The sequence below is a fragment of the Citrobacter sp. MGH100 genome (assembly GCF_001034465.1).
In the GTDB taxonomy this organism is placed as follows: Bacteria; Pseudomonadota; Gammaproteobacteria; order Enterobacterales; family Enterobacteriaceae; genus Citrobacter; species Citrobacter youngae.
The window spans coordinates 229,025-459,710 of sequence record NZ_KQ089800.1 but is presented as its reverse complement, the minus strand read 5'-3'; the positions used below and the strand labels follow the sequence as shown (position 1 = coordinate 459,710).

Here is a 230,686-nt window from a genome sequence, read left to right as displayed (position 1 = left end):
CATCAGCCATGCCTGGTTACGTGGCGAAAAAGGACTCGCTGCGATTACCGTCAACTACACCCCTTGCGGGCACTGCCGTCAGTTTATGAATGAGCTGAACAGCGGACTGGATTTACGTATTCACCTGCCTGGGCGTGAACCACACGCACTACGCGACTATCTGCCGGACGCTTTTGGGCCAAAAGATCTCGACATCAAAACGCTGTTGATGGATGACCAGGATCACGGCTTCGCGCTGCAAGGCGATGCGCTGACCCAGGCGGCGATTGCCGCCGCCAACAGATGCCACATGCCGTACAGCAAATCCCCGAGCGGCGTGGCGCTGGAGTGTAAGGATGGTCAAATTTTCAGCGGCAGTTATGCTGAAAACGCCGCCTTCAACCCAACGCTGCCACCGTTGCAGGGTGCATTAAACCTGCTGAGTCTGAACGGTTACGACTATCCGGACATTCAACGTGCGGTGCTGGCAGAAAAAGCGGATGCGGCGCTTATCCAGTGGGACGCGACATCTGCCACTCTGAATGCGCTGGGCTGCGACAATATCGAGCGCGTACTACTCGGTTAATGGTTTCAATAACGCCAGTTCGTAGGCTGGATAAGGTGTTTACACCGCCATCCGGCAATACGCAGAATGCCTAAAATCCCCTCAATCAGACTGCTGTTTCTTGCGCTCCGCCGTTGGGTACAGTAGCCTGATTGAAATTCCATCCAAATAACGAGTTTTCTGCATGTTAAAGCGCGTGTTTTACAGCCTGTTAGTCCTGGTAGGCTTGCTGCTGTTGACTGTGCTTGGACTCGACAGATGGATGAGCTGGAAGACGGCCCCCTATATCTATGACGAATTACAGGATCTCCCCTACCGTCAGGTTGGCGTTGTCCTCGGCACGGCAAAATACTACCGTACCGGCGTCATCAATCAGTATTATCGCTACCGCATTCAGGGCGCATTAAATGCGTATAACAGCGGCAAAGTAAACTATCTGCTACTTAGCGGCGACAACGCGCAGCAAAGCTATAACGAACCGATGACGATGCGTAAAGACTTGATTGCCGCGGGCGTCGATCCCGCTGACATCGTGCTTGATTACGCAGGATTCCGTACGCTTGATTCGATTGTACGCACCCGCAAAGTATTCGATACCAACGATTTCATCATCATTACCCAGCGATTCCACTGTGAGCGAGCGTTGTTTATTGCGCTACATATGGGGATTCAGGCCCAGTGTTATGCGGTACCTTCGCCAAAAGATATGCTTACCGTGCGGGTGCGCGAATTCGGTGCTCGCTTTGGTGCGCTGGCCGATCTCTACCTTTTTAAACGCGAGCCACGTTTTTTAGGTCCGCTGGTGCCCATCCCGACCATGCATCAGGTACCTGACGATGCTCAGGGATATCCGGCAGTCACTGCAGAACAATTACTCGAATTACAAAAGAAACAAGGAAAATAAGCATGGATGTACAAACTCTCTTCGTCGTATTGGCCTTTCTGCTCATTCCCCTCTTTTGTTTCCGTGAAGCCTGGAAAGGCTGGCGTACTGGCGCGGTAGATAAAATTAAGAAGAATGCGCGTGAGCCGGTTTATGCCTACCGGAATGAAGCCCCATTACAGTTCTGGTCTTATGTATTAGTTTATGCCGGATGCGGATGTTTATCTTTCGGTATGGTTATTTATTTAGTCTTTTATCGCTAAAGAGATTACCGTTATATTAGCACTTGAGAATAGCTAATATTATGATAATGGTTACCATTTCAATATAAGGGATTAATGCTGCCCGCCAGCATTTCCCTCAAACTATCTTCTATTTGTGAATCCTTTCACAGAATACTCTTCCTGCAGTGCTTAGCCTTAAGAATAGCCTTTCACTTTTTATATTTTGTTATTAACGGTTTGCCTTAATTTACTCAAGCATTAAGGAAGAAAATATGCCACAACAAAATTATCTGGATGAGCTCACGCCTGCTTTTACCCCTTTATTAGCCATAAAAGAGGCTTCCCGCTGTTTATTATGTCACGATGCCCCTTGTAGCCAGGATTGCCCGGCGCAAACCGACCCGGGGAAATTTATTCGCTCCATTTATTTCCGTAATTTTAAAGGCGCAGCCGAAACTATCCGCGAAAATAATGCGCTCGGTGCGGTGTGCGCTCGAGTTTGCCCAACCGAAAAATTATGCCAGCGCGGGTGTACGCGTTCAGGAATTGATAAACCTATCGATATCGCGCGTCTGCAGCGCTTTATTACCGATTTTGAACAGCAAACCGCGATGAAAATCTATCAGCCGGCAACAAAAACGCTGGGTAAGGTCGCCATTATCGGTGCAGGTCCGGCAGGATTACAGGCCAGCGTAACGCTGAGCAATCTTGGTTATGACGTCACCCTCTTCGAAAAACAGGCTCAGCCAGGCGGCTGGTTGCGCTATGGCATCCCAGAGTTTCGTTTGCCGCATTCGGTTTTGGATCATGAAATTGCCCGTATCATTGAAATGGGAGTGACCATCACGTGCAATTGCGAAGTTGGCCATGCCCTTTCCATTGAGCAACTCAAAGCTGAATATCGCGCTGTACTGGTTACCGTAGGGATGTCTTATGGTTCAACGTTACCTCTGTTTGAGAGAGCGAATCACGTTGAAATTGCCGTCGATTTCCTGCAGCGCGCCCGACAAGCCAGCGGCGATATTACCGTCGCAAAAAGTGCATTGATCATCGGCGGCGGCGATGTGGCGATGGATGTCGCCAGTACACTGAAACTGCTGGGCTGCCCGTCCGTCACCTGTGTCGCGCGTGAAGAACTAGCCGAATTCCCTGCCAGCGACAAAGAGTTCAACAGCACCCAGGCATTAGGGGTATCAATTATTGACGGTTTCACGCCTGTGGCGGTTAGTGGAAATCGCGTAACCTTTAAGCACGTACGCCTGCCAGGAGAACTCTCGTTTGAAGCCGAACATATTATTCTTGCCGTCGGTCAACATGCGCAGCTTGATGATTTTGCCGCGTTAAAGCCACAGCGCAATCTTATCGATACGCACAATTACCAAACCGCCGATCCGGTTATGTTTGCCGCGGGCGATATTGTTAAAGGCGATAAAACCGTTGTATACGCCGTGAAAACCGGAAAAGAAGCCGCTCAGGCCATTCATCACTATTTAGAGGGAGCTTGCTCATGTTAACGAAAGATCTTTCTATTACCTTTTGCGGCGTCAAATTTCCCAACCCGTTCTGCCTCTCTTCTTCTCCGGTAGGCAACTGCTATGAGATGTGCGCCAAAGCCTATGATAGCGGCTGGGGCGGCATTGTTTTTAAAACGATCGGGTTCTTTATTGCCAATGAAGTCTCCCCGCGCTTTGACCATCTGACCAAAGAAGATACCGGCTTTATTGGCTTCAAAAACATGGAGCAAATTGCCGAGCATCCGCTGGAGGAGAATCTGGCTGCTATTCGGCGACTGAAACAAGACTACCCGGATAAGGTCCTGATTGCGTCGATCATGGGTGAAAACGAAGAACAGTGGCAGGAACTGGCCCGCCTGGTTGAAGAGGCAGGTGCCGACATGATCGAGTGTAACTTCTCGTGCCCGCAAATGACCTCGCATGCTATGGGCAGCGATGTAGGACAAAGCCCTGAGCTGGTTGAAAAATATTGTCGGGCAGTGAAACGCGGCTCGTCTCTGCCAATGCTGGCTAAAATGACGCCGAATATTGGTGATATGTGTGAAGTGGCGCTGGCGGCAAAACGCGGAGGTGCGGACGGTATCGCGACCATCAATACGGTTAAATCCATCACTAATATCGACCTGAACAGGAAAATCGGAATGCCGGTTGTCAACGGTAAATCCAGTATTTCCGGCTACTCCGGCAAGGCCGTCAAGCCTATCGCCCTGCGATTTATCCAACAGTTGCGCACGCATCCCGAACTGCGCGATTTCCCGATTAGCGGCATCGGGGGAATTGAGACCTGGGAAGATGCCGCCGAGTTTTTACTGTTAGGCGCGGCCACGCTGCAGGTGACCACCGGGATCATGCAGTATGGCTATCGGATTGTGGAGGACATGATCAGCGGGCTGTCACATTACCTCGCCGATCAAGGGTTTGATTCACTGGAGGAGATGGTGGGGCTTGCTAATAGCAATATCATCCCCGCCGAGGAGCTTGACCGTAGCTACATCGTTTATCCGAACATCCATCTGGATAAATGCGTTGGCTGTGGGCGCTGCTACATCTCATGTTACGACGGTGGGCATCAGGCGATGGAATGGAATGAGGAAACCCGTACACCACACTGCAATACGGAAAAATGTGTGGGATGCTTATTGTGCGGTCACGTTTGCCCGGTAGCCTGTATTGATCTGGGCGAGGTGAAATTTAAACCTGGCGAGAATGCACATGCGTTAACGTTGTAACGCAGATAAAAAAGCCCGGTGCAGATTGCGCTGCACCGGGCTTTTTACATTGTACGATTACTTCTTACGCGCGTATTTCAGTGAATCCAGCGCGACCGCGAAGATGATAATGCCGCCCTTGATAATATACTGCCAGTAAGGGTTTACGCCGATGTAGGTCAGACCGTAGTTGATGACGGTGAAGATAATCACACCGGTCACCACGCCAAACACGGTTCCTACCCCGCCGCTAAACGACACGCCGCCAACCACGCACGCGGCAATCGCATCCAGCTCATACATAAAGCCGAGGTTGTTGGTCGCCGAGCCAATACGCCCAGCTTCGAGCAAACCACCAAAAGCATAGAACACGCCAGACAACGCATAGATGATCAGCAGGTTCAGCGCGACGTTTACCCCGGACACTTTCGCCGCTTCAGGGTTACCGCCGATAGCGAAAATATTTTTACCAAAACGGGTCTTGTTCCACAGCACCCATACAAAGGCCACGGCAATCAAGGCATAGAAAGTAATGTAGGAGAGTCGGAAACTGCCCAGCGCAATAAAGCCCTGCGCAAAGGTTGAGAACCCGCTGTCAAAGCCAGAAATTGGCGATGCGCCGACGAAGTCGTAGTACAGGGAGTTGATCCCGTAAACGATAATCATCGTACCGAGGGTGGTAATAAATGGCGTCACGTTCAGGTAAGCAATGATAATACCGTTCACCAGACCGATAATGGCACCAATCACGCAGACAATCAGCACCACCACGATGATTGGCATCGTCGCCATTTCCGGGAACACCTTGTTGGCGTTCTCCATCGACTGCAGCAGGGTTGCCGCCACAACCGCCGCCAGCCCGACCTGACGCCCTGCAGACAGGTCGGTCCCCTGGGTAACAATCAGCCCGGCTACGCCCAATGCGATAATAATACGCACCGAGGATTGCGTCAGAATATTACTCAGGTTCAGTAAACTTAAGAAAGTGGGATCCTGGAAAATAATAATCGCCAGCAAAACCAAAAGAACAACGTAAATTCCGCCTTCTTTCAGATAAGTAAGAAAACTTTTCTTATTTAACGCACTCATGAGGAGCCCCTAATCTTAAAGGTGCAAAGACGCAAGACGGAGGATTTCGTTTTGCGTTGTGGTTTTGGTTTCAACAATTCCAGCGACGAGGCCATTGCTCATCACCAGAATACGATCGGTAATACCTAACAACTCCGGCATTTCAGAGGAAATAATAATGATCCCCTTTCCTTTTTTCGCCAGTTCAGCAATCAACTGATAAATCTCAAATTTCGCGCCGACATCGATACCGCGTGTAGGTTCATCCAGCATCAGGATTTCAGGCTGCGTTAACAACCAACGGCCAATGACCACCTTTTGCTGATTACCACCAGAAAGCGAACCTATTTGCGTACGATGCCCTGGCGTTTTTACCCTCATCGAGTCAATTACCCACTGGGTATCGCTCTTCATGCGGGAATTATCCAGCAGGCCGACTTTATTTTTATAGTTCTGGATATTGGAGATTAACGAGTTAAAACCAATGTCCAGATAGGCATAAATACCGGTTGAGCGACGCTCTTCGGTGACCAGCGCAAAACCATGGTTAATCGCTTCATTCGCGCTGTGGTTATTGATTTTTTTGCCGTGGAGCGTAATCGTGCCCGATGATTTCTCACGAATGCCAAACAACGTTTCAACAATATCGGTGCGTTTCGCGCCAACCAGGCCGGCAATGCCGAGAATTTCCCCTTTATGGAGATCAAAAGAGATATCACGAATCGACGGCTGACGCAGAGAAGTCAGGTTACGCACTTCCAGAATCACTTCTCCCGGCTTGTTCTCTTTATCCGGGAAACGTTGGTTCAGTGAGCGTCCGACCATCATGGCGATGATCTTATCCATGTCCAGCCCTTCCAGCGGCTGGGTCGCAATCCATTGACCATCACGCAGCACGGTAATTTCATCACACAGTTGAAATATTTCTTCCATTTTGTGAGAAATATACACAATCCCGCACCCACGCTCTTTCAGCTTACGGATGATGGTAAACAGATGATTAACCTCTTTCTCGGTTAACGATGAGGTCGGTTCATCCATAATGACGATTTTGGCGTCATACGAAAATGCTTTCGCAATTTCAATCATCTGCATTTGCGAAACGGATAATGTGCCGACGCGCGCACGCGGATCGATATCAATATCCAGTTCATCAAATATCGCTTTGGTATCGCGGTACATTTTTTCCTGATCGACAAACATACCTTTGGTGGGATAGCGTCCCAGCCACATGTTGTCCATCACAGAGCGTTGTAATACCAGGTTTAATTCCTGGTGTACCATCGAAATACCATTCTCAAGCGCTTCCTTAGCAGAATGAAAATCGATTTCTTTACCCTGAAATAAAATACTACCGGAATCTTTTTGATAGATCCCAAAAAGACATTTTAATAATGTTGACTTTCCAGCGCCATTCTCGCCCATCAGAGCATGAATAGAATGTGGGCGGACTTTTAAATTGACATTATCAAGAGCCTTAACGCCGGGAAAGGACTTGTTGATGCCGCTCATTTCCAACAAGTATTCGCCTGACGACTGAGTATTAGTGCTGACCATAATTATACCTTGTTGGCCTTGCAGAGTGCGCAATTAAGGGCGCAATGAAATTGCGCCCACAGACGGAGTATTTATTTGTTGGTGAACTCTGCCAGATTATCTTTATCGACACCTACATATGGAACGCGAACAATTTTGTTCTCAATTTTCCAGTTGGTGCCGTCTGCCGCGCCTTTGCCATCAGCCAGGTTTTTCGCCAGATCGAAGGTGGCTTTCGCCTGGTTGTTTGCATCGTTCAGCACGGTACCGGCCATAGCGCCAGATTTCACCAGTGCCAGGGCTTCAGGCAGCGCATCGACGCCAAATACCGGGACGCTGGTTTTGTTGTGTGCTTTCAGCGCTTCAACTGCGCCCATTGCCATCGCATCGTTGTTGGCGATAACCACTTCGATTTTGTTTGCGTTAGGACCGGACATCCACGCATCCATCTTATCTTTCGCCTGAGCGGTATCCCACATTGCAGTATCTAACTGCAGTTGTTCAGTTTTGATGCCTTTATCGTTCAGCTCTTTAATTACGTAGGTCGTACGAGCTTCGGCATCCGGGTGTCCCGGTTCGCCTTTCAGCAGAACAAACTGAATTTTGCCATCTTTGTTCAGATCCCAGTTCGGGTTAGCGGCCCAGTGCTTGGCAATCAAGTCACCCTGAATAATCCCGGACTCTTTAGAGTCGGTACCGACATAATAGGCTTTGTCATAGCTGTCCAGCGCTTTACGGGAAGGCTCTTTGTTGAAGAACACAATCGGTACGTTCTGACCGCGTGCTTTTTCAATGACCGTTCCTGCTGCTGCCGGGTCAACCAGGTTGATAGCCAGTGCTTTAACGCCTTTTGCCAACAACACATCAATCTGATCGTTCTGTTTGGACTGATCGTTTTGCGAGTCATTCATCAGCAACTGTACATCCGGCGCCGCTTTGGCATCTTTTTCAATAGCCTTACGTACCACAGACATAAAGTTATCGTCATATTTATAGATAGTCACACCAATGCGGGTATCAGCAGCGTGCGCAGCCGCGCCGAATAACATGCTTGCCATTACAGCAGACAGGGTCAACACCTTCTTATTCATGGTATCTCCGGTTTTATTATGCAGGGTAGTGCTTGAGATAAATGCTCGGCAGGCAGAACGTTACTGAAGTGTTACTGAACGCCGAAGCTCACTTTTAAAAATATTTCTTCCGTGTCTGGCAACGCTCCAAAAACAGGCTTTAATTGTTGTTTAAGACGCCTATACCTCGATGAAAGTGATTATTCACCGTTACATAGTAGTTACAGCGCAACAAACAGTGTCATCATAGCTATCGCATTGTTAAGATACTGTGAATTTACTCACATATTGAAAGCGGTTACATAGCCCGACATTATCAGTTAGTGATCGGTGCCGCATTCTGCCGCAAAGCCACAGAATGACGTCGCACCAGCGTCGGCATAAAGCAATGTGTTGCGTCAGGATCCAGCGTTCCCGCCGCGCCTTGTAGCGCAAGCTCAGTGGCCATTTTTGCCATAGAAGCAATGGGATAGCGCACCGTTGTCAGCTGCGGGTCAGTGTAACGTGCGATAGGAATATCGTCGAAACCAATGATAGATAGATGTAATGGAATGGCGATGCCGTTGTCTTTTAGCGCGGTCAGCGCGCCAGCGGCCATATTGTCGTTGTAAGCGAAGACTGCCGTCAGTTGCAGGTTACGTCCCAGTAGTTCCACCATTGCGGACTCTCCGCCCTGCATATCCGGTGAACCGGTACCTATCCAACTGTCTGCCGGGGTAACCCCCTGTTCTTTCAGGGCACTTAGCCACCCTTCTTTACGCATTGCATCGTCCTCAATGCGGTGACTTGATGCCAGGTAACCAATACGTTGATGCCCATTATTCAGCAGCATACGGGTTGCCATTTTAGCCCCGCTAATATTATCCAGACAGACGCAACGATGCGCGTAGCCCGGCACAATGCGGTTGATCAGCACCATGCCAGGGATCTGATCCATGAACTCGGCCAGCTCGCGATCGCTCAACGCTTTCGAGTGAACAATCAGTGCGTTACAACGCTGACGAATCAGTACCTCAATGGCATGACGTTCTTTTTCAGCCTCATGGTAGCTGTTGCCAATCAGGACGTACTTCTGATGCTGTTGAGCAACCATATCCACGGCCTTGACCAGCGCGCCAAAAAATGCGTCTGAAACATCCATCACCACAACGCCAATCGTGTCGCTCACCTGCGTCGCCAGCGCTTGCGCGTTGGCATTCGGTCGATAGCCGAGCTGAGTGACCGCCTTCATTACCGCTTCACGCGTATCGGGACTCACCAGCGCGCTGTTGTTCAGTACGCGGGAAACAGTCGCGACAGAAACGCCAGACTGTCGTGCCACATCACGGATGGTTACCATATTCACTACCCTGTTTAAGATGCGGTTACCCGCAGACACCCCAGGCTGGGTATTTTGTCAGCACAACGAAACGGACTGCGTGAGTGATGTCACAGGAATGAAAGCGCTTACATCCATTTTGTTAATGAATGTGATCCAGATCGTTATCTGGATGTTCGCGGTAATGATGCCCCTGACGCACGCAGGGTTAATTGACGCCATAGCCATTCTACCGGGCCTTGCCGGTAAAAATGCAACCAAATGACGGAGAAAAGCAGGTTAACGGCCCAGACCGGAATGACGAAATACAGCAACTCCAGCCGGTCGAATTTCATAAATAAGCCGAATTGATAAAACAGCGTGGTGCAAATTAAGGTTTGTAACAAATAGTTGGTTAGCGCCATGCGCCCAACGCAGGCTATGGCAATGACCCATTTTAAACGGCTAAGCTGCGGCCAGAAACCGAACATCAGCGCAGCGTAACCAATGGTCTGCAACGGCGCGCCCAGCTCTCGCGGGGCTTGTAACAGGAAAGCACACCAGCGGTAGGCCCAGTCCAGATGCCACTGCGCAACGATAGCAGGCAGGTTAATCGCCATCCCAATAATGACCAATAACGCGCCGGTACGTCGATAGTGCTGCAAACTGTACTGCCCTTTCAGCCAACCGCTGCGCATCAATGCCGCGCCCAGCAGCATCATCCCCGCCAGTTGCCAGCCGTACTGCGCACCCAACGCCAGCAAGCTATTGGACATCATATCTACGCGATTGCTGACCGCTTCCATACCGCCGTTCACCTTCCAGTATTTCTCATACAGCAACGCAGAAGCATCCGGTGTCCAGGCCCGACTGGTCTCACTTCCGGAGATAAATCCCAGCAGCAACAGCACACCAACGCCCGCCAGATAGAGCAGCACGCCGGTATTAAACAGACTTTTGACGGAAGGAGCATCGCGAACCAACCGCCAGCAAATCAGCCCAATCAGGCCATACGCCAGCAGGATATCGCCATCCCAGAACAGCAAACCGTGAATAAACCCCAGCAGAACCAGCAAAGTGAGTCGTGACTGGATCCAACGTTTGCCTCGCGGTAGCAGCATCTGCAGACCCGCGCCAAACAGCAGCGCAAATAACGTGAGGAATTTCACCTGCGCGAAGAGATCAAGCACGGCCCAGGTCCAGGCATCTGACGGGGTAATGTTGCCGTACCAGGCAGGATTCAGATAGGCCGCCTTTGGCAGACCAAAGGCGCTAATATTGAGAAGCAGGATGCCGAGGATGGCGACGCCACGAATAAAATCCAGCGTGACATTACGCTCCATGGCCCCTGCCCTGATCAGTTGTGGTGACGCACGGCGCGCAGGAATTCCTGACGCGTATTCTGGCTGGACTTAAACAATCCGCCAAGCGAGGTAGTGGTGGTAGCGCTGGTCGCATCACGAATACCACGCGCTTTCACGCAGTAATGCACAGCATCAATTGAAACCGCCACATTATTCGTCCCGAGCAACGTTTGCAGCGCGGTGAGAATTTGCTGAGTCAGGCGTTCCTGGACCTGCGGGCGCTGGGCGAAGAACTGCACAATGCGGTTAATCTTCGACAGACCGATGACCGAATCTTTCGGGATATAGGCCACCGTCGCTTTGCCATCAATCGTGACGAAGTGATGTTCGCAGGTGCTGGTCAGCGTGATATCGCGAACCGTGACCATCTCATCAACCTTCATCTTATTTTCAATGACGGTGATTTTCGGGAAGTTGGCGTAATCGAGGCCGGAGAAAATCTCATCGACATACATTTTAGCGATGCGATGTGGCGTTTCCATCAGACTGTCATCGCTCAAATCAAGATTGAGCAATTGCATAATCTCGGTCATATGACCGGAGATAAGACGTTTGCGCGTTTCATTATCCATCTCTTGCACGGGCGGGCGTAGTGGTGTTTCAAGACCACGCGCGACCAGCGCTTCATGAACCAGTGCCGCTTCTTTACTGAGTGATGACATTTCTTTTTCTCCTGCAGGTGGGGCGCCTCTGCCCTGCGTGGGGCAAAGTTTTTAGGCTGTGTCACAGCCAGAACATTGTGCGTGAGGCGGCGCACATAATCCAGTATTCACCGCGATAATTATTGAAATTGGTGCTGCCTTTTAGCACACAGATTTCATATGTCGTTCAACCGGGTGAATTCGAGTGTTAATGTAAAGTTATATAGATGATGAAGTATGTTTGCTCAATGCGGAAGTGAAAGTTACTCACAGTGCAATGAATAATCTGTATTATGGTGAGTTCGCAAACACATTCAGGTTCAACACAACAAGGAGCCACGCATGGAAATGCTTGAAGAGCACCGCTGTTTTGAAGGCTGGCAACAACGCTGGCGTCATGACTCCACCACGCTAAATTGCACCATGACCTTCAGTATTTTTCTTCCACCCCCCCGGGATAACACCCCACCTCCGGTGCTGTACTGGCTGTCAGGTTTGACCTGCAATGATGAAAACTTCACCACTAAAGCCGGAGCACAACGTATTGCGGCTGAACTGGGCATCGTTCTGGTGATGCCTGATACCAGCCCGCGTGGCGAACAGGTCGCCAATGATGAAGGCTACGATTTAGGCCAGGGTGCCGGATTTTATCTCAATGCCACGCAACAACCGTGGGCCTCACATTTTCGCATGTATGACTATATGCGTGATGAGCTGCCGGCACTCATTCAGTCACAGTTTAACGTCAGCGATCGCTGCGCCATCAGCGGGCACTCTATGGGGGGGCATGGTGCACTGATCATGGCACTGAAAAACCCTGGCAAATACACCAGCGTTTCTGCCTTCGCCCCCATCGTCAATCCATGTCGCGTACCGTGGGGTGAGAAAGCCTTTAGCGCCTACCTGGGTGAGGATAAATCACGGTGGGCGGAATGGGACAGCTGTGCGCTGATGCTGGCCAGTAAACCCGCAGATGCGATCCCAACGCTTATTGATCAGGGGGATAGCGATCAGTTTCTCGCCGATCAACTGCAACCCGCAGTGCTGGCCGAAACGGCCCGTCAAACCGCATGGCCGATGACATTACGCATTCAGCCGGGTTACGATCATAGCTACTACTTCATTGCATCATTTATTGAAGATCATCTGCGTTTCCACGCCCAATATTTGCTGAAGTAACGCCTGAGTGAGGGCGTCAGCCCTCTTCATTTCTCCATCATTCCTTCACTTTTTCTCCTTTTTTATTTCACCACTATCCCACTGAATTAAAAAGATTTTCCATGCTAAACACATCAAACACAAATGATTTCTATTATCATTTGTGTTTACAAAAATTCATACTTTTGTACAATCCCCCCGCTTCTTTACTGAAAAGAGTCCTTAAAAGACAAATACATACAATTGTCATGGCCTTTCACATGACACGCAGTTAGATTCATTTAAATGGAATGATACAAATGACTATACCTCACGTTAAGGCTGTAGCCGCCGCAGTATGCGTCGCGAGTCTCCCATCACTCGTCTATGCCGCCGACCAGGATACCGTGGTCGTCACCGCCACCGGGTTTGAGCAAAAAATTCAGGATGCCCCCGCCTCCATTTCGGTTATTACCAAGCAACAGATCGAAGATAAAGCGTATCGCGATGTGACCGATGCACTGAAAGACGTCCCTGGTGTTGTTGTGACCGGCGGCGGTAGCAGCAGTGATATCAGCATCCGCGGTATGGCCTCGCAATACACGCTCTTCCTGGTTAACGGTAAACGTATCAGTACACGCGGTACCCGCCCGAACAGCGACAACGCGGGTATTGAGCAAGGCTGGCTACCGCCACTGGAATCCATCGAGCGTATCGAGGTGATCCGCGGCCCGATGTCGTCTCTGTACGGCTCTGACGCTATGGGCGGCGTGATTAACGTGATCACCAAAAAAGTCTCGAATACTAAAGCCTGGACCGGCTCCCTGCATGGTGATGCCACCCTCCAGGAAGATCGGGACTCCGGAGACCTTTACCAGACAAATGCATACGCGTCCGGACCACTGATCGACGGGCTACTCGGCGCAAAAGTGACCGGGCTGTTCTCCCATCGCGGAGAAGATAAGATAGTCAATGGTTACAATGAACAACGCCTGCGCAACGGCGGACTCACCCTCAACTTCACCCCGGATGATAAAAATGACATCGACTTCGATGTCGCGCATGAACTACAGGATCGCAACAGCACACCAGGCGAATCGATGGCGGCAGAAAACTGCCGTAACGGTGTTTGTAAGCCAAACAGCAAAAGCTACAACCGTTATGAACACACAACGTATTCATTAACCCACAGCGGTTATTACGACGATTTCAACAGCACCAGCTATGTTCAGCAGGAAGAGACCAAAAACCCTGGTCGTCAGATGAAATCCTACAACACGATCTTCAATAACCAGAACCAGGTCTTCCTCGGGGCGCACACCCTGACAGTTGGCGGGCAATACCGTTATGAAAAACTGCGCGATAACGGCAACCAACTGCAAGCAGCTGACGGTTTGAACAAATTGACCCGCTGGAGTTGGGCGTTGTTTGCCGAAGACGAATGGGCGGTTACCGATACTTTCACGCTGACCGGCGGTCTGCGTATGGATAAAGATGAAAACTACGGTGACAACTGGACGCCGCGCGGCTATGGCGTATGGCACCTGAGCGATCAGTGGACCTTAAAAGGGGGAGTTTCTGCGGGCTATCGTGCACCGGATCTGCGCCAGTCATCCGCAAGCTGGGGGCAAGTGACCGGTGGCGGTCGTCTGAACGGTATCATTGTCGGCAACCCGGATCTGAAACCAGAAAAAAGCCTGAGCGAAGAGATCGGTTTGCTGTGGGATAACGGCAACGACCTCAATGCGGGTGTCACGCTGTTCAATACTGACTTCAAAAACAAAATTACCGAAGTCCGTCGCTGTAACAGCAGTGCCGATCCGGCTTGTACTATTGGCAGCACTCATTACGACTTTGTCAGCGATCGGGTTAACGTTGATAAAGCCAATATGCGCGGTGTCGAATCCACCTTCGGTTGGAAGATGACCTCCGACATCAACTGGACAGCGAACTATACCTACACTGAATCTGAACAGAAAAGCGGTCAGTTCTCGGGCCAGCCGTTGAACAAAATGCCGAAGCATATGTTCAACACCACGCTGGACTGGCAGGCTACGCAGGATATCGGTTTCTGGAGCCGTTTGAATCTGCGTGGCAAAACATCAGAATACCTGAGCCGTACCTCCATGGCGCAAGGCACCCCTTCCTATACCCAGGTCGATATCGGTATGCGTTACTATGCGACCAAAGATGTACTGCTTACTGCTGGCGTGTATAACGTGCTGGATAAACAGATTGATTACGAGACCTATGACACCGTGCTTGATGGTCGTCGTTACACTGTTGGCCTGACTTACAACTTCTAAGTTTTAGACCATAAAAACCCCGGCATTCACCATGCCTAATGCTGTTCAGTTAACATAAAGCATCAACATGTGTTGGCGGGGTAATGAACATACTCTCTCAGAGAAAGGGTTCCGTTCACCTCATGTTCATCGCTTCTCTGTACACTGAACACCCGTGAACGTGTTAAGGGTGCTATCTCCGCACCCTTAACAATCCCGGCTCCCGGCAGGAAAATTGTTGCTTCGCAATCCCCTCCGCTTATTCCTCCAGGCTACCGGGCCGGGCGCGATGCAACATCCCTGTCGCTCACACCCTGAACCCGCATCCCTGCGGGTTCTCCCGGCCTTATGGATACACGTCGGCAATTATCAGCCGGACCAGCCCACACCTCACCATCTGCGTTTTTTGTTTAAACAGCAAAACAGATTTAACTGGAAGTCAGAGCGTTGAAGCGATGACCCCGGTCCGGCTGAAAATCGATGAGGCGTTGACGGTTGACCGGGACTGCCCGCAGGGATGCGGTCAGAGGGGACGGCCTGCGGGGACGCGGGCCCGGCCCCGACCCGGCAGGCAGACGGAATAAGACGAATACATCGTGCAGCGGCGATTTTCCCGCCGGGAGACAGGGTTGCAAGGGTGGCGGCGGCGAGCCTCCCTTGCACGTTCACAGATATCTGTGCTTCAGAGAAATGACACCACTAAGATGAACGGAACCCTATAGCGGAATCAAATGTTCTCCATAATGCTTACCTGGCAAGCATTATGCACTGGATTACTTCTTCACACGTTTCGGAAAGTGCATTTCGCTGTAACGAACGAAACGGGTTCCTTTGGTCAGCTTATAGCCAAACCAGATGATCAGGAACAGCGGGATACCAATATAGGTTGCCATTACACCGCCCCAGTCAATGGTATCTTTCAGGAACGCTTCGTAGTTCTGGCCGAGAGTGATAATCAGGCACAGGACAAAGGCAAAGATCGGCCCCAGAGGGAAGAAGCCTGAACGATACGGCAGATCATTAATATCATGGCCCTGCAACACGTAACCACGGCGGAAACGATAGTGGCTAATTGCAATTCCCAGCCAGGCGATAAAGCCCGTCATCCCGGAAGTGTTCAACAGCCACAGGTACACAGTCTGGTTACCAAACATGGATGTCAGGAAGCACAGACCTGCCACGACAGTCGTCGCATACAGCGCGTTACGCGGTACGCCGCCACGAGACAGTTTAGAGAAAATACGCGGCGCTTTACCGTCACATGCCAGGGTGTAGAGCATACGTGTTGATGCATACATCCCGGAATTACCCGCCGACAGCACCGCCGTCAGGATAACGGCGTTCATCACCGCCGCCGCAGACAGCAGACCCGCGTGCTGGAATACCAGCGTGAACGGGCTGACGCTGATGTCTTTTACATCATTGCGCAGCAGGCTCGGATCGGTATATGGGATAATCAGGCTGATAATCAAAATCGCGAACACATAGAACAGCAGGATTCGCCAGAATACCTGACGCACCGCGCGTGGAATGTTCTTCTCTGGATCTTCAGATTCGCCCGCGGCGATACCAATCAACTCGGTCCCCTGGAAAGAGAAGCCGACGATCATCGCCACACCAATCATGGCGGCAAAACCGCCAGCAAAGGGGGCATCACCTGTCGTCCAGTTACTCCAACCCACCGGTTGAGCACCTTTGAAGATACCGATAATCATCATTACGCCAACCACGATGAAGATAATCACGGTGGTGACTTTAATCAGTGAGAACCAATACTCCGCTTCGCCAAATCCACGTACCGAGATGTAGTTCAGCAGGAAGATAACGCCAAGGAACAGCGCACTCCAGATCCAACCAGGCGTATCCGGGAACCACCAGCTCATTACCAATTGTGCGGCCACCAGGTCCACGGCGATAGTCACCGCCCAGTTGTACCAGTAGTTCCAGCCGAGCGCGAAGCCAAAGCCTTCTTCTACATAGTTCTGACCGTAGGTAGAGAACGAACCGGAAACCGGCATGTAGGCAGCCAGCTCACCAAGACTGGTCATCAGGAAGTACACCATCAGGCCAATCAGAATATAAGAAAACAGCGCGCCGCCAGGACCCGCCGCAGAAATGGTTGCACCAGATGCAACGAAAAGACCCGTACCGATGGAACCACCAATGGCGATCATCGTCAGGTGACGCGCCTTCAGTTCACGGCGTAGCGTGGGCGCTTCTGTGGTTTTAGTTTCGGAAACCATGTGAAAATGCTATCCATCCAAAAAATGAGGCGCGATTGTAGCAGACGAAATGGCATTCTTCCGGCACAAATGCGCTGTTATAAGAGACCTTCATGACTGGCCGCGGATTATAAGTAAAGCAGAAATGGGCAACGTATGACGATTGCCCTCAGTTGACGATGGGGTGTTTATTGCAGGTACGACACATCAGCGCCTTATTCAACCTGCTCTACCTGGTCGCTATAACGTAAAAAACGCAGCAGCGAGTTTGAAAGATGTTTTTGGCGATGATGGACGCGCCAAAGCGTGCGGACCAGACGTGGCAACGGCACCGGAACTTCGCTTAACGTTCCTGCCTGCAGTTGTTCTGCAATAACCCGACGCGACAAGCAGCTGATCCCGAGACCATGGCGCACCGCATGCTTAATAGCCTCAGAGTTACCCAACTCCATTGCCATCTGAAATCTCGGTAGATGAGACAACAGCAGGTAATCCACCAGCTCGCGAGTACCAGACCCACGTTCGCGCAGGATCCAGGGCGAAGCCGCAAGTTGCTCCAGCGTCACGGGCCCCGTGGTTAGCGGCGATGACGGCGCAGCAAATACCACCAGTTCATCTTCCAGCCACGGTTCAGAGATGATTTCGGTACTGTGACAGGGCCCTTCAATCAGCCCGATATCGACCCGAAAATCCAGCACGGCATTGATAACATCCTGGCTGTTGCCCACGCTGAGTTCCAGCGGCAAATCGGGGAAATCCCGCCGGTAACCTGCAATCATGGCAGGTAAAATATAGTTGCCAATGGTGCTACTGGCATAGACGCGAATCGCGCCATTATCTTCACGAAAAAGCTGTTCAATTTCTGTCGTTTGCTCGAGCAAGGCCAACGCACGCGGATAGAGTAAGCGCCCGTGCTCATTAACGACCAGTCGCTTGCCGACGCGGTCAAACAGTTGCACGCCAAGTTGCCCCTCTAAATCGGTAAGTGCAGCACTGACCGCTGACTGCGACAATGACAACATGACAGATGCCTGAGTCGTCGAGCCGCTTTTCAGTACCTCAGCAAAAACTTCAAGTTGTCGCAGGGTGATATGCATAGTCGTTTTCCACCGGGTAGCCCGTGCTTACCACTTATAAAGATTAATTATAAATATATAATCAATTTTATTTTTAAGCCACTTCACCTTACAATTTTTGCCAAGAAATCATTCAAATTGTTCAGGAGGGGTTATGACTGAACTCGCCCTACAGAATCATCGTCGTACAGTGTGGCATTTTATTCCGGGGCTTGCCCTGAGTGCAGTTATCACCGGGGCCGCCTTATGGGGAGGTTCCATTCCCGCCGTCGCAGGTGCCGGGTTCAGCGCCCTCACCTTAGCCATTTTATTCGGGATGGTTATCGGCAACACCGTGTATCCACAAATCTGGAAAAGCTGTGACGGTGGCGTGCTGTTTGCCAAGCAACATTTACTGCGTCTGGGGATCATCCTTTATGGTTTCCGCCTCACCTTCGCGCAAATTGCTGACGTCGGCGTCAGCGGTATCGTGATTGATGTGTTAACGCTCAGCAGCACCTTTATGATTGCCTGCTTCCTTGGGCAGAAAGTGTTTGGTCTGGACCGCCACACCAGTTGGCTGATTGGCGCGGGGAGCAGTATTTGTGGTGCCGCCGCCGTATTAGCCACCGAGCCGGTGGTGAAAGCAGAAGCCAGTAAGGTAACGGTCGCCGTTGCTACCGTGGTTATCTTCGGGACCATTGCTATCTTCCTGTACCCGGCAATGTACCCGCTACTGGCGCACTGGTTTAGCCCGGAAACCTACGGGATTTATATTGGCTCCACGATGCATGAAGTCGCACAGGTTGTTGCTGCCGGGCATGCAATCACCCCGGAAGCTGAAAACGCAGCCGTCATTGCTAAAATGCTGCGCGTCATGATGCTGGCTCCGTTCCTCATCATCCTGGCAGCACGTGTTAAACAACTGTCTCCGGCGGCCAGCGGAGAAAAAAGTAAAATCACTATTCCGTGGTTTGCCATCCTGTTTATTGTGGTCGCGATTTTTAACTCGTTCCACCTGCTGCCGCAGTCGGTAGTGAACATGCTGGTAACGCTGGATACCATTTTGCTGGCAATGGCGATGGCCGCGCTGGGGCTGACCACTCACGTTAGCGCCCTGAAAAAAGCCGGTGCAAAACCTCTGCTGATGGCACTGGTGCTGTTTGTCTGGCTGATTGTGGGCGGTGGCGCGATTAACCTCGCTATCCACGCGCTGATGGCATAAACGAGCACGACTCCCCCCCATTAACCCGCTATACTCTCCCCTTTTGAGTATGGCGGGTTTAATTTATGAAATATATTGGAGCGCACGTAAGCGCCGCTGGCGGTCTGGCTAACGCCGCTATTCGAGCCGCAGAAATCGAAGCGACCGCATTCGCCCTGTTCACCAAGAATCAGCGTCAGTGGCGTGCCGCGCCGCTGACCACCGAAATCATTGATGATTTCAAATCTGCCTGCGAGAAGTATCACTATACTTCTGCGCAAATCCTGCCTCACGACAGCTACCTGATAAACCTCGGTCATCCGGTCAGCGACGCGCTGGAAAAATCACGCGATGCTTTTCTTGATGAAATGCAGCGCTGCGAGCAGCTTGGTTTATCCCTGCTTAACTTTCACCCGGGCAGCCACTTAATGCAGATCCCGGAAGATGAATGCCTGGCGCGTATTGCCGAATCAATCAACATTGTCCTTGCTCAAACTCAGGGCGTGACGGCAGTCATTGAAAACACCGCCGGGCAAGGCAGTAATCTTGGTTTTAAATTCGAGCATCTGGCGGCAATCATCGACGGCGTCGAGGATAAATCCCGTGTCGGCGTCTGCATCGACACCTGCCACGCCTTCGCGGCCGGTTACGATTTGCGTTCCGTTGACGAGTGTGAAAAGACATTCGCTGAATTTGAACGTATTGTCGGCTTTAACTATTTACGCGGTATGCACCTGAACGATGCCAAGAGCGCATTTGGCAGCCGCGTTGACCGTCACCATAGCTTAGGGGAAGGTAATATCGGTCACGATGCATTCCGCTGGATCATGCAGGACAACCGTTTTGACGGCATCCCACTGATACTGGAAACCATTAATCCAGATATCTGGGCAGAAGAGATTGCCTGGCTGAAAGCGCAGCAAACTGAAAAAGCGGTGGCCTAATCATGAACGACAGGGAAAAGCAGATCCTTAAGATCCTGCGACGTAATCCGTTGATTCAGCAGAATGAAATCGCCGATATTTTGCAGATCAGCCGTTCGCGCGTCGCCGCACATATTATGGATTTGATGCGCAAAGGAATGATCAAAGGTAAAGGTTATATCCTTACCGAACAAGATTATTGCGTCGTCGTCGGAGCTATCAACATGGATATCCGGGGTATTGCAGACATCCACTATCCTCAAGCCGCATCTAACCCCGGCAGCATCCACTGTTCTGCAGGCGGCGTGGGACGCAATATCGCTCATAATTTGGCGCTGCTGGGCCGTGACGTGCATTTAATCTCCGCTGTTGGTAGCGATTTCTATGGCGAAACGCTGCTGGAACAGACCCGTCAGGCTGGTGTTAACGTTTCCAATTGCATTCGTCTGCATGGACATAACACCTCCACCTATTTGTCGATCGCGAATCAGCAGGAAGAGACCGTACTGGCGATTAACGATACCCACATTCTGCAACAGCTAACGCCGCAGTTGCTGAACGGTTCACGGGATCTTATCCGCCATTCCGGCGTCGTGCTGGCGGATTGCAACCTGACTGCTGAAGCCATCGAGTGGGTATTTACTATTGCTGATGACATTCCGGTATTTATTGATACCGTTTCAGAGTTCAAAGCGGCAAAAATGAAGACCTGGTTTACACGTATTCATACGCTCAAACCCACGCAGAAAGAGCTGGGCATTTTATGGGGTAAGCCAGTCCAGTCGGATGCGGATCGCATGCAGGCCGTCAACGACCTTCATCAGCAAGGAGTAAAACGCATCTTTGTGTGTCTGGAAGACGAATCCGTTTTTTGCAGCGAAAAGGACGGCGAACAGTTTTTATTGACGCCGCCTGAGCATACGGTGGTAGACAGTTTTGGCGCCGATGACGCTTTTATGGCGGGATTACTGTACAGCTTTCTGGAAGGTAGCGAGTTTCGTGAAAGCGCGCAGTTTGCCATGGCCTGCGCGGCATTATCGCGGGCCAGCGTCAGTATCAACAACCCAACGCTCTCCGCCGATAATGCCCTGTATTTGCTGAAAACCGCTTAGATATAATGCCGGATGGCGCTCTGCTTATCCGGCCTACAAACTTTATTTTATGCCAGTCCGATAAAGAAACCGGCTATTGTGGCGCTCATCAGGTTAGAAAGCGTTGCCGCTGCCAAAGCACGCATTCCAAGTTGCGCGATTTCCGGTGCGCGCTGTGGCGCAATGGCTGAAAACGCACCGACGACAACACCAATTGAACCAAAGTTTGCAAAACCACACAAAGCAAACGAGATAATCGCGATGGTCTTCACGTCCAGCGCACCGCCCATTTGCAGATACGGTGAGAAGTTGAGATAAGCGACAAATTCGTTGATCGCCAGCTTCTGTCCAATCAGGCTACCTGCCAGCGTCGCATCGCTCCAGTCCACGCCCATAATCCACGCCAGCGGGGCCAGAATATAGCCAAAAATGCCTTCCAGAGTGGCGTGACCGAAGCCAAACCAACCACCAACGCCACCAATAATGCCGTTAATTAACGCAATAATGGCGACAAATGCCATTACCACCGTCGCCACACCTGCGGCGATCTTCAATCCGGTCATCGCCCCACTGGCCGCCGCTTCGATGATGCTTTTCGGTGGTGTCTCAGTAAACGACAGATTCTCGAAGGTAACGCGAGACTCTTCCGTTGCCGGACTCAGCATACGCGCGAACAAAATACCGCCAGGGATTGCCATCAATGATGCCGCCAACAAATAATCGATGGGTACACCCATTCCGGCATAACCAATCATCATTGAACCCGCAATAGATGCCATCCCGCTACAAATTGCAGTAAACAGCTCATTGCGATTCAGGCGATCAATAAAGGGTTTCACGATTGCCGGAATTTCGTTTTGCCCGAGAAAAATCGTCGTCACCGCGACAAATGATTCGATTTTGCTGATGTTCAGCGCTTTCTGGAAAATACCACCGAGAATACGGATCAACAGTCCCATTACGCCAATGTAGTAAAGCAGGCTTATCAGCGCGGTAACAAAAATGATCGCGGGGAGTACCCGGAAGGCAAAGATAAAACCGGCACCGTCAAACAGCACATCCATTTTAGGACCGACCAACGAGCCGAAAATAAATGCGCTTCCCGCATCGCTATATGACATGACCTTGTGGACGCCGAGTGCAGCCTGTTCAACCAGCCATTTCCCCGGAGGGAAATACAACATGATACCGCCAATGGCGATTTGCAAAACCAACGCAGCGCCAACGGTACGCAGGCTAATCCGTTTTTTATTTACTGACAGCAGAAACGCGATGGCCAGTAATACCACCATACCCACAACACTTCTCATTATATCCATAATGAAATCCCTTCATGCCAGGAAACCCGGCGCTAACGCCAGGTTTTGGTAGGTTTGATATTCACGGGCGACCGCTTTCTGCCCGAAAAATTTGGTCAGGCGAGGCGTTGGTATTCCTTCGCAATCTCGCAAGCCAGTACGGCGTTGTTGAACACCAACTGAATGTTTGATTTCAGACTGTCGCCTCCGGTCAGTTCCGCAACCCGCGCCAGCAGGAACGGCGTGCTATCTTTGCCCACAACGCCCTGTTCTTCAGCTTCCTTCACGGCCCGATCGATTGCCGCGTTAATTTTTTCCTCTGCCATGGCAAACTGCTCCGGGATTGGATTGGCGACAACCAGGCCGCCGTTCAGACCGGTTTGCCATTTCACCGCCATCGCGCGGGCAATTTCTTTTGCGCTGTCCAGACGAATACTGACGTCAAACGGGCTGGTGCGGCAGAAAAATGCTGGCAGCGATGTTGTCTGATAACCAATGAGCGGCACACCGAAGGTTTCTAAATATTCGGTTGTTAATCCGAGATCGAGAATAGATTTTGCCCCTGCGCAAATAACCGTGACATTGGTATGAGCCAGTTCTTGCAGATCCGCAGAAATATCAAATGTATGCTCAGCCCCGCGGTGAACACCGCCGATCCCCCCGGTTGCAAATACTTTAATTCCCGCCATAGCGGCAATAATCATGGTAGAGGCAACGGTAGTCGCGCCATTTTTCCCTGCGGCTACAACAAACGGTAAATCTCGGCGGCTAACTTTAGCAACGTTATGCCCTTCACGTCCTAAAAGTTCAATTTCGTCTTTACTCAAGCCAACTTTCATTACCCCGCCAATAATGGCAATGGTTGCAGGCACAGCACCATGTTTGCGAATAGTTTCTTCTACTTCAATTGCTGTTTGCGCATTTTGTGGAAATGGCATGCCATGGGAAATAATGGTTGATTCAAGTGCAACAATGGGTTTTTTACTGTTTAATGCTTCCTGAACTTCTGGAGATATTTGTAATAATTCAGAGGAAAGAGTTAATTCAGACATTCTGTGTTCTCCACTATTAAGCTAACATTCGCAACAGACAAATCAGGGTTGTTGGTATATTCACAGGCCAGTGCCATAGATGAGCAACCCTGCGCAAATCGAACCGAATCAATAAAGGGCAGACCGTCTACCCAGCAGGAAGCCAGTCCCGCCATCATGGCATCACCAGCCCCCGTGACATTAATGACGTGAGTTTTAATGGGCAGCGACCAGCCGCTACTCCCCGAGATATCACTGTAATAAACACCGTCCCCCCCCATGCTGAGCACCAGGCGGTTTAGGCCGCGTTCATGAAACCACGTGGCAACTTTGCCAACATCCTCTCGCCCGGAGAGTGCAATCCCACTCAGGGTTTCAGCTTCAAGTCGATTAGGTTTTAAGGTATGGATTTTGCCGAGCTGCTCGCGAATTTTAACGCACTTCCATGCCGATACCGGGTCAATAAACACCGGTACCTCGCCCGCATTTTCCAACACCCATGTCAGCGCGTCTTCACTGATATTACAGTCAGCGACAATGACTTTTGCTGCACGAATAAAATCACGATGTTGCGACAAAAAATCCGCTGAAATGTGGTCGGTAATACTCATATCATTTATGGCAACCAGCATCTCACCGGTATTATCAAGCAGCGACAAATAACTTGATGTATTTTCTCCAGCAACAATCAGGCATTTTTCGACATGAACGCCAGATTGATTAGTTTGCGCCAGCAATGATTGTCCATAGAAATCGTTACCAACAGCAGTCAGTAACCATGAATCTTTTCCCAGCAGCGCCAAATTATGAGCGATATTGCGTCCCACGCCGCCTGGCGTAAATTTTATTTTCCCTGGATTCGAGTCCGCATAATTCAGAGAAGCATGCGAATACCCGGCGACATCCATATTGGCCGAGCCAATGGTTACTATGTATTCCTTTTCACGCATAGCACGTCCCCTGGCAATATAATTACCACTAATGAGTTCGTCAAAAATAACCATTGCTACAGCAAAGGTTATTAGAGCACATGTTCACTATCAAACATGTGTTCATGTTAGCCAGGTTTTTTGTAAAGTAAATCCATCCGCAAGATCTAAAACAAATAGATATGAACAGAGTCACAATTTTTTATAGATACAGTTTGCAAGGGAGAGAAAAAATGAGAGGCAGAACACAAATTGAGCAAACCAGAAAAAAACCTCCGGATAACCGGAGGTTTTTCAGATGTGCCAGGCAGACTGGTGTGTATTAACTGAGCGAAACCAGGTCCTCCGGCATGTGGTTGTACAAAATCCGCCAGAAGTGCTCAGCCGTTTTATTCAAGCGGGTATCCATCCGGTAAATATAGGCCTGAATAGGCACCATCAGTTCCGGCGTCTGCAGACAAACCAGCCGCTTGTCACGCAGTTCGTTTACGATAGTCCACGCCGGCAGCCAAGCGATACCATGGCCATCTAATGCCATATTTTTCAATAACTCACTCATCGAAGACATAAACAGTGTACGAGCAGAAATACCGCCCACTTCCGCCAGATGACGGTTTACCAATCTTCCCATGTAGGATGTACTGGTATAGTTCAGAATCGGCACCTGCGGCTGATAGATATCAAACAACGCCTTCCCCTTCGCATCAGCCGCACAAACGGGATACAACTCAGACTCAAAAACCTTCAAACCGCAGAAGGGTGACTGCATTAAATCTTCATCCCGAAAAGAGATAATAAAATCACTTTTCCCTTCACGCAGGGTATTCACCGCTTGCACCACATCAATCGCCTCGACGTGATAAACAAACTCTTCCCCCCAGGCCGCCATTGAGTGCACTAATCTGGGCAACATCGTCAGCGACAGAGAATGTGCCGCCGCTATTTTAATATTGGGAACCCCAAGCAGGTTGTGCCCACTTAGCTCATCCAGATTGCATTCCAGCTGTTGCAGCAGGCTACGGGTTTGCGAATGGAATAGCTTGCCCTCCTCCGTGAGTTGCAGTGGACTCGTCGTGCGATCAAAAAGCTGTACTCCCACGGCGGATTCGAGCGCCTTGATCCGCCTGCTAAATGCCGGTTGGGATATATTGCGTTCCTCAGCCGCCTGGGAAAAATGACGACACGCCTCCAGCGTCAGGAAATCATATAACCATTTTGTCTCAATATTTTTCATGCCTGTCACGCGGATGTTTAAATAGGGTGATTAACCTAAAACATCATGCCAGAGGCGTTCCAGAGATGATATTGGCGATTAGCCACTGATGATTCGTTTTTTGCATCAAGCCTTCGTTTTTGGCATTAACATGTTGGCTTCGCCATTCAGTCATCCCCCTTCTCTGCAGGCAAAACTTCAGGTTTCGCACGCTTTCCGAACCTCATGGGAGGACGAAAGAAACTACAGTCATGCAGTTTTTGCATTTAGACAAACATTATTGCATTTCTCCTCTCGACTCTCTGCTGTTAAACATTAGGGCAAGATAAAAACAGCTTGAATATTATTTAACGGTAAATCGAGGTATATATCGTGAAAGGTTTAATTGGTGTACTGGGTGGTATGGGGCCAGCGGCAACCGTCGATCTCTTTAATAAATTCGTCACCTTTACCGCGGCACAACGTGACCAGGAACATATCCCATTAATTATTTCATCTATTCCTGACATTCCTGACCGAACTGACGCGTTAATGCATCATGGTAATTCCCCACTCCCGGCAATGCGCGATTATATGCATAAACTCGAAGATGCTGGCGCTGAGTGTATTGTCATCCCCTGTAATACCGCCCACTTTTGGTTTAATGAATTAAAAGAGTGCTGTCACACAGAGCTGCTCAGTATCGTTGAAACGACCATCAGCGAGGTCAGGAACTGTGGAAAATCACGTATTGGACTACTCGCCACCAATGCCACCTTGTACATGGGTCTCTATCAAAAAGGCATTGAATCTCTTGGGTTAACCTGCATCAGTCCTGACTCTGCCAGTCAGGAAAAAGTGATGGAAAGTATCTATTGCTTAAAAGCCGGTGATGTTAAGCGGGCGCAAACGCTGATGAATGAACAGGCTCAAGCACTCTTCTCTCGCGGCGCACAAGTTATCGTACTGGGATGTACTGAAGTTCCCGTCATCCTTGCTGAGGCTGTCAAAACGTCACCTGAAAAATATATTGATTCAACCGGTTCATTGGTTCGCGCCGGTATTAAATGGTACGAGAAACGCGTTGGTAAAGATCATCTTTTGGTGCAATGAAAATCTATGCCTGGCTAATTATTGAATTAAATAAACACCCATTTTAATAACGAATTATTCTCTGGCGGAGGCCATTATGATTTGGCTGGAAATTATCGTAGTGTTGGGCGCAATATTTTTTGGTATCCGCTTCGGCGGTATTGGTATTGGTTTATGTGGCGGGCTGGGGCTGGCTATTTTAACACTGGGATTTGGGTTGCAAATTGGTTCGCCACCCGTTGACGTGATTCTCATTATTATGACGGTGGTAGTGGCTGCCTCAGCACTACAGGCCGCGGGTGGTATGGATTATCTGGTACGCGTTGCCGGGAATTTTATGCGGCGTAACCCTAAATATATCAATGTTATTGCGCCCATTATTACCTGGTCGATGACCATTATGGCGGGGACCGGATTTATTGTCTTCTCTACCCTACCGGTCATTGCCGAAGTAGCAAAAGAGTCCGGTATCCGCCCCTCACGCACGCTCGCAGGATCCGTCGTCACCTCCCAGGTGGCAATATCCGGCTCGCCGATCAGCGCTGCAATGGCCGCAATGTTGACCATCATGGAGGGAAACGGCGTCAGCTTTATACAGGTCATGGCAGTATGCCTGCCGGCCTCGTTCGTTGCCGCAATGGTGGCGGCATTCATCGCTTCACGCCAGGGGTGCGAGCTACAGGATGATGAAGTGTATCTGCAACGCCTGCAAAAAGGTCTGGTCCGTAAATATGAAAGCCAGAGTAGCACGACGCCGGGTGCCGTGCTTTCCGTTGCCCTGTTTATGCTGGCAACGGTCGTCATCGTTATTCTTGCAGCATGTCCTCAACTACGTCCTGGATTCGATGCAGGTAACCCAATGAATACCCGGGATATCATCATTATCTGCATGTTATCTGCCGCTTGTCTGATGGTCGTACTGTGCAAAACATCGACAGATGCCATTGTACTGACATCCACTTTTCGAGCAGGTATGAGTTCGCTGGCCGTCATTCTCGGCATTGTTACACTGGGAACGACATTCATTGACGCACACTTAGCGGAAATTAAAGACATCGCGGGTAATATTCTACAGGCCTACCCGATGCTGTTGGCTCTGGTACTGTTTGGGACCTGCGCGCTGCTCTATTCGCAGGGAGCCACCACGCCGCTGATTATCCCGCTTGCCGTCGCGCTCGGCGTACCCACCTGGGCCATTCTGGCTTCCTACGTGGCAGTGACAGGTGTGTTTGTTCTACCCACATACCCCACTTCACTGGCGGCAATGGAGTTCGACACCACCGGGACAACGCGCGTGGGCAAATATGTCTTAAACCATCCGTTTATGTTGCCAGGACTGGGTGGGATCATCGCGGGCGTTGCCTTTGGTTTTATCATCGCGCCAATGATTGCCTGACCCGTTTTATTCAGGGGGCCGAAAGCGATATCGCCTCCTGAATACTTCGCGACTTACCTGACCTGACTCACCATAGCAATACCGTCTTACCTTTATCTATTTGCTTCACATCGCTGCTTTTAATCACGCGGTGATAGCCATAGGTGTCAGCATATTTTGTCAGTCCAGTCCCGGAATCCTGCTCAGGCTTGCCTTGCGTCTCTATCGTTGCCCCTGATGTTGTTGTCATCACCCAGGTGGTTGAGCACCCCGTAAGCAACAGCGTAGCGAGTGACAGAGAGGCAAAAATGTGCGTTTTTTTCATATTCGATTTCCGTGACGAGTTTGATTTAAGGGCACTTTATCGAATTTGGTTAAGACAGGATGGATTATTGTGGCGGTGCCGCAACTGCCGGGATCAAAGAATAAAAAAGGGCAGAGAAATCTCTGCCCAGGCCCAGGGAAGTAAAGAAGAGTTAGGCTACTTTCGCGACAGCGTCCACTTCCGGGCGCTTCAGCACCGCGTAGGAGAGACCGGCCACCAGCGTACCAGCAACAATCGCCAACAGGTAACCCAGTACAGGGGTAATGGCTCCTGGGATCAGCAGTACAAATAGTCCGCCGTGTGGCGCCATCAACTTCGCACCCACAGCCATTGAGATTGCTCCCGTCACCGCGCCACCGACGATACAGCATGGCAGAACACGCATCGGATCGCGTGCCGCGAACGGAATTGCCCCTTCGGTGATAAAGCATAAACCCAGAACCAGCGCCGCTTTGCCACCTTCCTGTTGTGCTTTGTCGAACTTGCGACGCGCAACCAGCGTTGCCAGACCCAGCGCCAACGGTGGCACCATACCTGCCGCCATAATGGCTGCCATCGGTGCATAAGTTTGCGTACTCAGCAGCCCCACTCCAAACGCGTAGGCCGCTTTGTTCACCGGACCGCCCATGTCGGTACACATCATGCCGCCAAGAATAGCGCCAAGCAGAACCGCATTCGCCGTCCCCATGGTTTGCAGCCAGTGAGTCAGGCCTTCCAGAATGCCCGCAACCGGTTTACCAATCAGGTAAATCATTGCCAGACCAACGACCAGGCTCGAAAGCAGCGGAATAATCAGAATCGGTTTCAGCGCTTCCATACTCTGTGGGAGTTTCAACTTCGTGCTGATGAGCTTCGCCACATAACCGGCAAGGAAACCGGCGATAATCCCACCGATAAAGCCAGAACCGGTGCTTACCGCCAGCATACCGCCGATAAGACCCGGCGTCAGACCAGGGCGGTCAGCGATAGAAAATGCAATGTAACCTGCCAGAACGGGCACCATCAGTGCGAAGGCTGAGCCCCCACCAATCTGCATCAGTGCTGCCGCAAGCGTTCCCTGCTCTTTGAATGCTTCAATACCAAAGGCGAATGACAGCGCAATACACAGACCGCCCGCAACCACCATCGGCAGCATGTAAGACACACCGGTCAGCAGGTGACGATACGCGCCCGCGCCCTCTTTTTTTCCTTCGGTGGCCGCAGTCTGATTTTTCCCGGCTGGCTGATACGGGGTCGCTTCATCCAGCGCTTTATCCAGTTCCTGCTTCGTTTTCTTCAGCGCCAGGCCCGTAGACGTGCGATACATCGGTTTTCCAGCAAATTTCGCCAGATCAACCTCAATATCAGCCGCCACAATCACCAGATCGGCCTCGGCAACCTCTTCCGGCGTAATGGCATTACCTGCCCCTACTGAGCCGCGGGTTTCCACTTTCACCCACCAGCCGCGTTTTTTCGCTTCGGTTTCGATAGCTTCAGCAGCCATAAACGTATGTGCGACGCCTGTCGGACAGGCTGTCACTGCCACCACACGTTTTGGACCATTGCTTGCCGCTGGCGTTGCCACAACCGGCGCACTATATGGCTGCGCATGACCTTTTGCTTCACTGAGAAAAAGCTCGGGATGCGCAACCGCACGACCGATGTCACCCAGCCAGACTTTTTTGCCGTTCAGCGAATTGTCGACAGGCAGCTTATCGCCCAGGACAATCGCCAGCTCTGCATCATTTGGATTGTCGATGATCTCCAGATGCGCTTTCTGTGCCGCCGCTCCAAGCAGGGTTTTCGCCATATAGGCGCGAGCCTGGCCGAGATTAGCGTCAATAATCAGCAGCGTTTTCATTATGCCTCTCCTGCTGTCAGTTAAACGGTTTTAAGTCGACACGCGCCATCATTGCGGCCAACTGAGGACGATCGGTAATACCCACATTACTTTGGCTTACCGCCAGGGCGGCAACTGCCGTCGCCAGACGCAGGGTATGTTCGCTGGATTCACGCATCAGCAAGCCATAAATCAGACCGCCAACCATCGAATCACCCGCACCTACAGTGCTGACCACCTCAACTGACGGTGGCTTAGCAATCCATTCACCCGAAGCGTTGACCCACAACGCGCCTTCCGCACCGAGTGAAATCACCACGTGCGCAATGCCTTGCTCACGCAGAGCATGTGCCGCATCGATAACATCTTTCATTTCTGGCAGCTTACGGCCAGCCCAGATTTCCAGCTCACGACGGTTTGGTTTCACCAGCCACGGAGCTGCCTTCAGGCCAGCGACCAGCGCTTCACGACTACTATCAAAGATAATGCATGGACACTGGCTGCGCAGGCGCGTCATCCAGTCAGTGAATGCTTCAGGGCTCACGCCGGTCGGCAAGCTGCCGCTGACGCACACCATATCGAATTGCCCCAGCCAGCTTAGTGAGTCATTCACAAAGCGTTCCCAGTCAGCCGGGGTGACTTCAAAGCCGGAGAAATTGAAGTCAGAAACTTCACCATCTTTTTCAGTCAGCTTGACGTTAATTCGGGTACGCCCCTGCACCACCTGAAAACGGTTAGCGATGCCCAGTTCACTGAACAATTGCTGAAAACCATCCTGGTTGTCCTTACCCAGAAAGCCGCCGACCGTCACGTCAATCCCCAGGTCCTTAAGTACTTTTGCGACGTTAATCCCTTTTCCCGCCGCATGCAGACCGGTCGTTTTCACCAGATTGACTTCACCGCGTTCAATTTCCGGGCAAAAACCGACCAGATCGTAAGCCGGGTTCAGGGTGATAGTTGCAACACGTCTGCTCATTATGCGCCCTCCCCAAGGCCTGCCGCGATGGCATCGCCAATGGCTTTTAGCGCCTGTTCAGCATCTTCACCCTGTGCGGTGAAGCGCAGGTGGTGTCCTTTTTTCACGCCCAATGCCACAACTTTCATCAAACTGCGTCCATTTGCCGGTTTTCCGGTTCCATCAAGATTTGTCACGGTTATTTCACTATTAAATTGTTTAATCGTATTCACCAGCATGGTGCCCGGACGGGCGTGTAAACCATGCTCATTACGCACTACAAACTCGGCACTCAGTACATCATCAGTTAATGCATCATCGCTGGTCAGCATCGCTAACACCGTTGCAGCATCCGCCTTCAGCAAACGGTCAGCTTTATTGCTCAGCAACAGATCGCCCAGACGCTTCAACACCGCAACGGGCTGGTCATCATTCATCGCGACAGTCACCAGCAGCGCAGCGGCTTCGCCCTGCACCTCAAATGCGGTTGCCGCACGACTGACCGCGACGGCGCTGCGCACATTGCCTTCAGCACAGTCATTCAGCCAGATGCCCTGACCAAGATTCATTGGTTGCTCGTTAATCGTTCTGGCCACAAAGGTGGCATCTACTGCACCGGCTTCTTTCAGACGCGCGGCGTTCAGCGCCTGCAGCGTCACCAGCGAATTGGCGACGACGTCCAACGACAGCGTTTCGTTATCAAGCTTCAGTTGCTCGCTCTGCTTTTCGCCCATCAGCAATGCGCGTAATTCTTCTGCCGTGGTGGCTGATTTCAGCTGTTCCGCAACCGAGTCATCACTCAATACATGAGTCAGCTGACGCAACAACCCAAGGTGCTCATCTGAGCTGGCCGCAATGCCGATAGCCACATACGCAATCTGACCTTCGCCCCACGTCACACCCTGCGGAAACTGAAACACCTGCACCCCGGTTTTCAGCACCTGATCGCGTGTGTCTGTCGTACCGTGAGGAATGGCAATACCATTGCCGAGAAACGTCGATGTTTGTTGTTCGCGCGCCAGCATGCCATTGACATAGCCGTCCGCAACGTTGCCCGCTTGCACAAGGGCTGCGGCAACCTGGCGAATAGCCTCTTCTTTGTTCCCGGCCTGTTCGCCCGGGTGAATATCCTGAACAGATAACTGGAACATGATTCTCCTCTCCTGCTGAATTGAAACGATTCAGCTAACATGAGAAAAAAGGCGTCACCCGACTCCATCAGTTAAGGTAAGATGACGCTGAAACGTTTCAATGAGTCTGGATCTTTCTGCTTCAGCACGCAAGTAAAGTTAACAATTAACTTGCTGAATTTAGATGTACCGCACATTTTCTCGGCGTTTCTTTGAAACAAGCTGACGCAAAAATGTGTTCAGCTACTCAACTTCAGCATCGTCAGCATGTGGCCTTCTCAGACTGAAATGACATTTTGATTTTCCATACCGATTTTGATTTAGTGCCCTGTTTATTTTCTGGCGAGCAGCGTAAACTCCGCCTCTCTTCACTCCACTGATAGCTAAACATGCATAACACCCCCGTAGCCGCCACACCCAAGGCGTTTGATTTAACGTCTTCGGCGTTCCTGCTTGTCGCTTTTCTCACGGGCATCGCCGGGGCATTACAGACGCCCACGCTCAGCCTTTTTCTGACCGATGAGGTCCATGCACGTCCGGGAATGGTGGGTTTCTTTTTTACCGGTAGCGCCGTCATCGGCATTTTGGTAAGCCAGTTTCTGGCCGGACGCTCTGACAAAAAAGGCGATCGTAAAAACCTGATCGTTTTTTGCTGTGTGCTGGGTATGCTGGCCTGCGTGTTGTTTGCCTGGAACCGTAACTATTTTATTCTGCTGTTTATCGGGGTATTCCTCAGCAGCTTTGGATCGACTGCCAACCCGCAAATGTTTGCGCTTGCTCGTGAACACGCCGATCGCACAGGCCGGGAAGCCGTCATGTTCAGCTCGATTTTACGTGCTCAAGTTTCACTGGCCTGGGTGATCGGCCCACCATTGGCCTACGCGCTGGCCATGGGGTTCAGCTTTACGGTGATGTATCTCAGCGCCGCGGTGGCGTTTGTTGTCTGCGGCGTGATGGTCTGGTTTTTCTTACCGTCAATGAACAAAAGCGTACCTCTCGCAACAGGGGCGGTTGAAGCTCCACGCCGTAATCGTCGTGATACGCTGCTGCTTTTTGCTATCTGCACATTAATGTGGAGCACCAACAGCCTCTATATCATTAATATGCCGCTGTTTATCATCAACGAACTGCATCTGCCTGAAAAACTCGCCGGTATCATGATGGGCACCGCAGCAGGACTGGAAATCCCAACCATGCTGATTGCGGGATATTTTGCGAAACGTCTGGGCAAACGTCTGTTGATGAGAATCGCCGTCATCGCCGGGTTCTTTTTTTATGCAGGCATGCTGTTGGCACATTCACCGATTGTTTTGCTCGGCTTACAGTTGCTGAACGCGATTTACATCGGCATCCTCGGCGGGATTGGCATGCTCTATTTTCAGGATTTAATGCCGGGGCAGGCGGGATCAGCCACAACGTTGTACACCAATACCATCCGCGTCGGCTGGATTATTGCCGGCTCACTGGCGGGGATTGCCGCTGAAATCTGGAACTATCACGCGGTGTTCTGGTTTGCGCTGGTGATGATCGTCGCGACGGTTGTGTGCCTGGCGCGCATCAAGGACGTTTAAGGCGCGGTCAGCGCTTCAAGCTCGATGAGATAAATCATGGCCTGGTGCGTCGTCTGTCCGCACATTTCCGCACTGGGCTGTAAACCGCCGCACACTTTTGGTCGCAACGGAGACGCAAAAATTTTACAGCGCAGGGATTCATCCAGCTGAACGCATGGCGTATTAGCAGGTTTGCCATCAGGCATGCCAGGGATGGGACTGGAGATTGAAGGCGCGGTGCAGCATGCACCACAATCCGGACGGCATTCCATACAGTACTCTCTTTATCGTAAACCATCGGATTGTGCGGGAAGCGCACAGTACCACCTTTTTGGCACCAGCAAAAGCATGAATTCCGCTTGCCTGAATGCCCCGGCGCGAGTAGTTTTACGCGATATTTTAGACACTCCTCACTACAGGATTTTTTCGATGCCAAGAGCGAACGAAATTAAAAAAGGTATGGTACTGAACTACAACGGCAAGCTGCTGATTGTAAAAGATATCGATATTCAATCACCGTCCGCACGTGGTGCAGCTACGCTGTACAAAATGCGTTTTTCTGATGTGCGTACCGGTCTGAAAGTTGAAGAGCGCTTCAAAGGTGACGATATCGTGGATACCGTCACCCTAAGCCGCCGCGGGGTTGATTTCTCCTACGTTGATGGCAACGAATATGTCTTTATGGATAAAGAAGACTATACCCCGTATACCTTCACCAAAGACCAGATTGAAGAAGAGCTGCTGTTCATCCCGGAAGGCGGAATGCCAGACATGCAGGTACTGACCTGGGACGGCCAACTGCTGGCGCTTGAACTGCCACAGACCGTAGACCTGGAAATCGTTGAAACCTCACCGGGTATTAAAGGTGCTTCAGCGAGTGCACGTAACAAGCCAGCAACCCTGAGCACCGGTCTGGTGATCCAGGTTCCTGAGTATCTGAGTGCGGGTGAGAAAATCCGTATTCATATCGAAGAACGCCGCTATATGGGCCGTGCAGACTAATTTTCTGCCGCACATTGACGTATAAGGGACAGCGCAGGCTGTCCCTTTGTCATTTTCAGCGCTGACTGCTGAGGTAAAAATCATCCATCAACAATGATTCCAGATACTGCTCATCTTCCCGTATAAAACCCACAATGACGCTAACCGCCCGCGCATAAAATCCCTTCTCATCACGCTGCAGGCAGCTATCACGAAACAAGGGTGCCCAACACATAATATGATGATGTAAAAAGTAATATTGTGCAGATAGCGTTTCCTCTTTGGCTGCCATCCTCGCCATCAAAGCCAGCTGTATAGCGATATGATCGGAGGGCTCATTTTCCTGCGCAGCCAGCCCGTGTTCAACCAACAGTACATTCATTTGTCGACGTTCTTCGGCCGCTGTTGTGTGCGGATAATGTCCCGCATACGGGGAAACACCGCCAGGCGGCGCCAGCAGAAATAACGTTGCAAAATCTGCGGCCAGCTCCAGTTGTCGGCTTTCACGACGCAGAGCCTGCGTCAGGCTACGCTCCAGTTTTTTGACATCCAGCGAAAGCCCAGGGATACCCGCCAGCGACGCAAGCCACTGTCGGGTATCCTCGCTTTCAAGACGAGCGAGTTGTTTCTGGTCCAGCTCACGAAACAGCAATTGTGAAAACCACTGATAGACCGCGGCACGTTGCTGGAAAATAAGGCTATGCTGCATTGTCCCCCTCCTCTTTTACTATCTCCGGCCCACCAAATCCCGTGACCGGTGGAACATGTTGCTGATAGCGCTCGACATCCACCAGCACGGTATGCGCTGAAGGCCCTTGCGCCAGTTGAGACGTACCAATATCCGCGCTCAGGACATTAGGATCGCCATAGGTACATAGCGTCCCGGCTTTCCCACCTTCCTGTGGGGAATACCATGCCCCTTCATGAATGCGGATCACGCCAGGGGTAAAATCAGGGCTAATCACCACCCCCGCCAGCACCTGACCGCGCGCGTTAAAGACCCGCGCAATATCCCCGGCTTTTAACCCCCGCGCGGCAGCATCTTGCTCGCTGATGTAAAGCGGTTCTCTTCCCGCTACCGCATACGTGCTGCGAAACGCATCACTTGAGCACAACTGGGAGTGCAGGCGTTTATCCGGATGACAGGATTGCAGGTGCAGTGGATATTTATCTTTCCTACCCTGATGGCTACGTTCAAACGGCTCCATCCACACCGGATGTCCAGGGCAATCGTCATACTGAAAACCGGCAATCGTTTTGCTGTAAATTTCAATCAGACCTGATGGTGTGCCCAGGGGATTAAGATCGGGCTGATCGCGAAATTCGCCATGACGCACCCACGGTTGTCCCGCGGGATATTCAACATACCCTTCACCTTTCCAGAACGTGTCAAAGTCTGGCAACGTAACACCGAGCGAGGCCCCCATTTTGACCCCTTCGTCATAAAGCGCTTGTACCCACTGCATTTCATCGCGGTTTTCCCGGTATACCGACTCCTTGTCAAAACGTTTACAGAGTCCGGCAAACACGTCGAAATCATGCCGCGCTTCATATTGCGGTTTGACGACCTGATGCAGCGCCATCAGTCCCTTATTCGAATGGGTGCCAAACTGCTCAATATCGTTACGTTCAAAGCGTGTGGTAACAGGCAGGACGATATCGGCAAAACGACAGGATGCGGTCCATTGGTGATCTAACACCACCACGGTCTCCAGTTTCTTCCACGCCTCGATCATCCGGTTGCGATCCTGCTGGGCGTGGAACGGGTTAGCCGCACTGAAGATCGCCATTTTGATGTCAGGGTAGATTAACGTTTCACCGTTAAACGCAATCTTTTTGCCCGGCTCCAGCAGGCAATCAACAATACGTGAGGTAGGAATATGCTCGGATACGCCGTGAAAATCTGGTTTATACTTCGCCTCTGGCGGATTGTTAATGCTCCCCAGACCAGAAAGTACCGGCCCGGCTGACGTCACCGTCCCTCCGCCGTTGTAGTGCCAGCCGAACCCCACACCGCCGCCCGGTAAACCAATTTGACCAACCATACTGGCCAGCACCACCAGCATCCAGGGATACTGTTCACCGTGGTGCATACGCTGTACGCACCAGCCGCCCATAAACTGCGTCCGACCTTTCACCAGCAGCCGGGCAAAGTCACGGATCTGATCCGCCGTCAGCCCACAGATGTCAGCAGCCCACTCGGCACTTTTCGGTTGTTTGTCTGTTTCTCCCATCAGGTAGGGTAAAAACTGCTCGAAGCCGACGGTGTAGTCGTTAATGAATGCCGTGTCGTACAGTTTTTCTGCATACAGGGTATGTGCGAGCGCCAGCAGTAACGCAACATCGGTCTGTGGTCGTAACGCCAGCTGTTCACACCCCAGAAAATTTTGCGATTTGCTGCGCACCGGATCAACGCTGATGACGCGCATTTTGCCCTGGGCGACGGCCTCTTTGATCTGCTGCCAGTAGCCAAACGCATCGTGATCGGGAACCAAAAATTCAATCTGCAAGTTCTTAATGGGATCACAGCCCCACAGTACGATGGTATTACTGTTCTCGATAACCAGCGGCAGCGAGGTTTGCTGTTCATAGACTTCAAGCGAACCAATAACATGCGGCAAAATCACCTGGGCTGCAGCCGCTGAATAGTCGCCTACGGTCGTCACATAGCTACCATGCAGGCCGAGCCCTCTGTCCATTGCACCGCCAGCCTTGTGGTATTTGCCCACCATTTGCCAATCTGCCAGCCCGGTAAAGACGCCGGATGAACCGTAGGTTTTTTGCACCCGCTCAAGCTCTTCATAAAACAGGTCCAGCGCCTGATCCCAGCTAACCCGCACAAAACGATTATCTCCCCGCTGGCTACGATCCGACTTCTCACGCTTGCGTAACCAGTCCAGTCGAACCATCGGATAGCGAACCCGTGAAGGGTTGTAGACGATTTCACGTACCGCATTGAGCATATCGCACGGGTGTTTGTCATGTTTGAACGGACGCGTTTCCGTCCACTCGCCGTTAACCACTTTGGCTTCAAAAGCACCATAATGTGAGCCGGACTGGATCCATTGTTCGGGGTTTTCCCCCGCCGCCCATACTTTTGATATCAGCGGATTAGGCGCCAGCGCACTGGCTGCGCCAACCGCCAGCATTCCGGTCAGAAAACGACGACGGGACGGATTAAAATCATGAATATCCATATCTTATCCTTATTATTTGTTGGGTTCAGACACATCGCTGGCGTGGGTCTGGAGGTATTTCAACAACGTACGTTCTTCCACCGGATTGAGTCGATAATACGTCGACATCGCTTTCAGTCCGGCAATCCAGCCATTGGCGGTGTATCGGGTAGCCGGCGGCGTGCTGTGACAGGCGCTACACGTCGATTGCAGCATCTGATCTGAGTACTCCCACACCGGAGTAATGCTATCGATGAGTCCCTGCGCGGAGGTCCATGCGGTCACGCTCACCTGCTGCCATTCCTGATGCGAACCTGGGTCAGTCTGGGTTTGCAGGACTTTGACGTTTTCCAGCAGTGAAGCATCCAGAACCGCGGAGAATACGCGTTTACCCATATACTGGGTGATGACCCGCCCACGCCCTTTGCTTTCACGCCAGCCTGTCACTTCCAACTGGACGTTGCTTCCCTCTTTTTGCAGCACCTTGACCTGGGTCGCCGGAAATAACAGCGCTTTCCCTGCTGGTGCCCCTGCCGTGGCTGTCAGTGTTTTTTCGCTTAACGAAAACAGCGTCGTCGCAGTTGACAGTTTTTCTCCCTGCTGTTGTAGCTGCTTGTAGCGATCGCGAAAACCACTGCTCATGTCCGGTTTGTGGTGCGCGATCCCTTTGTGGCAATCAATGCAGTTGCTGTCCTTCGCCGCTGCCGCCGTCATCTGCGCCGCGGCATTGGCGGATTGTTTTCCATGATCCATTGCTTCATAGCTGTGACACGATTTACAGGCTACCGAGTTGTTGGCGCTCATCCGCGCCCACTCTCGCTGGGCGAGCTCAGCCCGTTTAGCATTGAATTTTTCCGGGGTATCGATAGAGGGTGAGATAAAGGTGTGATAGAGATCGTTTAGGGCTTCGGTTTTACGCATCAACGTCGGGACGACTCCCGGGGGAATGTGGCAATCCTTACACTCCGCTCGCACGCCAGAGGCATTACGAAAATGCACGCTGGTTTTATACTCCTCTCCAGGTGTGCGCATCGAGTGGCACGATAAACAAAACTCCGTAGTGCTGGTGTAATGGACTCCTTGCCATGTTCCCCAAATAACAATGGCCATTACGACAGCGCCACCTAACGCACACCAAAGCGCGTTCTTTTTTATCCACGACATACCTGCCTCCATTTTTTTAATAGCGTCACGCTAAGGGATATTAAAAAGCAAAAATAGAGACAGCGATTTCAGATTATAGGAACAGCCTTAACTCTATGAGGCGTGTCAAAATAGCAATATTCTGAAACGTGTAATATGCCGCTATTGTTTAAACAAGGAATTTCCTCATGCTGGCACTGTTTCTCAATAGGGAAAGTCGCACCCCGCTACAATTACAGATCTTTCAATTCTACTTTCAGGCAATTCAGCAAGGCGATTTGCTTTGTGGGGATAAACTACCCTCTATCCGCGAACAGGCACAGACGCTAAACGTGGCCAAAATCACGGTGGTGATGGCGTATGAAAAACTGATGGCGGCCGGTTTTATTAAGAGCAGGCAGGGTATCGGCTATGAAGTCACATTTACGGCACCTATGCGTAGTCCCCCAGCACACGTGCCATCTGCGGAAGGCTCACCACCGATAAAGCCTAAGCCTGCCGGTGTTTCTACCGATGTTTACGCTGAAATGGGACGTGAGTGCTATTGCCGGATGGGCGTCCCTGACCCCAATGCGTTTCCCTGGTCAAGCTGGCGTAAATGGAATAATGCCCCCAGCGTACTTAAAGAGCAGCTACTGACTCGATATCATTCACCAAATGGATTATTTTCATTGCGTGAGCAAATTGTCAGGTACCTTAATTTATCCCGTAGTATTAATACCAGTGCACAAAACATCATCATTACTGATGGAATTCAGGAAGGGTTGTCACTGCTCAGTCAAATATTCATTATTCATCATGCACTAAGCCAGAATAAAAAGTGTCACGTGGTCGCCGAATCACCTTGTTATTCTGGCGCATGGCATCTGTTTAATTATTATGGTGCCGATATTACGTCTATTGCCGTGGATAATCACGGGCTGTGCACCGATAATTTACCCGAGTTTGAAACCCAGCTTTGTTATGTGACACCTGCTCACCAGTATCCAATGGGCAGTGTTCTGTCACTTGAACGACGTAAGTCATTACTCACGTGGGCACAGCGAGTGGGCGCCTGGATTATTGAAGACGATTACGATGCCGTATTTACGTATGGCGAGAATCCCCTTCCGGCACTGAAAGCCATGGATTACCACAACCGGGTTATCTACATGGGGACCTTCTCAAAAACGCTGGGACCGGGGGCACGTCTCGGTTACCTCGTTTGCCCCGATGAGCTGCTGCCCGCCGTTCAAAATATGAAAGCGCTGAACAACAATGGTAGCCAGTGGTTATTGCAGCAGTTTTTAGCCGAGTTAATGCAAAACCAGGTGTTTTATACCCATCTCGGTAAGCTAGCCTGCAACTATGCAGCACGCCTCGCATTACTGCGTGATGGCTTATCAGCCCTGTTCCCTGAAGGAAAGATCGATGGTGCCACGGCAGGGTTACATCTCTCATTACGCATTGACTGGTCGCCTGACGTCATCGCAAAACTACGCCAGCGCTGCCTGCAGGCAGGGGTGCGCTTTGATACATTACAGGAAATTGAAAACGGCTCAGAAACAGCGTGGCGGCAAAAAAATTCCGATGCTGTGATGTTCTTTGGTTTTGGCGGACTGCAGGTGCCGCACCTCAGAAAGGTATTAAACGTACTGGAGCAGGAGAGGTGTGCGTTATTACAGCAATAACAACGCACCTGAGTATTGCCGGGGGCGGGACAAGCGCCATCCGGCAATTTATCGCCTGGTGTTGGGCGAATTACAGCAGATCGCGGAACTGCGTTTTTTTCAGCGCCAGCTCCACGCCGCGAACTTCTGCCAGTCCTTTCAGGCGACCAATCGCGGAATAGCCCGGATTCGTTTTCTTATGCAGATCGTCAAGCATCTGATGCCCATGATCCGGGCGCATTGGGATCGGACGCAAATCACCCGCTTTCTTACGGCGTTGCTCTTCGCTCAAAATAGCTGCCACCACCGATACCATATCCACATCGCCCTGCAAGTGTGCGCCTTCGTGGAAGGTTTTCGGGTTTTCTTCACGGCAGGTTGAACGCAAGTGTGTGAAGTGAATACGATCGCCAAAGGTCTCAATCATTTTTACCAGATCGTTATCGGCGCGCACGCCGTACGAACCGGTACACATGGTGAAACCGTTATTGATACTGTCTACCGTTTCTTTCAGCCATTGCATATCTTCAATGGTCGACACGATACGTGGCAGACCGAGGATTGGCCTTGGCGGATCGTCAGGATGCACTGCCAGACGTACACCAACTTCCTCAGCAACAGGCACAATCGCCCGCAGGAAGACAGCCATGTTATTGCGCAAATCATCTTTGCTGATCCCATCATATTCCGCCAGGCGCGCGCGGAATTGATCCAGCGTATAACCTTCTTCGGCACCAGGCAGGCCAGCAATAATGTTGCGGGTCAGCTTTTCAATTTCTGCATCGCTCATGGCATTGAAGTAGTCCAGCGCCTGGCGTTGTTCTTCGTCGGTATAATCCGCTTCAGCTCCCGGGCGTTGCAGAATGTGCAATTCAAAAGCCGCAAAGGCAATCTGGTCAAAACGCAGCGCTTTGGACCCGTCCGGTAGCTGATATTCAAGGTCAGTACGCGTCCAGTCCAGGATCGGCATGAAGTTGTAGCACACGGTATCGATGCCGCAGGTCGCCAGGTTACGAATACTTTGCTGATAGTTGGCAATCCACGTTTGATATTGACCTGAACGCGTTTTGATATCTTCGTGAACAGGGATACTTTCCACCACCGACCAGGTCAGCCCTTTTTCGGCCAGGGTAGCCTGGCGCTTTTGAATTTCTTCTACGGGCCACACTTCACCGTTGGGAATGTGGTGCAAGGCGGTCACAACACCCGTTGCGCCAGCCTGACGCACATCGTCAAGCGATACTGGATCGTTTGGTCCGTACCAACGCCAGGTTTGTTCCATTACTTCACCTCACAAGTTGTTATACCAAATTAAACGACTTTTATGACGACTACCATACAGGCATCCGGTATACGATCAACACACCGCCCATCATTGATTGATCCAGCTCACATTACCCGGATAAATGAGGCACACCAATTCAATTTGTTGTCATATAACTTTATACTGCCATTGTTAATTAATGGTTAATCAGGTGTATTTAATGAAGACTATTGCCTCAGCGTCTCTTGCGGAAAATGTCGTGATGCCTCAGTACGATCGCCAACAGCTAAAAACGCGGATCGTACATTTTGGTTTCGGTGCATTTCATCGCGCCCATCAGGCGTTATTGACTGACCGGGTGCTGAATGCGCAGGGTGGAGACTGGGGGATTTGTGAGATCAGCCTGTTCAGCGGCGACCGGCTGATGAGCCAGCTACGCGAGCAGGATCATTTATTTACCGTGCTGGAAAAAGGTGCGGCCGGCAACCAGCCGATTATCGTCGGGGCCGTCAACGAGTGCCTGAATGCAAAGCTGGATTCACTGGCGGCTATTATCGAAAAATTTTGCGAGCCTCAGGTCGCGATTGTTTCGTTAACCATTACGGAAAAAGGCTACTGTATTGATCCTGCCACGGGGTCACTCGATATCGCTAACCCGCGTATTATTCACGATCTGCAAGTACCGACTGAACCGCACTCCGCGCCCGGAATTATTGTTGAAGCACTGCACCGCCGACGTCAACGTGGGCTGCAACCGTTTACCGTCCTCTCCTGCGATAACATCCCGGACAACGGTCATGTGGTAAAAAACGCTGTACTGGGAATGGCGGAGAAACGCTCACCTGAACTGGCTAACTGGATTCGGGAGCACGTCAGTTTCCCGGGAACCATGGTAGACCGGATTGTCCCGGCAGCGACGGAAGAATCACTGGATGAAATCGCCCGCGAATTAGGCGTGGCAGACCCTTGCGCAATCAGCTGCGAGCCGTTTATTCAGTGGGTTATTGAAGACCATTTTGTCAGCGGCCGTCCGCAATGGGAAACGGCAGGTGTCCAGATGGTCGAAAACGTCTTGCCGTGGGAACAAATGAAACTGCGGATGCTGAACGGCAGTCATTCGTTTCTCGCTTATCTCGGCTATCTGGCGGGATTCCAGCATATCAGCGACTGTATGCAGGACAGCGCATTTCGTGAAGCCGCTTACCGGCTGATGCTCAGCGAACAGGCCCCCACGCTGCAAATTACCGATGTAGATTTGGACCAGTATGCCGACAGCCTGCTGGAACGCTTTGCCAATCCGGCGCTGAAACATAAAACCTGGCAAATCGCGATGGATGGCAGCCAAAAATTACCGCAACGTATGCTGGACGGGATCCGCGTTCATTTAGCACGTCAAAGCGAGTGGCCGCTGCTGGCACTCGGCATTGCGGGCTGGATGCGCTACGTAAGCGGGATTGATGATTCAGGTGAAATTATCGATATTCGTGACCCGATGAGTGACAAAATCCGCACTATCGTCGAACAGAGTACGGAATCAGAACGCGTCAGCGCGTTGCTTTCACTGCACGAAATCTTCGCCGCTGATCTCGCACAGAACCCACAATTCATCGATACCGTGGAACGAGCCTGGCAACGTATCGCCCAATACGGTGCACATCAGGCGGTCATCGAGACGTTAAAAAGTTAACGATTTCTGCCATTAAACAGGACGAAGTTCGTCTTCGTCCTCTCTGCGCTTCTCTTTTCCCCCGTTTTTCGCCAGGATTGTTAAAAGCCATTACGGTAATTTATGAATCTGGAGTAAGCGTGACTAAAACCAATCTCATCACGGGTTTTCTCGGCAGTGGCAAAACCACATCTATTCTTCATCTATTGGCCAACAAAGATCCCGCAGAGAAGTGGGCCGTTTTGGTCAATGAGTTTGGCGAAGTGGGTATCGACGGCGCACTGCTCGCCGACAGCGGCGCAATGCTCAAAGAGATCCCCGGCGGCTGTATGTGCTGCGTTAATGGTTTGCCCATGCAGGTTGGCCTCAATACGCTGTTACGTCAGGGAAAACCGGATCGGCTGCTGATTGAGCCCACCGGCCTCGGGCATCCCAAACAGATTCTGGATTTACTCACCGCGCCGGTTTACGAACCGTGGATCGACTTGCGCGCAACTCTCTGTATCCTTGATCCGCGCCTGTTGCTGGATGAAAAAAGCGTCGCGAATGAGAATTTCCGCGATCAGTTAGCCTCTGCCGATATCATCGTTGCCAATAAATCCGATCGTGCCACGACAGAAAGCGAAACTGCTCTGCAAACCTGGTGGCAGCACTACGGCGGTAACCGCCAGTTAGTTTATGCCGATCATGGACAGATCGACGGACAATTACTGGATTTGCCCCGACTGAATCTGACGGAACTTCCCTCCAGTGCGGCACATACTCACCAGCATGCTGATAAAAAAGGGCTGGCAGCACTAAGCCTGCCTGCCCAGCAACGCTGGCGCCGCAGTCTGAACAGCGGTCAGGGGCATCAGGCCTGCGGCTGGATTTTTGACGCTGACACGGTGTTCGATACCATTGGCCTGCTGGAATGGTCACGTCTCGCCCCTGTCGGCCGCGTGAAGGGAGTGATGCGCATTAAAGAGGGGCTGGTGCGTATCAATCGTCAGGGTGAGGACTGGCATATTGAGACCCAAAACGTCGCCCCTCCAGATAGCCGCATTGAACTCATCTCCGATACCGAGACCGACTGGAATGCATTACAGAGTGCATTGTTGAGGCTTCGTTTAGACGCTGGCGCGTAAGGTTGCCTCCGTTTTATGGCAATGGTAAACGACGATGAAAACCCGATACCCACTAATACTCCTGCTTAATATTGCTGGTCTGGCGCTGTTTTTGTCCTGGTACCTTCCACATGGGCATGGGCTCTGGTTTTCTCTCGATTCGGGCATCTTCCACTTCTTCAATCATAAGCTGGTTGAGAGCCCGCTCTTCCTGTGGATTGTCGCGGTCACCAATAACCGGGCATTTGACGGCTGCTCATTATTGGCGATGGGCACATTAATGCTGAGTTTTTGGTTAAAAGAAACGCAGGAAGGTCGTCGTCGTATTGTGGCAATTGGGCTGGTGATGCTGCTAACAGCGGTGATATTAAACCAACTGGGCCAGGCGCTTATTCCGGTTAAGCGCGCCAGCCCCACCCTCACGTTCGATAATATTAATCGCGTCAGCGAGCTGCTGCATATTTCAACAAAAGATGCGTCCAGAGACAGTTTTCCTGGCGATCACGGTATGATGCTGCTTATTTTTTCCGCATTTATGCTACGTTATTTCGGAAAAGTCGCAGGAATAATCGGCCTTATTATCACTGTGGTTTTTGCCTTTCCACGCGTAATGATCGGCGCACATTGGCTTACAGATATCGTGGTAGGTTCTATGACCGTCGTATTGATTGGCTTGCCCTGGTGGTTAATGACGCCATTAAGCGACCGTCTGGTTACGCTGTTTATTCATTATCTTCCCGGCAAAAACAAACAATTTTTAAACAAATAACGCAAAGTAATTAACATCATCAGGAATGCTTCTGATTTCCTGATGATATCTGCCAGGAAATTATCCTTCTGACTGTCATTCTCCTGTCATATTATTCCTGTTTAAAATGAATGAATTGCGTGTTTTTCACTCTATTTGTTCTTAATTTAGCCAATGCAGTCTATTCACTTTCTGTATCACTTTTTCTTATAAGAAATCACATAAAATCACTCGCAATGACCGGAGCGATCGGGTAACCTCAGACTCGTTTTGCCTCGCGGGATAATTATTCACTATAAGAATAAATTTGTGCGTTCTGCCACAGATTTGACCTTAAAGAATTGTCTCATCATGCGTTGGTAATTAGTCTCGTCACGTTTGGCATTTTTTATAACGATATTTATCGTTAAGGACTTCAAGGGAAAACAAACAAAATGGTCAAATCTCAACCGATTTTGAGATATATCTTGCGGGGCATACCCGCGATAGCAGTTGCGGTTCTGCTTTCTGCATGTAGCACAACGAACACCGCCAGGAATATGCATTCTGAGACGCATGCTGTGGGCAATGGAGATAACTCTTCACTGCAAGCCTCTCAGGATGAATTTGAAAATATGGTACGTAATATCGATGTTAAATCACGTATTATGGACCAATATGCTGACTGGAAAGGCGTGCGTTACCGCCTTGGCGGCAGCACTAAAAAAGGTATTGATTGTTCAAGCTTCGTACAGCGTACGTTTCGTGAGCAATTTGGTTTAGAGCTTCCGCGCTCAACCTACGAGCAACAGGAAACGGGAAAATCCGTTTCGCGCACTAATCTGCGCACAGGCGATCTGGTTCTGTTCCGTGCGGGTTCCACCGGCCGTCACGTCGGTATCTATATCGGCAATAACCAGTTTGTACATGCCTCGACCAGCAGTGGCGTTATCATTTCCAGCATGAACGAGCCTTACTGGAAAAAACGTTACAACGAAGCTCGCCGGGTCCTGAGCCGCAGTTAATTTCGTTTGGCAGCTATCCCTTGGCTATCCTGATGAGACTTATCAAAAGCACTGCTTCGGCAGTGCTTTTTGCGTTGCGCTATGTTTAAGAAAAATCTCACTATACGAATCAATCCAGGTTATAGTTTTACAAATCAAGCCGTTTAATAATAAGCAGATACCCCAGGTAAACATAAGGAACTATGTTCAGACGTCCTTCATCTTCCAGTCGAAATGTCCTTTTTACCTGTATTTTTACGGGGGTAGTCGTCGCGGTACTTGTCAGCACCCTGCAGTTTTTTGCCACCTGGCACAAACGAGATGTAAAGTACGAAACGCTTCTTTCCGATATCGACTATTACATCAGCAGTTACCTCTCAGACCTCAAAAGCACAACAGATGCCCTGCAGCCGCTGGTCTCATACAATTGCCAACAAGTTGCCGCCAGGCTAACCGCCAGCGCAGCGTTTAACCTCAATGTACGCGCTTTTTTATTGGTAAAAGATGGTATTGCTTTCTGCTCATCCGCAACTGGCGCGATGGACTCGCCTATTCTGTCGCTGGTTCCGAAGCTGGATCTCAAGCAAGATGTCGATGTGGAATTATTGTCCGGTACCCCGATGATGCCGGACAATCCGGCAATCATGATTTGGCAGCGGAATCCTTCATTTAAGAATAGCGGCGTGTTTTCCTCACTGAATATCAATCTGGCGCCTTACCTTCTCTATACCGCCCGAGAAGATGATTTTGACGGTATTGCAATTATTGTTGGTGATACCGCTATCACGACATTTTCATCCCAACTGATGGACGTTTCCGCGCTTCCGGATACCACCTGGCGCCAGACGACGCTGAAAGGGATCCCGATGAAGATCCGGCTATACGCGCAAGAGTGGACGTACACTGACGTCTGGTATGCCGTCATGTTGGGATGTATGGCCGGGATCATGACCGGGTTGCTTTTGTGGTACTACAACTACGCCGTTCGTTTACGCCCGGGAAAGGATATTCTCAACGCTATCAAGCACGATCAGTTTTATGTGGTCTACCAACCAGTCGTTGAAATGCAGACGCTGGAAGTAAAAGGGGTAGAAGTATTGTTACGCTGGCGCCACCCGACAACAGGTGAGATCCCGCCAGATGCGTTTATTCACTACGCTGAATCACAGCAAATGATCGTGCCGCTGACGCAGCATCTGTTCAAACTGGTGGCCCGTGATGCCCCCGCATTAAAAAAAGTGTTACCGCAAGGCGCAAAGCTCGGGCTCAACATCGCCCCAACGCACCTGCATGGTGAAAGCTTTAAAGACGATATTCAACACCTGAACGCTTCCCTGCCGCCACACCATTTCCAGGTTGTACTCGAAATCACCGAACGCGATATGCTCAATCAGCATGAAGCCTCAAAGTTATTTGAATGGCTACACGCTGCCGGATTCGAAATTGCCATTGATGATTTTGGTACCGGCCATAGCGCACTCATTTATCTGGAACGCTTTACCGTTGACTATCTGAAAATCGACCGAGGATTTATCAACGCCATTGGGACAGAAACGCTAACGTCTCCGGTACTGGATGCGGTGTTGACACTGTCTAAGCGTCTTAATATGCTGACGGTTGCTGAAGGGGTAGAAACGCCTGAGCAAGCCCGATGGCTGCGCGATCGCGGGGTTCATTTCTTCCAGGGATACTGGATCAGCCGCCCATTAATGCTTGATGATTTTGTACGTTGGATGGCGCAATCCGATAAGCCAACGTGGTGATCGCACCAGGCGATTCATATATTTTCACTCGCCACCCCAACCGCTATTTCTCAGGCAAGAAGCCTGTCGGGTTGTGGCAGGACAAGGAAACCTCTGTGATATGATTCCTCGTGTACTGCTTCTGTTTATCGCCCTTATCGGGTTTAACGTTCATGCCCAATCCATCAAAGAAAGCTACGCCTTTGCCGTGTTGGGCGAACCCAAGTACGCGTTTAATTTTAATCACTTTGATTATGTTAACCCCGCGGCCCCTAAAGGCGGGCAGCTCACCCTCTCCGCCCTGGGTACCTTCGACAACTTCAACCGCTATTCGATGCGCGGCAACCCTGGCGCACGCACTGAAACGCTCTACGATACGCTGTTTACCACCTCGGATGACGAACCCGGCAGCTACTACCCGCTCATCGCTGACAGAGCGCGTTATGCCGATGATTATTCGTGGGTAGAAATCGCGATTAATCCGCGGGCCCGTTTTCATGATGGTTCACCCATTACCGCACGCGATGTTGAATTCACCTTCCATAAATTTATGACCGAAGGCGTACCGCAGTTTCGTTTGGTCTACAAAGGAACGACGGTAAAGGCAATTGCCCCGTTAACAGTGCGAATTGAACTCGCCAAACCGGGTAAAGAGGACATGCTCAGCCTGTTTTCATTACCGGTGATGCCAGAGAAGTACTGGAAAGATCATAAGCTCAGCGATCCCTTATCATCACCTCCGCTCGCCAGCGGCCCTTATCGCATCAGTCAATGGAAAATGGGCCAGTACATTGTTTATTCGCGCGTCAAAGATTATTGGGCTGCTGACTTGCCCGTCAATCGCGGACGCTGGAACTTTGATACCCTCCGCTACGATTACTACTTAGATGATAACGTCGCTTTTGAAGCATTTAAGGCTGGAGCGTTCGACCTGCGACTGGAAAACGATGCAAAAAATTGGGCAACCCGTTATACCGGCAAGAATTTCGCCAATCATTACATTGTCAAAGACGAACAAAAGAATGAGTCCGCGCAGGACACACGATGGTTAGCCTTTAATATTCAACGTCCAATGTTTAGTGACCGACGTGTACGGGAAGCGATTACGCTGGCCTTTGATTTCGAATGGATGAATAAGGCCCTGTTTTATAATGCCTGGAGTCGAACAAACAGCTATTTCCAGAACACCGAGTATGCAGCCAGAGGTTATCCCGATGCGGATGAACTGGTGATCCTCGCGCCATTGAAAAAAGAGCTGCCACCGGAAGTCTTCAGTCAAATCTATCAACCACCGATGTCGAAAGGCGATGGCTACGATCGTGAAAACCTGTTGAAAGCCGATACGTTACTCCAACAGGCGGGATGGATACTGAAAGGGCAACAACGGATAAATAGCACCAGCGGTAAACCGCTGACCTTCGAGTTATTACTCCCGGCAGGTAGCAACAGCCAGTGGGTGCTGCCGTTCCAGCACAACCTGCAACGCTTAGGCATTACGATGAATATCCGCCAGGTCGATAACTCGCAAATCACTAACCGTTTGCGCAGTCGCGACTATGACATGATGCCAAGGTTGTATCGCGCAATGCCGTGGCCAAGCTCAGACCTGCAAATTCTCTGGGCCTCTGAATATATAGACTCCAGCTATAACGCACCCGGAGTGCAAAGCCCGTTCATTGATAAACTGATTAGCCAGATCATTGCCGCACAAGGGAATAAAGCCAAACTGATCCCGTTGGGGCGGGCACTGGACCGGGTATTAACCTGGAACTACTACATGTTGCCGATGTGGTACATGGCTGAAGATCGTATCGCCTGGTGGGATAAGTTTTCGCATCCGGCGATCCGCCCGATTTATACCATTGGCATCGACAACTGGTGGTATGACGTCAACAAAGCGGCGAAGCTTCCCGCAGCCAGACGACAGGGAGAGTAAATGGGCGCTTATTTGATTCGACGTCTGCTGCTGGTGATCCCAACGCTTTGGGCCATCATTACTATCAACTTTTTTATCGTACAGATAGCACCTGGCGGTCCTGTTGAGCAGGCCGTCGCCGCCATTGAGTTCGGACAAAGCGGCGCGTTGCCCGGTGCGGGCAGCGAAGGTGTTCGCGCCAGCCACGCGCAAACCGGCGTAGGGAATATCAGCGACAGTAACTACCGTGGCGGTCGGGGTCTGGATCCGGAAGTCATCGCGGAAATTACCCGTCGTTACGGATTCGATAAACCCATTCATGAACGCTATTTCAAGATGCTCTGGGACTATATCCGTTTTGATTTTGGCGATAGTCTGTTTCGCAGTGCCTCTGTTCTTACGCTAATCAAAGACAGCCTCCCGGTGTCCGTTACCCTGGGGCTGTGGAGTACGCTCATCATCTATCTGGTGTCGATACCGCTTGGGATCCGCAAAGCGGTTCACAACGGCAGTCGTTTTGACGTCTGGAGCAGCGCATTTATTATTATTGGCTATGCCATTCCGGCCTTTCTGTTTGCCATTTTGCTGATCGTTTTTTTTGCCGGGGGCAGCTATTACGACCTGTTCCCGCTACGTGGGCTCGTGTCCGCTAACTTTGATGCCCTGCCCTGGTATCAAAAAATTACCGATTATCTGTGGCACATTACCCTGCCAGTGCTGGCAACCGTCGTAGGTGGGTTCGCCGCGCTGACCATGCTGACCAAAAACTCATTTCTGGATGAGGTTCGTAAGCAGTATGTCGTTACTGCGCGCGCCAAAGGCGTTAGTGAGAAAAATATTCTATGGAAGCATGTGTTCCGCAATGCCATGTTGCTGGTAATCGCAGGATTTCCCGCCACATTTATTAGTATGTTTTTCACCGGCTCACTGCTGATTGAAGTGATGTTTTCGCTTAATGGTCTGGGATTACTGGGGTATGAATCTACCGTATCGCGCGACTACCCGGTGATGTTCGGCACACTCTACATCTTCACCCTGATTGGCCTGTTGCTCAATATCCTCAGTGATATCAGCTATACGTTGGTCGATCCTCGTATTGATTTTGAGGGACGCTAATGTCGCGATTAAGCCCCGTCAATCAGGCCCGCTGGGCGCGTTTTCGTCATAACCGCCGCGGCTACTGGTCATTATGGATTTTTTTGGTGTTGTTTGGCCTGAGCATGTGTTCCGAGCTGATCGCTAATGATAAGCCGCTGTTGGTACGCTATGACGGCAGCTGGTATTTCCCTCTGGTTAAAAACTACAGTGAGAGCGATTTCGGCGGCCCGTTAGCAACAAAGGCTGATTATCAGGATCCGTGGCTGCAACACCGTCTGGAGAGACAGGGTTGGATACTATGGGCCCCCATCCGGTTCGGTGCTACCAGCATCAACTTTGCCACCGATAAGCCCTTCCCCTCTCCACCCTCTGCGCAAAACTGGCTGGGTACTGACGCAAATGGTGGTGACGTGCTGGCGCGTATCCTTTACGGCACCCGCATCTCAATTCTGTTTGGCTTGATGCTGACCCTGTGTTCCAGCGTCATGGGGGTGATGGCTGGCGCGCTACAGGGCTATTATGGCGGTAAGGTAGACCTGTGGGGACAACGGTTCATCGAAGTGTGGTCCGGTATGCCAACGCTGTTTCTGATTATTTTGCTATCCAGCGTCGTTCAGCCTAACTTCTGGTGGCTATTAGCGATCACCGTGCTGTTTGGCTGGATGAGCCTGGTGGGCGTGGTACGCGCGGAATTTCTGCGCACCCGAAACTTTGATTATATTCGTGCCGCTCAGGCGCTCGGGGTTAGTGATCGCAGTATTATTTTGCGTCATATGTTACCCAATGCGATGGTTGCCGCCCTGACCTTTTTACCGTTTATTTTATGTGCCTCAATCACCACACTCACCTCGCTGGATTTTCTCGGGTTCGGATTACCGCTTGGCTCGCCATCACTGGGAGAATTGCTGTTGCAGGGTAAAAACAACCTGCAGGCGCCGTGGCTTGGCATCACCGCGTTCATCTCCGTTGCCCTCTTATTATCGCTACTGATTTTTATTGGTGAAGCGGTACGCGACGCATTTGATCCCAATAAGGCGATTTAAGATGACACAACCTCTGTTAGCTATTGACAATTTATCGGTAGGTTTTCGCCAACAGAACACCGTGCGCACCGTGGTCAACAGTCTGTCACTGCGCGTTGATGCCGGACAAACGCTGGCGCTGGTGGGCGAGTCCGGCTCAGGTAAAAGCGTCACCGCGCTTTCGGTGTTGCGTCTGTTGCCCACGCCGCCTGCGGTGTACCTCTCCGGTGATATACGCTTTCACGGCGCATCACTACTTCACGCTAACGAGCAGACGCTTCGCGGTGTGCGGGGAAATAAAATCGCCATGATTTTCCAGGAACCAATGGTGTCGCTAAATCCACTCCACAACCTGGAAAAGCAGCTTTATGAAGTGCTGTCGCTGCATCGGGGAATGCGTCGGGAAGCCGCACGGGCAGAAATTCTGACCTGTCTGGATCGTGTAGGCATTCGCCATGCAGCGAAACGCCTTACAGATTATCCGCACCAGCTTTCCGGCGGTGAGCGCCAGCGCGTAATGATTGCTATGGCGCTGTTAACCCGCCCGGAGCTGCTAATTGCTGATGAACCAACCACCGCGCTGGATGTCTCTGTGCAGGCGCAAATTTTGCAACTGCTGCGGGAGTTGCAGCGTGAGCTGAACATGGGATTGCTGTTCATCACTCATAATCTCAGCATCGTGAGAAAGCTAGCCGATTCCATTGCCGTCATGCAGAACGGTCAATGCGTTGAACAAAACCGTGCCGAGCCACTGCTTGCCGCGCCAACCCATTCCTACACACAGAAACTGTTAAATAGCGAACCCTCCGGCGATCCAGTCCCTTTAGCCGCCGGACAACCGCCATTGCTGGAAGTGAATGGGCTCAGGGTCGCCTTTCCCGTACGCAAGGGTATCCTCAAGCGCGTGGTGGATCATAACGTCGTGGTTAACAACGTCAGTTTTACCCTCAGACCCGGTGAAACACTGGGACTGGTGGGTGAATCAGGCTCCGGGAAAAGTACCACTGGTCTGGCGCTACTGCGATTAATCACATCGCAAGGCAGTATTGTGTTCGATGGTCTGGCGCTGCATACCTTAAATCGCCGCCAACTGTTGCCAGTACGTCACCGCATTCAGGTGGTCTTTCAGGACCCCAACTCTTCACTGAATCCGCGTTTGAGCGTATTACAAATTATTGAAGAGGGATTGCGCGTTCACCAGCCAACGCTTTCCGCTGAACAGCGTGAAGCGCAGGTAAAAGCAGTGATGGCTGAAGTCGGACTCGATAGCGAAACCCGCCATCGTTATCCTGCAGAGTTTTCTGGCGGTCAACGCCAGCGCATAGCCATTGCCAGGGCATTGATTCTCAAACCCTCGCTGATCATTCTGGATGAGCCAACATCCTCGCTCGACAGAACCGTACAGGCGCAAATCCTCACGCTGTTAAAGTCCTTACAGGAAAAGCATCGTCTGGCTTATATTTTTATCAGCCATGATTTGCATGTTGTACGTGCGTTATGCCATCAGGTAATTGTGTTGCGGCAGGGAGAAGTCGTGGAACAGGGGCAATGCGAGCACGTATTTAACGCGCCACAACAGGCCTATACGCGTCAGCTGCTCGCGCTAAGCTGACGCTCAAAACGGATTGTTGTTTGAAAACGGTTCTGCGATGGCCACGCCGAAATTTTTCAGTCTGCAGGTCGCGGCAAACTCATCCTGGCGATTCACAAACAGGCACGGTTCCCCTTCACATTCCAGCACGGAACAAGGTACCTCAATGTCGCTGAGAGCCTGGCTAAGTTTATGCATGACTGACCATGCGCTGTCACCATCAGGACTAAGCAATTTGAGGGCCACCAGGCTGTTCTCATTGTTCTGACCGTTGTGCGGAATCGGTTCAACCTTTGAACCTGCGAAACCCACCGACCAACGATAGCACTGCGGCAGACGATGAACGATTGAGAGTTGTAATGTCATCACTTTCTTTCCCTGGAAGTACAATCACTTCACAATTATTTTACATCAATATTAACACATCATTGACAATACGTCTTTAGACAGTTGGTAAACGTTTACACCCAGTCTTTATGCCGCTTTCCGAACCCACTATTTAAATTTATTCAACGGTTCAGGCATGTTTCCGCGCTATATGTACTCGTTTCTGCGATCTAACTCAACCTTTTTAACTACAATGATGTGACTTTTTACATAAATTGATTTTACATAAAATAAACATAAGCGGGGAAAATGATAGATTTGCGGTTGATGTACATCAACTCTGGAGGCCTTATGACCCCCAGGTTGTGTAATAGATCACCGTTTTTTGGCGCGACTGGCGTAGAGATAGAAGAGAATTGAGCTGGTGGCGCAAAACGCTATCGACCATATCATTGGCCAGGCCGAGTTAAAGGTTGCCAGAGATAACAGCGCGCCAACAATCGCGCCGATGCCAAAACGAAACGTCCCCGCCAACGATGAGGCCGTCCCGGCCATGTGTGGAAACTCATCCAGAATGACCGCCATCGCATTTGATGACACCATCGACACACAACCTACAAACGCCGCAACACCGACAACCAGTGCCCAGAATCCAACGCCGAACAGCGCGCTGAATACCATCCAGCCCGCCATCACAAACTGGATCCACAGCCCGGTACGGAACATATTTAGTGCACCAACCCGCCGAACAAAGCGGCTGTTGATGATGGTCATCACGAACAGGAACACAATATTCAGCGCGAAGTAATAGCCGAAATTCTGCGGTGAAACGTGGTTGATCTCAATGTAGACAAAAGGTCCGGCGCTCAGGAAAGAAAACATCCCGGCAAAGCTAAACCCACTGGCCAGCATGTAACTCAGGACGCGCTTGTGGCGAAACAGCGAGGCAAAGTTGCCCAGAGTCGTGCGCAAGCGAAACGGCTGGCGACGCTCTACGGGCAAGGTCTCTTTGATCAGCGTAAAGATCATCACCGAGGCCAGAATCGCCGCCACAGCGAGGATCCAGAAGATATAGTGCCAACTCAGCCATACCAGCACCCAACCGCCCACAATAGGTGCCATCAGTGGCGCAATCGTCGTCACCAGCATGACAAATGACATCATGCGCGAGAATTCTTCTTTCGGATAGATGTCGCGCATCAGGGCATTGATGACCACGCTTGCCGCCGCAGCCGCCAGACCATGGAAGAAACGCATAGTGATCAACTGATCGATAGTTTGCGCCAACGCACAGGCGACCGCTGCTGCCGCAAACACCAGAGTCCCGCCCAGTATCACCGGTTTACGCCCGATGCTGTCGGCCATCGGACCATAGATCAACTGCCCAACCGCGAACCCCAGAATATAGGTACTGAGGGTCATTTGCGCGCTGCCTGCCGGCACGCCAAATTGAGCAGAGATCACCGGCAGTGCCGGAAGATACATATCAATCGACAACGGCATCAACATGGCCAATAAGCCAAGGATAAAAACAATGGCAATTGAAGAGTTCTGCCGGGTGGTCACATTTAGCTCCTGAAATTAACGCGGGGTTAAGTTAACGCTGGCGATTTCTTCTTCGGTCAATGGACGGTATTCTCCGGGCGCCAGATCCTCATCAAGCTTGATGGCACCGATGCGTTCACGATGCAGTTCCACAACGTGGTTACCCACGGCGGCAAACATACGTTTAACCTGATGATAGCGCCCTTCACTGATGGTCAAACGTACCTGAGTCGGCGTAATCACTTCCAGCACGGCGGGTTTGGTCAGGTCTTTCTCATTGTGCAACTGTACGCCACGGGCAAACTGTTCGGCGGTATCATCTGGCACTGGCGACTCCAGCGTCACCAGATAGGTTTTCTCACAATGGTGGCGTGGCGAAGTGATGCGATGAGACCACTGTCCGTCGTCGGTCATTAACACCAGTCCGGTGGTATCGATATCCAGACGCCCTGCCGCATGCAGTTTGTAGGCCACTGGTTCATCAAGGAAATAGAGCACAGTCGGGTGATCCGGGTCATCCGTTGAGCAAACATAACCCTGGGGCTTATTCAGCATAAAATAGCGCGGGCCATTTTGTTGAACCAGGGAATTACCGTCATATTCTACGTCGTGCTCTGGCAGTAGCTTAAAAGCGCTATTTCTGACGATTTCGCCGTCGACGGTAACACGGTTACCACGGATCTCACGCCCGGCAATAGCGCGGCTGACGCCGAGTTGCTGAGCGATAAATTTATCAAGTCGCATGAGTGTGATTTTGCCTGTAACAATACGGAAATCGGGCGTTATGCCCGAAAAGTGGAGCCGTTTTCCGCTCAGTATAACGAGCTAACAACTTCCCTCAAGGGAAAAAGATTCGTGGCATACTATACGCGAGACTGTTACATATTGTGAGCCCATGATTTTTACTCTTCGTCCTTACCAAAAAGAAGCCGTGGATGCCACGCTCAACCATTTTCGCCATCACCGTACTCCGGCAGTTATCGTCCTCCCCACAGGCGCAGGCAAAAGCCTGGTGATTGCCGAGCTGGCCCGCGTGGCGCGGGGTCGCGTACTGGTACTGGCGCACGTCAAAGAGCTGGTCGCGCAAAACCATGCGAAATATTGTGCGCTGGGGCTGGAAGCCGATATTTTTGCCGCAGGCCTGAAGCGTAAAGAGAGCCATGGGAAAGTGGTATTTGGCAGCGTACAGTCGGTAGCGCGTAATCTGGACGCCTTTCAGGGAGAATTCTCCCTGCTTATCGTCGATGAATGCCATCGCATTGGCGATGATGAAGAGAGTCAGTATCAGCAAATCCTCACTCACCTGACCAAAGTAAATCCTCACTTACGCCTGCTCGGACTTACCGCCACACCTTTTCGTTTGGGCAAAGGCTGGATTTATCATTTTCATTATCACGGAATGGTGCGCGGCGATGAAAAAGCACTGTTTCGCGACTGCATTTATGAATTACCGCTGCGCTACATGATTAAACACGGCTACCTGACGCAGCCAGAACGCCTCGACATGCCGGTAGTGCAATATGACTTCAGCCGCCTGCAGGCGCAAAGTAACGGCCTGTTTAGCGAAGCGGACCTGAATCAGGAGCTGAAAAAGCAGCAGCGAATAACGCCGCATATCATCAGCCAGATTGTCGAGTTTGCTCAGACACGCAAAGGGGTAATGATTTTCGCCGCTACCGTTGAGCACGCCAAAGAGATAGTCGGCCTGCTGCCTGCTGATGATGCGGCGCTTATCACCGGGGACACGCCTGGCGCTGAACGCGACGTGTTGATTGAAGAGTTCAAAGCCCAACGTTTTCGCTATCTGGTGAATGTGTCGGTCCTGACCACTGGCTTCGATGCCCCGCACGTCGACCTTATCGCCATTCTGCGCCCGACCGAGTCAGTTAGCCTTTACCAACAAATCGTTGGACGAGGGTTGCGCCTGGCGCCGGGTAAAACCGACTGTCTGATCCTTGATTACGCCGGGAATCCGCACGATCTGTACGCCCCGGAAGTGGGTGCGCCGAAAGGGAAAAGCGACAACGTTCCGGTACAGGTGTTCTGTCCTGCCTGCGGCTTTGCCAACACCTTCTGGGGCAAAACAACGGCCGACGGCACGCTGATTGAGCACTTTGGCCGCCGCTGTCAGGGATGGTTTGAAGATGATGACGGCCATCGCGAACAGTGCGATTTTCGTTTCCGTTTTAAAAACTGCCCGCAGTGCAACGCGGAAAATGACATCGCCGCCCGCCGTTGTCGGGAGTGCGACACGGTACTGGTTGACCCGGATGACATGCTGAAAGCCGCGCTCAGGCTTAAAGATGCGCTGGTTCTGCGCTGCAGCGGGATGGCGCTACAAAATGGGCAGGATGAAAAAGGCGAATGGCTTAAAATTACCTATTACGATGAAGATGGCGCCGACGTCAGTGAACGCTTTCGCCTGCATACTCCTGCGCAGCGTACAGCCTTCGAGCAACTGTTTATTCGCCCGCACACCCGAACGCCCGGCATTCCCTTACGCTGGATAACCGCCGCCGATATCCTCGCCCAGCAGGCGCTGTTACGTCATCCTGATTTCGTGGTCGCGCGCATGAAAGGTCAGTACTGGCAGGTCCGTGAAAAGGTCTTCGATTATGAAGGACGCTTTCGTCGGGCACATGAATTACGCGGTTAATCGTACTTTTGATTGATGTACCAGCCGTTTGAGTATAGAATCTCGCCCGCTTTTGCATACGCAAAGCAGATCACTTACCTGTTGCTGGGTCGCCTGTAGCAGGAATTATTAAAGAGAGATTTAAATGTTTACTATCAACGCTGAAGTACGTAAAGAGCAGGGTAAGGGTGCGAGCCGCCGCCTGCGTGCCGCTAACAAGTTCCCGGCAATCATCTACGGTGGCGCAGAAGCCCCGATTGCTATCGAACTGGATCACGATGCAGTTATGAACATGCAAGCTAAAGCTGAATTCTACAGCGAAGTTCTGACCATCGTTGTTGACGGTAAAGAAGTTAAAGTTAAAGCTCAGGCTGTACAGCGTCACCCGTTCAAGCCGAAGCTGTCTCACATCGACTTCGTTCGCGCGTAATCGCAAACAAGTTGAAGAAAAACCCCGCCAAGGCGGGGTTTTTTTATGGGATTTTGTAATCGATACTGATGGTTCTCGTCGACCGGATAAGGCCTTTACGCTCTCACCCGGCAAACGGTTTTATTTCCCGCCCGACGTGCGACGCTGCAGCTGGTCACGCAGGTTCGGCGGCGTACCTTTGATGGTCAAAGTATCTGTAGCCGGATCCCAGAAAATACGTTCACCCAGTAGCATGGCGTCGAAGTTGATGGTTAACCCACCGCCGCTTCCGGCAAATTTGGTTAACTGACGCAGCGTACTGCGATCTGCCGGGAAGCTCTCTTCCAGCTCGTAGCCTTTATCAGCGGTAAATTCGCTGAAGCTAACTTCACTGACGCCGGAAAGCTCTTTAGACAGCGACTCCAGCTCGATCTCTTCACCGGCTTGTAGCTGTTCGTTGCAGTAGCTGTACACCTGCTGACGCACGTTCTGGCGTTCAGCTTTATCGAGCTGCGCCTCGGCAGTAAAGTCATCGACCGCCTGCAGCAGGCCGCGGTTTTGCGCTTTGGCGTTCAGACCTTCGCTGGCACCGAGGAAATCCATAAAGAAATCGGCGACTTTGCGCCCTACCCGCCCTTTCAGGAACGTCAGATAGCGCGTGGACTCCGGGTTGGTTTCCCACTCGGTTAAATCAATACGCGCGACGATATCCGCATGATTGATATCCAGATAGTGCGTCGGGTTGATATCCAGATTTTCATTGACGCGCATGCTGCTTAAATTGTTCAGCACGGCGACCAACAGATACTCTACCGCCAGATAGCGGTAATGGCAGAACAGGACAATGCCGCCGTCGGCAAAAGGATATTTCGCCAGCTCGTCCCGCAAGCGTCCGGTCGCGGCACGACTAAATGCCAGAAAATCCTCTTCGCCCTGACGCTGTAAACGCAGCGTTTGTGCCAGTTCACTCTCTTCGCTAAACAGGCCATAAGCTTTATTCTTGGCGCTATATACCCGATGCAGCTCAGCCATCATATCGACAACCGTCGCTGTCGGTTCCAGTAATGAATCGCGCAAGACCAGCTCAAGGTTCTGCTCGTCACGTTTGATAAGCTGGTGCAGGGCAATCTGGTTGATATCCAGACTCATGATAAACTCTCCTTTTAGACCGGGCGGTATTCAACCACCTGCCGGGCAGTGACGCAATAGAAGATAAAAAAGCAGAAAAAAAACTGTCTGTACGGTAATATGTTGCCCTTTCATGAACAGACTGATTTCGATTTATGCCACAAATTTCCCGCTATAGTGACGAACACGTTGAACAACTGCTGAATGAGATGCTCAACGTACTGGAAAAACATAAGGCGCCGACCGACCTTTCCCTGATGGTACTGGGAAATATGGTGACTAACCTTATCAATACAAGCATCGCACCGGCCCAGCGCCAGGCGATTGCCAACTCTTTTGCCCGCGCATTGCAGTCTTCGGTAAACGACGACCAAGCGCATTAAGAGCCTGCTCCGGGGAAACGAACAACAGTTTATGGTAACTCATCGTCAGCGCTACCGTGAGAAAGTCTCCCAGATGGTTAGCTGGGGGCACTGGTTTGCCTTGTTCAACATTCTGTTGGCCGTGGTACTCGGTAGCCGTTACCTGTTTGTCGCCGACTGGCCGACAACGCTTGCAGGTCGTATTTATTCCTATGTAAGCCTGGTCGGACATTTTAGTTTTCTGGTGTTTGCCACCTATCTGCTAATCCTGTTTCCCCTGACGTTTATCGTCATGTCCCAGAGGCTGATGCGATTCTTATCAGCTATTCTGGCGACGGTGGGCATGACGCTGTTGCTAATCGACAGCGAAGTTTTCACCCGCTTCCATCTGCACCTCAACCCGATCGTCTGGGAACTGGTCATCAACCCTGACCAGAATGAAGCGGCGCGTGACTGGCAACTGATGTTTATCAGCGTGCCAGTGATTCTGTTAATTGAAATGCTGTTTGCGACCTGGAGCTGGCAAAAGCTGCGTAGCCTGACGCGTCGTCGCCACTTCGCCAAACCATTAGCCGCATTCTTCTTCATTTGCTTTATCGCCTCGCACGTGGTGTATATCTGGGCGGATGCCAATTTCTATCGCCCGATTACCATGCAGCGCGCAAATCTGCCGCTCTCCTACCCGATGACGGCGCGTAAGTTCCTGGAAAAACATGGTCTGCTGGATGCGCAAGAGTATCAGCGTCGCCTGATCGAGCAGGGGAATCCGGAAGCCGTTTCCGTGCAGTACCCGCTGAGCGAACTGCGCTATCGCGATATGGGCACCGGCCAGAACGTCTTGCTGATCACCGTCGACGGCCTGAACTATTCGCGCTTTGAAAAGCAGATGCCTGCGCTGGCTGAATTCGCCGGGCAGAATATCTCCTTTACGCGTCACATGAGCACTGGCAACACCACGGATAACGGGATTTTTGGCCTGTTCTACGGCGTCTCACCAAGCTACATGGATGGGATTTTATCGACCCGAACGCCTGCGGCGTTGATTTCCGCGCTGAACCAGCAGGGCTATCAGTTAGGGCTATTCTCCTCGGATGGCTTTACCAGCCCGCTTTATCGCCAGGCATTGCTGTCAGATTTCTCCATGCCAAGCGTGCAAACGCAATCTGACGAGCAAACTGCCAGCCAGTGGATTAACTGGCTGGGACGCTACGCGCAGGAAGATAACCGCTGGTTCTCCTGGGTATCCTTTAACGGGACGAACCTTGATGACAGCAATCAGAAGAACTTTGCCAAACTCTATGCCAGCGCAGCTCAGGATGTGGATGCCAACATCAACCGCGTTATTAGCGCCTTGCGCGACTCCGGCAAACTGAACAACACGGTAGTGATTATTACCGCAGGTCGGGGCGTGCCGCTGACGCAGGAAGAGAACAACTTTGCCTGGTCGCGAGGCCATCTGCAGGTTCCTCTGGTTATTCACTGGCCGGGAACGCCTGCGCAGCGCATCAATAGTCTGACCGATCATACGGACCTGATGACAACGCTGATGCAGCGCCTACTGCACGTCAGTACACCTGCTAACGAATACTCGCAGGGGCAGGATCTGTTCAATGCAACCCGCCGCCATTACTGGGTTACTGCCGCCGACGGCAGCACAATGGCCGTTACCACACCCGAGATGACGCTGGTGCTGAACAACAACGGTAATTATCAGACCTATAATTTGCGCGGCGAGAAAATAAAAGATCAGAAACCGCAGCTAAGTCTGCTGTTACAGGTTCTGACGGATGAGAAGCGATTTATTGCTAACTGATTAATTATAAATCAGTTAGCGAGACATGCTCTTGCATTCGTAGCGGAAAGCAGTAGTATTAGCAGCCATAGCGTCGGCACGTAGCGCAGCCTGGTAGCGCACCGTCATGGGGTGTCGGGGGTCGGAGGTTCAAATCCTCTCGTGCCGACCAAAAATCCCCAAAAAAAACCAACCCTTGCGGTTGGTTTTTTTATGCCTGTTTTCTGAACGGGGATTAATCGGGGGAAAAATCCCCAACGCAAAGCGTCGACTTCGCGGTAATATTTCAGCTATACACATCACCGGGAAGTCATCAACCTCGTTTATGAAAAAGGAATTTTGATGGTCTGCCCGGTGCAAAAGATATCCTGAAGCAATACTATTGTCAGAGAAAACGAATTTAAGAAACTCATCCTTTTGTTGCTTTTTCTGAAACAGTTGAGCTTCCCTTTCCACATCGCCATCATCTACCTATAGCTTACCCATTTCTGATGTCGTAGATAATTTCCCCACAATGGTCTTCAACCACAGACCACTTCGTATTAGCAACGTCAAATTTACAAAGTTGCTAAAGTAGCCAACCATCGACATAGCAAAGGCTGCTATTTTTAATTCACATCACTTATCGTTTTCTGTCCAGCCAAATACACCGTATACAGATCGCTTCCCTAAGTGAATGAAGCCGAAAATATTTCAAAGTCATACAGGAGCCTGCCCAATCATAATACCCTGCAATCACTTTGTAATGACAAGGCTGATTTATTCAGAAACCAGATGATTTATAGTAATTTAATTTTAAAGAATTCAGAATTTATCCCGGAAAGAAACATTCCCAATGCTTTAGGGTGGGAGTACGATTAGCGCATAAAACAATACAAACAATATGGATATGCTATGCCCGTAGACTGGACAATAAACCCCACGTCGGGAACTCCCATAGTCCCCGGAGGGGTCAGGCAACTTACAATAGGAGAGATTGCACTAGCCAGGACGCTGTTTGGTGGAAGTATTATCTATAGCAAGGTGTGGGTACACCTTGAAAGCTATCTCCCCTTCAATATGCAACCCGTAAATGTTGCCATGACGCCAAACGGTGAACTTTGGTTTAGAGAGGGAACTTATTCACCTGATTTCTCTTTGGAACGTGACATACAGAAAAAGCACAGATTCATGCATGAGATGGTTCACGCCTGGCAAGCACAGAAGGGAATGTTTGTTAGAACCAGAGGTTTGTTCTCTCGTTTCGCTGATTACAGTTACAGTTTAGATAAGGCTGATTTTCTTCATTACGGATTAGAACAGCAAGCATCAATAGCCAGTGATTATTGGTTACTTCTCACATATGGATTTAATAGTGGCACCTCATATTTATCTGTATACAGAGATTACAATCCTAATGAATCAGTTTATTCTTTAATATCAAAATACAAAGCTGTTATGAAAGGATTTCCCGGATGAAAAAATCAACTATTGTCCCCTTAATATTTCTTCTGTCAGGCTGCCCCGGTGGAGGTGTACCAGTTTCACAGCAACGTAGTGTTTTTAAACAAGGCGATACTATTTGCTTCACTGTAAATAAAACAGATGTTTTAGAGCGTTATAGTATCTACTATTCGCCTGGCAGGAAATATACAGTTATTAAAGCAGATAATGGAATCTCTCTAAAATATCCTGACACTTGTTTTAAAATTAAATTAAAGAACGGGTATATATATAATATATCTTATTCTCTCAATAATAAAAGCTATTCAGATTCATTCTTTATAGATAACGATGGAAACTATTAATCATGTCATTACCAGCTTATTTATTTTTATATGATGAAAACGGAATGCAGATTCCGGGAGATTGTTTATCCTTAGGCCGTGAAGGTGCTATAGAAGTCATGAATAGTAGTTACGGTGTTAGACAGCCTGTTGATAGCAACACTGGCAGCATGACAGGCTGTAGGCAGCATAATCCCGTAATTGTGCATAAGCAACTTGATAAAGTCAGCCCTTATCTAGCTGTAGCTGTTTGTGAAGGGAAGAGACTGCAAAAGGCAGTCATTAAATATTATGAGACTATAGAGGCAGGGATCGAAGTAGAGATTTATAATATTACTCTGGAAGATGTCGTTATATCCTCTGTAGATTTTACACATGTCTACTATCCCGGTAGTTCATCCCCTAATATGCATGAGGTAGTAGGTCTTAGATTCCGTGGCATTGAATGGAATTATGTTAGAGGAAATATTAAATACAATGATGCCTGGATTAAATGAGTAAAGAAAGAACAGCAGCAATAAATAAAGGAGCATCACGCGCCTTCTATTTCATCAATAAATTTTAAACTCAACAATATCAGAACGTGGGTAACTTTTTTGTACCTGGGTACCCATTTCTGATGAAGAACGACGGCTGATGTGTAAAGACGTACGGGTCGATCCTCAATGCTCCAGAATGTTACACCATAACCATTCGTGAACGTTGGTTCTCAATAAGGCGCTGTAACTATACATTACTGACAGAACCGTAACCGTATGCAGGATCGGCCGATTGCAGATACTGAAAAGTTATGCCATAGCCTGATCCCATTTTCCACCCACCCCCAGCACCCTCCCGGCTTCTTACCGTTCTTGAGCATCACATTGTCCAGGTATTCCCCTCTCTTCAGCACAGGTTTTACTACTTACCCATGCACAAATTGGGGTAAAATTTATCCTCTCATCAGCGCGATGAATCTGGACGATTGATGCGCTGAAAACAATAATGATACTAATAAAAACTCAGGAGAATAGTATGCCTGAAGCAACGCCTTTTCGGGTGCTGATTGTTGACGACCACCCACTGATGCGGCGAGGAATTAGTCAATTATTGCAGCTTGATCCCGCCTTTAACGTAGTCGCAGAAGCGGGTGATGGCGCCAGCGCTATCGACCTGGCGAACCGTCTGGACCTTGATGTGATCCTGCTGGATCTCAATATGAAAGGGATGAGCGGACTGGATACCCTGAATGCGCTGCGTCGGGACGGCGTCACCGCGCAAATTATTATTCTTACCGTATCGGATGCCGCCAACGATGTGTACGCTCTAATTGATGCCGGCGCGGATGGTTATTTGCTTAAAGACAGCGATCCTGAAGTCCTGCTGGAGGCTATTCGCAGTGGTGCCAAAGGTGGTAAAGCCTTTAGTACCCGCGTCAGCGAATATTTGCGCGAGCGCGACCTGTTTGGCGCCCAGGAAGATCCATTCAGCATTCTCACCGAACGCGAACTGGATGTGTTACATGAACTTGCTCAGGGACTGTCGAACAAACAGATTGCATCAGTGCTGAATATTTCTGAACAGACGGTGAAGGTGCATATTCGCAATCTACTGCGCAAACTCAACGTGCGTTCTCGTGTAGCTGCCACCATTCTATTTTTACAAACACGCGGCATGCAGTAATCAGATATTGCCCGATGGCGCTACGCTTATCGGGCCTACAAGTCACGTGCATCAATAGGCCGGATAAGACGCTTTGCGTCGCCATCCGGCATCTTACACTCTTACTTCTCCTGCGGCGTTAGCTGCTCCATCGCCTGCTTAATGCTGCGTTCTATCACCGCCCGACGGGTATCATTAGCCGGTAATAATTTCAGCATCATCTCCCACGCCGCAACCGCCTCGCCAAAGCGCTGCTGTTCAAAAGCGTTGAACGCATACATGCTTAGAACCCGCACGTTGGCATGTTCGCCGCGTACCAACTGGCGTAGAAGCTCCCCTCCCCGACGGTTATCGTCAGGATCGGAGGAACGGGTCAGCGCTTCCGCATAGCCCAGCGCAGCATCGCTGTTTTTCGGATCCAGTCGATAAGCATTAGCATAGGCTTCAGTGGCCGTACTGGCGTTACCAAGTACCATGCCAATGCGCCCAAGCATGATCCAACCTTCAACGTTGGCAGGATCGGCTTGTAAGCGGGTGCGCAGACCCAACGCCAGACGCGTCATATCTTCTTCATTGAGCGGATCAGCTTTTGGATCCAACGCCCGCTCCAGCAGCGCCGGAGCCTGAGCGGTAGCCTGTTGCCAGACCTGAACCTGCTTATAGTTGCCGGTTTCATAATAGCTCACTGCGCCAACCCCCAGCGCCACCACGATGCCGGGCACAAACAACCCGAACCCACCGCGCTTGCCATCCGGGATAACGTCGTCAGGAAACGCTTCCTGTTTCACCCGGACACGTCGGCGAGTACGGGCGAAAATAATCCAGCCACCCAGACCAATCGCGACCACCGGCATCACCCACAGCAGCACGGTCAGCGGCGTCAATGGCGGATCGTAAGTGACGAAGTTGCCGTAGCGCGCCACCATGTAATCGACAATTTCTTTCTGGCTTTTTCCTTCCTGCATCAGTTCGTACACTTTCTGGCGCAGGTCGGTGGCAATCATCGAGTTAGAATCAGCAATGCTGTTGTTCTGACATTTAGGACAGCGCAGTTGTTCGGTAAGCTGGCGGAACTGCTGTTCCTGCGCCTCATCTTTGAACTGCATCACGTCAATAGTGGCCAGCGCCGATCCCGAGATAACCAGCATCAGCAGGCCCAGAAAGAACCTCATTGCGTAGCCTCCTTACTGTATTTATCCCACAATGGTTTGATCTCGCTCTCCCACACCCTGGCGTTTAAGTCGCCGGCATGGCGATAGCGAATAATGCCTTTACCGTCGATCAGGAATGTTTCCGGCGCGCCGTACACGCCAAGATCCAGACCAAGCATCCCGTCGCCGTCAAACAGGCTTAGCGCATATGGATTACCCAGCTCTTTCAACCAGACGATGGCTTTCTGACGGTCATCTTTATAGTTCAGACCCACCACCCGAATTCCCTGTGCAGAAAGCTGGTTCAAATACTGATGCTCAGCACGACAGGTCGGACACCAGGTCGCCCAGACGTTCAGCAATACCGGTTTGCCCTGCGTCAGCACATCGGCCTGATAATGCTGACCCGGATTTTCCAGCGATTCGAGGCGGAATGTTGGCACCGGTTTGCCAATCAGCGCCGATTCCAGATTCGTGGGATCGTCACCCTGCGCGTTACGCGCTAACTGCCACAGCAGCGCCGCCGCAATGATAAGAAAAATAATAAACGGAATTAACAGTGCGTTGCGCTTCATACAGCCTCCGACGCATTTTTTTGCACCGCAGCGCGAGGACGCGTGCGCTGGCGATAGCGTGGATCAAACAGGCAGAACAATCCGCCCAGCGCCATCAGCAATCCTCCGGCCCAAATCCAGCGAATAAACGGTTTATAGTACAGACGTACAGCCCATGCGCCGTTATCCAGCTCTTCGCCCAGCGCAGCGTACAGGTCACGCGTGAATCCGCCGTCAATTGCCGCTTCAGTCATCATTGAACTGGTGCTGTTGTAAAAGCGTTTTTCCGCATGCAGCGTCGCTTCCGGCTTGCCGTCACGGGTAACACCAATCACGGCCACGCCCCCCCGGTAGTTAGGTCCGGTAATATCTTTTACTTCGCGGAAAGTGAACTGATAATCATGGATACTGACGCTATCGCCCGCCTTCATGCGCACATCACGTTCAACGCTGTAGTTCTGGCTAAAGGCAATACCGACGATGGTAACAGCCAGTCCTATGTGACCTGAAACCATGCCCCAGTAGCTCGGCGTCAGCTTCGTGCCGCGCGAAATACGCAGGAACGCCTCGGACATCGCCAGCACGAATATCCAGCATGCCATTGCCATACCCACGACCGTCATGGCAGCGATGCGGTCTTCAAACAGCCACGGCAGCAGCAGCGACAGTACCAGCGTGGTGACAAACGCGACAATCAGTAGCGTTTTCAGCTTACGCGGTCGGTCACGGCCCCAGCGCACTAATGGTCCAATCCCCAGCAACAGTGCGAACGGTGCCATCAGCCAGGTAAACATGGTGTTGAAGAACGGCTCGCCAATCGAAATACTGCCCAACCCGAGCTGTTTGTGCACCAGCGGCAACAACGTACCCAGGAGCACCACCAGCATGGCGGCAATCAGCAGAACGTTATTCCCCAGCAGCAGAGATTCACGCGACCACAGCGCGTTATTAACCCGCGAGCGGACCTTGTGACCGCGCACTGCAAACAGCAGCAGGGAGCCACCAATCACCAGCACCATGAAGGCCAGAATAAACATGCCGCGCGACGGATCGGAGGCAAAGGCATGCACCGACACCAACACGCCAGAGCGCACCAGGAAAGTCCCCAACAGGCAAAGCGAGAAGGCGCAGATTGACAGCAGCAGCGTCCAGGCTTTAAAGCTGGCGCGCTGTTCGGTCACTGACAGCGAGTGCATCAGCGCAGTCCCCACCAGCCACGGCATAAACGACGCGTTCTCTACCGGGTCCCAGAACCACCAACCGCCCCAGCCCAGTTCGTAATAGGCCCACGCAGACCCGAGCACAATACCCAGCGTCAAAAAGACCCACGCCGCCAGCGTCCACGGACGCGAAAAACGGGCGAAGGTACTGTCCAGTCGGCCACTCATCAACGCGGCAATCGCAAAAGCAAACGCCACGGAGAAACCGACATAACCCATGTACAGCAATGGTGGGTGGAAAATAAGCCCAGGATCCTGCAACAGCGGATTCAGGTCGCGGCCTTCAATAGGAAAATCTGGCAACGTGCGGGCAAACGGATTGGAAGTAAACAGGATAAACAGCAGGAAGCCAACGCTGACCATGCCCATCACCGCCAGTACGCGGGCGACGATATCCAGCGGCATCCGCTGGCTGAACAGCGCCACAGCGAACGTCCAGCCGCTCATCAGCAACACCCACAGCAACAATGAGCCTTCATGCGCGCCCCATGTCGCGGCGACGCGATACCAGACCGGAAGTTGCGTATTGGAGTTGCTGGCGACATAGGTCACGGTAAAGTCATTAACCACGAAGGCGTTTACCAGCACCAGAAACGCACCCATCACACAGATAAACAACACCCAGGCAAAGGGTCGCGCAGAGGCCATCATCCGGACATCGCCACGCGCAACACCCCACAGCGGATAAACCGACAGCAACAGTGCAACGCCAAGCGCAAGGCACAACAGCGCGTTGCCAATTTCAGGCATCATGACGTTTTATCCTTATAAACACTTTCCGGACGACGATGGTTTTCCTGCATCGCTTTTTCGACTTCCGGCGGGGTGTAATTTTCATCATGCTTGGCAAGGACCTCTTTGGCCTGCACATGATTTCCCTGATCCAGTTCTCCCTGAACAACGACGCCCTGCCCTTCACGGAACAGATCCGGCAGGATACCTTCATAGGTCACATCCACCACGCCTTCGGCGTCATAGATGCTGAAGTTAACTTTCAGCGACTGCGGGTCGCGCTTCACACTGCCCGGCATAACCATACCGCCAACGCGCAGGCGTTGACCGACTTCCGGCATCTGCTGAGTTTCGCGCTTGCCGTAGAGTATTTCTCCCGGCGTATAGAACAGATCGATATTGGAACGCAGCGCATAGAGCACCAGCGTGATGGTCAAAGCCAGGCCCGCCAGCACCGCACAGGCTATCCATAGCCGATTTTTACGTCGAATATTCACGCCGCCTCCCGTTGCACTTGCGCTGCACGCATACGCGCTTCTCTCGCCCGCTGCTGCGCCACACCGCGTAAGATTGCGCGATGCTGTAGTGCAGAATGCAGCACCAGCACCAGCAACGGAATTACACTCATGGCCACGGCCAGCCAGACATATAAGGCGTAACCGCCCATCGCGAAAAAATCACTCCATGATGCAAATGCAGGGGTCATTGGCGGCCTCTTTTTAAGATCAGTTCGCTCACCCACGGGCGGCGTTTTTCCATCATCAAAATCAGGTTACGCATGCGCATCAGCGCCAGCGTGACAAACAGTAACAGGTAGCCGACGATCGCCAGACGCAGCGGCGTACGCATCGCCGGATCGATGCTTTGCTGCATGCGGGTAGAACCCTGATGCAGCGTATTCCACCACTCAACCGAGTAGTGGATAATCGGTAAGTTGACCACACCAATCAGCACCAGAATGCCGGCAGCGCGCCCCGCCAGGCGGCGGTCGTCAAAGGCATGCCACAGCGCAATGGCGCCAACGTAGAGAAACAGCAGCACCAGTTCAGAGGTGAGTCGGGCATCCCAGACCCACCAGGTTCCCCACATCGGTTTGCCCCATGCGGAACCTGTCACCAGCGCAATAAAGGTAAACACTGCACCAATCGGCGCCATCGCAGCCAGCGCCAGATTGGCCATTTTCATCTGCCAGACCAGGCCGATAAACGCGGCAACAGCCATCGAGGCGTAAATGCCCATCGACCAGATTGCCGCCGGAACGTGCAGATAAATAATGCGATAACTCTGCCCCTGCTGATAGTCTGCAGGCGCAAAACCAAAGCCCCAGCCCCATCCCGTTATCAGTACCACCGCGCTGGCAATCGCCAGCCACGGGATAAACCAGCCACAGATCTGATAGAGCCGAGGGGGCATCGCCAATTGATGAAGTGTTTTCCACATAGTTCAGTCACCAGACTCCATAAATTAAAATCCGTTGTGCCGGAGCGCCTTGCCCGGCCTGCACATCTAATTCTCGTTACTGCACGCTTATCCGTAACGCCGCGGCTGTGGCAAACGGGCTTAACGTGGCGCTGCCGACCAGCAACGCACCCAGAATCGCCATGTACCCTTCAACGGGTAAGTGCATCGAGGCGGCGTCCATCGCAGCGGTCGCAAAAATCAACAATGGAATGGTTAGCGGGAGTACCAGCACGCTCAACAGCACGCCACCGCGTTTTAACCCCACCGTCAATCCCACGCCCGGTGCGCCGAGAAAACCCAGCGTCGGCGTTCCAAGCAGCAACGTCAGCGCCATAATTTGCCAACCGTACATATCCATTCCCAGCAGCAATGCCACCAGCGGCGAGAGGATCAGCAGCGGCAAACCGGTTACAACCCAGTGCGCCATCACCTTCGCCAGCACCACGGCCGGTAGCGGCAATGGCAGCAGCATCAATTGTTCGAGGCTGCCATCCTGTAAGTCATCCCGGAATAAACGTTCCAGCGCCAGTAATGAGGCCAGCAATGCGGCAACCCAGATAATGCCCGGTGCGATGCGCGCCAGCAGCTGTGGCTCCGGCCCAATGCTCAGAGGGAACAACGTGATAACGATCAGGAAAAACCATAACGGATTGGCGATCTCTGCACTATGACGGAACGCAACCCGCAGTTCTAAACGGAAGATTTGCCACATCATTGCGCGGCCCTCTCGCTGGTCAGCGCAATACGTCGAACTTTATCGGTCTCAACACCCAGAGGCTGGTGCGTTGTAAGGATCACAATACCACCCTGCTCTGTATGCTGTGCCATGCGCTGGGTCAGTCGCTCAACGCCGTGCACATCAATTGCCGTAAAGGGTTCATCGAGGATCCACAGTCGCGCGCGGGTCAGCCAGAGGCGAGCCAGTGCCACGCGCCGCTGTTGTCCGGCGGAGAGTTGATTAACAGGAATATCTTCATATCCGGCAAGCCCTGCCTGCGCCAGTGCCGCCAGACAGTCGCCATCGTGATGGAAAAATCGCAGATTCTCCAACGCCGAAAGCCGGGTTTTTATCCCCGGCTGATGTCCGATCCACAGTAGTTCCTGATGGTAGCTGTCCCGCACCTGGTGCAGCGATTTCCCTTGCCAGCAAACCTCTCCGGCATCAGGACGAGCCAGCCCGGTAAGCAACCGCAGCAGGGTGGTTTTCCCTGCGCCATTGCTCCCGGTAATTTGTACCCATTCCCCTGCATTGACGCGAAATGACAGATCGCTAAACAGTATTCTGTCATCTCGCTCGCAGAGCAGTTCTCTGGCCTCAAGCATCCTGATTATTTACATCCTGTTAAAAGCCCGGTTTGACTTCGCGCATATCAGGCAGTTTGTGCGCTATCCCTTTATGGCAGTCAATACAGGTTTGCCCTTCTTTCACGGCCTGATCATGCATTTTAGCCGCTACGCCTTTCTGGGCGGTTAAATCCATAAACTCGAAGTTGTGACAGTTCCGACACTCTTGCGAATTATTGTCTTTCATACGCCGCCATTCATTTTGCGCCATCGATAAACGGTGGTCTTCAAATTTTTGCGGTGTATCTATTAACCCCAGTGCTTTCGCGTACAGCTCCTTGCTGGCCTTGATTTTGCGGATCATTTTCGGCCCCCACTCATGAGGGACGTGGCAATCAGGGCAAGTCGCGCGCACACCGCTGCGGTTGTTGTAGTGTACGGTTTCCATGTATTCCTGGTATACCGTGTTGCGCATTTCGTGACAGCTAATGCAGAACTCTTCAGTATTGGCCTTTTCCATACCGGTATTAAAGCCGCCCCAGAAAATAATGCCGCCCACAAAGCCGATTAACAACAGCGTGCCGAGCGCCAGACGGCTGGGGCGACGCCACCATTGCCAGACGCGCTTAATCCAGCCTGGTTTACGGTTAGAATTTTCCATAATGACCTCTTATTTCCCGTAACCTTTCGAGGGGGTGAAGGTATTTTCAACAATCGGCGCGGCGTCAGCCTGCGGGACATGACACTGCAGACAGAAGTAACGACGCGGGGCGACTTCAGCCAGTACCTTGCCGTTGCTGTCCATAAAGTGCGTCGGGCTGATGCGCGGTGCACCGGTGGTGCGGTAGCTTTCAACACCGTGACACTGCAGGCAACGGTTGGTATTGGTCGTCACCTGGTAACCGTCAACACTGTGCGGAACCATCGGTGGCTGATTCACATAATTCAGCGGCATACGCTCCTGCTCTTTCGGCATGCGAATCGCCCCTTCCTGTGTCCCTGAGACCTCCGGTGACTGGCTCAGATCCACTCCGTTTGCAGCCCAAACGGCCCCACTGACTACCAGGGCCAGCGCGGCTGTCCATTGACTCAGCGCTTTAATCAGGTCATGGCTTTTCATTGTTTCGCTCCCGAACTCCATCGCATTTACACTTCATCCTTTAAGCTGCCTCTTTGTTGGCTGCGCTCCGAAACCCCAGTCACATAGTTACTATGCTCCTGGGGAATTTCTCGCTTGCCGCCGCGATGCATCTCAAATGATTTTGTGTATCGTTATTGTAAAAACATCCTCAGAACAGACATCCACACAGCGACCGCAGGCCATGCAATCGCGACTGGTCACCTGCACCGGGCTTTGCTCATCCAGCACCGGCGCACGTAGCACATGCGGTTCCGGGCAAACATGAAAACAATCCATACAGCGGTTACATCTCTTACGTTCTTTTGCTGATACGGTTATTGCACCTTTACTGCCCAATGCGCCATACAGCGCACCCAGGGGGCAGAGATGTCCGCACCAGCCATGCTCAACGACCAGTAAATCAAATAAAAACAGCGCGAGAATAAGCAGCGCACCGCTGCCAAAGCCCATGACCAGGCTACGTCCCAGCAAAGAAACCGGGTTTATCCACTCCCACAGCAGCGTTCCTGTCAGGGCAGAACCGACCAGGATAACCACCAGCAGGACGTACCGTATATGGCGCGGCAGGGTCGCAGACTGATTCAGGTCAAACCTTCTGCGCAGCCAGCTCGCCAAATCAGTCACCGGATTCATCGGGCAGACCCAACTGCAAAACAGTCGCTTACCTGCAAGGGCATACAGAACCGTAATAATGGCGGCCCCTGTTAACGCGACTGTTGCTGGCAGGTGCCCGCTGGCCAGGCTTTGCAGGGTAATGAGTGGGTCGGTTAACGGAATGGTATCCAGCAACAGGCTGCTACTGTAATTACCATGCAGGATCCACACGCCAAGCCACGGACCGCTGAGGAACATCGCCAGAACCAGGAACTGGCTCAGGCGACGCAACACCAGCCAGCGATGGCTCTTCCACCACCCTTTTTTCGCTTGTGCTTCACGCCCCGCATCACGTTTACGATTTGCCATTGTTCCCCTCCAGCCAACCGAAGCGGTAATGGTGTCCTAACTCCCCTTTCGCCAGCGACAGCGGCAGCACTTTTATTGCCGGCTGCTCCAGTACGCAGACTTTTTCGCATTTCCCACAGCCAGTACAGGCATCGCTGTGCACGGTCGGAATAAACCGCGCATGCTTACCAGTACGCATGTTGCGGTCCAGCTCCAGGGTGATAGCCTCATCGATTTTCGGGCACTCGCGATAGCAAACGTCGCAGCGTAGCCCCTGATAGTTGAGGCAGTTTTCGTGATCCAGCAGAACCGCCAGTCCCATACGCGAATCGTCAATGGATGCAATTTCCCTGTCCAACGCGCCGCTGGGGCAGACTTTGGCGCACGGAATGTCTTCACACATTTCGCAGGGGATGTCGCGAGCGACAAAATAGGGTGTTCCGGCCGCCAGCCCGGAGGCCAGCGTTGCCAGTTTCAGCGTGTCATACGGGCAGGCCTGGACGCACTGGCCACAGCGCACACAGGCGCTGGCAAATGCGTCTTCACTCAGAGCCCCAGGCGGGCGCAGCCGCACGCCGGTTGCGCGTGCGGTTTGCTGTTGCAACCCCAGCGCCACGCCAACGACAGCCAGCCCGCCTGCTGCGCGAACCATATCGCGCAGGAAGCGGCGGCGGCCATTTTGGGGTTTTGCTGACCGGGACATAACGCGTTACACCTTCGCCAGTTTCACAGCGCACTTCTTGAAATCCGTCTCTTTAGAGAGCGGATCCGTCGCATCCAGCGTCAGGTTGTTCACCAACTGTGCGGCGTCGAAGAACGGCATGTACACCAGCCCCTGAGGCGGACGGTTGCGGCCGCGTGTTTCAACAATCGAAATCACTTCACCACGACGGGATACCACTTTGACCTTGTCGCCACGGCGAAGATCGCGCGCTTTTGCATCCAGCGGATGGATAAACAGTACCGCCTCCGGGAACGCACGGTGCAGTTCCGGCACGCGGCGCGTCATGCTGCCAGTATGCCAGTGCTCCAGCACGCGACCGGTGGAGAGCCACAGATCGTATTCTTTATCCGGTGCTTCAGCCGCCGGTTCAAATGGCAGCGCGAAGATAACGGCTTTCCCATCCGGTTTGCCGTAGAACTTGTAGCTTTCTCCAGCCTTCACGTACGGATCGTTGCCTTCGCTGTAGCGCCACTGAGTCTCCTTACCATCGACCACTGGCCAGCGTAACCCGCGCGCCTTGTGGTAATCATCGAACGGTGCAAGATCGTGTCCGTGTCCGCGACCAAACCAGGCGTACTCTTCGAACAGACCTTTTTGCAGGTAGAAACCGAGTTCGCGAGATTCATCGTTCAGTTGATCTTCAGCCAGTTCGCTGACCGGGAATTTCGTTACTGCTGGCGTGGCGAACAGCACGTCATACAACGTCTTACCGCGCAGCTCGGGTTTCTTCGCCAGCAGTTCCTCCGGCCAGACGTCTTCCGTTTTGAATCGGCGGGCAAACTGCACCATCTGCCACAGGTCAGATTTCGCTTCACCCGGTGCTTTAATCTGCTGGCGCCAGAACTGAGTACGGCGCTCGGCGTTACCGTAAGCCCCTTCTTTCTCTACCCACATCGCTGTTGGCAGGATCAGGTCGGCAGCCAGAGCACTGACCGTCGGGTACGGATCGGAAACGATGATAAAGTTGCGCGGATCGCGCCAGCCAGGCATACGCTCTTCGTTGATGTTCGGCCCAGCCTGCATGTTGTTGTTACACATCACCCAGTAGACATTGAGCTTGCCATCTTTCAGTGCGCGGTCCTGCGCCACAGCATGCAGACCGATTTTCGCCGGAATGGTCCCCGCCGGAATATTCCAGTGTTTTTCACAGATATCGCGGTGTTTCTCGTTCGTCACCACCATATCCGCAGGCAGACGGTGAGAGAAGGTCCCGACTTCACGCGCGGTACCACAAGCGGAAGGCTGACCCGTCAGCGAGAATGGGCCGCAGCCTGGCTGAGAAATTTTACCGGTCAGCAGGTGCAGGTTATAGACAAGGTTGTTAGCCCATACGCCACGGGTATGCTGGTTAAAGCCCATCGTCCAGTAGGAGATGACTTTCTTCTTAGGATCGGCATACAACTGCGCCAGCTGTTCCAGCTGATCTTTTGGCACGCCAGTCATTTCTGCAGTTTTATCCAGCGTATACTCCGCAACAAACGCTTTGTACTCTTCAAAACTGATCGGTTCCGAGGCATCGGAACCCGGGTTTTTCGCCGCTTTTTCCAGCGGATGGGTTGGACGCAGACCGTAGCCGATATCCGTTGCCCCTTTACGCAGGTTAACGTGCTTGCTAAAGAAGTCCTGGTTTATCGCATTGTTTTGAATGATATAGTTTGCGATGTAGTTGAGGATCACCAGGTCGCTTTGCGGCGTAAAGACGATGCCGTTATCCGCCAGCTCAAAGCTACGATGCTGGAAGGTAGAGAGAACGGCGACGTTGACGTTAGGATCGGACAGACGACGGTTAGTGATGCGCGACCACAGGATCGGGTGCATTTCCGCCATATTAGCGCCCCACAGGACGAAAGCATCCGCATGCTCGATATCGTCATAACAGCCCATCGGCTCATCCATACCAAAGGTACGCATAAAGCCCACAACGGCTGACGCCATGCAGTGACGCGCGTTCGGATCGATGTTGTTCGAACGGAAACCGGCTTTGAACAGTTTTGCGGCAGCGTAGCCTTCCCAGATGGTCCACTGACCGGAGCCAAACATACCAATAGCGTCTGGCCCTTTCTCTTTCAGAGAGGTTTTAAATTTCTCTTCCATCACATCAAAGGCCTGGTCCCAGCTAATCGGGGTGAATTCGCCTTCTTTGTGATATTTGCCGTCTTTCATGCGCAGCATCGGCTGCGTTAAACGGTCTTTTCCGTACATGATTTTCGGCAGGAAGTAACCTTTGATGCAGTTGAGCCCACGGTTAACCGGCGCATCCGGGTCACCCTGACATGCCACAACACGCCCTTGTTGAGTGCCTACCAATACGCCACAACCGGTACCGCAAAAACGGCACGGGGCTTTATCCCATTTGATCGCTTCTTGCTGACCGACTACCGCACGGGCTACGCCCGGCACGCTTAACCCGGCAGCCGCCGCAGCGGCCGCAACGGCGTTAGCTTTCATAAAGCTACGACGACTGAGTTTCATGGTGTTTCCTCACCTTGCTCATCCTGCTGGTGATAAACCAGCGACACCGCCAGCACGCCCGCAACGTTGCGCACTGACTCAATTGTTTTCATTAGCGTTTCACTGTGCTCTGCTTCCACCACCACAATCAGTTGACCGCTTTCCACATCGCTGAGAGCAACTTCGCAACCCGGAAACGAACGTAACTGCGTGGCGATATCGCTGATGTGCTGACTTTTGGCCTGAACGACCAGGCTGCAGACCTGCCAGTTAGTGTCCATGGTTGTACTCCGCATTAATGGCTGATACCGGACAGATAGCGACACACGCGCCGCATCCGTTACATGCCTGATTGTCGAGCTGTGGCTGATAAATACCGGACAGCGTGGGACGAAAGGTTATGGCCATGGGTTCACAGCTATCCTGACAGCGATGGCATTCAACGGACTGATGCGCGAGACAGTTGTCACCGATCGAAAAATTCAGATCCCATGCCCTGGTGTGGCGCGGAAGAAAAAGTGATTCGGGACAGGCCTCTGCGCAGGCGTAACAAAAGCTGCATTCGCCGTGTTTGAAATTTACGCTCGGGTAACCACCCTGGCCTCGCTGCAGGATGTCGGTTTCACACGCCTGGATGCAGGCGTCACAACGGAGGCAATGAGCCAGAAAATGTGAGTCTTCCATGCTCCACGGCGGACGAATCCCATTGCTGGCTTTACGCCAACTGCCTGTCAACATGCCTCGACGGGATAAATCAACCATGACATTGTCCTTCCATAATGACGCTCTCCCTCGGCGGGTTGAACGACAATAAAAAACGCACTATTTATGAGTAGTTATTTTTAGCCGTAAGATATTTCAGGATGTGTTTGAGGTGCATACCCCAATTGGGGTAAATGCTGTTGCCGGATCAAAAGAGTGTTGAGTTGGCGGGAAAAAGTGCGCTTTTGCTCACATTTCAATGAGTTATATAATAAATTATATAACGAAAACATGAAACAGAGAATAATCTCACAATTAAGATAATTCCTGGTATTTATCGCTACACAACTTATAAACATTTAATTAATGCACTTAAAATATAAGTAAATTTAGATTAATAGACGATATGAATATGCTAACCTGCCCTTGATACGTTCATAAGACAGAAGAAAGGAAACACTGTGAACAATAAGATGAAGACAATTGTCCCTGCCGTACTCCTTGCCGCCTTCGCCAGCACCTCTGTGTGGGCGACAACCACCGATGCCAGCGCTCAGCCGCTGGAAAAAGTCGCCCCTTATCCTAAAGCGGACAAGGGAATGAAGCGTCAGGTTATTCAGCTTACTCCTGAGAAAGATGAATCTACTCTGAAAGTAGAACTGCTGATCGGACAAACGCTGGAAGTTGATTGCAACAAACATCGCCTTGGCGGAGAACTGGACAGCAAAACGCTGGAAGGTTGGGGTTATGACTACTATGTATTCGACAAAGTTACGTCTCCGGTTTCAACCATGATGGCCTGCCCGGACGGCAAGAAAGAGAAGAAATTCATCACCGCGTATCTGGGTGAAGACGGTATGCTGCGTTACAACAGCAAATTACCGATTGTGGTATACACCCCGGAAAACGTGGAGGTGAAGTACCGCATCTGGAAAGCAGAAGATAAGATTCAGGACGCCGTCGTGCGATAAGTGAGAATGTGCCGGATGGCGGCGTACCGCCTTATCCGGCCTACAGACGCATGAAGTTGAAATAGGCCGGATAAGCGCAGCGCCATCCGGCCTTTTTTTACAGTGCGATATCCGCCACAGCTTTCTGCTCAGGCTGCGGTTGCGCCTGAGGTTTTAGCTGTGGTTTCGGCGCTTCATCAGCAACCTGCGGTTTATCGTACTTCAGACCCAGTACTTCGCTGGTGTATTGCAGCTCTTGCTCCGTAGCCTCAACGTTGCCGTTCAGCTTCGTGCCATAAGACGGAATAATCGTTTTCAGCTTCGCCTGCCATTCCGGGCTGGCAACTTTATCTTTAAACACTTTTTCCATCAGATGCAGCATGATCGGTGCCGCGGTTGATGCCCCCGGTGATGCACCCAGTAGCGCAGCAATGGTGCCTTCTTTATCGCTGACCACTTCGGTTCCCAGACGCAGAACGCCGCCCTTCTCCGCATCACTTTTGATAATCTGCACACGCTGGCCTGCCTGCCATAAACGCCAGTCTTCTTTTTTCGCCTGTGGATAGTACTCTTGCAGCGCGGCAAAACGGTCGTCGTCGCTGAGCATGACCTGGCTTACCAGATATTTGACCAGATCGAAGTTATCCAGACCCACGTTGACCATCGGCATAAAGTTCGACCTGGTGGTAGAACTGAGCAGATCCCACAATGAACCGTTTTTCAGGAACTTAGTGGAGAAGGTTGCGAACGGCCCAAACAGCACTACGCGTTTACCATCCAGAATACGGGTATCGATGTGCGGTACGGACATCGGCGGCGCACCAACGGAGGCCTGACCGTACACTTTCGCCAGATGACGATTGACCACATCAGGGTTTTCCGCCACCAGGAACTGCCCGCCAACCGGGAATCCGGCATAGCCTTTCGCTTCCGGAATGTCGGTTTCCTGCAACAGCTTCAGGGCAGCGCCACCGGCACCGATAAAGACAAACTTCGCCTTAATAGCGTGTTCCGCTTCGTTGTTTTTCAGATCGGCAACCGTGACGGTCCAGCTATTATCCGCGTTACGCTTAAAGCCGCGAACTTCGGTGCTCAGTTGCAGCGCAAAATTAGGTTTTTTCTGCAACGATGCAATCAGCTGGCGCGTAATTTCACCGTAGTTCACGTCAGTACCGATCTCGGTACGCGTTGCCGCAACTTTCTGCTGCGGATCGCGACCTTCCATAACCAAAGGCGCCCATTCTTTAATCTGCGCGTGATCTTCAGAGTAGCGCATACCGCGGAACAGGGTGCTTTGCTGGAGTGCCGTGTAACGGGCACGCAGGAAATTCACGTTCTCGTCGCCCCAGACAAAGCTCATATGGGGAACAGTGGTGATAAACGAGCGGGGTTCATGCATCACGCCGTTGTTGACCTGATACGCCCAGAACTGGCGGGAAATCTGGAAGGCTTCGTTAATTTCGACTGCCTTTTCAATACTGATGCTACCGTCAGCCTTTTTAGGCGTGTAGTTCAGTTCCATCAGTGCGGAGTGGCCTGTTCCGGCGTTGTTCCAGCCGTTTGAACTCTCCTGAGCAACGCCATCCAGTCGCTCTACCATGGTCATTGACCATTGCGGCTCCAGCTCCTGTAAATAGGTTCCCAGTGTGGCGCTCATGATGCCGCCGCCAATCAACAGTACATCCGTTTCCTGCTCTTCCGCCGCTTTCGCTTTTGCTGCCATCGAGACAACATTCAGCCCTACAGCCATGGTGAAGAGCATGGCAGTCACTTTTTTCATAATGTTAATGCCTTACTTTTAGTATCGCTTTTTGCTTTTTATGCAGGTGAAAATCGAGCGGTAACAACGGTAACACTTAAGTAAAAATAATTAAATATTGTTTATAAATTATATTTAAATTTTAAAAATGTTATTAATACGTTGATTCTTTATATGGTTATTGACAATCATTTCTGGAAACCTCCCCGTCAGACGGGTACTATGCTGCGCTTTGCTATTCACCGCACGGATGCCTGTCGGTCTGCTGTCATCAGGCCTTTTCTGACCTGAGAGTAACTATGTCTGCAACACACTCTTCCCCTGCCGCGGTGGCAGAACACACCACCCACACCGTGTTACGCCACCCCCGCCTGCTGGTTCGTGAAACGCTGGCCGGTGTGGTAACCGCCCTGGCGCTGATCCCGGAAGTGATCTCTTTTTCCGTTATTGCTGGCGTCGATCCGAAAGTCAGCCTGATAGCCTCGGTCGTACTGTGCCTGGCGATGTCCTTTTTAGGTGGGCGTCCGGCAATGGTTACCGCCGCTGCAGGATCGGTTGCATTAGTCATTGGCCCGATGGTGCATCAACACGGCGTGCAGTACATCCTGCCTGCGGTAGTGCTGGCCGGGATTATTCAGATCCTGTTTGGTGTGTCAGGAATGGCGCGTTTGATGCGGTTCATCCCTACGGCCGTGATGACAGGATTTGTCAACGCGCTGGGTATTTTGATTTTCTTTGCCCAGGTCCCGCATTTCTGGGGGAAAAGCCCGCTCATCTGGGGGCTGTTCGTCCTGACGCTGCTGATTGTGCTGTGGGTTCCGCGGTTTATCAAAGCCATCCCCGCGCCGCTGATCGCTATCGTGCTGCTGACGGTGTTCACTGTCACCAGCGGGCAACTGTTACCGACCGTCGGTGACGAAGGTTCAATGAGCGGCGGTCTGCCGGGCTTGACGCAGTTACTTGTACCACTCAACCTGCAAACGTTAGCCATTATCTGGCCCTGCGCGCTGAGCATCGCTTTTGTTGGATTGATGGAATCGCTATTAACTGCCCGGCTGGTTGACGACCTGACGGTCACCCCGTCGAATAAAAACCGTGAAAGTACCGGGCTGGGCGTAGCCAATATCCTGGCCGGTTTTTATGGCGGCATCGCCGGATGCGCGATGATCGGTCAAACGATTGTCAACGTTGAGATGGGGAAAGCTCGCAGCCGCGTTTCCACGTTTGCCGCCAGCCTGGTCTTGCTGCTGCTCGTCACCGCACTCAGCGAGGTGATGGCAAAGATACCAATGTCAGTACTGGCGGGAATTATGGTGATTGTGGCGGTAAAAACGTTTAGCTGGCACAGCATCCGACCCGCGACGCTGACCAACATGCCGGTCACCGAAACGCTGGCAATGTTGGTTACCGTCGCCGCGACAGTCTCTACCGGCAACCTGGCGATTGGCGTGGTTGCCGGCGTGATCACGATGTTGATACTGCCGCGCATCGTCAGTAGGAAACGGGCGTCTACATCAAAAACAGCGTCGCCAGACCCAGAAAAATAAAGAATCCGCCGGTGTCGGTGATAGCGGTAATCATGACGCTGGAGCCGACCGCCGGATCGCGCCCGAGCTTCACCATCGTCATCGGAATGATAACGCCCATCAGCGCCGCCATCAGCAGATTGAGCATCATTGCCAGGGTCATCACGCCGCCCAGCGCCATATCATCGTACAGCCACCAGGTGATGCCGCCCATGATGCCGCCCCAGACAAGGCCGTTGATCAACGCTACCCCCATCTCACGCAGGATCAGAAACGTCAGGTTGCCGGGCTGAATATTCTGCAACGCCAGCGCCCGGACAATCATGGTGATGGTCTGATTACCCGTATTACCGCCAATCCCTGCCACAATTGGCATCAGCGAGGCCAGCGCCACCAGTTGTGAAATGGTGTGCTCGAAACCGTCGATTACCCGCGAGGCGATAAAAGCGGTACAGAGATTAATTGCCAGCCACGCCCAACGGGTTTTTACCGCTTTAGTGACCGGAGCGAATACATCCTCTTCGGCACTTAAGCCCCCCATTCGACGCAGATCGGTATCGGTTTCTTCATAAACCACGTCGACGATCTCATCGATGGTTAAGCGTCCCATCAGTTTGCCTGAGGGATCAACCACCGCAGCACTGACCAGGTTGTCACGTTCAAACGTACGCGCAGCATTCTCGGCGATATCTTCCGGAGAAAATGTGAGCGGATCATCCTCCATCACTTCGCTGACTTTACGCTGCACGTCATTGAGCAGAATACAGGTTAGCGTCAGTTCACCCACCAGCACTTTATTGCGATCGGTTACGAAGAGTTTATCGGTGTTCTCCGGCATTTTTCCCAGCCGCCGCAAGTACCGCTGCACCACTTCCAGCGTCACGTCCGGACGTACGGTGATGACTTCGAACTCCATGATCGCACCGACGCGATTCTTCTCGTAGTGCAGCACCTGACGTACGCGCGCACGCTCTTCAGCAGGCAATGATGCCAGCAGTCGACCGGTAAGGTTACGGGGTAAATGCTGTACCAGATAAATCTGTTCGTCGATATCGAGATATTGCAGCGCATCCAGTAGCTCGCGGTCGCTCATCTCGTCGATCAGGTCATCCCACACATTTTCTGATGCTTCAAGCAGGACGTTGCCGCGTTTTTCACTTTCGACCAGTCGCCACAGGGCGTGACGCTCTTCGGAGGGCAGTGCTTCAAGGGTATCGGCCAGATCGGGTGGCGGCAGATGCGCCACCAGAGCCCCTACCTCAGCAATATCGTCGGCTAACGTGCCGACGTCATATTGCTCAGCCAGGGTAAGCTTGCCCAACAGTGTTGAAATAATGGCTTTATCAGTGGTCAGCAGCCAGATTAGACGCGCACGCTCTTCATCACGTAGCCTGGCGCTGTTTTTGTTTATTGCGGACATTAATCATAAATCCATGATATGAAATATCATCAATCATGATGCCGAATTATGTAAATAACAATAAACGAGGCCGCCGGGTGGATAAAAAACCGGCGGCATGTGGGATCATGCAGTGCGCGCCACCGCATCGCGCGAAGCCGCATCGCGTTCATCGCCCAGCAGTTCACTCAATTGCCCATTACGCATTTCCAGCAAACGGTCTGCATGAATAAAGTAATGATCGTCATGACTAATGGCGAAAATGGTTTTGCCCATCTCCTGCATCAGCGGCAGCAACACCTGGTAGAATTCACGCCGGAAATGGGGATCCTGATCGGCGGCCCATTCGTCCAGCAGAATGATGTCGCGCTCCTCTGCTAAGGCCAGCAACAGCGCCACACGCTTTTTCTGCCCTTTCGACAGCTTCAGGTTGAGAATGCGCCCGTCGTTCAGTTCCAGCTTGTGCGCCATTTGCAGATGATCCAGCCACTTCGCTACCAGCGCCGGAGAAGCGTCTCTGCCTTCAGGTCCCAGCAATTTGTCAAACAGCCAGACGTCGGTAAACACCGCGGAGAACAGCTTGCGGTAGTCCTCCGGTTTTTCGACAGCAACCGCCTTGCCATCCAGTAAAATCTCACCAGACTGCGGCTGGTATAGCCCGGTCAGCAACATCGCCAGCGTAGATTTCCCACTGCCGTTACCGCCAATCAGGAAGATCAGTTCACCACGATGAATGGTCAGATTCACTGGCCCAACGGCGAACGCATTATCCTGATAGCGGAAAACCACGTCGCGCAACTCCAGCGTTTGCCAGTCCGGAAATGCGGTTGGCCGTGGGAATTCAGCCTTGAAGGGGGCCAGGGAGAACTTATTCAGCTTGTTGAACGCCACCTGTGCAGTCAGCAGCGTTGGCAGCGCGCCGACGGCAGAGAGCAGCGGCGTGCGCAGGAATAGCAGCGTCAGCGAATAGGTCGCCGCCACGGCGGTATCCGCCCAACCCAGACTGTTGGCCATCCAGAACACCAGGCCAATGGCGCCCAGCATCATAATGTTCGACCAGTTGACCGCGCTCAGGTGGAAGGTATCGGCACGGATAATATGATGACGGTACTCTTTGGCATCCGGGACGTACAGCTGATTAAAGATATGCTCCGCACGTTCCCGGTTGAGCGTCAGCTCTTTGCGCCCTTCCAGCACCGTCTGGTAGTCGTTGTACAGCTTGTCTTCGGTTTCACGCAGGGTAGCCATGTGTTTATACACCCGCGCCACCAGCACAAATCCGCCCCAGATGGTGATTGCCATCCAGATTGCCGTCACCAGCAACATTTTAGTCGACAGCATGGCCAGATACGCCGCCGACCCCACGGTCAAAATAATCCCCTGTACCAGCTCAGGCAGGCGGACAAAGGCAATGGTAATGTTACGGATATCGCTGGTTAAACCGGCCAGTAACGAGGCGCTACCGATTTGCTCGATACGCTCGACGTGGGTGTCCAGAATTCGTTTGATAAATTCGCTACGCAGACGGTAGACAAAGTGGTGCCCCAGCGTGGTGAGCGCCAGCTGTGAACCGAGGGTGACGACCATCAGTAACAGCAGCAGGCCAAGAAACTCCGGTAGCACCATCAGCGTGGTGTCGACCGTTTCAATCAGGCGCTGATTAATAAACGCAATCAGCCCAATCCCCAGCGCGGCACTGACAAGGCTGAGCGCCATGACGCTGATAAATGGCCAGCGATACTGCCGCCAGACAAGAAGTAAAAGTTCCATGCAAACAACCCGGACAAGTAATAACAGCCCGCAGTTTAAACATCTCTTCGCTGACAGCAATAATAATTCTTATTTTTATTCTTTTTTACCTGCCTGGCGAAACGTCAGGTTATAACGACAATCTCCCGTCAATGGATGATACCCCGTCTTAAGCGGCTGGACGCCATGATAAAACAGCCGCGAGTTTCCCCCCCATACCACCACATCACCATGCTCCAGCAATACTCGCTTTAAGGGATCGTTGCGCCGTAAGCCGCCAAACTGAAAAATCGCCGGCAGGCCCAGCGATACAGAGACGATAGGCGCTCGCAGGTCAGGCTCATCTTTATCCTGATGTAAAGACAGTTTTGCCCCCGGCGTATAGCGATTAATAAGGCAAGCATCCGGTTGAAAATCAGGATAGCCTGCGGCCGTTGCCGCCTGTTGGCACAGCTCAGCAAAGACCTCGGGTAATGGCGGCCAGTGAACGCCGGTTAATGGATCGACCGGTGAATAGAGGTAGCCATGTTGATCCGTTGTCCAGCCCAAATGGCCGCAATTCGTCATGGCTACCGACATCGTATAACCGCCAGGGGTGACCATCTGGCGAAACGGCGACAGTCTGGCTGTCGCCGCGATTGCCCGCAGTAAAGCGGGGGCGGATTCAAATGCAAAGCGCCGCAAAATCACCGCACCTGACGCCAGCGGCTCGTGCCAGGGTTTCTCATCTGCAAAGAGATCGAGCATTACGTTTCCTCGCGGGTGGCTTCACGTTGCAACAGTTGCGCCTTGCGCGTTATTCCCCAACGATAGCCAGAAAGCGCGCCATCACCGCGGATTACGCGGTGACACGGGATCACAATCGCCAGCTTGTTCGCCGCGCAGGCGCTGGCTACGGCACGCACCGCCTTCGGCTTGCCGATAGTGCTGGCAAGTTGCTGATAACTCACCGTCTCACCACAAGGGATTGCCCGCAGCGCTTGCCATACCTGCTGCTGAAAGGCGGTTCCCTGAATATCCAGCGGCAGTGACAGTGCGGTATTGCGCGTGTTAATCACGGCGATCACCTCACGCACATGTTGTTGAAACTCCGTATCGGCGGGCTCGTCACGTGCCGTCGGAAACAGTTCATGCAATTCTGCTATCAGCGTAGCATCGTCGTCGCCCAGCAAGATCGCGCAGATACCCCGTTCACTTTCCGCCACCAGGCAACGGCCGAGGGCGCAATCTGTGAGGGTATAGCGCACAGAAACATTACCGCCGCCTTGACGAAATTGCCTGGCGGTCATGCCTAACGCCTGATCCGCTTTGCGGTAATAGCTGCTGCTGTCGGGGAATCCGGCGTCAAGAATCGCCTGCGTGACCGGTGCGCCTTTTGCCAGCGCGTCACGCAGGCGACGGGCACGCCACGACTGTTGCCAGGCTTTGGGGGTCATCCCGGTGGTGGCTTTGAACAGGCGATGCAGGTGAAACGGGCTCATCGCAACATGCTGCGCAAGAGCCTCCAGTGTGAGGGGGGACTCCTGCTCCAGCAACTGACAGGCGTGGGCTATTTTGTCCAGCCGCTGCTGTTGCGCGCTATCTTTGTCCGGTCGGCAGCGTTTGCAGGGACGAAACCCTGCCGCCTGTGCCTGCTCGGCATCCGCGAAGAAACTGACATTTTTGCGCAGCGCATGTTTTGCCCGACAGGACGGTCGACAAAAAATGCCTGTAGTCTGAACAGCAAAAACAAACTGACCGTCAGCCCTGGCGTCACGATCCAGCACAGACTGCCAGCGTTCATCATCAGTGATGTGTAAGAGATTTGTCATGATGGACTCCTTTGTTAAGCATAGCGCTTAGCCTCAGTGTGTCCGCATTGCGGGTTATAAAAACCCGCAATCTTGCTTTTTAATTTTTTTCGCTGACCAGGAAGCTTTTAAACTGCGGCGACATCCAGGTGCTAAACCCTTCGCCTTCTTTAACAATCATATACACCGCTAACCCTTCGCGACGCACAACCTCTTTGGCTTTTTGCGGGCCAAGCACCATTAGCCCGGTATCCCAACCATCAGCCTCCAACGCCGTGGGTGCAATCACCGTCACAGAGACCAGATTGTGTTCAATCGGACGGCCGGTTTGCGGATCGATGACATGGGAAAGACGCTTGCCATCCAGTTCGTAATAGTTGCGATAGCTACCGGAGGTGCTGATACCATGCCCATTGATATCGACAATCGCCTGGACCGCGTTTTCACGATCGGTCGGTTTCTGTATTGCCACACGCCACGGTTGCCCCTCGGCATTCATTCCACGGCTGTTTAGCGCGCCGCCAACTGAGACCAGATAACGGGCGATCCCTTCCTGCTCCATTAATCGAGCCAAATGATCGGCGGCGTACCCTTCGCCAACGGTAGAGAGATCCACATACAGATCCGGCAAGTCTTTTTGCAGGTAGTTCTGATGCGCTTCATTCACGACCTTCAGATGTGAAAGTCCGGTTTGCGCTTTTGCAGCGTCAATTTGCCCTTGGGTGGGAATATGTAACGGTTGCTGATCCGGGCCAAAGCCCCACAGGTTGACTAACGGCCCCACGGTGATATCCATAGCCCCATCGGTTTTTGCACCAATGCGTAGCGCCGAGGTCACGATATCCGCCATGGCGTCGCTAACCGGCCACGGCGACAGACTTTTCGACAGGTTAAAGCGCATCAATGCAGAGTCATTTTTATAGGTGGAGAGCAGTTGATCATCGGCATCAAGCTGAGTCTGGATCTTCACCTGTAGTTCTGCGGCGCGTTTTGCATCGACGCCCACGACACTGACCCGCCAGAAAGTGCCCATGGTTTTGCCTTCCAGGACTGTCGCGGTTGAGGACGGGGTCTGGGTTGATTTCGGGGCCTCATCGCACCCGACAAAAAAGAGTGTTACAGCCAGGAGCGCTGCACGACAAAAAATCATATCCATACGTGATTACCCTTATGAAAACGGGCGCAAGAGTACACCAAAAAAGAGTGTTTGTACGTCAGAAAAACGGCATTAAAAAAGGCCCCGTAGGGCCTTTGATAGAAATAGATACAGATTAGAACTGGTAAACCAGACCCAGTGCTACGATATCATCGGTAGAGATACCTGCATTACGGGTGAACTGGTTGTCATCCAGCAGGTTGATTTTGTAATCAACATAGGTAGACATGTTTTTGTTGAAGTAGTAGGTCGCGCCAACATCAACATATTTCAGGATATCCTGGTCGCCGTAGCCGTTGTCCAGATCTTTACCTTTTGACTGCAGGTAAGCCACGGACGGACGCAGACCGAAGTCGAACTGGTACTGCGCAACAGCTTCAACGTTCTGTGCTTTGTTAGCCCAACCCAGTTTACCTGCACGCGTTGCGTTGTAGGTCTGGGTGTACTGTGCTGCCAGGTACACATTGTTCGCGTCGTATTTCAGACCGCCAGTGTAGGTTTCAGCACGATCGCCGGTACCGAAGTTCAGCTTGTTTTGCTCATCAGTACGTTTGGAGCTGGTGACCGCGGTACCCAGGGAGAAGCCTTCACCGATATCATAAGTGATAGATCCGCCGACGCCGTCACCGTTCTGATTCAGTGCGTCACGACCGTTGCCAGTCACGCCGGTCATGCCTTCACCTTCCGGACTACCGTTTTTACCCTGGTACTGCAGGGCAAAGTTCAGACCATCAACCAGACCGAAGAAATCGGTGTTACGGTAGGTTGCAAAGCCGTTACCACGCTGCTGCATGAAGTTGTCAGAACCGTAGGTATCGCCGCCGAATTCCGGCAGAACGTCGGTCCAGGACGTGACGTCATAAACCACGCCGTAGTTACGACCGTAGTCGAAAGAACCTGCATCAGCGAATTTCAGACCGGCAAACGCGACACGCGTCCAGGCGTTGTTTTCGTTTTCAGAGGAGTTACCCATGATCTGGTATTCCCACTGGCCGTAACCGGTCAGTTGGTCGTTAACCTGGGTTTCACCTTTGAAGCCGATACGCATATAGGTCTGATCACCATCTTTAGTAGAGTCATCAGAGAAATAGTGCAGACCGTCGACTTTACCGTACAGATCTAATTTGTTGCCGTCTTTGTTGTAAATTTCAGCCGCATTTGCTGCGCCTGCTACCAGCAGAGCCGGTACCAGGAGGGACAGTACTTTAACTTTCATGTTATTAACCCTCTGTTATATGCCTTTATTGCTTTTTTATGCCACTGCTCACTGGCTAACCCTCATTAACCAGTCGGCAACTTCATTCTCCGCAAAAACACAGAATAATCCAACACGAATATGATACTAATACTTTAAAGATGTTTCATTTATCTATGTAGATGTTTCAAAACATTAACAAAAGGGAACTTTTTTTAATTAAGAAAATGGAGAGAATAAGCACGAATAGTCAAGAACCATTACAAAATACATATAAATCAATAAATTACACAAAGCACAGCCATAGCACTGAATGATAAAACAAAATCTTCACTCGCAACTAAAATAGACTCGCTATCATCATTAACTTTATTTATTACCGTCATTCATTCATGAATGTCTGTTTACCCCTATTTCAACCGAATGCTCTGCGTTCGGTTTTTTTTTACCCTTCTTTACACAAACATCGCGGTTCTGTGCTACCGATGAAAAACTATAACGACTATTAACTATCTCACCTGTTCACCATCGCATATAAATCAGGCAAATAATTTCTTGTTATTTAATGCTAAATCTGTAGGTTTCATACCTTTATTTGTACTGATAGTGACCGGCTGTACACGTTTGCATTGCCTGCCTGGCAACGATACACAGCAATAAAAAACGCAGCTCCGCAGATGTTGCGTAAGTATGGCAATTCATACATTACCCTTTATACTGCCCCTTCATCTTTAGCGTCGTTTTAACAGGTCATAAACACGAATGAGTCAGTCTGACACAACGGCTTCTACCCGATTCTCCCTGCTTCCGGGAAGTATTACCCGTTTCTTCTTATTATTGATCGTGGTGCTGTTGGTGATGATGGGCGTGATGGTCCAGAGCGCGGTCAACACCTGGCTTAAAGATAAGAGCTATCAGATTGTCGATATCACCCACGCTATTCATAAAAGGGTAGATACCTGGCGATACGTGACCTGGCAAATCTATGACAATATTGCAGCGACAACCAACTCATCGACTGCCGACGGGTTACAGGAAACCCGACTCAAGCAAGATGTCTACTATCTTGAAAAACCCCGTAGAAAGACTGAAGCGCTGATTTTCGGCTCGCATGACAGTTCTACGCTGGAAATGACCCAGCGGATCTCAACCTATCTGGATACACTGTGGGGCGCGGAGAATGTCCCATGGTCTATGTATTATCTGAATGGTCAGGACAATAGCCTGATTCTTATCTCAACATTGCCGCTGAAAGATCTCACCTCCGGCTTTAAAGAATCGACAATTGGCAACATTGTCGACTCGCGCCGCGCTGAGATGTTACAACAGGCCAATGCGCTCGATGAGCGTGAAAGCTTCTCGTCCCTTCGCCGGCTGGTCTGGCAAAACGGTCATTACTTCACGTTACGCACAACCTTTAATCAGCCAGGGCATCTGGCAACCGTGGTCGCGTTTGACCTGCCGATTAATGATTTGATCCCCCCGGGCATGCAGTTGGACAGCTTTCACCTGGAGCCCGATGCCACGTCTACGGCTGAACATCTCAGTGAAAAAGAGTCGCCTGACAGCGTCAGCATCAACTTTAACAATAGCAAGATTGAGATCTCTTCAGCGCTAAATTCAACGGATATGCGACTGGTCTGGCAGGTTCCCTTTGGTTCATTACTGCTTGATACGCTGCAAAGCATTCTGCTGCCGCTGTTACTGAATATCGCTCTGCTGGCGCTGGCGCTGTTTGGCTATACCACTTTCCGCCACCTCCCTGCCCGCTCAAACGAAGTGGCGCCAAACCTTGCCGCAAATAATGAACTCCGGGTGCTTCGTGCAATCAATGAAGAAATTGTTTCGCTGCTGCCGCTGGGGTTATTGGTACACGACCAGGAATCCAACCGCACGGTTATCAGCAATAAAATTGCCGACCACCTGCTGCCACATTTAAATCTGCAAAATATCACCAGCATGGCGGAGCAGCATCAGGGGGTAATCCAGGCCACAATCAATAATGAATTGTATGAGATCAGGCTGTTCCGCAGCCAGATCTCAGCCCGCACGCAGATCTTTATCATTCGCGACCAGGACCGCGAAGTGCTGGTAAATAAAAAGCTGAAACAAGCGCAGCGACTGTATGAGAAAAACCAACAGGCTCGCGCCGCCTTTATGCAAAACATTGGTCGCGCACTGAAAGATCCCGCCAAAACGCTGGCCATCAATGCTGCCGCACTCAATACGCCCGACAGCCACAAACTGGCAAACCAGGCAGACGTTCTGGTACGTATGGTCGATGAGATTCAGTTGGCCAATCTTCTGGAAAGCGATGACTGGAAAAGTGAATCAACGCTGTTTTCCGTGCAGGCGTTAATTGACGACGTAGTGCCTGAAGTACTACCCGCCATCAAGCGTAAAGGGTTGCAGCTGCTGATTAAAAATCACCTGAGCGCCAATGATGAGCGCCGCGGCGACCGCGATGCCCTGCGTCGTATTTTGCTGCTACTCATCCAATATGCCGTGACCACAACGCAGATTGGCAAAATTACGCTGGACGTCGACCAGGATGAGTCGGAGGCAGAGCGTCTGACCTTCCGTATTCTGGATACCGGGGAAGGCGTCGCGCTGAATGAAATTGATAATCTGCACTTTCCGTTCAGCAATGACACGCAGAGCGATCGATATGGCAAAGCGAATCCACTCACGTTCTGGTTGTGCGATCAGCTAGCGCGCAAACTGGGTGGACATCTGAATATTAAAGCGCGGGAAGAACTTGGAACGCGTTATATCGTCCATGTTAAGATGCCGCTGCATGACCAACATGCTGATAATGAAGAACGGCTGTTAGATGACGTCTGCGTGATGGTTGACGTCACCTCGAATGACGTACGCAGCATTGTATTGCGTCAGCTGGAAAACTGGGGAGCAACCTGCATCACGCCCGATGAGCGACTGAATAGTCAAGAATATGATCTCTTTATCACTGATAATCCGTCTAATCTTACTGCCTCGGGCTTGCTTTTAAGCGATGATGAGTCTGGCGTGCGAAAAATTGGCCCCGGTCAGCTGCGCGTCAACTTTAATATGAGCAATGCTATGCAGGAAGCTGTCCTGGAGCTAATAGAAGAACAACTGGCGCAAGAAGAGATCCAGGAACTCCCCCTCGGCGGTGATGAAAACGCCGAACTTCATGCCAGTGGTTACTATGCACTCTTTGTAGACACAGTACCGGATGATGTTAAGAGGTTGTATACTGAGGCAGCAACCAGCGATTTCGCTGCGTTAGCCCAAACGGCCCATCGCCTGAAAGGCGTGTTTGCCATGCTTAATCTGGTACCCGGCAAGCAGTTATGTGAAGCGCTGGAACATCTTATTCAAGAGAAAGATGCTCCAGGTATAGAAAAGTACATCAGCGACATTGACGTTTACGTCAAGAGCTTGCTGTAGCAAGGTAGCCCAATACATGAACACTATGAACGTAATTATTGCCGATGACCATCCGATTGTACTGTTCGGTATTCGTAAATCACTTGAACAAATCGAATGGGTGAACGTTGTCGGCGAATTTGAAGACTCCACTGCACTGATCAACAATTTGCCTAAATTAGATGCTCATGTGTTGATTACCGATCTCTCAATGCCGGGAGATAAATATGGTGATGGGATCACGTTAATTAAATATATCAAACGCCATTTCCCGAGCCTGTCGATCATCGTTTTGACCATGAACAACAACCCGGCCATCCTGAGCGCGGTACTGGATCTCGACATTGAAGGGATCGTGCTGAAACAAGGTGCGCCAACTGACCTGCCGAAGGCGCTGGCGGCGCTGCAAAAAGGTAAGAAATTCACCCCGGAAAGCGTCTCTCGCCTGCTGGAAAAAATCAGCGCCAGCGGTTATGGCGACAAACGCCTGTCACCGAAAGAAAGTGAAGTTCTGCGCCTGTTTGCCGAAGGCTTCCTGGTGACTGAAATCGCTAAAAAACTCAATCGCAGTATTAAAACCATCAGTAGCCAGAAAAAGTCTGCAATGATGAAGCTCGGCGTGGAAAACGATATCGCCCTGCTGAATTACCTGTCATCCGTGACGTTAAGCCCGTCAGACAAAGAGTAATTCGGTTTCATATCATCTGCCTGATGGCACCGCGTTTATCTGGCCTACGAACAATACAGTGTTGTGTATGTTCTGTAGGCCGGATAAGGCAAACACCGCTACCCTGCCTCTTTTATCCCCGCGTTTTTCTTACGCGATCCGCATAGACCGTTAGCGTCTGCTTCAGCACGTCTAGCGTCACTGGCTTGGATAAGCAACTGTCCATTCCCGACTCCAGACAACGCTGCTTCTCTTCCGCCAAAGCATTGGCCGTCACACCAATCACCGGCAGCGTTAACCCCAGTTGGCGAATACGCTGCGTCAAGCGATAACCATCCATATTCGGCATGTTGACGTCGCTCAGCACGATATCAATATGGTTTTTACTCAACACATTGAGCGCGTCCACACCGTCGTTGGCGGTTTTACACTGATATCCCAACGATCCCAACTGATCGGCCAGTAAACGACGGTTAATCGGATGATCGTCAACCACCAGAATCATCATGTCATCGTTTGTGGCTCCCACTTTGTCCGGAGCTGGCAGTGCGGTGGAAAGCGCTTCACTGCCCAGTTCAACGCTGTAGATATGCGCCAGCAGCCCCGGCAACTCGTGCGGTGATGCCACGCTGTGCACCCACTCGCCAGGCGTTCTTTCCAGCGGAATACCAATGTGGCGACGACAGAAAATCACCGTGGCTCGTCCCTGCCACGCCTGATCCAGCACATCATCAGCAATCAATACATCATTTGCATCAGGTTGCTGCCCCTCATAACGCAGCACCGTCATCCCGGTACGCGTGAGGCTGGATTCGATAAAGTGATAGAGTGACGCGTTTCGCACCGCCAGCCAGCAGCGGGTACTGGCAAGACCGTCCACACTTTTATTCTGTGGATACTGGGCTCCATACAGCGGTATCCGCAGTGTAAACTGGCTCCCCATCCCCGGTTCAGAATCAACGGAAATATCCCCGTCCATCATGCTGATCAGTTTTTCACAGATAGCCAGACCTAACCCGGTCCCCTGGAAATTACGCTGCACGCCCGTCCCCACCTGGAAGAAGGGATCGAACAGACGAACGACTTCTTTGGCCGGGATCCCCACGCCAGTATCACGCACACGAATGCTGAGGTAGTCGCCGCTGCACTGAACGTGCAGCACAATACAGCCGGTATCGGTGAATTTAATAGCATTACTCAACAGGTTAGAAATGACCTGCTGCAAGCGCATCGGATCGCCATTTAATGCCACAGGCACATCCGGTTCAATGAAACAGTACAATCCCAGTTGCTTGCGTACCACCAGCGGCAGATAGTTGGCCGTAATATGGCTCATTACTTCCCGCGGTGAAAATTCGCGCGGTTCAATCTTCAACTGTTCGGATTCAATTTTCGAGAAATCAAGAATATCGCTGATAATCTTCAACAACAGGCTGGAGGAGTTATTCATCGCCGTCACCAGGCGATCCACTCCGCTGGGCAGTTCTTTCGTTTGCAGCAGGTCAAGGTTGCCGATAATGCCATACAGCGGCGTGCGTAGTTCATGACTCACCGTCGCAAGGAACATTGATTTTGACTGGCTAGCCTGTTCCGCCGCCTGCGCCATCTCCTGTAACGACTCTTCCATTTTCACACGCGCACTCACATCGACCAGGACGCATATGGCTACATTCTCATTGCGATAACGTGAATGCACAAAGCTGATTTGCAGATTGGTATTATTGCTGGTCAACACATCGACGAAATTAACCTGCTGGCCGCAGATAATTTGCGTCAACCGTTGCCTGTCTTCATGCGTCAGCATGTTGAGATAGGTATGCGCCAGCTCGTTGCTCAGAATGTTAATGCCATCAATTGTGCGCAGAATACAAATACCGACCGGCGCAGAAGCCACAATTTTACGGTTAAACTGTTCATGCTCTTCCAGGCGCTGGGCATCGCTTTCCGCTGGAATAAAAATACGCCGCTCATACATGCGCGTCAGCATAAACAACGCCGCACCCACCAGCACATTCAGCAGAACCGCATTCAGGATCATCATGCGTATCCGCTCCAGCACCAGATCGACCGGCACGGAGTACACAATACTGAGCGATGATGGCGGCAGGTTTTTCTTCAACACCAGATTGCGAAAACCCGGCGTGTAGCCAAACCACGAGCGCTCCTGCATCCAGCGCGGTTCAGACTGAATATTGCCTTCAGGACCGGTGAGTGAAATCAGCGCATGACCATTTTCATCAAGGATTGTCACCCCCATCGGCAAACTGCCCGGCGTGAAGAAGTTCTCCATACGAATCGGCTGTTCCACACCCAGCAACGCCTGCAGACGATTGGCAAGATAGACCGGCGTCAGCGCATAAAAATACCCCACGCCAGGACGCGGTCCCTGGCTTATCCAGAACAGGTTATTGCCGTTTTCTTCCTGCGGCGCATTGCGATACTTAATGATGCGCTCATGCAGTGCTTTCAGCGCCTCGTCACGTTCGACAGGCATATCCCGCAGACCGAAATTGGCCATGCAGAGGTTATCGCTGCCGATCAGGAACACACGGTTCAAATCATAAGCCGCTGAGAAATTGTCGCGCCAGTAGCGCATAAACCACGCCAATGACTCCAGCGAGCCACGCCAGGCATTACCCATCACCGCACAGTCGGAATCGGCAAACAGCGGTTCAAAATTCGGCACCACGGTTTTATCATCCCGTGCCCGCAATGACATCACGCCGTTTTCTGCCGTTAATCGGTTTTCAGCAATGTATTTCAGCTCTTTTATCACGTCAGAAGTACGCTGAATGTAGCGTTGAGCCTGGTCGGAGCTGAGATTAAACTCCTGGCGGATCTCAGACTCTCGCTGGTGCAACGCATTCACAATGTAGAACACCGACGCAAAAGCAATCAGACACCAGACCAGTAAGGCCAGCGCTCTGAACAGGTAGCGTGAGACTTTTAGAGTTGAATGAACGGAAGCAAGGTATTTCAAAGGGGCGAAGCTCCGCCTCAGGATATCAATAGAGTGTGGTTAAGGTAGCGGTAAATGTCCGACGTCGCAATGCCCTCTCTTTACGGGAATATGATACACCGCTCTGACACCGTTGTCTTAACCCCTGATAATCGTCGTTTGCCTAAAAAACACTGCACGGATGTGAGAATGCGCAAGCTGAGATGGCTGACGCGTCGTTTATACCCGCGACGTTTACGCAACCAAATGATCATGATGGCCATTCTGATGGTCATTGTGCCGACGATTTCTATTGGTTATATCGTAGAAACCGAAGGCCGGTCAGCAGTCTTATCTGAAAAAGAGAAAAAACTGTCATCGGTGCTCACTCTGCTTAACGGCGCGCTGGGCGATCGCTTTAGCCACTACGCGGATTTACCGCGTGAAGCGCGCATTCGGGCGCTGAATCTTGAGTTGGGGCCCATCACCGAACGGATCACCCAGGCATTTCCTGGCATCGGTGCGGGGTATTACAACAAAGCACTGGATGCAATCATCACCTACGCCCCCTCTGCGTTGTACCAAAGTAATGTCGGTATCACCATCACCGAGGATCACCCCGGTCGCGAAGTGATGCGCAGCAACGCACCTGTGGTTTTTTCCGGACGACAGGTTCGTGGCGACATCCTCAACTCCATGATCCCCATCGAACGGCAAGGTGAAGTCATTGGCTATATCTGGGCGAATGAACTAACGGAAGATATCCGCCAGCAAGCCTGGAAAATGGACGTCAGGATCATTGCCGTACTGGCTGCCGGACTCATCAGTAGCCTGCTGTTGATTGTGCTTTTCTCTCGCCGTCTCAGTGCGAATATCGATATTATCACCGACGGCCTCTCCACGCTGGCGCAAAAAACACCAGCCCGCCTGCCTGAACTGCCCGGCGAACTGGGGCAAATCAGCCGCAGCGTCAATGCGCTGGCACAAACGCTTCGGGAAACCAAAACCCTTAACGACCTGATAATTGAGAACGCAGCAGACGGCGTCATTGCCATCGACAGACAGGGTGATGTCACCACCATGAATCCGGCGGCAGAGCAAATCACTGGCTATCAGTTGCATGAACTGGTCGGGCAACCCTATGCAACCCTCTTTGCCGATACTCAGTTCTCCAGCCCGGTACTGGATACGCTGGAGCACGGCACCGAACATGTCGCCCAGGAGGTGAGTTTTCCTGGCCGCGACCGCACTATTGAAATAAGCGTCACCACCAGCAGGATCCATAACGCGCATGGCGAGCTAATCGGAGCTCTGGTGATCTTCTCTGATTTAACGGCCCGCAAAGAGACACAGCGCCGGCTGGCACAAACGGAAAGGCTCGCGACGCTCGGCGAGTTGATGGCTGGAGTGGCGCATGAGGTACGTAACCCGCTGACGGCAATCCGTGGCTATGTACAGATCATCCGCCAACAAACATCTTTACCAGAACATCAGGAATATTTATCCGTTGTGCTGAACGAAATTGACTCAATCAATAAAGTCATCCAACAACTGTTGGATTTCTCACGCCCGCGACAAAGCCAGTGGCAGCAGGTACAGCTCAATGCGTTGATTGAAGAAACGCTGATCCTCGTGCAAACCGCGGGCCTACAGGCTCGAATCACGTTTACCACGGAATTAGATACCAGCCTGCCAGCCATCGTCGCCGATCGCGAACTCCTCAAGCAGGTGATCCTCAATATTTTAATCAATGCGGTGCAGGCGATAGCCGCACGGGGCGAAATTCGAATCCGCACCTGGCAATACTCGGCCTCACAGCAGGCGGTGATGATTGAAGATAATGGCAACGGTATCGATATTGCCATTCAGAAGAAAATATTCGACCCCTTCTTTACGACCAAAGCATCAGGTACGGGTCTTGGACTGGCGCTAAGCCAGCGCATTATCAACGCGCATCAGGGGGATATCCACGTGACAAGTATGCCGGGCTGCGGCGCAACCTTCACCCTGATTTTACCTCTTAACCCGCAGGGAAATCCGTCAGAATGAAAACGACCTACCGTATTCTCATCGTTGATGACGAAGAAAATGTTCGCCGTATGCTTGCCACTGCGTTTTCCCTGCAAGGGCATGAGACGCACTGCGCCAGCGATGGAAAAGCCGCGCTGACTCTGTTTGCTGATACGCATCCTGACGTGGTACTGATGGACATCCGCATGCCAGAGATGGACGGTATTGATGCTTTGAAAGTCATGCGCGCCCAGCAGCCGCGGATCCCCGTTATTCTGATGACGGCCTACGCCGAAGTGGAGACCGCAGTGGAGGCTCTCCGTAGCGGCGCGTTTGACTATGTGATTAAACCCTTTGATTTGGATGAGCTCAATCTGGTCATTCAGCGCGCACTACAGCTTCAGGCAATGAAGCAGGAGATCCGCAATCTACATCAGGCGCTAAGCACCAGCTGGCAATGGGGGCATATCCTGACTAACAGCCCGGTGATGATGGATATTTGTAAAGACACGGCAAAAATCGCCCTCTCACAGGCGAACGTACTGATTAGCGGTGAAAGTGGCACAGGAAAAGAGCTGATTGCCCGCGCCATCCACTACAACAGCAGACGCGCCAACGGTCCCTTTATCAAAATCAACTGTGCGGCCTTACCGGAATCATTACTGGAAAGCGAACTGTTTGGTCACGAAAAGGGGGCATTTACCGGCGCACAAACCCTACGCCAGGGACTGTTCGAACGTGCGCATCAGGGAACGCTTCTGCTCGACGAGATTGGTGAAATGCCGCTGGTTCTGCAGGCCAAACTGCTGCGTATTTTGCAGGAAAGAGAGTTCGAGCGCATCGGCGGACACCAAACTATTCGCGTCGATATCCGTATTGTTGCTGCCACCAATCGCTGCCTGCAAACAATGGTGAAGGAAGGAACGTTCCGCGAAGACCTGTTTTACCGGCTCAACGTGATTCATCTGACCCTTCCCCCGTTACGCGAACGCCGCGAAGACATCGCTCTGTTAGCGAATCACTTTTTACAAAAATTTAGCTCAGAAAATCAGCGGGATATCATTGAGATCGATCCAACGGCGATGTCCATGCTTACAGCCTGGCCATGGCCAGGAAACATTCGTGAACTGTCTAACGTCATCGAACGTGCAGTGGTCATGAATACCGGCGCGGTGATTTTTGCCGAAGACCTGCCTGCGCAGTTCCGATCACCTGTCAGTACCGTAACAGAAGTAAAAGCAGTTCAGACCGGAGAACGCAATCTGAAGGAAGAAATTAAGCGTGAGGAAAAACGCATCATCCTTGAGGTGCTCGACAATCAGGATGGCAACCGCACCCGTACCGCGCTAATGCTGGGGATCAGTCGGCGCGCTCTGATGTACAAATTGCAAGAGTATGGCATTGATCCGTCAGGCTCCTGATACCTAAATTTGCTATGCAGAATTTTGCACACTGCGCAAAACTCTGCATAGCAACTCCACCTTCCTCTCGCCAGACAATAAAAAATAAACCATAAAATTCAAATAATTAAAAAATAATTTTGCCATTTATCATTCTGGCACCCGGCTTGCAATTCCCTGAGCGTACCCAAAATGGAGTATGCAAAAGGGAAACATAATGAAAACAAAACTGATTACTTTACAAGACGCAGCGAGCTTCTTTCGTGACGGCATGACCATCATGGTCGGCGGTTTTATGGGGGTTGGCACGCCACCTCGCCTTGTCGAAGCCTTACTTGAATCTGGCGTCAGAGATTTGACGTTAATTGCCAACGATACCGCATTTGTCGATACCGGTATCGGCCCCTTAATCGTCAACGGTCGCGTGAGCAAAGTGATTGCCTCGCACATTGGCACCAACCCTGAAACCGGTCGCCGCATGATTGCCGGCGAAATGAACGTACAACTGGTGCCGCAAGGCACTCTGATTGAGCAAATTCGCTGCGGTGGCGCAGGCCTTGGCGGTTTTCTGACGCAAACCGGTGTCGGCACCGTAGTAGAAGATGGCAAGCAGACCATGACGCTCGATGGCAGAGTCTGGTTGCTCGAACGTCCATTACGTGCCGATCTGGCGCTGATCCGCGCACACCGCGCAGACACGCTTGGCAACCTGACCTATCAACTTAGCGCCCGTAATTTTAACCCACTGATTGCCCTTGCCGCCGACATCACACTGGTAGAACCGGATGAAATGGTCGAGATGGGTGAACTCCAGCCAGACCAGATCGTCACCCCTGGTGCCGTTATCGACCATATCGTCATTCCACAGGAGAGCTAATCATGGATGCTAAACAACGTATTGCGCGCCGTGTGGCGCTTGAGCTTCACGATGGGGATGTCGTCAACCTGGGGATTGGTCTGCCGACGATGGTTGCCAACTACCTGCCCGCTGACATTCATATCACATTGCAGTCAGAAAATGGTTTTCTCGGTCTGGGCCCGGTCACCACTGCACATCCTGATCTGGTGAACGCGGGTGGGCAACCGTGCGGTATTTTGCCAGGCGCGGCCATGTTTGATAGTGCCATGTCGTTTGCGTTAATTCGTGGGGGCCATGTCGATGCCTGCGTGCTCGGTGGGTTACAGGTCGATGAGCAGGCCAACCTCGCTAACTGGGTCGTTCCCGGCAAAATGGTTCCCGGCATGGGAGGAGCGATGGATCTGGTGACCGGTGCGCGCAAAGTGATTATCGCGATGGAGCATTGCGCAAAAGACGGCTCAGCGAAGATCCTCCGACATTGCACCATGCCGCTGACGGCACAACATGCGGTGCATATGCTGGTCACCGAACTCGCCGTTTTCCGCTTCATTGACGGCAAAATGTGGCTTACGGAAATCGCGGAAGGATGCGATATCGCCACGCTGCGTGAAAAAACCGAAGCGCAGTTTGATGTCGCCGCCGAGCTGATTATCCTGCGAGGTGATGCATGATCGGCCGCATTGCTCGTTTTATGACGCGCGTGGTCAGCCGCTGGCTGCCTGATCCGCTAATTTTCGCCATGCTGCTAACGCTGTTGACCTTCGGCATCGCGCTGTGGCTGACGCCACAAACGCCAGTCAGCATGGTGAGATTCTGGGGTGATGGTTTCTGGAACCTGCTGGCGTTTGGTATGCAGATGGCGCTGATCATCGTCACAGGCCATGCGTTAGCCAGTTCAGGACCGGTAAAAAGTCTGCTGCGAACGGCGGCGTCTGCCGCCAAAACCCCCGCTCAGGGTGTCATGCTGGTGACGTTTTTCGGTTCAGTCGCCTGCGTCATCAACTGGGGTTTTGGTCTGGTAGTGGGGGCGATGTTTGCCCGTGAAGTCGCACGCCGGGTACCCGGCTCCGACTATCCCCTGCTGATTGCTTGTGCCTACATCGGTTTTCTCACCTGGGGGGGTGGCTTCTCCGGTTCAATGCCATTGCTGGCGGCAACGCCAGGCAACCCGGTTGAGCACGTCGCAGGGTTAATTCCGGTCGCAGACACGCTATTTACCGGTTTCAACATCTTCATCACCGTGGCACTGATCGTCGTAATGCCGTTCATCACACGCATGATGACGCCAAAACCTTCCGATGTGGTAAGCATCGATCCGAAGCTGTTACTGGAAGAAGCTGATTTCCAGAAAAAACTGCCACCCGACGCTCCACCATCGGAAAAACTGGAAGAGAGCCGCATTCTGGCCCTGATCATCGGGGCATTAGGGATTGCTTATCTGGCCCTCTATTTCACCGAGAAAGGCTTCAACATCACCATCAACACCGTCAATCTGATGTTTATGATTGCCGGTCTGCTGCTGCATAAAACGCCGATGGCCTATATGCGTGCCGTTAGCGCGGCCGCACGTAGCACCGCCGGCATCCTGGTGCAGTTCCCCTTCTACGCCGGTATTCAATTGATGATGGAGCACTCTGGTCTCGGCGGATTGATTACCGAGTTCTTCATCAACGTCGCCAACAAAGACACCTTCCCGCTGATGACCTTCTTCAGTTCAGCACTGATTAACTTTGCTGTGCCATCCGGCGGCGGCCATTGGGTTATTCAGGGACCGTTCGTCATGCCCGCCGCTCAGGCGCTTGGTGCCGATCTTGGTAAGTCAGTGATGGCTATCGCCTATGGCGAGCAGTGGATGAACATGGCGCAGCCGTTCTGGGCGCTACCTGCATTGGCTATCGCCGGATTGGGGGTGCGCGACATCATGGGGTACTGCATCACCGCCCTGCTCTTCTCAGGCGTCATTTTTGTCATTGGATTGACCTTGTTCTGACAGCCATTACTTACATAAAGGAACAGAAAAATGAAAAACTGTGTCATTGTCAGCGCGGCACGTACCGCAATCGGTAGCTTTAATGGCGCACTGGCGACCACCAGTGCTATCGAGTTGGGATCAACCGTGATAAAAGCGGCAATCGAGCGCGCTCATCTTGATCCGCAGCAGGTTGAAGAAGTGATTATGGGTAACGTACTGCAGGCCGGCCTGGGACAGAATCCGGCGCGTCAGGCATTGCTAAGAAGCGGTCTTTCCGACACCGTTTGCGGCTTCACCGTCAACAAAGTGTGCGGATCCGGCCTGAAAAGCGTGGCGCTTGCCGCCCAGGCAATCAAAGCAGGACAAGCCCAGGCGATCGTCGCGGGGGGGATGGAAAACATGAGCCTGGCCCCCTACCTGTTAGACGCGAAAGCCCGTTGGGGGTATCGCCTCGGTGACGGGCAATTGGCAGACGTCATTCTGCGCGATGGGCTGATCTGCGCCGAACATGGCTATCATATGGGGATTACCGCCGAGAACGTCGCTAAAGAGTACGGTATCAGCCGCGAAATGCAGGATGAACTGGCACTGTTATCACAGCAGAAAGCCATTGCCGCAATAGAGTCCGGCGCTTTCCAGGCCGAAATCGTCCCTGTCAGCGTGCAATCACGTAAGAAAACCCTCATTTTTGAACGCGATGAGTTTCCCAAGGCAGACTCCAGGGCGGAAGGTCTTGCCGCATTGCGTCCGGCCTTCGACAAAGCAGGTACTGTTACCGCTGGCAACGCCTCGGGGATTAACGACGGTGCTGCCGCTCTGGTGGTAATGGAAGAGTCGGCAGCACTGGCGGCTGGGCTAAAACCGCTGGCGCGGATCAAAGCCTGGGCCAGCGGCGGCGTCGCCCCGGCGATGATGGGCATGGGACCCGTTCCTGCCACGCAAAAAGCGCTACAACGGAGCGGGCTGCAACTGTCGGATATCGATCTTATCGAAGCTAACGAAGCCTTTGCCGCGCAGTTTCTTGCGGTGGGTAAAACACTGGGGTTTGATGCACAAAAGGTCAACGTTAACGGTGGTGCGATTGCGCTGGGTCACCCTATCGGCGCCAGCGGCGCGCGTATTCTGGTCACATTGCTGCACGCGTTACAGGCACGGGATAAAACGCTCGGTCTGGCAACGCTGTGTATCGGCGGCGGCCAGGGTATTGCGATGATCGTGGAGCGCATGAACTAAAAAAAAGGGCCGGATTTCTCCGGCCCTTCTCATCACAACTTAATTACTCTTCTGCGTCGTCTGCCGCATCATCGTCGCTTTCAGCTTCAGGAGCGATATCCTCGTCCCCTTCCGCAGCGCTGCCGTCGATGGAGTCGAGCTCTTCATCATCAACCGGTTCAGCAACACGTTGCAGGCCCACAACGTTTTCATCTTCCGCAGTACGGATGAGGATCACGCCCTGGGTGTTACGCCCTACCACGCTGATTTCCGACACGCGTGTACGCACCAGCGTACCGGCATCGGTGATCATCATGATCTGGTCAGTATCTTCAACCTGTACCGCGCCAACAACAGAGCCGTTGCGTTCGGTGACTTTGATGGAGATAACGCCCTGCGTCGCACGAGACTTCGTCGGATACTCTTCCGCTGCGGTACGCTTACCGTAGCCGTTCTGCGTCACGGTCAGGATGGCACCTTCACCGCGCGGAACAATCAGAGAAACAACTTTATCTTCCCCGGCCAGCTTGATACCACGTACACCGGTCGCGGTACGCCCCATCGCACGAACGGCGTCTTCTTTGAAGCGCACCACTTTACCGGCAGCAGAGAACAGCATGACTTCATCGGAACCGGACGTCAGGTCAACGCCAATCAGTTCGTCGCCTTCGTTCAGATTAACCGCAATGATACCGGCTGAACGCGGACGGCTGAACTCGGTCAGCGCCGTTTTCTTCACGGTACCGCTGGCGGTCGCCATGAAGACGTTAACGCCCTCTTCGTACTCGCGTACTGGCAGAATCGCGGTGATACGCTCGTTAGCTTCCAGCGGCAGCAGGTTGACGATTGGACGTCCACGCGCGCCACGGCTGGCTTCTGGCAACTGATAAACCTTCATCCAGTACAAACGACCGCGGCTGGAGAAGCAGAGGATCGTGTCATGGGTGTTGGCCACCAGCAGGCGGTCGATAAAGTCTTCTTCTTTAATGCGTGCTGCTGATTTGCCTTTACCGCCACGACGCTGTGCTTCGTAGTCGGTTAACGGCTGATATTTCACGTAGCCCTGATGAGACAAGGTCACGACAACATCTTCCTGGCTAATCAGATCTTCGATGTTGATGTCAGCGCTGTTCGCGGTGATTTCAGTACGACGCGCGTCGCCGAACTGCTCACGAACCAGCTCCATCTCTTCACGGATAACTTCCATCAGACGATCGGCACTGCCCAGAATGTGCAACAGTTCGGCGATCTGCTCCAGCAGCTCTTTGTATTCGTCGAGCAGTTTTTCATGCTCAAGGCCGGTCAGTTTCTGCAGACGCAGATCCAGAATCGCCTGGGCCTGCTGTTCAGTCAGGTAGTACTGACCATCACGCACGCCAAACTCAGGTTCCAGCCACTCAGGACGCGCAGCGTCATCACCCGCACGTTCCAGCATGGCAGAGACGTTCCCCAGTTCCCAGGAGCGCGCAACCAGCGCCGCTTTCGCTTCTGCCGGGGTCGGCGCACGACGGATCAGTTCGATGATCGGATCGATGTTGGCAAGAGCAATCGCCAGCGCTTCGAGGATGTGCGCACGGTCGCGGGCTTTACGCAGTTCAAAAATAGTACGGCGGGTAACCACTTCACGACGGTGACGAACAAATGCAGCGATAATCTCTTTCAGGTTCATGATCTTCGGCTGACCATGGTGCAGCGCAACCATGTTGATACCGAAAGAAACCTGCAGTTGGGTCTGGGAGTAGAGGTTGTTCAGCACCACTTCCCCGACCGCATCGCGTTTCACTTCAATCACGATGCGCATACCGTCTTTGTCAGACTCGTCACGCAGCGCGCTGATGCCTTCAACGCGTTTATCTTTTACCAGCTCGGCGATTTTCTCGATCAGGCGTGCTTTGTTCACCTGATACGGAATTTCATGCACGATGATGGTTTCGCGGCCAGTTTTCGCGTCAGCTTCGACTTCTGCACGTGCGCGAATGTATACCTTGCCGCGACCGGTACGGTAAGCTTCTTCGATACCACGACGACCATTGATGATCGCTGCGGTCGGGAAGTCCGGACCCGGAATATGTTCCATCAGCCCTTCAATGCTGATGTCTTCATCGTCAATATATGCCAGACAGCCGTTGACCACTTCCGTCAGGTTGTGCGGCGGAATATTGGTTGCCATACCTACCGCGATACCGGACGAACCGTTCACCAGCAGGTTAGGAATTTTGGTTGGCATAACGTCTGGAATGCGTTCGGTGCCGTCGTAGTTATCGACGAAATCAACCGTTTCTTTTTCCAGGTCAGCCATCAGCTCGTGGGCGATTTTCGACATACGGATTTCCGTATAACGCATCGCAGCTGCGGAGTCGCCATCGACAGAACCAAAGTTACCCTGACCATCCACCAGCATGTAACGCAAGGAGAATGGCTGCGCCATACGAACAATGGTGTCGTAAACGGCGGTATCACCATGAGGGTGGTATTTACCGATTACGTCACCAACGACACGGGCAGATTTTTTATAGGCTTTATTCCAGTCGTTGCCCAATACGTTCATGGCGTAAAGTACGCGACGGTGTACCGGCTTCAGGCCATCTCGGACGTCCGGCAGCGCACGGCCAACAATGACCGACATCGCATAATCCAGATAGGAGCTCTTCAGCTCTTCCTCAATGTTGACCGGTGTAATTTCTCTCGCAAGGTCGCTCATCTAACCGCTATCCCTCTACTGTATCCCGGATTCAAAGGTCGCAAATTATAACACATACGTGAAGATTCAGGTAAATGGATTCCCCCAGACAGAGGCTTTATTCATCCCGTCAGGCTGATATACTCGTTTGCATCGCAAATTTAGGAGTAGAAGCCCCAATGAATGCCGAAAAACCCCCGGTAACTCACAACGTTGACCATGAAGAAATTGCCAAATTTGAAGCAGTCGCGTCGCGCTGGTGGGATCTTGAGGGTGAATTTAAGCCTCTGCACCGCATAAATCCGCTGCGTCTGGGCTATATCGCCGAACGGTCAGGTGGTCTGTTTGGTAAAAAGGTACTCGACGTCGGCTGCGGCGGCGGGATTCTGGCAGAAAGCATGGCGCGTGAAGGCGCAACAGTCACCGGCCTGGATATGGGGTTTGAACCCTTACAGGTGGCAAAACTGCATGCGCTGGAAAGTGGCATTCATGTTGAGTATGTACAGGAGACAGTCGAAGAACACGCCGAGAAATATGCGCACCAGTATGACGTCGTCACCTGTATGGAAATGCTGGAACACGTACCAGACCCGCAGTCGGTTGTCAGGGCCTGTGCCAGACTGGTTAAACCGGGCGGCGAAGTGTTTTTCTCCACGCTTAACCGCAACGGCAAATCCTGGCTGATGGCGGTGGTCGGCGCGGAATATATTCTGCGCATGGTGCCTAAAGGTACGCACGATGTGAAAAAATTTATTAAGCCCGCTGAACTGTTAGAGTGGGTTGACCAGACCGTACTGAAAGAGCGTCATATGACCGGCCTGCACTACAACCCCATTACCAACACCTTTAAATTGGGCCCCGGCGTGGATGTGAACTATATGGTGCATACCACCGCCAAAAGCGAATAAACCGGCACTCATGGCCTGATGACGCTGGATTGTAGGCCGGATAAAGCGCGCCAGCGCCGCCATCCGGCACGACTCCGGGCTTTAACGCCTGATGGCGCTTCGCTTATCAGGCCTACGTGATTAGGCATCGCCTACTGATCCTGAGTAGGCGTCTCAGGGCAATTTTTGTGCCAGATCATAAGAACTTTCTTTGCCTTAGATGAAGAAATCAGCACTCGATCAAATTTTCTATTTTTTTTCTCAATTATTGACATCCCCGCCAGGCCTTATAAGACGCGCACTTAGCGATTCTTACCCTTTTGCAACCTCAATTTAACCTCAAAATCAACTCTTGTGCTGAAAAGAATCCCTACTAGAATACTCACCATATAGCGTCTATTTTATCAAACAACCCCTACATATAGTATTTATCCACAGACTTAGTCACAACGTGGCACTGTGGATAATATGGGGGATATTTTTTCTTTCACGGACAGGTAAAAACCACATGAATCAGAGTCTGCTGGTGACAAAGCGTGATGGTAGTACAGAGCGCATCAATCTCGACAAAATCCATCGAGTTCTGGATTGGGCGGCAGAAGGACTGAATAACGTATCGATTTCACAGGTCGAGTTGCGCTCCCACATTCAGTTTTATGACGGTATCAAGACTTCCGATATCCATGAAACAATCATCAAAGCAGCTGCAGACCTGATCTCCCGCGACGCGCCGGATTATCAGTATCTGGCCGCCCGTCTGGCAATTTTCCACCTGCGTAAAAAAGCCTACGGCGAGTTTGAGCCGCCAAAACTGTTCGACCATGTGGTCAAAATGGTTGAAATGGGCAAATACGACAATCATCTGCTGGAAGACTACACGGAAGAAGAGTTCAAGCAGATGGACTCGTTCATCGTGCACGACCGTGATATGACCTTCTCTTATGCTGCAGTGAAGCAGTTAGAGGGCAAATATCTGGTGCAAAACCGTGTTACCGGTGAGATTTATGAAAGCGCACAGTTCCTCTACATTCTGGTCGCTGCCTGCCTGTTTTCTAACTACCCGCGTGAAACCCGTCTGGAATACGTTAAACGTTTCTACGACGCCGTTTCTACGTTTAAAATTTCGCTGCCAACCCCCATCATGTCCGGCGTGCGCACCCCAACCCGTCAGTTCAGTTCCTGTGTACTGATCGAGTGTGGCGACAGCCTGGATTCGATTAACGCCACGTCCAGCGCAATTGTAAAATACGTTTCTCAGCGTGCTGGCATTGGTATCAACGCGGGTCGCATCCGTGCGCTGGGTAGCCCGATTCGCGGCGGTGAAGCGTTCCACACCGGCTGTATTCCGTTCTACAAGCACTTCCAGACGGCGGTGAAATCCTGCTCCCAGGGCGGCGTTCGCGGCGGTGCTGCCACGTTGTTCTACCCGATGTGGCATCTGGAAGTTGAAAGCCTGCTGGTGCTGAAAAACAACCGCGGCGTCGAAGGCAACCGCGTGCGTCACATGGACTACGGCGTACAAATCAACAAGCTGATGTATACCCGCCTGCTGAAAGGCGGTGACATCACCCTGTTCAGCCCGTCCGATGTTCCGGGTCTGTACGACGCATTCTTCGCCGATCAGGACGAGTTTGAACGCCTGTACACAAAATATGAAAACGACGACAGCATCCGCAAACAGCGCGTGAAAGCGGTTGAGCTGTTCTCGCTGATGATGCAGGAACGTGCTTCTACTGGTCGCATCTACATTCAGAACGTTGACCACTGCAACACCCACAGCCCGTTTGATCCGGCTGTCGCACCGGTACGCCAGTCCAACCTGTGTCTGGAAATCGCCCTGCCGACCAAACCGTTGACCGACGTTAACGACGAGAACGGTGAAATCGCGCTGTGTACGTTGTCCGCATTCAACCTGGGGGCAATCAAAGATCTGAGCGAGCTGGAAGAGCTGGCCGTACTGGCTGTGCGTGCTCTCGATGCGCTGCTCGATTACCAGGATTATCCAATTCCGGCCGCTAAACGTGGCGCCATGGGCCGTCGTACGCTGGGTATTGGCGTAATCAACTACGCCTACTGGCTGGCGAAAAACGGTAAGCGTTATTCTGACGGCAGCGCGAATAACCTGACCCACAAAACCTTTGAAGCCATTCAGTATTACCTGCTGAAAGCCTCTAACGAACTGGCAAAAGAGCAAGGCGCATGCCCATGGTTCAACGAAACCACCTATGCGCAGGGTATTTTGCCGATCGATACCTATAAGAAAGACCTCGATGCCATTGCCAACGAGCCGTTGCACCTGGACTGGGAGCAACTGCGTGAGTCCATTAAGACCCACGGTCTGCGTAACTCCACGCTGTCCGCGCTGATGCCGTCGGAGACCTCTTCGCAGATCTCCAACGCCACTAACGGCATTGAACCGCCGCGCGGCTACGTGAGCATTAAAGCATCGAAAGATGGCATTCTGCGCCAGGTTGTGCCGGACTACGAACACCTGCACGACGCGTACGAACTGCTGTGGGAGATGCCGAACAATGACGGGTATCTGCAACTGGTAGGGATCATGCAGAAATTTATCGATCAGTCGATTTCTGCCAACACCAACTACGATCCGTCACGCTTCCCATCAGGAAAAGTGCCGATGCAGCAGTTACTGAAAGACCTGCTCACCGCCTACAAATTTGGTGTCAAAACGCTGTATTATCAGAACACCCGCGACGGTGCGGAAGATTCTCAGGACGATCTGGTGCCATCCATTCAGGATGATGGCTGCGAAAGCGGCGCATGTAAGATCTGATGAATGATGCCGGGTGGCGCTACGCTTACCCGGCCACGATTGCACGGTTTGTAGGCCGGACAAGGTGCTTGCACCGCCTCCGGCGCTCATCCCACAAAGGATTCACATCAATGGCATACACCACTTTTTCACAGACGAAAAATGACCAGCTTCTGGAACCGATGTTTTTCGGCCAGCCGGTGAACGTCGCCCGCTACGATCAGCAAAAATATGACATCTTCGAAAAACTGATCGAAAAGCAGCTATCTTTCTTCTGGCGTCCGGAAGAAGTCGACGTTTCACGTGACCGCATTGACTTCCAGGCACTGCCGGAACATGAAAAACATATCTTCATCAGCAACCTGAAGTATCAGACGCTGCTGGACTCTATTCAGGGACGTAGCCCGAACGTGGCGCTGCTGCCGCTGATTTCTATCCCTGAGCTGGAAACCTGGGTGGAAACGTGGGCGTTTTCTGAAACGATCCATTCCCGCTCCTACACCCACATCATTCGTAACATCGTGAACGATCCTGCGGTGGTGTTCGACGATATCGTCACCAACGAACAGATCCAGAAACGCGCGGAAGGCATTTCCAGCTACTACGATGAGTTGATCGAGATGACCAGCTACTGGCATCTGCTGGGCGAAGGCACCCATACAGTCAATGGTAAAACGGTTGTCGTCAACCTGCGTGAACTGAAGAAAAAACTGTATCTGTGCCTGATGAGCGTTAACGCGCTGGAAGCGATTCGCTTCTACGTCAGCTTTGCCTGCTCTTTCGCTTTTGCAGAACGCGAACTGATGGAAGGTAATGCAAAAATCATTCGTCTGATTGCCCGTGATGAAGCCCTGCATCTGACCGGCACCCAGCATATGCTGAACCTGTTGCGCAGCGGCGTGGACGATCCGGAAATGGCGGAAATCGCCGAAGAGTGTAAACAAGAGTGCTATGACCTGTTTGTACAGGCCGCGCTGCAGGAAAAAGAGTGGGCGGATTATCTGTTCCGTGACGGTTCGATGATCGGTCTGAACAAAGATATCCTGTGCCAGTACGTTGAGTACATCACCAATATCCGTATGCAGGCTGTTGGCCTTGACTTGCCATTCCAGACACGCTCTAACCCGATCCCGTGGATCAATACCTGGCTGGTATCCGATAACGTCCAGGTTGCACCGCAGGAAGTGGAAGTCAGCTCTTACCTGGTCGGCCAAATCGACGCCGAAGTTGATACCGACGACCTGAGTAATTTCCAGCTCTGATGGGGCGCGTTACTCTGCGCATCTCTGGCACACAACTGCTGTGCCAGGATGAACATCCTTCCCTGCTCGCCGCGCTCGAATCGCACAACGTCGAAGTCGAGTATCAGTGCCGTGAAGGTTACTGCGGTTCCTGCCGTACCCGCCTGGTGGCGGGACAGGTTGACTGGATTACAGAACCTCTGGCCTTTATTCAGCCGGGTGAGATATTGCCCTGCTGTTGCCGGGCAAACGGGGATATTGAGATTGAAATGTAGTGCTTAGTGGACTTCATGCGTGGAGACCAATACCACGTCTGGGCGTTTTTTCATCTGCATGATATACAACGCCCCGGCCAGCACCACCAGCAAAGCCCCGACCAGGTAAATCGCCCGATACCCCACGCCTTCAACCATCATCCCCATAATGAACGCACCAATCGCCATTCCCGCGTCCATTGCATTGAAAAACAGCGAATTGGCAACACCGATTTTGTGCGGCTCCACTGAACTAATAATTTGTGTCTGAAATACCGGCGTCACTGAGCCATAACCAATACCAATTAATCCTCCGGCAATAATCATCATGATGCTGCCGTTGGTATAGCCCAGCGCTACCAGCCCAACGGTGAAGGCCAGTAAGCACGGATAAACCACGTATTTCGGCCCTTTTCTATCACAGATATTGCCGGTAAAGGTTCGGCAGACCATCAGGCAAATAGCGTAGCACAGCAGGAAATTACTGGCGGCTGCCATCAGATCTAACTCCCGGGCATACAGTGCCAGGAAGGCGGAAACGCCTGCGTAAGAGAAGGTCATGAAAAACGTCACCAGTGCGAAAGGCAGCGCGGCGCGATCAAACATTGCCGCAAACCCGAGCGTCGGTTTAGAGCCGTCAGCATGGCGAATGACCGGCGGCACCGCGACAATAAAAGACAGAATGATACCCAGTGCGGCAACCGCGCTACACAGCCAGAATGCCTGGGTAAAAGCTTCCCAGCGCGCCATGTTCAGCCCTACCCATGGCCCCACAACCATTGCCAGTCCCATGGCTAAAGAGAAAAAACTGATGCCCTCCCCACGTCGGGAGGCCGGTATCAACCGCGCGGAAATCGTTCCTTTTACCGTGGTTATAACGCCAAACGTTACACCATGAAGCACCCGAATCAGCAGGAGTGATTCAATTGAATGGCAAACCGGATACAGCGCAGTGACCACCAAAAAGGCCAGAGAAGAGAGCACCAGAATCGTTTTATTCGAATATTTCCCCACCCACTGCCCGGCAAAAGGACGAACAAGAATGGCAGAGCCCAAAAAGAACGTGACTAATAAACCGGCCTTATCAGGAGTAGCATGCAGGCGATCCGAAATATAGATCGGAAGCAGGGTCAGCAGGACATAAAAAACAAAAAAGATAATAAAGCTGATAATCGTTATTGCCCAGAAATCCTTCGTCCACAGTTTTTCTTTCATATTCGACAACCTTGTCCAGACGGCGCACGCAGGCAACGCTCAGCACAACTGAACGACGGACAAGTGCGTCAAAATGTGAGTTAAACACCAGAACGCCAGTATAAATAGGCTCATGATATTAGAGAAATTAATCGTTTTAATATTATTAATTAGAAGGAACTAATGACACTAACACAGATCCACGCTTTGCTTGCCGTGCTCGAGTACGGCGGTTTTACCGAAGCCAGCAAGCGGCTGTACATGACCCAGTCCGCCGTGAGTCAGGCAATTTCAGCACTAGAGGAAGAGCTGGGCGTTGATATTTTAATCCGCGAACGCCGCAAAGACATCAGGCTCACCCCGGCGGGACACCGGATCGTGCCACGCCTGCGAGCCATCGTGTCAGAAACCAACGCGGTGAAAGAAATTGCCGAGCAGGAACGACAAAATCCAGCCCGAACCCTGCGTATCGGCTGTTTTCCCAGCGCCTGCGCCTGCATTTTACCTGGCATTATCCGCCACTTTGAACAGCAGCATCCGCACATCAAAATTATCCCCTTCGAAGAGAACAGCCCGGCGATCGTTGATTCCCTGCGCAGCGGGGATATCGATGCGGGATTTGTGCATTTCCCGGTCAATGGCATGTACTGCGTACCGGTTTACCGCGATAAATTTACCGTAGTGGTCCCCGAAAGCCACCCACTGGCAGCCAACACCACTATTTCGCTGGAAGAACTGATGGGAGAACCGCTGATTATCAGTAAAGGCCGCTATGAATTAAGCATCATGACGTTGTTTAAAGAAAAAGGGATTGAGCCAATTATTAAATACGAATTTAACCACCCGGATACCGCAATGAGCTTTATTCGCCAGGGGCTGGGGATTGCATTATTACCGGAACTCACGCTGAAGGCGGTTGGCGGGGAAATTCGCTCAGTGGCGCTGGAGCCAACGTTTTATCGACAAATATCGTTATTGGCAAAAGAGCCGCCGGTAGACGGCAGCCCTTTATTTCTACTGCAGGCATATATGGAATCGTTGACTGCTGACGGCCTCATCTAGCAATCTGCTCACGCTTCACAAATAAGGCCTGCGGGAATACGTTCATCGCAGGCCTTCTGCCCTTACTCTTTATGCAGGAATTTCACCGCTTTGTCGGGAAAGTCGGTGAACAGCCCGTCAACGCCCGCCTTGTTGTACAACACGTCATACAGCTGGTTTACATCCGTTGCATAATCCGGCAACTGATCGGCACGAACAGTATAAGGATGCACCACCATCTTGTTCTGGTGCGCGTCCTGTACCATACCCGTCAATGAGATGTTGCCCTTACTGGACTTCTCATCAACCAGCATATGGTAGTCCGGCCCAATGCCGTCCGCATACTGCGCAACCTGCTTCATGGCACCCGGTTTAAACATCCAGTCGTAGTTGTAATTCACCCAACTGCCGTCTGGCTTTTTCTCCTGAGTTTCATTCCAGTCAGTGTACGCAATCAACTGTACCAGATTGAGATCCATCCCCATCTTCGGTTCCAGTTCATTCTTAATGCGCTTTAACTCTGCGACATCAAAACACTGCAGATAGACCTTGTCGTTCTTGTCGGTGTACCCGTACTTTTTCAGCACTTCCAGCGTTTTAGCCGCAATGTCCTTCCCTTCCTGGTGATGGAACCACGGCGCTTTCATTTCCGGGTAAATACCGATATTTTTGCCGGTTGAATGATTTAATCCCTGAACAAATTCAATTTCTTCTTCGAAAGTGTGCACACGGAAATCAGATTTACCCATCGGGAAACGCCCTGGATATGTCTGTACCTTTTTGCCATTTTCGATATCGAAACCTTCGGTAAATTTCAGCGATTTGATCTCATCCAGCGTAAAGTCGATGGCATAGTAACGCCCATCTTTACGCGCACGATCCGGGAAGCGATCAGCAACATCGGTGACGCGGTCAAGATAGTGGTCATGCAGGACGACCAGATGGTCGTCTTTAGTCATCACCAAATCCTGCTCCAGAAAATCCGCGCCCTGAGCATAAGCCATCGCTTTCGCAGGTAACGTATGCTCCGGTAAATATCCGCTGGCGCCACGGTGCGCAATGACAATTTTATCTGCGGCAACCGCCGCACTGCTCACAACCATACCTGCCAGCATCAGCGCCACGCTAAGACTTTTCAATGTGGTTTTCATCTATTAGCCCCCGTTACGCTTGAGCAGCATCTCTTCATGATGGCGTTTTTCACCAATCATGACGACTACCAGCAGAATCACCGCCAGCACGCTACCGCCAATCATCACCATAAAGCCGCCGTCCCAACCGAAGAAGTCAACGGTGTAGCCGACAATGGCGCTCGCCGCCACAGAACCGCCAAGATAACCGAACAGACCAGTGAAGCCTGCCGCCGTCCCCGCCGCTTTTTTCGGTGCCAGTTCCAGCGCATGCAGACCAATCAACATGACCGGGCCGTAGATCAGGAAGCCGATGATAATCATACAAGCCATATCTACGTTCGGGTTGCCTGCCGGGTTCATCCAGTAAACGATGGTCGCAATCGTCACCAGCGTCATAAAGAACACGCCGGTGGCACCACGGTTACCACGGAAGACTTTATCCGACATCCAGCCACACAGCAGCGTGCCAGGAATCCCCGCATATTCATACAGGAAGTAGGCCCAGGATGATTTATCCAGTGCAAAATGCTTCACTTCTTTCAGGTAAGTCGGCGACCAGTCGAGGATGCCGTAGCGCAGCAGATAAACAAACACGTTGGCGATAGCGATGTACCACAACAGTTTATTCGGTAGTACGTATTGCATGAAGATCTGCTTGGCAGTCAGCTCTTCTTCCGCTTTTTCGTTGTAATCATCCGGATAGTCGTTCTTGTACTCTTCGATAGGCGGCAGGCCACAGGACTGCGGCGTATCACGCATCATCGCAAAAGCAAACAGCGCAACGACTATCGCACCAAAGGCAGGCATGTACAGCGCCGCTTTCCAGTCGTTAAACCAAGCCATACCCAGCAGGAACAGCAGCGGAGGCAGACCGCCACCTACGTTATGCGCACAGTTCCAGACAGAAACGATACCGCCACGCTCTTTCTGCGACCACCAGTGCACCATAGTACGACCACACGGCGGCCACCCCATCCCCTGGAACCAACCGCAGAGGAACAGCAGCACAAACATGACTGCAATGCTGGATGTCGCCCACGGCACGAAGCCCATGAACAGCATCACCGCAGCAGCCAGAATCAGACCCGCGGGCAGGAAAACGCGCGGATTCGAGCGATCTGAGACGGACCCCATGATGAATTTCGAAAATCCGTATGCAATGGAGATACCGGACAACGCAAAACCCAGATCGCCACGCGAGAAACCCTGTTCAACCAGATACGGCATGGCCAGAGCAAAGTTCTTACGTACCAGATAGTACGCGGCATAACCGAAAAATATTCCCAGGAAAATCTGCCAGCGCAATCGACGATAAGTCGGATCGATCTCCGCTGCAGCTAAACGCGCTTTGTGTGGCGCAGGTTTAAAAATGCTCAACATATATAGTAGCCTCCGTGGCCGTCTTTCATTCGAAGGAAACACTGCAGATTGCCGTAACAACCCTACCGCTCCCAGTGTGGCCGCGATGTTAAGGAAACATTCCGGGCAATAATGTGAATTACAGCACAAATTGTTACACATTTATGACAAATGTTCATAAAAGCGTACGGAATCACGTTTCATTTTCGAATTATGAGCGATTATGCGCGAAATCAAACAATCCATGTTTTTTATGTGGCTAAATGATAAAAAACGAACTGTGAGGAAAAACAATGAAAACTCGCGACTCGCAAACAAGTGACGTGATTATCATTGGTGGAGGAGCAACAGGTGCAGGGATCGCACGCGACTGTGCCCTGCGCGGATTGCGCGTCATCTTAGTAGAACGCCACGATATCGCGACAGGCGCGACGGGCCGTAACCACGGTCTGCTGCACAGCGGAGCACGTTACGCCGTTACTGACGCTGAATCTGCCCGCGAATGCATTAGCGAAAACCAAATTCTGAAACGTATCGCCCGCCATTGTGTTGAGCCGACGGACGGTCTGTTTATTACGCTACCGGAAGATGAACTCTCTTTCCAGGCAACCTTTATTCGTGCCTGTGAAGACGCGGGCATCCGCGCAGAAGCGATTGATCCACAACAGGCGCGTATTATCGAACCTTCGGTAAACCCACAACTGATTGGCGCAGTGAAAGTACCAGACGGTACCGTTGATCCTTTCCGCTTAACCGCCGCCAACATGCTGGATGCACGAGAGCACGGTGCGATTATCTTAACGGCCCATGAAGTGACGGGGCTGATTCGTGAAGGTGCGACGGTGTGCGGGGTGAACGTACGCAACCATCTGACGGGCGAGATGCAATCTCTGCATGCGCCGGTGGTCGTGAATGCCGCCGGGATCTGGGGTCAGCGCATTGCGGAATATGCCGATCTGAGCATCCGTATGTTCCCGGCGAAAGGTTCTCTGTTGATCATGGACCATCGCATAAATCAGCATGTTATCAACCGCTGCCGTAAGCCATCTGATGCCGATATTCTGGTGCCTGGCGATACCATTTCGCTGATCGGTACAACCTCACAACACATTGATTACGACGATATCGACAGCAACCGCGTCACCGCAGAAGAGGTGGATATTCTGCTGCGTGAAGGTGAGAAGCTGGCGCCAATTATGGCGAAAACTCGCATCCTGCGTGCTTACTCCGGTGTGCGTCCGCTGGTGGCCAGCGACGACGATCCGACCGGTCGTAACGTCAGCCGCGGTATTGTGTTATTCGATCACGCAACGCGCGACGGACTGGACGGATTTATCACCATTACCGGTGGCAAACTGATGACCTACCGCCTGATGGCGGAATGGGCCACCGACGCAGTATGCCGCAAACTGGGCAATTCTCGCCCTTGTACAACCGCAGAGACAGCTCTGCCAGGCTCACAGGAGTCGACCGAACACACGCTTAAACGCGTTATCTCTTTGCCAGCGCCACTGCGCGGCTCGGCGGTCTACCGCCATGGCGACCGCACCCCGGCGTGGCTTAGCGAAGGCCGTCAGCACCGCAGCCTGGTCTGTGAATGTGAAGCCGTCACCGCAGGCGAAGTGCAATATGCCGTTGAAAATTTAACCGTCAACAGTTTGCTCGATTTACGTCGTCGCACCCGCGTCGGGATGGGGACCTGTCAGGGCGAATTGTGTGCCTGCCGCGCTGCAGGTTTGCTACAACGTTTTAATGTCACCACCGCCGCACAATCTATCACCCAGCTTTCTGAATTCCTCAACGAACGCTGGAAAGGCGTGCAGCCTATCGCGTGGGGAGATGCGCTGCGCGAAAGCGAATTCACGCGTTGGGTCTATCAGGGATTGTGCGGTCTGGAAAAGGAGCACCAGGATGAAATTTGATACCGTCATTATCGGCGGCGGTCTCGCCGGGCTGATGTGTGGCCTACAACTGCAAAAAAGCGGGTTGCGCTGTACGATTGTTACCCGCGGCCAAAGCGCGCTGCACTTTTCCTCCGGCTCACTGGATTTGCTCAGCAACCTGCCCGATGGTCAACCGGTAACCGACATTGAAGCGGGGCTGAATGCGCTGCGCACTCAGGCACCTGGTCATCCGTATAGCACCATCGGCACACAGACCGTACTGGCGCTGGCGCAGCAGGCGCAGAATCTGCTGGAAGAGTGCGGAACGCATTTGCACGGTAAGGTTCATCAGGCTCATCAACGTGTAACACCGTTGGGAACCCTGCGTTCAACCTGGCTTAGTTCAGCGGAAGTGCCGGTCTGGCCGTTATCAGCACAACGTGTCTGTGTGGTGGGAATTAGCGGCTTACTGGATTTCCAGGCGCACCTTGCCGCGGCCTCACTGCGCCAGCGTAACCTCAGCGTCGAAACGGCTGAAATCGATTTGCCAGAACTGGATGTCCTGCGTGATAACCCAACCGAATTTCGCGCCGTCAACATTGCACGTCTGTTAGATAACGAAGATAAATGGTCGCTGCTCTATGACGCCCTGTTACCAATCGCGAAAACCTGCGACATGATAATTATGCCAGCCTGTTTCGGCCTGGCTGACGATCGGCTATGGAAGTGGCTCAATGACCGCCTGCCCTGCTCACTGATGTTATTACCAACTTTACCGCCGTCAGTGCTGGGCATGCGCCTGCATAACAAATTGCAGCGCCAGTTTGTACGCCAGGGTGGAGTGTGGATGCCCGGTGATGAAGTGAAAAAAATCACCTGTCAGGATGGCGTTGTCAGCGAAATCTGGACCCGCAACCATGCCGATATTCCATTGCGCCCACGCTTCGCCGTACTCGCCAGCGGTAGTTTCTTTAGCAGCGGACTGGTCGCCACGCGCGAAGCCGTTCATGAGCCGATTCTCGGTCTGGATGTGCACCAAACCGCCACACGTGCGCAGTGGTATCAGCGTGACGTCTTTGATCCGCAACCGTGGCAACAGTTTGGCGTAACCACCGATGCTGAACTGCGTCCATCGCTTGCAGGAAAAACAGTAGAGAATATATTTGCCATCGGATCGGTACTTGGCGGTTTTGACCCTATCGCCCAGGGTTGCGGAGGCGGAGTGTGCGCAGTGAGCGCTTTACACGCCGCACATCATATTGCGAAACGTGCAGGAGGCCAGCAATGAGCGACACACGTTTTGAAAGTTGTATCAAATGCACAGTGTGCACCACTGCCTGCCCGGTAAGCCGTGTCAACCCAGGTTACCCTGGCCCTAAACAAGCCGGCCCTGACGGTGAACGTCTGCGTTTGAAAGATGGTGCGTTATATGACGATGCGCTGAAATATTGCATCAACTGCAAACGCTGTGAAGTGGCCTGCCCTTCGGATGTCAAAATTGGCGATATCATCCAGCGCGCGCGTGCCAAATACGACACGACACGTCCGTCGATACGTAACTTTGTCTTAAGCCATACCGATTTGATGGGCAGTGTTTCTACGCCGTTCGCACCCATCGTGAACACCGCGACTTCACTGAAACCGGTGCGCCAGCTTCTTGATTATGCACTAAAAATCGATCATCGCCGTACGCTGCCGAAGTACTCCTTCGGTACCTTCCGCCGCTGGTATCGCAGCATCGCCGCACAGCAGGCGCAGTATCAGGATCAAGTTGCATTTTTCCACGGTTGCTTTGTGAACTACAACCATCCGCAACTCGGTAAAGATCTGATAAAAGTGCTGAACGCGATGGGTACTGGCGTACAACTGCTGAGTAAAGAGAAATGCTGTGGCGTACCACTGATCGCCAACGGTTTCACCGATAAAGCACGTAAGCAGGCGGTAAGTAATGTGGCTTCACTGCGAGAAGCGATTGACGGAAAAGGCATCCCGGTTATTGCCACCTCTTCAACCTGTACCTTTGCGCTACGCGATGAATACCCTGAAGTGCTGGATGTCGACAACTCAGGGCTACGCGAACATATTGAACTGGCTACACGCTGGCTGTGGCGCAAGCTGGACGAAGGGAAAACGTTGCCGCTGAAAACGTTGCCGCTAAAAGTGGTCTATCACACACCATGTCATATGGAGAAAATGGGCTGGACACTCTATACGCTGGAACTGCTGCGACAAATTCCGGGACTTGAACTAACCGTGCTGGATTCACAGTGCTGCGGGATCGCCGGAACTTACGGATTCAAAAAGGAAAACTATCCGACGTCACAGTCAATTGGCGCACCGCTATTCCGCCAGATTGAAGAAAGCGGCGCGGATATCGTCGTGACCGACTGCGAAACGTGTAAATGGCAGATTGAGATGTCGACAAGTAAGCGTTGCGAACATCCTATCACCCTGCTTGCCAAAGCGTTGGGGTAACTCAGTTGCCCGGTGGTGTTTGCTACCGGGCATTTTTGTGCATCCAGTTCCGCTTATTTGAATACGTTGCAGTCGGGCGTATTTATCTCTGATTCACCCACGCAAAGAATCAATTTCTCATATGCAGCACTTGCGAAAAGTGGATACCGTCACGCCACCTTCTCTTTCTGGTGACGGACTACCATGGCTAAACCCACCACATCCACACCGCATGATGCGGTTTTTAAAAAGATCATTTCTTATCCTGAGATGGCCCGGGATTTTCTGGAGATTCACCTCCCCGTCACATTACGTGAGATTTGCAATTTGCAAACGCTGAAGCTGGAGTCCACCAGTTTTATCGAACAGGATCTCCGCGCGTACTACTCCGACATATTGTGGTCGCTAAAGACCCACGAAGGTGATGGCTATATCTATTGTGTCATCGAACATCAGAGTACAGCTGTGCAGCACATGGCATTCCGCCTGATGCGCTATGCCACCGCTGCGATGCAGCATCATCTTGATGCCGGGAATAAAACGCTGCCGCTGGTGATCCCCATGTTGTTTTATCACGGTCAACAAAGTCCCTATCCCTGGTCACTCAACTGGCTGGATGAATTTGACAACCCACAACTGGCGCGACAACTTTATTCAGAAGCTTTTCCGCTGGTCGACATTACCGTGATTCCTGACGATGAAATCGCGCAACATCGGCGTGTTGCGTTGCTTGAATTGATGCAAAAACATATCCGCGATCGCGATTTGATGGGATTAGTGGACCGACTGGTCTCGTTATTAGTTACAAGCACCGCTAATGACAGCCAGCTACAGACGCTATTTAATTATCTGCTACGGTACGGCGACGTTTCTCACGTCAACGAATTTATCCATAAAGTTGCCGAACGTTCCCCTCATAACAAGGAGAGGCTGATGACAATCGCAGAGAGACTCAGACAAGAAGGCCACCACGATGGGCTGCAACAAGGGTTACAACAAGGATTGGAACAAGGATTGGAACAAGGAGTACAAAAAGGTACGCAAGAAGAAGCAATACGGATCGCTCGCATGATGCTGGAACAAGGAATTGATCGTGATTTGGTTCAGTTAATTACCGGGTTGTTGCCAGACGATGTCACAGCGTGAGTCAGACAGGGAAGGTTTGTAACCTTCCCTGCCACTAATCAAACCGTCAGGAATTCCACCACATCGATCCAGCCGTGTTCCCCGGCGATATCCTGACCATTTAGCCAACGCCGCAGCATATTAAGCGCCATCATTGCGCAAACCTCCTGACGAACAGCCAAACTATAGCGATTTGCATTGAGTCGCACCCGCAAGGCATGCGTGCCGTCAGGTGTTGCCAGTGCGAAGTTAATATGTTCGTTTTCGAAACCCGATACCGCCAGCGCCAGTTCGGCATAATGATTGCCGCGTCGCTCGGTTATCCAGTGCGCCGTTTGCGCCAGCGTTTCTTCCTGAGATGGCACTACCTCGCTCGCTAACAACGGGGCACTGGCGCGAGAGAGCTGCAGGGCAATTAAGCCTCCGGTAAATTGCTCGCTCAGCGTCAGACTGTACTGGCGCTCCTGGAGCTTACGGGCAATTTGCGCAGGTAACCCTTCGGTACCTTCAAAAATCATATTCTGGCCAGCAACGCGTTTCACCTCTGGCCATAGCGCCAGCATCGCTTCACGTTGGGAATCGGGTCCGGTTAACTTCAGCTCGATAATCGGCATCGACGAGCGATAGCCCATTGTCACCCCGGGCGGTAAAACCAAAGGATCCAGGCTCTGCGCCAGATCGCTTTCAGAACGACCAAAGGTCGTTAAGCGCAGGCATAGCGGGGGTTGAGAGAGAGAGAAACGCTCTCGCAGGCGCGGCAGGATCTCATGTTCAACCATGACTTTAAATTCTGACGGCACACCCGGCGTAAAGAACATCAGGCAGCGATTAAGCTTTACGGCGAACCCGCAGGCAGTTCCGACCGGATTATTAATAAACTCCGCACTGGCCGGAAGCTCAGCCTGTTTGCGATTGCTCGGCGCCATGACGCGTCCCCGCTCACGGAAAAAACGCGCCATTTCGGCCAGCCACGCTTCATGCAGCACCAGCCCTTCACCTTTTGCGGTTGCCGCCGCCAGTGCGCTCAAATCATCGCTGGTCGGCCCTAAGCCGCCATTGACGATCAGCACATCAGCATGTTCGCTACGCTCACGCAGAATAGCGACCAAATCGTTCAGATTGTCGCCAACTGTATTGCGGCGTGTTAACGGTAATCCCTGATTAAAGAAAAAATCGGCCAGCCAGGCGGCATTAGTGTCGACGATTTGTCCGTGCAACACTTCATCCCCGGTGGATAGCATCTCCACGTTTAACATCGTGTTCTCCTGCTTTTATGATGAAAACACTATAACGCATGGAGGGGGGAAGGCGCGACTGAACGCCGCGCCTGGTCGATTAGAAACTGGCGTTTACCCCGATGTATGGGCCGTCAGCAATCGCGTTATCGCGGTTGCCATCTTTACCCGCCAGATTCAGGTAACGGTAACCTGCTTCAATACTCAGCGGACGCATAATCGTCAGGCGCGCACCGGCATTTGCTTCTTCGTAGCTGTCGATCCCGCTGGAGAGTGAATCCGGGGAGTAGTAGTATTCACCAAACAGACGGAAACTGTCGCCAATCGGCCACTGTAAACCACCACCGACAGCTGCCGCGTAGCCTTCATCACCGTCTTTCGGGTTGGTATAGATACCTTTCCCACCGACTGTTGCCAGCAACGGACCCAGAGGGATATTCAGGCCAAGGCCAAGCCCTGCAACATCACCGTCGTCATCGTTATGCATCCAGTTGCCGCTAACAGCCAGTCCAGTGGACTCAGTACCCATACCGAAACCGAGGTTGGTGTAATCTTCGCCTGCCTGACCGCTAATGCTAATCGCATTCGCCGACGCAGAAACAAACAGCATTCCGGCAAAACCCAGTAATAAACTTTTTTTCATTTTCTATCCTTTCCAGCAAGAATCAAAACATAGCCCCAAAACCGCTGGATTGTACTGCCAGATGGCGAGGAATCAATGAGCTAAAAAAGCGATGCAATGACATATTGTAACTAAATACTACCCGCAATGTTTCAGTAAGGTTAAGTTCTTACCCGAAATAGACGATAAAAGGCACCTGATTGCCGTTTTCAACAGACAACGTCATCTTCCCCGGCAAAGCTGGCTTAAACAGCAATGAAGCGTTTTTTCTGTCGCCTGCAAAAGGTAAGATGTGTTAACAATGGACTCCTCCGCCCCTCCCCTACAAGGAACAGACTTATGCGTCAAAGAACGATTGTTTGCCCACTCATTCAAAATGAAGGCTGTTTTTTACTGTGCAAAATGGCCGACGATCGCGGTGTTTTCCCTGGTCAGTGGGCGCTGTCTGGCGGCGGCGTTGAGCCAGGTGAGCGCATCGAAGAGGCTTTGCGTCGTGAAGTGAGGGAAGAGTTGGGTGAACAACTGGTATTATCAGAAATTACTCCGTGGACCTTCAGCGACGATATTCGGACCAAAACCTATGCCGATGGCAGTCAGGAAGAGATTTATATGATTTATCTCATCTTCGATTGTGTGGCAGCTAATCGTGAAGTGAACATTAACGAAGAGTTCCAGGACTTCGCCTGGGTTAAAGCGGAAGATCTTGGCACCTACGACTTAAATATCGCCACGCGTAAAACGTTGACCTTGAAAGGGTTACTGTAAATCCCACGAGTTTAAACGTAATATAAACGATGTTCACAATAGCGGTATTGTTCTCAGCATTCATCAACAGAGAGCAACGCCGTCATAACGACTAAAAACACTTTATATTCAAATAAATAAATCACCCCTCCCTGTTTTTATCTTTATACACCAAACCTTAAACTCTTAAGGATAAATTAACCTTCAGTCTTTAACCTTTGTGGCCTGATGAAATAATTAACGATGCCCCTGTTTATCACTAAAAATAAAACTGCGGTGGCGTTAAATGGCTTGAAGGAATAATGATGTCTGACTTTTTGCCTTTCTCCCGTCCGGCAATGGGTGATGAAGAACTTGCCGCAGTTAAGGCGGTTCTGGATTCAGGGTGGATAACCACGGGTCCTAAAAATCAGCAGTTGGAAGACGCTTTCTGCCAGCTCACAGGAAACCAAAACGCCGTTGCCATCTGTTCCGCGACGGCAGGTATGCACATTACGCTAATGGCGCTGGGTGTGGGTGAAGGCGATGAAGTGATCACCCCGTCGATGACGTGGGTATCTACACTCAACATGATTGTCCTGCTGGGCGCCACACCGGTTATGATCGATGTTGACCGCGATACGCTGATGGTGACTCCCGAACAAATTGAAGCCGCTATCACACCACGAACCAAAGCTATTATTCCCGTGCATTATGCCGGGGCCCCAGCCGATCTTGATGCCATTTACGCCATCGGTGAACGCTATGGAATCCCTGTTATTGAAGACGCAGCACACGCCGTCGGAACGTTATACAAGGGTCGTCATGTCGGTGCTCGTGGTACCGCAATCTTTTCCTTTCACGCTATCAAGAATGTGACCTGTGCTGAGGGTGGACTGATTGTTACTGACGACAGCCAGCTCGCTCAACGGCTTCGCAGCCTGAAATTTCACGGCCTGGGTGTAGATGCGTATGACCGTCAAACCTATGGCCGCGCGCCGCAAGCTGAAGTTCTCGCGCCGGGATATAAGTACAACCTGACTGATATCAACGCTGCCATCGCCCTGGTACAGTTGAACAAGCTGGCTCGTCTGAACGCACGCCGTGCGCAAATTGCGCAGCAGTATCAACAGGCGCTGGCCGATACGCCGTTTCAACCGCTCACCCTGCCTCAGTGGTCACATGTGCACGCCTGGCATTTGTTCATCATTCGCGTGGATGAAGCCCGCTGCGGGCTGAGCAGAGATGCTCTGATGGAAGCACTAAAGGCCAGAAATATTGGCACAGGCCTGCATTTTCGCGCGGCCCACACGCAGAAATATTATCGCGAACGTTTCACCGATCTTTCTTTGCCTAATACCGAATGGAATAGCGCACGCATATGTTCACTGCCGCTATTTCCCGACATGACCGACGATGACACACAACGCGTCATTACGGCACTTCGCCAGATTGCAGGACAATAAGCATGTTTGAAGCCACACCGATTAGTAAAGTCTCGGTGGTCATTCCCGTTTTTAACGAACAGGAAAGCCTGCCAGAATTAATCAGGCGCACCAGCGCCGCCTGCGAAAAACTGGATACTGCATATGAAATCCTGCTCATTGACGACGGTAGCAGTGACAATTCGGCTCAACTGATGATGGACGCCTCCCAGGCACCGAACAGCCATATTGTCTCTATTCTGTTGAATCGAAACTATGGGCAACACTCGGCGATTATGGCCGGTTTCAGCCACGTCACGGGCGACCTGATCATCACGTTAGATGCTGATTTACAAAACCCGCCAGAGGAGATCCCGCGGCTGGTTGCCACGGCAAAAGAAGGCTTCGATGTCGTCGGAACGGTGCGTCAGAACCGCCAGGACAGCCGCTTTCGTAAGACCGCCTCACGGATGATCAACCATCTGATTCAGCGCACGACCGGTAAAGCCATGGGCGATTATGGCTGCATGCTGCGCGCCTATCGCCGTCACATCGTCGATGCCATGTTGCATTGCCAGGAGCGTAGCACCTTTATTCCGATCCTGGCTAACATCTTTGCCCGCCGCGCCACGGAAATCCCGGTACACCATGCCGAACGTGAATTTGGCGACTCTAAGTACAGTTTCATGCGTCTGATAAACCTGATGTATGACCTGGTAACCTGCCTGACCACCACGCCATTGCGTATGTTGAGCCTGCTGGGCAGCATCATTGCCGCCACAGGCTTTACCCTGTCGGTTCTGCTTGTTGTTCTTCGCCTGACGCTCGGCCCGCAGTGGGCGGCAGAAGGTGTGTTTATGCTGTTTGCCGTGCTGTTTACCTTTATCGGCGCGCAATTCATTGGCATGGGATTACTCGGCGAATATATCGGTCGCATCTATAACGATGTCCGCGCACGCCCTCGCTATTTTGTTCAACACGTTATCCGTCCACAAACCACGCAGTCAACTGAGGAAAACCGCGCATGAAAGCCGTCGTATTTGCCTATCACGATATGGGATGTCAGGGGGTTCAGGCCCTGTTGGATGCAGGTTATGACATCGCTGCTATTTTTACGCACGCCGATAACCCAGGTGAAAAAGCGTTTTTTGGCTCAGTTTCCCGCCTCGCTGCCAGCGCAGGTATTCCGGTGTACGCTCCGGACGAGGTCAATCATCCGCTGTGGATCGAGCGGATCGCCCAGCTCGCCCCCGATGTGATCTTCTCATTCTACTATCGCCATTTACTCAGCGATGAGATCCTGCGTCTTGCACCAGCGGGGGCCTTTAATCTGCACGGCTCATTGCTGCCCAAATATCGTGGCCGTGCACCGCTGAACTGGGTATTAGTCAATGGCGAAACCGAAACAGGCGTGACGCTGCACCGCATGGTCAAGCGCGCAGATGCCGGTGCCATCGTCGCCCAACAACGCATTACCATTTCCCCCGATGACGTAGCGTTAACCCTGCATCATAAATTATGCCAGTCTGCCCGCGAGGTACTGGCACAGGCGCTGCCAGCCATCAAAGCCGGTGATTTTCAGGAGTACCCACAACAGGAAGCCGACGCCACCTGTTTTGGTCGCCGCACGCCGGAAGACAGTTTCATCGACTGGAACAAACCCTGCGCACAACTGCATAACATGGTTCGCGCCGTGTCCGATCCATGGCCAGGTGCATTTAGCTATGCCGGTACGCAAAAATTCACCATCTGGTCATCGCGCCAGAGTGCAAATACATCTGCAGCGCTGCCGGGAACGGTTATCTCCGTATCGCCATTGCTGATTGCCTGTGCCGATGGCGCACTCGAAATCATTACCGGGCAAGCGGGTGATGGCATTACCATGCAGGGCTCACAGCTGGCACAAGTTTTGGGTCTGGTTGCCGGTTCTCGCCTCAACAGCCAGCCCGTTTCCGCCAGCAAACGTCGTACCCGCGTGTTGATCCTTGGCGTTAACGGTTTTATTGGCAACCACCTGACCGAACGCCTGCTACGCGAAGATAACTACGAAATCTACGGGCTTGATATTGGCAGCGATGCGATTGAGCGTTTTCTGCAACACCCACGATTCCATTTTGTGGAAGGTGATATCAGCATTCACTCCGAATGGATTGAATATCATGTGAAAAAATGCGACGTCGTGCTGCCACTGGTCGCCATTGCCACACCGATTGAATATACCCGCAACCCGCTGCGCGTCTTCGAACTCGATTTTGAAGAAAACCTGAAAATTATTCGTTACTGTGTCAAGTACCGCAAACGCATCATTTTCCCGTCAACATCTGAAGTCTACGGTATGTGTACCGATAAAGACTTCGATGAAGACAGCTCCAACCTGATCGTCGGCCCGGTTAATAAACCGCGCTGGATCTACTCGGTCTCTAAACAACTGCTGGATCGCGTTATTTGGGCATACGGTGAAAAAGAAGGGCTACGTTTCACCTTATTCCGTCCATTTAACTGGATGGGACCGCGTCTGGATAGCCTGAACGCCGCACGTATCGGCAGCTCACGCGCCATTACCCAACTGATCCTGAATCTGGTGGAAGGCTCCCCCATCAAGCTGATTGAAGGCGGCAAGCAGAAGCGTTGCTTTACCGACATTCGTGACGGTATCGAAGCCCTGTTCCGTATCATTGAAAACGACGGCGGGCGCTGTGATGGCGAGATCATCAATATCGGTAACCCGGATAACGAAGCAAGTATTCAGGAACTGGCTGAAATGCTCCTTTCCTGCTTCGAAAAACATCCGTTGCGCCAACACTTTCCGCCGTTTGCTGGTTTCCGCGACGTTGAGAGTAGCAGCTACTATGGTAAAGGCTACCAGGACGTTGAGCACCGCAAACCCAGTATTCGTAACGCCAAACGTTGCCTGAACTGGGAACCAACAATCGATATGCAAGAAACGGTTGAAGAGACGCTGGACTTCTTCTTACGCAGTGTGGACATCACGGAACACACATCATGACCAAAGTGGGCTTGCGCATAGATGTCGATACATTCAGGGGGACACGCGAAGGCGTGCCCCGCCTGCTGGAGACATTGAACCGGCATAACGTTCGGGCTAGTTTCTTTTTTAGCGTCGGGCCCGACAACATGGGACGCCATCTCTGGCGTCTGGTGAAGCCGCAATTTTTGTGGAAGATGCTGCGCTCAAACGCAGCCTCACTCTACGGGTGGGACATTTTACTGGCCGGCACCGCCTGGCCTGGAAAAGAAATTGGCCTGGCTAATGCGGCCATCATTTCGCAAGCTGCCCGGTATCACGAAACAGGCTTACACGCCTGGGATCATCATGCCTGGCAATCACGAAGTGGCAACTGGAACGATAAACAGCTGATTGATGATATTTCGCGGGGCATTAATGCACTCGAAACAATCATCGGCCAAACCGTTACCTGCTCTGCCGTCGCTGGCTGGCGTGCCGACTCGCGCGTCGTCGAGGCGAAAGAAACATTCCATCTGCGCTATAACAGCGATTGCAGGGGGACATCGTTATTCCGTCCTGTACTTGAAACGGGAGAAATAGGGACACCACAAATTCCGGTCACGCTACCGACATGGGATGAAGTAGTTGGTCAGGAGGTGCAGGCAGCGGACTTCAACGACTATATTCTCTCCCGCATTCAGAGGGACAAAGGCACCCCGGTCTACACGATTCACGCAGAGGTGGAAGGCATTGCTTTTCAGCAGCAATTTGACGATCTGCTCATTCGTGCCGCCGACGCCGGGATTACGTTTTGTCCACTGGGCGAACTGTTACCAGACGATATCAGTACACTGCCAACGGGCCAGATCGTTCGTGGCAAAATACCCGGCAGAGAGGGATGGCTCGGCTGCCAGCAACCCGCGAGTGTGACATCATGAAATCCGCACGTTACGCCCTGGCATTTGTCGCATTTATTGCACTGTATTTTATTTTACCCATCAATAGCCGCCTGCTCTGGCAGCCCGACGAAACGCGCTATGCTGAAATCAGCCGGGAAATGCTGACGTCTGGCGACTGGATCGTCCCACATTTTTTAGGACTACGCTATTTTGAAAAACCTATCGCGGGATACTGGTTAAACAGTATCGGGCAATGGTTATTTGGCGCAAACAACTTTGGCGTCAGAGCGGGGGCTATTTTTGCAACCCTACTGACTGCACTCCTGGTCGCCTGGCTGGCAATGCGGCTATGGCGTGATAAACGTACGGCCCTACTCTCTGCCGTCATCTTTCTAACGTTTTTCTCTGTTTACAGTATCGGAACCTATGCGGTACTTGATCCCATTATCGCGCTGTGGCTGATGGCAGGTATGTGCTGTTTTTGGGAGGGAATGCAAGCCACCACCAGAACACGTAAAATTGTCGCCTTTTTGCTGTTAGGATTTACCTGCGGCATGGGCGTGATGACCAAAGGCTTTCTCGCGCTCGCTGTCCCTGTCCTCAGCGTGTTGCCATGGGTTTTCGTGCAAAAGCGCTGGAAAGAGATCTTTATTTACGGCCTGCTGTCGATTATCAGCTGTATTGCCATTGTCCTGCCGTGGGGACTGGCGATTGCGCAACGCGAACCCGACTTCTGGCACTACTTTTTCTGGATTGAGCATATTCAGCGTTTTGCGCAGGATGATGCCCAGCATAAAGCGCCATTCTGGTACTACATACCGGTTTTCGTGGCGGGTGCCTTACCCTGGCTCGGGCTACTACCGGGCGCATTGCGAACCGGCTGGCATGAACGGGATGTACCACGTAGCGCCTTATACCTGCTGAGCTGGATTATTATGCCGATCCTGTTTTTCAGTATCGCCAAAGGGAAGTTGCCAACCTATATTCTTTCCTGCTTCGCACCGCTGGCAATCCTTACCGCGCGGTTTGGCTTGCAGGCTGCTGAAAAAGGTTCTGCAGCCCTGCGCGTCAACGGTTGGATCAACATTCTGTTCGGTGTTATTGGTATTGTCGCCACATTTATCGTGTCCACGCTCGGACCGTTGAAGACACCGGTCTGGTCGCATATCGAAACGTATAAAGTGTTTTGCTCATGGGGTATCTTTATCACCTGGACGCTATTTGGCTGGTATACGCTTAACAACAGTGAAAAAAACTGGAAATTAGCAGCGCTCTGCACGCTGGGACTGGCGCTGTTGTTCGGCTTCTCAGTACCTGACCGGGTAATGGAATCCAAACAGCCACAGTTTTTTGTCGAGATGACCAAAGAGTCGATGGAGTCGAGCCGTTATATTTTCACCGACAGTGTTGGCGTTGCCGCTGGCCTGGCCTGGAGCCTGAAACGCGATGACATCAACATGTACGGGCAAACAGGTGAGTTAAAATACGGCCTTAATTATCCGGATGCCCAGGGACGCTTCGTCAGCCGGGATGACTTTGCCGGCTGGTTGGCGCAACATCGTCAGGAAGGGATCATTACGCTTGTGCTGTCAATTTCGAAGGATGAGGATATTAATCAGCTTGCCATTCCTCCCGCTGACTATATCGACAATCAGGGGCGCCTGGTCTTGATTCAGTACAGGCCTAAATGATCTGGCTAACCTTAGTCTTTGCCAGCCTGCTCAGCGTCTGTGGGCAATTGTGCCAGAAGCAGGCCACCCGCCCGGTACCCGCCCACGCGCGAACACGCTATATCGCGCAGTGGATTGGTCTGGCGCTGGCCTGTCTGGGACTGGCCATGCTGCTCTGGCTGGCAGTATTGCAGAATATTCCCGTCGGTATCGCCTACCCAATGCTAAGCCTGAACTTTGTATGGGTCACGCTGGCGGCATGGAAAATCTGGCGTGAACCTGTCACAACGCGTCACTGGTTGGGGGTTGGGCTACTCATCACCGGCATCTTTATTCTTGGGAGCGCGGTGTAATGGGCATTTTTTGGGGGCTGTGTAGCGTGATTATTACGTCGGTTGCTCAGCTAAGTCTGGGTTACGCGATGGATAATCTGCCGCCCATGCTGCAACCGCTGGCGTTTATCTCCGCCGTTTTTGCAACCAGCAGCAGCGCATTCGCCTTATATGGCGGGCTGGTAGGTTATTTACTGTCAGTGATGTGCTGGCATAAAGCCCTGCATCAACTCGCGCTGAGCAAAGCCTATGCCTTGCTCAGCCTCAGCTATGTGCTGGTGTGGATCGCATCAATGATTTTACCGGGCTGGCAAGGAACCTTTTCAGTAAAAGCCCTGGTGGGTGTGCTGTGTATTATGGCGGGATTAATGACCATATTCTTACCTGCCCGCCAACACACGCCCTGAGATCATTTATCGTCAGACAGTTGTCGCAGACGCTCCCATTCTTCGGCGAGATACTGTCTGGCATCAATGATTTTAATCACTCGCGATGCGTCACGGTTAATACAATACTGGGCATCTTTTAACGGTGACAGGAGATCGCCTGCTTTTACACGCTCGCTGGCTTGCGCTTCAGCCAACATTTTCAACGAACCACCGCTATCACAAAGTACAATATAGAGCCTCCCTGCTTTTTGGTTACAGCAAGACTTCTTCACATGCCATTCCATAGCGCACCTTTTGCTAATGATTTTCACACCAGGTTACACTTTAGCAGATAAACCAAAGGACAATGGCCAGGGAATGGCAATTATGCGAGATAAATTTAATGTTTTCTTAAGCTTTACCGCGGGTACGGACCCACTCCAGCAACGCCCGGCGAGAAACCTTAATACCACCGCTTTTTAGTTCTGCGGGTAAGGTTAGCCAACGAACGGGTTGCTGGAAACGTGCCAGCTTATCTTTCACCCATTCTGCCAGATCAAGTCTTCCGGCTTCAGTATCGTACTCCACAACCGCAACGGGGCGGTGGCCAAACTCTTCATCTTCTATTGGAACAATAAAAGCTTGCAGAACATGGGGATGCGATACAATAACGCGCTCCACCTCTTCCGGTTGGATCCCTTCTCCACCGCTAAAGAACAGATTGTCCATACGCCCGACTATGGTTAGCTTGCCATCCTTTAACACGCCGCGATCGCGGGTGGCAAACCAGCCTTGCGCATTAACCAGTGGATAAAGCAGTCCGTTGCGCCAGTACCCTTGCGCCATGCTGGCGGCACGAAGCCAGACTTCATCATCAACAATCCTGACTTCTCTGCCTGGTAGTGCAGAGCCGACATCCGCCTTACCATCGGCCTCTTTCGCACACACCGTGGAGGCAAATTCCGTTAACCCGTAACCGCACCAGCAGCGAATACCCTGCTCACGCGCTTGTTCAGTCAATTCAACAGGAATCGCTGCACCGCCCAGCAACACGGCCTTTAGCGATACCGGTGTGTGATTGACCAACAGTCGCCAAAGCTGCGTGGGAACCAGCGAAGCATGGGTACAACCCGCCAGCATCTGCTCTAACGGCTGCTTATCGCGCACGGTCATACGCGCGCCGGCGAACAACCATCGCCACAAAATGCCCTGCCCGGAAACATGAAACAGCGGCAATGAGAGCAGCCAGTCATCGTCTTCGCCAAATGGCATCAGTGACAGCACACCCTGCGCACTCGCCAAATGCGCCTGACAGGTATGTACCGCTGCTTTAGGCAGTCCGGTTGAGCCGGAAGTTAACGTCATTGTGCTCAAGCGCTGAGGCAACCAGACGGCAGCATGCTCGCCAGACTGTTCCAGCATCCGCAGCGGTGCCAACCCCGGGAGCGGACTTTCGCCTTCCAGATCCAGCGCAAAACGCAGCGTTAACTCCGGGACCAGCGCATCAAGCAGCGACTGAGGCAACTGTGGGTTCACAGGTAAAACCCGCGCCCCACACTGCAACAGTGCCAGCCATGCCAGCAGCGGACGGGGATGATTCCAGGCGCGGAGCAATATGCCATCGCCCTCTCCCACCCCTTGAGCCGCAAAGCCGCTTGCCAGACGATCGACTCGCGTACAGAGATCGCCCCAGCGTAACACCTCATCGTTGAGGCGTAAGGCTGGCGCGTCAGTACGAGCCTGTCGCCAGTGACGCCACGGCCAGTCGGTAAAATCAGGCGTATCGGACAACCGTTCCAGGCCCGATGCGCTTGCGCCATCGGGCATTTCCCGCTGGGTCATAGCAATCGTTCCAGCGCATCAATCTCAATGCACGGCAACGTACTGCCAGGCCACGCGCGTACCTGCTGGCACTGCATCAGGCTGAGCGTATCCAGACCTGGGATAGTCTGTGGCGTCAACCAGGCAGCAATGCGCGCCAGCTGGGTTAAGCCCAGGCTCGATTCGATAGAGGAGCTGATCACGGCGGTGAGACCTATCGCGTGTGCGGCGGCAACCTGCTCACGCACCTTGTCGAGGCTACCCGTCAGCGTAGGCTTGATGACGACTGCCTTCACGCCCTCTTCGGCTTCGAAGGTGAAATCCGCTTCACGCAGACTTTCATCCCAGGCAATGGCAATCCCTGTTTCACGCGAGAACGCGCGGGAATCATCACGGGTTTTACACGGCTCTTCGAGGAAGGCAATGCGCCCGCGATACTCAGGATTGACATATTTCGCAAACTGCTGGGCTTTCAGCGGCGTCCAGGCACGATTGGCATCAAGCCGCAGGTGCAGTTCCGGGATCGCCTCCAGCAACAGGTTGACGACCATACCGTCGCGAACAGCTTCATACAGACCGACTTTGACCTTCGCAACTTTCTCACCCGGCATGTCCGCCAGTTGCAGCACCAGATCATCAGGATCGCCCGTACACAGCGGCGCAGCACGGTAGTCCGCCGCCTCTGGCAGAGTGCCTGCCAGTTCGGCCAGCGCGCAGCTTGCGCCAAAGGCGACCGAAGGCATTTGCGGTAAGGAAGCATCGCCCTGTAGCCAACCCTTCACCCAGGCCAGCAGCTCAGTTTGCGCCTCTTCCCAGCTTTCCTGACTGAAGCCCGGCAGGGGGGAGCTCTCTCCCCACCCTTCGCGCTCGCCGTCACGAAGACAAACGTACAGCCCGTCACGCGTTTTTAACCGCCTGTCGCGCAGAATCACCCCCGCGTCCATGGGGATCTGCCAACGGTATACCTGCGCGCTACGCATTACGGATTCCGTTTGAATTTGCTGAAGTCAGGCTGGCGTTTCTGGTTAAAGGCGTTACGGCCTTCCTGACCTTCTTCCGTCATGTAGAACAGCATCGTGGCGTTACCCGCCAGCTCCTGCAGACCCGCCTGACCATCGCAGTCGGCGTTCAGCGCAGCTTTCAGGCAGCGCAGCGCCATTGGGCTGTTTTGCAGCATTTCGCGGCACCAGCGTACGGTCTCTTTTTCCAGATCGACCAGCGGAACCACGGTGTTTACCAGGCCCATATCCAGCGCTTGTTTTGCATCGTACTGACGGCACAGGAACCAGATTTCACGTGCTTTTTTCTGACCGACGATGCGCGCCATGTAGGACGCGCCCCACCCGCCGTCGAAGGAACCGACTTTCGGCCCGGTCTGACCAAAGATGGCGTTTTCAGCCGCAATGGTCAGGTCACACATCATGTGCAGCACATGACCACCGCCGATGGAATACCCTGCCACCATCGCGACAACCGGTTTCGGGCAGGTACGAATCTGGCGCTGAAAGTCCAGTACGTTCAGATGATGCACGCCGGAGTCATCCTGGTATCCGCCGTAGTCGCCACGTACTTTCTGATCGCCACCCGCACAGAACGCTTTGTCGCCCGCACCGGTCAGAATAATCACGCCGATATTGTCATCATAGCGGGCATCCGCCAGCGCCTGGATCATCTCTTTCACAGTGACCGGACGGAAGGCATTGCGTACCTGTGGACGATTAATGGTGATTTTTGCGATACCGTCGGTGGATTTCTCGTAGAGAATATCGGTGTAGCCTTCAGAGCAATCGTTCCATTCTACCGGTGCGTAAAGCATTGTTTCATCAGGATAGATCATAAAATGTCCTATAGTCAGCGACGCAGAATCTGAGCCAGACAGTCCACCACGCCAGCGGGGTTTTCCCGATGCGCGTTGTGTCCGGCATTACGAATCACATGGTTTGGTACTGACATTTCCATCGCCAGAGCGCGGAATTTATCGTCACGTTCACCACATAAATAATAAAACGGAAATGTGCGCGTAGTGAGTTGCGCACGTAAATCAGGTTGTACGGCAAGCGAGGTGGCCTCCAGCATTGCCGCCAGCGTTTGCCCGTTATTCTGGCTACGCATCCCGACCAGCGCCTCTCTTTGCGCGACATTCAGTGAGGAAAAGACCGGCTGTTGATACCAGTCATTAAACACCTCGCGCAGCGGCTCAGTACGAAAACGCGCGGCCCAGCGGCCATCCGAGAGACGACGCTGGGTGCGTTCATTTTCACTTTGCAGCCCTGGATGCCCACCTTCAACCACCAGACCACACAGTCCGGGCAACGCCTGACAGGCCGCCATCATCGCGACTCTGCCGCCAAGGGAATATCCCACCAGCCAGTAGTTAAGTATGTTGTAACTAAGCAGCGTATTACGCAACAAATCGCTGACGTCATCGAATCCGCTCACGCTGATGTCAGCAGAACCGCCGTGGCCAGGCAGGTCGATATACAACCGCGAAAACTCCGGGAATGCTTCACCGACCGCCTGCCATTCCCGGCAATCACCGGAAAATCCGTGCAGGAAAACCAGCCAGGGGAAATCCACCTGACCCGTGTTCGCCTGCGCGTGCAGGATCATAGATGACTTACCTGCGCCAGCAATTGCTGCAGGGTTTGCGCCCCGTCAGTTTCATTCACTACCAGCTCAATCACCGTTGCCACCGGAGTACGCCAGGCATTCGTCAGCGCGCTCTCCAGTTGCGCCCAGTTCTCCGGGCGGTGATATTTGAGGTCAAACATGGCGGCAGCATGCTCAAAATGGACGTTCTGCGGCATCAGGTAAAACCGTTCACGTTCGCTTGCTGGCGTCGGCAGCAGGGAAAAAATTTGTCCACCGTTATTATTGACCACGATCAGGACAAACGGCGCGGAAACCTGACGCAATAACGCCAGCGCATTCAGGTCATACAATGCAGATAAATCGCCGACGATAGCCAGCGTCGATTTTGCGCTGGCGCGCTGTACGCCAGCTGCGGTTGACAGCAGGCCGTCAATGCCGCTCGCGCCACGATTGCTATAGACCGGGTAACCAGCCGGAAGCTGCGACAACGCATCAATCAGGCGCACCACCAGGCTGTTGCCCACAAACAGCTGTCCCTGCTCTGGCAGATACTCGTGAATACGGTGTGCCAGCTGTGCTTCGCCAAACGTATCACGGCGGGCTTCTACCGCCTGCCATGCCTGTTTCGCCAGCCGCGGGATCTCCACACACCAGGGCTGGCGTTTCTCCGCCGGATGCAGCTCCAGCCAGTCGCCAACCTTCGCGACCAGCCTGCGTCCACGATGGTGAGCCGGATCGAGGCGGCCTTCGATATTATCAACGATCCAGTATTCCTGCGGATCGCAGCTGGCCTGCCATTGCAGGAGTCGTTTTCCGGTCAGGCTGCTGCCAAGCTGCACCACAATCTGCGCCTGCTGTAACTCTGCCACCGCTTTCGAATTCCCGAGCCACAAATCGGCACACGGCAACGGTTGTCCGGTTTGCGACAGAACATCGCCAATCAACGGCCAACCTAACGTCTGCGCCCAGAGCGCAACTTTCTTGCCCTCTTCAGCGCTCATGCGCCCGGCAAGTACCACGCCACGTTTTTGCCGCCAGAAAAACCAGTCACGCTGTTTGTCGCTTTCCAGCCGACGCGCTTCACGCAGCCAGGGCTTGTCATCCTGCCACCAGTCACCAAGACGCTGCTGCCAGGCAACCCCTGTTTCATCCATGTCACCATACAGCGGTTCCGCAAATGGGCAATTGATATGCACCGCCCCGCTATGTAGCGCGGCTAAGGCGTTATCGATGGTAGACACCAGCCAGCTTGCGGGAATGTCCTGCGTCGGACGCGGTAAAGAGAGCGTTTGCGACGGATGCGAGGCAAACATACCGGCCTGACGAATCGCCTGGTTAGCGCCACAATCGATAAGCTCAGGCGGTCGGTCAGCCGTGAGTAAAATCAGTTTTTCACCGGTCAGGCCCGCTTCAATCAACGCGGGATACAAATTCGCCACCGCTGTACCGGACGTCACAATCACGGCAACAGGTTGCCTGCTGACTTTTGCCAGACCTAAGGCCAGATGCCCAAGCCCACGCTCATCAAAATGAGTATGGTGGATAAAAGCGGGGTTTTCCGCTGCCGCTAAAGTCAACGGCGTCGAACGAGAGCCAGGGGCAATACAGACATGCCTGACGCCGTGGCGAGTGAGAGCTTCCAGAATGACCGCCGCCCAGCGTCGGTTAAATGCGCTTACTGACATGAGATTGTCCGGTATCAATATTGCGACACAGTATAAAGAATCGAATAAATGGATTTTTGATATGAATCGGGAATATACACGAAATCATTATCCTTCCATCTGTAATAAAGTACGTAACCCTGCCGCTTTATTATCTATTTCTTGCCATTCTTGCTCAGGATCGGAACCGCGCACGATCCCCGCCCCGGCATACAGACGTACGACATTTGCGCTAATTTTTGCTGAACGTAATGACACGCAAAACTCGCTCTGACGCAGTGAAAGATAACCCGCAGAACCGGCATACCACTCGCGTTCAAAGGGTTCATTATGTTGGATAAATTCGCGCGCCAGCTCGCGTGGAATACCCGCTACGGCCGCAGTAGGCTGTAGCTGTACCAGACAGAGCGTATCATCCGCCTGATTGAGCGCAGTCCAGATACAGCGGCGCAGATGCTGTACTTTGCGCAGCCTGAGTACCTGCGGCGGCAGGACATCGAGGGTTTGCGTACAGTTCTGCAGCCGTTGACAAATATCTTCCACTACCAACATGTTCTCACGCTGATTTTTATCGTCCTTCATCAGCCATTCACCCAACTGCCAGGCGCGATGATCGTCAGGGTGATTGGCAACGGTTCCGGCCAGCGCCTCAGTGCGCAGTGCCGTGTCACGCCGCCGATACAGACGTTCAGGGGAAGAGCCAAGAAAAGCAGATTCGGCGGAAAACGCCATATAGAAGTGGTAACAGTTGAGATTTAAACGACGGCTGGAGGCCATAACCGCCGCGGCATTAACTGGCTGAGAAAACTGTAAATCGGTCGCCCGCGCCAGCACCACTTTGTCGAGTTCTTCCCCGGCAATAGTTTGGGTGGCAAGCTCAATAAGGCGCGTCCAGCCTGCTTTATCTGGCCAGTGTTGTTCACCGGTTAAATTCAGGCGCAGTGCGGGAAGCGGTTTTACCTGCGCAAGCGCTGAAATAAACGCAGCGGCCTGCGCGGCATCTTCACGCAACGACACGTCGCTATACAGGTGTAGTCGTAAGGTCGCAACCCCGGCACAGCGTCGCCATTCCAGTCGCGGCAGCAATAAATTACCGCGCTGCGGCTCAAACGCATTCAGGCCCCAGACGCGCAGTTCGGGGTAATTATCATGTTGGCGTAAAAACCGTTGGGCAGAGTCCAGTGAGGAGAATGTCGCAACTGCGCCCAGCACTGCCGCTTCTTCATCACCGTTACGTTGCTGCCAGTAAAACTGAGGCCAGACGGGCTGGCTGGCCAGCCATCCTAAAGCGTCAAACGCATCATTCAGAGGGAAAGGTATATCGCAAATACGAATTCCAGGTGCGGCTGGTATCTCTTGCGACAAATGACGCATCAGACTTTCCAGCGCAGTAGTGATTGAATGCACGCGGACCTCTCCCTGTTAAAAACCTCACATTATACGGGGTACTGAGCAGAAAAAGCAGTACCCCCGTATAGGGAGTGCGATGACAGCGCTGTATTTATCGCCGTGCCAGCAATAATCCCATCACTAAACCGACTGTCGCCCCCACGCCGATCCCACGCCAGGGTTTTTCGTGTACATAGTCATCTGCCCGACAAACAGCCTGCTTTGCACGATAATAGTAACTGTCAGAGGCGTGACTAACGCGATTTCTCACCTCTTCTAACGCCAGCTCAGCCCGCGCTTTCAACTCAAGGTATTTTTGGTCGGCAGGATCGCCGGAAGAACGTAGCACTTCTTCCAGCGTTTCGCTCAACAATTCCAAATCGTCATCAATACGTGATTCGTAAGAATGAAAAGACATTGTATTCTCCCTTTCTATTGACGTACCCGCTAACTATAGACGACAGGGGCTGTTTACGCTTGATGCCCCTCACGCGCCATGCCGATGTGTGGAATCCCGTCTTCGTCATAGACTTCCGTGACTGGAACAAACCCAAATCTCGCATAAAACGATTGCAGATGTGCCTGAGCCCCCAGGTATAACGCCTTATGCGGCCAATGCTGCGCACAGGATGCCAGTGTTTGCGTCATTAACTGCTGCCCCAGTTTTTCACCGCGCAGCGCTTCGCTGACAATCACCCGGCCAATTACTACCGGCTCCAGATCATCGTCACTTTTCAGAATCCTCGCATACGCCACCAGTTCATCGTTATGCCATCCCAGAATGTGACGGTTTTCGCCGACTAAGTCGTCGCCATCCACGTCCTGATACGGACATTGTTGCTCAACAACGAATACCGAACAGCGAAGCTGAAGAATGGCATACAGCTCCTGAACACTCAGCTTTGCATGATGGAGATCTTGCCAGTGGATCATTGTCTGCCCCTTTGTTGTGATAACCTGAACACCCTGCCTCATTGATGGCGAAAAGTGTAACGTAAAGATGGAATTACTATTTTTAGGTACGTCAGCGGGAGTTCCCACACGCTCTCGCAATGTAACGGCAATATTACTGAATCTGCAACACCCGACTCAGGCAGGTTTGTGGCTTTTTGATTGCGGCGAAGGGACGCAGCATCAAATGCTTAGCACGCCATTTAATCCGGGAAAACTCGATCGTATTTTTATCAGCCATTTACACGGCGACCACCTGTTTGGTTTACCGGGGCTACTGTGCAGTCGTTCAATGGCCGGGAACGTCCAGCCGCTAACGCTCTACGGACCCAAGGGGTTGCGAGAGTTTACCGAAACCGCGTTACGTCTGAGCGGCTCCTGGACCGATTACCCGCTGGATATTGTAGAAATTACCGCCGGTGAGGTTGTGGATGACGGCCTGCGCAAAGTGACTGCGTTTCGACTGGAACATCCACTGGAGTGCTACGGTTTTCGTGTTGAAGAACACGACAAACCCGGCGCGCTTAATGCCAGCGCCCTGAAGGCGGCAGGCGTTAAAGCGGGCCCGTGGTTTCAGGATTTGAAAGCCGGGAAAACCATCGTACTGGAAGACGGTCGCGCGATTAACGGTGCCGATTTCCTCTCCCCGGCAACCCGAGGGAAATCCGTGGCTATTTTCGGCGATACCGGACCTTGCGCATCTGCCATTGAACTGGCAAAAGGGGTGGACGTGATGGTACATGAAACCACGCTGGACGCCTCAATGGAGGAAAAAGCCAACAGCCGCGGGCATAGCTCCACCCGGCAGGCCGCACAGCTGGCACGGGACGCCGGTGTGGGCAGACTCATCATGACCCACGTCAGCTCACGCTACGATGCAAAAGGCTGCCAGCGGTTACTTGAAGAGTGCAGAGCGATTTTTCCAGACACGGAACTGGCTCACGATTTCGCCATTTTCACCGTTTAGTGCTCCATTTTTCCGCCTCAGTGCCGATAACAGTGGAAAGGCTGGCTTTCACACTGAGGACAGGATGAACAATTTCCAGAAAGATATTGATGACAGGACAAACCTAACCCTGTCTAACCGTTTTGAACTGCTGCTGTTTCGCCTTGGCAAATCCGTTGAGGAGCAGAAATCAGAGCTGTTTGGCATCAACGTATTCAAACTGCGTGAAATCGTACCGATGCCGACCTTTACACGCCCTGCCGGCATGAAGGCTCCGTTGTTAGGCATGGTGAATATCCGGGACCAGGTGATCCCGGTGATCGACCTGCCTGCTGTCGCCGGGTGTAAACCTGAAACCGGGCTTAATATCCTGTTGATCACAGAGTACGCCCGCAGCGTACAGGCCTTTGCGGTGGAGTCAGTAGAGAACATTATGCGTCTCGACTGGCAACAGGTGCACACTGCTGAGAAAGCCGTTAATGGTCGCTACATCACCAGTATTGCTTGTCTGGACGACGACAAAGAAACCAACAATTTGGCGCTGGTGCTTGATGTCGAACAGATCCTGTATGACATTGTGCCGTCCAACCACGATTTACGTGCAACCGACCTGAAAACCAGCAAATTCACTATCACGCCGGGTGCGGTGGCCATTGTTGCGGAAGACTCCAAAGTTGCCAGGGCGATGCTGGAGAAAGGACTGAACGCGATGGAAATTCCGCATCTGATGCATGTCACCGGCAAAGATGCGTGGGAAAAAATTCAGCAGCTATCTGAAGAAGCGCAAGCGGAAGGTAAGCCAATCAGCGAGAAGATTGCCCTGGTGCTTACCGATCTGGAAATGCCGGAGATGGATGGTTTTACGCTGACCCGTAAGATAAAAACCGACGAACGTCTGAAGAAGATCCCGGTCGTCATCCACTCTTCACTTTCCGGTAGCGCCAACGAAGATCACGTCCGCCGGGTTAAGGCCGATGGCTACGTGGCAAAATTCGAGGTCAACGAATTATCTTCTGTGATTCAGGAAGTGATGGAGCGCGCAGCAAAAGATGTTAGTGGTCCTTTGGTGAGCCGTCAGCTTTCCGCCTGATAGCCTTGCCCCCATAAAAAAACCCGCCGAGGCGGGTTTTTTTATTCCAACGTGTCGCTTACATCAGCGGCGCCGCCAGTTGCACGATACTGATCAGCGGTTGCGGGTAGATACCCAGCACCAGCACCAGCAGTGCAGAGATCAGCACTACGATACCGCCCGCGCTGTACTGCCAGTTAGACGGCGCATCACGGTTCAGTTGCTGCGGTGCGCTCAGATACAGGCTCACAGCAACGCGCAGGTAGTAGTACAAACCAATCGCCGAACCGACCACCACGGCAGCAACCAGCCACCACAGGTTAGCCTGCACACCGACAGCCAGTACGTAGAATTTACCGATAAAGCCCAGCGTCATCGGGATACCCGCCAGAGACAGCATCATCACCGTCATCACTGCCGCGAGGATCGGACGATGCCAGAACAGGCCGCGATAGGAGAACAGAGAATCCGCATCCGGACCACGGTACGGGCTGGACATCAGGCTGACCACACCGAACGCGCCAAGGCTGCTGAACAGATAACCAGCCAGATAAACGCCAACGGCTTCCATCGACATCTCGCCGCTCTGCAGGGCAATCAGCGCCACCAGCAGATAACCGAGGTGAGAGATGGAAGAGTAACCGAGCAGACGTTTGATATTGGTCTGACTCAGCGCCATCAGGTTACCAAAGATGATGGAAGCAAAGGCAATCACGCCCAGCACGATACGTACCGCTTCGCTGTCGCCAACCGGCGCGTACAGGAACAGACGCATCACCACGCCGAAGATAGCGATTTTGCTCGCCGTCGCCAGGAAGGTGGAAACCGGAGCCGGAGCACCCTGGTAGACGTCTGGCGTCCACAGGTGGAACGGAACCAGCGAGAGTTTGAAGCCGAGGCCAACAATCATCAGACCGAAGCCCGCCAGCAGCAGCGGTTCGCTCAGCATGCCGTCGCCGAGGCTCTTACCGAGCGCGACAAACGACAGATTCCCAGACTGCGCGTACACCAGCGCCATACCGAACAGCAGGAAGGAAGACGCTGCGGCAGACAGAATGGTGTATTTGATACTGGCTTCCAGCGAACGTTTCTGACGGAACGCATAGCCGACCAGGCCAAACAGCGGCAGAGAGATAAGCTCAATACCAAGGAACAGCGCCGCCAGATGGTTAGCGTTAGCCAGCAGAATACCGCCGAGCGCAGCAATCAGCACCAGCAGGTAGAACTCTTCCCGGTTGTCGTCGTAGCCTTCCAGCCACGGGTAAGCGAAGGTACAGGTGGCAAGACTCGCCAGCAGCACCAGCCCGGTGTAGAGCATGGCGAAACCGTCAACCCGCATCAGCGGGGTGACGTCCATGGCGCCCGCCTGGCCAACAAACCAGAGCGAAACCAGCGCGGCGTTAAGCCCAATGACTGACAACGTGGCATTGAGGAAGTGATTGCGTCGCCACGCAATGGAGAGCATCACAACCACCACCGTCAAGCCGACGATCAGCAGCGGTAGCAGCGCAATCAGGTGTTGTGGAGTTATTGTCATGGCGATTTACGGCCTTGTAGTAGTAACGGAATTAACAAACCACTGCTGGATGTTGCTCATCGCAGAATGCGAGGTATCCAGAATCGGCTGCGGATAGAAGCCAAGCAGTACCAGAAGCACGACCAGCAACAGGATGATAAACAGCTCACGCAGCGACATCCCTGGCAGTTCAACACTGGCAATCTGGCTTTTCGCCTTACCGAAGTAAGCGCGATGCAGCATCGCCAGCGAGTAAACAGAGGCAAACACCAGACCAAAGGTTGAGATCACGGTAATGACCGGAACCACCTGATAGCTGCCGAACAGAATCATGAATTCGCCAACGAAGTTACCGGTACCCGGCATACCCAGCGTACACACTGCAAAGAACATTGACAGCGCAGGCAACCATTTCATTTTGCCCCACAGGCCGCCCATCATACGCATATCACGCGTGTGCAGACGTTCGTACAGCTGACCACACAGGATGAACAGACCGGCAGCGGACAGACCGTGCGCAATCATCTGGATAACCGCACCCTGGTACGCCAGTTGGCTGCCGGTGTAGATAGCAATCAGCACGAAGCCCATGTGCGATACAGAGGTGTAGGCAATCAGACGTTTGATATCGTACTGATTAAAGGCCATCCACGCGCCGTAAAAGATGCCGATTACGCCAAGCCACATAGCGATAGGTGCAAACTCCGCCGACGCGTTCGGGAACAGCGGCAGGGAGAAACGCAGCAGACCGTAGGCCGCGGTTTTCAGCAGAATCCCCGCCAGGTCAACGGAACCTGCGGTCGGTGCCTGGGAGTGCGCATCCGGCAACCAGCCGTGCAGCGGAACCACCGGCATTTTCACCGCAAACGCGATGAAGAAGCCCAGCATCAGCAGATATTCCACGCCGTGGGACATCGGGGTATTCAGCAGTTCTTCATAGTTGAAGGTCCACACGCCGGTCGCTTTGTAGTGCACAAACACCAGCGCCAGGATGGCAATCAACATCACCAGACCGCTTGCCTGGGTATAGATGAAGAACTTGGTGGCCGCCGTGATACGCGTTTTACCGTCAGAGGCTTTATGCCCCCACAACGCGATCAGGAAGTACATCGGCACCAACATCATTTCCCAGAAGAAGAAGAACAGGAACATGTCGATGGCAAGGAATACGCCGATTACGCCGCCTAAGATCCACATCAGGTTCAGGTGGAAGAAGCCCTGGTATTTTTCGATTTCATTCCAGGAGCACAGTACCGCCAGAACACCGAGCAGACCGGTTAGCACCACCATCAGCAGCGACAAACCGTCGATGGCTAAATGAATAGAGATGCCAAAACGTGGGATCCACGGCAGGACAAACTCAGACTGCCACTGCGGAATGCCAGCGGATTGCGTCAGTGAATAGCCGCCCTGCAACCACAGTTGCAAGCCAAGCGCCAGCGTCAGTCCCATGGTAATCAGCGCTATCCAGCGCGGCACCTTCACGCCAAAGCGTTCGGTCTGCCAGCACAGGAAGCCACCGATAAAGGGGATTAATATCAACCAGGGTAATAACATAGCTAAGTATGTCCCTTATATTTACTCCTGCTCAGGCTATCTCACTCATCAGCCCAAATCCCGGCAGTGCTCGCAATCCTCACGTACTTCAGTACGCTCCGGTTGCTCTGCGCTGGCGGTATTCGGTCTGACTTCGCCGATGACGCCTGTACTTCAGGAACAGATTTTCAACGAATTCTAAAAATTATTTTTGGGTTTGTAGGCCGGATAAGCGCAGCGCCATCCGGCAGTCGTTCATCCAGCCAACAAACTCAACGCAGTACCATCAACAGTGCCAGCACAACAACGGCGCCGATGCTCATTGATGCCACATACCAGCGCAGATAGCCGTTCTCGCTTAACAGCAGGCCTTTACCTGCAAAGCGAGACAGGATCGCCGGAATGTTCATCATTGCGTTCAGCGGATCGCGTTTCAGCAGCCATGCAACACCGAGGAACGGCTTGACGAACACTTTGTCATACAGCCAGTCGAAGCCCCAGGCGTTATACCACCAGGTACCCAGCAAACGGCCTGGCGCACTGTTGGCAATCGATGTCACAAGCTGGCGTTTACCCAGCCACAGCCATGCAGCGATCAGGATGCCCGCAATCGCGACGATACCGGAAGTAATTTCCAGCGTCATGACGCGACCATGCTCAAGCTCGGTCGTCGCAGGCAGTACGCCATGCAGCGGCGGCACAATCAGCGCGCCAACAAAGGTGGACAGGATCATCAGCACAATCAGCGGCAGATGATGGGTAATCCCCTTCCCGGCGTGAGCGTGAATTTGTTCTTTACCGTGGAACACGATGAAAATCATGCGGAAGGTATACAGCGAGGTCATGAACGCACCGACCAGACCTGCAACCATCAGATTAATATGACCATTCGCCATTGCACCGGCCAGAATCTCATCCTTACTGAAGAAGCCAGCGGTAATCAGCGGCAGAGCCGACAGCGCCGCGCCACCGATCAGGAAGCAGAGATACACCAGCGGAATTGACTTACGCAGGCCGCCCATCTTGAAGATGTTCTGTTCGTGGTGGCAAGCCAGGATAACCGAGCCGGATGCCAGGAACAGCAGCGCTTTAAAGAAGGCGTGCGTCATCAGGTGGAAAATCGCCGCATCCCACGCCTGAACGCCAAGCGCCAGGAACATGTAGCCAATCTGGCTCATCGTGGAGTAAGCGAGAACGCGTTTGATGTCGGTCTGTACCAGCGCAGCAAAACCCGCCAGCACCAGAGTGATGGCACCGATAATCCCCACCAGGTGCAGGATTTCCGGGGTCATCAGGAACAGGCCGTGCGTACGTGCAATCAGGTAGACACCGGCGGTAACCATCGTCGCGGCGTGGATCAACGCGGAGACAGGCGTCGGGCCGGCCATCGCATCAGCAAGCCAGGTCTGCAACGGCAGCTGTGCAGATTTACCGACCGCACCGCCCAGCAGCATCAGGGTTGCCCACATCAGCATGTTGTTACCGTCTGCAAAGTGCGCAGGCGCCAGTTCCACCATTTCGCGGAAGTTCAGCGTGCCCAGCTCGTTGTAGAGGATGAACAGCGCGAACGCCAGGAATACGTCACCAACACGGGTTACCACGAAGGCTTTCATTGCCGCAGCGCCATTCTTCGGATCGGTGTAGTAGAAACCAATCAGCAGATAGGAGCACAGGCCCACGCCTTCCCAGCCGAGGTACATCAGCAGCAGGTTATCCGCCAGCACCAGAACCACCATGCTGGCGATAAACAGGTTGGTGTAGGCGAAGAAACGAGAATAGCCCTCTTCTCCGCGCATATACCAGGAGGCGAACATGTGGATCAGGAAACCGACGCCGGTCACCACGGAGAGCATGGTCAGCGACAGGCCGTCCAGCACCAGGTTAAAACCGATGTTGAAGTCGCCAACTGACATCCAGGTCCACAGCGGCTGGCTGTAAGCCTGCTGGCCATTGGCAAAAAAATCAACGCCAACAAACGCAGTCACCAGCGCGGCCAGGCCAATCGACCCGACACCCACGGTCGCGGACAGATTTTCTGACCAACGACCACGAGAAAACGCCAGTAATACAAAGCCAATAAATGGCAGAATAATGGTTAAGGCAAGCATGTTCATCCACGCATCTCACTTACTGAATCGATGTTCAGGTTCTGGCGACGGCGATGAAGTTGCAGCAGCAGCGCAAGTCCAATGCTCGCTTCCGCAGCCGCAAGGCTGATGGCGAGAATGTACATCACCTGACCATCGGTCTGGCCCCAGTAGCTTCCGGCGACCACAAAGGCCAGCGCAGAGGCGTTAATCATGATTTCCAGCCCGATCAGCATAAACAGCAGATTGCGGCGGATAACCAGACCGGTCAAACCCAGGACGAATAAAATCGCAGCGAGGATCAGTCCATGTTGTAAGGGGATCATGCGTGCTCCTCCGTTTTTCTTTTCGCGCGGTCATCGGTGCGATTGCTCAGCACCTCACCTGAACGCTCTTCGCGCCCCACGTGGAAGGCCACAACCAGACCCGCCAGCAGCAGCATCGAAGCCAGTTCGACCGCCAGTACATACGGTCCGAACAGGGAAATACCGACTGCTTTCGCGCTGATTGGTGTCCCGTCGATGCCCTGATCGTTAACGCCCAGAATGGCGTAAACAATAACCACCAGCATGATGGCCGACAGAATCGCCGGTCCAATCCACACCTGAGGTTTCAGCCACTGGCGTTCCTGTTCAATTTCAGAACCACCGAGGTTGAGCATCATTACCACGAATACGAACAGCACCATGATGGCGCCCGCGTAGACGATAATTTCCAGCGCACCCGCGAAGTAAGCGCCTAACGAGAAGAACACCCCGGAAATCGCCAGCAGCGAAATAATCAGATACAGCAGTGCGTGTACCGGATTGGTGTGGGTGATCACCCGCAAGGTTGCGAGAATGGCTATCAGGCCACAGATATAAAAAGCGAACTCCATTGCCCCTCTCCTTACGGTAACAGGCTCTTGACGTCGATAGGCTTAGCTTCGTTCTCTGCTTCGCCCTTATCTTTGCCGTCGATTGCCATACCTGCCATCCGGTAGAAGTTATATTCCGGGTATTTGCCCGGACCGGAGATCAGCAGATCCTCTTTCTCGTAAACCAGGTCCTGGCGCTTGTACTCACCCAGCTCGAAATCTGGAGTCAGCTGAATAGCCGTTGTCGGACAGGCTTCTTCACACAGGCCGCAGAAAATGCAGCGTGAGAAGTTAATGCGGAAAAACTCCGGATACCAGCGGCCATCTTTGGTCTCTGCTTTTTGCAAAGAGATACAGCCTACCGGACACGCTACCGCACACAGGTTACAGGCAACGCAGCGCTCTTCACCGTCAGGATCACGTGTCAGAACGATACGACCACGAAAACGGGGCGGTAGATAGACCGGCTCTTCCGGGTACATCTGCGTTTCGCGTTTCGCGAACGCATGCAGGCCGATCATCCAGATACTGCGTACCTGGGTGCCGAAACCTACGAACAATTCTTTTAAGGTCATGGTCTTTGTGTCCCTTATTGCGCCTGCCAGAGAATGACAGCCGCCGTTACCAGCAAGTTGACGAGCGTCAGCGGCAGACAGACTTTCCAGCCGAAGGACATTACCTGGTCATAACGAGGACGCGGTAACGACGCACGAATCAAAATGAACATCATCATGAAGAACGCGGTTTTCAGCGCGAACCAGACGAATGGTGGTAAGAACGGGCCATGCCAGCCACCGAAGAACAGGGTAACCATCAGCGCAGAAATGGTGACGATACCGATGTACTCACCCACGAAGAACAGACCGAATTTCATACCGGAATATTCAATGTGGTAACCGTCGGCCAGTTCCTGCTCGGCTTCTGGCTGGTCAAACGGGTGACGGTGACACACCGCCACGCCCGCGATGGCAAAGGTGACAAAACCAAAGAACTGCGGAATAACGTTCCAGATATCAGCCTGGTTGTTGACGATGTCGGTCATGTTAAATGAACCGGCCTGCGCCACCACGCCCATCAGGGAAAGTCCGAGGAACACTTCGTAGCTCAGCGTCTGCGCAGACGCACGCATCGCACCGAGCAGGGAGTATTTGTTGTTACTGGACCAGCCGGCGAACAGCACCGCGTAGACCGCGAGGCCTGCCATCATCAGGAAGAACAGGATCCCGATGTTCAGGTCGGCCACTACCCAGTTCGGACTCACCGGCACGATGGCGAAAGCCAGCAGCAGCGAGGTGAAGGCGATCATCGGTGCCAGGGTAAAGATGACGCGATCCGAGAATTTCGGGATCCAGTCTTCTTTAAAGAACATCTTGATCATGTCCGCAACCAGCTGGAGCGAACCGCCCCAGCCAACACGGTTCGGTCCGTAACGGTTCTGGAACAGACCCAGCAGACGACGTTCGCCAAAGCTCATGAATGCCCCGCAGGTGACCACCACCAGCAGGATCACCACCGCTTTGAGAATGCTCAGCAGGATCTCAATCAGATCGGGTGTAATCCAACTCATTGTTGTGCCTCCTGCAGATCCTCAAGACGCGCACCTGCCAGAACCGGCGCGATGCCAGGCATGCCCATCGGCAAACCAACCTGCCCTGCCGTTAATCCTTCAGCGATTTCAACCGGCAGCGTAACCGTGTTGCCATCGTAGCTGAAAGAAACGCGCGTACCGGCATTGACACCCAACTTCGCGGCATCCGCCGGGTTGAGCTTGATGTACGGCTGCGGCATACGGGTCTGGAAGACCGGCGCACGCTGGGACATTTCGTCACTACCAAACAGGTGATAGTACGGCGCGATACGCCACTGACCATCCTGAGCCTGGAAGCTCGCCGGAACGGTAGTGAAGTAATCCATACCATCCGCAGAAGCTTCGATCAGGCGCACGCCCGGATCGCCATGACGCAGTTTACCGCCCACTTCATCCTGGAACTTGTTCCACGCCTGTGGGGAGTTCCAGCCCGGAGCCCAGGCAAACGGAATTTGTGAACGCGGCGCAGACGGCTGGTTGTTGCCTTCCATCGAGAAAGCGAACATGGTGTCTTTGTCCTGCGGCTGGCGCGGTTCGTGTACGCTGATGTTGGCGCGCATTGCGGTACGCCCACTGTAGCGGTGCGGTTCACGAGCCAGCTTCTGTCCACGGATACGGAAGCTTGCATCCGGCGCGGCATCTTTAATGCCCGCCAACTGCGGCAACTTCTCCACGACCGCGTCGATAACGTGGTCGAGCTGCGTCCAGTCCACTTCACGACTCTGCACGGTGCTGTGCAGCGAGTGCAGCCAGCGCCAGCTTTCCAGCATTACGGTGTTGCTGTCGTAGTAGGATGGGTCATAGACCTGGAAGAAACGCTGGGCGCGGCCTTCGTTGTTAATCACCGTACCATCGCTTTCGGCGAAGCTTGCAGCGGAAAGCACCAGATGGGCGTTTTCCATAATTGCCGTACGCTGATGGTCAACAACCAGTACCAGCGGCGCTTTCGCCAGCGCGGCATCAACGCGGGCGGCTGAAGCATGGCGATGCAGGTCATTTTCCAGCACCACAACGGCGTCAGCGCGACCTGTTTCCAGCTCGGTCAGCGCATCGTCAAGAGAACCACCGCCCATCATGCCGAGGCCCATGCTGTTAACAGAGCGAGCAATCATGGTGATGCCGACATCTGCGCCACGGCCTTTCAGCGCCTTCGCCACGTTGGCAGCAGCCTGAATCACCTCAGCGCTACCGGCGTTGGTGCCGGAAATAATCAGTGGTTTCTTCGCCCCGGCCAGTGCCTGAACGATAACGTCAATTTTGTTCTGCAGGTCACGGTCGATACCGTCAACCGCCGGCGCGTTGTTATCCAGCGCGTGGGCGATAGCGAAACCTAAACGCGCCTGATCTTCAACCGGTGCACGATAGGTCCAAGCGGCGATATCATCCAGGCGGGTGTTATCGACGTTGGTAACGAACAACGGATGCTTGGCACGCTGGCCGATGTTAAGGATTGCTGCGATCTGCCAGTCAGCCACTTTCTGTGCCGCCGCCATTTCACGCGCTTTACCTTTCACCGCCTGACGCACTGCCAGCGCAACGCGTGCGCCGGTCTGGGTGACATCTTCGCCCAGCACCAGAACCGCATCATAAGATTCGATTTCGCGCAGTGCCGGCGTATGAATCCCGCCGTCACGCAGCACGCTCAGTGCCAGTTGCAGACGTTCCTGCTCACCCTGGGCGATACCGGTATAGAAGTTATCCGCACCGACCAGTTCACGCAGCGCGAAGTTACTTTCAACGCTGGCGCGCGGGGAGCCGATACCAATCACTTTCTTCGACTGACGCAGAATATCTGCCGCGCCCTGCATCGCCTGCTCGGCGTTCAGCGTGATCAGGTCATCGCCACGACGCTGTACTGGCTGACGCGGACGGTCTTTCAGGTTCACGTAACCATAGCCGAAACGACCACGGTCGCAGAGGAAGTAGTGGTTAACGGTACCGTTGTAGCGGTTTTCGATACGACGCAGTTCACCGTAGCGCTCGCCCGGGCTGGTGTTACAGCCGATGGAACACTGCTGGCAGATGCTCGGCGCAAACTGCATGTCCCATTTACGGTTATAACGCTCGGAGTGCGTTTTGTCGGTAAACACGCCGGTCGGACAAATTTCTACCAGGTTACCGGAGAATTCGCTCTCAAGCGTACCGTCTTCCGGACGACCGAAGTAGACGTTGTCATGTGCGCCATACACGCCCAGATCCGTGCCATCGGCGTAATCTTTGTAGTAACGCACGCAGCGATAGCAGGCGATGCAGCGGTTCATTTCGTGAGAGATGAACGGCCCCAAATCCTGGTTGCGGTGTGTACGCTTCGTGAAGCGGTAGCGACGGAAGCTATGACCAGTCATGACGGTCATATCCTGAAGGTGGCAGTTACCGCCCTCTTCGCAGACCGGGCAGTCGTGCGGGTGGTTGGTCATCAACCACTCGACGACGCTTTCGCGGAACTGCTTCGCTTCTTCGTCATCAATAGAAATAAAGGTACCTTCGGTGGCCGGTGTCATACAAGACATCACCAGGCGACCACGCGTGTCTTCCGCGTTCTGATATTGCTTCACCGCACACTGGCGGCAAGCACCGACGCTGCCCAGCGCCGGGTGCCAGCAAAAGTATGGAATATCAAGGCCGAGAGACAGACAAGCTTCCAGCAGGTTGTCCGCTCCATTGACCTCATATTCTTTGCCGTCTACATGAATCGTAGCCATAGTCAGCATGCTTCCAGTTGGCTCGGTCAGTGACCAAGCGTTAATCGAATTTCTTTTCCGCTTTATCCTTCAAGCTGCCTCGGCGTTGGCTTCCCTCGCTCACCCCAGTCACTTACTTTAGTAAGCTCAGGGGTTCTCTCGGTTGCCGCCTTGACGCATCTTGAATGCTTTCGCGTAAAACGTTTACCAGCGCTCTTTCAGCAGGTTCGGCTGAATACCACCAATAGCGTGGGTATTGCTGAAGGTCTGCTTAATGCCAGCTTCGAATTCTTCGCGGAAATATTTAATGGCGCTCTGTAGCGGTTCCACCGCACCCGGTGCGTGTGCACAGAAGGTTTTACCCGGGCCGAGGAAACGACACAGTTGCTCAAGTGTCTCGATATCCCCAGGCTGGCCTTCGCCACGCTCCAGCGCACGCAGAATTTTCACACTCCACGGCAGACCATCACGGCACGGCGTACACCAGCCACAGGACTCGCGGGCAAAGAACTCTTCGAGGTTACGCACCAGCCCAACCATGCCAATCTCGTGGTCAACCGCCATCGCCAGCGCGGTGCCCAGACGGCTACCGGCTTTACCAATGCTTTCGAATTCCATCGGCAGGTCGAGGTGTGCTTCAGTCAGGAAGTCAGTCCCCGCGCCGCCCGGCTGCCAGGCTTTGAACTTCAGACCATCGCGCATGCCGCCCGCGTAATCTTCGAGGATTTCACGCGCAGTAGTGCCGAACGGCAGCTCCCACAGTCCCGGATTCTTCACGCGACCAGAGAAGCCCATCAGTTTGGTGCCCGCGTCTTTGCTCTTCGAAATGTTCTGGTACCACTCCACGCCGTTTGCGAGGATAGCCGGTACGTTACACAGGGTTTCGACGTTGTTAACGCAGGTCGGTTTACCCCATGCACCAGAGCTTGCCGGGAACGGCGGCTTGGAGCGTGGGTTAGCACGGCGACCTTCGAGGGAGTTGATCAGCGCGGTTTCTTCACCGCAGATGTAACGCCCTGCCCCGGTGTGCACAAACAGTTCGAAATCGAAACCGGTGCCCATGATGTTTTTGCCAAGCAGACCGGCTTCGGTCGCTTCGGCAATCGCGCGGCGCAGATGCACAGCCGCTTCGATATATTCACCGCGCAGGAAGATGTAACCACGGTACGCTTTCAGCGCAAACGCGGAGATCAGCATGCCTTCCACCAGCAGGTGCGGCAGCTGTTCCATCAACAAGCGGTCTTTATAGGTGCCGGGTTCCATTTCATCGGCGTTACACAGCAGGTAACGGATGTTCATGGATTCGTCTTTCGGCATCAGGCTCCACTTCAGACCGGTGGAAAAGCCTGCGCCGCCGCGCCCTTTCAGGCCAGCGTCTTTTACCTGGTTGACGATTTCATCCGGTGACAGCCCGGTCAGGGCCTTACGCGCACCTTCATAACCGTTCTTGCTACGATATTCGTCCAGCCATACCGGCTGTTTGTCATCACGCAGACGCCAGGTCAGCGGATGCGTTTCGGGAGTACGGATAATGTCTTTCATTTATACCGCTCCAGCAGTTCGGGAATGCCTTCCGGGGTCAGATGAGCGTGAGTATCTTCATCGATCATCATATTCGGCCCCTTGTCGCAGTTCCCCAGGCAACAGGTCGGCAGCAGCGTAAAGCGACCATCAAAGGTCGTCTGCCCCGGCTTGATGTTGAGTTTTTTCTCAAGCGCAGCCTGGATCCCCTGGTAGCCATTGATATGGCACACGACGCTGTCGCAATAGCGGATCACGTGGCGACCGACCGGCTGACGGAAGATCTGGCTGTAGAATGTCGCAACACCTTCGACGTCGCTTGCCGGGATACCCAGCACGTCAGCGATCGCGTAGATCGCCCCATCCGGCACCCAGCCACGCTGCTTCTGAACGATTTTCAGCGCTTCAATGGACGCCGCACGCGGGTCTTCGTAGTGGTGCTTCTCGTGCTCAATCGCTTCACGCTCAGCCGCACTCAGCTCAAAAGCCTCGGTTTGTGGTTGTTGGTTCTCGTGCATAATTAGCGGTCCACATCTGACATAACAAAATCGATACTACCCAGATGGACGATCAGGTCGGACACCAGGCTGCCACGTACCGCTACCGGGATCTGCTGCAGGTGCGCATAGCTCGGGGTACGGATACGGGTACGATAACTCATGGTGCTGCCATCGCTGGTCAGGTAGTAACTGTTAATACCCTTGGTCGCTTCCACCATCTGGAAGGACTCGTTTGCCGGCATAACCGGTCCCCACGAAACCTGCAGGAAGTGGGTGATCAGGGTTTCGATATGTTGCAGCGTGCGCTCTTTCGGCGGCGGCGTCGTCAGCGGGTGATCCGCTTTGAACGGGCCTTCCGGCATGTTATTGAGGCACTGCTCAAGGATGCGCAGACTCTGGCGCAGCTCTTCAACTTTCAGCATCACGCGGGTATAGCAGTCGGATACACCACCGCCAACCGGGACTTCAAAGTCAAAGTTTTCGTAGCCAGAGTACGGACGCGCTTTACGCACGTCGAAATCAATACCGGTCGCACGCAGCGCAGCACCGGTACAGCCCCAGTCCAGCGCTTCTTTCTTGCCGTAAGCGGCAACGCCCTGCGAACGGCCTTTCAGGATGGTGTTACGCAGTGCGGCTTTCTCGTAAGAATCCAGACGTTTTGGCATCCAGTCGAGGAAATCACGCAGCAGTTTGTCCCAACCGCGCGGCAGATCGTGTGCCACACCGCCGATACGGAACCAGGCCGGGTGCATACGGAAACCGGTGATCGCTTCCACGACGTCGTAGATTTTCTGACGGTCGGTAAAGGCGAAAAATACCGGAGTCATCGCGCCGACGTCCTGAATGAACGTGGAGATGTACAGCAGGTGGCTGTTGATACGGAACAGTTCAGAGAGCATGACGCGAATCACGTTGACGCGATCCGGTACGGTAATACCCGCCAGCTTTTCGACTGCCAGCACGTACGGCATTTCGTTCACGCAGCCGCCGAGGTACTCGATACGGTCAGTGTACGGAATATAGCTGTGCCAGGACTGACGTTCGCCCATCTTTTCAGCGCCACGGTGGTGGTAGCCGATGTCAGGTACGCAGTCGACGATTTCTTCGCCATCAAGCTGCAGGACAATACGGAACGCACCATGGGAAGACGGGTGGTTAGGACCGAGGTTGAGGAACATAAAGTCCTCGTTTTCGGTGCTACGCTTCATGCCCCAGTCTTCAGGTTTGAAGGTCAGCGCTTCCATTTCCAGATCCTGTTTGGCTTTAGTCAGCTCAAACGGATCAAATTCGGTCGCACGCGCCGGGTAGTCTTTACGCAGCGGATGGCCTTCCCAGGTATGCGGCATCAGCAGACGCGTCAGGTGCGGGTGACCTTCGATGTCGATGCCAAACATTTCCCAGGTTTCACGCTCATACCAGTTGGCGTTCGGGAACAGTTTGGTGAAAGTCGGTACGCGCAGATCGTTTTCAGACAAAGCCACCTTGAGCATGATATCGCGATTGCGTTCAATGGAGATCAGGTGATAGAAAACGGAAAAATCCGCGGCGGGTAACCCTTCGCGGTGCGTACGCAGACGTTCGTCCATGCCGTGTAAGTCAAACAGCATGACGTAAGGTTTCGGCAGTCTCTTTAAGAAATCGCCAACTTCGAGTAACTGTTCACGCTTGACCCAGACAACGGGTACCCCAGTGCGAGTAGCCTGAACGGTAAAGGCATCCGGCCCAAAACGGTTGCGCAGTTCGCCAATGACCGGGTCATCAAGGTGATCCCGTGTTTGCCATACGGCGTCTTGCGCGGTTAAGTCGGTCATATTGTTCACCATTGCAAATGGTCCGTGGTGGTCGGCAGTGCTTCGCGCTATTTATGTAGTGGTAAGCGAAGGAAGTGCTGCTGCCGACAGGCGCAAATTAAATCTCGTCTGGTGTACGAAGATTCGTTACAGCAATACGTTCGCCGCGTTTACGCTCGCGTTCTGACTGCATATTGGCGCGATAAACGCCCTGATCGCCAACCACCCAGGAGAGCGGACGGCGTTCTTTGCCAATGGAATCTTGCAGCAGCATCAGTGCCTGCATGTACGCTTCTGGACGCGGTGGGCATCCCGGGATGTACACATCGACCGGAATAAATTTATCAACGCCCTGCACTACCGAGTAGATATCGTACATACCGCCGGAGTTGGCGCAGGCGCCCATGGAAATAACCCATTTCGGTTCCAGCATCTGATCGTAGAGGCGCTGAATAACCGGGGCCATTTTGGTAAAGCAGGTTCCGGCTACGACCATCAGGTCAGCCTGACGCGGCGATGCACGCAATACTTCTGCACCAAAACGGGCCACGTCATGCACGGCGGTAAACGAGGTCACCATCTCTACGTAGCAGCAGGAAAGGCCAAAGTTATATGGCCAAATTGAGTTTTTACGGCCCCAGTTAACCATGTCATGCAGTTTGCCCATGAACACGTTTTTGTTAACTTCCTGCTCCAGGGGGTCGGTTACGATCTCCTGTTTTTGCAGGGGGTAACGGTCGTTCTCACCGTTAGGATCTATGCGGGTGAGCGTATAATCCATCTTAATGCCTCGCGGTTAGCGTTGACGATTAGCGATACTGTTCGTTTCCGGGTTCATACGCTCGCGGCGTGAACGCGCGGGCGTCCAGTCCAGAGCGCCAATACGCACCAGATAAACCAGACCTGCCAGTAACACAAAAATAAAAATTGCAGCTTCCACAAAGCCAATCCAACCGCTTTCACGGATAGAGGTTGACCATGCGAACAGATACAGCGCTTCAACGTCGAAGATAACGAAGAACATGGCTACCAGATAAAACTTGGCAGACAGGCGCAAGCGGGCGGTGCCGACCGAGTCGATACCTGATTCAAACGGCACGTTTTTAGATCTCGCGCGCGCGCGACCACCTAAAAACCAGCCGCCGACGAGCATCAGGCAGCACAGGCCAATGGCGACAATAAGAAAGATAGCGAATGCCCAGTGATGAGCGATGACTTCAGTGGATGTTGACATACTCATTGCTTACTCATCAAAAGTAGCGCCAAATTCTCTGCTCTTTTCGGCAGATGAACGCCACATCGATTCATGGGGAGGAATAAAAAAAACCTTACAATCACTGTGAAAAATCATTTTAGACAGCTAATTGATGGGGTTTTTTACTCCTTTCTATAACCTTTTGTCAACTTTAACAAAAGTTTCCTCACATTATTTTACACAACTCCAACACCATTAACATAAAGTGCTATTTAGACCCATTTCGATCGCGTCATCGGTCATTTTTAATGTTGTTGAATCGTGTCCGTAGTGAAGTAAAAAAATGATACCCGTCTATTTTGACAGGAATTCACACAGATGCCTCCCCCTAAATGGGAGTATTTTCTTGATCTGTGACACGCTTTTGTTAATTCACCATAAAAAACAGCAACAATTTCTCTAGTTTTTTAACATGAAAATGAATAGCGCCTCGAGTGATTGTTTTTTGCACTATTTGTAGGTGATTTTTTTACCTACTGATTTTGTTAAGTTTTGGTATACAAAATGCCATCTCCGACCATTATTTGCATAAAAAAAGAGCCACTGGATGTTTTTTCATCACCAGCGACTCTTTTTTGCACTTACATTTTATAACGATTATTTATGGTACATCACTCAAAGTCGCCTTCGACAATCAGCGAATCGTCTCCCCCTTCAGGGGTAAACTGGTTGTATTGCCAGGGATTTTGATAGGTCTGCATCGACTTAAAGATCACCTGAGCCAGCTCATTTTGTGATGCAGGGTCGCAGCACAGCAAGTACTCCGTTTCCGGCAACGGTGGCAATCCGTCCGCCGCGCCCAGTACGCGTAAATCCGGGCTCATCATTTCTACAGGACGGGCAGTCACGCCCAACCCCGCCTTCACTGCCGCACGAACAGCCGCTAATGTTGAAGCAACATAGGCCAGACGCCACGGGATCTGTGCAGCGTTCAGCGTTGCCAGTACCATATCGCGGAACGGACTCGGATCATCCAGCAGCACCAGCGGCACCGGCTCACCTTTTTGTAAAATATATTCGGCCGCACAATACCAGTGCGTAGGTGAGGTACGCAGATTCAGACACTCAAAATCGCCTGGCCGGTTGGTTGTCACCACCAGATCAACGTCTTGTGACTTCAGCATATCCACCATGTAAGCGTTGCGTTTCACTCTGACATCCAGCGCAAGCTTCGGATAAACCGAACTTATCCGGTTCAGCAGAAAAGGAAGGATAGTATCCGCTGACTCATCAGAAGCGCCAATAGTTAACACTCCCTGAAGATTGTTAAACATCAATGATGAGCATGCCTCATCATTAAAACGCAATATTTTTCTGGCGTAACCCAGCAACTGAATCCCATGCTCGGTCAGTAGTTTGTTACGTCCATGGCGCGCGAACAACTCTTTCCCCACAAGTTGTTCGAGACGTTGCATTTGCTGACTCACCGCAGACTGAGTGCGACATACCGCAGCTGCCGCAGCCGCGAAGGTATTCAGATCGGCAACGGCAACGAAGGTTCTCAGCAGATCGAGATCGAGGTTAATTATCGGACGATTTGCATTTATCATAATTTTTCACTTACTCGCGGGTCATACCGGGTTAATGCTGTGCATTCAGAAACAAACAACTCCATTTGTAATGGGCCTCCCTCGCAGTTTCACCAGGTGTAACCAGGTGAAAATAAGGATGTATTTGCTTTAACAAACGAAACAATTCCCTTTCAGCGCTATATAATACCCGTGACACTCATCGGAATATAGCAACGAGAAAGAGTCATTTTTTTAGCTGTTGGATGATTCTGACTAATGGAAAACATGTAAATTTTGTAAATTTGAAAAATAGTTAACGAACACTAATTTACACATTAAAAACTAACTTTTCAGTATGTTAGAAACTCTTAACTAACATTAGAATTATCGCAAAACACAAGTTGCGTACCATTTCATGGGACTTATCTTAACCTAAAACCACTATATTTATAAGTGTTATCGCGAATTAATCGAAGCAAAAAGGTGATAACTCAGACTGGCAGTTTTCGTATTATTAACGCGTTCAATAAATACTGTTTAAATATTAAATAATAATTAATTAAGAATGCCACCATTCATTAATTATACTTAACAATAGATTCACACCGCGTCGTTGTCAGATCAGGCCGATAACAGTTTGTCAGGCTCAAACCTCAGTATTTTCGAATTGCGCAATACAGCAGATACTCCCGACCGCGCCCCGTTTTGCACATCTCACTATTTTTACCAAAACAAATCACCATACCCTAGCCGCCACATCGAAACATATAACCACAAAATCAAAAATATCAAGATTATAATTCTATATTAATTTCATTATTTAGTTATTAACAGTTAATTATAACATCGCAACTTTCGAAATCTTCTACTAAAGACCCTTCAAAACTCACCGTCGGGGGAGTACATTGTTCTGTGCTGACTTCCACGGCAGGGAGTGGCATTCACAGCTAAAAAGGTCAAGATTCATGTCCCCCATTGAAAAATCCAGCAAATTAGAAAATGTCTGTTATGACATTCGTGGCCCGGTTCTGAAGGAAGCAAAGCGCCTGGAAGAAGAAGGCAATAAAGTTCTGAAACTCAACATCGGCAACCCTGCGCCATTCGGGTTTGAAGCACCAGATGAAATTCTGGTCGATGTGATCCGCAATTTGCCTACCGCACAAGGGTATTGCGATTCAAAAGGTCTTTATTCAGCCCGCAAAGCGATCATGCAGCATTACCAGGCCCGCGGGATGCGCGATGTTACCGTGGAGGACATTTATATCGGTAACGGCGTTTCTGAATTAATCGTTCAGGCGATGCAGGCGTTGCTGAACAGTGGGGACGAAATGCTGGTTCCTGCACCTGATTACCCGCTGTGGACAGCGGCAGTATCGCTCTCTGGCGGTAATGCCGTGCACTACCTGTGTGATGAATCGTCAGACTGGTTCCCGGACCTTGATGATATTCGGGCAAAAATCACCCCGCGCACTCGTGGGATCGTCATCATTAACCCAAACAACCCTACCGGCGCCGTTTACTCTAAAGAGCTGCTGATGGAGATAGTTGAGATTGCTCGCCAGAACAACCTCATTATCTTTGCTGACGAGATTTATGACAAAATTCTCTATGATGATGCCGAGCATCACTCAATTGCGGCAATGGCCCCGGATCTGCTGACTATTACCTTCAATGGCCTGTCAAAAACTTATCGTGTTGCGGGGTTCCGCCAGGGTTGGATGGTACTGAACGGACCGAAGAAACATGCCAAAGGGTATATTGAAGGTCTTGAAATGTTGGCCTCCATGCGTTTATGCGCCAACGTTCCAGCGCAACACGCCATTCAAACCGCGCTGGGTGGATACCAGAGCATCAGCGAATTTATCATGCCAGGCGGACGTTTGTATGAACAGCGCAACCGGGCCTGGGAATTACTTAATGATATTCCGGGCGTCTCCTGCGTGAAGCCACGCGGCGCGCTGTATATGTTCCCGAAAATTGATGCCAAACGCTTCAATATTCACGACGACCAGAAGATGGTTCTCGACTTTCTGCTGCAGGAAAAAGTCCTGCTGGTTCAGGGAACGGCTTTCAACTGGCCGTGGCCGGATCATTTCCGTATCGTCACACTGCCGCGTATTGACGATATCGAAATGTCGCTAAGTAAATTAGAGCGCTTCCTGTCAGGCTATCACCAGTTGTAATTAAACAAAGGCTGTCGGACCAGTATGACGAGTATTTGCATCTGACAGCCTTCTCTGCGCACAATGACTCTTAGGTTGCCATCATATAAGGGTCGTTATGAAGCAGAGCCATTTTTTTGCCCACCTATCCCGTCTGAAGCTCATTAACCGCTGGCCGCTGATGCGCAACGTGCGCACCGAAAACGTGTCTGAACACAGTCTGCAGGTTGCCATGGTTGCTCATGCGCTGGCCGCGATCAAAAACCGTAAATTTGGTGGTCAGGTAAATGCTGAGCGTATTGCCCTGCTGGCGATGTATCACGATGCGTCAGAGGTGTTAACCGGCGATCTCCCTACCCCAGTGAAATATTTCAACTCGCAGATTGCTCAGGAATATAAAGCAATAGAGAAAATTGCCCAGCAAAAACTGGTCGATATGGTTCCCGACGAGTTGCGGGATATTTTTGCACCACTCATTGATGAACATGCCTTAAGTGAAGAAGAAAGATCGATTGTTAAACAGGCAGATGCCCTGTGCGCGTATCTGAAGTGCCTGGAGGAACTCTCCGCCGGTAACAACGAATTTCTGCTGGCGAAAACGCGTCTGGAAAAAACGCTGGAGTCACGACGCAGCGAAGAGATGGACTACTTTATGGACGTGTTCGTCCCAAGCTTTCACCTCTCATTAGATGAAATCAGTCAGGATTCACCGCTTTAAGCGATTTTGCCGGATGGCGGCTAACGCCTTATCCGGCCTACAGGTAGCGTGATATCCGTAGGCCTGATAAGCGCATCGCCATCAGGCGTTTACTGCGGCGGTCAAAACGGGAACAGCATCGGGATCATCACCACGCACACTGCCATGACAATCACCGTAAACGGTACGCCAATCTTCACGAAGTCGCTAAAGCTGTAGTTACCCGGCCCCAACACCAGCGTGTTAACAGGTGAAGACACCGGTGTCATAAAGGCGGCAGAAGCCGCCATCGCAATCACCATCGCAAAAGGATACGGCGAAACGCCCATCGACTTTGCCGCCGCCAGCGCAATCGGCGCCATCAGCACCGCTGTTGCGGTATTCGAGATAAATAAACCAATGGTCGCACACAGGACAAACAGACAACCCAGCATCATGTACGGGCCATATCCCCCACCGACGTCCATGAGTCCTTTTACCACCAGATCGACACCGCCGGTCTTTTGTAAAGCCAGCGCAAAAGGCATCATCCCGACGATCAAGATAATGCTTGGCCAGTGGATCGCCTTATAGGCGCTCTCTGCATCAATACACCGGAATTTCCCCATCAGCAGGCAGGCGATAATTGCGGCCACCGTATTGGGTATTTCATCCGTCAGCATTAACGCAACCATCAGAACCAGGCAGAAAATCGCGTGCGGTGCCTGGCTGTGCGCCGGAGACGCTTCACTGACTTCGACCGGCATGTTCAACACCACAAAGTCGCGGCCTTTTTTACCCAACGATGTGATAAGTTTCCAGTTACCCACGACCAGAATGATATCGCCCATCAGCAACGGTTCATCCACTACCGCGCCGTCCATCGCCGTACCATCACGCTTCACCCCGACGACATTCAGGCCGTAACGCGTACGAAACGCGATTTCCCTTACCGTTTTACCGATTAATTCTGATTCCGGGATCAACGAAATCTCAGCCATCCCCACATCAAGCGCCTGTTCGGAAAAATACTCGCCGCGCAGCACCATCGGCTCCAGCAATTGTTCACTGCAGAATTCGCGCAGATCGACATCAGCGGCGGACATATCAATGAGCAAAACGTCACGGGCACGGAACTCAGAGACCCCATTAACGTCCACAATTACGCGCCGAAAGCGACGCCAGCGCTCAACACCAATCACGTTCGCCCCGTAGCGCTCACGCAGCTTCAGGTCGTCAAGACGCTGGCCAATCATCGGCGAGCCGGGACGAATAGCCAGGCGGCGGGCGCGCCCCGTCAGACGATACTCTTTGATAAGATCGCGAAAGGTCCGGCGTTTCCAGCCATCCCCCTGTTGCCCGGAGTCCTCACCTTTGAGCATAAAACGCATCAGCAGCATGTAAATGATGCCGAGCACCAGAACAACCAGCCCAAGCGGGGTCACGCTGAAAAAGCTGAAACCGTTGAGTCCCTCGCGCAGTAACTCACTGTTGACGACCAGGTTGGGCGGCGTCGCCACCAGCGTCATCATGCCGCTGATAAGCCCCGCGAAGCTAAGCGGCATCATCAGACGCGAGGGCGAGGTTTGCATGCGCATAGATACGCTTAAAACAACAGGAATAAAAATCGCGACTACGCCGGTGGAACTCATAAAGGCACCGAGCCCGGCGACGGTGATCATCAGCAAAACCAGCATTTTGACTTCACTACTGCCGGCCACCTTCACCAGCCATGCCCCCATCACCGTTGCCACCCCGGTACGCACCAGGCCGTCACCAATGATAAATAAAGCCGCAATCAAAATAACGTTAGGATCGCTGAAACCCGAAAAAGCCTCTGAGATGCTCAGTGTTCCACTCAGAACAAAGGCAATGATGACCAACAGAGCAACTGCATCCATACGCACTCTGCCAGTGGCAAACAAAACGACGGCAATCGCCAGCAATGAGAGAACCCATATCAATTCACCGTTCACAACATATCCTTGTTAAATGAGAGGGATGAGTCGATTCTGCCATAAAAAAGCCCCAACAATCTGGGGCTAAATCATGATCAGGTATTTCTTACTACGACCACATTTCCGTTGGGTTGCTTGGTCACGGAAATCTGTTCCAGACTGGTCAACGAAAAGTCGACCTCATCCAGACGCGGCGTGTCCGCAGGCGCATTGACCGCGATCACATGACACCCAGCCGCCAGTCCTGAAAGCACACCAGCGGGCGCATCTTCAACCACGGTACACTCTTGCGGTGCGAGACCCAGCAGTTGAGCGCCTAACAGATAAGCGTCTGGTTCTGGTTTCCCTCTTTTTACCCGTTCGGCGGTGACAAACACTTCAGGCGCGGGAAGCCCCGCGACACGATGGCGCGCTCGTGCGACTGGCATAGAACCGGAGGTCACAATCGCCCACGGAATACCCGCTTTATTGAGGTGGTTGAGCAACTCAACAGCCCCCGGCAGCGCGGTGATCCCAGCGGTTTCCGTCGCTTCGATCTGCTCAAGACGGGTGAACTCCGCAGCGATCTCAGCCTCAGATTTGCCCACCATAAAGTGTCGCAGAGAGGTAATGGCCTGCTTGCCATGAATAAAGCCGAGCACCTCGTCGTGATCGAGGCCAAAACGATCGGCCCAGTTGCACCACGCGCGTTCTACTGCGGGTAAGGAATCGACCAGCGTTCCATCCAGATCAAACAGAAAACCTTTGCACTGCACGCTCGCCCCCTCAGGCATTAATGATTTGGTTAATTTCATTCGCGCTCAGGTGATACTGGCGCGGGCAAGAGTGCCAGACGTTCAACATACGCTGATATTTTTCCCACATCGGGGTCTGGGCGTTGAAGCCATGCGTACCCGCATCAAAGTGGGTATAGCGACCTTCCACATTGACCATAAAGCGAACGTATCCGAGGAAACGGGCTTCCGTTGCGGCGTCAAAACCGAGGAAGGTCACGCGGCGTTCATCAATGGCCTGTGCATCCTTAAGATTAGTCCAGGACACATGTAATGCGTGATACATCTCCATAATATCGATAATCGTACGGCAGGTTTCTTCCGTCAGCTCACCAAACTCACGATCCAGCTCGCGCATCTGCAAACCGTAACCGCGTTCAATAATCGTCTGCAAACGACGATAACGCTCGGCGTTAGTGGGATCGAGCATAGTCATCATTTTGTACTGATTCGACAAAATCAGACGTTGAGCGTTGGTCATTTCCATTTGGGACTCCTGTATCACTACTACTGCGATGAAAAAAAAGAAGGCATCTTGTGCCTTCTTTTATATGCGTAATCAGGGGTCAATTACAAATCATCGAGGAAAGTTTTATCCAGTTGTTTGAAGGCACGCTTAAGCGTGTCAGCCAGCGCCTGGTAATCAGGCTTCCCTTCAACCGGCGATAACGCCTGTCCGGCTTCTTGTAATTTCCCCCGAACTTCGTAGAACCAGTTGAGAATTGAAGGCGGCAGCGGTGTCACGGAACGTTTACCCAACCACCACATGCCCTGCATTGGCAGGCTCAGCGCAAATAGCGCCGTTGCCACAGCCGGTCCCAACTGACCACCCAACGCAATTTGCCAGCATAACGTGAAGACGGCGATAGGCGGCATAAAACGGATTGCGTAACGTGTCATACGGATCACGCGGTTCTCTACAAACACGGGCGCGAGGCGCTTTTCCATTGGCCACGTCTTCGCGTAGTGCTGCCCCCGGCGGAACAAGCTAAAAAAATTGACGGAACGATTATCCGGTGTCGACATGGCGGTTACCTCAACTTCACATATAAAAATTAAAAAATTTGTGCAAAACAACAACTACAAAGGACATCGTTCAAAACATTTTGTCTTTGATACCCACATTCAGGTATCCTGTGCCGGCCTGTAAGGCCTTTAGTCCAAAATCATTGAGTCGTCAAATTGACACATAGTATGCCATTGGCTGAAAAATACGCAAAATGACATAGACTCAAAGGTATTTATTCCATCGTGCCCAAAAAGACCCTGGCGCATGATGTTAATCATAAACGTCGGTGTCATCATGCGCTACGCTCTATGACTCCCTGACGTTTTTTTAGCCACGTATCATAAATAGGTACTTCCATGTCGAGTAAGTTAGTACTGGTTCTGAACTGCGGTAGCTCCTCACTGAAATTTGCCATCATCGATGCAGTAAACGGTGAAGAATACCTTTCTGGTTTAGCCGAATGTTTCCATCTCCCAGAAGCACGTATCAAATGGAAAATGGATGGCGGTAAACAAGAAGCGGCTTTAGGTGCAGGCGCCGCTCACAGTGAAGCGCTGAATTTTATCGTTAATACTATTCTGGCACAAAAACCAGAACTGTCTGCTCAGCTGACTGCGATTGGTCACCGTGTTGTTCACGGCGGCGAAAAATACACCGGCTCTGTAGTTATCGACGATTCCGTTATTCAGGGTATCAAAGATGCAGCCTCTTTTGCACCGTTGCACAACCCTGCACACCTGATCGGTATCGCTGAAGCGCTGAAATCCTTCCCGAATCTGAAAGACAAAAACGTGGCCGTATTCGACACCGCGTTCCATCAGACTATGCCGGAAGAATCTTACCTCTATGCCCTGCCGTACAGCCTGTACAAAGAGCATGGCGTTCGTCGTTACGGCGCGCACGGTACCAGCCACTTCTTCGTGACTCAGGAAGCGGCAAAAATGCTGAACAAACCGGTTGATGAACTGAACATCATCACTTGCCACCTGGGCAACGGCGGTTCTGTTTCTGCAATCCGTAACGGTAAATGTGTTGATACTTCCATGGGTCTGACCCCGCTGGAAGGTCTGGTGATGGGTACGCGTTCCGGTGACATCGACCCGGCGATCATCTTCCACCTGCACGACACCCTGGGCATGAGTGTTGACCAGATCAACAAAATGCTGACCAAAGAGTCTGGCCTGCTGGGTCTGACTGAAGTCACCAGCGACTGCCGTTATGTTGAAGACAACTACACCACCAAAGAAGACGCTAAACGTGCAATGGACGTTTACTGCCACCGTCTGGCGAAATACATCGGTTCCTACACCGCGCTGATGGATGGTCGTCTGGATGCGGTTGTCTTCACCGGTGGCATTGGTGAAAACGCCGCGATGGTTCGTGAACTGTCTCTGGGCAAACTGGGCGTTCTGGGCTTCGAAGTTGACCACGAACGTAACCTGGCCGCACGTTTCGGCAAATCTGGTTTCATCAACAAAGAAGGTACCCGTCCTGCGGTGGTTATCCCAACCAACGAAGAACTGGTTATCGCGCAAGACGCGAGCCGTCTGACTGCCTGATTTCACACCGCCAGCCTAGCTGGCGGTGCTGTTTTGTAACCCGTCTAAATTGGCGGTAACGAAAGAGGATAAACCGTGTCCCGTATTATTATGCTGATCCCTACCGGAACCAGCGTCGGCCTGACCAGCGTCAGCCTTGGCGTGATCCGTGCTATGGAACGCAAAGGCGTTCGTCTGAGCGTCTTTAAGCCTATCGCTCAGCCTCGTGCCGGTGGCGATGCGCCTGACCAGACTACCAGCATCGTGCGTGCTAACTCTTCTCTGCCAGCCGCTGAGCCGCTGAAGATGAGCCACGTTGAATCTCTGCTGTCCAGCAATCAGAAAGATGTGCTGATGGAAGAGATTATCGCGAACTATCACGCGAACACTAAAGACGCTGAAGTTGTACTGGTTGAAGGCCTGGTCCCAACCCGTAAACATCAGTTCGCGCAGTCTCTGAACTACGAAATCGCGAAAACGCTGAACGCGGAAATCGTCTTCGTCATGTCTCAGGGTACCGATACCCCGGAACAGCTGAACGAGCGTATTGAACTGACTCGCAGCAGCTTCGGCGGCGCGAAAAACACCAACATCACCGGCGTAATCGTTAACAAACTGAACGCACCGGTTGATGAGCAGGGCCGTACTCGCCCGGATCTGTCTGAGATTTTCGACGACTCTTCCAAAGCGAAAGTGATCAAAGTTGATCCGGCTAAACTGCAGGAGTCCAGCCCGCTGCCGGTTCTGGGCGCGGTGCCGTGGAGCTTCGATCTGATCGCCACCCGTGCAATCGATATGGCGCGTCACCTGAACGCCACCATCGTGAACGAAGGCGATATCAATACCCGTCGCGTGAAGTCTGTGACTTTCTGCGCACGCAGCATTCCGCACATGTTGGAACACTTCCGCGCAGGTTCTCTGCTGGTAACTTCCGCTGACCGTCCGGACGTGCTGGTTGCAGCATGCCTGGCGGCCATGAACGGCGTGGAAATCGGCGCCCTGCTGCTGACTGGCGGCTATGAAATGGACGCGCGCATCACTAAGCTGTGCGAACGTGCATTCGAAACCGGCCTGCCGGTATTCATGGTCAACACCAATACCTGGCAGACCTCTCTGAGCCTGCAGAGCTTCAACCTGGAAGTTCCGGTTGACGATCACGAGCGTATTGAGAAAGTTCAGGAATACGTTGCTAACTACATCAACGCCGACTGGGTTGAATCTCTGACCGCAACGTCTGAGCGCAGCCGTCGTCTGTCTCCACCAGCGTTCCGCTACCAGTTGACCGAACTGGCGCGTAAAGCGGGCAAACGCGTTGTTCTGCCGGAAGGCGACGAACCGCGTACCGTTAAAGCGGCCGCTATCTGTGCTGAACGCGGTATCGCAACCTGCGTACTGTTGGGTAACCCGGATGAGATCACCCGCGTTGCGGCGTCTCAGGGCGTTGAGCTGGGCGCTGGCGTTGAAATCGTTGACCCGGATGTGGTTCGCGAAAGCTACGTTGCACGCCTGGTCGAACTGCGTAAAAACAAAGGTATGACCGAAACCGTTGCCCGCGAACAGCTGGAAGACAACGTGGTTCTCGGTACCCTGATGCTGGAACAGGACGACGTTGACGGACTGGTTTCTGGTGCCGTTCACACTACCGCGAATACCATTCGTCCACCGCTGCAGCTAATCAAAACTGCACCGGGCAGTTCTCTGGTATCCTCCGTGTTCTTCATGCTGCTGCCGGATCAGGTTTACGTCTACGGCGACTGCGCGATCAACCCGGATCCAACCGCAGAGCAGCTGGCAGAAATCGCGATTCAGTCCGCTGATTCCGCAACTGCTTTCGGTATCGAACCGCGCGTTGCGATGCTCTCCTACTCCACCGGTACCTCTGGTGCAGGTAGCGACGTAGAGAAAGTACGTGAAGCGACTCGTCTGGCACAGGAAAAACGTCCTGACCTGATGATCGACGGCCCGCTGCAGTATGACGCCGCCGTTATGGCTGATGTAGCAAAATCCAAAGCGCCGAACTCTCCGGTTGCCGGTCGCGCTACCGTGTTCATCTTCCCGGATCTGAACACCGGTAACACCACCTACAAAGCGGTACAGCGTTCTGCCGACCTGATCTCCATCGGGCCGATGCTGCAGGGTATGCGCAAGCCGGTGAACGACCTGTCTCGTGGCGCGCTGGTAGACGATATCGTCTACACCATCGCTCTGACCGCGATCCAGTCTTCCCAGCAGCAGCAGTAATTTGCTGCGTGTGCCGGATGCTTTATCCGGCAACACATCCTGCTTATCAAACCGGAAATAGCTAATATTTCCGGTTTTTTTATATCTGTTTTTCCCATTTGCATAATCTGAAACATTTATCAGGATGCGCTGCATCAATGAATAACTATTCTCCTGTTTGCATACTTACCCTCTTTTGCATTGCAACAGGGATAGTCTTTCATGTCAGCAGTAACAGAAACACGGCCAGCCAAAAAGTGGGCGATGCCCGACACGCTGGTGATAATTTTTTTCGTCGCCATTTTAACCAGTCTGGCAACCTGGGTTGTTCCCGTCGGGATGTTCGACAGTCAGGAAGTGCAGTATCAGGTTGATGGGCAAACCAAGACCCGCAAGGTTGTTGATCCCCACTCATTCCGTATTCTGACCAATGAAGCCGGTGAAGAGCAGTATCACCCGGTTAAGTTCTTTACCACCGGTGACGAAAGTCCTGGTCTGATGAACTTCCCGTTTGAAGGGTTAACCTCCGGCTCTAAATTCGGTACTGCCGTTGGCATCATTATGTTTATGCTGGTGATTGGCGGCGCGTTTGGCATCGTGATGCGCACCGGAACCATTGATAACGGCATCCTGGCGCTCATCCGCCATACCCGGGGTAACGAGGTCTTGTTTATCCCGGTGCTGTTTATTCTCTTCTCATTGGGTGGCGCGGTATTTGGCATGGGGGAAGAGGCTGTCGCCTTTGCCATTATCATCGCGCCGCTGATGGTACGCTTAGGTTACGACAGTATCACCACCGTGCTGGTGACCTACATTGCCACCCAAATTGGCTTTGCCAGTTCGTGGATGAACCCATTCTGTGTGGTTGTCGCACAGGGTATTGCCGGTGTCCCTGTGCTCTCGGGTTCGGGTCTGCGCATCGTGGTGTGGGTTGTGGCGACGATGATCGGCTTGACGTTCACGCTGGCCTACGCGGCGCGCATCAAAAAGAATCCGCTGCTGTCACGCGTGCATGAATCAGACCGCTTCTTCCGCGAACAGCAGGATGAGGTCATTGAGCGCCGCTTCACGCTCGGCGACTGGCTGGTACTGATGGTGCTGACGGGAGTGATCGTGTGGGTCATTTGGGGCGTTATCGTCCACGCGTGGTTTATCCCGGAGATTGCCAGCCAGTTCTTCACTATGGGGTTGGTGATTGGCATTATTGGCGTCGTCTTTCGGCTCAACGGCATGACGGTTAACATCATGGCGTCCTCATTTACTGAGGGTGCGCGTATGATGATTGCCCCTGCCCTGCTAGTGGGTTTTGCCAAGGGGATATTGCTGCTGGTAGGCAATGGTGAAGCGGGCGATGCCAGCGTACTGAATACCCTGCTGCACAGCATCGCCAACGGCATTAGCGGTCTGGATAACGCCATTGCGGCGTGGTTTATGCTGCTGTTCCAGGCGGTATTTAATTTCTTCGTTACCTCCGGCTCCGGTCAGGCTGCGTTGACCATGCCGCTGCTGGCACCGTTGGGCGATCTGGTTGGCGTCAACCGTCAGGTCACCGTTCTGGCATTCCAGTTTGGTGACGGATTCAGTCATATTATCTATCCTACGTCGGCATCACTGATGGCAACGTTAGGCGTTTGTCGGGTGGATTTTCGTAACTGGCTGAAGGTAGGCGCCACGCTGTTGGGACTGCTGTTTATTATGTCCAGCGTGGTGGTGATTGGCGCGCAGATAATGGGCTACCATTAAACAACAAGGCCGGATAATGCGCATCAGCGGCTTATCCGGCCTACAACGACGCCCGATCCCGTCACCCAGGATCGGCGGTGCTGAATTTACTCAGCTTCTTCGTGTTTTTCGGCTTTCGCACTTTCATTCTTGGCGTTGCGGGTCATCCACAGCGCCAGTGCCTTCAGTGAGTCCGGTGTAAATTCATCACAGCGCGCGGTAATTTCTTCCGGCGTCAGCCAGCACACTTCACTAATTTCTTCTTCCTGCAGCGCAAACGGTCCGTGAGAAACGCAGCTAAACAGCCCGCCCCAGACGCGACAGTTCTGGTCTTCAAAATAAAACTGACCGTGCTCGGCAAACGGGACACCGGCAATGCCCAATTCTTCTTCAGCTTCACGACGCGCGGAGTCCAGAAGCTGCTCATCAGCCTGAACAACCCCCCCCGCGGTAGCATCCAGCATACCGGGCATAAAGTCCTTTGTCTCAGTGCGACGCTGAACCAGAATTTTACCCATACCATCGTGTACAACGATATACGTTGCACGGTGGCGCAAGCATTGTGCCCGCATTTGTTCCCGGCTGGATTGTGCGATGACTTCATTGTCTTCATTCACAATATCCACCCATTCAGTACTTGCCAAACGACGCTGTTCCACCATCAGGAAACCTTCTTTTTTCTAGCGCTCTTACGGCGCGTTTACGTTTGTGGGGTAACTTACGGATTAATCTCGACCTGCGCAATAATACTTTGATCATTGAGTGCCATCACGCTGAGAACATTATCATCCAGAATCCCGTAGCTTGCCGTAAATCCCCCTTTCGGGATGCTTACCGAACCGGGGTTAAACTGGTAGATATCCCCACGTCGCTCTGCCACCGGCAGATGCGTATGTCCATAAACCAGCACATCGCCGGCGTTGAGCGGTGGTAAGTTATCCGGACCAAAAAGATGTCCGTGCGTCAGAAAGAGTCGCTGGCTGTCAGTCAGAATTTGCTGCCATGGCGCGGTTATTGGAAAATGCAGAAGCATCTGATCCACTTCGCTGTCGCAATTACCACGTACCGCAATTATCCGCGACGCCTGCTCATTCAAACGCTCGGCGACCTGCGCTGGCGCGTAGCCCTCTGGCAGCGCATTACGCGGCCCATGGTTCAATACATCGCCCAGTATCACCAGCCATTGCGCACCGCTTTGGGCAAACCGTTCAAGTACGCATTCCGTAGCCGGCAACGAACCATGAATGTCCGATGCGAACATCAGTTTCATCACTCACCCCTCGTTGAAAAATACCTTTCAATGATACTGGATTACGTCCCTACTTTCAGCAGGAACGCTTCGCTGAAAGCGCGATAAAACGTTGTACCGAAGCGCGTTGCCACTGGAAGGTGGCATACTCTGCGAGCTGTTCTGGTACATCATCGCCATTCAGAACCAGTCGATTAAGCATTAGCGCTAAATCGCTGTCTGCGATACACCATTCACCAAACAAATTCTGCTTACCGTGCGCCAGTAAACTGCCCGCCGTGGCAAACAATTTTTCCGCACTGGCCCTTCCTGCTTCCGTCAACGGACCTTTCTTCACGCCAGCAAAAACCACATCCGTCGAACGCTCTTCCCGGATAGGCATCAGATCGCTACGGAGCCAAGCCTGAACCTGGCGGGCGCGAGCCCGTTTTTGTAGATCGTGCGGATAAATGCGCTCCCATTGTGGTGGAGCGAAACGCTCTTCCAGGAACTCGGCAATCGCCGAGGATTCACTCAGTTCAAAACCGTCAATGTCAAGAACCGGTACGCGCCGCGTCAGCGCATACCCTTGCCATGAAGGTTGCAAGTGTTCGCCACTATTGAGGTTGACAGTTTTCAGCGTAAAAGGCAGCCCTTTCTCTTGCAGAGCGACATAAACAGACAGTACATAAGGGGAGAAAAAGTTGGCATCTGACCACAGCGTAATTGCAGGTTTGCTCATAATGTCCTCTGAAGTGTATTGGCTTTCTTTCAAAATATAGAGTCTTTCTCTCGCTGTCACTTGATGAAAACTCACACACGTCGGCAGCTTCTATACTTGTAGTGACCCGGTTCATGACAAAACGGACGCTGAAAATGATCGACCTTTACTACACTCCATCGCCAAACGGGCACAAAATCACACTGTTTCTCGAAGAGGCGCAGTTAAAATACCGTCTGATTCATGTAGATATCAGCAGAGGCAGCCAGTTCCGCCCTGACTTTTTGCTGATTTCACCGAATAATAAAATTCCGGCCATCATCGACTGCGCCCCGGAGGATGGCGGAAAACCCATTAGCCTGTTTGAGTCTGGCGAGATTTTACTCTACCTGGCGGAAAAGAGCGGTAAGCTACTCAGCGGCGAATTACGCGAGCGCCACACCACGCTGCAGTGGCTCTTCTGGCAGGTTAGCGGACTTGGGCCAATGCTGGGACAAAATCATCACTTCAGCCACTTCGCACCGCAGACTATCCCCTACGCCATTGAACGGTATCAGGTGGAAACCCAGCGACTGTACAACGTCATGAATAAACGCCTGGAAATATCACCCTGGCTGGGTGGCGATCATTACAGCATTGCCGACATTGCCTGCTGGCCGTGGATTAATCTCCACCAGCGCCAGCGTATCGACCTCGACAACTATCCGGCGGTCAATAACTGGTACGAACGTATCCGTACTCGTCCCGCAACAGAACGGGCGATGCAGCAAGCGCAGAGCGAGAAAAGTTAACGCGATTCGGTTCTCGTGTATCATGAAAAGGTTCATACATGGAGGAAACCTGCAATGTCACAACCTGACGCAATTATTCGTATAAAAAACCTTCGTCTGCGCACTTTTATCGGCATTAAAGAAGAAGAGATTCTGAACCGACAGGATATCGTCATCAATATTGCCATCCACTATCCAGCAGACAAAGCCCGGACCAGTGAAGATATCAACGATGCGCTGAATTATCGCACCATCACCAAGAGCATCATTTCGCACGTTGAGAGTAACCGCTTCTCATTGTTGGAAAAATTAACGCAAGATGTGCTCGATATCGCACGCGAACATCACTGGGTCACTTATGCTGAAGTGGAGATCGATAAACTTCACGCATTGCGTTACGCCGACTCCGTTTCCATGACATTGAGCTGGCAGCGCTAAACGTAACCCGGGAGGCGACATGCAGATTCTGATTACCGGCGGTACTGGCCTGATTGGACGTCATTTGATCCCCCGCCTGCTGGAACTGGGGCATCAGATTACCGTAGTGACACGTACTCCTGATAAGGCTCGTCAGATTCTGGACTCCCGGGTCACGCTTTGGAAAGGGCTGGAAGAGCAGCAAAACCTCGATGGCGTTGATGCTGTCATCAATCTTGCCGGAGAGCCTATCGCCGACAAACGCTGGAGCGCTGAGCAAAAAGAGCGTTTGTGCCAGAGCCGCTGGGGGATTACGCAGAAACTGGTCGATTTAATCAAGGTCAGCAACACGCCGCCTGCCGTACTCATCTCTGGTTCCGCTACGGGATACTACGGCGATCTGGGTGAAGTCGTTGTGACGGAAGAAGAACCGCCACATAATGAATTCACCCATAAGTTGTGCGCCCGCTGGGAACAGATCGCCAGCGCTGCGCAAAGCGACAAAACCCGCGTATGTTTGCTACGTACTGGCGTTGTATTGGCCTCTACAGGCGGGATCCTCGTAAAGATGGTTCCACCGTTTCGTCTGGGGCTTGGCGGTCCTATCGGCAATGGGCGTCAATACCTGGCCTGGATCCATATTGACGATATGGTCAACGGGATTATCTGGCTGCTGGATAACGATCTGCGCGGTCCCTTCAATATGGTTTCGCCATACCCGGTTCGCAATGAACAGTTCGCCCATGCGCTGGGTCATGCCCTAAACCGCCCGGCGATCCTGCGCGTTCCGGCAGCCGCTATGCGGCTGCTGATGGGCGAATCCTCGGTGCTGGTCCTCGGGGGGCAGCGCGCGTTGCCCAAGCGACTGGAGGGGGCAGGTTTTGCGTTTCGTTGGTACGATTTGGAAGAAGCGCTGGCCGATGTCATCCGATAATGTCTGATATCCCTTCACTGTTGCCATTGTGGTGGTATGGTTAAAAAACCAAATACCACAATGGCGACGTTATGGCGATAATATCAACACCCCGACTTACTCTCTCTTTATACCAACTCGCTGACTGGCCTTTTTTCCAGCGGCTACGAGAAAATCCGGACGTCATGCGTTTCATGGGTGATATCGCCCCAACCAAAGATACTCGCCTGCTCTTCGCCAGACGCCTTTCCGCTCGACATACCTTTGTTATCCGGGAGCACAACAACACGGCGCAACTGGGCGATATTGGCTTACAGATAAGCCATCTTTATCCTCAGGAAGCTGATATTGGCTATGCCATCACGCCGCGGGCGCAGGGAAAAGGGATTGCCAGCGAAGCCGTACGTGCCGTGTGCGATTATGCCTTTCAACAGGCTGGCGTAACGGCGATAAATGCCTATGTATTAGCCGGAAATACCGGGTCGATACGCATTCTGGAAAAAACAGGATTTATACGCACTCAGGTGCTTGAAAAAGCCTATGAAGTGAACGGCATAGCGTATGACGACTGGGTTTATCGTCTGGAGTACAGCGCGTTAAAGCGGTAGGCCCGGAAAGCGTAACGCCTCCGGGCAACTCACTTATTTCAGCGAGCCCTTGAGAAATTGCTGCAAACGCGGGCTTTGCGGATTACCGAATACCTGCTCCGGGTCGCCCTCTTCCTCAATTTTCCCCTGATGCAGGAAAATCACGTGCGTGGAGACATGTCGAGCGAATCCCATTTCGTGGGTCACGACCACCATGGTTTTACCCTCTTCGGCCAGCTGTTGCATAATACGCAACACCTCGCCCACAAGTTCTGGGTCAAGCGCCGATGTGGGTTCATCAAACAGCAACACTTCCGGTTCCATCGCCAACGCACGCGCAATAGAGACGCGCTGCTGCTGACCACCGGACAGATGTACCGGATATTTGCCCTGCGCGCGCTCATCAATACCGACTTTGGCCAGATACTTCACCGCACGTTCGCGGGCTTCCTGCTTGCTCAGCCCCAGCACCTGAATCGGCGCTTCCATCACGTTTTCCAGCACCGTCATGTGGCTCCACAGGTTGAAGTGCTGAAAGACCATCGTCAGTCGCGTGCGTAGCAGACGCAGCTGATTTTTATCTGCAACCTTCAACTGACCGTCTTTGTCGCGCACCAGGCCAATATTCTGACCGCTAACCACAATCGTTCCGGCACTCGGCTTTTCCAGAAAGTTAATGCAGCGCAGGAAGGTACTTTTACCCGAACCTGACGAACCAATAATACTGATAACATCACCCGCACTGGCCTGCAGCGATACCCCTTTCAGCACTTCATGTTCGCCGTAGTGCTTATGTAAATCGATAACGTTTAATTTATTTTCAGACATCGTGTTACTCGAATCATTTAGAGGATACATGCTGCAACCAGCGTTTTTCCGCTTTACGGAACAGGCTAATCAGGACATACGAAATAATCAAATACAGTACGGCGGCAATACCGAAGGCGGTAAACGGCTGATACGTTGCCGAGTTGATATCGCGGGCGATCTTCAACAAATCAGGCACCGTGGCAGTAAATGCCAGCGCCGTGGAGTGCAGCATTAAAATGACTTCATTGCTGTAAGCCGGCAGCGCAATACGCAGCGCGGAAGGCAAAATAATGCAGCGATACAGTTTGAATGACGAGAAACCGTATGCGCGCGCGGCTTCAATCTCACCATGGGGTACGGAACGAATAGCCCCGGCGAAAATCTCCGTCGTGTAGGCACAGGTATTCAGCGTCAATGCCAGCACGGTACAATTCAGCCCACTGCGGAAAAATGCGTTAAGGAAGTCCGTTCCTTTGACGATCTCCAGCGTATACATCCCGGAATAGAACACCAGAAGTTGAACGTACAGCGGCGTGCCACGAAAAATATAGGTGAACAGCCAGATGGGAAACTGGATAAATTTATTACTGGAAACGCGACCAATCGCCAAAAACAGCGCCAGTATCCCGCCCATCACCACCGACGAAATCAGCAGCCAGAGAGTGATAGCAACGCCAGTGTAGCGATATCCGTCAGTCCACAGCAGGGACTTCCAGTATTCCTGAATAATCTCAATCACAGGTCAGCCCTCTTCACACCCACGGAGTAGCGGCGCTCAAGGTACAGCAGCACACCATTAGACACGGTGGTAAACACCAGATAGATGACCCCGCACACCACGGCAAAATAGAACGGCTCCCAGGTACTCTTCCCGGCAAGCTGAGTGGCTTTCACTACGTCTTCAAGTCCAAGCAGTGACACCAGCGCCGTGGCCTTAAGAATGACCTGCCAGTTGTTGCCTATTCCCGGTAAGGCATAGCGCATCATCGCCGGGAACATAATGCGGCGAAATATTTGTGAGCTGGTAAAACCGAATGCCGTCGCGGCCTCAATATGACCTTTTGGCACAGCCATGAACGCACCACGGAACGTTTCGGTAAAATAGGCGCCGTAGATAAACCCAAGCGTAATTATACCCGCGACCATCGGATCGATATCAATCTGGCCGATACCGATGGCATCGGTAATGGTATTCAGCGCAATTTGTAACCCGTAGAAAATGAGCAGCATTAAGACGAGATCGGGAACCCCGCGGATAAGCGTTGTGTACCCTTCGAAAATAAGCCCCATTGCCCGGCTTTGCGACAGCTTAGCTGCCGCGCCGACAAGACCTATCAGAACCGCCAGTACCACCGAGCTGAGTGCCAGCTCAAGCGTAACAATTGCGCCCTGTAAAATAACACCTGAAAAGCCATACAACATGCTGCCTGTCCTGTCGTGTGTGGTGGAGTAGTAAGCCTCTTTTGATTTCAGACTAACCGTTAAATGCCGGATGGCGGCTTTGCCTTATCCGGCCTACAAAATCACCGTAGGCCTGATAAGCGCAGCGCCATCAGGCATAAATTCAACGCGTCAAAAATCTACGGGCTTTATCAGCACCTGCGGTGATTAACCGCCGTAAACATCAAAATCGAAATACTTTTTCGCCAGCTTCTCGTAAGTCCCGTCAGCGCGCATTTCAGCAAAGGCTTTGTTCAGCGCTTCGCGCAGCTCGTTATCGTCTTTGCGCAGCCCCATACCGGTACCCACGCCGAATAACTTCTCGTCTTTCACAGACGGGCCGCCGAATTTGTAATCTTTACCGACCGGCTGTTTCAGGAAGCCTTCGCTGGCCGCGACTTCATCCTGGAATGCGGCGTCAATACGCCCGGCAGTCAGGTCAGAATAGATATTGTCTTGTCCCTGATAGGAGACAATTTCAATGCCTTTTGGCGCCCAGTGCTCGTTACCGAACGTTTCCTGAGTCGTGCCCTGCAGCACGCCGACACGTTTACCTTTCAGCGACTCAATAGTCGGCTGAATAGCAGAATCTTTAGCGACAACCAGACGCGAGTCGGCTGCATAAAGCTTGTCGGTAAAGGCAATTTCCTGCTGACGTTTTTCAGTAATGGAAAGCGAGGACATGATCGCATCGATTTTTTTCGCTTTTAGCGAAGGGATCAGCGCGTCCAGCGGGTTTTCCACGAAGGTACATTGCGTATTGATACGTTTGCACAGCTCTTTAGCCAGATCGATATCAAAACCGACTAATTCACCCTGCGCATTTTTCGATTCGAACGGCGCATAAGTAGGATCGGTACCGATACGAATTTTTTGCGGAATGGCGGCAAATGCTGCGGTAGCACTGGAGAAAGCCAGAACCAGAGAAAGAGACAACACCAGTTTTTTCATAACTATCCTCAACAGACTGTCTTTTATAGGGGATCTTTACAGGACCAGGTGCAGTTATCGTGCCATTAATCAGGCCGACAAGGCAAAGCATTCTACCCTGTCGGCGGTATTTATTTGCATGAAAAGCGCTTAAGTATGCACTCATGCTTATTAAGCCAACGACAAAAGCACCAAAAAAGTGCACTGAATGTATTATGCACCGTAATGGTTACCCGCAATGGTGCAGTCAATTCCCCGCTGCGGCGTATTAATCGCCGTAGACATTGAAGTTAAAATACTTACTCGCCATTTTGTCGTAAGTGCCGTCTTTGCGCAGTTCACCCAGCGCTTTATCAAAAGCGGCTTTCAGCTCGGTGTCATCTTTGCGCAAACCAATCCCGGTTCCGTCGCCAAAGTATTTTTTATCTTTTACCGAAGGACCTGCAAAGTCGTAGTCTTTACCGGCAGGCTGCTTCAGGAAGCCTTCGCTGGCCGCGACTTCATCCTGCAACGCCGCGTCGAGACGACCCGCCGTCAGGTCAGAATAAATGAGATCCTGGTTCGCATAGGCCACCACATCCACGCCTTTGCTACGCCAGTTGTCATTGGCATAGGCTTCCTGAGTAGAGCCTTGCAGCACGCCAACGTGTTTACCCTTGAGGGAATCCAGAGTCGGTTTAATTGGGGAACCTTTCGCGGCGATCAGACGTGAGTCTGCTGCGTAAAGTTTGTCTGAGAACGCAATCTCTTGCTGACGCTTCTCGGTGATAGAAAGCGAGGAGATAATGGCGTCAATTTTTTTCGCTTTCAGCGACGGGATCAGAGCATCAAAATCGCTGGCAACCCAGGTACATTTGATCTGCATGCGCTTACACATCTCGTTTCCCAGATCGATATCAAAGCCGACAAAGTCGCCTTTGGCATCTTTAGAGGAAAAAGGTGCGTATGTTGTATCTGTACCAATACGAACCGTCTGCGGAAGTGCTGCGTAGCTGGCCGCGGTGGCGGAAAGTCCTACCAGCAAAGACAAAGCAAGAACCGTCTTCTTCATACATAACCCTCAAGTGGCGTAATTTTATTATGTTTTACGTTGTGTTGTGTGTTTGCAGACTTTTTCATGCAGGTCTTATGCCATTTTCGCGTCGATGAGGATATTCGACGTTAAATATGTTAATAAAACGTTGCAATAATGTCCTGATTTTGAAGATAGCAGGTCTGACGGTTGAACCGCAGCGTTTCGTTGAGTTTTAACGAATTAAATGTTGAGGATATGATCGCGGTTACAAAATTGCCCTGAAACAGGGCAACAGATGTTTCTTTGCACGCTGATGGAACGGCTTAGGCCCCTTGCCAGCGGGTGAACAGGTCCTGCGGAAGGGTAATATCAAACTGGTCAAGCACGCGGTTAACCGTTTGATTAATCACATCATCGAGCGTTTGCGGGCGATGATAGAACGCCGGGACAGGCGGCATAATCACTGCGCCAATTTCTGCCGCCTGGGTCATGAGGCGCAGATGCCCCAAATGCAGCGGCGTTTCGCGCACGCACAGCACCAGCGGGCGGCGTTCTTTCAACACCACATCTGCCGCACGGGTCAGCAGCCCATCGGTATAGCTGTGGACGATGCCGGAAAGCGTTTTAATGGAACACGGCAGGATAACCATTCCGGCGGTCTGAAAAGAGCCGGAAGAGATACTGGCGGCGATATCGCGCGTATCGTGAGTCACATTCGCCAGCGCCTGTACGTCACGCACGGTGAGGTCCGTTTCCAGCGCCAGCGTCTGCCGGGCAGCGGCACTCATCACCAGATGGGTTTCCACATCGGTAACGTCACGCAAAACCTGCAGCAGGCGCACGCCGTAAATTGCCCCGCTTGCGCCGCTAATCCCTACAATGAGTCGTTTCATTTTATCTTTCCATCACTTGATGGGCTAACTGTGCCGTATTTCTTTACCACAGACAACCTGGAATCACCCACCTCTTCAGTCCGCAAAGCAGGTTTGAGCACAAACCATGAAATCAGAATACAAACCATAAAGGCCAGTTCTACCAGCATAATCACGCCCCCTTTTTCACTGAACCAGGTTCCCACCATAATGGCAACGTTAGTGACGATAACAAACCTGGCTATCCAGGGAAAAAACGGTGAACGATAGCGCAGTAAATCAGGGGAATACTTCCCGTCATTCACAGCCTTGCGAAACCGATACTGACACCAGCCAATGGTTATCCATGCCAGACAGCCCACCTGCCCGGTACTGGCAATCAACAAAATATAGAATTTCTGTGCAGGAATATATCGGGTCAGCATCGATACCAGAGCCAGAATCACCGTTATCAGAATAGCGTAAACAGGCACGCCGCTGGCGTTAGTCCTGGCGAAAAAACGAGGAGCGAAACGGTCGCCAGACATTGACCATAGCATGCGTGAACTGGCATAGATTGCGGAATTCGCTGCTGACACAGCAGCAGAGAAGATGACTAGCGTCATCAGTAAATCTGCGCCAGGCATACCGACACGTGAGAATACCCACACGAAGGGGCTGGTTCCATCAGGTATCTTTCCCTGCGGATAAACCAGCGCCAGAACGGCAATCGCCAGACCGTAAAACAGAATAATACGCAGACCGATACCCAGAATCACCCTGGGTAAGACGATGTGTGGCGACTCCGTTTCGCCTGCCGCATTGCCAACCAGCTCAACGCCCTGGAACGAATAGATGACGATTGTCATACAAACCAGAATTTGCTCCCATCCGTGAGGAAACCACAACCCTGCACTTTTTAACGTTGGATGCCAGCTCGTGTCTCCTGACAGCGAGAAGATCATTACCCCGCCCGCCGCGATAAAAAGCACTATCGCGAAAACCTTTATCGCAGATAACCAGTATTCACATTCGCCGAAACTTTTCGCCGAACAGAGATTGATAAGCATTAGCACGACAAGAATGATAAGGCAGAAGAAGTGGACGGGAATAACGGGGAAAAATTGATGGGCAATGAAGCCCGCGGCAGTCAGATCCGCCGCCAGGGAAAACACCCAACTCAGCCAATACAGCCAGCCAATGGTATAGCTCCAGATGGGATTGGGCAGGAACATCAACGCATAATGTTGAAAAGAGCCCGAGTGGGGAAATGCGCAGGACAGTTCGCCAAGGCACATCATGGTAGCCAGCATAATCGCGCCAGCAAACAAATAAGCCAGCAATGTTCCCGCTGGCCCAACACTATTCAGCGGTTCGGCAATGCCGATAAACAAACCCGTGCCAATGGTCCCGCCGAGCGACATCATCAGCAAATGGCGCTTTTTAAGGTTTCGTCGTAGCCCATTTTCGGGTTCGGCGGGGGATTGCGCTTGCAGGGTACTCATGGTCACTCCCTGTCTCAGAAAGGGTCAGAGACGCCGCCACAGACGCATCACTGTGGCGGCAGTGGCTTAACGAATAAACCGCGTGGCAACGCCCTTCGTCTGACAGGCCATCAGAAGCCCTGTGTAGTCGAGTTCAAAGCGGATGACATCCCCGAGTTTCAGCGGCTGCTCGCATGCTTCAATATCCACCAGCGTATGATCGCTGGTCTGTCCCAGGATGGTGATATTGTCGTCGCAGGGCACGCAGTTATCGGAAGGGACGTCCTGTCGACCAAACGCCAACAACGCCCGCTTGCGAGTACCATGATCAACAAAGGTTTTTGTTTGCAGGAAGGCGTCTACACCAAGCTCTCCAACGGGTATTGTCGGCTTGCTGTTCAGCTCAATAATCTCTGCCTCAAGGACATACATATCGGAACAGGCTTTTTCCACCGGCTTTGCAGAGTGATGAAATTCGTTCAGATACTTCATCTCGACATATTCAATGCCGAACTCATGTAGCCCCCCGATCCGCAGGTGGTTTAACCCCTTAGGCCAAATGCCTTTATCCAGTAAATGGTAGCTGGTGCAATTACCGGCAGAGAGTCGGCGAACTGCCACACCGCTGTCCTGCTCGACTCGTGCGGCCAGTGCCAGAAAATCTTCACCATTTTTCACCGTCGGCAGGACGGTGCCATAGCAGTTGAAGTTGGTTCCCAGACCATACAGTTCCAGGCAAGGCAATTCCTGAATGAGTCGGATGGTGCTGAGAATGTGTGAATACTCGGTGAACCAGATACCTTCGCGTAAATCCCCCATATCAACCATCAGCAATACCTGATGCGTTTTTCCCTGGCGTTGGGCTTCCTGCGATAATGCCTGCAAAATGATGGGTTCGCTGTTCAGACTGATATCGGCATAGCGGATAACATCTTCAATCTCACTCAGACAAGGACTGCGGAGCAGACAGGTTGTACAGCCGATTTCACGGATTTTTTTCAGGTTATAGGTCCGCGATTCTGCAATCACCTTAATGCCGCCATCAAATACCGCCTGTGCGGTTTCAACACAACCATCAAAAACTTTATTGACAGCCATGACCTCAATCCCACTGCTGGCTAACAGCGCTTTTTCCGTTCGGGCATTTTCTTCCAGCTTGCGTAAATTGATTTCCAGGATTGGCATATACATTTTATTTCCCTCCTGCCACGCTCAGACGAGCATTACGTTTCTGGGCCCGGTGATAGATACATTCAGCAACGATAACGGCCAGCAACGCGCCACCGACGATCTTGCCGGCGTACTGGAAATAGCCTCCCATATCAATTTGTGAAGGCGGGATAAACAGCAGCGCGACAGCAAAAGCGATGGAGATAAATCCAAGTGCAGGCAGTACGGCAGGTAAGATTTTCCCTGGGATTTTGAAGCTTCTTGGCGTATCCGGTTGCGTCTGACGCAAACGCCAGAATGCCGGGAACATCACCAGATAAGGAATGAAATAGGTGATGGTCGTCAGGGCAGTCAACATCCAGTACGCCGCGGCGACACTCGGGGAAATAAAGGTTGAGAAACACAGTACCGTGACGATTATTGCCTGCACGATCAGCGCAAAGGCTGGCGTTTTCCAGACCGGATGCAACCGGGCAATTTTATCCCCTAACAGATTATCCTCACGTGAGGCTTCCTGAAGCATGTAGATAGGACCTACCAGCCAGGAATTGATCTGACCTAACGCGCCAAAAAACATACAGATTGCCATTACCGGGATCAGCCAGGGCATATGTAACGTATCCGCCGCGGCATGCATGGCCTGCATCACGCCCGCCACAATATCGGTTTTTCCCGCAGGCAACAGGGTGTTCAGCGCCCAGGTACCGACCATATAAATCCCAACAATAACGGCTGCAGAAACCGCCATCGCGCGCGGGAAATCACGTTGCGGATTGCGCGTACGTCCGGCAATCATCGGCGCGACTTCCAGCCCGGCGAAAGCAAACATCATGCTCGACAGAAAGACGATAGTATCCCAATGGCTCAGATCGGGAACCCAGTTCGCCGCCGTCGCATAATCGGTTTGCATCTCATGCCCGGTCGCCAACCACACAATAGCCAGGATAATCAAAATGGCGGATGGAATGAACACGCCGCACCAGGCGCTGACGCTGTTAATAATTTTGGTCCACTCCATGCCGCGAATATTCATTAGCGTCAGCAACCAAAAAATCACCGCCGAACCAATACCAATAAAGGCTTTATTCTCCGCGAGGCCCCCGCCTATCATGTAACCCAACGCCGTAAAACCGAACTGCAGCATCAAGGGGAAAAACAACACGCAGGAAAAGAGGAAGCACACCACCACTATCCACGCGATACGTTTCCCAAACGCCTCTTTAATCCAGACGAATATCCCACCATCTTTCGGCCATCCGGTCGACAGCTCGCCGCACACCATCGCCAGCGGAAAGAACAGACAGAATGCAGCTATCACCCACAGCAACATTGCTGAAGCGCCGTAGGGCGCGACATTGGGTATTTGCCGCAAACTCAGAATGGCAATGACATTCATAAAGACAATGTCTTTGATGCCAAGTAAGCCAGAACTATTGTTACTCATGGCCATCTCCTGTTATGCACTCAGGGGCATCACTGCCCTCTTCGAATCACCTGACTCACGGACTCCAGCCGATGCCGGAGTCCACAAATGAGATTTAATAAATGTCGTACTTGACCATGTCTTCGTAACTGTCTTCCCGACGGATTAAGCGGTCTTTACCCTCTTTGTCTATCATCACAACAGCTGAGCGTGGGCGGTTGTTATAGACGGTTTGGCTTTCGATGGTATAAGCGCCCGCATCCAGAAACGCGACGATATCGCCGATTTGCGTGTTCTGCGGCATCAGGAATTCTTCCCCCTTCACCCCCATATGGAAGTAATCGCCGCCATCACACAGTGGTCCGGCGAGTTTGATCCACGCATCGTGCGAATCAGTCATTCTGGAGGCGTTGTAGACGTAGAAGAACCAGTCAAAATGCTGGCTGTCTGACAGCACGCTGTATCCGGCATCAACAAATTTCCATTCAACATGGCATTCGACATTGCCGTTCAGGTCGTAGTTTGTTTTACGTTTTTCACAGGCAACTTCGGTTAACAGGACAGCAGCCGAGCCGGTCACTTTACGCCCAGGCTCAATGCAGATCTCCACATCCGTACGCCATTTATGAACTTCACGAATAACCGCATCAGCAAAGTCCTGCGCCGTTATCCCGGCATACATGTTGTCTTTCAGCGGATCGCCATTCTCTTCGTCATATTTGTAGGGTACTGGAATACCGCCGCCTACATTGATGAGATCAAATTTAATGCCCAGAACCTCTTCCAGACGCCGGGATTCATCCACCAGTACTTTGGTCGCTTTGGCAAAAGGTTCCGATTCCGGCACCTGGTCACCCACATGCATGTGCAATCCGCGCAGATGGACATAAGGCATTTCCAGGATCCGCCGACAGGTTTCTTCCGCTTGCTCCAGATCCAGTCCCGATTTAGCGTGAAAGGCCGTCACCAGCTCTGCGTGCGTCGCAGAAGGAACGTTTGGTTCCACGCGAACACAGACATTGGCGACTTTCTTCAATTTACGGGAGATCGCGTCGATATGATCCAGTTCATACAGGCTGTCAACGTTGATCAGGTACAGATCGTTGGCAATGGCATATTCCAGATCTGCAGGTTTTTTCACTACGCCGTTAAAAACGATCTGATCGCCACGAAAGCCAATTTCCAGACATTTACGCACTTCGTACTGTGAATTTGCCTCTGCACAAATTCCTGCGTCACGAATGGCCTGAAGAACGCCCATTACTGAACAGGTTTTAGAAGCAAAAAAGGTTTTGGTGTTTTGGTGGGCAGCGAACGCCTGCTGGATTTCGTTGATATTACGAATGATCTCTGACTCAGAGAACACATAAAACGGGGTTGGATACTTGCGTGCTAACGCATCCAGATCCACGCCATCAAAACACAAGTGCCCCTCTTTTTGTTGGAAACGGCGATCGTTCTCTATCACCTGCTCACGTACCCGGTTGTAGTTTTGAATAATCGAATCAGTCATAACATCCTCTGCTTATTTTCATTGTAAGAGTCCACATTCTTTTAATGGATATATAGCAACAGGCATGCCATGTTTTTATTGATTAAAAATCAACTAGTTATAAATAATCGCGAATTATATTTTTTGTCATTTAGCGAGTTATTCATCACAACGACGAAAATTCGTCATATTTATAATGATGCAGCGAAAAACAGGAAAAGAAGGAATCTGGCTATGGCTTCAACCAACGAAGAGCTGGCTGCGGCACTTAAAATGTTCTCCCGCTTCTTCGACCTCATCCATCAACCCCTGGCGGTGATCAATGAACGTGGCGAGTATGTCTACTACAACCAGGAAAGCGCGGATCTGGATGGATACAGCATTGAGCAGGCATTGGGAAAACATATGCTGGATGTCTATCCGAGCATGAAAGAGACGCAAAGCACCATGCTTTCATCATTGAAAAAGGGCGTGGAGTATATCGGTCACTACCAGATTTACTATAACGCACGCGGCCAGGCGGTGGATTATCAACATACCACCGCCCCACTCTGGTCAAGCGATGGCAGCATGATTGGCGTGATTGAGATTGGCAGAAATATGTCCGGCGTCAGGCGACTGCAGGAGCAGGTTGTTGAACTTAACCATCTACTCTATGCCGATCGCCATGAAAAACACCACGCTATCATCACTGAGAATGCGGAAATGCTGCACAACATTGCGAAGGCAAAACGCCTGGCAGCCAGCAATATTCCCGTGACCATCGTTGGAGAAACAGGAACCGGTAAAGAGCTTTTTTCTCGACTCATTCATCAATGCAGTAAACGCGCTGATAAGCCTTTCATTGCCCTGAACTGTGGCGCACTCCCGCCGACACTCATTGAAAGTACACTTTTCGGTACTGTCCGCGGTGCGTACACCGGAGCAGAAAATAGTCAGGGGTATCTGGAACTGGCCAACGGAGGAACGCTCTTTCTGGATGAACTAAACGCGATGCCCATTGAGATGCAAAGTAAGCTCCTGCGTTTTCTCCAGGATAAAACGTTCTGGCGGCTGGGCGGTCAACAGCAGATCCATTCTGATGTACGTATCGTTGCAGCAATGAATGAAACGCCCGCACGGCTGATCCAAACAGGTAAACTACGCGCAGATCTGTTTTATCGTCTGAATGTGGGCATGCTCACCCTTCCGCCTTTACGCAAACGTCCGGAAGATATTGCGCTACTGGCTAATTATTTCATCGATAAATACCGTAATGATGTGCCGCAAGATATTCATGGATTGAGCGAAGCCGCACGCATTGCCTTGCTTCATCATACCTGGCCCGGCAATGTCAGGATGCTGGAAAATGCCATCGTGCGCAGCATGATTATGCAGGAAAACGACGGAATGCTAAAAAAGATTGTCTTCGAAGAGGAGGAATTAAGCTTAGGCGTTACGGATATCCCAACCGTTGTCAGCCGCCCAGTAAGCGCGGAGTCGGAGGGAGATGGATCCCTCGACGTGCAGGTAGCCAGGTTCGAAAAAAGCCTGATTGAAACGGCACTAAATACCTGTCAGGGAAATATTGCCGCTGCGGCACGCAGTCTCAATATTTCCCGAACGACGCTGCAATACAAGGTACAGAAATACGCCATTCGCTTCGGCGTGGTTAGTGACTGATGAAAGCCAGCGACATTTTGCCGCTGGCGATATCATTAACCTTCGTTGTGCATCTCAAGGTTTTCCGCTTCGTTCTGGCGCAAAATCGCTTTGGCGTCGTCATTACGCAGGGAGTCGAGGAAATCGAGATACTGCTGGTCGACGTCTTTAGTGACGTATACGCCGTTAAACACTGAACATTCAAACTGCTGAATATCCGGGTTCTCAGCGCGGACGGCTTCAATCAGATCGTTCAGATCCTGGAAGATAAGACCATCTGCGCCAATTATCTGGCGAATCTCGTCCACTTCGCGACCATGAGCAATCAGTTCCGTCGCCGTAGGCATATCGATACCATAAACGTTCGGGAAGCGAATTTCCGGGGCAGCAGAGGCCAGATACACCTTCTTCGCTCCGGCTTCACGCGCCATCTCGATAATCTGTTCTGAGGTGGTACCGCGCACGATAGAATCATCCACCAGCAGCACGTTTTTATCACGAAATTCCGCACGGTTGGCGTTCAGCTTGCGGCGCACGGATTTACGGCGCAGCTGCTGGCCTGGCATGATAAAGGTACGGCCCACGTAGCGGTTTTTCACAAAACCCTGACGGTACGGCTTACCGAGAATACGGGCAATTTCCAGCGCGATATCACAGGAGGTTTCCGGAATCGGGATCACCACGTCGATGTCCAGATCTTCCCACTCACGAGCAATTTTTTCGCCAAGCTTGGTACCCATGTTTACACGGGCGCTATAGACGGAAATCTTGTCGATAAAGGAGTCAGGACGTGCGAAGTAAACGTATTCAAACAGGCACGGATTACTGACCGGGTTATCGGCACACTGGCGGGTAAACAACTGACCTTTTTCGGTGATATAGACCGCTTCACCAGGGGCAACGTCGCGCAGGAATTCAAAGCCCAGCGTATCCAGCGCTACGCTCTCAGAGGCCACCATGTATTCGGTACGACCATCGCCAATATCACGTTTACCCAGCACCAGCGGGCGGATGCCGTTAGGGTCGCGGAAGGCAACCATACCGTGACCGATAATCATCGCCACGCAGGCATAGGCGCCGCGGATCTGGCGGTTGGTTGCGGCAATAGCAGCAAAAATATTGTCGGCTTCCAGCGGATAGTGGCGGAAATTATCCAGCTCGCTGGCGAAAATATTCAGCAGAATTTCAGAATCTGAAGTGGTATTGATGTGGCGGCGCTTTTCTTCAAACAGCTTTTTACGCAGCTCATGCGCGTTGGTCAGGTTGCCATTGTGGGCAAGCGTGATGCCATACGGTGAGTTGACGTAGAAAGGTTGGGCCTCAGAGGCGCTGGAGCTGCCAGCCGTTGGGTAACGCACATGACCAATGCCCATGTTGCCCTGCAAACGCTGCATGTGGCGCGCTTCAAAAATGTCGCTCACCATTCCGTTCGCTTTACGCAAGCGGAAGCAGTTGTTGGCATCAATGGTGATGATGCCAGCGGCATCCTGGCCACGATGCTGGAGCACCGTTAACGCGTCATAAATCGACTGGTTTACCGGCATAACACCGGCGATACCGACAATACCGCACATACGTCTTTTCCTCGTTCAGCAACAACCCAAAGTTTATACTTTGGGCAAGAAACTTGACGAGCTTTGCAGATAGTCAAAGAACCATCTGATGATGAAACTGAACTGCGGGATCAGCTGCGACTTACTCCAGTCTTCACTTTTCGACAGACCGGTAAATGTATCGAGAAAGAACAAGATGGCGGCGACGATCAGCGCCCCTCTCAGAGCTCCGAAGCAAATCCCCAACACCCTGTCGGTACCCGACAGGCCTGTTTTCTCTACCAGCTGGCCTATCACAAAGTTCACGATAGCGCCGACGATAAGTGTCGCGATGAACAGTATCGCGATAGCAATCCCATTTCGAACCAGTTCGTCTTCAAAGCCCGTAAACCAGACAGACAGGTAAGTGTAGTAATGGCTGGCGACAAAGAAAGCACAACCCCAAGTCACCAACGATAATGCTTCACGAACAAAGCCACGGATCAGGCTAACCAGACAGGAAAAACCAATCACCGCGATAATGGCGTAATCAATCCAGACCATATGTGTCCCACGATTTTACGCCCTGTCGTCCTGTTCGGGGCGCATTCTAACAGAAAAAGAAAACGTTTGCGTAGGGATTTCCTTTCCACGCGTAAATAAAAATGGCGCTGAAAAAATCTTCAACGCCATACCGTTTTATGCCTCTTCGGGCACTGCCGGATAGCGGTAAAAACACCGTATCCGGCCTGAATCAGAGCTGCGCCGTAAACAGCGCAATCCCTTAATTAGGGGTGTACCCCATCACGACGCCACTCAGACCAGAGATCTTCTGCAGCTCGCCCAGCGAGTTCTTCAGCTTATCTTTAGAGGCGTCCGGCCCCACGAGAATGCGGGTTATTTTACCCTGCACCGGCGTTGACGGGGAAGTATATACCCGGAAGCCCGCGCCACGAAGTTTACCCACGATCTCATTGACCTTATCCGCATTTTTCAGCGCACCGAGCTGTACAACGTACGCTTTGCCGGTCGGCGCTGGCGGTTCCTCAGCAGCCGGTTTAGGCGCTGGGGCTGGCGCAGGAGCAGGAGCAGGCGTCGGAGCGACGGCAACAGGCTGCGGCTTCGGTTTGGGTTTCGGCTGCTCTACGGGCGCTGGGACAGGATCTAACTCCGCGCTGTTTGCCGTCGTCAAACGTGAAGGATCCAACGATGGCGCGGCAGCATCTCCCGCACGCACCTCTTCTGCCGCCCCTTCCGGCGGCTGGGTCGGCAGCGCCTGCGTTGCCGCTGGCATCATATCTGGTTCATCGCGATCGCCGGGTTTCGGCACCAGAGGGATCGCCGCAAACTCATCCTGATAATGTTTTTTCTGCCCGTCAAGCAGCCCAGGGAGCACAATCACCCCCAGCGCGACCAGCACAATTGTGCCGACTAATCGATTCTGAAACTTACTCGCCACCGCTTCTCCCCACGTCTATTACTTCCATGACATGTGCGACAGTGTGAAACGATCCACACACCAACACGGTATCTTCTGGCTTCGCCTCAGCCAGTGCCGCAGACCATGCCTGCGCCACGCTATCGTAGGCGTCGCCTTTGCCCAAATGCTCCAGCAATTGTTCTGCCGTTGCGCCACGCGGCCCTTCCAGGGGCGCACAGTACCAGACGTCAACCACGCTTTTTAACCAGGCTAACGTACCCGCAATGTCTTTATCATGTAGCATACCGATAACCGCAAGTACACGCCCGCTTTTCACTAACTTTTTCAGACGTCCGGTCAGATACTCTGCCGCATGCGGGTTATGGGCAACATCGAAAATCACTCGCGGCGACTCGCTCACAATCTGGAAGCGTCCCGGCAAAATCGCGTGTTCGATACCGTCACGAATGGCCTGCTCGCTAACGTTCAGCCCGCTTGCGCGCAGCGCGGCCAGTGCGGTAGCAGCGTTAGGTTGTGGAACCTGCGGCAACGGCAGATGCGCCAACGTTCCGTGAGCGTCCGTAAATGACCAGTCGTCCTCGGTTACCGCATAGCGCCAGTCCACGCCGCAGCGTTGCAAAATCGCCCCGCACTCTTGCGCGACATCCGCGATGGTGTAAGGCATTTCAGGTTCGCCGACGATAGCCGGTTTCTCAGCGCGGAAAATGCCCGCTTTCTCACGACCAATGCTTTCGCGATCCGGGCCCAGCCAGTCGGTATGATCAAGCGCAATACTGGTGATCACCGCCACATCAGCATCAACGATATTAGTGGCATCAAGGCGCCCGCCCAGCCCCACTTCCAGAATAACGACATCCATCTGCGCCTGTTTAAACAGCCAGAGCGCCGATAACGTACCGTATTCAAAATAGGTCAGAGAAATGTCGCCACGCGCGTCTTCGATCTCAGCAAACGATGCGGTATGCGCTGACTCCGGCAGTTCACGCCCCTGCACGCGCACGCGCTCCGTGTAGCGCACCAGATGCGGCGAACTGTACACCCCGACTTTATAGCCTGCTGCGGTCAGCACCGATTCCAGCGTACGACATGTCGTGCCTTTTCCGTTGGTTCCTGCCACCGTAAACACAAATGGCGCGGGTTTCAACACACCCAGTTTGCGCGCCACCTGGCTTACACGTTCAAGGCCAAGATCGATGGTTTTACTGTGCAGGTTTTCCAGATAAGAAAGCCACGACGCCAGGGGCGACGCGGCTTGAGGAATACGTTTATTGTCCATGATGCCTGTAATTTTATTACGTAGAAAAAAGCAAAAGGCAGCGCCAGTTGGCCCTGCCCTTTTTTACTCGTCGTCTTTCAAGCTGCAGGTGTGTTGGCTGCTCTCGCTCACCCGAATCACTTGCCCGTGCAAGCTCATCGGGGTTCACTCTCATGCCGCCTTCCTGCAACTCGAAATCCATAGAGTAAGTTATCAGGCCTCTGATTCCTGATCGGGTACCGGAGTTACCACCTCGCCTTCACGCGGCTCATCCGGATTCGGCGCAGGAAGATTCATCAGCTTCGCCAGGATGCTTGCCAGTTTCAGGCGCATTTCCGGACGGCGGACAATCATATCGATAGCGCCTTTTTCAATCAGGAACTCGCTGCGCTGGAATCCCGGCGGCAGTTTCTCACGTACGGTTTGCTCGATAACACGCGGACCTGCAAAGCCGATCAGCGCTTTCGGCTCAGCAATGTTGAGATCGCCCAGCATCGCGAAGCTTGCAGAAACACCACCCATGGTAGGGTCAGTCAGTACGGAAATGTACGGTAAACCACGTTCCTGCATTTTCGCCAGTGCGGCAGAGGTTTTCGCCATCTGCATCAGAGACATCAGCGCTTCCTGCATTCGCGCCCCGCCAGAAGCGGAGAAGCAGATCAGCGGACAGTTATCTTCCAGCGCCTGTTCGACGGCACGGACAAAACGCGCGCCGACCACAGAGCCCATGGAGCCGCCCATAAACGCGAACTCGAATGCTGCAGCAACGACCGGCATACCATGCAGCGTGCCTTTCATCACCACCAGCGCATCTTTCTCGCCGGTTTCTTTCTGCGCAGAAGCCAGTCTGTCTTTGTATTTTTTGGAATCACGAAACTTCAGCACGTCTTTCGGCTCAAGCTCGCTACCCAGTTCCACAAGAGAACCTTCATCTAACAGGCTATGCAGGCGATTGCGCGCCGACATGCGCATATGATGGTCACACTTCGGACAGACCTCAAGATTACGTTCCAGCTCAGCACGGTATAAAACCTGACCGCAGCTATCACACTTGGTCCACACCCCTTCAGGAATGCTTGCCTTGCGGGTGGGAGTAATGTTGCTTTTAATTCGTTCAATCCAGCTCATTGGTGACCTTTCTGCCTGAACCCTAGTCAGCTTTGTTATAAGGGGCGCATAATGCCATTTTTGCCCCTAACAGACCATGAATGTTGCACATTAAAACATAACAGCCCGAAACTTTGGATAAAAAAGTGGTCGAACCGCTGAGTTACTTTCTATTTTGCCGCCCGTGACGCAGCACGCTTATGGCGAATCACTTCAATTACGCCCGGCAATACGGAAAGAACGATAATCGCCACAATCAGTAATTTCAGGTTTTCCTGAACGATCGGCAAATCGCCGAACAGGTAGCCTGCGTAGGTGAATAACAATACCCACAGCAGCGCGCCTACGACGTTATACATCGCAAAATGACGGTAGGACATGTGTCCCATCCCGGCAACAAACGGCGCAAATGTCCGTACGATAGGAACGAAACGCGCAAGAATAATGGTTTTACCGCCATGACGCTCATAGAACGCATGGGTTTTATCCAGATAGCTGCGGCGGAAAATTTTGGAATTTGGGTTACTGAACAGCTTCTCGCCAAACAATCGCCCGATGGTGTAGTTCACCGCATCGCCCACAATCGCCGCCACTATCATTAACGCCACCATCAGATGAACATTAAGATCGTTCGTTGGCAGCGCAGAAAGCGCACCAGCAACAAACAGGAGCGAATCGCCTGGCAGGAACGGCGTCACCACCAGTCCCGTTTCGCAGAACAGAATCAAAAACAGAATAGCGTATACCCAGATACCGTATTCCGCGACCAGCTCCGCCAGGTGCACATCAATGTGCAGGATAAAATCAATAAGAAAGTAAATCAGGTCCATAGTTATGCCTTTATACGACTCAAATTAGTCCGCCAGAAATAGCGGGCCCATAGGCGGTTTTGGCAGGTCGAACCGATCCGGGTAATCTACTGCAACCAGATACAGTCCTTCCGCTTTCGCCGTTGCCGCTGCCAGCGTTCTGTCCTTCGCCGCTAACAGTTCTGCTATCCAGCTCTCCGGCTGGTTGTGGGCACCTACTTCCATCAGGCTGCCGACAATATTCCTGACCATATGATGTACAAAGGCATTCGCTTTAATATCCACCACCACATACGCACCGAAACGTTCAACGTTAATGTGCATCACGTTACGCCACGGTGTGCGCGACTGACACTGCACCGCCCGAAACGAGGTAAAATCATTTTCGCCAATCAGACACTGGGCTGCACGATGCATACGCTCAGCATCCAGCGGCTCATAGTAATGGGTTACCCCTTTACCTAAAATCGCAGGACGCAACCGATGATTGTAGATGATGTAGCGATAACGGCGAGCCGTAGCGCTAAATCGGGCATGAAAATCATCGGGTACAGCTTTCACCCAGCGTACAGCGATGTCACCCGGTAAATTCGCATTTACCCCCAGTGTCCAGGCCGCATCTTTACGCTGCGCCGTCGTTTCAAAGTGAACAACCTGCCCTGTGCCATGAACGCCCGCATCCGTGCGTCCCGCACAAAAGACATTAATGCGTTCATTCGCCACCTGAGAGAGCGCTTTTTCCAGTTTTTCCTGAACGCTACGCACTTCGTTCTGGCGCTGCCAGCCATAATATTTGCTGCCATCGTACTCAATGCCCAGCGCAATTTTATGGGTTGACGGCTGTTGCTGGTCAGACATTAGTACAGGTACTCCTGCACAAGTTTTTCCGCAATTTTCACCGCCATTAACGCGCCGCCAAAGCGCACGTTGTCTGCCACAGACCAGAACTGAACTTGCTCAGGCATGCCGTAATCATTATGCACGCAGCCAATGGAAAGGTGCGGAGTACCTGACGCGTCGCCAACCTGAGTCGGGAAATCGGTCTCTTCTGACAGAACAATATCTTCACCACGAGAAAAGGCATCACGCGCCTCTTCTGCGGCCAGCGGGCGCAGCGCTTCAAAATTCACCATCTGCGCATGACCGTAGAACACGGGTGACTGCACGATGCTGGCTGAAATTAACAGGCCGTCATCCTGCATAATCTTGCGCACTTCATCAACAATACGACGCTCTTCCCGCACGCTACCTTCGCGATCGGGCAGCAGCGGCAGCATATTGAACGCCAGCTGACGGCCAAAAAAATCATCTTCGTCAATCGGGATGCCGTTAAGCAATTTCGCGCTTTGTCCGGCTAGTGCGTCTACGGCTTTTTTACCGTGAGCGGAAGCCGAAATAATATTGGTCACCGTAATACGTGAGAGGCCACCGTCATCAATCAATGGTTTCAGCGCGGAAAGCAGTTGGCTGGTCAGGCTGTTTGGCACCGCGATAACGTTACGATTGCGGTAATCCGCCAGTACAAATGGGTTAACGTCCGGGACGACCAGCGGAACGTCAGGCTCGAGCGCAAACAGACCACTGCTGTCAATAACCAGACAACCGGCATTGGTTGCTTCTTCAGCCCATGCCGCAGTGGCTTCAGTGCCCGCAACAAAAAATGCCAGCTGTGCCTGCGTCCAGTCAAAGTCAGCGACATCCTGCACTATGACTGATTTACCGTTAAAACGCAGGTGTTCACCGGCACTTTCATTGCGTGCCAGCGCATAAATTTCACCGACCGGGAACTGGCGTTCAGCCAGCGTATCGAGCAGGGCTTCGCCTACGGCGCCCGTTGCGCCCAGAATGGCAATATTCCAGCCTTCAGACATGGTGATTTACTCCAGAAATACGTAAGTGTCCCTGTCGCATTATTCGACAGGGAGCATTAAGAAGACATTAATGTGCCGGGTGATGAACGGCGTTAAAACCCAGCTTACACAGCAGGGCAGCAGCGGCTGCGTCGTCACACATCACATATAAAGACGACCATTCACGGCGCTCAAGATAATTCTTGCGCAGTTTATCAAATTCACCCGGAATTCCAGCGACTTTGCGCAGCGGCGCATCATCGCGGCGCACATCATACACTAAATGAACCAACCTTTTCAGCGTTGGCTGATCTAACGGGCCATGCAGGGTGATACGACCAAATTCCGGTGCGGGTAACAGGGTACTGAGCGCAACGTGCTGCTCGTGACCAATAAACTTACTATAGGCCTCAAAGACCTGCGTTGTCCCACGCGCTTTTCCTTCGAGGGTATAGCCAGCAATGTGCGCCGTGCCGATATCGGCTTTCTCCAGCAACGCCACATTGAGATCCGGCTCTCCTTCCCAGACATCCAGCACAACGCTCAGCGACTGACCGGCATTCAACCGGTTCAGTAAGGCGGAATTATCCACGACCGGTCCGCGGCAGGCATTAATCAGAATGGTGCCCGGTTTCAGACGGCTAATCAGCGCCTCATCCGCCAGATGCAGCGTTTTGTAGGGTCCATCTTTGAACAGCGGCGTATGGAAAGTCAGCACATCAGCTTGCTCTACCAGTTCGTCCAGCGAGCGGAAATCGCCCTCGTCACCCCGATCGGCTCGCGGTGGATCGCACAGCAGCGTGCGGATCCCTAATGCTTCCAGGCGCGCCTGCAAACGCCCACCCACGTTGCCCACCCCCACAATGCCTACGGTGCGATCGCGTAACGCAAACCCATCACGCTCCGCCAGCATCAGCAACGCTGAAAAAACATATTCTACGACCGCTATCGCGTTACAACCGGGCGCGGCGGAAAAACCGATCCCCGCCTGCGCAAGCCAGGCGTCATCCACATGGTCTGTGCCAGCGGTTGCCGTACCGACAAATTTAACCGGTTTTCCACTAAGCAGTGATTCATTTACTTTCGTCACCGAACGCACCATTAACGCATCCGCCTCATCCAGTTCTGTTACGGGAATCGGACGACCGGGAACCGCTTTGACCTCCCCCAAACGACTGAACAGTTCGCGGGCATAGGGCATATTTTCATCAACGAGGATTTTCACGTCTTTCGCACCTGTTTGAGAACGAGAGTTAACCGGGCAAGTGTGCCATAATCTCGCCGCCAGGCATACTGCGAGACCTGGCCAGGACAGATTTAAGGAACAGAGATGATGCAGCCCATTTCAGGTACGCCCGCCCGCCCTCCCGGCGAAGGCCAAAATGCCCCTTCCGCTGCGGGTGAACAACCGTTATCCACGCAACAACGTACCGTACTGGAACGACTGATTACCCGTTTGATTTCGCTTACCCAACAGCAAAGCGCTGAGGTGTGGGCTGGAATGAAGCACGATTTGGGCGTTAAAAACGATACACCGCTGCAGTCACGTCACTTCCCCGCAGCAGAACAAAACCTGAATCAGCGTCTGGGGGTTGCTCAGCAGAATCATGCTAACCGTCAGGTTCTGTCGCAGCTCACTGAATTACTGAGTCAGGGAAATAATCGCCAGGCGATGAGTGATTTCATCCGTCAACAGTACGGGCAGACAGCGCTCAGCCAGCTCACGCCAGAGCAGTTGAAGAACGTGCTCACGCTGTTGCAGCAAGGGCAGCTTTCAATACCGCAGCCACAACAGCGGCCGGCAACCGATCGCCCTTTATTACCCGCCGAGCACAATACGCTGAATCAGTTGGTCACTAAGCTGGCGGCCGCCACGGGAGAGTCGGGGAAAATGATCTGGCAGTCGATGCTGGAGCTGTCTGGCGTAAAAAGCGGTGAGCTGATCCCCGCCAAACAGTTTACGCATCTGGTGACCTGGTTACAGGCGCGCCAGACGCTCAGCCTGCAAAGCGCCCCGACGCTACAAACGCTCCAGGCGGCGCTAAAACTGCCGCTGGAGCCAAATGAGCTAACGGCAATAAAAGAGTACGCACAGCAGACGTATCAGATCCAACCACAATCGATTCTGACCACGGTGCAGGTGCTGGACTTGCTCAATCAAATCTTCCTGCGCCGCGTGGAACGTGACCGGGAGCAGGAATTAAACGATCCGCGTCATCTTCAACCCATTTTCAGCCCGTTCGCACCAGTGATTGAAACGGTAAAAACGCTGTCGGCACGACCGGGACTGTTGTTTGTTGCATTGATGATTGCGTTAGCCATTTTCTGGCTGGTCGCTTAACCTTTACGCAGCGTAAGCAACGTTACAATAATCCCCACCACAGCGGATATCGCCCCGGCAAGGAATACCGAGGAGTAACCGTATGCAGTGGCCAGAACCCCGGCAACCGGACCGCTTATGCCGTAGGAGATATCCTGAAACGCGGCGTAACCGCCGAGAGCCGTACCACGAACCTGGGCAGGCACTCGCTTCACGACCTCGACGCCCAAGGCCGGGAAGATAAGCGAACACCCGGCCCCGGTTAATGCCGCTCCCAGCAGTGCAATCCAGGCCGATGGCGCCTGCCACAGCAAAATCAGACCCGCGGTTTCAACCAGCAACGAAACAACGGCAACCTTCACGCCGCCAAACCGGTCCGGCATCCAGCCAAACAGAATACGCATCAGCACAAACGCCCCGCCAAATGCGGTCAGGGTGAAACCCGCCATCGTCCAGCCGTTGCTGACAAAATAGAGCGAAATAAAGGTACCGATTACCGCAAAACCCACGCCCTGCAGCGCCAGGCCCAGACCCGGTTTCCAGATAAGCCCTACCACACTCCATAACGAAGGACGCTCTCCTGCATGTGCAGGCACTTTGCGCACGGTGCCATTGAATGCCCATGCCAGCAGCGGTAATACCATCGTGGTTCCTGCCAGCGCCGCAAAGCCAAAGTGGCTGTGGATCAAAAGCCCCAGCGGCGCCCCCGCGGCCAGCGCGCCGTAAATCGCCATCCCGTTCCACGACATCACCTTGCCGGAACGCGTTGGCCCAACCAGCCCCAGCCCCCAGGTCAGCGTTCCGGTGAGCAACTGGCTTTCGCCAAAACCAAGGATCAAGCGCCCGACAATCAACAACGCAAACTTCACCGGAACGGAAACGGGCAATAGCGCGGCTAACAGCCACGCCGCGCCCGCCAGCGCACAGGCAAACATCCCCTGTAGCGCCGAACGTTTAGCACCATATTGATCGGCTAAGCGCCCGGCGTAGCCGCGCGTTAATACCGTTGCCAGAAACTGTACGCCAACGGCGATACCGACCATGGTGTTGCCATAGCCCAGCTCCTGGTGCACAAACAGAGGAATGACGGGCAAAGGTAAACCGACCGTCATATAGGTCAGGAAAACCGCAAAAGCGATACGAAACAGCGAAAAATTCGCCGAAGGTGTTTTTTCTTGTTGGGTTACAGCTGTCATGCGTTACTCCAAAATGCAGAGTAAGGCGAGGAATGTCCACGCCCCCTCTACCTGACTATCAGGATTAAGGTGCGTTGGATAACGTTAAACGCTTACGCATTATCAAGAGGATAATGTTGAAGCTGGAGTCTGCCTGCGAGTGGCCCTGGCTGTCAACTGTGAAAGCATAGCAGTGCGTTTCAAAGCGATGACTTCTCTACGAACAAAAAGGGAAATACCGCTTCAACGCCTTTCGTTCTGAACCGCCCGGTTACCTGTTCACGCTGCTGCGGCGTCAGGAGCAGGAACATCATATCCCAAATCTCTTTGGGTCCTGCTTCCTGCACGATGTTGCAATCTGGTGCTTCTGTTTTCTCATTTTCATTCAGATACGAGCGTACATACAGTGGGAACACAGAAATATGAAATTCCTCGGCCTTAGATTTCGCTCGCTTGCGCTTAACGCCCTCTTTCCCTTCACTGTAGGTATTTAAGCGCAGGCGTACAGCGGGTGCGCTTCCAGGAAACCCCGGTAATTCAAGACACTCCTTGACCGTGAACCACTCTTTTACCATCAGTTTCTTTCCTTTCTGCTGATGAAATAAAAATATTTTTTCTTTTTCGCGAAATTTCAAATTAATTCTGGCAATATTCCTACGACAAAAAGAAAGTAACGTTCTTTTGTCTTTCTAATTTATAACCTGAAAAATATCGGTGCCGATAACACATCTTCTTAGGATTACAGAATGGAACAAAAAAGCCAAGACTGGCATCGTGCAGATATTAAAAGTGCACTGGAAAAAAGAGGTATTACACTCAGAGAGTTGTCACGTTCGGCAGGTTTATCTCCTGACTCGCTGCGTAATGTATTTACCCGCAACTGGCCCCGAGCAGAACAGATCATCGCACAGGCGCTGGAAACCACGCCGGACGTGATTTGGCCGTCACGTTATCTCTCAAAATCAGCAAAAAAAAGCCGTTACAAAGAATAATCATTAATTATAAATATATCCTTAAGAATTTACCCAGCAAATTGATTAATATCTCAATTAAATATATTTATGATATTAATAGCACTATCGGCTATTCCCATCAGATTAAATCCTGTTAAAGCAATACACGAACTTATTACATATTTCATTAACAGGAGTCATGATGAGCTGGAATAAAACAACAGCAGTTAATTACGCTAAATCACACGCGAGTTCACATTCTCAAGGACGCTGCGCGGAATTTACCCGCAAAGCCATTCAGGCAGGAGGTATCACTCTTGGGCATACTTATCATGCTAAAGATTATGGCCCCATGCTAAAAAGTGCCGGTTTCAGCCCTATCGGCACATTTGAACAACCCCGAGAAGGCGATGTCGTCATCATTCAGCCTTATGAAGGAGGAAACCCAAGCGGGCATATGGCGATATTTGACGGTCAGGCGTGGTACTCCGATTTTAGACAACGCGATATGTGGGCCGGACCTGGCTATCGGGCGGCAAAACCGTCATACACTATTTACAGGAAGCAGTAATGAAAGCATTCTCGTTGATTGCTCTGGTGCTGTTACTTTGCGGCTGCTCTACACCGCGCCACGATAGCTCCCGGGATGTAAAACAATTCTATCTCGCGTGGATGTCCGCCTACACACAAGAGCGGGATACATCCGCACTCATGCAACGCTATGTGGCGAAAGACGTTATCAATCGTCTGGCGCTGATTGACGGCCTTTATGAGCAGGGAATTCTGGACTCGGACTACTTTATGTACGTACAGGATTACGACCCGGAGTGGATCCCGCTGTTACGGGTTGGACCGGCTCAACCTTTTCTCGGTGGCGAAAAGGTGGAAGTACAATTAGGTGGGCCGACAGGTGAAGTCCCCATGCTGTTGGAGGTATATACGCGTTGGGAAGACAGGCGCTGGAAAATTTATCGCGTTCGCGATATTAGCGATCGTTATGAACAGCCCATCTACAGTACCGGGGATATTACCCGTGCGAAAGCTTGGTCTGCGGAGATCGCACCGGAGTACGAAAAGATGAATAAGTAAAAAAGGGAGCCTGACGGCTCCCTTTCGTGTACTGCATTAGCCGAGACTTATGCTTTCAGCTTACGCATAACCAGCGTGGCGTTGGTGCCGCCAAAACCGAAGCTGTTAGACATAACAGTCGTCAACGCTTGCTCGGTCGGTTTAGTCACGATGTTCAGACCTGCAGCCTGCTCGTCCAGCTCTTCAATGTTGATGCTCGGCGCGATAAAACCGTGTTCCAGCATCAGCAGAGAGTAGATAGCTTCCTGAACGCCAGCCGCACCCAGTGAGTGACCGGTCATGGCTTTGGTTGCAGAAATGGCCGGGCTGTTATCGCCAAAGACTTCGCGGATTGCGCCCAGTTCCTTCACGTCGCCTACCGGAGTAGAAGTACCGTGGGAGTTCAGGTAGTCGATCGGCGTGTCTACGCCGTGCATCGCCATCTGCATGCAACGTACTGCGCCTTCGCCAGACGGAGCAACCATGTCTGCGCCATCGGACGTTGCGCCGTAACCGACGATTTCCGCATAGATGTGCGCGCCACGGGCCAGAGCGTGTTCCAGCTCTTCGACCACCACCATACCGCCGCCGCCTGCGATAACAAAACCGTCACGGTGTGCATCATAAGTACGGGAAGCTTGAGACGGGTTGTCGTTATATTTGGTAGACAGCGCGCCCATTGCGTCGAACTCGCATGCCATTTCCCAGCACAACTCTTCGCCGCCGCCAGCAAAAACGATATCCTGCTTGCCCAACTGAATTTGTTCAACAGCGTTGCCGATACAGTGTGCAGAAGTTGCACAGGCAGAGCTGATGGAGTAGTTGACGCCGTGGATTTTGAACGGTGTCGCGAGGCAGGCAGAAACGCCGGACGCCATCGCTTTGGTGACCACATACGGGCCAACCGCTTTCAGACCACGCGGGCTACGCATTGCGTCAGCGCCGAATACCTGAAAACGCGGGGAGCCGCCGCCGGAACCTGCAATCAGGCCAACGCGCGGATTGTTCTGGTAATCTTCTGCAGCCAGGCCGGCATCAGCCACTGCCTGCTCCATAGAAAGGAAAGCATAGATGGATGCGTCGCTCATAAAGCGCACTACTTTGCGGTCAATGAGGCCAGTGGTATCCAGTTTTACGTTGCCCCAAACGTGGCTACGCATGCCGGAGTCCTTCAGCTCCTGAGAGAAAGTGATCCCTGAACGTCCTTCACGCAGAGATGCCAGGACTTCCTGCTGGTTATTACCGATGCTGGAAACGATGCCCAAGCCAGTAATCACTGCACGTTTCATTCAATACCTCTGTAAGTCGCACTATTTTAAAGTTTCGAGTGGCACAATAGCGTACACTTGTACGCCGAACAAGTCCGATCAGCCATTTTGTGTGGAAATTTGCGCAGCCAGGCACTCCTCGTTAAGATCGGGGCACAGCCTGTCAGACGAGTAACTTACGTGAAACAATACGCTATACAACCTGCCAACCTTGAATTCAACGCTGAGGGTACACCTGTTTCCCGAGATTTTGACGATGTCTATTTTTCCAATGATAACGGGCTGGAAGAGACACGTTACGTCTTCCTTGGCGGCAACCACCTCGCCGAACGTTTTCCTGTGCACCCACGCCCGGTGTTCGTGGTGGCAGAAAGTGGCTTTGGTACCGGGCTAAACTTCCTCACGCTCTGGCAGGCATTCGCCACCTTTCGCAACGCACACCCTGACGCTACCCTGGAAAGATTACATTTCATCAGTTTTGAAAAATTTCCGCTGACGCGTGAGGATCTGACACTAGCGCATCAGCGCTGGCCGGAACTGGCGTCGTGGGCAGAGCAACTCCAGGCACAGTGGCCACTGCCGCTGGCGGGTTGCCATCGTCTACTGCTTGATGAGGGGCGGGTTACTCTGGATCTGTGGTTCGGCGACATCAACGAACTCACCAGTAAGCTGGACGAGTCTCTGAACCAACAGGTTGATGCCTGGTTCCTGGACGGCTTCGCCCCGGCCAAAAATCCGGATATGTGGACGCCAACACTCTTTAACGCCATGGCCAGACTGGCCCAACCAGGCGGTACGCTGGCGACCTTCACTTCGGCTGGTTTTGTACGCCGGGGATTGCAGGAAGCCGGATTTACGATGCAAAAATGCAAAGGTTTTGGTCGCAAACGTGAAATGCTCTGTGGCGTAATGGAACAAACTCAGGCGCTGCCTTCCTCAGCCCCCTGGTTTGCACGTACGGGAACTGAGAAGCGCGAAGCCGCCATTATTGGCGGCGGTATTGCCAGCGCATTGCTGTCTCTGGCGCTACTGCGTAGAGGCTGGCAGGTCACACTCTATTGCGCGGACGATAAACCTGCGCAGGGCGCATCCGGTAATCGCCAGGGCGCGCTCTATCCGTTACTCAGCAAGCATGACGCGGCTATTAATCTCTTTTTCCCCACCGCGTTTACCTTCGCCCGTCGACTGTATGACACCCTCCCCGTTGAGTTCGCGCATGACTGGTGCGGCGTAACGCAACTCGCATGGGACGAAAAAAGCCAGCAAAAAATCGCCCAGATGTTGTCCCTTGAACTGCCCGAAGCGCTCGCCGTCGGCGTGGACGCCGATCAAATTTTGCAAACAACAGGCGTAGTGACCGAATGTGATGGCATCCAGTACCCGGCCGGCGGATGGCTGTGTCCGGCGCAGCTTACCACTGCCGTTCTCGAGTATGCGACAACGCTTGGGTTACGTACTTACTACCAACACACACTGACCTCACTTGCTCATCAAACCGATAGCTGGCAGTTGCAGTTCGCCAGCGGGGAAGCGGCAACACATGAGGTCGTGGTTCTGGCTAACGGGCATCGCATTAACGGCGTTGAACAGACGCAGTCGCTACCGGTGTACTCCGTAGGCGGTCAGGTGAGTCACATTCCTACTACGCCTTCGCTTTCAGCGCTGCATCAGGTGCTGTGCTATGACGGCTACCTCACGCCGCACAACCCGCAAAATCAGCAGCACTGCATTGGCGCCAGTTATCATCGCGGAAGTGAAGAAACGGTGTATCGTGCTGACGATCAGCAGCAAAACCGTCAGCGCTTAATAGATTGTTTCCCGAATGCCGCGTGGGCAAAAGAAGTAGACGTTAGTGGCAATGCCGCACGTTGTGGAGTGCGCTGCGCCACGCGCGATCACATGCCGATGGTCGGTAATGTGCCGGACTATAACGCCACACTCAGCCAGTACGCCACGCTTGCCGAAGACAAAGAGCATGCTTTAAGCGCACCGGTATACCCGGATTTGTTCATGTTTGGCGCGCTGGGGTCACGTGGGTTATGTTCTGCCCCGCTATGTGCAGAAATTCTGGCCGCGCAAATGAGTGATGAACCGATCCCAATGGATGCCAGCACGCTGGCGGCGCTGAATCCGAATCGTCTGTGGGTACGGAAGTTATTGAAGGGTAAAACGGTGAAATAAAAGGATGGGGTGTCAGCCGATCATTGCCTGATGGCGCTACGCTTATCAGGCCTACAAACACCCGCCCACGTGGGCCGGATAAGACACCTCAGTGTCGCCATCCGGCACACGCTACTGTACTTATTGTTTTGTCGCCTTCAGGAACAAGGTGTCCCACATCTCTTTCACTAACGCCTGGTCACGCGGCGAGAGTTCGCCCGCGCTGATGGCTTTCTCCAGACTGCTGGTCACATTGGCGTACAATGCCTCAGCCGAATGGTCCTCGCCAGCATCCAGCTCAGCAACGGCCAGCGTCAGGTGTCCACGCAAATAACCACTGGCAAACAACTCATCATCGCTGGCGTGCTCTACCATATCGTCGATTAATGCCAGAATGCGTGATTCAAACTCCGCGATCATCTTCTTTCCTCATTGTAAACGTGGCAGCGGCGTCAGTTGAGCGCTTCGGGCCACGGGAATTGTTCCGCCTTAAGTTCAGGCGTGTGATAATAATTCTGTAACGCGTTAATGAAACGCGCCGGGCGTTCAGGGATCCCCTTGTCCAGATACTCCATCACCTGAGCATGAACACGGCGCTGGAATACCACGCGATCCGGTTCAAAGTCCCCTTCCAGGTTGTCGCAACTGACGTTAAACGGGTAGCCCGCCGCCATGCAAAACAGCCAGTCAAACGCCTGCGGCTTCACTTCTACATCTTCAAACTGGCATTGCGTCTTCGCGTCGCGTCCGTCCGGACAGTACCAGTAACCGAAGTCGACCAGTTCACGACGCGCCTTTCCCGCAATACACCAGTGTGAAATTTCGTGTAACGCACTGGCGTAATAGCCATGCGCAAAAACGATACGGTGATACGGTAATTCCGCATCCGCAGGAAGATAGATCGGTTCGTCGTCGCCTTTAATCAGACGGGTATTAAATTCATCGGCAAAGCAGCCGTTAAAAATCTCAATTAACTGTTCGTAGTGATGGGTATTATTCATTAGTTCATCCCCAGCCAGTGGAGAATCTCCTGTCCATGATTATCATAAAGTAGCTTGGCGCTCATCACGGCGGAGACAATAACGATCATTGGCCGAATGAGTTTTTGTCCTTTGCTGAGTACCAGCCGTGAGCCCATCCGTGCGCCAATAAACTGGCCAATAAGCATCACAAATCCGGTCGCCCAAATCACTTTACCGCCGAGGGCAAACAACAGCAGCCCACCGATATTCGAGGTGGCATTTAATACTTTGGCGTGGGCCGTCGATTTCGCCAGGTTGTAGCCGCACAGCATGACAAAGGCCAGCGCGTAGAACGACCCCGCTGCCGGGCCAAAAAAGCCATCGTAAAAACCGACGCAGCCTCCGGCCACCAGCGCGAAAGGCAGCCCGTGCAATCGACGCTGCCGGTCCTCTTCCCCTACTTTCGGCATTAACAGAAAGTAAAGGCCAATACAGATAACCAGAACCGGCAGGATCTGGCGCAAAATGTCTGACTGCACATGCTGAACCAGCAGCGCGCCGCTCATTGACCCAATAAAGGTCATGAAGATATTGAGCTTCTGATCTGCCAGGTTAACCACTCCCCGGCGAATGAAATAGAGGGAGGAAGAGATAGATCCCCCGCAGGCCTGCAATTTATTGGTGGCCAGAGCTTGCGCAGGTGGCATCCCGGCCGCCATCAATGCCGGGATGGTGAGTAAACCACCGCCTCCGGCCAGAGAATCAATAAAACCTGCCAGCATCGCCACAAAAAACAGCACACCTAACAGCAGTGGCGTCACCATAAACAGAGAGGCAAAATGATCCATTAGAGTACATGCTCGTCCAGTAGCGCCTGGCAGGAAGGCGGCAACGGCGGCGGTGTCTTCTTCTCAGGCTTGGTGGTTCCAGGTTTCGGAGGTTCGAACCAGCTTTGCAGCTCCGCGCCGCAGCCGTCACCCGGTGGTGGTAACGGTTGATCTTCGCACTCAAGACTGTCGGCAGGACAACGTAACCGGACGTGCATATGCGCACGGTGCTGGAACCACGGCCGCACTTTACGCAACCAGTCCCTGTCGGTTCCTGCATCCAGACAAAGTTGCTGCTTAATCGCCGGATTCACGAAAATACGCGTTACTTCATTATCTTTTGCAGCCAGCCTTACCAGGCTGAAAATCTCCGGCTTCCACAGGGACGGTACAACACGTTTACCATCCTGCGAGACCAGATCTAACGCCTGTGGCCGCAGCAGTTGTGACTGGGTCCAGCGCGTTTTCGGCAGTTGCAGGAAAATATCCACATCCAGCCCGGTCTGGTGACTGGCATGACCGCCATTAAATCGCCCACCGGCCGGCATGCCCATATCACCGATTAACACCGTGCCCAGCCCCTGACTATTAGCCTGATTACTCAGACGCTGGATAAACCTCACCAGATCCGGATGGCCAAAGTAACGACGCTGATCGGTGCGCATCACCTGATAATGTTCTGACTGTACAGGCAGCGTATCTGCGCCAACAATACAGCCATTGGAAAACGCGCCGATAGACTGCGCGCTGCCCGCAACCGGATGGGTAATTTTCTGCCAGGGCGTCGCCGCCAGACAGGCGGTACTGGCAAACAGAGCCAGCGCCGCAAGTGCCGTTTTTTTCATTTTTACCAGCGTGGAATATCGGTCTTCACATCCGCATTTTGCGCCCGCTGACGCAGCAAGTGATCCATCAACACGATCGCCAGCATTGCTTCAGCGATCGGCACTGCGCGGATCCCAACGCACGGATCGTGACGACCTTTAGTGATCATGTCGACTTCTTCACCAAAGCGATTAATGGTGCGCCCTGGTACGGTAATACTGGACGTCGGTTTCAGCGCCATATGGGCAATAATTTGTTGCCCGCTGCTGATCCCGCCCAGAATGCCGCCCGCATGGTTGCTCTGAAAACCGTCTTTGGTGATTTCATCGCGGTTCTGACTGCCGCGCAGCGCTACAACGTCAAATCCGTCGCCAATCTCAACGCCCTTAACGGCATTAATGCTCATCAGTGCATGGGCGATGTCGGCATCCAGACGGTCGAATACAGGTTCGCCGAGACCCGCAGGTACGCCGCTTGCAACAACGGTTACTTTCGCCCCGATGGAGTCGCCCTCTTTCTTCAGCCCGCGCATCAGTTCATCCAGCGCTTCAATTTTATCCGGGTCCGGGCAAAAGAAGGGATTCAATTCGACCTGAGACCAGTCCTTGATCTCCAGCGGAATATCACCCATCTGTGTCAGACAGCCGCGAATTTCGACGCCGAATTTTTCCGCCAGATATTTTTTGGCAATCGCGCCAGCCGCAACGCGCATCGCCGTTTCACGTGCGGATGAACGTCCGCCGCCACGGTAATCGCGCAGGCCATATTTCTGCTCATAGGTATAGTCGGCGTGTCCTGGACGGAAAACATCCTTGATCGCGCCATAATCCTGTGAACGTTGATCGGTATTTTCGATCAGCAGGCCAATGCTGGTGCCGGTGGTAACGCCCTCGAATACGCCGGAGAGGATTTTCACCTGATCCGGCTCGCGGCGCTGCGTAGTGTAGCGCGAAGTGCCAGGACGACGTCTGTCGAGATCGTGCTGCAGGTCAGCTTCTGTCAGAGAAATGCCCGGCGGAACACCATCGACAATACAACCGAGCGCCAGCCCGTGTGATTCGCCGAAGGTGGTTACGCGAAAGAGTTGCCCAATTGTATTTCCTGCCATCACGGCTCCGTTATGCGTGTTGTGTATGTGCGCGTGTATTTAGTCTTTGTAAATGCTGAAGTGCTCACGAGCGGCGATCAACTGCTCTTTGGTCAGCATGAATACGCCGTCACCGCCGTTATCGAACTCCAGCCAGGTGAACGGTACATCCGGATACTGCTCTATCAGATGTACCATGCTGTTTCCGACTTCACAAATCAGAATACCGTTATCTGACAGGTAGTCCGGGGCGTTACCCAGAATGCGGCGGGTAAGTTTCAGCCCATCGCTACCGGAGGCCAGGCCCAGCTCAGGCTCATGGCGGTATTCGTTTGGCAGATCGGACATATCTTCTGCATCGACATACGGCGGATTGGTCACAATCAGGTCATACTGAACCTTCAGCAGATCGCGGAACAGATCGGAGCGGATCGGCGTAACATGATGGATCAGGCCGTGCTCTTCAATGTTGTGCTCGGTCACCGCCAGCGCATCAGTGGAAATGTCCACCGCATCGACTTCGGCTTCCGGGAAGGCATACGCGCAGGCAATGGCAATACAGCCGCTGCCGGTACACATATCGAGGATATGCTGCGGCTGCTCATTAATCAGGCCCGCAAAGCGGTTATTGATAAGCTCGCCGATCGGTGAACGTGGAACCAGCACGCGTTCATCGACATAAAATTCATGCCCGCAGAACCAGGCTTTGTTGGTCAGATAAGCCACCGGAATGCGCTCGTTGACGCGGCGAATCACGCGTTCAACAATACGATGGCGTTCGCTGGAAGTCAGACGCGCAGTGCGCATATCTTCTGGGATATCCAGCGGCAAATAAAGCGACGGCAGCACCAGCTGTACGGCCTCGTCCCATGGGTTATCCGTGCCATGGCCATACCAAATATTCGCCGCGCTAAAACGGCTGACCGCCCAACGCAACATGTCCTGAATGGTATGCAGTTCACTCACGGCTTCATCGACGAAAATTTTATCCACGTATTTCTCCAGGGCATGCTCGTATTAATTTCGGCGGCTAGTTTGCCACGAAGACGGCGATAAATCAGCATTCACGCGGAGCCTGAGCGCGAAAATTGCGTTTTAAGCGATCGGATGCCCGCCGAGTCGGGTTAAACTAACGGAAAATAAAAGATGAGACGCTCGAATGAAAAAGAAAACATCGCTCAGCGAGGAGGATCAGACGCTGTTTCGCCAGCTGATGACCGGCACGCGTAAAATTAAACAGGACACTATTGTTCACCGACCGCCACGTAAAAAAATCACCGAGGTTCCGGTTAAAAAGCTGCTGCAGGAACAGGCGGATGCCAGCCACTATTTCTCGGACGAATTTCAGCCGCTACTGAATACGGACGGCCCGGTAAGATACCTGCGTGCCGACGTCAGCCATTTCGAACTGAAGAAAATGCGCCGTGGCGATTACTCCCCGGAGCTGTTTCTCGATCTGCACGGGCTGACCCAGCAGCAGGCCAAACAGGAGTTAGGCGCGCTGATCGCCGCCTGCCGTCGTGAGCATGTGTTTTGCGCCTGCGTGATGCACGGCCACGGGAAGCATATTCTTAAGCAGCAAACGCCGCTCTGGCTGGCACAACATCCGCATGTGATGGCCTTTCATCAGGCGCCGAAAGAGTACGGTGGTGACGCCGCGCTGCTGGTGCTGATTGAAGTGGAAGAGTGGCTGCCGCCCGAACTTCCCTGATGCAGAAAACAGAAAGAGCCACATTTGCGGCTCTTTGATTTTCCGGATGGCGGCTGTGCCTTATCCAGACGATGAAACGTGGCACGGGTTCGATTAAATCGCCTTTGCCATTTTCAAATTACACGGGCTCATCTGCCAGTTGAAAATGCCCTTTCCGCTCTCATCAAGCGTTACGCTGGCAATCGCAGATGTGGTAAACATCGGCGGCGTTTCACCCGGGCAAAGCTCAGACACCAGATATCCCACTAACGGTAAGTGAGAAATTACCAGTGCCGTGGCGATACCTTCATTGGCCAGAGCCTGTAAATAGGCGCTGACCAGACCGACATCGCCGCAGGGAGTCAGCTCCGGCAAAACATCCACACCGGCTGGCAGGTTCATACACTCTCCCACCACATCCAGCGTCTGTTCGGCTCGTAGGAACGGGCTCACCAGAACACGTTCGATATCCACTTTTTGACCTTTAAGCCAGTTCGCCATCAGGCGAGATTCGTCACAACCACAAGAGGTTAAAGGACGAACCGAATCACTGGCGGCATCGAGGGCCGCGTCGCCGTGACGCATGATAAAGACTTGCATATTGCACCGCTTTTGTTAACCAGGATCACCAACACCTTTATTCACCGCCCCTATTGACCGTGGTAACGATGTGGTGGCCGGCATTGTGCCTTATCCATTCACCGAATGAAACGCTGTTTTTTACCTCAACGGCGTAAGTATAGTCAATCTCTGTTTACATTTTGAGCGCGACCCATACATTCGGTGCGGATTCATCCTACCTTTGACCTCATGAATTCAGGTCAGTTTCCCCGATATCCCAGAATCTTTCACCACGTTCCGCCATCTGCAAGAACTGTTCACACGGCGTAAACCGTGAACCATATTGCGTGGACAGTCGTTGCAGAACCGCAACCACTTCACCCGTACCGAGAGAATCCATATACCGGAACGGGCCGCCGAGGAATGGCGGAAAACCAATACCAAATACAGCGCCGATATCGCCATCACGTGCGCTACGGACGACCTGCTCACCAAAACAGCGTGCTGCTTCGTTAAGCATTAACATGACACACCGCTCTGCAATTTGCGGGGCTGTGAGTTGGCCCTGACCCTGGACGCCAATAAGCGTATAAATTGCAGGGTCGACCTGTTTTTTGCTTTTACGCCCTTTCGCGCCATAAAGATAGAAACCCCGACCATTTTTTCTACCTTTGCGATCATCATTCAAAATTGAAGCAACAACATTTGCAGGTGCGCTAAAACGTTCTCCATAGGCGGCCTCAAGCACTGGTATAATTTTAGTGCCCGTATCAATTCCGACCTCATCCAAAAGTTGGATTGGCCCTACCGGAAAACCAAACTTAACCAGCGCGGCATCAATCGTCTCGACGCGCTCGCCTTCGGTCAGCATACGAATCGCTTCGTTGATGTAAGGCGCTAAAATACGGTTAACGTAAAAGCCAGCCTTATCCTGGACAACAATCGGCGTTTTGCCCTGCTTTTTCGCTAACTTAACGGTTGTGGCAATCGTCTGCTCAGAGGTTGTTGCATGCGGAATCACTTCCACCAGTGGCATTTTTTCTACCGGGCTAAAGAAGTGCAGACCAATTACCTGTTCAGGTCTGGTAGCATTAGCCGCAATATCGCCAATCGGTAAAGATGAGGTGTTTGACGCAAAAATAGTATGAGGGGCACAATTCTGCTCAACTTCTGCCACCATCTGTTGTTTTAACGACAGATCTTCGAATACCGCTTCAATAATCAGATCGCGATGCGCAAAACCGCGATAATCGGTGGTTCCCGAAATCAACGCCAGCTGTTTATCACGCTCGCTGGCTTTGATATGACGGCGGCGAACCTTCGTTTCAAGCTGCTCCCAACTGTACTTCAGCGCGTGGTTGATTCCCTTAGCATTAATATCTTTGATGCGCACCGGCACGCCACCTTTACAGGCTGTGACGTAAGCAATACCGCCGCCCATCAGGCCACCGCCCAAAATACCGACGCTATTCAGCGGGCCGGGCTTCGCTTCACTACCGGGATCTTTTTTTACATCGGTATTGGCAAAAAAGATGTTCCGTAGCGCCTTAGACTGCGAAGTCATCGCCAGCTCGCCAAACGCGCGGGCTTCCGCCTCATAGCCGCTGCTGCTGCCCTGCGCGAGACCGGTTTCGATCACCTCAAGAATGCGGTCCGTCGCAGGGTAGTTGCCCTGCGTTTTTTGCGCCGTCTTTTTGCTGACCATACGAAACAGCAGCGCACGTCCCAGCGGCCCCGCCAGCACGCGTTCACGTACGGGCAGAACCCGGTGTGCCGAGCTGTCTTTTTTGGCCAGTTCAACCGCGGCTTCCAGCAAAATGGTCTGTGGTACAACTTCATCCACCAACCCCACTTTTAGCGCCTGTTTTGCCCGGAGCTGTTTTCCTGTCAGGATCATATCCAGCGCAGTACTGACACCAATAAGACGGGGTAATCGCTGGGTGCCCCCGGAGCCGGGAAGCAGGCCTAACTGTACTTCCGGCAACCCCAGTACGGTTTTAGCATCATCGGTACAAATACGGTTGTGGCACGCCAGCGCCATCTCCAGCCCACCGCCCAAACAGGCACCATGAATAGCGGCAACAACCGGGATCGGCAATGCATTAATTTCTGCCATGATCTGCTGCCCCTGACGGGCCAGCGTTTCGGCTTCCTGCGCGCTGCGACAGCTACCAATCATGTTGATATCCGCCCCGGCAATGAAGTTATCGGGTTTAGCCGAAATAAACACCACACCACGCAATGCTTTGTTATCGCGGATTTGTTTCAGAATGGCCCTCACCTGAGAAGCAAACTCTGCTTTCAGGGTGTTCATTTTCTCTCCGGGCACATCAATGGAGACAACGGCGACGTTATCCAGACGCACGTTGAGCGTAAAAGCCGATGTCATTTCCATTATTCTGCCTCCAGAACCATTGCCGCACCCAGACCACCTGCCGCACATGCGGTGACTAAACCAAACCCACCGCCACGGCGGCGTAGTTCATGGAGGGTTTGGGTGATCATACGCGCACCGGTGGCGGCGAAGGGGTGCCCATAGGCAATTGAGCCACCCAGCACGTTAAATTTACTGTCATCGACTTCGCCAGTGGCGTGGGAGCGCCCCAGCACTTCGCGGGCAAAACGCTCGCTGCCCAGCAACTGGAGGTTCGCCAGCGTTTGTGCGGCAAAGGCTTCATGCATATCAATAAGCGTTAAATCCGGCATGGTTAAGCCTGCACGCTCCAGGGCAAGCGGCGTTGACCACGCCGGCCCCAACAGCATGTCCTGCCAGACATCAATGGCGGTAAAGGCAAAACTACGCAGATATCCCAGCGGTACCAGCCCTAACTCTTTCGCACGCGACTCCGTCATCATAATCACGGCGGCTGCGCCATCCGTCAGCGGAGTGCTGTTAGCCGCCGTAACGGTACCGTGTTTTCTGTCAAATGCCGGACGCAACCTCGCGTAATCCGCCATCGTCGAGTTACCGCGAATATTGTTATCTTCTGAAAAAGGATCTTTAAAGGGGGGAGCGTAGGTCGTCATCACCTCATCTGCGAGTTTTCCTTCAGACCAGGCCTGAGCTGCGCGCTGATGAGAGCGGTGCGCCAGCGCATCCTGCTGCTCACGCGTGATGCCATAGGTTTTGGCCATTTGCTCGGCGGTATCTCCCATGCGTAAACCAGTGGAATATTCAGCCACTGCAGGTGGCACAGGCATCAGGTCGCGCAAGCGTAGTCGGGAAAAGAGCTTCAGACGTTGCCCGGTTGTGCGGGCTTTATTAACATCCACCAGTACTCGCGCCAGCTTTTTGCTGACGCCAATAGGCAGAACGGAAGAGGAGTCTGCACCACCGGCAATCCCAGCACGAATAGTTCCGGCCATCAGGCTTTCCGCGACATTTGCCACGGCCTGAAAGCTGGTTGCACAAGCCCGGCTTACGCTGTAAGCATCTGTATGCACATTCATCCCGGTTCCCAGAACGATTTCCCGGGCAATGTTGGGGGCTTCTGGCATTTGCACCACCTGGCCAAAAACCAGCTGTTCAATCACATCAGCAGGTATTTCGCTGCGGGCCAGCAATTCACCAACAACCATTTTTCCCAAATCAACGGCGGGAATGCCATGAAACGCGGTAGCCTGACGAGCAAATGGCGTACGCAATCCGCTCACGATGGCGATACGGTCGCCCTGGCGGGTAACCAGCGATAAAGCCTGACTCATAACACTCCCCTGTAAAAAATAAAAATAAGTGGTCTGACCTGATCACAGTCTTAACCAATTTTTTACATTTAGCCAAGCGAGGAGAAAAGAAAGTGAGAGCTATGACACAGTGAATAGTCACTGACTGTTACGAAAATGCCCTTGCCACCGGGTGGCAAGGGCATGAGCAGAAGGGATTAACGCAGGCCCAGCTGGAAAATCAGCGTTTCAGCTTCACAGGCAAAAACAAAATCGATATCCAGACGCACACCCTCTGACTCTTCAGTGAAAGTCGGGGTGATTTTGCAAGGTTCAGACTCTACGCTACGTGCCTTCTCAGTCAGAGCGGCCAGCGTTTCTTCTGCCTCTGCGCGATTCGCGAACACGCGGCTGTAGGAAGCGGTGCAATCGGAGTTGTCCATGATGGTGCCAACATCCATACAGCAGCAAACCGGGGTTTCATCAGCACTGCATTTACTCATTGTAGATTTCCTCTGTATTCGCACCCGAGGTGCCAGATAAACGATAGGGACATTTTACGCTCCCATTATTCGCCTCTCCAGTCGTTAATTGTGCGAAATGCGATAAGTGACCGAAATCACACTTAAAAATGATCTAAAACAAAAATCGCCCAAACAGGTGAGTGCGCGCACCTGCAATTTTGCCAGCTGGATCGCGTTTCTTAGATCAGAATTGAAAATATTTATAAACATACTTGCAACATTCTGGCTGGTCCGACCTATACTCTCGCCACTGGTCTGATTTCTATGTGGTACCTCAGACCCTACACTTCGCGCTCCTGTTACGGCATGTAACATAGTTTGTATAAAAATAAATCTATGAGGTTATGGTCATGAGCCAGAAAACCCTGTTTACAAAGTCTGCTCTCGCAGTCGCAGTGGCAATTATCTCCACACAGGCCTGGTCTGCAGGCTTTCAGTTAAACGAATTTTCTTCCTCTGGCCTTGGCCGGGCATATTCGGGTGAAGGCGCTATTGCAGATGATGCTGGTAACGCCAGTCGTAACCCCGCGCTGATCATGATGTTTGATCGCCCTACTTTCTCTGCGGGTGCGATTTTCGTTGACCCGGATGTCGATATTTCCGGACGTTCGCGCATTGGTAATGACGCCAGCCAGGATAATATCGCCCCAACCGCCTGGATACCGAACGTGCATTTTGTTGCCCCGATTAACGATCAGTTTGGTTGGGGGGCGTCAGTTACCTCTAATTATGGTCTGGCAACGGAGTTTAACAATAATTACGCAGCCGGCTCGATGGGCGGAAAAACCGATCTGGAAACGCTGAACTTAAACCTGAGCGGCGCCTACCGTCTGAATAATCATTTTAGCTTCGGTCTCGGTTTTAACGCCGTCTATGCCAAAGCGAAGCTTGAGCGTTATGCAGGTGATCTGCCGCAGCAGATCGTTGCAGGCTCTGGTGGCAGGGTTCCTCCCGCCCTGGCCGCACAATACCCAGCAGATACGCAGATTGCGCGCCTGAAGGGTGACGAATGGGGCTTCGGCTGGAACGCCGGTATTCTTTATGAAGTGGATAAAGATAACCGTTACGGTTTCACCTACCGTTCGGAAGTAAAAGTTGACTTCGACGGTGATTACCGCAGCAGCCTGCCATCAATGGACCGTATTCCTGCGCAGTTGCGCCCGGTGTTCGCCAGCCTGCCTGCTGGCACTAACGGCAACACAATCGACGGATCACTTGATCTGAATCTGCCAGAAATGTGGGAGTTCTCAGGTTATAACCGCGTTGCACCACAGTGGGCGGTTCACTACAGCATGGCATATACCAGTTGGAGTCAGTTCCAGGAACTTAAAGCGAAAGGCAGCAACGGCCAGACGCTGTTCTATAAAGAAGAAGGTTTCAAAGACTCTTACCGCATCGCGCTGGGTACTACCTACTACTACGATGATACCTGGACATTCCGTACCGGTATCGCCTTCGATGATAGCCCGGTTCCAGCTAACCGCCGTTCCATCTCTATTCCGGATCAGGATCGCTTCTGGCTGAGTGCGGGTACAACCTACGCGTTTAATAAAGATGCTTCATTGGATGTCGGCATTTCTTATATGCACGGCCAGAAAGTGAAATTCGAAGAAGGCCCATACTCCTTCGAATCAGAAGGGAAAGCCTGGCTGTACGGTATGAACCTGAACTACGCATTCTGATTTTCATCAAACGTAAAAAAGGTGAGCTTTTTAGCTCACCTTTTTATTTGCTTCAATTCCTTACTCAGAATCGATCTCTTTTAACTCATCCTGAATATCTTTTGCGTTCGGGTTTTCTTCTGGTTTGAGTTTACCGCCATTCGCAATAAAGTCATGGCGCTGGAAGTAAGCTTCACGCACCATGATGTAAGGATCTGAAGATTGACGCAGCAGACCGTCAGAATCGAGCAGTTGCGCACGCGTTTCAATTCCTTCAACCGTCCATTTACCTATCGACAACGGCCAGGTTAACCAGGAGAGAACCGGATACAGCGTATCCACCATATCGCCGCCATCATCACGCAGCGTGAAACTGCCGTAGAACGGAAGCTGCATATATGGACCGTAACCGACATCATAATGGCCTAATGTGCTGCCGAAGCGGTGTGGTTCAACACGCTGCAACTTCGGATTCGCCATCCCCGCCACATCAATAAACCCGCCCATACCTAACAAGGTGTTGAGGAAGAAACGGGTAAAATGCACCATCCCCTGATAGGGATCGCCTTGCAGAAAATAGTTAACCATGACAGCCGGTTCTTCAAGGTTGCCAGTAAAGTTGCTCAAACCATTACGGGCCGGCTGCGGAACATAATCACGCCAGGCTACAGCCACCGGGCGAACAACGTATGGATCCAACACATTAAAGTTGAAGTTGTACATGGTGCGGTTGAACCCTTCAAATGGGTCCGAACGCCCCTGCTGTTCAGTACCGGAGCTCGCACACCCCACCAAAAGTGTGGTTCCCAGCGCAAGCGCCGACAGGCGAAGCTTCATAAGTGTCTCCCTGTGTATTATGGCTATCGCTGATTGCCATCCATGACGGAACGATGATGTATCCGCCTGATTAGATGTGAGCGATTGTAACAGCACGTCAATCGATGTCTATATGCCCTAACTTACTGATTTGATCATAGCCTGGTAATACAGGCACAGTGATGGTTCATTTTAACGAAGCCAATAAAAACATGCGTTACCATTTTTGCGATTTCAAGCTTTATCCACCAGCCTTCAAATAAAAACCGCTACGCTTTAGCAATACGTGCTTATTCAGGATCCAGGTATGAATGACATCGAAAAAGAGAAGATTGATCGCCACAGCGACGAGCTCCAGGTGGAAAGCGAAGAAAAGCGGAGCGGAAAAAAGATAGAGCTCAATGAGGACAGGCTCCCCTCACGTGCAATGGCGATCCACGAGCATATCCGCCAGGACGGAGAAAAAGAGATGGAACGTGACGCGATGGCGCTATTGTGGTCAGCCATCGCTGCCGGACTGTCAATGGGTGCATCGTTGCTGGCAAAGGGAATCTTTCACGTACAACTGGAGGGGGTTCCCGGCGGATTTTTGCTGGAGAATCTTGGTTATACCTTCGGCTTTATTATTGTGATTATGGCCCGCCAACAGCTCTTTACGGAAAATACCGTCACCGCCGTCTTACCCGTTATGCAAAACCCTACCCTCGGCAATTTTGGTCTGTTGATGCGTCTGTGGAGCGTAGTACTACTGGGTAATATTCTCGGCACCGGGATTGCGGCATGGGCGTTTGAATACATGCCGATTTTTGATGAGGCGACCCGCGACGCTTTCGTCAAAATAGGCATGGATGTTATGAAAAATAGCCCGACGGAGATGTTTGCCAATGCCATTGTCTCCGGCTGGTTGATTGCCACAATGGTCTGGATGTTTCCCGCCGCCGGAGCCGCAAAGATTGTCGTCATTGTCCTGATGACTTGGCTGATTGCCTTAGGCGATACCACACATATCGTCGTGGGTTCAGTTGAAATTCTCTATCTGGTCTTTACTGGCACACTGCACTGGGGCGACTTTTTCTGGCCTTTTGCCTTGCCGACACTGGCCGGGAATATCTGTGGCGGGACGTTTATCTTTGCGCTGATGAGCCACGCGCAGATCCGCAACGATATGAGCAATAAACGCAAGGAAGAAGCCCGGTTGCAAGCAAAGCGGGAAGTACAACCGCAGAAAAACCAGAAAAAACAGACCTGAATGGCGACTGTTTGAGCAGTCAGGCAGCCTGAGACTTACCGTTGAGAGTAAAAAACGCTATACTCATGCCGCTTCGTCCCCTTAGTTAAATGGATATAACGAGCCCCTCCTAAGGGCTAGTTGCAGGTTCGATTCCTGCAGGGGGCACCATTTCACAGTTCGTCACTCTCCGCAGTAGTTCGCAAAATCCCCTACACAGCAAGATTTCAATAAAATATCAGTTCGCCATAGTTCGCAATAGAACGTTGACAGCCGCATGCTTCGGCGGGTAAAAAACGAGTAAATAATTTTACCCACCGGAATTTTACCCATGCTCACCATCAAGCAGATCGACGCGGCAAAGCCGAAAGATAAACCGTACCGGCTGCTCGACAGCAACGGGCTGTACCTTTATGTGCCGGTTACCGGAAAGAAGGTCTGGCAGTTGCGTTACAAGCTCGATGGTAAAGAGAAGGTGCTGACGGTAGGCAAATATCCGCTCATGTCATTGCAGGAAGCCAGAGACAAGGCGTGGCTTGCCAAAAAGGATGTGTCTGTCGGGGTAGATCCGGTAAAGGCTAAAAAGCTGTCAGTAAAAGATAACTCTTTCGGATCCATATATCAGGAATGGTACGAGCACAAAAAACAGGTATGGTCAGAGGTATACAGCACAGAACTGTCACGCATGTTTCAGGATGACATTCTGCCGTTGATTGGTTGGATGGAGATTCACGAGATAGAGCCGATGCAGATACTGGGAGTGATCCGCAGGTTCGAAGACCGTGGGGCAATGGAGCGGGCCAATAAGGCGCGGCGGCGGTGCGGGGAAGTATTCAGGTATGCGATAGTTACCGGGCGAGCGAAGTATAACCCGGCCCCTGACCTTGCTGATGCAATGAAGGGATACCGGAAGAAGAACTATCCTTTCCTTCCGGCTGATCAGATACCAGCCTTCAATAAGGCGCTTTCTGGTTTCTCTGGCAGCATCGTTTCACGCATAGCAACGCAGGTTTTGCAGTACACAGCGCTCAGAACTAAAGAACTACGGTCCATGCAATGGGTGAACGTCGATTTTGAAACCAGGACGATTATGATTTCCGAAGAGGTGATGAAAGGACGCCGCCCTCACCTTGTACCAATGTCAGATCAGGTTTCATCCCTGCTTGAGACTTTAAAACCGGTTACTCAGCCGATATCAAGATTCGTGTTCGCCGGGCGCAATGATAAAACAAAGCCGATCAGTGAGAACGCCGTATTGCTGGTTATTCGCCAGATAGGATATGAAGGGCTGGCAAGTGGTCACGGTTTCAGGCATCAGTTCAGTACAATAATGAACGAGCATGAGTGGCCTGCAGATGCCATTGAGAAGCAACTGGCGCACGCTAACAGCGGTTCTATACGTGGGATATACAACCACGCTCAGTACATGGATAAGCGCCGGGAGATGATGCAGTGGTGGGCCGACTGGATTGATGAGAAGGTATCATAGGTAAGCGCCACAAATCCTTGCAAACCGATGCAAAGATTTGTGCATCCATCTCTTGCATAAATTAAAAACTTCCAAATCTGTATTTATTGGCTCTAATAAATTTAATTTACCCCTGATCACATCACCTATTGGATCTAATCAAGGAATACTCCTATATCAAAAAGTGTATAATCGCCATTCTCTATAACAAAATCATATCCTCCAACCGCTGGGTATTGGCAAAAAAAAGGAAGCACGATGCGCAGGTCTACAATCATAGGAGCAATAGCTATTGTTTCTCTATGGATGGTAACGGCAATAACTTTATATAATTACAACTACGGATCACCATCAGACAAGAGCCACTGGAACCTGCGGTGGGAGAACAATGAGGCAGCAAGTCATTTTTTCAATACGCTGAAACGCTATGACACGCTTCCTTTTAGCAAACACTATTTCGCTGTTGGTCGCCCTTGCACTGTTCTGAGCACGCCTTGCATTGACACAAAAGGGCCATCATCACACGAGTCGGCTATCGTACCGTCTCCTAGAATAAATTATGATGCTGTATACACATCATTTCCACCTGGCGCTATGATCATAGCGTATGTCGTAATCAAAACTGCATCTTTAGCGTCTGGAATACCTATATCATTGGAGATGTTGCAATGGGTAAATATGTTATTTTGGCTTATCTCGGTAATCCTCACATATTTAGCTATTTCACTAATAACAAAAAAATCAAAATATAGCGCAGCAATATCTTTTCTGTCAGTCATCCCAATGATGTTTGCAGTTGAGCCATTGCACTCACACCAGATATCAATGTGGGCCCATCAAACATTCCAAATATTTTCATCAGCGGCATTACTTTTATTAGCTATCGGGATAAACAGAAAAACTGTTATAGTGCTTGGAGTGTTGTCTGCAGTAGCTTGCTGGGTTGAGTGGACAGCATACCTGATGTGCGTAGCGGTATTTTTTGTGGTGCTTATTAGCGATATAAAAAATAAATCTGGCTATAAAAACACCATTATCTATTCCGGCATAGCCATCCTTGGAGGTCTGACTCTGTTGTGGTACTACTCGTTCATGGTAGGCCTTGGTCCTTACTTCAAAGAGCTTTCTAACAGAGCTGCATCACGTAGTCTAGAGGTTGCATATGTTGGTTGGAATGACTGGTGGTTATCAGTTTATCAGTCATACGGCCCATGGTTGATATCATCAGTCATCATGTTTGTTGCATCACTTTTTGTCAAAAAAAGCGATTCTTTCAGCAAAGGTAACTATATCTCTGCATACATTCTTATTGCGGTTGTTGGCATTATGCTGATAGAGAACATAGCCATGTTTGAACACGCGATAATTTACACATTCGACAGGCTTAAGATAGGTTTTTTGATAGCACTTCTTTTCGCGTTGTCGGCAATGAGGATGGAAAAAGCAGGGAGGTCTTCATTTATTCTTATTGCTGTCATCTGCGTACTGGCATCAATGTTCAGCCTTAACCAATACCTTGAATATTACCCAAGATACTGGAAGTAATTAAAAGCGGCCATCAGGCCGCTTTTATCTCTACTCAGCGAATAGCTTTCCACCTCCATGCTGGCGCAGTACCTGTATATCTAATGGCTATCTGCTCTCCAACATCAATGGTGAACTCGCCACTTTTAAACCCTGTGTCCTCTCCATTTATGAAGATAGTAGTAGTTCCAAGAGCAAGGTAAACAAAAACCCTCTGCAATTGTCCTGTTTTGTTTTGATAGGCTATGTCTGTGGTTGGAACTGCTGGATTTGGTTGGTCTGGATAAAAACCAGTAACAATTGATTTGTCATATCCATGCGTCGGACCAAAAAACTTTCCAGTATATAGATTTGAATATACTCTACCAAGTCTTATATCATCAATTAGAACGGCCTTTTTATCACCCTGCTCAATGTTTAATACATAACTGTCTGCTGGCTCAGCATCAGCATCTGGATCTCTGATATCGACAAACGGGGAAATAAACCTAATCTTTTCCAGGTGAATATCTCTGCTGTGTATTCCATAATGGATATTTTCCATATCCAGAGATGTAAATACTATATTGTGATTATTTGCAGATACAGCTCCGAAATATAATCCATATTTAGCGTTTGATATACTTCCACCATTCCATGTTGTGAACTGGACCTTATTCATTTCTACGGCTTTTCCGTAGTTGGGGTAACCAGTAACAACTACGTTATTAAGTGTGCAATCAAACATCCAGTTTAGTTTAAGGACAATTCTGTCATCTGTAATAGTGCCAATTCTGGTATCAGATGAGAAATGGACCTGATCAAAGCTCCAGTTACCAAAATTGTCTGAGAAGTCCTCAAGTCCGAATATAATTGCTGCACCGGAGAGAGGTGATGCTGATAACCCTACTCGGCTAATTTTACCCTGGAAACAGTCTGGACCTGTTGGACCTTTCGTATTGTAAAAGTGTATAGCATTGGACTCGGTTGCACTTGAATACAGCACGCTCTCATAGGCTCCATCTCCGTACAATTCACCAAAGTTTCTGGTAGGAGATATATTCAGATCAAACAATATGCGTTCAACAGAGCGGTATTTTCCTCGTGGAATATAACCATTCATGTTTTCTGACAGCATCTTGTTTACGAATTTGTTAATAGGCCTCGTATTATCATCATCATGGACGCGTGTAGAACCATACCATAGGATATTTACCTTGCTTCCAGAGGTGCAACGAACCCATGCACCTTTGCCGGTAGGTGATGTTTCACCTACTTTATCTAACCAATTGTCGCGTCCAGCCAGAGAACCATCCCATGGAACAGTAGGGCTTACTATAAAAGCTCCGTCATGTTTACTCTTTTCCATGTCTGGATCATAAATGAAATGTCCGCCACCATATGGACGGTAATTACCAGTAGCATCAACCGCCCACCCATCAAACATAGACATCACGTTTACAGTCAACTTCCGGTCAGGAATGAAACCATAGAGATCGTGAACTGCTTGAATCGTGGATTTGTTGAGCCTTTCTTCTACTGTACTATTACCAATACCAATGAGAGCTGCGCCACCTGGTGAAGACAAATCCTGCCTTAACTGATCAGGGTCGTATTTCAGTATGTTTTGAAAGTAGAATTGCTGAACACCCGCGGAGTCATATACAGACATAGCATATCCCTCAACGGTAACAAACTTTGCAATCTGTCCGTTATAAACAGGATATCCGCCGGCATTGATGATAATTGGCTGAGCCACTGGTACGTGTGATCCATCCTCGTTCTCCAGATAGACCTGCACATAGTTATCGGGATCAGTCATCTCGCCAGGTGGCGTATCTATTTTTGAAATGTATATTTTGCCATTAAAGTTAGCTTTAAATGATCTTGCTAAGGTGAATAATTGAGATGGCATACTTACAACGATATTTGCTGTAATATCTGACATTTACTTTTCTCCTGGCGCATCAATGCTGCACAAAATAAAAATTGCACAGAGTTGCGTTAAGGTAGGTTATAGTTGTTTAAAAGACAGGAGGATTTATGGAAAGAGACTTGTTGAACTTTGCTTTATTGCTTTGCGGGATCGTTGTTGGCAAGTTGCTATTCGCTTAACGCCTCTGATTTCGAGCCCTGAGCAAATGAGTTAACAGCCCGCTCGACATCGGATAACGCCTTCTCAAATGCTGTTGAACCACGTGGAGTGTTAGCCAGGCGAAGCATTGCGTTTCGCGCCGGTTCGCTCTCATACATTCTCGCCAGCAATCCATACCCACCACCAACTCCAACGAGTGCCGGGTTAGTTGCAGATCCGATACCTAAAATGAATGGTATTGTTTGCTGACCAGTTGGGGTGGTTACTCCAGCCTGACCTGCTCGCTTGGTTGATTCCAGATAGTTTTTCAGACCTTTCAGATATGCAGCATCTCGACCTTTAAAGGTAATTCCTGTCTGGTTGGACATCATGTTTACCTGGCGAAGAAACTGGTCAGGAGAACCTCCAGATTTCTCCATAGCCTTTCCGATAATTCCGTTACGCATTTGAGCGCGACCTACCTGGCCAACTGACCGATACAGGTTTTGAACCTCAGACTTGTTCTTGCTGAACAGCATGTTGTTGACCACTTCAGGGGTTAGGTCTCCTTTCTGAAGAACTGTCTTCAGCCTGGTGTTTTTAAGCTTGTCAGCTTCATTAGCCCAAATTGCGTCAGCTTGTTTTAGCTTGTTTACTGTCTCATTACCAAGTGACTGTCCTACAGCCTGATGCATATCCTGAGTTAGAGCATTGTAGACACGGTTAACTGCAGCCTCTGACTTGTTCATGAACTTAACACGCTCACCCTTGACATCCTGCCTAAACTGAGTTCTGAGGTCTCTAAGCAGCCTGAAATCCACATTTCCGCTATCGAGCTCATTGCGATACGCCTGCAATTTAGAAATAGTTTCAGCGTCGGATACGGTTCCAAGGCGCTGCATATTTGCTAACTCGTCATCAATCTGCTGAATTGCCCTGGATGGCTGCACATTAAGATTACCAATTTGGCTTTCGACATTTTGAATGCGACTCCCTGCCGCATGCCTAATTCCTGATGCTTTTGATTTCAGGCTGCCAACCACAATAGACGGATCGTATTCACCAAAGCGTGATGCAAACTCATCAACCAACTGACTACGGGCTTCTTGCTGGTTAGCTCGCATAGTGCTTGTGCCAGCAAATGGGATGTTTTCAGCTGTAGTTTGAGCCATGCGGCCGACGCGTGAATTTGGCTGCAAAACGTCAGTAGTATGTAGCGGTACATCAGCAGCGTTAGCGAACTGAATGGCCTGCTGCGCTTCTGGTGCGATCGTCCCGCGCACGCCACGATAAGCAGCGCCAGCAGCACGACCTAACTGGTTAATAGCGCCACCCAATACAACACCGGTACCAAGATCTGTAGCCAGCGCTTCTGGATTATCACGTTCACTATTTGCAGCAAGTGAACCAACGGCGTTTTCAGCCAGTAACCGTGATGCACCTTGAGCTACGCGCCCAGCAATCGACGGAGCCTGAGCCGCCAATCTCTCAGCACCAACAGGAGTCAAATATGGCAGCGCTTCAGATAAAATTTTACCTTCTGTAGTCTGGGGAGTAAGCGTACCCTGTTGCAATCCAAAGTCCTGCTCAAGCCCTTGTGTAGTGACACGAGGCGCTGGGTGATAAGTACCGTCACCAATACCAAGCTTCTGACCAGCCCATGCCCCAGCGCTGGCTACCGCATCAGCCATTGATGCCGGGATATTTGCCAGATTAACGCCAGCCTGTAGCAATCCACGGCCTGTTTCTGCGGCCGCATTGCCAAGGTCAGATATGAAGCCACCTTGTTGCTGTTGCTGAGCAGGTTCTTTTTGCTGTTGTGCTGGCTGTTGAGTCGTTGGAGGTGGATAAGCAGCATAGAAAGCCTGTTTAGCCTGTTCCGCATCGTTTCCGGCTTGCGGAGCTACTACTTCATTGAAGTATTGCTCCTGAGCCTGTGCTTTCTGCTCTGGTGCTAATGCCTGGTACTGTTGAGAGGCAATAACGTCTTTCCATGCCTTAGCCATTAATCACCCCATAAAGACTGGTAGCCATTTTGCTGTTGTGGTTGTTGCGCTGCCGGTGCTACCGGCTCCTGGTAGTCAAACTGCTTCTTCACAGTCCCCAGTTTGCTTTCTAACTGAGTGCGAATTTTACCTATTGACGATCTAAACGCGTCCTCGCTCATCTTTGGACTAAGAGCGCCAACAGCATCAGATAATTTTTTACCTTCAGCGTCAGACAATGCACCCATGCCTTTTAGGCTTGCTACCATAGGTAAGAACGTCTGCGCCTTGAAGGTATCAAGACGGGCCTCGAAGTTTGCAGCATCAGAACCTGGTACCGTTGGAAAGGCAGATCTGACCCCTACCGCCTTTGACAATCCTGGGCTTTTTTCAATCTCACCAAGAGAATCAAGCGCCGTACTGAACGTATCAACCGCACCCTGCGCAGCAGCCTGTCTGTCAGATTTTGCTATTTCTGCCTTCTGGCGAACATCGGCCTGCTTCTGCTTCAGCTCGTCCAGTTTTATCTGGTTGGTTTCTCTTGCGATTTGACGATCAAGAACCTTATCCTGAAGTTCTGCTCTCTGAATCTCACGGGAAAGCGCGGCGTTCTGAGCGCTGATGTTTTGCCCGCGGACGGTGATATCCTGACCGCGTTGCTGAAGAGCTTCACCAGCCTGATTGCTGCGGATTGTCTCATCAATCTTCTGCTGATTCTGCTGAGTCTCGAATTGCTTATCCATGGGCAGAGTAGCCAGTCGAGTTGCATTGAGGAGGCTATTAAAACGCTGCGGGTCTTGTTGATACAACTGTGCGGCCTGTTCCTGAGAAACGCCGAGACTTGATAGAGCAGGGCCGTTTTTCTGGATAGCTGACTGCACTGCCTGAGGGTTGCCACTTGCGGCAGCAACAGAAAGGTCATTCAATGCACCATGAACAAATGACGCGTGCTCAGCGCTCTGGATGCCGATTTCCTGCTGAATGTTCTGTGCAAACTCCGGAAACTGCCGACGCAGCGCTGGCAACTGATCTGGTGTTGCGCTCTCAATTGCAGCATAGAAATCCTGACGTCGCTGATTGTCTCTCTGTGCTTGCTGGTTTTGCATTTGCGAAGTGATGACTTGCTGCTGCCCAATGCGATTCTGCGTTTCCTGAAGAGCCTCCCTGCGGAAGTCTGGTATCATGGTGTCGTAATAGTTGATAGGAGCTCCAAGCCCCTGCAATCCACCAAATTGAGCCATCAGAACAACCCTCCACCCATCATTCCGCCAAACATGCCAGTAAACTGGTTAACATCAGACGCTGCACCGTTATTAATGCTGCTGTTTGCGCTGGCTGCCACTTGCCAAGGAAGAGCGGCCTTTCCTGCCATGATCTGGCCTTTCTGCTGGTACATACCAGCCATGTTGTTACCCTGACCAATGGCGTAGTTGCCGAGCGCGTTTGCCGCCTCAGCCCCAAATCCTGACAGTCCCATCAGCTGTGCATACATGTTCTGTTGCTGGTTTGTCATATCAGCAAGATAGTTTTGCCCGAGGGTTGGGGCGATAGACGCCAGCATATTACCAGTTGCTGTTGAACCAAGTCCGCCTGTAGCTTCTGCTGCATTCAGACCGCTATAGCGAGCCTGATCATTCAGCATCTGATACTCTCTGGAATTAAAATAATCAGACAGGAGTTTGTTTCTGTCTATCGGCTGTCCGGCAATGGCCTGCAATCCGGCCAGACCAGTACGACCCGCACTTTCATAAGGAGTCATCCATTCGACAGCATCTGCATATCCCTGTCTCGCCTGGTCCATGGCTCTGTCCTGATACTTCTGCTGCTGCTTGGCTGCTTTATTGGCTCCAATACCGCCAATCACACCAGATACAGCACCGCCGATACCACTAATTGCACCGCCCATGATATTCTCCCGGCTCGCGCCACATAATAAAAAAGGCGCTTTCGCGCCCGTCGGTAGTTGTTAATGTTTCTGTTGTTCGTCCACCGAATCCCATTCGCCTGGCGTAGTTGCACACCTTCGGTCGGTCCGTGAGAATGACGGCGCGCAGCCGGTTCATTCCGAACAGTTTCAGAATGTCCGCGCCAGCATCACGGCACTCACTCCATCGCCTCTTATCCATCGCGATATGAATATCGAAATACCCATGCTGTGGAACCAGAGCAAACACACAGCATCCATTCCAGAGGAAATAATCTGCCCCCGGATCAACCCACGATTCCACACCCCACAGGCGCATTAATCCCTGACCGGTGAGAGCATCAATTTTTGTGATCATGATTACTGTTCCGCTATTATCTTGATGGTCGTAGCAGTGAATGCCGCGCCGTTTGCCTGAATAGTGATAGTGCTACCGTTTGTGGCAAGGAATCCGCCTTGATCGACGCTGAAGAACGTTGCTAAGAGAATGTTGTCCGTTGTCGTGGCGGCGTTACGGCTGGCTACCAGCGTGTCAGGTACAGCACCGGAGAAGGTAAGTTGCATTGACCGGTTTGTCGTGCCACCAGGGTAACTGCCGATCATCGACAGCTTAAAGTTAAGCGTCTTGTTCTCGTTAAAAACTGTCAGCTTGTCTGTGGTTGTGTTGAAGAACGGGGTTAATGTTCCTGATGATGGAGTCAATGCCTTGAGCATCGTGATCAGGTTTGTTGGGGTTGTAGGTATTGCCTGAGATATGCCAGTGTAAACAACCTCAGATTTCTTGCGAGTCGTGGCATACTCAAGAGCATCAATGCGAGTTTCATGATCAGAGACCTGTATTTCAAGACTGTCTACACGGGCATCAAGCGATGATATATCGCTTTCATTCTGGGTAATCCTCGCCTCATGGTCTGCGAGAGTAACCTCTGCGGCACTAATCCGAGTTTCATGATCGGCTAGCGTGACTTCTGCTGCTGATATGCGCTGCTCGTGGTTTTCCAGGGTAACGTCCTGCTCATCGTTTTTAACCTGCGCATCGTATGCGCCCTGCCCAGCTTCGTTGGCCTTACCTGCAATAGCACCAACATCAGTACCCTGAGCGATGACATAAAGCAGGTATGACTGACTGAAAACATTGCGAGGAAGGATTGAAGCATCAAGACGAGTAGCCTGGATAATGACTGGTGTATTAAGTGACGGATCTGCCATTACTCAATCCTTATCTGACACCCAGATAGAGTTACTGGTGATTTGGTGATTACCCGCATCTTGAAACCAATAATTCGGCGTATGCGTCCAATTCGTTTCCAGATAACTCGCTTGTCATAAACGAATGGCTCGTTCTGTTCAATCATCTGCTCTCGGCCATAGTTAATTCCGTCAGTAGTGGCAGACAGAAACAGGCGATCAGCGTATTGCGCCACACCAGTTGAGGATTCAACCTCAAGATCGAATACGCGGGCATTGTCGGCTTTGAAGAGCGGAGTAAACAGGAGGTGCTCCTGCTGCTTTTCGTACTGGCTGCTGATATCAAACTGCAGTTGGCCTTTAATCGCTTCCAGCTTGTCACCGCATGTGATTTGGTTGCCTTCGTACATGAAGTCGATAGCACGGTATACATCATCGTAAAAACCGGTTTTCAGTACGCACCATTGCGGTCCGTTCTGGCTTGATGATGCGTCGTATACCAGCACATGCCGCGTTAGATGGATTATTAGCAATTCATGAGAGTCGAATCGCAAAGTTTCCATCATGCCATATGCCAATTCATCAGCAGTGTATGAGCGAATAATTTTCTCAATAGTTGCCGTAGCTATTGGGGATGCCTGTCCAGATCCAATCAGGTAAACCGAAGGCGCACCGGTTGCCGGGTGGCTGATAAACGCATATGAGTCAGAGAATGGAGTTTTGCAGTATGTGCCGGCGATCCCCTTCTGCACCATCAGAGATGGCTGCGCCACATAAAGCGCTGCGCCAACTGTAGTTGTCCCTGTCAGAGAAAAATACTCAATGGTTGATGACCCAAAGCAGACGATAAAGTCTCGCCATGTACCTATACCGATAATTCCATCAGGCTGTGATTCAGCTCGATACTCAGCGCTGTACCTGTCAGGATGTGATTCATCTTCAAGATCAGATTGAATCGCCACGGGTTTAACAGACACCTCAGAGTCATTTAAGATGGCTTAAAGAGAGGTGCCCATGAGCGGTAAGCGTTATCCCGAAGAGTTTAAAATTGAAGCAGTCAAACAGGTTGTTGATCGCGGTTATTCTGTTGCCAGCGTTGCAACACGTCTCGATATCACCACCCACAGCCTTTACGCCTGGATAAAGAAGTACGGTCCGGATTCTTCCACTAATAAAGAAGAGTCAGATGCTCAGGCCGAGATCCGCCGTCTCCAGAAAGAGCTGAAGCGGGTTACCGACGAACGGGACATATTAAAAAAAGCCGCGGC

Annotated in this window: 205 protein-coding genes, 2 tRNA genes and 1 pseudogene (2 of these 208 cut by a window edge); 84 read left to right on the top strand and 124 right to left on the bottom strand. The window is 52.1% G+C overall.

What is annotated here, in order from left to right:
- From cdd to preA, 5 genes are all read left to right on the top strand, one after another.
- On the top strand, positions 1 to 565 hold the 3' portion of the coding sequence (gene cdd / locus SK32_RS02130) for a cytidine deaminase (protein ID WP_005129196.1). Its footprint begins 320 nt before the window's first position; the window shows 565 of its 885 coding nt (coding positions 321–885); its start codon lies beyond the left edge, outside the window; it ends in the stop codon at positions 563 to 565.
- A gap of 163 nt (positions 566 to 728) precedes the next feature.
- The gene (sanA, locus tag SK32_RS02125) at positions 729 to 1,448 is read left to right on the top strand and encodes an outer membrane permeability protein SanA (RefSeq protein ID WP_048211175.1); all 720 of its coding nucleotides are present in this window, start codon (positions 729 to 731) and stop codon (positions 1,446 to 1,448) included.
- Between the two features lie 2 nt (positions 1,449 to 1,450).
- Positions 1,451 to 1,690 carry a DUF2542 family protein gene (locus SK32_RS02120; protein WP_048211174.1) on the top strand — a complete coding sequence of 80 codons (240 nt, stop codon included), beginning with the start codon at positions 1,451 to 1,453 and terminating at the stop codon, positions 1,688 to 1,690.
- Between the two features lie 233 nt (positions 1,691 to 1,923).
- Entirely contained in the window at positions 1,924 to 3,165 is a 1,242-nt protein-coding gene (locus tag SK32_RS02115) for an NAD(P)-dependent oxidoreductase (protein ID WP_048211173.1), read from the top strand.
- On the top strand, positions 3,159 to 4,394 hold the full coding sequence (gene preA / locus SK32_RS02110; protein WP_048211172.1) for an NAD-dependent dihydropyrimidine dehydrogenase subunit PreA: 1,236 nt from the start codon (positions 3,159 to 3,161) through the stop codon (positions 4,392 to 4,394). Before SK32_RS02115 ends, preA begins: the two co-directional genes overlap by 7 nt.
- A gap of 57 nt (positions 4,395 to 4,451) precedes the next feature.
- On the opposite strand, the gene mglC is transcribed toward preA, so the two are convergent.
- The 6 genes from mglC to folE form a co-directional block, all read right to left on the bottom strand.
- Positions 4,452 to 5,462: a galactose/methyl galactoside ABC transporter permease MglC gene (gene mglC, locus SK32_RS02105; RefSeq protein WP_003027393.1), complete on the bottom strand. Its 1,011-nt coding sequence runs from the start codon at positions 5,460 to 5,462 to the stop codon at positions 4,452 to 4,454.
- A 15-nt stretch (positions 5,463 to 5,477) separates the two neighbouring features.
- Positions 5,478 to 6,998, bottom strand: a complete 1,521-nt coding sequence (gene mglA / locus SK32_RS02100; RefSeq protein WP_048211171.1) for a galactose/methyl galactoside ABC transporter ATP-binding protein MglA — start codon at positions 6,996 to 6,998, stop codon at positions 5,478 to 5,480.
- A gap of 71 nt (positions 6,999 to 7,069) precedes the next feature.
- Positions 7,070 to 8,068: a galactose/glucose ABC transporter substrate-binding protein MglB gene (mglB, locus tag SK32_RS02095; protein ID WP_003027399.1), complete on the bottom strand. Its 999-nt coding sequence runs from the start codon at positions 8,066 to 8,068 to the stop codon at positions 7,070 to 7,072.
- A 295-nt stretch (positions 8,069 to 8,363) separates the two neighbouring features.
- On the bottom strand, positions 8,364 to 9,386 hold the full coding sequence (gene galS / locus SK32_RS02090; protein ID WP_048211170.1) for an HTH-type transcriptional regulator GalS: 1,023 nt from the start codon (positions 9,384 to 9,386) through the stop codon (positions 8,364 to 8,366).
- A gap of 143 nt (positions 9,387 to 9,529) precedes the next feature.
- Entirely contained in the window at positions 9,530 to 10,687 is a 1,158-nt protein-coding gene (gene yeiB, locus SK32_RS02085) for a DUF418 domain-containing protein YeiB (protein ID WP_048211169.1), read from the bottom strand.
- Between the two features lie 14 nt (positions 10,688 to 10,701).
- Complete coding sequence (folE, locus tag SK32_RS02080; protein WP_003027410.1) at positions 10,702 to 11,370, bottom strand: GTP cyclohydrolase I FolE; 669 nt, start codon at positions 11,368 to 11,370, stop codon at positions 10,702 to 10,704.
- Between the two features lie 321 nt (positions 11,371 to 11,691).
- Here folE and fghA point away from each other — a divergent pair, with 321 nt between their 5' ends.
- Together fghA and SK32_RS02070 are read left to right on the top strand one after the other, a co-directional pair.
- Positions 11,692 to 12,528, top strand: a complete 837-nt coding sequence (gene fghA / locus SK32_RS02075) for an S-formylglutathione hydrolase (protein WP_048211168.1) — start codon at positions 11,692 to 11,694, stop codon at positions 12,526 to 12,528.
- 278 nt (positions 12,529 to 12,806) lie between these two features.
- Complete coding sequence (locus tag SK32_RS02070; RefSeq protein WP_048211167.1) at positions 12,807 to 14,792, top strand: ligand-gated channel protein; 1,986 nt, start codon at positions 12,807 to 12,809, stop codon at positions 14,790 to 14,792.
- Between the two features lie 752 nt (positions 14,793 to 15,544).
- On the opposite strand, the gene lysP is transcribed toward SK32_RS02070, so the two are convergent.
- Both lysP and yieE read right to left on the bottom strand, forming a co-directional pair.
- Positions 15,545 to 17,014: a lysine-specific permease gene (gene lysP, locus SK32_RS02065; RefSeq protein WP_048211166.1), complete on the bottom strand. Its 1,470-nt coding sequence runs from the start codon at positions 17,012 to 17,014 to the stop codon at positions 15,545 to 15,547.
- A 194-nt stretch (positions 17,015 to 17,208) separates the two neighbouring features.
- Complete coding sequence (gene yieE, locus SK32_RS02060) at positions 17,209 to 18,090, bottom strand: DNA-binding transcriptional regulator YeiE (protein WP_048211165.1); 882 nt, start codon at positions 18,088 to 18,090, stop codon at positions 17,209 to 17,211.
- A 133-nt stretch (positions 18,091 to 18,223) separates the two neighbouring features.
- Here yieE and SK32_RS02055 point away from each other — a divergent pair, with 133 nt between their 5' ends.
- The 3 genes from SK32_RS02055 to SK32_RS02045 all read left to right on the top strand — a co-directional run bounded on the left by SK32_RS02055 (position 18,224) and on the right by SK32_RS02045 (position 21,287).
- On the top strand, positions 18,224 to 19,273 hold the full coding sequence (locus tag SK32_RS02055) for a YeiH family protein (protein ID WP_048211164.1): 1,050 nt from the start codon (positions 18,224 to 18,226) through the stop codon (positions 19,271 to 19,273).
- 65 nt (positions 19,274 to 19,338) lie between these two features.
- A complete protein-coding gene (nfo, locus tag SK32_RS02050; RefSeq protein ID WP_048211163.1) occupies positions 19,339 to 20,196 on the top strand; it encodes a deoxyribonuclease IV in 858 nt (285 codons plus the stop codon).
- Between the two features lie 2 nt (positions 20,197 to 20,198).
- Entirely contained in the window at positions 20,199 to 21,287 is a 1,089-nt protein-coding gene (locus SK32_RS02045; protein ID WP_048211162.1) for a sugar kinase, read from the top strand.
- Positions 21,288 to 21,334: 47 nt separating this feature from the next.
- On the opposite strand, the gene SK32_RS02040 is transcribed toward SK32_RS02045, so the two are convergent.
- The 4 genes from SK32_RS02040 to hypT all read right to left on the bottom strand — a co-directional run bounded on the left by SK32_RS02040 (position 21,335) and on the right by hypT (position 25,758).
- On the bottom strand, positions 21,335 to 22,585 hold the full coding sequence (locus SK32_RS02040) for a NupC/NupG family nucleoside CNT transporter (protein WP_048211161.1): 1,251 nt from the start codon (positions 22,583 to 22,585) through the stop codon (positions 21,335 to 21,337).
- Positions 22,586 to 22,680: 95 nt separating this feature from the next.
- Positions 22,681 to 23,616 (bottom strand): pseudouridine-5'-phosphate glycosidase, encoded by a 936-nt coding sequence (locus SK32_RS02035; protein ID WP_048211160.1) that lies wholly within the window; start codon positions 23,614 to 23,616, stop codon positions 22,681 to 22,683.
- Complete coding sequence (locus tag SK32_RS02030; RefSeq protein WP_048211159.1) at positions 23,604 to 24,545, bottom strand: pseudouridine kinase; 942 nt, start codon at positions 24,543 to 24,545, stop codon at positions 23,604 to 23,606. Before SK32_RS02030 ends, SK32_RS02035 begins: the two co-directional genes overlap by 13 nt.
- Before the next feature lie 301 nt (positions 24,546 to 24,846).
- On the bottom strand, positions 24,847 to 25,758 hold the full coding sequence (hypT, locus tag SK32_RS02025) for a hypochlorite stress DNA-binding transcriptional regulator HypT (protein ID WP_048211158.1): 912 nt from the start codon (positions 25,756 to 25,758) through the stop codon (positions 24,847 to 24,849).
- Between the two features lie 351 nt (positions 25,759 to 26,109).
- Here hypT and SK32_RS02020 point away from each other — a divergent pair, with 351 nt between their 5' ends.
- Both SK32_RS02020 and SK32_RS02015 read left to right on the top strand, forming a co-directional pair.
- On the top strand, positions 26,110 to 26,829 hold the full coding sequence (locus SK32_RS02020) for a cysteate racemase (RefSeq protein ID WP_048211157.1): 720 nt from the start codon (positions 26,110 to 26,112) through the stop codon (positions 26,827 to 26,829).
- A 76-nt stretch (positions 26,830 to 26,905) separates the two neighbouring features.
- Positions 26,906 to 28,204: an anaerobic C4-dicarboxylate transporter gene (locus tag SK32_RS02015; protein WP_048211156.1), complete on the top strand. Its 1,299-nt coding sequence runs from the start codon at positions 26,906 to 26,908 to the stop codon at positions 28,202 to 28,204.
- 67 nt (positions 28,205 to 28,271) lie between these two features.
- On the opposite strand, the gene SK32_RS02010 is transcribed toward SK32_RS02015, so the two are convergent.
- The 4 genes from SK32_RS02010 to fruB form a co-directional block, all read right to left on the bottom strand.
- On the bottom strand, positions 28,272 to 28,508 hold the full coding sequence (locus SK32_RS02010; RefSeq protein WP_048211155.1) for a YgdI/YgdR family lipoprotein: 237 nt from the start codon (positions 28,506 to 28,508) through the stop codon (positions 28,272 to 28,274).
- Positions 28,509 to 28,659: 151 nt separating this feature from the next.
- Complete coding sequence (fruA, locus tag SK32_RS02005) at positions 28,660 to 30,348, bottom strand: PTS fructose transporter subunit IIBC (protein ID WP_048211154.1); 1,689 nt, start codon at positions 30,346 to 30,348, stop codon at positions 28,660 to 28,662.
- Positions 30,349 to 30,364: 16 nt separating this feature from the next.
- Complete coding sequence (gene fruK / locus SK32_RS02000) at positions 30,365 to 31,303, bottom strand: 1-phosphofructokinase (RefSeq protein ID WP_003027446.1); 939 nt, start codon at positions 31,301 to 31,303, stop codon at positions 30,365 to 30,367.
- The gene (gene fruB, locus SK32_RS01995) at positions 31,303 to 32,433 is read right to left on the bottom strand and encodes a fused PTS fructose transporter subunit IIA/HPr protein (protein WP_048211153.1); all 1,131 of its coding nucleotides are present in this window, start codon (positions 32,431 to 32,433) and stop codon (positions 31,303 to 31,305) included. The genes fruK and fruB overlap by 1 nt, the downstream gene beginning before the upstream one ends.
- 368 nt (positions 32,434 to 32,801) lie before the next feature.
- On the opposite strand from fruB, the gene setB reads away from it, so the two are divergent.
- Positions 32,802 to 33,983: a sugar efflux transporter SetB gene (gene setB / locus SK32_RS01990; protein ID WP_048211152.1), complete on the top strand. Its 1,182-nt coding sequence runs from the start codon at positions 32,802 to 32,804 to the stop codon at positions 33,981 to 33,983.
- Here setB and SK32_RS01985 read toward each other — a convergent pair.
- On the bottom strand, positions 33,980 to 34,234 hold the full coding sequence (locus SK32_RS01985; RefSeq protein WP_040230605.1) for a YkgJ family cysteine cluster protein: 255 nt from the start codon (positions 34,232 to 34,234) through the stop codon (positions 33,980 to 33,982). The two genes, setB and SK32_RS01985, sit on opposite strands and share 4 nt — an antisense overlap.
- A gap of 157 nt (positions 34,235 to 34,391) precedes the next feature.
- On the opposite strand from SK32_RS01985, the gene yeiP reads away from it, so the two are divergent.
- Positions 34,392 to 34,964 carry an elongation factor P-like protein YeiP gene (yeiP, locus tag SK32_RS01980; RefSeq protein WP_005129255.1) on the top strand — a complete coding sequence of 191 codons (573 nt, stop codon included), beginning with the start codon at positions 34,392 to 34,394 and terminating at the stop codon, positions 34,962 to 34,964.
- Positions 34,965 to 35,019: 55 nt separating this feature from the next.
- On the opposite strand, the gene torD is transcribed toward yeiP, so the two are convergent.
- Genes torD through torC form a run of 3 tightly spaced genes read right to left on the bottom strand, consistent with a single transcriptional unit; the run spans position 35,020 to position 39,283 of the window.
- Positions 35,020 to 35,652: a molecular chaperone TorD gene (gene torD, locus SK32_RS01975; RefSeq protein ID WP_048211151.1), complete on the bottom strand. Its 633-nt coding sequence runs from the start codon at positions 35,650 to 35,652 to the stop codon at positions 35,020 to 35,022.
- Entirely contained in the window at positions 35,642 to 38,140 is a 2,499-nt protein-coding gene (gene torA, locus SK32_RS01970; RefSeq protein WP_048211150.1) for a trimethylamine-N-oxide reductase TorA, read from the bottom strand. Before torA ends, torD begins: the two co-directional genes overlap by 11 nt.
- 12 nt (positions 38,141 to 38,152) lie before the next feature.
- Positions 38,153 to 39,283 carry a pentaheme c-type cytochrome TorC gene (gene torC / locus SK32_RS01965; RefSeq protein WP_048211149.1) on the bottom strand — a complete coding sequence of 377 codons (1,131 nt, stop codon included), beginning with the start codon at positions 39,281 to 39,283 and terminating at the stop codon, positions 38,153 to 38,155.
- Positions 39,284 to 39,450: 167 nt separating this feature from the next.
- On the opposite strand from torC, the gene pdxR reads away from it, so the two are divergent.
- Positions 39,451 to 40,932, top strand: a complete 1,482-nt coding sequence (gene pdxR / locus SK32_RS01960; RefSeq protein ID WP_048211148.1) for a MocR-like pyridoxine biosynthesis transcription factor PdxR — start codon at positions 39,451 to 39,453, stop codon at positions 40,930 to 40,932.
- Positions 40,933 to 41,002: 70 nt separating this feature from the next.
- On the opposite strand, the gene uxuA is transcribed toward pdxR, so the two are convergent.
- Positions 41,003 to 42,193 (bottom strand): mannonate dehydratase, encoded by a 1,191-nt coding sequence (gene uxuA, locus SK32_RS01955; protein ID WP_048211147.1) that lies wholly within the window; start codon positions 42,191 to 42,193, stop codon positions 41,003 to 41,005.
- A gap of 202 nt (positions 42,194 to 42,395) precedes the next feature.
- On the opposite strand from uxuA, the gene SK32_RS01950 reads away from it, so the two are divergent.
- The 9 genes from SK32_RS01950 (at position 42,396) to yejF (ending at position 54,067) form a co-directional block, all read left to right on the top strand.
- A complete protein-coding gene (locus SK32_RS01950; RefSeq protein WP_048211146.1) occupies positions 42,396 to 43,862 on the top strand; it encodes a mannitol dehydrogenase family protein in 1,467 nt (488 codons plus the stop codon).
- Between the two features lie 119 nt (positions 43,863 to 43,981).
- Complete coding sequence (locus SK32_RS01945; RefSeq protein ID WP_048211145.1) at positions 43,982 to 44,968, top strand: CobW family GTP-binding protein; 987 nt, start codon at positions 43,982 to 43,984, stop codon at positions 44,966 to 44,968.
- A 34-nt stretch (positions 44,969 to 45,002) separates the two neighbouring features.
- On the top strand, positions 45,003 to 45,716 hold the full coding sequence (locus SK32_RS01940; protein WP_048211144.1) for a phosphatase PAP2 family protein: 714 nt from the start codon (positions 45,003 to 45,005) through the stop codon (positions 45,714 to 45,716).
- Between the two features lie 413 nt (positions 45,717 to 46,129).
- Positions 46,130 to 46,699 carry a bifunctional murein DD-endopeptidase/murein LD-carboxypeptidase gene (gene mepS / locus SK32_RS01935; RefSeq protein WP_003027474.1) on the top strand — a complete coding sequence of 190 codons (570 nt, stop codon included), beginning with the start codon at positions 46,130 to 46,132 and terminating at the stop codon, positions 46,697 to 46,699.
- A 182-nt stretch (positions 46,700 to 46,881) separates the two neighbouring features.
- Complete coding sequence (locus SK32_RS01930; protein ID WP_048211143.1) at positions 46,882 to 48,441, top strand: cyclic di-GMP phosphodiesterase; 1,560 nt, start codon at positions 46,882 to 46,884, stop codon at positions 48,439 to 48,441.
- Between the two features lie 100 nt (positions 48,442 to 48,541).
- On the top strand, positions 48,542 to 50,356 hold the full coding sequence (locus SK32_RS01925; protein ID WP_048211142.1) for an extracellular solute-binding protein: 1,815 nt from the start codon (positions 48,542 to 48,544) through the stop codon (positions 50,354 to 50,356).
- Positions 50,357 to 51,451, top strand: a complete 1,095-nt coding sequence (locus tag SK32_RS01920) for a microcin C ABC transporter permease YejB (protein WP_040230596.1) — start codon at positions 50,357 to 50,359, stop codon at positions 51,449 to 51,451.
- Complete coding sequence (locus SK32_RS01915) at positions 51,451 to 52,476, top strand: ABC transporter permease (protein WP_048211141.1); 1,026 nt, start codon at positions 51,451 to 51,453, stop codon at positions 52,474 to 52,476. Before SK32_RS01920 ends, SK32_RS01915 begins: the two co-directional genes overlap by 1 nt.
- A 1-nt stretch (position 52,477) precedes the next feature.
- Positions 52,478 to 54,067 carry a microcin C ABC transporter ATP-binding protein YejF gene (gene yejF / locus SK32_RS01910; RefSeq protein WP_048211140.1) on the top strand — a complete coding sequence of 530 codons (1,590 nt, stop codon included), beginning with the start codon at positions 52,478 to 52,480 and terminating at the stop codon, positions 54,065 to 54,067.
- Positions 54,068 to 54,070: 3 nt separating this feature from the next.
- Here yejF and SK32_RS01905 read toward each other — a convergent pair whose 3' ends face one another.
- From SK32_RS01905 to rsuA, 3 genes are all read right to left on the bottom strand, one after another.
- Positions 54,071 to 54,415, bottom strand: coding sequence for a YejG family protein (locus tag SK32_RS01905; RefSeq protein ID WP_086523392.1), 345 nt, complete (start codon positions 54,413 to 54,415; stop codon positions 54,071 to 54,073).
- Between the two features lie 333 nt (positions 54,416 to 54,748).
- Positions 54,749 to 55,939 (bottom strand): Bcr/CflA family multidrug efflux MFS transporter, encoded by a 1,191-nt coding sequence (locus SK32_RS01900; protein WP_048211138.1) that lies wholly within the window; start codon positions 55,937 to 55,939, stop codon positions 54,749 to 54,751.
- 15 nt (positions 55,940 to 55,954) lie between these two features.
- Positions 55,955 to 56,662 (bottom strand): 16S rRNA pseudouridine(516) synthase RsuA, encoded by a 708-nt coding sequence (gene rsuA / locus SK32_RS01895; protein WP_048211137.1) that lies wholly within the window; start codon positions 56,660 to 56,662, stop codon positions 55,955 to 55,957.
- 151 nt (positions 56,663 to 56,813) lie between these two features.
- On the opposite strand from rsuA, the gene SK32_RS01890 reads away from it, so the two are divergent.
- Together SK32_RS01890 and rplY are read left to right on the top strand one after the other, a co-directional pair.
- Positions 56,814 to 58,574, top strand: coding sequence for a DNA repair helicase RadD (locus SK32_RS01890; RefSeq protein ID WP_048211136.1), 1,761 nt, complete (start codon positions 56,814 to 56,816; stop codon positions 58,572 to 58,574).
- Positions 58,575 to 58,698: 124 nt separating this feature from the next.
- Positions 58,699 to 58,983: a 50S ribosomal protein L25 gene (rplY, locus tag SK32_RS01885; protein ID WP_003027502.1), complete on the top strand. Its 285-nt coding sequence runs from the start codon at positions 58,699 to 58,701 to the stop codon at positions 58,981 to 58,983.
- 120 nt (positions 58,984 to 59,103) lie between these two features.
- Here the strand turns inward: rplY and yejK are convergent, their stop codons facing one another.
- The gene (gene yejK / locus SK32_RS01880; protein WP_003027504.1) at positions 59,104 to 60,111 is read right to left on the bottom strand and encodes a nucleoid-associated protein YejK; all 1,008 of its coding nucleotides are present in this window, start codon (positions 60,109 to 60,111) and stop codon (positions 59,104 to 59,106) included.
- A 134-nt stretch (positions 60,112 to 60,245) separates the two neighbouring features.
- Here yejK and SK32_RS01875 point away from each other — a divergent pair, with 134 nt between their 5' ends.
- The 7 genes from SK32_RS01875 to narP all read left to right on the top strand — a co-directional run bounded on the left by SK32_RS01875 (position 60,246) and on the right by narP (position 65,672).
- Positions 60,246 to 60,473: a YejL family protein gene (locus tag SK32_RS01875; RefSeq protein ID WP_003027506.1), complete on the top strand. Its 228-nt coding sequence runs from the start codon at positions 60,246 to 60,248 to the stop codon at positions 60,471 to 60,473.
- A gap of 31 nt (positions 60,474 to 60,504) precedes the next feature.
- A complete protein-coding gene (gene yejM, locus SK32_RS01870) occupies positions 60,505 to 62,265 on the top strand; it encodes an LPS biosynthesis-modulating metalloenzyme YejM (RefSeq protein ID WP_048211135.1) in 1,761 nt (586 codons plus the stop codon).
- A gap of 74 nt (positions 62,266 to 62,339) precedes the next feature.
- Positions 62,340 to 62,416, top strand: a tRNA-Pro gene (locus SK32_RS01865).
- 722 nt (positions 62,417 to 63,138) lie between these two features.
- On the top strand, positions 63,139 to 63,702 hold the full coding sequence (locus SK32_RS01860) for a hypothetical protein (RefSeq protein WP_048211134.1): 564 nt from the start codon (positions 63,139 to 63,141) through the stop codon (positions 63,700 to 63,702).
- Positions 63,699 to 64,031, top strand: coding sequence for a putative T6SS immunity periplasmic lipoprotein (locus tag SK32_RS01855; RefSeq protein WP_048211133.1), 333 nt, complete (start codon positions 63,699 to 63,701; stop codon positions 64,029 to 64,031). The genes SK32_RS01860 and SK32_RS01855 overlap by 4 nt, the downstream gene beginning before the upstream one ends.
- 2 nt (positions 64,032 to 64,033) lie before the next feature.
- Complete coding sequence (locus SK32_RS01850) at positions 64,034 to 64,507, top strand: Hcp family type VI secretion system effector (RefSeq protein ID WP_048211132.1); 474 nt, start codon at positions 64,034 to 64,036, stop codon at positions 64,505 to 64,507.
- A gap of 517 nt (positions 64,508 to 65,024) precedes the next feature.
- Positions 65,025 to 65,672, top strand: a complete 648-nt coding sequence (gene narP, locus SK32_RS01845) for a nitrate/nitrite response regulator protein NarP (protein WP_048211131.1) — start codon at positions 65,025 to 65,027, stop codon at positions 65,670 to 65,672.
- A gap of 101 nt (positions 65,673 to 65,773) precedes the next feature.
- Here narP and SK32_RS01840 read toward each other — a convergent pair whose 3' ends face one another.
- The 15 genes from SK32_RS01840 to napF form a co-directional block, all read right to left on the bottom strand.
- Positions 65,774 to 66,823: a cytochrome c-type biogenesis protein CcmH gene (locus SK32_RS01840; RefSeq protein WP_048211130.1), complete on the bottom strand. Its 1,050-nt coding sequence runs from the start codon at positions 66,821 to 66,823 to the stop codon at positions 65,774 to 65,776.
- Positions 66,820 to 67,377, bottom strand: a complete 558-nt coding sequence (dsbE, locus tag SK32_RS01835) for a thiol:disulfide interchange protein DsbE (RefSeq protein ID WP_048211129.1) — start codon at positions 67,375 to 67,377, stop codon at positions 66,820 to 66,822. Before dsbE ends, SK32_RS01840 begins: the two co-directional genes overlap by 4 nt.
- Complete coding sequence (locus SK32_RS01830; RefSeq protein ID WP_048211128.1) at positions 67,374 to 69,329, bottom strand: heme lyase CcmF/NrfE family subunit; 1,956 nt, start codon at positions 69,327 to 69,329, stop codon at positions 67,374 to 67,376. Before SK32_RS01830 ends, dsbE begins: the two co-directional genes overlap by 4 nt.
- The gene (ccmE, locus tag SK32_RS01825; RefSeq protein ID WP_005129319.1) at positions 69,326 to 69,805 is read right to left on the bottom strand and encodes a cytochrome c maturation protein CcmE; all 480 of its coding nucleotides are present in this window, start codon (positions 69,803 to 69,805) and stop codon (positions 69,326 to 69,328) included. The genes SK32_RS01830 and ccmE overlap by 4 nt, the downstream gene beginning before the upstream one ends.
- A complete protein-coding gene (gene ccmD, locus SK32_RS01820) occupies positions 69,802 to 70,014 on the bottom strand; it encodes a heme exporter protein CcmD (RefSeq protein ID WP_005129320.1) in 213 nt (70 codons plus the stop codon). The genes ccmE and ccmD overlap by 4 nt, the downstream gene beginning before the upstream one ends.
- Positions 70,011 to 70,748, bottom strand: a complete 738-nt coding sequence (locus SK32_RS01815) for a heme ABC transporter permease (protein WP_008785297.1) — start codon at positions 70,746 to 70,748, stop codon at positions 70,011 to 70,013. The genes ccmD and SK32_RS01815 overlap by 4 nt, the downstream gene beginning before the upstream one ends.
- Positions 70,749 to 70,824: 76 nt before the next feature.
- Complete coding sequence (gene ccmB, locus SK32_RS01810) at positions 70,825 to 71,484, bottom strand: heme exporter protein CcmB (protein ID WP_005129323.1); 660 nt, start codon at positions 71,482 to 71,484, stop codon at positions 70,825 to 70,827.
- On the bottom strand, positions 71,481 to 72,098 hold the full coding sequence (gene ccmA, locus SK32_RS01805; RefSeq protein WP_086523394.1) for a cytochrome c biogenesis heme-transporting ATPase CcmA: 618 nt from the start codon (positions 72,096 to 72,098) through the stop codon (positions 71,481 to 71,483). The genes ccmB and ccmA overlap by 4 nt, the downstream gene beginning before the upstream one ends.
- A 13-nt stretch (positions 72,099 to 72,111) precedes the next feature.
- The gene (napC, locus tag SK32_RS01800) at positions 72,112 to 72,714 is read right to left on the bottom strand and encodes a cytochrome c-type protein NapC (protein ID WP_005129332.1); all 603 of its coding nucleotides are present in this window, start codon (positions 72,712 to 72,714) and stop codon (positions 72,112 to 72,114) included.
- Positions 72,715 to 72,723: 9 nt separating this feature from the next.
- On the bottom strand, positions 72,724 to 73,173 hold the full coding sequence (gene napB, locus SK32_RS01795) for a nitrate reductase cytochrome c-type subunit (protein WP_048212558.1): 450 nt from the start codon (positions 73,171 to 73,173) through the stop codon (positions 72,724 to 72,726).
- Between the two features lie 132 nt (positions 73,174 to 73,305).
- Positions 73,306 to 74,157, bottom strand: a complete 852-nt coding sequence (gene napH, locus SK32_RS01790; protein WP_048211126.1) for a quinol dehydrogenase ferredoxin subunit NapH — start codon at positions 74,155 to 74,157, stop codon at positions 73,306 to 73,308.
- Positions 74,144 to 74,839, bottom strand: coding sequence for a ferredoxin-type protein NapG (gene napG / locus SK32_RS01785; protein WP_048211125.1), 696 nt, complete (start codon positions 74,837 to 74,839; stop codon positions 74,144 to 74,146). The genes napH and napG overlap by 14 nt, the downstream gene beginning before the upstream one ends.
- Positions 74,840 to 74,845: 6 nt before the next feature.
- Complete coding sequence (napA, locus tag SK32_RS01780; RefSeq protein WP_048211124.1) at positions 74,846 to 77,332, bottom strand: nitrate reductase catalytic subunit NapA; 2,487 nt, start codon at positions 77,330 to 77,332, stop codon at positions 74,846 to 74,848.
- The gene (gene napD / locus SK32_RS01775) at positions 77,329 to 77,592 is read right to left on the bottom strand and encodes a chaperone NapD (RefSeq protein ID WP_048211123.1); all 264 of its coding nucleotides are present in this window, start codon (positions 77,590 to 77,592) and stop codon (positions 77,329 to 77,331) included. The genes napA and napD overlap by 4 nt, the downstream gene beginning before the upstream one ends.
- Entirely contained in the window at positions 77,582 to 78,073 is a 492-nt protein-coding gene (gene napF, locus SK32_RS01770; RefSeq protein ID WP_048211122.1) for a ferredoxin-type protein NapF, read from the bottom strand. The genes napD and napF overlap by 11 nt, the downstream gene beginning before the upstream one ends.
- A gap of 413 nt (positions 78,074 to 78,486) precedes the next feature.
- Here napF and eco point away from each other — a divergent pair, with 413 nt between their 5' ends.
- Positions 78,487 to 78,984, top strand: a complete 498-nt coding sequence (eco, locus tag SK32_RS01765; RefSeq protein WP_048212557.1) for a serine protease inhibitor ecotin — start codon at positions 78,487 to 78,489, stop codon at positions 78,982 to 78,984.
- Positions 78,985 to 79,081: 97 nt separating this feature from the next.
- Here the strand turns inward: eco and mqo are convergent, their stop codons facing one another.
- Positions 79,082 to 80,743: a malate dehydrogenase (quinone) gene (mqo, locus tag SK32_RS01760; protein ID WP_048211121.1), complete on the bottom strand. Its 1,662-nt coding sequence runs from the start codon at positions 80,741 to 80,743 to the stop codon at positions 79,082 to 79,084.
- A 278-nt stretch (positions 80,744 to 81,021) separates the two neighbouring features.
- Here mqo and SK32_RS01755 point away from each other — a divergent pair, with 278 nt between their 5' ends.
- Positions 81,022 to 82,269: a SulP family inorganic anion transporter gene (locus SK32_RS01755; protein WP_048211120.1), complete on the top strand. Its 1,248-nt coding sequence runs from the start codon at positions 81,022 to 81,024 to the stop codon at positions 82,267 to 82,269.
- Here SK32_RS01755 and mgtE read toward each other — a convergent pair.
- From mgtE to SK32_RS01720, 6 genes are all read right to left on the bottom strand, one after another.
- Entirely contained in the window at positions 82,232 to 83,668 is a 1,437-nt protein-coding gene (gene mgtE / locus SK32_RS01750) for a magnesium transporter (RefSeq protein WP_048211119.1), read from the bottom strand. The two genes, SK32_RS01755 and mgtE, sit on opposite strands and share 38 nt — an antisense overlap.
- Before the next feature lie 105 nt (positions 83,669 to 83,773).
- A complete protein-coding gene (locus tag SK32_RS01745; RefSeq protein ID WP_048211118.1) occupies positions 83,774 to 85,417 on the bottom strand; it encodes a multidrug ABC transporter permease/ATP-binding protein in 1,644 nt (547 codons plus the stop codon).
- Positions 85,418 to 85,492: 75 nt separating this feature from the next.
- Positions 85,493 to 86,143 (bottom strand): DNA oxidative demethylase AlkB, encoded by a 651-nt coding sequence (gene alkB / locus SK32_RS01740; protein ID WP_048211117.1) that lies wholly within the window; start codon positions 86,141 to 86,143, stop codon positions 85,493 to 85,495.
- Positions 86,143 to 87,207 carry a bifunctional DNA-binding transcriptional regulator/O6-methylguanine-DNA methyltransferase Ada gene (ada, locus tag SK32_RS01735; protein WP_048211116.1) on the bottom strand — a complete coding sequence of 355 codons (1,065 nt, stop codon included), beginning with the start codon at positions 87,205 to 87,207 and terminating at the stop codon, positions 86,143 to 86,145. The genes alkB and ada overlap by 1 nt, the downstream gene beginning before the upstream one ends.
- 79 nt (positions 87,208 to 87,286) lie before the next feature.
- Positions 87,287 to 88,342, bottom strand: coding sequence for an FAD:protein FMN transferase ApbE (gene apbE / locus SK32_RS01730; RefSeq protein ID WP_048211115.1), 1,056 nt, complete (start codon positions 88,340 to 88,342; stop codon positions 87,287 to 87,289).
- A 115-nt stretch (positions 88,343 to 88,457) separates the two neighbouring features.
- Positions 88,458 to 89,558, bottom strand: a complete 1,101-nt coding sequence (locus tag SK32_RS01720; protein ID WP_005129375.1) for a porin OmpC — start codon at positions 89,556 to 89,558, stop codon at positions 88,458 to 88,460.
- A gap of 741 nt (positions 89,559 to 90,299) precedes the next feature.
- On the opposite strand from SK32_RS01720, the gene rcsD reads away from it, so the two are divergent.
- Together rcsD and rcsB are read left to right on the top strand one after the other, a co-directional pair.
- Positions 90,300 to 92,969, top strand: a complete 2,670-nt coding sequence (rcsD, locus tag SK32_RS01715; RefSeq protein WP_048211113.1) for a phosphotransferase RcsD — start codon at positions 90,300 to 90,302, stop codon at positions 92,967 to 92,969.
- A 16-nt stretch (positions 92,970 to 92,985) separates the two neighbouring features.
- Entirely contained in the window at positions 92,986 to 93,636 is a 651-nt protein-coding gene (rcsB, locus tag SK32_RS01710) for a response regulator transcription factor RcsB (RefSeq protein WP_003027592.1), read from the top strand.
- A gap of 112 nt (positions 93,637 to 93,748) precedes the next feature.
- Here the strand turns inward: rcsB and rcsC are convergent, their stop codons facing one another.
- Positions 93,749 to 96,595 (bottom strand): two-component system sensor histidine kinase RcsC, encoded by a 2,847-nt coding sequence (gene rcsC / locus SK32_RS01705; protein WP_048211112.1) that lies wholly within the window; start codon positions 96,593 to 96,595, stop codon positions 93,749 to 93,751.
- A gap of 168 nt (positions 96,596 to 96,763) precedes the next feature.
- On the opposite strand from rcsC, the gene atoS reads away from it, so the two are divergent.
- From atoS to SK32_RS01675, 6 genes are all read left to right on the top strand, one after another.
- Entirely contained in the window at positions 96,764 to 98,602 is a 1,839-nt protein-coding gene (gene atoS / locus SK32_RS01700; protein ID WP_048211111.1) for a two-component system sensor histidine kinase AtoS, read from the top strand.
- On the top strand, positions 98,599 to 99,984 hold the full coding sequence (gene atoC, locus SK32_RS01695; protein ID WP_048211110.1) for an acetoacetate metabolism transcriptional regulator AtoC: 1,386 nt from the start codon (positions 98,599 to 98,601) through the stop codon (positions 99,982 to 99,984). Before atoS ends, atoC begins: the two co-directional genes overlap by 4 nt.
- Positions 99,985 to 100,180: 196 nt before the next feature.
- The gene (gene atoD / locus SK32_RS01690; protein WP_048211109.1) at positions 100,181 to 100,840 is read left to right on the top strand and encodes an acetate CoA-transferase subunit alpha; all 660 of its coding nucleotides are present in this window, start codon (positions 100,181 to 100,183) and stop codon (positions 100,838 to 100,840) included.
- Between the two features lie 2 nt (positions 100,841 to 100,842).
- On the top strand, positions 100,843 to 101,493 hold the full coding sequence (locus tag SK32_RS01685; RefSeq protein ID WP_048211108.1) for a 3-oxoacid CoA-transferase subunit B: 651 nt from the start codon (positions 100,843 to 100,845) through the stop codon (positions 101,491 to 101,493).
- The gene (locus SK32_RS01680) at positions 101,490 to 102,812 is read left to right on the top strand and encodes a TIGR00366 family protein (RefSeq protein WP_048211107.1); all 1,323 of its coding nucleotides are present in this window, start codon (positions 101,490 to 101,492) and stop codon (positions 102,810 to 102,812) included. The genes SK32_RS01685 and SK32_RS01680 overlap by 4 nt, the downstream gene beginning before the upstream one ends.
- 30 nt (positions 102,813 to 102,842) lie before the next feature.
- Entirely contained in the window at positions 102,843 to 104,027 is a 1,185-nt protein-coding gene (locus SK32_RS01675; protein WP_048211106.1) for an acetyl-CoA C-acetyltransferase, read from the top strand.
- 43 nt (positions 104,028 to 104,070) lie between these two features.
- On the opposite strand, the gene gyrA is transcribed toward SK32_RS01675, so the two are convergent.
- Positions 104,071 to 106,707: a DNA topoisomerase (ATP-hydrolyzing) subunit A gene (gene gyrA, locus SK32_RS01670; protein WP_048211105.1), complete on the bottom strand. Its 2,637-nt coding sequence runs from the start codon at positions 106,705 to 106,707 to the stop codon at positions 104,071 to 104,073.
- Positions 106,708 to 106,865: 158 nt separating this feature from the next.
- Between gyrA and ubiG the strand changes: the two genes are divergently transcribed.
- The 4 genes from ubiG to yfaE all read left to right on the top strand — a co-directional run bounded on the left by ubiG (position 106,866) and on the right by yfaE (position 111,862).
- Positions 106,866 to 107,594 carry a bifunctional 2-polyprenyl-6-hydroxyphenol methylase/3-demethylubiquinol 3-O-methyltransferase UbiG gene (ubiG, locus tag SK32_RS01665; RefSeq protein WP_048211104.1) on the top strand — a complete coding sequence of 243 codons (729 nt, stop codon included), beginning with the start codon at positions 106,866 to 106,868 and terminating at the stop codon, positions 107,592 to 107,594.
- Positions 107,595 to 108,081: 487 nt separating this feature from the next.
- Entirely contained in the window at positions 108,082 to 110,367 is a 2,286-nt protein-coding gene (nrdA, locus tag SK32_RS01660) for a class 1a ribonucleoside-diphosphate reductase subunit alpha (protein WP_048211103.1), read from the top strand.
- Between the two features lie 110 nt (positions 110,368 to 110,477).
- Positions 110,478 to 111,608, top strand: coding sequence for a class Ia ribonucleoside-diphosphate reductase subunit beta (gene nrdB, locus SK32_RS01655; protein ID WP_003834668.1), 1,131 nt, complete (start codon positions 110,478 to 110,480; stop codon positions 111,606 to 111,608).
- Entirely contained in the window at positions 111,608 to 111,862 is a 255-nt protein-coding gene (yfaE, locus tag SK32_RS01650) for a ferredoxin-like diferric-tyrosyl radical cofactor maintenance protein YfaE (protein ID WP_048211102.1), read from the top strand. Before nrdB ends, yfaE begins: the two co-directional genes overlap by 1 nt.
- 3 nt (positions 111,863 to 111,865) lie before the next feature.
- Here yfaE and SK32_RS01645 read toward each other — a convergent pair whose 3' ends face one another.
- The gene (locus SK32_RS01645; RefSeq protein ID WP_048211101.1) at positions 111,866 to 113,056 is read right to left on the bottom strand and encodes an MFS transporter; all 1,191 of its coding nucleotides are present in this window, start codon (positions 113,054 to 113,056) and stop codon (positions 111,866 to 111,868) included.
- A 162-nt stretch (positions 113,057 to 113,218) separates the two neighbouring features.
- On the opposite strand from SK32_RS01645, the gene SK32_RS01640 reads away from it, so the two are divergent.
- Positions 113,219 to 114,097, top strand: a complete 879-nt coding sequence (locus SK32_RS01640; RefSeq protein WP_048211100.1) for a LysR family transcriptional regulator — start codon at positions 113,219 to 113,221, stop codon at positions 114,095 to 114,097.
- 62 nt (positions 114,098 to 114,159) lie between these two features.
- On the opposite strand, the gene glpQ is transcribed toward SK32_RS01640, so the two are convergent.
- Entirely contained in the window at positions 114,160 to 115,227 is a 1,068-nt protein-coding gene (gene glpQ, locus SK32_RS01635) for a glycerophosphodiester phosphodiesterase (RefSeq protein WP_048211099.1), read from the bottom strand.
- Positions 115,228 to 115,230: 3 nt separating this feature from the next.
- Positions 115,231 to 116,589 (bottom strand): glycerol-3-phosphate transporter, encoded by a 1,359-nt coding sequence (gene glpT / locus SK32_RS01630; RefSeq protein WP_048211098.1) that lies wholly within the window; start codon positions 116,587 to 116,589, stop codon positions 115,231 to 115,233.
- 272 nt (positions 116,590 to 116,861) lie between these two features.
- Here glpT and glpA point away from each other — a divergent pair, with 272 nt between their 5' ends.
- From glpA to SK32_RS01610, 4 genes are all read left to right on the top strand, one after another.
- Positions 116,862 to 118,490, top strand: a complete 1,629-nt coding sequence (glpA, locus tag SK32_RS01625) for an anaerobic glycerol-3-phosphate dehydrogenase subunit A (protein ID WP_048211097.1) — start codon at positions 116,862 to 116,864, stop codon at positions 118,488 to 118,490.
- A complete protein-coding gene (gene glpB / locus SK32_RS01620) occupies positions 118,480 to 119,739 on the top strand; it encodes a glycerol-3-phosphate dehydrogenase subunit GlpB (RefSeq protein ID WP_048211096.1) in 1,260 nt (419 codons plus the stop codon). The genes glpA and glpB overlap by 11 nt, the downstream gene beginning before the upstream one ends.
- The gene (gene glpC / locus SK32_RS01615; protein ID WP_048211095.1) at positions 119,736 to 120,926 is read left to right on the top strand and encodes an anaerobic glycerol-3-phosphate dehydrogenase subunit GlpC; all 1,191 of its coding nucleotides are present in this window, start codon (positions 119,736 to 119,738) and stop codon (positions 120,924 to 120,926) included. Before glpB ends, glpC begins: the two co-directional genes overlap by 4 nt.
- 183 nt (positions 120,927 to 121,109) lie before the next feature.
- A complete protein-coding gene (locus SK32_RS01610; protein ID WP_048211094.1) occupies positions 121,110 to 122,051 on the top strand; it encodes an Rpn family recombination-promoting nuclease/putative transposase in 942 nt (313 codons plus the stop codon).
- A 38-nt stretch (positions 122,052 to 122,089) separates the two neighbouring features.
- Here the strand turns inward: SK32_RS01610 and SK32_RS01605 are convergent, their stop codons facing one another.
- Complete coding sequence (locus SK32_RS01605) at positions 122,090 to 123,286, bottom strand: nicotinamide mononucleotide deamidase-related protein YfaY (protein ID WP_048211093.1); 1,197 nt, start codon at positions 123,284 to 123,286, stop codon at positions 122,090 to 122,092.
- 79 nt (positions 123,287 to 123,365) lie between these two features.
- Entirely contained in the window at positions 123,366 to 123,908 is a 543-nt protein-coding gene (locus SK32_RS01600; protein ID WP_048211092.1) for a YfaZ family protein, read from the bottom strand.
- Between the two features lie 318 nt (positions 123,909 to 124,226).
- Between SK32_RS01600 and nudI the strand changes: the two genes are divergently transcribed.
- From nudI to arnF, 8 genes are all read left to right on the top strand, one after another.
- Positions 124,227 to 124,652: a nucleoside triphosphatase NudI gene (gene nudI / locus SK32_RS01595; RefSeq protein WP_048211091.1), complete on the top strand. Its 426-nt coding sequence runs from the start codon at positions 124,227 to 124,229 to the stop codon at positions 124,650 to 124,652.
- A 284-nt stretch (positions 124,653 to 124,936) separates the two neighbouring features.
- Positions 124,937 to 126,076, top strand: a complete 1,140-nt coding sequence (gene arnB / locus SK32_RS01590; RefSeq protein WP_048211090.1) for a UDP-4-amino-4-deoxy-L-arabinose aminotransferase — start codon at positions 124,937 to 124,939, stop codon at positions 126,074 to 126,076.
- A gap of 2 nt (positions 126,077 to 126,078) precedes the next feature.
- The gene (gene arnC / locus SK32_RS01585; RefSeq protein ID WP_048211089.1) at positions 126,079 to 127,062 is read left to right on the top strand and encodes an undecaprenyl-phosphate 4-deoxy-4-formamido-L-arabinose transferase; all 984 of its coding nucleotides are present in this window, start codon (positions 126,079 to 126,081) and stop codon (positions 127,060 to 127,062) included.
- Entirely contained in the window at positions 127,059 to 129,041 is a 1,983-nt protein-coding gene (gene arnA / locus SK32_RS01580) for a bifunctional UDP-4-amino-4-deoxy-L-arabinose formyltransferase/UDP-glucuronic acid oxidase ArnA (protein WP_048211088.1), read from the top strand. Before arnC ends, arnA begins: the two co-directional genes overlap by 4 nt.
- Positions 129,038 to 129,940 carry a 4-deoxy-4-formamido-L-arabinose-phosphoundecaprenol deformylase gene (arnD, locus tag SK32_RS01575; protein ID WP_048211087.1) on the top strand — a complete coding sequence of 301 codons (903 nt, stop codon included), beginning with the start codon at positions 129,038 to 129,040 and terminating at the stop codon, positions 129,938 to 129,940. Before arnA ends, arnD begins: the two co-directional genes overlap by 4 nt.
- Positions 129,937 to 131,592 carry a lipid IV(A) 4-amino-4-deoxy-L-arabinosyltransferase gene (arnT, locus tag SK32_RS01570; protein WP_048211086.1) on the top strand — a complete coding sequence of 552 codons (1,656 nt, stop codon included), beginning with the start codon at positions 129,937 to 129,939 and terminating at the stop codon, positions 131,590 to 131,592. The genes arnD and arnT overlap by 4 nt, the downstream gene beginning before the upstream one ends.
- Positions 131,589 to 131,924, top strand: coding sequence for a 4-amino-4-deoxy-L-arabinose-phosphoundecaprenol flippase subunit ArnE (gene arnE / locus SK32_RS01565; protein WP_048211085.1), 336 nt, complete (start codon positions 131,589 to 131,591; stop codon positions 131,922 to 131,924). The genes arnT and arnE overlap by 4 nt, the downstream gene beginning before the upstream one ends.
- Positions 131,924 to 132,310 carry a 4-amino-4-deoxy-L-arabinose-phosphoundecaprenol flippase subunit ArnF gene (gene arnF / locus SK32_RS01560; protein ID WP_048211084.1) on the top strand — a complete coding sequence of 129 codons (387 nt, stop codon included), beginning with the start codon at positions 131,924 to 131,926 and terminating at the stop codon, positions 132,308 to 132,310. The genes arnE and arnF overlap by 1 nt, the downstream gene beginning before the upstream one ends.
- 2 nt (positions 132,311 to 132,312) lie before the next feature.
- On the opposite strand, the gene pmrD is transcribed toward arnF, so the two are convergent.
- From pmrD to SK32_RS01515, 9 genes are all read right to left on the bottom strand, one after another.
- Positions 132,313 to 132,576, bottom strand: coding sequence for a signal transduction protein PmrD (pmrD, locus tag SK32_RS01555; protein WP_048211083.1), 264 nt, complete (start codon positions 132,574 to 132,576; stop codon positions 132,313 to 132,315).
- 106 nt (positions 132,577 to 132,682) lie between these two features.
- Positions 132,683 to 134,113 carry an o-succinylbenzoate--CoA ligase gene (gene menE / locus SK32_RS01550; RefSeq protein WP_048211082.1) on the bottom strand — a complete coding sequence of 477 codons (1,431 nt, stop codon included), beginning with the start codon at positions 134,111 to 134,113 and terminating at the stop codon, positions 132,683 to 132,685.
- Entirely contained in the window at positions 134,110 to 135,072 is a 963-nt protein-coding gene (gene menC, locus SK32_RS01545; RefSeq protein ID WP_048211081.1) for an o-succinylbenzoate synthase, read from the bottom strand. Before menC ends, menE begins: the two co-directional genes overlap by 4 nt.
- Positions 135,072 to 135,929 carry a 1,4-dihydroxy-2-naphthoyl-CoA synthase gene (gene menB, locus SK32_RS01540; RefSeq protein ID WP_048211080.1) on the bottom strand — a complete coding sequence of 286 codons (858 nt, stop codon included), beginning with the start codon at positions 135,927 to 135,929 and terminating at the stop codon, positions 135,072 to 135,074. Before menB ends, menC begins: the two co-directional genes overlap by 1 nt.
- Before the next feature lie 14 nt (positions 135,930 to 135,943).
- Positions 135,944 to 136,702, bottom strand: coding sequence for a 2-succinyl-6-hydroxy-2,4-cyclohexadiene-1-carboxylate synthase (menH, locus tag SK32_RS01535; RefSeq protein ID WP_048211079.1), 759 nt, complete (start codon positions 136,700 to 136,702; stop codon positions 135,944 to 135,946).
- Positions 136,699 to 138,369 carry a 2-succinyl-5-enolpyruvyl-6-hydroxy-3-cyclohexene-1-carboxylic-acid synthase gene (menD, locus tag SK32_RS01530; RefSeq protein WP_048211078.1) on the bottom strand — a complete coding sequence of 557 codons (1,671 nt, stop codon included), beginning with the start codon at positions 138,367 to 138,369 and terminating at the stop codon, positions 136,699 to 136,701. Before menD ends, menH begins: the two co-directional genes overlap by 4 nt.
- A gap of 87 nt (positions 138,370 to 138,456) precedes the next feature.
- The gene (menF, locus tag SK32_RS01525) at positions 138,457 to 139,755 is read right to left on the bottom strand and encodes an isochorismate synthase MenF (RefSeq protein ID WP_048211077.1); all 1,299 of its coding nucleotides are present in this window, start codon (positions 139,753 to 139,755) and stop codon (positions 138,457 to 138,459) included.
- A 94-nt stretch (positions 139,756 to 139,849) separates the two neighbouring features.
- A complete protein-coding gene (gene elaB, locus SK32_RS01520) occupies positions 139,850 to 140,155 on the bottom strand; it encodes a stress response protein ElaB (RefSeq protein ID WP_048211076.1) in 306 nt (101 codons plus the stop codon).
- A 53-nt stretch (positions 140,156 to 140,208) separates the two neighbouring features.
- Positions 140,209 to 140,670 (bottom strand): GNAT family N-acetyltransferase, encoded by a 462-nt coding sequence (locus SK32_RS01515; protein WP_048211075.1) that lies wholly within the window; start codon positions 140,668 to 140,670, stop codon positions 140,209 to 140,211.
- 67 nt (positions 140,671 to 140,737) lie between these two features.
- On the opposite strand from SK32_RS01515, the gene rbn reads away from it, so the two are divergent.
- A complete protein-coding gene (rbn, locus tag SK32_RS01510) occupies positions 140,738 to 141,655 on the top strand; it encodes a ribonuclease BN (protein ID WP_048211074.1) in 918 nt (305 codons plus the stop codon).
- Positions 141,656 to 141,719: 64 nt separating this feature from the next.
- Positions 141,720 to 142,724 (top strand): chemotaxis protein, encoded by a 1,005-nt coding sequence (locus SK32_RS01505; RefSeq protein ID WP_048211073.1) that lies wholly within the window; start codon positions 141,720 to 141,722, stop codon positions 142,722 to 142,724.
- A 58-nt stretch (positions 142,725 to 142,782) separates the two neighbouring features.
- Here the strand turns inward: SK32_RS01505 and nuoN are convergent, their stop codons facing one another.
- The 14 genes from nuoN to lrhA form a co-directional block, all read right to left on the bottom strand.
- Complete coding sequence (gene nuoN / locus SK32_RS01500) at positions 142,783 to 144,240, bottom strand: NADH-quinone oxidoreductase subunit NuoN (protein WP_048211072.1); 1,458 nt, start codon at positions 144,238 to 144,240, stop codon at positions 142,783 to 142,785.
- Between the two features lie 6 nt (positions 144,241 to 144,246).
- Entirely contained in the window at positions 144,247 to 145,776 is a 1,530-nt protein-coding gene (nuoM, locus tag SK32_RS01495) for an NADH-quinone oxidoreductase subunit M (protein WP_003027692.1), read from the bottom strand.
- Between the two features lie 251 nt (positions 145,777 to 146,027).
- Positions 146,028 to 147,869, bottom strand: a complete 1,842-nt coding sequence (gene nuoL, locus SK32_RS01490; protein WP_048211071.1) for an NADH-quinone oxidoreductase subunit L — start codon at positions 147,867 to 147,869, stop codon at positions 146,028 to 146,030.
- Positions 147,866 to 148,168 carry an NADH-quinone oxidoreductase subunit NuoK gene (gene nuoK, locus SK32_RS01485; protein ID WP_000612644.1) on the bottom strand — a complete coding sequence of 101 codons (303 nt, stop codon included), beginning with the start codon at positions 148,166 to 148,168 and terminating at the stop codon, positions 147,866 to 147,868. Before nuoK ends, nuoL begins: the two co-directional genes overlap by 4 nt.
- On the bottom strand, positions 148,165 to 148,719 hold the full coding sequence (gene nuoJ, locus SK32_RS01480) for an NADH-quinone oxidoreductase subunit J (protein ID WP_003028059.1): 555 nt from the start codon (positions 148,717 to 148,719) through the stop codon (positions 148,165 to 148,167). Before nuoJ ends, nuoK begins: the two co-directional genes overlap by 4 nt.
- An 11-nt stretch (positions 148,720 to 148,730) precedes the next feature.
- A complete protein-coding gene (gene nuoI, locus SK32_RS01475; RefSeq protein WP_003028062.1) occupies positions 148,731 to 149,273 on the bottom strand; it encodes an NADH-quinone oxidoreductase subunit NuoI in 543 nt (180 codons plus the stop codon).
- A 14-nt stretch (positions 149,274 to 149,287) separates the two neighbouring features.
- Positions 149,288 to 150,265: an NADH-quinone oxidoreductase subunit NuoH gene (gene nuoH, locus SK32_RS01470; protein WP_003028063.1), complete on the bottom strand. Its 978-nt coding sequence runs from the start codon at positions 150,263 to 150,265 to the stop codon at positions 149,288 to 149,290.
- A complete protein-coding gene (gene nuoG / locus SK32_RS01465; protein WP_048212556.1) occupies positions 150,262 to 152,988 on the bottom strand; it encodes an NADH-quinone oxidoreductase subunit NuoG in 2,727 nt (908 codons plus the stop codon). Before nuoG ends, nuoH begins: the two co-directional genes overlap by 4 nt.
- A gap of 183 nt (positions 152,989 to 153,171) precedes the next feature.
- Positions 153,172 to 154,509 (bottom strand): NADH-quinone oxidoreductase subunit NuoF, encoded by a 1,338-nt coding sequence (gene nuoF, locus SK32_RS01460; RefSeq protein ID WP_005129472.1) that lies wholly within the window; start codon positions 154,507 to 154,509, stop codon positions 153,172 to 153,174.
- On the bottom strand, positions 154,506 to 155,006 hold the full coding sequence (gene nuoE, locus SK32_RS01455; RefSeq protein ID WP_003028069.1) for an NADH-quinone oxidoreductase subunit NuoE: 501 nt from the start codon (positions 155,004 to 155,006) through the stop codon (positions 154,506 to 154,508). Before nuoE ends, nuoF begins: the two co-directional genes overlap by 4 nt.
- Before the next feature lie 2 nt (positions 155,007 to 155,008).
- Entirely contained in the window at positions 155,009 to 156,811 is a 1,803-nt protein-coding gene (gene nuoC, locus SK32_RS01450) for an NADH-quinone oxidoreductase subunit C/D (RefSeq protein WP_075551358.1), read from the bottom strand.
- 85 nt (positions 156,812 to 156,896) lie between these two features.
- Positions 156,897 to 157,559: an NADH-quinone oxidoreductase subunit NuoB gene (gene nuoB, locus SK32_RS01445; RefSeq protein WP_003028075.1), complete on the bottom strand. Its 663-nt coding sequence runs from the start codon at positions 157,557 to 157,559 to the stop codon at positions 156,897 to 156,899.
- 15 nt (positions 157,560 to 157,574) lie between these two features.
- Complete coding sequence (gene nuoA, locus SK32_RS01440; protein WP_040230134.1) at positions 157,575 to 158,018, bottom strand: NADH-quinone oxidoreductase subunit NuoA; 444 nt, start codon at positions 158,016 to 158,018, stop codon at positions 157,575 to 157,577.
- 626 nt (positions 158,019 to 158,644) lie between these two features.
- Complete coding sequence (gene lrhA, locus SK32_RS01435; protein ID WP_005129482.1) at positions 158,645 to 159,583, bottom strand: transcriptional regulator LrhA; 939 nt, start codon at positions 159,581 to 159,583, stop codon at positions 158,645 to 158,647.
- A 926-nt stretch (positions 159,584 to 160,509) separates the two neighbouring features.
- Here lrhA and alaA point away from each other — a divergent pair.
- The gene (alaA, locus tag SK32_RS01430) at positions 160,510 to 161,727 is read left to right on the top strand and encodes an alanine transaminase AlaA (protein ID WP_048211070.1); all 1,218 of its coding nucleotides are present in this window, start codon (positions 160,510 to 160,512) and stop codon (positions 161,725 to 161,727) included.
- A gap of 97 nt (positions 161,728 to 161,824) precedes the next feature.
- Entirely contained in the window at positions 161,825 to 162,424 is a 600-nt protein-coding gene (gene yfbR, locus SK32_RS01425; RefSeq protein WP_003028083.1) for a 5'-deoxynucleotidase, read from the top strand.
- A gap of 101 nt (positions 162,425 to 162,525) precedes the next feature.
- Here yfbR and SK32_RS01420 read toward each other — a convergent pair whose 3' ends face one another.
- The 4 genes from SK32_RS01420 to yfbV all read right to left on the bottom strand — a co-directional run bounded on the left by SK32_RS01420 (position 162,526) and on the right by yfbV (position 166,139).
- Positions 162,526 to 164,358 carry an SLC13 family permease gene (locus SK32_RS01420; protein ID WP_048211069.1) on the bottom strand — a complete coding sequence of 611 codons (1,833 nt, stop codon included), beginning with the start codon at positions 164,356 to 164,358 and terminating at the stop codon, positions 162,526 to 162,528.
- A gap of 77 nt (positions 164,359 to 164,435) precedes the next feature.
- Positions 164,436 to 165,113, bottom strand: a complete 678-nt coding sequence (locus SK32_RS01415) for a sugar phosphatase (RefSeq protein WP_086523398.1) — start codon at positions 165,111 to 165,113, stop codon at positions 164,436 to 164,438.
- Positions 165,106 to 165,600, bottom strand: a complete 495-nt coding sequence (locus SK32_RS01410) for a YfbU family protein (protein WP_003028086.1) — start codon at positions 165,598 to 165,600, stop codon at positions 165,106 to 165,108. The genes SK32_RS01415 and SK32_RS01410 overlap by 8 nt, the downstream gene beginning before the upstream one ends.
- A gap of 83 nt (positions 165,601 to 165,683) precedes the next feature.
- A complete protein-coding gene (yfbV, locus tag SK32_RS01405) occupies positions 165,684 to 166,139 on the bottom strand; it encodes a terminus macrodomain insulation protein YfbV (RefSeq protein ID WP_003028087.1) in 456 nt (151 codons plus the stop codon).
- A gap of 339 nt (positions 166,140 to 166,478) precedes the next feature.
- Between yfbV and ackA the strand changes: the two genes are divergently transcribed.
- The 3 genes from ackA (at position 166,479) to yfcC (ending at position 171,623) form a co-directional block, all read left to right on the top strand.
- Positions 166,479 to 167,681 carry an acetate kinase gene (gene ackA, locus SK32_RS01400; RefSeq protein WP_048211067.1) on the top strand — a complete coding sequence of 401 codons (1,203 nt, stop codon included), beginning with the start codon at positions 166,479 to 166,481 and terminating at the stop codon, positions 167,679 to 167,681.
- Between the two features lie 75 nt (positions 167,682 to 167,756).
- On the top strand, positions 167,757 to 169,901 hold the full coding sequence (gene pta / locus SK32_RS01395; protein WP_048211066.1) for a phosphate acetyltransferase: 2,145 nt from the start codon (positions 167,757 to 167,759) through the stop codon (positions 169,899 to 169,901).
- Between the two features lie 201 nt (positions 169,902 to 170,102).
- The gene (gene yfcC / locus SK32_RS01390; protein ID WP_048211065.1) at positions 170,103 to 171,623 is read left to right on the top strand and encodes a putative basic amino acid antiporter YfcC; all 1,521 of its coding nucleotides are present in this window, start codon (positions 170,103 to 170,105) and stop codon (positions 171,621 to 171,623) included.
- 86 nt (positions 171,624 to 171,709) lie between these two features.
- Here yfcC and yfcD read toward each other — a convergent pair whose 3' ends face one another.
- The 3 genes from yfcD to yfcF are packed head-to-tail and all read right to left on the bottom strand — an operon-like array spanning position 171,710 to position 173,572.
- Positions 171,710 to 172,264 (bottom strand): NUDIX hydrolase YfcD, encoded by a 555-nt coding sequence (gene yfcD / locus SK32_RS01385; RefSeq protein ID WP_048211064.1) that lies wholly within the window; start codon positions 172,262 to 172,264, stop codon positions 171,710 to 171,712.
- A 56-nt stretch (positions 172,265 to 172,320) separates the two neighbouring features.
- Positions 172,321 to 172,872 (bottom strand): phosphodiesterase, encoded by a 552-nt coding sequence (yfcE, locus tag SK32_RS01380; RefSeq protein WP_048211063.1) that lies wholly within the window; start codon positions 172,870 to 172,872, stop codon positions 172,321 to 172,323.
- Positions 172,873 to 172,927: 55 nt separating this feature from the next.
- A complete protein-coding gene (gene yfcF / locus SK32_RS01375; RefSeq protein WP_048211062.1) occupies positions 172,928 to 173,572 on the bottom strand; it encodes a glutathione transferase in 645 nt (214 codons plus the stop codon).
- 134 nt (positions 173,573 to 173,706) lie between these two features.
- Between yfcF and yfcG the strand changes: the two genes are divergently transcribed.
- The 4 genes from yfcG to SK32_RS01355 all read left to right on the top strand — a co-directional run bounded on the left by yfcG (position 173,707) and on the right by SK32_RS01355 (position 176,259).
- Positions 173,707 to 174,342, top strand: coding sequence for a GSH-dependent disulfide bond oxidoreductase (yfcG, locus tag SK32_RS01370; protein ID WP_048211061.1), 636 nt, complete (start codon positions 173,707 to 173,709; stop codon positions 174,340 to 174,342).
- 54 nt (positions 174,343 to 174,396) lie between these two features.
- Positions 174,397 to 174,759: a dihydroneopterin triphosphate 2'-epimerase gene (gene folX / locus SK32_RS01365; RefSeq protein ID WP_005129505.1), complete on the top strand. Its 363-nt coding sequence runs from the start codon at positions 174,397 to 174,399 to the stop codon at positions 174,757 to 174,759.
- Between the two features lie 19 nt (positions 174,760 to 174,778).
- Positions 174,779 to 175,672: a TIGR01777 family oxidoreductase gene (locus tag SK32_RS01360; protein WP_048211060.1), complete on the top strand. Its 894-nt coding sequence runs from the start codon at positions 174,779 to 174,781 to the stop codon at positions 175,670 to 175,672.
- A 71-nt stretch (positions 175,673 to 175,743) separates the two neighbouring features.
- The gene (locus tag SK32_RS01355) at positions 175,744 to 176,259 is read left to right on the top strand and encodes a GNAT family N-acetyltransferase (protein WP_071887365.1); all 516 of its coding nucleotides are present in this window, start codon (positions 175,744 to 175,746) and stop codon (positions 176,257 to 176,259) included.
- Positions 176,260 to 176,292: 33 nt separating this feature from the next.
- Here SK32_RS01355 and hisP read toward each other — a convergent pair whose 3' ends face one another.
- The 10 genes from hisP to SK32_RS01305 all read right to left on the bottom strand — a co-directional run bounded on the left by hisP (position 176,293) and on the right by SK32_RS01305 (position 186,874).
- Positions 176,293 to 177,066 carry a histidine ABC transporter ATP-binding protein HisP gene (gene hisP / locus SK32_RS01350; RefSeq protein ID WP_048212554.1) on the bottom strand — a complete coding sequence of 258 codons (774 nt, stop codon included), beginning with the start codon at positions 177,064 to 177,066 and terminating at the stop codon, positions 176,293 to 176,295.
- Between the two features lie 13 nt (positions 177,067 to 177,079).
- Positions 177,080 to 177,787, bottom strand: coding sequence for a histidine ABC transporter permease HisM (gene hisM / locus SK32_RS01345; protein ID WP_003028116.1), 708 nt, complete (start codon positions 177,785 to 177,787; stop codon positions 177,080 to 177,082).
- Positions 177,784 to 178,470 carry a histidine ABC transporter permease HisQ gene (locus tag SK32_RS01340; protein ID WP_003028118.1) on the bottom strand — a complete coding sequence of 229 codons (687 nt, stop codon included), beginning with the start codon at positions 178,468 to 178,470 and terminating at the stop codon, positions 177,784 to 177,786. The genes hisM and SK32_RS01340 overlap by 4 nt, the downstream gene beginning before the upstream one ends.
- Before the next feature lie 186 nt (positions 178,471 to 178,656).
- Complete coding sequence (gene hisJ, locus SK32_RS01335) at positions 178,657 to 179,439, bottom strand: histidine ABC transporter substrate-binding protein HisJ (protein ID WP_003028120.1); 783 nt, start codon at positions 179,437 to 179,439, stop codon at positions 178,657 to 178,659.
- 247 nt (positions 179,440 to 179,686) lie between these two features.
- Positions 179,687 to 180,469, bottom strand: a complete 783-nt coding sequence (gene argT / locus SK32_RS01330; protein ID WP_003028123.1) for a lysine/arginine/ornithine ABC transporter substrate-binding protein ArgT — start codon at positions 180,467 to 180,469, stop codon at positions 179,687 to 179,689.
- 287 nt (positions 180,470 to 180,756) lie between these two features.
- The gene (locus tag SK32_RS01325; protein WP_048211058.1) at positions 180,757 to 181,326 is read right to left on the bottom strand and encodes a UbiX family flavin prenyltransferase; all 570 of its coding nucleotides are present in this window, start codon (positions 181,324 to 181,326) and stop codon (positions 180,757 to 180,759) included.
- Positions 181,323 to 182,789 carry an amino acid permease gene (locus SK32_RS01320; RefSeq protein ID WP_075551357.1) on the bottom strand — a complete coding sequence of 489 codons (1,467 nt, stop codon included), beginning with the start codon at positions 182,787 to 182,789 and terminating at the stop codon, positions 181,323 to 181,325. The genes SK32_RS01325 and SK32_RS01320 overlap by 4 nt, the downstream gene beginning before the upstream one ends.
- Before the next feature lie 66 nt (positions 182,790 to 182,855).
- On the bottom strand, positions 182,856 to 183,959 hold the full coding sequence (locus SK32_RS01315) for an alanine/ornithine racemase family PLP-dependent enzyme (RefSeq protein WP_048211057.1): 1,104 nt from the start codon (positions 183,957 to 183,959) through the stop codon (positions 182,856 to 182,858).
- 1 nt (position 183,960) lies between these two features.
- Positions 183,961 to 185,382 (bottom strand): APC family permease, encoded by a 1,422-nt coding sequence (locus SK32_RS01310; protein WP_040231362.1) that lies wholly within the window; start codon positions 185,380 to 185,382, stop codon positions 183,961 to 183,963.
- A 94-nt stretch (positions 185,383 to 185,476) separates the two neighbouring features.
- Positions 185,477 to 186,874 (bottom strand): ornithine/lysine decarboxylase DokD, encoded by a 1,398-nt coding sequence (locus SK32_RS01305; RefSeq protein WP_005129673.1) that lies wholly within the window; start codon positions 186,872 to 186,874, stop codon positions 185,477 to 185,479.
- 213 nt (positions 186,875 to 187,087) lie between these two features.
- Between SK32_RS01305 and SK32_RS01300 the strand changes: the two genes are divergently transcribed.
- The gene (locus SK32_RS01300; protein ID WP_005129674.1) at positions 187,088 to 188,515 is read left to right on the top strand and encodes a sigma-54 interaction domain-containing protein; all 1,428 of its coding nucleotides are present in this window, start codon (positions 187,088 to 187,090) and stop codon (positions 188,513 to 188,515) included.
- A gap of 35 nt (positions 188,516 to 188,550) precedes the next feature.
- Here the strand turns inward: SK32_RS01300 and purF are convergent, their stop codons facing one another.
- The 9 genes from purF to pdxB all read right to left on the bottom strand — a co-directional run bounded on the left by purF (position 188,551) and on the right by pdxB (position 197,713).
- Positions 188,551 to 190,068 carry an amidophosphoribosyltransferase gene (gene purF / locus SK32_RS01295; protein WP_005129677.1) on the bottom strand — a complete coding sequence of 506 codons (1,518 nt, stop codon included), beginning with the start codon at positions 190,066 to 190,068 and terminating at the stop codon, positions 188,551 to 188,553.
- Between the two features lie 33 nt (positions 190,069 to 190,101).
- Entirely contained in the window at positions 190,102 to 190,590 is a 489-nt protein-coding gene (gene cvpA, locus SK32_RS01290; RefSeq protein WP_005129678.1) for a colicin V production protein, read from the bottom strand.
- 220 nt (positions 190,591 to 190,810) lie between these two features.
- On the bottom strand, positions 190,811 to 191,485 hold the full coding sequence (gene dedD / locus SK32_RS01285) for a cell division protein DedD (protein WP_048211056.1): 675 nt from the start codon (positions 191,483 to 191,485) through the stop codon (positions 190,811 to 190,813).
- Complete coding sequence (gene folC / locus SK32_RS01280; protein ID WP_048211055.1) at positions 191,475 to 192,743, bottom strand: bifunctional tetrahydrofolate synthase/dihydrofolate synthase; 1,269 nt, start codon at positions 192,741 to 192,743, stop codon at positions 191,475 to 191,477. Before folC ends, dedD begins: the two co-directional genes overlap by 11 nt.
- 192 nt (positions 192,744 to 192,935) lie before the next feature.
- Positions 192,936 to 193,850 (bottom strand): acetyl-CoA carboxylase, carboxyltransferase subunit beta, encoded by a 915-nt coding sequence (accD, locus tag SK32_RS01275; RefSeq protein ID WP_048211054.1) that lies wholly within the window; start codon positions 193,848 to 193,850, stop codon positions 192,936 to 192,938.
- 149 nt (positions 193,851 to 193,999) lie between these two features.
- Positions 194,000 to 194,659 carry a DedA family protein gene (locus SK32_RS01270; RefSeq protein ID WP_003028140.1) on the bottom strand — a complete coding sequence of 220 codons (660 nt, stop codon included), beginning with the start codon at positions 194,657 to 194,659 and terminating at the stop codon, positions 194,000 to 194,002.
- Between the two features lie 24 nt (positions 194,660 to 194,683).
- Positions 194,684 to 195,496 carry a tRNA pseudouridine(38-40) synthase TruA gene (gene truA / locus SK32_RS01265; RefSeq protein ID WP_048211053.1) on the bottom strand — a complete coding sequence of 271 codons (813 nt, stop codon included), beginning with the start codon at positions 195,494 to 195,496 and terminating at the stop codon, positions 194,684 to 194,686.
- Positions 195,496 to 196,509 carry an aspartate-semialdehyde dehydrogenase gene (locus SK32_RS01260; RefSeq protein ID WP_048211052.1) on the bottom strand — a complete coding sequence of 338 codons (1,014 nt, stop codon included), beginning with the start codon at positions 196,507 to 196,509 and terminating at the stop codon, positions 195,496 to 195,498. The genes truA and SK32_RS01260 overlap by 1 nt, the downstream gene beginning before the upstream one ends.
- A 67-nt stretch (positions 196,510 to 196,576) precedes the next feature.
- On the bottom strand, positions 196,577 to 197,713 hold the full coding sequence (pdxB, locus tag SK32_RS01255; protein ID WP_048211051.1) for a 4-phosphoerythronate dehydrogenase PdxB: 1,137 nt from the start codon (positions 197,711 to 197,713) through the stop codon (positions 196,577 to 196,579).
- 108 nt (positions 197,714 to 197,821) lie between these two features.
- Here pdxB and flk point away from each other — a divergent pair, with 108 nt between their 5' ends.
- Positions 197,822 to 198,829, top strand: coding sequence for a flagella biosynthesis regulator Flk (flk, locus tag SK32_RS01250; protein ID WP_048212553.1), 1,008 nt, complete (start codon positions 197,822 to 197,824; stop codon positions 198,827 to 198,829).
- Here flk and SK32_RS01245 read toward each other — a convergent pair.
- Both SK32_RS01245 and SK32_RS01240 read right to left on the bottom strand, forming a co-directional pair.
- Positions 198,826 to 200,004 (bottom strand): MFS transporter, encoded by a 1,179-nt coding sequence (locus SK32_RS01245; protein WP_048211050.1) that lies wholly within the window; start codon positions 200,002 to 200,004, stop codon positions 198,826 to 198,828. The two genes, flk and SK32_RS01245, sit on opposite strands and share 4 nt — an antisense overlap.
- A gap of 179 nt (positions 200,005 to 200,183) precedes the next feature.
- On the bottom strand, positions 200,184 to 200,558 hold the full coding sequence (locus SK32_RS01240; RefSeq protein ID WP_048212552.1) for a hypothetical protein: 375 nt from the start codon (positions 200,556 to 200,558) through the stop codon (positions 200,184 to 200,186).
- 171 nt (positions 200,559 to 200,729) lie between these two features.
- Here SK32_RS01240 and SK32_RS01235 point away from each other — a divergent pair, with 171 nt between their 5' ends.
- The 3 genes from SK32_RS01235 to SK32_RS01225 all read left to right on the top strand — a co-directional run bounded on the left by SK32_RS01235 (position 200,730) and on the right by SK32_RS01225 (position 202,025).
- Positions 200,730 to 200,975, top strand: coding sequence for a helix-turn-helix domain-containing protein (locus SK32_RS01235; protein ID WP_048211049.1), 246 nt, complete (start codon positions 200,730 to 200,732; stop codon positions 200,973 to 200,975).
- Between the two features lie 163 nt (positions 200,976 to 201,138).
- Complete coding sequence (locus tag SK32_RS01230) at positions 201,139 to 201,507, top strand: hypothetical protein (RefSeq protein WP_048211048.1); 369 nt, start codon at positions 201,139 to 201,141, stop codon at positions 201,505 to 201,507.
- Positions 201,507 to 202,025 (top strand): YqhG/Tai3 family protein, encoded by a 519-nt coding sequence (locus SK32_RS01225; RefSeq protein WP_048211047.1) that lies wholly within the window; start codon positions 201,507 to 201,509, stop codon positions 202,023 to 202,025. Before SK32_RS01230 ends, SK32_RS01225 begins: the two co-directional genes overlap by 1 nt.
- A 47-nt stretch (positions 202,026 to 202,072) precedes the next feature.
- On the opposite strand, the gene fabB is transcribed toward SK32_RS01225, so the two are convergent.
- The gene (fabB, locus tag SK32_RS01220) at positions 202,073 to 203,293 is read right to left on the bottom strand and encodes a beta-ketoacyl-ACP synthase I (RefSeq protein WP_005129715.1); all 1,221 of its coding nucleotides are present in this window, start codon (positions 203,291 to 203,293) and stop codon (positions 202,073 to 202,075) included.
- A 159-nt stretch (positions 203,294 to 203,452) separates the two neighbouring features.
- Here fabB and mnmC point away from each other — a divergent pair, with 159 nt between their 5' ends.
- Positions 203,453 to 205,453, top strand: a complete 2,001-nt coding sequence (gene mnmC / locus SK32_RS01215) for a bifunctional tRNA (5-methylaminomethyl-2-thiouridine)(34)-methyltransferase MnmC2/FAD-dependent 5-carboxymethylaminomethyl-2-thiouridine(34) oxidoreductase MnmC1 (protein ID WP_048211046.1) — start codon at positions 203,453 to 203,455, stop codon at positions 205,451 to 205,453.
- A 120-nt stretch (positions 205,454 to 205,573) separates the two neighbouring features.
- On the opposite strand, the gene SK32_RS01210 is transcribed toward mnmC, so the two are convergent.
- From SK32_RS01210 to prmB, 6 genes are read right to left on the bottom strand one after another with little or no spacing between them, the layout of a single operon-like run.
- Positions 205,574 to 205,852, bottom strand: a complete 279-nt coding sequence (locus SK32_RS01210; protein WP_048211045.1) for a YfcL family protein — start codon at positions 205,850 to 205,852, stop codon at positions 205,574 to 205,576.
- Between the two features lie 32 nt (positions 205,853 to 205,884).
- A complete protein-coding gene (locus tag SK32_RS01205; RefSeq protein ID WP_005129723.1) occupies positions 205,885 to 206,433 on the bottom strand; it encodes an elongation factor P hydroxylase in 549 nt (182 codons plus the stop codon).
- Positions 206,433 to 207,242: a sulfite exporter TauE/SafE family protein gene (locus SK32_RS01200; RefSeq protein WP_048211044.1), complete on the bottom strand. Its 810-nt coding sequence runs from the start codon at positions 207,240 to 207,242 to the stop codon at positions 206,433 to 206,435. Before SK32_RS01200 ends, SK32_RS01205 begins: the two co-directional genes overlap by 1 nt.
- Positions 207,242 to 208,066, bottom strand: coding sequence for a penicillin-insensitive murein endopeptidase (gene mepA / locus SK32_RS01195; RefSeq protein WP_003028168.1), 825 nt, complete (start codon positions 208,064 to 208,066; stop codon positions 207,242 to 207,244). The genes SK32_RS01200 and mepA overlap by 1 nt, the downstream gene beginning before the upstream one ends.
- Positions 208,067 to 208,068: 2 nt before the next feature.
- Positions 208,069 to 209,154, bottom strand: coding sequence for a chorismate synthase (gene aroC, locus SK32_RS01190; RefSeq protein WP_048211043.1), 1,086 nt, complete (start codon positions 209,152 to 209,154; stop codon positions 208,069 to 208,071).
- Positions 209,155 to 209,193: 39 nt separating this feature from the next.
- On the bottom strand, positions 209,194 to 210,126 hold the full coding sequence (gene prmB, locus SK32_RS01185) for a 50S ribosomal protein L3 N(5)-glutamine methyltransferase (protein ID WP_043017082.1): 933 nt from the start codon (positions 210,124 to 210,126) through the stop codon (positions 209,194 to 209,196).
- Between the two features lie 166 nt (positions 210,127 to 210,292).
- On the opposite strand from prmB, the gene smrB reads away from it, so the two are divergent.
- On the top strand, positions 210,293 to 210,844 hold the full coding sequence (gene smrB / locus SK32_RS01180) for an endonuclease SmrB (RefSeq protein WP_048211042.1): 552 nt from the start codon (positions 210,293 to 210,295) through the stop codon (positions 210,842 to 210,844).
- 93 nt (positions 210,845 to 210,937) lie between these two features.
- Here the strand turns inward: smrB and sixA are convergent, their stop codons facing one another.
- The 4 genes from sixA to SK32_RS01160 all read right to left on the bottom strand — a co-directional run bounded on the left by sixA (position 210,938) and on the right by SK32_RS01160 (position 215,550).
- Positions 210,938 to 211,423: a phosphohistidine phosphatase SixA gene (sixA, locus tag SK32_RS01175; RefSeq protein ID WP_048211041.1), complete on the bottom strand. Its 486-nt coding sequence runs from the start codon at positions 211,421 to 211,423 to the stop codon at positions 210,938 to 210,940.
- Positions 211,424 to 211,631: 208 nt separating this feature from the next.
- Complete coding sequence (fadJ, locus tag SK32_RS01170) at positions 211,632 to 213,779, bottom strand: fatty acid oxidation complex subunit alpha FadJ (RefSeq protein ID WP_048211040.1); 2,148 nt, start codon at positions 213,777 to 213,779, stop codon at positions 211,632 to 211,634.
- A complete protein-coding gene (gene fadI, locus SK32_RS01165) occupies positions 213,779 to 215,089 on the bottom strand; it encodes an acetyl-CoA C-acyltransferase FadI (protein ID WP_048211039.1) in 1,311 nt (436 codons plus the stop codon). Before fadI ends, fadJ begins: the two co-directional genes overlap by 1 nt.
- Positions 215,090 to 215,265: 176 nt before the next feature.
- Positions 215,266 to 215,550, bottom strand: a complete 285-nt coding sequence (locus tag SK32_RS01160; protein WP_005129756.1) for a YfcZ/YiiS family protein — start codon at positions 215,548 to 215,550, stop codon at positions 215,266 to 215,268.
- A gap of 371 nt (positions 215,551 to 215,921) precedes the next feature.
- Between SK32_RS01160 and fadL the strand changes: the two genes are divergently transcribed.
- A complete protein-coding gene (fadL, locus tag SK32_RS01155) occupies positions 215,922 to 217,253 on the top strand; it encodes a long-chain fatty acid transporter FadL (RefSeq protein WP_005129763.1) in 1,332 nt (443 codons plus the stop codon).
- A gap of 60 nt (positions 217,254 to 217,313) precedes the next feature.
- On the opposite strand, the gene mlaA is transcribed toward fadL, so the two are convergent.
- Complete coding sequence (gene mlaA, locus SK32_RS01150) at positions 217,314 to 218,069, bottom strand: phospholipid-binding lipoprotein MlaA (RefSeq protein WP_005129765.1); 756 nt, start codon at positions 218,067 to 218,069, stop codon at positions 217,314 to 217,316.
- Positions 218,070 to 218,355: 286 nt separating this feature from the next.
- On the opposite strand from mlaA, the gene SK32_RS01145 reads away from it, so the two are divergent.
- The 4 genes from SK32_RS01145 (at position 218,356) to SK32_RS01130 (ending at position 222,289) form a co-directional block, all read left to right on the top strand.
- The gene (locus SK32_RS01145; protein WP_048211038.1) at positions 218,356 to 219,297 is read left to right on the top strand and encodes a formate/nitrite transporter family protein; all 942 of its coding nucleotides are present in this window, start codon (positions 218,356 to 218,358) and stop codon (positions 219,295 to 219,297) included.
- Positions 219,298 to 219,372: 75 nt separating this feature from the next.
- Positions 219,373 to 219,447, top strand: a tRNA-Arg gene (locus SK32_RS01140).
- 160 nt (positions 219,448 to 219,607) lie between these two features.
- On the top strand, positions 219,608 to 220,765 hold the full coding sequence (locus tag SK32_RS01135; RefSeq protein WP_048211037.1) for a tyrosine-type recombinase/integrase: 1,158 nt from the start codon (positions 219,608 to 219,610) through the stop codon (positions 220,763 to 220,765).
- Positions 220,766 to 221,002: 237 nt separating this feature from the next.
- Positions 221,003 to 222,289, top strand: a complete 1,287-nt coding sequence (locus SK32_RS01130) for a hypothetical protein (RefSeq protein ID WP_231591552.1) — start codon at positions 221,003 to 221,005, stop codon at positions 222,287 to 222,289.
- Between the two features lie 34 nt (positions 222,290 to 222,323).
- Here the strand turns inward: SK32_RS01130 and SK32_RS25585 are convergent, their stop codons facing one another.
- The 7 genes and pseudogenes from SK32_RS25585 to SK32_RS01095 all read right to left on the bottom strand — a co-directional run.
- Positions 222,324 to 224,195, bottom strand: a complete 1,872-nt coding sequence (locus SK32_RS25585) for a phage head-binding domain-containing protein (RefSeq protein ID WP_048211035.1) — start codon at positions 224,193 to 224,195, stop codon at positions 222,324 to 222,326.
- A 155-nt stretch (positions 224,196 to 224,350) separates the two neighbouring features.
- A complete protein-coding gene (locus SK32_RS01120; protein WP_048211034.1) occupies positions 224,351 to 226,327 on the bottom strand; it encodes a hypothetical protein in 1,977 nt (658 codons plus the stop codon).
- Positions 226,327 to 227,547, bottom strand: coding sequence for a phage DNA ejection protein (locus SK32_RS01115; RefSeq protein ID WP_197081305.1), 1,221 nt, complete (start codon positions 227,545 to 227,547; stop codon positions 226,327 to 226,329). Before SK32_RS01115 ends, SK32_RS01120 begins: the two co-directional genes overlap by 1 nt.
- Positions 227,547 to 228,212, bottom strand: coding sequence for a hypothetical protein (locus SK32_RS01110; protein WP_048211033.1), 666 nt, complete (start codon positions 228,210 to 228,212; stop codon positions 227,547 to 227,549). The genes SK32_RS01115 and SK32_RS01110 overlap by 1 nt, the downstream gene beginning before the upstream one ends.
- A complete protein-coding gene (locus SK32_RS01105) occupies positions 228,196 to 228,588 on the bottom strand; it encodes a hypothetical protein (RefSeq protein ID WP_048211032.1) in 393 nt (130 codons plus the stop codon). The genes SK32_RS01110 and SK32_RS01105 overlap by 17 nt, the downstream gene beginning before the upstream one ends.
- Positions 228,589 to 228,590: 2 nt before the next feature.
- On the bottom strand, positions 228,591 to 229,439 hold the full coding sequence (locus SK32_RS01100) for a tail needle knob protein (protein ID WP_048211031.1): 849 nt from the start codon (positions 229,437 to 229,439) through the stop codon (positions 228,591 to 228,593).
- Positions 229,439 to 230,368, bottom strand: a pseudogene (locus SK32_RS01095) (packaged DNA stabilization protein); the annotation flags it as partial. The gene SK32_RS01100 and the pseudogene SK32_RS01095, both read right to left, overlap by 1 nt.
- A 64-nt stretch (positions 230,369 to 230,432) precedes the next feature.
- Between SK32_RS01095 and SK32_RS01085 the strand changes: the two are divergent.
- Positions 230,433 to 230,686, top strand: a protein-coding gene (locus SK32_RS01085; protein WP_087770335.1) for an IS3 family transposase whose coding sequence is annotated in 2 segments (ribosomal slippage) — positions 230,433 to 230,670 and positions 230,670 to 230,686 — 1,149 coding nt in all (it continues 894 nt past the right edge of the window). Because the reading frame shifts where the segments join, the coding sequence is not laid out codon by codon here.

Coding starts and splice junctions, on each gene's coding strand:
- napB (WP_048212558.1), bottom strand. CDS start 73,173: ATGAAAAGCCATGACCTGATTAAAGCGCTGAGTCAATGGACAGCCGCG.
- SK32_RS01320 (WP_075551357.1), bottom strand. CDS start 182,789: ATGAGTACCCTGCAAGCGCAATCCCCCGCCGAACCCGAAAATGGGCTA.
- alaA (WP_048211070.1), top strand. CDS start 160,510: ATGTCCCCCATTGAAAAATCCAGCAAATTAGAAAATGTCTGTTATGAC.
- nuoI (WP_003028062.1), bottom strand. CDS start 149,273: ATGACCTTAAAAGAATTGTTCGTAGGTTTCGGCACCCAGGTACGCAGT.
- SK32_RS01210 (WP_048211045.1), bottom strand. CDS start 205,852: ATGATCGCGGAGTTTGAATCACGCATTCTGGCATTAATCGACGATATG.
- sixA (WP_048211041.1), bottom strand. CDS start 211,423: ATGCAAGTCTTTATCATGCGTCACGGCGACGCGGCCCTCGATGCCGCC.
- hisP (WP_048212554.1), bottom strand. CDS start 177,066: ATGTCTGAAAATAAATTAAACGTTATCGATTTACATAAGCACTACGGC.
- SK32_RS01115 (WP_197081305.1), bottom strand. CDS start 227,547: ATGGCTCAATTTGGTGGATTGCAGGGGCTTGGAGCTCCTATCAACTAT.
- SK32_RS01645 (WP_048211101.1), bottom strand. CDS start 113,056: ATGAAAGAAAAACTGTGGACGAAGGATTTCTGGGCAATAACGATTATC.
- nrdB (WP_003834668.1), top strand. CDS start 110,478: ATGGCATACACCACTTTTTCACAGACGAAAAATGACCAGCTTCTGGAA.
- SK32_RS01930 (WP_048211143.1), top strand. CDS start 46,882: ATGTTCAGACGTCCTTCATCTTCCAGTCGAAATGTCCTTTTTACCTGT.
- SK32_RS01260 (WP_048211052.1), bottom strand. CDS start 196,509: ATGTCTGAAGGCTGGAATATTGCCATTCTGGGCGCAACGGGCGCCGTA.
- folE (WP_003027410.1), bottom strand. CDS start 11,370: ATGTCATCACTCAGTAAAGAAGCGGCACTGGTTCATGAAGCGCTGGTC.
- folC (WP_048211055.1), bottom strand. CDS start 192,743: ATGGACAATAAACGTATTCCTCAAGCCGCGTCGCCCCTGGCGTCGTGG.
- SK32_RS01410 (WP_003028086.1), bottom strand. CDS start 165,600: ATGGAAATGACCAACGCTCAACGTCTGATTTTGTCGAATCAGTACAAA.
- fruB (WP_048211153.1), bottom strand. CDS start 32,433: ATGTTCCAGTTATCTGTTCAGGATATTCACCCGGGCGAACAGGCCGGG.
- yeiP (WP_005129255.1), top strand. CDS start 34,392: ATGCCAAGAGCGAACGAAATTAAAAAAGGTATGGTACTGAACTACAAC.
- fruK (WP_003027446.1), bottom strand. CDS start 31,303: ATGAGCAGACGTGTTGCAACTATCACCCTGAACCCGGCTTACGATCTG.
- SK32_RS01145 (WP_048211038.1), top strand. CDS start 218,356: ATGAATGACATCGAAAAAGAGAAGATTGATCGCCACAGCGACGAGCTC.
- arnD (WP_048211087.1), top strand. CDS start 129,038: ATGACCAAAGTGGGCTTGCGCATAGATGTCGATACATTCAGGGGGACA.
- rsuA (WP_048211137.1), bottom strand. CDS start 56,662: ATGCGACTTGATAAATTTATCGCTCAGCAACTCGGCGTCAGCCGCGCT.
- SK32_RS01225 (WP_048211047.1), top strand. CDS start 201,507: ATGAAAGCATTCTCGTTGATTGCTCTGGTGCTGTTACTTTGCGGCTGC.
- yfcG (WP_048211061.1), top strand. CDS start 173,707: ATGATCGACCTTTACTACACTCCATCGCCAAACGGGCACAAAATCACA.
- galS (WP_048211170.1), bottom strand. CDS start 9,386: ATGGTAACCATCCGTGATGTGGCACGACAGTCTGGCGTTTCTGTCGCG.
- ubiG (WP_048211104.1), top strand. CDS start 106,866: ATGAATGCCGAAAAACCCCCGGTAACTCACAACGTTGACCATGAAGAA.
- SK32_RS01270 (WP_003028140.1), bottom strand. CDS start 194,659: ATGGACCTGATTTACTTTCTTATTGATTTTATCCTGCACATTGATGTG.
- nuoF (WP_005129472.1), bottom strand. CDS start 154,509: ATGAAAGACATTATCCGTACTCCCGAAACGCATCCGCTGACCTGGCGT.
- napG (WP_048211125.1), bottom strand. CDS start 74,839: ATGTCCCGGTCAGCAAAACCCCAAAATGGCCGCCGCCGCTTCCTGCGC.
- SK32_RS01300 (WP_005129674.1), top strand. CDS start 187,088: ATGGCTTCAACCAACGAAGAGCTGGCTGCGGCACTTAAAATGTTCTCC.
- ccmB (WP_005129323.1), bottom strand. CDS start 71,484: ATGATGTGGCAAATCTTCCGTTTAGAACTGCGGGTTGCGTTCCGTCAT.
- gyrA (WP_048211105.1), bottom strand. CDS start 106,707: ATGAGCGACCTTGCGAGAGAAATTACACCGGTCAACATTGAGGAAGAG.
- mepS (WP_003027474.1), top strand. CDS start 46,130: ATGGTCAAATCTCAACCGATTTTGAGATATATCTTGCGGGGCATACCC.
- SK32_RS01100 (WP_048211031.1), bottom strand. CDS start 229,439: ATGGCAGATCCGTCACTTAATACACCAGTCATTATCCAGGCTACTCGT.
- yejK (WP_003027504.1), bottom strand. CDS start 60,111: ATGAGTCTGGATATCAACCAGATTGCCCTGCACCAGCTTATCAAACGT.
- SK32_RS01675 (WP_048211106.1), top strand. CDS start 102,843: ATGAAAAACTGTGTCATTGTCAGCGCGGCACGTACCGCAATCGGTAGC.
- SK32_RS01600 (WP_048211092.1), bottom strand. CDS start 123,908: ATGAAAAAAAGTTTATTACTGGGTTTTGCCGGAATGCTGTTTGTTTCT.
- menE (WP_048211082.1), bottom strand. CDS start 134,113: ATGACCCAGCGGGAAATGCCCGATGGCGCAAGCGCATCGGGCCTGGAA.
- SK32_RS01950 (WP_048211146.1), top strand. CDS start 42,396: ATGAAGACTATTGCCTCAGCGTCTCTTGCGGAAAATGTCGTGATGCCT.
- nuoA (WP_040230134.1), bottom strand. CDS start 158,018: ATGAGTATGTCAACATCCACTGAAGTCATCGCTCATCACTGGGCATTC.
- fadJ (WP_048211040.1), bottom strand. CDS start 213,779: ATGGAAATGACATCGGCTTTTACGCTCAACGTGCGTCTGGATAACGTC.
- SK32_RS01505 (WP_048211073.1), top strand. CDS start 141,720: ATGAACAATTTCCAGAAAGATATTGATGACAGGACAAACCTAACCCTG.
- SK32_RS02015 (WP_048211156.1), top strand. CDS start 26,906: ATGATTTGGCTGGAAATTATCGTAGTGTTGGGCGCAATATTTTTTGGT.
- setB (WP_048211152.1), top strand. CDS start 32,802: ATGCATAACACCCCCGTAGCCGCCACACCCAAGGCGTTTGATTTAACG.
- arnE (WP_048211085.1), top strand. CDS start 131,589: ATGATCTGGCTAACCTTAGTCTTTGCCAGCCTGCTCAGCGTCTGTGGG.
- atoC (WP_048211110.1), top strand. CDS start 98,599: ATGAAAACGACCTACCGTATTCTCATCGTTGATGACGAAGAAAATGTT.
- napA (WP_048211124.1), bottom strand. CDS start 77,332: ATGAAACTCAGTCGTCGTAGCTTTATGAAAGCTAACGCCGTTGCGGCC.
- eco (WP_048212557.1), top strand. CDS start 78,487: ATGAAGACAATTGTCCCTGCCGTACTCCTTGCCGCCTTCGCCAGCACC.
- SK32_RS01755 (WP_048211120.1), top strand. CDS start 81,022: ATGTCTGCAACACACTCTTCCCCTGCCGCGGTGGCAGAACACACCACC.
- hypT (WP_048211158.1), bottom strand. CDS start 25,758: ATGAAAAATATTGAGACAAAATGGTTATATGATTTCCTGACGCTGGAG.
- SK32_RS01605 (WP_048211093.1), bottom strand. CDS start 123,286: ATGTTAAACGTGGAGATGCTATCCACCGGGGATGAAGTGTTGCACGGA.
- nuoL (WP_048211071.1), bottom strand. CDS start 147,869: ATGAACATGCTTGCCTTAACCATTATTCTGCCATTTATTGGCTTTGTA.
- glpC (WP_048211095.1), top strand. CDS start 119,736: ATGAGCGACACACGTTTTGAAAGTTGTATCAAATGCACAGTGTGCACC.
- yfaE (WP_048211102.1), top strand. CDS start 111,608: ATGGGGCGCGTTACTCTGCGCATCTCTGGCACACAACTGCTGTGCCAG.
- glpB (WP_048211096.1), top strand. CDS start 118,480: ATGAAATTTGATACCGTCATTATCGGCGGCGGTCTCGCCGGGCTGATG.
- glpA (WP_048211097.1), top strand. CDS start 116,862: ATGAAAACTCGCGACTCGCAAACAAGTGACGTGATTATCATTGGTGGA.
- nudI (WP_048211091.1), top strand. CDS start 124,227: ATGCGTCAAAGAACGATTGTTTGCCCACTCATTCAAAATGAAGGCTGT.
- SK32_RS01850 (WP_048211132.1), top strand. CDS start 64,034: ATGTCATTACCAGCTTATTTATTTTTATATGATGAAAACGGAATGCAG.
- menB (WP_048211080.1), bottom strand. CDS start 135,929: ATGATCTATCCTGATGAAACAATGCTTTACGCACCGGTAGAATGGAAC.
- SK32_RS01610 (WP_048211094.1), top strand. CDS start 121,110: ATGGCTAAACCCACCACATCCACACCGCATGATGCGGTTTTTAAAAAG.
- arnF (WP_048211084.1), top strand. CDS start 131,924: ATGGGCATTTTTTGGGGGCTGTGTAGCGTGATTATTACGTCGGTTGCT.
- nuoE (WP_003028069.1), bottom strand. CDS start 155,006: ATGCACGAGAACCAACAACCACAAACCGAGGCTTTTGAGCTGAGTGCG.
- folX (WP_005129505.1), top strand. CDS start 174,397: ATGTCACAACCTGACGCAATTATTCGTATAAAAAACCTTCGTCTGCGC.
- SK32_RS02030 (WP_048211159.1), bottom strand. CDS start 24,545: ATGCGTGAAAAGGAATACATAGTAACCATTGGCTCGGCCAATATGGAT.
- glpQ (WP_048211099.1), bottom strand. CDS start 115,227: ATGAAAACCACATTGAAAAGTCTTAGCGTGGCGCTGATGCTGGCAGGT.
- SK32_RS01875 (WP_003027506.1), top strand. CDS start 60,246: ATGCCACAAATTTCCCGCTATAGTGACGAACACGTTGAACAACTGCTG.
- SK32_RS02010 (WP_048211155.1), bottom strand. CDS start 28,508: ATGAAAAAAACGCACATTTTTGCCTCTCTGTCACTCGCTACGCTGTTG.
- SK32_RS02115 (WP_048211173.1), top strand. CDS start 1,924: ATGCCACAACAAAATTATCTGGATGAGCTCACGCCTGCTTTTACCCCT.
- SK32_RS01340 (WP_003028118.1), bottom strand. CDS start 178,470: ATGTTGTATGGCTTTTCAGGTGTTATTTTACAGGGCGCAATTGTTACG.
- SK32_RS01230 (WP_048211048.1), top strand. CDS start 201,139: ATGAGCTGGAATAAAACAACAGCAGTTAATTACGCTAAATCACACGCG.
- SK32_RS01205 (WP_005129723.1), bottom strand. CDS start 206,433: ATGAATAATACCCATCACTACGAACAGTTAATTGAGATTTTTAACGGC.
- ccmD (WP_005129320.1), bottom strand. CDS start 70,014: ATGACCCCTGCATTTGCATCATGGAGTGATTTTTTCGCGATGGGCGGT.
- SK32_RS01130 (WP_231591552.1), top strand. CDS start 221,003: ATGCGCAGGTCTACAATCATAGGAGCAATAGCTATTGTTTCTCTATGG.
- yfbV (WP_003028087.1), bottom strand. CDS start 166,139: ATGTCGACACCGGATAATCGTTCCGTCAATTTTTTTAGCTTGTTCCGC.
- SK32_RS01855 (WP_048211133.1), top strand. CDS start 63,699: ATGAAAAAATCAACTATTGTCCCCTTAATATTTCTTCTGTCAGGCTGC.
- nuoB (WP_003028075.1), bottom strand. CDS start 157,559: ATGGATTATACGCTCACCCGCATAGATCCTAACGGTGAGAACGACCGT.
- glpT (WP_048211098.1), bottom strand. CDS start 116,589: ATGTTGAGCATTTTTAAACCTGCGCCACACAAAGCGCGTTTAGCTGCA.
- SK32_RS02040 (WP_048211161.1), bottom strand. CDS start 22,585: ATGGATATAATGAGAAGTGTTGTGGGTATGGTGGTATTACTGGCCATC.
- SK32_RS01920 (WP_040230596.1), top strand. CDS start 50,357: ATGGGCGCTTATTTGATTCGACGTCTGCTGCTGGTGATCCCAACGCTT.
- napF (WP_048211122.1), bottom strand. CDS start 78,073: ATGGTTGATTTATCCCGTCGAGGCATGTTGACAGGCAGTTGGCGTAAA.
- arnB (WP_048211090.1), top strand. CDS start 124,937: ATGTCTGACTTTTTGCCTTTCTCCCGTCCGGCAATGGGTGATGAAGAA.
- SK32_RS25585 (WP_048211035.1), bottom strand. CDS start 224,195: ATGTCAGATATTACAGCAAATATCGTTGTAAGTATGCCATCTCAATTA.
- SK32_RS01355 (WP_071887365.1), top strand. CDS start 175,744: ATGGCGATAATATCAACACCCCGACTTACTCTCTCTTTATACCAACTC.
- pmrD (WP_048211083.1), bottom strand. CDS start 132,576: ATGGAATGGCATGTGAAGAAGTCTTGCTGTAACCAAAAAGCAGGGAGG.
- yeiB (WP_048211169.1), bottom strand. CDS start 10,687: ATGGAGCGTAATGTCACGCTGGATTTTATTCGTGGCGTCGCCATCCTC.
- purF (WP_005129677.1), bottom strand. CDS start 190,068: ATGTGCGGTATTGTCGGTATCGCCGGTGTTATGCCGGTAAACCAGTCG.
- arnT (WP_048211086.1), top strand. CDS start 129,937: ATGAAATCCGCACGTTACGCCCTGGCATTTGTCGCATTTATTGCACTG.
- SK32_RS02045 (WP_048211162.1), top strand. CDS start 20,199: ATGAACGACAGGGAAAAGCAGATCCTTAAGATCCTGCGACGTAATCCG.
- atoD (WP_048211109.1), top strand. CDS start 100,181: ATGAAAACAAAACTGATTACTTTACAAGACGCAGCGAGCTTCTTTCGT.
- SK32_RS01325 (WP_048211058.1), bottom strand. CDS start 181,326: ATGAAACGACTCATTGTAGGGATTAGCGGCGCAAGCGGGGCAATTTAC.
- yieE (WP_048211165.1), bottom strand. CDS start 18,090: ATGCATATCACCCTGCGACAACTTGAAGTTTTTGCTGAGGTACTGAAA.
- SK32_RS01515 (WP_048211075.1), bottom strand. CDS start 140,670: ATGATCCACTGGCAAGATCTCCATCATGCAAAGCTGAGTGTTCAGGAG.
- nuoC (WP_075551358.1), bottom strand. CDS start 156,811: ATGGTGAACAATATGACCGACTTAACCGCGCAAGACGCCGTATGGCAA.
- fruA (WP_048211154.1), bottom strand. CDS start 30,348: ATGAAAACGCTGCTGATTATTGACGCTAATCTCGGCCAGGCTCGCGCC.
- rplY (WP_003027502.1), top strand. CDS start 58,699: ATGTTTACTATCAACGCTGAAGTACGTAAAGAGCAGGGTAAGGGTGCG.
- lysP (WP_048211166.1), bottom strand. CDS start 17,014: ATGGTTTCCGAAACTAAAACCACAGAAGCGCCCACGCTACGCCGTGAA.
- SK32_RS01160 (WP_005129756.1), bottom strand. CDS start 215,550: ATGAGTAAATGCAGTGCTGATGAAACCCCGGTTTGCTGCTGTATGGAT.
- yejF (WP_048211140.1), top strand. CDS start 52,478: ATGACACAACCTCTGTTAGCTATTGACAATTTATCGGTAGGTTTTCGC.
- yfcE (WP_048211063.1), bottom strand. CDS start 172,872: ATGAAACTGATGTTCGCATCGGACATTCATGGTTCGTTGCCGGCTACG.
- napC (WP_005129332.1), bottom strand. CDS start 72,714: ATGGAAAATTCTAACCGTAAACCAGGCTGGATTAAGCGCGTCTGGCAA.
- yfbR (WP_003028083.1), top strand. CDS start 161,825: ATGAAGCAGAGCCATTTTTTTGCCCACCTATCCCGTCTGAAGCTCATT.
- yejM (WP_048211135.1), top strand. CDS start 60,505: ATGGTAACTCATCGTCAGCGCTACCGTGAGAAAGTCTCCCAGATGGTT.
- fadL (WP_005129763.1), top strand. CDS start 215,922: ATGAGCCAGAAAACCCTGTTTACAAAGTCTGCTCTCGCAGTCGCAGTG.
- alkB (WP_048211117.1), bottom strand. CDS start 86,143: ATGCTCGATCTCTTTGCAGATGAGAAACCCTGGCACGAGCCGCTGGCG.
- napD (WP_048211123.1), bottom strand. CDS start 77,592: ATGGACACTAACTGGCAGGTCTGCAGCCTGGTCGTTCAGGCCAAAAGT.
- apbE (WP_048211115.1), bottom strand. CDS start 88,342: ATGGATATGATTTTTTGTCGTGCAGCGCTCCTGGCTGTAACACTCTTT.
- uxuA (WP_048211147.1), bottom strand. CDS start 42,193: ATGGAACAAACCTGGCGTTGGTACGGACCAAACGATCCAGTATCGCTT.
- menH (WP_048211079.1), bottom strand. CDS start 136,702: ATGATCCTGCACGCGCAGGCGAACACGGGTCAGGTGGATTTCCCCTGG.
- mglB (WP_003027399.1), bottom strand. CDS start 8,068: ATGAATAAGAAGGTGTTGACCCTGTCTGCTGTAATGGCAAGCATGTTA.
- sanA (WP_048211175.1), top strand. CDS start 729: ATGTTAAAGCGCGTGTTTTACAGCCTGTTAGTCCTGGTAGGCTTGCTG.
- aroC (WP_048211043.1), bottom strand. CDS start 209,154: ATGGCAGGAAATACAATTGGGCAACTCTTTCGCGTAACCACCTTCGGC.
- atoS (WP_048211111.1), top strand. CDS start 96,764: ATGCGCAAGCTGAGATGGCTGACGCGTCGTTTATACCCGCGACGTTTA.
- fghA (WP_048211168.1), top strand. CDS start 11,692: ATGGAAATGCTTGAAGAGCACCGCTGTTTTGAAGGCTGGCAACAACGC.
- elaB (WP_048211076.1), bottom strand. CDS start 140,155: ATGTCTTTTCATTCTTACGAATCACGTATTGATGACGATTTGGAATTG.
- arnC (WP_048211089.1), top strand. CDS start 126,079: ATGTTTGAAGCCACACCGATTAGTAAAGTCTCGGTGGTCATTCCCGTT.
- SK32_RS02035 (WP_048211160.1), bottom strand. CDS start 23,616: ATGTCTGAATTAACTCTTTCCTCTGAATTATTACAAATATCTCCAGAA.
- SK32_RS02070 (WP_048211167.1), top strand. CDS start 12,807: ATGACTATACCTCACGTTAAGGCTGTAGCCGCCGCAGTATGCGTCGCG.
- SK32_RS01915 (WP_048211141.1), top strand. CDS start 51,451: ATGTCGCGATTAAGCCCCGTCAATCAGGCCCGCTGGGCGCGTTTTCGT.
- SK32_RS01415 (WP_086523398.1), bottom strand. CDS start 165,113: ATGCCTGAGGGGGCGAGCGTGCAGTGCAAAGGTTTTCTGTTTGATCTG.
- dsbE (WP_048211129.1), bottom strand. CDS start 67,377: ATGAAGCGCAACGCACTGTTAATTCCGTTTATTATTTTTCTTATCATT.
- SK32_RS01680 (WP_048211107.1), top strand. CDS start 101,490: ATGATCGGCCGCATTGCTCGTTTTATGACGCGCGTGGTCAGCCGCTGG.
- fadI (WP_048211039.1), bottom strand. CDS start 215,089: ATGAGTCAGGCTTTATCGCTGGTTACCCGCCAGGGCGACCGTATCGCC.
- rcsB (WP_003027592.1), top strand. CDS start 92,986: ATGAACACTATGAACGTAATTATTGCCGATGACCATCCGATTGTACTG.
- nuoN (WP_048211072.1), bottom strand. CDS start 144,240: ATGACAATAACTCCACAACACCTGATTGCGCTGCTACCGCTGCTGATC.
- nfo (WP_048211163.1), top strand. CDS start 19,339: ATGAAATATATTGGAGCGCACGTAAGCGCCGCTGGCGGTCTGGCTAAC.
- SK32_RS01310 (WP_040231362.1), bottom strand. CDS start 185,382: ATGAGTAACAATAGTTCTGGCTTACTTGGCATCAAAGACATTGTCTTT.
- SK32_RS01240 (WP_048212552.1), bottom strand. CDS start 200,558: ATGGTAAAAGAGTGGTTCACGGTCAAGGAGTGTCTTGAATTACCGGGG.
- yfcC (WP_048211065.1), top strand. CDS start 170,103: ATGTCAGCAGTAACAGAAACACGGCCAGCCAAAAAGTGGGCGATGCCC.
- SK32_RS01940 (WP_048211144.1), top strand. CDS start 45,003: ATGAAAACCCGATACCCACTAATACTCCTGCTTAATATTGCTGGTCTG.
- SK32_RS01860 (WP_048211134.1), top strand. CDS start 63,139: ATGCCCGTAGACTGGACAATAAACCCCACGTCGGGAACTCCCATAGTC.
- mepA (WP_003028168.1), bottom strand. CDS start 208,066: ATGAAAAAAACGGCACTTGCGGCGCTGGCTCTGTTTGCCAGTACCGCC.
- argT (WP_003028123.1), bottom strand. CDS start 180,469: ATGAAGAAGACGGTTCTTGCTTTGTCTTTGCTGGTAGGACTTTCCGCC.
- SK32_RS01120 (WP_048211034.1), bottom strand. CDS start 226,327: ATGGCTAAGGCATGGAAAGACGTTATTGCCTCTCAACAGTACCAGGCA.
- SK32_RS01815 (WP_008785297.1), bottom strand. CDS start 70,748: ATGTGGAAAACACTTCATCAATTGGCGATGCCCCCTCGGCTCTATCAG.
- nuoJ (WP_003028059.1), bottom strand. CDS start 148,719: ATGGAGTTCGCTTTTTATATCTGTGGCCTGATAGCCATTCTCGCAACC.
- nuoG (WP_048212556.1), bottom strand. CDS start 152,988: ATGGCTACGATTCATGTAGACGGCAAAGAATATGAGGTCAATGGAGCG.
- SK32_RS01305 (WP_005129673.1), bottom strand. CDS start 186,874: ATGACTGATTCGATTATTCAAAACTACAACCGGGTACGTGAGCAGGTG.
- SK32_RS01830 (WP_048211128.1), bottom strand. CDS start 69,329: ATGATGCCTGAAATTGGCAACGCGCTGTTGTGCCTTGCGCTTGGCGTT.
- hisJ (WP_003028120.1), bottom strand. CDS start 179,439: ATGAAAAAACTGGTGTTGTCTCTTTCTCTGGTTCTGGCTTTCTCCAGT.
- SK32_RS01135 (WP_048211037.1), top strand. CDS start 219,608: ATGCTCACCATCAAGCAGATCGACGCGGCAAAGCCGAAAGATAAACCG.
- rbn (WP_048211074.1), top strand. CDS start 140,738: ATGGAATTACTATTTTTAGGTACGTCAGCGGGAGTTCCCACACGCTCT.
- SK32_RS01245 (WP_048211050.1), bottom strand. CDS start 200,004: ATGACAGCTGTAACCCAACAAGAAAAAACACCTTCGGCGAATTTTTCG.
- SK32_RS01640 (WP_048211100.1), top strand. CDS start 113,219: ATGACACTAACACAGATCCACGCTTTGCTTGCCGTGCTCGAGTACGGC.
- SK32_RS01235 (WP_048211049.1), top strand. CDS start 200,730: ATGGAACAAAAAAGCCAAGACTGGCATCGTGCAGATATTAAAAGTGCA.
- nuoM (WP_003027692.1), bottom strand. CDS start 145,776: ATGTTATTACCCTGGTTGATATTAATCCCCTTTATCGGTGGCTTCCTG.
- SK32_RS01110 (WP_048211033.1), bottom strand. CDS start 228,212: ATGGGCGGTGCAATTAGTGGTATCGGCGGTGCTGTATCTGGTGTGATT.
- SK32_RS01105 (WP_048211032.1), bottom strand. CDS start 228,588: ATGATCACAAAAATTGATGCTCTCACCGGTCAGGGATTAATGCGCCTG.
- preA (WP_048211172.1), top strand. CDS start 3,159: ATGTTAACGAAAGATCTTTCTATTACCTTTTGCGGCGTCAAATTTCCC.
- SK32_RS02120 (WP_048211174.1), top strand. CDS start 1,451: ATGGATGTACAAACTCTCTTCGTCGTATTGGCCTTTCTGCTCATTCCC.
- truA (WP_048211053.1), bottom strand. CDS start 195,496: ATGTCTGACCAGCAACAGCCGTCAACCCATAAAATTGCGCTGGGCATT.
- SK32_RS01720 (WP_005129375.1), bottom strand. CDS start 89,558: ATGAAAGTTAAAGTACTGTCCCTCCTGGTACCGGCTCTGCTGGTAGCA.
- mqo (WP_048211121.1), bottom strand. CDS start 80,743: ATGAAAAAAGTGACTGCCATGCTCTTCACCATGGCTGTAGGGCTGAAT.
- mgtE (WP_048211119.1), bottom strand. CDS start 83,668: ATGTCCGCAATAAACAAAAACAGCGCCAGGCTACGTGATGAAGAGCGT.
- arnA (WP_048211088.1), top strand. CDS start 127,059: ATGAAAGCCGTCGTATTTGCCTATCACGATATGGGATGTCAGGGGGTT.
- SK32_RS01925 (WP_048211142.1), top strand. CDS start 48,542: ATGATTCCTCGTGTACTGCTTCTGTTTATCGCCCTTATCGGGTTTAAC.
- rcsD (WP_048211113.1), top strand. CDS start 90,300: ATGAGTCAGTCTGACACAACGGCTTCTACCCGATTCTCCCTGCTTCCG.
- SK32_RS01685 (WP_048211108.1), top strand. CDS start 100,843: ATGGATGCTAAACAACGTATTGCGCGCCGTGTGGCGCTTGAGCTTCAC.
- nrdA (WP_048211103.1), top strand. CDS start 108,082: ATGAATCAGAGTCTGCTGGTGACAAAGCGTGATGGTAGTACAGAGCGC.
- menC (WP_048211081.1), bottom strand. CDS start 135,072: ATGCGTAGCGCGCAGGTATACCGTTGGCAGATCCCCATGGACGCGGGG.
- SK32_RS01985 (WP_040230605.1), bottom strand. CDS start 34,234: ATGGAATGCCGTCCGGATTGTGGTGCATGCTGCACCGCGCCTTCAATC.
- mlaA (WP_005129765.1), bottom strand. CDS start 218,069: ATGAAGCTTCGCCTGTCGGCGCTTGCGCTGGGAACCACACTTTTGGTG.
- flk (WP_048212553.1), top strand. CDS start 197,822: ATGCAGCCCATTTCAGGTACGCCCGCCCGCCCTCCCGGCGAAGGCCAA.
- cvpA (WP_005129678.1), bottom strand. CDS start 190,590: ATGGTCTGGATTGATTACGCCATTATCGCGGTGATTGGTTTTTCCTGT.
- yfcD (WP_048211064.1), bottom strand. CDS start 172,264: ATGGTGGAACAGCGTCGTTTGGCAAGTACTGAATGGGTGGATATTGTG.
- SK32_RS01200 (WP_048211044.1), bottom strand. CDS start 207,242: ATGGATCATTTTGCCTCTCTGTTTATGGTGACGCCACTGCTGTTAGGT.
- yfcF (WP_048211062.1), bottom strand. CDS start 173,572: ATGAGCAAACCTGCAATTACGCTGTGGTCAGATGCCAACTTTTTCTCC.
- mglC (WP_003027393.1), bottom strand. CDS start 5,462: ATGAGTGCGTTAAATAAGAAAAGTTTTCTTACTTATCTGAAAGAAGGC.
- pdxR (WP_048211148.1), top strand. CDS start 39,451: ATGCTGGCACTGTTTCTCAATAGGGAAAGTCGCACCCCGCTACAATTA.
- accD (WP_048211054.1), bottom strand. CDS start 193,850: ATGAGCTGGATTGAACGAATTAAAAGCAACATTACTCCCACCCGCAAG.
- torD (WP_048211151.1), bottom strand. CDS start 35,652: ATGCAGCATAGCCTTATTTTCCAGCAACGTGCCGCGGTCTATCAGTGG.
- menD (WP_048211078.1), bottom strand. CDS start 138,369: ATGTCAGTAAGCGCATTTAACCGACGCTGGGCGGCGGTCATTCTGGAA.
- torA (WP_048211150.1), bottom strand. CDS start 38,140: ATGGATATTCATGATTTTAATCCGTCCCGTCGTCGTTTTCTGACCGGA.
- fabB (WP_005129715.1), bottom strand. CDS start 203,293: ATGAAACGTGCAGTGATTACTGGCTTGGGCATCGTTTCCAGCATCGGT.
- SK32_RS01890 (WP_048211136.1), top strand. CDS start 56,814: ATGATTTTTACTCTTCGTCCTTACCAAAAAGAAGCCGTGGATGCCACG.
- mglA (WP_048211171.1), bottom strand. CDS start 6,998: ATGGTCAGCACTAATACTCAGTCGTCAGGCGAATACTTGTTGGAAATG.
- SK32_RS02055 (WP_048211164.1), top strand. CDS start 18,224: ATGACTGAACTCGCCCTACAGAATCATCGTCGTACAGTGTGGCATTTT.
- narP (WP_048211131.1), top strand. CDS start 65,025: ATGCCTGAAGCAACGCCTTTTCGGGTGCTGATTGTTGACGACCACCCA.
- torC (WP_048211149.1), bottom strand. CDS start 39,283: ATGTCGTGGATAAAAAAGAACGCGCTTTGGTGTGCGTTAGGTGGCGCT.
- SK32_RS01745 (WP_048211118.1), bottom strand. CDS start 85,417: ATGGAACTTTTACTTCTTGTCTGGCGGCAGTATCGCTGGCCATTTATC.
- SK32_RS01315 (WP_048211057.1), bottom strand. CDS start 183,959: ATGTATATGCCAATCCTGGAAATCAATTTACGCAAGCTGGAAGAAAAT.
- SK32_RS01840 (WP_048211130.1), bottom strand. CDS start 66,823: ATGAGGTTCTTTCTGGGCCTGCTGATGCTGGTTATCTCGGGATCGGCG.
- SK32_RS01360 (WP_048211060.1), top strand. CDS start 174,779: ATGCAGATTCTGATTACCGGCGGTACTGGCCTGATTGGACGTCATTTG.
- napH (WP_048211126.1), bottom strand. CDS start 74,157: ATGGCAAATCGTAAACGTGATGCGGGGCGTGAAGCACAAGCGAAAAAA.
- lrhA (WP_005129482.1), bottom strand. CDS start 159,583: ATGATAAATGCAAATCGTCCGATAATTAACCTCGATCTCGATCTGCTG.
- nuoH (WP_003028063.1), bottom strand. CDS start 150,265: ATGAGTTGGATTACACCCGATCTGATTGAGATCCTGCTGAGCATTCTC.
- nuoK (WP_000612644.1), bottom strand. CDS start 148,168: ATGATCCCCTTACAACATGGACTGATCCTCGCTGCGATTTTATTCGTC.
- ada (WP_048211116.1), bottom strand. CDS start 87,207: ATGACAAATCTCTTACACATCACTGATGATGAACGCTGGCAGTCTGTG.
- smrB (WP_048211042.1), top strand. CDS start 210,293: ATGAAAAAGAAAACATCGCTCAGCGAGGAGGATCAGACGCTGTTTCGC.
- ackA (WP_048211067.1), top strand. CDS start 166,479: ATGTCGAGTAAGTTAGTACTGGTTCTGAACTGCGGTAGCTCCTCACTG.